Source organism: Mesorhizobium loti R88b (assembly GCF_013170845.1).
Classification (GTDB): domain Bacteria; phylum Pseudomonadota; class Alphaproteobacteria; order Rhizobiales; family Rhizobiaceae; genus Mesorhizobium; species Mesorhizobium loti_B.
The window spans coordinates 5,585,099-5,813,006 of the sequence record NZ_CP033367.1; the positions used below are offsets into that span (position 1 = coordinate 5,585,099).

218 protein-coding genes, 1 tRNA gene, 4 pseudogenes and 2 riboswitches (2 of these 225 cut by a window edge) are annotated in these 227,908 nt (G+C 62.7%); of the genes and pseudogenes, 102 read left to right on the forward strand and 121 right to left on the reverse strand.

Features of this window, described 5'->3' with window-relative positions; all coding sequences use genetic code 11:
* The 7 genes from EB235_RS27390 to EB235_RS27420 all read right to left on the reverse strand — a co-directional run.
* Window positions 1–1,374: the 5' portion of a phosphomannomutase gene (locus tag EB235_RS27390; RefSeq protein ID WP_027034272.1), read on the reverse strand. 54 nt of this gene lie to the left of the window's left edge; 1,374 of the gene's 1,428 nt are visible here — the first part of the coding sequence; it begins with the start codon at window positions 1,372–1,374; its stop codon lies off the left edge, out of view.
* A gap of 396 nt (window positions 1,375–1,770) precedes the next feature.
* Complete coding sequence (rfbD, locus tag EB235_RS27395) at window positions 1,771–2,667, reverse strand: dTDP-4-dehydrorhamnose reductase (RefSeq protein WP_027034271.1); 897 nt, start codon at window positions 2,665–2,667, stop codon at window positions 1,771–1,773.
* Complete coding sequence (gene rfbB, locus EB235_RS27400) at window positions 2,664–3,734, reverse strand: dTDP-glucose 4,6-dehydratase (RefSeq protein WP_027034270.1); 1,071 nt, start codon at window positions 3,732–3,734, stop codon at window positions 2,664–2,666. The genes rfbD and rfbB overlap by 4 nt, the downstream gene beginning before the upstream one ends.
* Before the next feature lie 13 nt (window positions 3,735–3,747).
* Window positions 3,748–4,299: a dTDP-4-dehydrorhamnose 3,5-epimerase gene (rfbC, locus tag EB235_RS27405; RefSeq protein ID WP_027034269.1), complete on the reverse strand. Its 552-nt coding sequence runs from the start codon at window positions 4,297–4,299 to the stop codon at window positions 3,748–3,750.
* Window positions 4,300–4,302: 3 nt separating this feature from the next.
* Window positions 4,303–5,184, reverse strand: a complete 882-nt coding sequence (rfbA, locus tag EB235_RS27410; RefSeq protein ID WP_027034268.1) for a glucose-1-phosphate thymidylyltransferase RfbA — start codon at window positions 5,182–5,184, stop codon at window positions 4,303–4,305.
* A gap of 81 nt (window positions 5,185–5,265) precedes the next feature.
* The gene (locus tag EB235_RS27415) at window positions 5,266–6,300 is read right to left on the reverse strand and encodes an NAD-dependent epimerase (RefSeq protein ID WP_027034267.1); all 1,035 of its coding nucleotides are present in this window, start codon (window positions 6,298–6,300) and stop codon (window positions 5,266–5,268) included.
* 64 nt (window positions 6,301–6,364) lie between these two features.
* Window positions 6,365–6,955 carry a biotin transporter BioY gene (locus tag EB235_RS27420; RefSeq protein WP_027034266.1) on the reverse strand — a complete coding sequence of 197 codons (591 nt, stop codon included), beginning with the start codon at window positions 6,953–6,955 and terminating at the stop codon, window positions 6,365–6,367.
* 171 nt (window positions 6,956–7,126) lie between these two features.
* On the opposite strand from EB235_RS27420, the gene EB235_RS27425 reads away from it, so the two are divergent.
* Window positions 7,127–8,035, forward strand: coding sequence for an MBL fold metallo-hydrolase (locus EB235_RS27425; protein WP_027034265.1), 909 nt, complete (start codon window positions 7,127–7,129; stop codon window positions 8,033–8,035).
* 50 nt (window positions 8,036–8,085) lie between these two features.
* Here EB235_RS27425 and EB235_RS27430 read toward each other — a convergent pair whose 3' ends face one another.
* Both EB235_RS27430 and EB235_RS27435 read right to left on the reverse strand, forming a co-directional pair.
* Window positions 8,086–8,871 (reverse strand): DUF1499 domain-containing protein, encoded by a 786-nt coding sequence (locus EB235_RS27430; protein WP_027034264.1) that lies wholly within the window; start codon window positions 8,869–8,871, stop codon window positions 8,086–8,088.
* Window positions 8,872–8,951: 80 nt separating this feature from the next.
* Window positions 8,952–10,580, reverse strand: a complete 1,629-nt coding sequence (locus EB235_RS27435) for a fatty-acid--CoA ligase (protein ID WP_027034263.1) — start codon at window positions 10,578–10,580, stop codon at window positions 8,952–8,954.
* A 319-nt stretch (window positions 10,581–10,899) separates the two neighbouring features.
* Here EB235_RS27435 and EB235_RS27440 point away from each other — a divergent pair, with 319 nt between their 5' ends.
* Window positions 10,900–11,256, forward strand: a complete 357-nt coding sequence (locus tag EB235_RS27440) for a hypothetical protein (protein WP_027034262.1) — start codon at window positions 10,900–10,902, stop codon at window positions 11,254–11,256.
* 130 nt (window positions 11,257–11,386) lie between these two features.
* Window positions 11,387–11,776, forward strand: coding sequence for a DUF427 domain-containing protein (locus EB235_RS27445; protein ID WP_027034261.1), 390 nt, complete (start codon window positions 11,387–11,389; stop codon window positions 11,774–11,776).
* 18 nt (window positions 11,777–11,794) lie between these two features.
* On the opposite strand, the gene EB235_RS27450 is transcribed toward EB235_RS27445, so the two are convergent.
* The 3 genes from EB235_RS27450 to ppdK form a co-directional block, all read right to left on the reverse strand.
* The gene (locus EB235_RS27450; RefSeq protein WP_027034260.1) at window positions 11,795–12,535 is read right to left on the reverse strand and encodes a polysaccharide deacetylase family protein; all 741 of its coding nucleotides are present in this window, start codon (window positions 12,533–12,535) and stop codon (window positions 11,795–11,797) included.
* A 248-nt stretch (window positions 12,536–12,783) separates the two neighbouring features.
* Window positions 12,784–13,887 (reverse strand): glycosyltransferase family 9 protein, encoded by a 1,104-nt coding sequence (locus EB235_RS27455; RefSeq protein ID WP_027034259.1) that lies wholly within the window; start codon window positions 13,885–13,887, stop codon window positions 12,784–12,786.
* 128 nt (window positions 13,888–14,015) lie between these two features.
* Entirely contained in the window at window positions 14,016–16,694 is a 2,679-nt protein-coding gene (gene ppdK / locus EB235_RS27460) for a pyruvate, phosphate dikinase (protein WP_027034258.1), read from the reverse strand.
* Between the two features lie 212 nt (window positions 16,695–16,906).
* On the opposite strand from ppdK, the gene EB235_RS27465 reads away from it, so the two are divergent.
* On the forward strand, window positions 16,907–17,251 hold the full coding sequence (locus EB235_RS27465; protein ID WP_027034257.1) for a VOC family protein: 345 nt from the start codon (window positions 16,907–16,909) through the stop codon (window positions 17,249–17,251).
* 128 nt (window positions 17,252–17,379) lie between these two features.
* Window positions 17,380–17,454: transfer RNA gene (locus EB235_RS27470), tRNA-Gln, on the forward strand.
* Window positions 17,455–17,555: 101 nt separating this feature from the next.
* Here EB235_RS27470 and smc read toward each other — a convergent pair.
* The 3 genes from smc to EB235_RS27485 all read right to left on the reverse strand — a co-directional run bounded on the left by smc (window position 17,556) and on the right by EB235_RS27485 (window position 22,479).
* On the reverse strand, window positions 17,556–21,014 hold the full coding sequence (gene smc / locus EB235_RS27475) for a chromosome segregation protein SMC (RefSeq protein ID WP_027034256.1): 3,459 nt from the start codon (window positions 21,012–21,014) through the stop codon (window positions 17,556–17,558).
* Window positions 21,015–21,071: 57 nt separating this feature from the next.
* Entirely contained in the window at window positions 21,072–21,815 is a 744-nt protein-coding gene (locus EB235_RS27480) for a DsbA family protein (RefSeq protein WP_027034255.1), read from the reverse strand.
* A gap of 154 nt (window positions 21,816–21,969) precedes the next feature.
* A complete protein-coding gene (locus tag EB235_RS27485; RefSeq protein ID WP_027034254.1) occupies window positions 21,970–22,479 on the reverse strand; it encodes a DUF721 domain-containing protein in 510 nt (169 codons plus the stop codon).
* A 54-nt stretch (window positions 22,480–22,533) separates the two neighbouring features.
* Here EB235_RS27485 and mutY point away from each other — a divergent pair, with 54 nt between their 5' ends.
* The gene (mutY, locus tag EB235_RS27490; protein WP_027034253.1) at window positions 22,534–23,688 is read left to right on the forward strand and encodes an A/G-specific adenine glycosylase; all 1,155 of its coding nucleotides are present in this window, start codon (window positions 22,534–22,536) and stop codon (window positions 23,686–23,688) included.
* The gene (locus EB235_RS27495) at window positions 23,681–24,292 is read left to right on the forward strand and encodes an HAD family hydrolase (RefSeq protein WP_027034252.1); all 612 of its coding nucleotides are present in this window, start codon (window positions 23,681–23,683) and stop codon (window positions 24,290–24,292) included. The genes mutY and EB235_RS27495 overlap by 8 nt, the downstream gene beginning before the upstream one ends.
* A 64-nt stretch (window positions 24,293–24,356) precedes the next feature.
* On the opposite strand, the gene EB235_RS27500 is transcribed toward EB235_RS27495, so the two are convergent.
* Window positions 24,357–25,490: a site-specific DNA-methyltransferase gene (locus EB235_RS27500; protein ID WP_027034251.1), complete on the reverse strand. Its 1,134-nt coding sequence runs from the start codon at window positions 25,488–25,490 to the stop codon at window positions 24,357–24,359.
* Window positions 25,491–25,668: 178 nt separating this feature from the next.
* Here EB235_RS27500 and EB235_RS27505 point away from each other — a divergent pair, with 178 nt between their 5' ends.
* Window positions 25,669–26,358: an HAD family hydrolase gene (locus tag EB235_RS27505; protein WP_027034250.1), complete on the forward strand. Its 690-nt coding sequence runs from the start codon at window positions 25,669–25,671 to the stop codon at window positions 26,356–26,358.
* Window positions 26,359–26,400: 42 nt separating this feature from the next.
* Here the strand turns inward: EB235_RS27505 and EB235_RS27510 are convergent, their stop codons facing one another.
* Window positions 26,401–27,162, reverse strand: a complete 762-nt coding sequence (locus EB235_RS27510) for a hypothetical protein (protein WP_027034249.1) — start codon at window positions 27,160–27,162, stop codon at window positions 26,401–26,403.
* A 129-nt stretch (window positions 27,163–27,291) separates the two neighbouring features.
* On the opposite strand from EB235_RS27510, the gene thrC reads away from it, so the two are divergent.
* Genes thrC through EB235_RS27530 form a run of 4 tightly spaced genes read left to right on the forward strand, consistent with a single transcriptional unit; the run spans window position 27,292 to window position 33,502 of the window.
* On the forward strand, window positions 27,292–28,689 hold the full coding sequence (gene thrC / locus EB235_RS27515; RefSeq protein WP_027034248.1) for a threonine synthase: 1,398 nt from the start codon (window positions 27,292–27,294) through the stop codon (window positions 28,687–28,689).
* A 14-nt stretch (window positions 28,690–28,703) separates the two neighbouring features.
* Window positions 28,704–29,996: a M16 family metallopeptidase gene (locus EB235_RS27520; protein WP_027034247.1), complete on the forward strand. Its 1,293-nt coding sequence runs from the start codon at window positions 28,704–28,706 to the stop codon at window positions 29,994–29,996.
* A gap of 14 nt (window positions 29,997–30,010) precedes the next feature.
* Window positions 30,011–30,610 carry a GNAT family N-acetyltransferase gene (locus EB235_RS27525; protein ID WP_027034246.1) on the forward strand — a complete coding sequence of 200 codons (600 nt, stop codon included), beginning with the start codon at window positions 30,011–30,013 and terminating at the stop codon, window positions 30,608–30,610.
* A gap of 3 nt (window positions 30,611–30,613) precedes the next feature.
* Entirely contained in the window at window positions 30,614–33,502 is a 2,889-nt protein-coding gene (locus EB235_RS27530) for an EAL domain-containing protein (protein ID WP_027034245.1), read from the forward strand.
* Window positions 33,503–33,660: 158 nt separating this feature from the next.
* On the opposite strand, the gene EB235_RS27535 is transcribed toward EB235_RS27530, so the two are convergent.
* Window positions 33,661–34,269 carry a YqgE/AlgH family protein gene (locus tag EB235_RS27535; protein WP_027034244.1) on the reverse strand — a complete coding sequence of 203 codons (609 nt, stop codon included), beginning with the start codon at window positions 34,267–34,269 and terminating at the stop codon, window positions 33,661–33,663.
* A gap of 172 nt (window positions 34,270–34,441) precedes the next feature.
* On the opposite strand from EB235_RS27535, the gene EB235_RS27540 reads away from it, so the two are divergent.
* The 3 genes from EB235_RS27540 to EB235_RS27550 all read left to right on the forward strand — a co-directional run bounded on the left by EB235_RS27540 (window position 34,442) and on the right by EB235_RS27550 (window position 36,299).
* The gene (locus EB235_RS27540) at window positions 34,442–35,248 is read left to right on the forward strand and encodes a protein-disulfide reductase DsbD domain-containing protein (RefSeq protein ID WP_027034243.1); all 807 of its coding nucleotides are present in this window, start codon (window positions 34,442–34,444) and stop codon (window positions 35,246–35,248) included.
* A gap of 83 nt (window positions 35,249–35,331) precedes the next feature.
* On the forward strand, window positions 35,332–35,817 hold the full coding sequence (locus EB235_RS27545) for a peroxiredoxin (protein ID WP_027034242.1): 486 nt from the start codon (window positions 35,332–35,334) through the stop codon (window positions 35,815–35,817).
* Window positions 35,818–35,822: 5 nt separating this feature from the next.
* Window positions 35,823–36,299 carry a DUF2938 domain-containing protein gene (locus EB235_RS27550; protein ID WP_027034241.1) on the forward strand — a complete coding sequence of 159 codons (477 nt, stop codon included), beginning with the start codon at window positions 35,823–35,825 and terminating at the stop codon, window positions 36,297–36,299.
* Window positions 36,300–36,312: 13 nt separating this feature from the next.
* Here the strand turns inward: EB235_RS27550 and EB235_RS27555 are convergent, their stop codons facing one another.
* The 13 genes and pseudogenes from EB235_RS27555 to coxB all read right to left on the reverse strand — a co-directional run bounded on the left by EB235_RS27555 (window position 36,313) and on the right by coxB (window position 46,533).
* Complete coding sequence (locus EB235_RS27555; RefSeq protein WP_027034240.1) at window positions 36,313–36,894, reverse strand: histidine phosphatase family protein; 582 nt, start codon at window positions 36,892–36,894, stop codon at window positions 36,313–36,315.
* A gap of 41 nt (window positions 36,895–36,935) precedes the next feature.
* Entirely contained in the window at window positions 36,936–37,469 is a 534-nt protein-coding gene (gene rnhA, locus EB235_RS27560) for a ribonuclease HI (protein ID WP_027034239.1), read from the reverse strand.
* The gene (locus tag EB235_RS27565; RefSeq protein ID WP_027034238.1) at window positions 37,466–38,428 is read right to left on the reverse strand and encodes a homoserine kinase; all 963 of its coding nucleotides are present in this window, start codon (window positions 38,426–38,428) and stop codon (window positions 37,466–37,468) included. The genes rnhA and EB235_RS27565 overlap by 4 nt, the downstream gene beginning before the upstream one ends.
* Before the next feature lie 5 nt (window positions 38,429–38,433).
* On the reverse strand, window positions 38,434–39,444 hold the full coding sequence (ispH, locus tag EB235_RS27570) for a 4-hydroxy-3-methylbut-2-enyl diphosphate reductase (protein ID WP_027034237.1): 1,011 nt from the start codon (window positions 39,442–39,444) through the stop codon (window positions 38,434–38,436).
* Between the two features lie 87 nt (window positions 39,445–39,531).
* Entirely contained in the window at window positions 39,532–40,287 is a 756-nt protein-coding gene (locus EB235_RS27575; protein WP_027034236.1) for an SURF1 family protein, read from the reverse strand.
* Window positions 40,284–40,670: a DUF983 domain-containing protein gene (locus tag EB235_RS27580; RefSeq protein WP_027034235.1), complete on the reverse strand. Its 387-nt coding sequence runs from the start codon at window positions 40,668–40,670 to the stop codon at window positions 40,284–40,286. Before EB235_RS27580 ends, EB235_RS27575 begins: the two co-directional genes overlap by 4 nt.
* Before the next feature lie 21 nt (window positions 40,671–40,691).
* Window positions 40,692–41,169: pseudogene (locus EB235_RS27585) on the reverse strand (L,D-transpeptidase family protein).
* A gap of 90 nt (window positions 41,170–41,259) precedes the next feature.
* Window positions 41,260–42,141: a cytochrome c oxidase subunit 3 gene (locus EB235_RS27590; protein ID WP_027034234.1), complete on the reverse strand. Its 882-nt coding sequence runs from the start codon at window positions 42,139–42,141 to the stop codon at window positions 41,260–41,262.
* Window position 42,142: 1 nt separating this feature from the next.
* On the reverse strand, window positions 42,143–42,775 hold the full coding sequence (locus EB235_RS27595; protein ID WP_027034233.1) for a cytochrome c oxidase assembly protein: 633 nt from the start codon (window positions 42,773–42,775) through the stop codon (window positions 42,143–42,145).
* Window positions 42,775–42,939, reverse strand: coding sequence for a hypothetical protein (locus EB235_RS27600; RefSeq protein WP_027034232.1), 165 nt, complete (start codon window positions 42,937–42,939; stop codon window positions 42,775–42,777). Before EB235_RS27600 ends, EB235_RS27595 begins: the two co-directional genes overlap by 1 nt.
* Complete coding sequence (locus EB235_RS27605) at window positions 42,936–43,880, reverse strand: heme o synthase (protein WP_027034231.1); 945 nt, start codon at window positions 43,878–43,880, stop codon at window positions 42,936–42,938. The genes EB235_RS27600 and EB235_RS27605 overlap by 4 nt, the downstream gene beginning before the upstream one ends.
* Window positions 43,881–43,957: 77 nt before the next feature.
* On the reverse strand, window positions 43,958–45,610 hold the full coding sequence (gene ctaD / locus EB235_RS27610) for a cytochrome c oxidase subunit I (RefSeq protein WP_027034230.1): 1,653 nt from the start codon (window positions 45,608–45,610) through the stop codon (window positions 43,958–43,960).
* Window positions 45,611–45,648: 38 nt separating this feature from the next.
* Window positions 45,649–46,533: a cytochrome c oxidase subunit II gene (gene coxB, locus EB235_RS27615; RefSeq protein ID WP_027034229.1), complete on the reverse strand. Its 885-nt coding sequence runs from the start codon at window positions 46,531–46,533 to the stop codon at window positions 45,649–45,651.
* A gap of 376 nt (window positions 46,534–46,909) precedes the next feature.
* Between coxB and EB235_RS27620 the strand changes: the two genes are divergently transcribed.
* From EB235_RS27620 to EB235_RS27645, 6 genes are all read left to right on the forward strand, one after another.
* Complete coding sequence (locus tag EB235_RS27620; protein ID WP_027034228.1) at window positions 46,910–47,470, forward strand: invasion associated locus B family protein; 561 nt, start codon at window positions 46,910–46,912, stop codon at window positions 47,468–47,470.
* 78 nt (window positions 47,471–47,548) lie between these two features.
* Entirely contained in the window at window positions 47,549–48,016 is a 468-nt protein-coding gene (locus EB235_RS27625; RefSeq protein ID WP_027034227.1) for a YbjN domain-containing protein, read from the forward strand.
* 117 nt (window positions 48,017–48,133) lie between these two features.
* A complete protein-coding gene (gene tldD / locus EB235_RS27630; protein ID WP_027034226.1) occupies window positions 48,134–49,546 on the forward strand; it encodes a metalloprotease TldD in 1,413 nt (470 codons plus the stop codon).
* Window positions 49,547–49,620: 74 nt separating this feature from the next.
* Window positions 49,621–49,896, forward strand: a complete 276-nt coding sequence (locus tag EB235_RS27635; protein WP_027034225.1) for an AbrB/MazE/SpoVT family DNA-binding domain-containing protein — start codon at window positions 49,621–49,623, stop codon at window positions 49,894–49,896.
* Window positions 49,883–50,272, forward strand: a complete 390-nt coding sequence (locus EB235_RS27640) for a type II toxin-antitoxin system VapC family toxin (protein ID WP_027034224.1) — start codon at window positions 49,883–49,885, stop codon at window positions 50,270–50,272. The genes EB235_RS27635 and EB235_RS27640 overlap by 14 nt, the downstream gene beginning before the upstream one ends.
* A 199-nt stretch (window positions 50,273–50,471) precedes the next feature.
* Entirely contained in the window at window positions 50,472–51,155 is a 684-nt protein-coding gene (locus EB235_RS27645) for a transglutaminase-like cysteine peptidase (protein WP_032926091.1), read from the forward strand.
* A gap of 196 nt (window positions 51,156–51,351) precedes the next feature.
* Here the strand turns inward: EB235_RS27645 and EB235_RS27650 are convergent, their stop codons facing one another.
* The 4 genes from EB235_RS27650 to EB235_RS27665 all read right to left on the reverse strand — a co-directional run bounded on the left by EB235_RS27650 (window position 51,352) and on the right by EB235_RS27665 (window position 56,199).
* Window positions 51,352–51,726 carry a hypothetical protein gene (locus EB235_RS27650; RefSeq protein ID WP_245268927.1) on the reverse strand — a complete coding sequence of 125 codons (375 nt, stop codon included), beginning with the start codon at window positions 51,724–51,726 and terminating at the stop codon, window positions 51,352–51,354.
* A gap of 42 nt (window positions 51,727–51,768) precedes the next feature.
* On the reverse strand, window positions 51,769–54,066 hold the full coding sequence (locus EB235_RS27655; protein WP_032926084.1) for a caspase family protein: 2,298 nt from the start codon (window positions 54,064–54,066) through the stop codon (window positions 51,769–51,771).
* A 133-nt stretch (window positions 54,067–54,199) separates the two neighbouring features.
* Complete coding sequence (locus tag EB235_RS27660) at window positions 54,200–55,438, reverse strand: class I SAM-dependent RNA methyltransferase (RefSeq protein WP_027034222.1); 1,239 nt, start codon at window positions 55,436–55,438, stop codon at window positions 54,200–54,202.
* Window positions 55,435–56,199, reverse strand: coding sequence for a TlyA family RNA methyltransferase (locus EB235_RS27665; RefSeq protein WP_027034221.1), 765 nt, complete (start codon window positions 56,197–56,199; stop codon window positions 55,435–55,437). The genes EB235_RS27660 and EB235_RS27665 overlap by 4 nt, the downstream gene beginning before the upstream one ends.
* A gap of 159 nt (window positions 56,200–56,358) precedes the next feature.
* On the opposite strand from EB235_RS27665, the gene EB235_RS27670 reads away from it, so the two are divergent.
* Complete coding sequence (locus EB235_RS27670) at window positions 56,359–56,760, forward strand: GFA family protein (protein WP_027034220.1); 402 nt, start codon at window positions 56,359–56,361, stop codon at window positions 56,758–56,760.
* Here EB235_RS27670 and EB235_RS27675 read toward each other — a convergent pair.
* From EB235_RS27675 to EB235_RS27700, 6 genes are all read right to left on the reverse strand, one after another.
* Complete coding sequence (locus EB235_RS27675; RefSeq protein WP_027034219.1) at window positions 56,757–57,050, reverse strand: hypothetical protein; 294 nt, start codon at window positions 57,048–57,050, stop codon at window positions 56,757–56,759. The genes EB235_RS27670 and EB235_RS27675 overlap by 4 nt on opposite strands.
* A 148-nt stretch (window positions 57,051–57,198) precedes the next feature.
* Window positions 57,199–59,112 (reverse strand): 1-deoxy-D-xylulose-5-phosphate synthase, encoded by a 1,914-nt coding sequence (gene dxs, locus EB235_RS27680; protein WP_027034218.1) that lies wholly within the window; start codon window positions 59,110–59,112, stop codon window positions 57,199–57,201.
* Window positions 59,113–59,296: 184 nt separating this feature from the next.
* Window positions 59,297–60,217: a pirin family protein gene (locus EB235_RS27685; RefSeq protein ID WP_027034217.1), complete on the reverse strand. Its 921-nt coding sequence runs from the start codon at window positions 60,215–60,217 to the stop codon at window positions 59,297–59,299.
* A gap of 40 nt (window positions 60,218–60,257) precedes the next feature.
* Window positions 60,258–60,524: a DUF2277 domain-containing protein gene (locus tag EB235_RS27690; protein ID WP_027034216.1), complete on the reverse strand. Its 267-nt coding sequence runs from the start codon at window positions 60,522–60,524 to the stop codon at window positions 60,258–60,260.
* Between the two features lie 98 nt (window positions 60,525–60,622).
* Window positions 60,623–60,874 carry an exodeoxyribonuclease VII small subunit gene (locus EB235_RS27695; RefSeq protein WP_027034215.1) on the reverse strand — a complete coding sequence of 84 codons (252 nt, stop codon included), beginning with the start codon at window positions 60,872–60,874 and terminating at the stop codon, window positions 60,623–60,625.
* 3 nt (window positions 60,875–60,877) lie between these two features.
* Entirely contained in the window at window positions 60,878–61,804 is a 927-nt protein-coding gene (locus EB235_RS27700; RefSeq protein WP_027034214.1) for a histone deacetylase family protein, read from the reverse strand.
* A gap of 178 nt (window positions 61,805–61,982) precedes the next feature.
* Window positions 61,983–62,163: riboswitch (cobalamin riboswitch) on the forward strand.
* Window positions 62,164–62,336: 173 nt separating this feature from the next.
* Between EB235_RS27700 and bluB the strand changes: the two are divergent.
* Window positions 62,337–62,846 (forward strand): annotated as a pseudogene (bluB, locus tag EB235_RS34880) (5,6-dimethylbenzimidazole synthase); the annotation flags it as partial.
* A 164-nt stretch (window positions 62,847–63,010) separates the two neighbouring features.
* Here bluB and EB235_RS27710 read toward each other — a convergent pair.
* Together EB235_RS27710 and EB235_RS27715 are read right to left on the reverse strand one after the other, a co-directional pair.
* A complete protein-coding gene (locus tag EB235_RS27710) occupies window positions 63,011–63,994 on the reverse strand; it encodes a hypothetical protein (RefSeq protein ID WP_027034212.1) in 984 nt (327 codons plus the stop codon).
* Window positions 63,995–64,096: 102 nt separating this feature from the next.
* On the reverse strand, window positions 64,097–64,705 hold the full coding sequence (locus EB235_RS27715; protein ID WP_027034211.1) for a TetR/AcrR family transcriptional regulator: 609 nt from the start codon (window positions 64,703–64,705) through the stop codon (window positions 64,097–64,099).
* A gap of 118 nt (window positions 64,706–64,823) precedes the next feature.
* On the opposite strand from EB235_RS27715, the gene EB235_RS27720 reads away from it, so the two are divergent.
* The gene (locus tag EB235_RS27720) at window positions 64,824–66,047 is read left to right on the forward strand and encodes an MFS transporter (RefSeq protein ID WP_027034210.1); all 1,224 of its coding nucleotides are present in this window, start codon (window positions 64,824–64,826) and stop codon (window positions 66,045–66,047) included.
* A gap of 35 nt (window positions 66,048–66,082) precedes the next feature.
* Here the strand turns inward: EB235_RS27720 and EB235_RS27725 are convergent, their stop codons facing one another.
* The 3 genes from EB235_RS27725 to aroC all read right to left on the reverse strand — a co-directional run bounded on the left by EB235_RS27725 (window position 66,083) and on the right by aroC (window position 68,976).
* Entirely contained in the window at window positions 66,083–66,625 is a 543-nt protein-coding gene (locus EB235_RS27725; protein ID WP_027034209.1) for a GNAT family N-acetyltransferase, read from the reverse strand.
* A gap of 35 nt (window positions 66,626–66,660) precedes the next feature.
* On the reverse strand, window positions 66,661–67,761 hold the full coding sequence (gene ribB / locus EB235_RS27730; protein WP_027034208.1) for a 3,4-dihydroxy-2-butanone-4-phosphate synthase: 1,101 nt from the start codon (window positions 67,759–67,761) through the stop codon (window positions 66,661–66,663).
* A 108-nt stretch (window positions 67,762–67,869) separates the two neighbouring features.
* Window positions 67,870–68,976, reverse strand: a complete 1,107-nt coding sequence (aroC, locus tag EB235_RS27735; RefSeq protein WP_027034207.1) for a chorismate synthase — start codon at window positions 68,974–68,976, stop codon at window positions 67,870–67,872.
* Window positions 68,977–69,160: 184 nt separating this feature from the next.
* Between aroC and EB235_RS27740 the strand changes: the two genes are divergently transcribed.
* Window positions 69,161–69,421 (forward strand): DUF1344 domain-containing protein, encoded by a 261-nt coding sequence (locus EB235_RS27740; protein WP_027034206.1) that lies wholly within the window; start codon window positions 69,161–69,163, stop codon window positions 69,419–69,421.
* Window positions 69,422–69,512: 91 nt separating this feature from the next.
* On the opposite strand, the gene EB235_RS27745 is transcribed toward EB235_RS27740, so the two are convergent.
* The 4 genes from EB235_RS27745 to EB235_RS27760 all read right to left on the reverse strand — a co-directional run bounded on the left by EB235_RS27745 (window position 69,513) and on the right by EB235_RS27760 (window position 72,570).
* Window positions 69,513–70,100: a histidine phosphatase family protein gene (locus EB235_RS27745; RefSeq protein WP_027034205.1), complete on the reverse strand. Its 588-nt coding sequence runs from the start codon at window positions 70,098–70,100 to the stop codon at window positions 69,513–69,515.
* A 51-nt stretch (window positions 70,101–70,151) separates the two neighbouring features.
* Window positions 70,152–70,973 (reverse strand): enoyl-ACP reductase FabI, encoded by an 822-nt coding sequence (gene fabI / locus EB235_RS27750; RefSeq protein WP_027034204.1) that lies wholly within the window; start codon window positions 70,971–70,973, stop codon window positions 70,152–70,154.
* Window positions 70,974–71,075: 102 nt separating this feature from the next.
* Complete coding sequence (locus EB235_RS27755) at window positions 71,076–72,008, reverse strand: DnaJ C-terminal domain-containing protein (RefSeq protein ID WP_027034203.1); 933 nt, start codon at window positions 72,006–72,008, stop codon at window positions 71,076–71,078.
* 100 nt (window positions 72,009–72,108) lie between these two features.
* Window positions 72,109–72,570 carry an RT0821/Lpp0805 family surface protein gene (locus tag EB235_RS27760; RefSeq protein WP_027034202.1) on the reverse strand — a complete coding sequence of 154 codons (462 nt, stop codon included), beginning with the start codon at window positions 72,568–72,570 and terminating at the stop codon, window positions 72,109–72,111.
* A gap of 40 nt (window positions 72,571–72,610) precedes the next feature.
* Here EB235_RS27760 and pdxH point away from each other — a divergent pair, with 40 nt between their 5' ends.
* Window positions 72,611–73,228, forward strand: coding sequence for a pyridoxamine 5'-phosphate oxidase (gene pdxH, locus EB235_RS27765; RefSeq protein ID WP_027034201.1), 618 nt, complete (start codon window positions 72,611–72,613; stop codon window positions 73,226–73,228).
* A gap of 9 nt (window positions 73,229–73,237) precedes the next feature.
* On the opposite strand, the gene EB235_RS27770 is transcribed toward pdxH, so the two are convergent.
* Together EB235_RS27770 and EB235_RS27775 are read right to left on the reverse strand one after the other, a co-directional pair.
* Entirely contained in the window at window positions 73,238–73,990 is a 753-nt protein-coding gene (locus EB235_RS27770; RefSeq protein WP_027034200.1) for a crotonase/enoyl-CoA hydratase family protein, read from the reverse strand.
* A gap of 31 nt (window positions 73,991–74,021) precedes the next feature.
* A complete protein-coding gene (locus tag EB235_RS27775) occupies window positions 74,022–75,791 on the reverse strand; it encodes an acyl-CoA dehydrogenase (RefSeq protein WP_027034199.1) in 1,770 nt (589 codons plus the stop codon).
* Window positions 75,792–76,000: 209 nt separating this feature from the next.
* On the opposite strand from EB235_RS27775, the pseudogene EB235_RS27780 reads away from it, so the two are divergent.
* Both EB235_RS27780 and EB235_RS27785 read left to right on the forward strand, forming a co-directional pair.
* Window positions 76,001–76,236: pseudogene (locus EB235_RS27780) on the forward strand (hypothetical protein).
* A gap of 133 nt (window positions 76,237–76,369) precedes the next feature.
* On the forward strand, window positions 76,370–77,482 hold the full coding sequence (locus EB235_RS27785; protein WP_032926946.1) for a glycoside hydrolase family 25 protein: 1,113 nt from the start codon (window positions 76,370–76,372) through the stop codon (window positions 77,480–77,482).
* 17 nt (window positions 77,483–77,499) lie between these two features.
* Here the strand turns inward: EB235_RS27785 and purD are convergent, their stop codons facing one another.
* Together purD and EB235_RS27795 are read right to left on the reverse strand one after the other, a co-directional pair.
* Window positions 77,500–78,777: a phosphoribosylamine--glycine ligase gene (gene purD, locus EB235_RS27790; RefSeq protein WP_027034197.1), complete on the reverse strand. Its 1,278-nt coding sequence runs from the start codon at window positions 78,775–78,777 to the stop codon at window positions 77,500–77,502.
* Window positions 78,778–78,934: 157 nt separating this feature from the next.
* Window positions 78,935–79,756, reverse strand: coding sequence for a phytanoyl-CoA dioxygenase family protein (locus EB235_RS27795; RefSeq protein ID WP_027034196.1), 822 nt, complete (start codon window positions 79,754–79,756; stop codon window positions 78,935–78,937).
* Window positions 79,757–79,845: 89 nt separating this feature from the next.
* Between EB235_RS27795 and EB235_RS27800 the strand changes: the two genes are divergently transcribed.
* Complete coding sequence (locus tag EB235_RS27800; protein ID WP_027034195.1) at window positions 79,846–80,757, forward strand: LysR family transcriptional regulator; 912 nt, start codon at window positions 79,846–79,848, stop codon at window positions 80,755–80,757.
* 68 nt (window positions 80,758–80,825) lie between these two features.
* Entirely contained in the window at window positions 80,826–81,809 is a 984-nt protein-coding gene (gene ubiA, locus EB235_RS27805; protein WP_027034194.1) for a 4-hydroxybenzoate octaprenyltransferase, read from the forward strand.
* 99 nt (window positions 81,810–81,908) lie between these two features.
* On the opposite strand, the gene EB235_RS27810 is transcribed toward ubiA, so the two are convergent.
* The 3 genes from EB235_RS27810 to EB235_RS27820 form a co-directional block, all read right to left on the reverse strand.
* Window positions 81,909–82,475 carry a DUF6101 family protein gene (locus EB235_RS27810; RefSeq protein WP_027034193.1) on the reverse strand — a complete coding sequence of 189 codons (567 nt, stop codon included), beginning with the start codon at window positions 82,473–82,475 and terminating at the stop codon, window positions 81,909–81,911.
* 185 nt (window positions 82,476–82,660) lie between these two features.
* Window positions 82,661–84,091 carry an FAD-binding oxidoreductase gene (locus EB235_RS27815; RefSeq protein WP_027034192.1) on the reverse strand — a complete coding sequence of 477 codons (1,431 nt, stop codon included), beginning with the start codon at window positions 84,089–84,091 and terminating at the stop codon, window positions 82,661–82,663.
* A gap of 9 nt (window positions 84,092–84,100) precedes the next feature.
* A complete protein-coding gene (locus EB235_RS27820; protein WP_027034191.1) occupies window positions 84,101–85,075 on the reverse strand; it encodes an L-threonylcarbamoyladenylate synthase in 975 nt (324 codons plus the stop codon).
* Window positions 85,076–85,247: 172 nt separating this feature from the next.
* On the opposite strand from EB235_RS27820, the gene EB235_RS27825 reads away from it, so the two are divergent.
* Window positions 85,248–85,694: a hypothetical protein gene (locus EB235_RS27825; protein ID WP_246741401.1), complete on the forward strand. Its 447-nt coding sequence runs from the start codon at window positions 85,248–85,250 to the stop codon at window positions 85,692–85,694.
* Window positions 85,695–85,854: 160 nt separating this feature from the next.
* Complete coding sequence (locus tag EB235_RS27830) at window positions 85,855–86,244, forward strand: hypothetical protein (protein ID WP_027034189.1); 390 nt, start codon at window positions 85,855–85,857, stop codon at window positions 86,242–86,244.
* A gap of 92 nt (window positions 86,245–86,336) precedes the next feature.
* Here the strand turns inward: EB235_RS27830 and EB235_RS27835 are convergent, their stop codons facing one another.
* The 4 genes from EB235_RS27835 to EB235_RS27850 all read right to left on the reverse strand — a co-directional run bounded on the left by EB235_RS27835 (window position 86,337) and on the right by EB235_RS27850 (window position 90,893).
* Window positions 86,337–86,606, reverse strand: a complete 270-nt coding sequence (locus EB235_RS27835) for a hypothetical protein (protein ID WP_027034188.1) — start codon at window positions 86,604–86,606, stop codon at window positions 86,337–86,339.
* A 110-nt stretch (window positions 86,607–86,716) separates the two neighbouring features.
* Window positions 86,717–89,095, reverse strand: coding sequence for a glycine--tRNA ligase subunit beta (glyS, locus tag EB235_RS27840; RefSeq protein WP_027034187.1), 2,379 nt, complete (start codon window positions 89,093–89,095; stop codon window positions 86,717–86,719).
* A gap of 75 nt (window positions 89,096–89,170) precedes the next feature.
* Window positions 89,171–89,938 carry an endonuclease domain-containing protein gene (locus tag EB235_RS34885; protein WP_246741402.1) on the reverse strand — a complete coding sequence of 256 codons (768 nt, stop codon included), beginning with the start codon at window positions 89,936–89,938 and terminating at the stop codon, window positions 89,171–89,173.
* Between the two features lie 34 nt (window positions 89,939–89,972).
* Window positions 89,973–90,893 carry a glycine--tRNA ligase subunit alpha gene (locus EB235_RS27850; protein ID WP_171878178.1) on the reverse strand — a complete coding sequence of 307 codons (921 nt, stop codon included), beginning with the start codon at window positions 90,891–90,893 and terminating at the stop codon, window positions 89,973–89,975.
* 228 nt (window positions 90,894–91,121) lie between these two features.
* Between EB235_RS27850 and EB235_RS27855 the strand changes: the two genes are divergently transcribed.
* Window positions 91,122–91,583 carry a GNAT family N-acetyltransferase gene (locus EB235_RS27855; protein ID WP_027034185.1) on the forward strand — a complete coding sequence of 154 codons (462 nt, stop codon included), beginning with the start codon at window positions 91,122–91,124 and terminating at the stop codon, window positions 91,581–91,583.
* A gap of 78 nt (window positions 91,584–91,661) precedes the next feature.
* Here EB235_RS27855 and EB235_RS27860 read toward each other — a convergent pair whose 3' ends face one another.
* From EB235_RS27860 to EB235_RS27880, 5 genes are all read right to left on the reverse strand, one after another.
* Window positions 91,662–93,437: a tetratricopeptide repeat protein gene (locus EB235_RS27860; protein WP_027034184.1), complete on the reverse strand. Its 1,776-nt coding sequence runs from the start codon at window positions 93,435–93,437 to the stop codon at window positions 91,662–91,664.
* Between the two features lie 184 nt (window positions 93,438–93,621).
* Window positions 93,622–94,059: a DUF1284 domain-containing protein gene (locus tag EB235_RS27865; RefSeq protein WP_027034183.1), complete on the reverse strand. Its 438-nt coding sequence runs from the start codon at window positions 94,057–94,059 to the stop codon at window positions 93,622–93,624.
* Window positions 94,056–94,649: a biotin transporter BioY gene (locus EB235_RS27870; RefSeq protein WP_027034182.1), complete on the reverse strand. Its 594-nt coding sequence runs from the start codon at window positions 94,647–94,649 to the stop codon at window positions 94,056–94,058. The genes EB235_RS27865 and EB235_RS27870 overlap by 4 nt, the downstream gene beginning before the upstream one ends.
* Before the next feature lie 167 nt (window positions 94,650–94,816).
* A complete protein-coding gene (locus tag EB235_RS27875; RefSeq protein WP_027034181.1) occupies window positions 94,817–95,485 on the reverse strand; it encodes a GntR family transcriptional regulator in 669 nt (222 codons plus the stop codon).
* A gap of 111 nt (window positions 95,486–95,596) precedes the next feature.
* A complete protein-coding gene (locus tag EB235_RS27880) occupies window positions 95,597–96,613 on the reverse strand; it encodes a polyprenyl synthetase family protein (protein WP_027034180.1) in 1,017 nt (338 codons plus the stop codon).
* 207 nt (window positions 96,614–96,820) lie between these two features.
* Between EB235_RS27880 and EB235_RS27885 the strand changes: the two genes are divergently transcribed.
* From EB235_RS27885 to moaB, 6 genes are all read left to right on the forward strand, one after another.
* A complete protein-coding gene (locus tag EB235_RS27885) occupies window positions 96,821–97,045 on the forward strand; it encodes a DUF2007 domain-containing protein (RefSeq protein ID WP_027034179.1) in 225 nt (74 codons plus the stop codon).
* Window positions 97,045–97,845: a tRNA1(Val) (adenine(37)-N6)-methyltransferase gene (locus EB235_RS27890; protein ID WP_032926078.1), complete on the forward strand. Its 801-nt coding sequence runs from the start codon at window positions 97,045–97,047 to the stop codon at window positions 97,843–97,845. Before EB235_RS27885 ends, EB235_RS27890 begins: the two co-directional genes overlap by 1 nt.
* Before the next feature lie 79 nt (window positions 97,846–97,924).
* Window positions 97,925–98,779 (forward strand): S49 family peptidase, encoded by an 855-nt coding sequence (locus EB235_RS27895; RefSeq protein ID WP_027034177.1) that lies wholly within the window; start codon window positions 97,925–97,927, stop codon window positions 98,777–98,779.
* 83 nt (window positions 98,780–98,862) lie between these two features.
* Window positions 98,863–99,048: a membrane protein gene (locus EB235_RS27900; RefSeq protein WP_013896713.1), complete on the forward strand. Its 186-nt coding sequence runs from the start codon at window positions 98,863–98,865 to the stop codon at window positions 99,046–99,048.
* 26 nt (window positions 99,049–99,074) lie between these two features.
* Window positions 99,075–99,962, forward strand: coding sequence for a 4-(cytidine 5'-diphospho)-2-C-methyl-D-erythritol kinase (locus tag EB235_RS27905; protein ID WP_027034176.1), 888 nt, complete (start codon window positions 99,075–99,077; stop codon window positions 99,960–99,962).
* A gap of 1 nt (window position 99,963) precedes the next feature.
* The gene (gene moaB / locus EB235_RS27910) at window positions 99,964–100,509 is read left to right on the forward strand and encodes a molybdenum cofactor biosynthesis protein B (protein WP_027034175.1); all 546 of its coding nucleotides are present in this window, start codon (window positions 99,964–99,966) and stop codon (window positions 100,507–100,509) included.
* A 3-nt stretch (window positions 100,510–100,512) separates the two neighbouring features.
* Here the strand turns inward: moaB and EB235_RS27915 are convergent, their stop codons facing one another.
* Both EB235_RS27915 and EB235_RS27920 read right to left on the reverse strand, forming a co-directional pair.
* Window positions 100,513–101,487 (reverse strand): hypothetical protein, encoded by a 975-nt coding sequence (locus tag EB235_RS27915; RefSeq protein WP_027034174.1) that lies wholly within the window; start codon window positions 101,485–101,487, stop codon window positions 100,513–100,515.
* 144 nt (window positions 101,488–101,631) lie between these two features.
* Complete coding sequence (locus EB235_RS27920) at window positions 101,632–102,159, reverse strand: glycosyltransferase (protein ID WP_027034173.1); 528 nt, start codon at window positions 102,157–102,159, stop codon at window positions 101,632–101,634.
* Between the two features lie 150 nt (window positions 102,160–102,309).
* Between EB235_RS27920 and EB235_RS27925 the strand changes: the two genes are divergently transcribed.
* Together EB235_RS27925 and EB235_RS27930 are read left to right on the forward strand one after the other, a co-directional pair.
* Entirely contained in the window at window positions 102,310–103,464 is a 1,155-nt protein-coding gene (locus EB235_RS27925; protein WP_027034172.1) for a PA0069 family radical SAM protein, read from the forward strand.
* A 151-nt stretch (window positions 103,465–103,615) separates the two neighbouring features.
* Window positions 103,616–104,311 (forward strand): ribonuclease HII, encoded by a 696-nt coding sequence (locus EB235_RS27930; RefSeq protein WP_027034171.1) that lies wholly within the window; start codon window positions 103,616–103,618, stop codon window positions 104,309–104,311.
* Window positions 104,312–104,463: 152 nt separating this feature from the next.
* Here the strand turns inward: EB235_RS27930 and EB235_RS27935 are convergent, their stop codons facing one another.
* The 7 genes from EB235_RS27935 to EB235_RS27965 form a co-directional block, all read right to left on the reverse strand.
* Window positions 104,464–104,955 (reverse strand): F0F1 ATP synthase subunit B, encoded by a 492-nt coding sequence (locus EB235_RS27935; protein WP_027034170.1) that lies wholly within the window; start codon window positions 104,953–104,955, stop codon window positions 104,464–104,466.
* 7 nt (window positions 104,956–104,962) lie between these two features.
* Window positions 104,963–105,535 carry a F0F1 ATP synthase subunit B gene (locus EB235_RS27940; RefSeq protein WP_027034169.1) on the reverse strand — a complete coding sequence of 191 codons (573 nt, stop codon included), beginning with the start codon at window positions 105,533–105,535 and terminating at the stop codon, window positions 104,963–104,965.
* Window positions 105,536–105,618: 83 nt separating this feature from the next.
* Window positions 105,619–105,846 (reverse strand): F0F1 ATP synthase subunit C, encoded by a 228-nt coding sequence (locus EB235_RS27945; RefSeq protein WP_027034168.1) that lies wholly within the window; start codon window positions 105,844–105,846, stop codon window positions 105,619–105,621.
* A gap of 59 nt (window positions 105,847–105,905) precedes the next feature.
* Window positions 105,906–106,673, reverse strand: a complete 768-nt coding sequence (locus tag EB235_RS27950) for a F0F1 ATP synthase subunit A (RefSeq protein ID WP_027034167.1) — start codon at window positions 106,671–106,673, stop codon at window positions 105,906–105,908.
* Window positions 106,674–106,736: 63 nt separating this feature from the next.
* A complete protein-coding gene (locus tag EB235_RS27955; protein WP_051429817.1) occupies window positions 106,737–107,141 on the reverse strand; it encodes an AtpZ/AtpI family protein in 405 nt (134 codons plus the stop codon).
* A 256-nt stretch (window positions 107,142–107,397) separates the two neighbouring features.
* Entirely contained in the window at window positions 107,398–108,582 is a 1,185-nt protein-coding gene (locus EB235_RS27960; RefSeq protein WP_027034166.1) for a cell wall hydrolase, read from the reverse strand.
* Between the two features lie 146 nt (window positions 108,583–108,728).
* Window positions 108,729–110,042 carry an MFS transporter gene (locus EB235_RS27965; protein ID WP_080680975.1) on the reverse strand — a complete coding sequence of 438 codons (1,314 nt, stop codon included), beginning with the start codon at window positions 110,040–110,042 and terminating at the stop codon, window positions 108,729–108,731.
* A 117-nt stretch (window positions 110,043–110,159) separates the two neighbouring features.
* Here EB235_RS27965 and EB235_RS27970 point away from each other — a divergent pair, with 117 nt between their 5' ends.
* Complete coding sequence (locus EB235_RS27970) at window positions 110,160–111,080, forward strand: LysR substrate-binding domain-containing protein (protein ID WP_027034164.1); 921 nt, start codon at window positions 110,160–110,162, stop codon at window positions 111,078–111,080.
* 18 nt (window positions 111,081–111,098) lie between these two features.
* Here EB235_RS27970 and der read toward each other — a convergent pair whose 3' ends face one another.
* A complete protein-coding gene (der, locus tag EB235_RS27975; RefSeq protein ID WP_027034163.1) occupies window positions 111,099–112,538 on the reverse strand; it encodes a ribosome biogenesis GTPase Der in 1,440 nt (479 codons plus the stop codon).
* Window positions 112,535–113,200: a tetratricopeptide repeat protein gene (locus EB235_RS27980; RefSeq protein ID WP_027034162.1), complete on the reverse strand. Its 666-nt coding sequence runs from the start codon at window positions 113,198–113,200 to the stop codon at window positions 112,535–112,537. Before EB235_RS27980 ends, der begins: the two co-directional genes overlap by 4 nt.
* 218 nt (window positions 113,201–113,418) lie before the next feature.
* Between EB235_RS27980 and EB235_RS27985 the strand changes: the two genes are divergently transcribed.
* Window positions 113,419–114,426, forward strand: a complete 1,008-nt coding sequence (locus EB235_RS27985) for a polysaccharide deacetylase family protein (RefSeq protein ID WP_027034161.1) — start codon at window positions 113,419–113,421, stop codon at window positions 114,424–114,426.
* Between the two features lie 23 nt (window positions 114,427–114,449).
* Here EB235_RS27985 and sbmA read toward each other — a convergent pair whose 3' ends face one another.
* The 3 genes from sbmA to EB235_RS28000 all read right to left on the reverse strand — a co-directional run bounded on the left by sbmA (window position 114,450) and on the right by EB235_RS28000 (window position 117,329).
* On the reverse strand, window positions 114,450–115,712 hold the full coding sequence (gene sbmA, locus EB235_RS27990) for a peptide antibiotic transporter SbmA (protein ID WP_027034160.1): 1,263 nt from the start codon (window positions 115,710–115,712) through the stop codon (window positions 114,450–114,452).
* A gap of 114 nt (window positions 115,713–115,826) precedes the next feature.
* A complete protein-coding gene (locus EB235_RS27995; protein WP_027034159.1) occupies window positions 115,827–116,987 on the reverse strand; it encodes a YbfB/YjiJ family MFS transporter in 1,161 nt (386 codons plus the stop codon).
* A gap of 117 nt (window positions 116,988–117,104) precedes the next feature.
* A complete protein-coding gene (locus EB235_RS28000; protein ID WP_027034158.1) occupies window positions 117,105–117,329 on the reverse strand; it encodes a hypothetical protein in 225 nt (74 codons plus the stop codon).
* 95 nt (window positions 117,330–117,424) lie between these two features.
* Here EB235_RS28000 and EB235_RS28005 point away from each other — a divergent pair, with 95 nt between their 5' ends.
* The 3 genes from EB235_RS28005 to EB235_RS28015 all read left to right on the forward strand — a co-directional run bounded on the left by EB235_RS28005 (window position 117,425) and on the right by EB235_RS28015 (window position 120,059).
* Complete coding sequence (locus EB235_RS28005) at window positions 117,425–118,339, forward strand: LysR substrate-binding domain-containing protein (protein ID WP_027034157.1); 915 nt, start codon at window positions 117,425–117,427, stop codon at window positions 118,337–118,339.
* A gap of 84 nt (window positions 118,340–118,423) precedes the next feature.
* The gene (locus EB235_RS28010; RefSeq protein ID WP_027034156.1) at window positions 118,424–119,680 is read left to right on the forward strand and encodes an aminopeptidase; all 1,257 of its coding nucleotides are present in this window, start codon (window positions 118,424–118,426) and stop codon (window positions 119,678–119,680) included.
* A 22-nt stretch (window positions 119,681–119,702) separates the two neighbouring features.
* Entirely contained in the window at window positions 119,703–120,059 is a 357-nt protein-coding gene (locus EB235_RS28015; RefSeq protein WP_027034155.1) for a DUF488 domain-containing protein, read from the forward strand.
* A gap of 46 nt (window positions 120,060–120,105) precedes the next feature.
* Here the strand turns inward: EB235_RS28015 and EB235_RS28020 are convergent, their stop codons facing one another.
* Window positions 120,106–120,456 (reverse strand): ArsC family reductase, encoded by a 351-nt coding sequence (locus tag EB235_RS28020; protein ID WP_027034154.1) that lies wholly within the window; start codon window positions 120,454–120,456, stop codon window positions 120,106–120,108.
* Window positions 120,457–120,625: 169 nt separating this feature from the next.
* On the opposite strand from EB235_RS28020, the gene EB235_RS28025 reads away from it, so the two are divergent.
* Both EB235_RS28025 and EB235_RS28030 read left to right on the forward strand, forming a co-directional pair.
* Window positions 120,626–120,982 carry an ArsR/SmtB family transcription factor gene (locus EB235_RS28025; protein WP_027034153.1) on the forward strand — a complete coding sequence of 119 codons (357 nt, stop codon included), beginning with the start codon at window positions 120,626–120,628 and terminating at the stop codon, window positions 120,980–120,982.
* A complete protein-coding gene (locus EB235_RS28030; protein WP_027034152.1) occupies window positions 120,979–121,458 on the forward strand; it encodes an SRPBCC family protein in 480 nt (159 codons plus the stop codon). Before EB235_RS28025 ends, EB235_RS28030 begins: the two co-directional genes overlap by 4 nt.
* A 93-nt stretch (window positions 121,459–121,551) precedes the next feature.
* Here the strand turns inward: EB235_RS28030 and EB235_RS28035 are convergent, their stop codons facing one another.
* The 9 genes from EB235_RS28035 to EB235_RS28075 all read right to left on the reverse strand — a co-directional run bounded on the left by EB235_RS28035 (window position 121,552) and on the right by EB235_RS28075 (window position 129,352).
* A complete protein-coding gene (locus EB235_RS28035) occupies window positions 121,552–121,905 on the reverse strand; it encodes a nuclear transport factor 2 family protein (protein WP_027034151.1) in 354 nt (117 codons plus the stop codon).
* A gap of 128 nt (window positions 121,906–122,033) precedes the next feature.
* Complete coding sequence (locus tag EB235_RS28040) at window positions 122,034–122,657, reverse strand: 2'-5' RNA ligase family protein (protein ID WP_027034150.1); 624 nt, start codon at window positions 122,655–122,657, stop codon at window positions 122,034–122,036.
* A 208-nt stretch (window positions 122,658–122,865) separates the two neighbouring features.
* On the reverse strand, window positions 122,866–123,048 hold the full coding sequence (locus EB235_RS28045; RefSeq protein ID WP_155256487.1) for a hypothetical protein: 183 nt from the start codon (window positions 123,046–123,048) through the stop codon (window positions 122,866–122,868).
* A 156-nt stretch (window positions 123,049–123,204) separates the two neighbouring features.
* Complete coding sequence (locus EB235_RS28050; protein WP_027034148.1) at window positions 123,205–124,632, reverse strand: aldehyde dehydrogenase family protein; 1,428 nt, start codon at window positions 124,630–124,632, stop codon at window positions 123,205–123,207.
* Window positions 124,633–124,671: 39 nt separating this feature from the next.
* A complete protein-coding gene (locus EB235_RS28055; RefSeq protein ID WP_027034147.1) occupies window positions 124,672–125,757 on the reverse strand; it encodes an ABC transporter ATP-binding protein in 1,086 nt (361 codons plus the stop codon).
* Complete coding sequence (locus tag EB235_RS28060; RefSeq protein WP_027034146.1) at window positions 125,747–126,355, reverse strand: cupin domain-containing protein; 609 nt, start codon at window positions 126,353–126,355, stop codon at window positions 125,747–125,749. The genes EB235_RS28055 and EB235_RS28060 overlap by 11 nt, the downstream gene beginning before the upstream one ends.
* A gap of 200 nt (window positions 126,356–126,555) precedes the next feature.
* On the reverse strand, window positions 126,556–127,623 hold the full coding sequence (locus EB235_RS28065; RefSeq protein ID WP_027034145.1) for an ABC transporter substrate-binding protein: 1,068 nt from the start codon (window positions 127,621–127,623) through the stop codon (window positions 126,556–126,558).
* A 26-nt stretch (window positions 127,624–127,649) separates the two neighbouring features.
* Entirely contained in the window at window positions 127,650–128,471 is an 822-nt protein-coding gene (locus EB235_RS28070) for an ABC transporter permease (RefSeq protein ID WP_027034144.1), read from the reverse strand.
* Window positions 128,468–129,352, reverse strand: a complete 885-nt coding sequence (locus EB235_RS28075) for an ABC transporter permease (RefSeq protein ID WP_032926938.1) — start codon at window positions 129,350–129,352, stop codon at window positions 128,468–128,470. The genes EB235_RS28070 and EB235_RS28075 overlap by 4 nt, the downstream gene beginning before the upstream one ends.
* Before the next feature lie 354 nt (window positions 129,353–129,706).
* Here EB235_RS28075 and EB235_RS28080 point away from each other — a divergent pair, with 354 nt between their 5' ends.
* From EB235_RS28080 to EB235_RS28120, 10 genes and pseudogenes are all read left to right on the forward strand, one after another.
* Window positions 129,707–130,864 carry a fumarylacetoacetate hydrolase family protein gene (locus EB235_RS28080; protein ID WP_027034142.1) on the forward strand — a complete coding sequence of 386 codons (1,158 nt, stop codon included), beginning with the start codon at window positions 129,707–129,709 and terminating at the stop codon, window positions 130,862–130,864.
* 321 nt (window positions 130,865–131,185) lie between these two features.
* On the forward strand, window positions 131,186–131,512 hold the full coding sequence (locus EB235_RS28085) for a hypothetical protein (protein ID WP_155256486.1): 327 nt from the start codon (window positions 131,186–131,188) through the stop codon (window positions 131,510–131,512).
* A gap of 4 nt (window positions 131,513–131,516) precedes the next feature.
* Window positions 131,517–131,816 (forward strand): hypothetical protein, encoded by a 300-nt coding sequence (locus tag EB235_RS28090; RefSeq protein WP_155256485.1) that lies wholly within the window; start codon window positions 131,517–131,519, stop codon window positions 131,814–131,816.
* A gap of 4 nt (window positions 131,817–131,820) precedes the next feature.
* A pseudogene (locus EB235_RS34890) lies at window positions 131,821–131,937 on the forward strand (fumarylacetoacetate hydrolase); the annotation flags it as partial.
* Window positions 131,938–132,054: 117 nt separating this feature from the next.
* Window positions 132,055–133,584: a sugar ABC transporter ATP-binding protein gene (locus EB235_RS28095; RefSeq protein WP_051429816.1), complete on the forward strand. Its 1,530-nt coding sequence runs from the start codon at window positions 132,055–132,057 to the stop codon at window positions 133,582–133,584.
* Complete coding sequence (locus tag EB235_RS28100) at window positions 133,581–134,609, forward strand: ABC transporter permease (RefSeq protein WP_051429815.1); 1,029 nt, start codon at window positions 133,581–133,583, stop codon at window positions 134,607–134,609. Before EB235_RS28095 ends, EB235_RS28100 begins: the two co-directional genes overlap by 4 nt.
* Before the next feature lie 226 nt (window positions 134,610–134,835).
* Entirely contained in the window at window positions 134,836–135,771 is a 936-nt protein-coding gene (locus EB235_RS28105) for a substrate-binding domain-containing protein (RefSeq protein WP_027034141.1), read from the forward strand.
* A gap of 116 nt (window positions 135,772–135,887) precedes the next feature.
* Window positions 135,888–136,874, forward strand: a complete 987-nt coding sequence (locus tag EB235_RS28110; RefSeq protein ID WP_027034140.1) for an ABC transporter permease — start codon at window positions 135,888–135,890, stop codon at window positions 136,872–136,874.
* Between the two features lie 4 nt (window positions 136,875–136,878).
* Entirely contained in the window at window positions 136,879–137,670 is a 792-nt protein-coding gene (locus EB235_RS28115; RefSeq protein ID WP_027034139.1) for an ATP-binding cassette domain-containing protein, read from the forward strand.
* 149 nt (window positions 137,671–137,819) lie between these two features.
* Entirely contained in the window at window positions 137,820–138,842 is a 1,023-nt protein-coding gene (locus tag EB235_RS28120) for a LacI family DNA-binding transcriptional regulator (protein ID WP_027034138.1), read from the forward strand.
* 438 nt (window positions 138,843–139,280) lie between these two features.
* Here the strand turns inward: EB235_RS28120 and EB235_RS28125 are convergent, their stop codons facing one another.
* Complete coding sequence (locus tag EB235_RS28125; protein ID WP_027034137.1) at window positions 139,281–139,871, reverse strand: TetR/AcrR family transcriptional regulator; 591 nt, start codon at window positions 139,869–139,871, stop codon at window positions 139,281–139,283.
* A 76-nt stretch (window positions 139,872–139,947) separates the two neighbouring features.
* Complete coding sequence (locus tag EB235_RS28130) at window positions 139,948–140,301, reverse strand: hypothetical protein (RefSeq protein ID WP_171878155.1); 354 nt, start codon at window positions 140,299–140,301, stop codon at window positions 139,948–139,950.
* A gap of 62 nt (window positions 140,302–140,363) precedes the next feature.
* Here EB235_RS28130 and EB235_RS28135 point away from each other — a divergent pair, with 62 nt between their 5' ends.
* Both EB235_RS28135 and EB235_RS28140 read left to right on the forward strand, forming a co-directional pair.
* Complete coding sequence (locus tag EB235_RS28135) at window positions 140,364–143,540, forward strand: efflux RND transporter permease subunit (protein WP_027034135.1); 3,177 nt, start codon at window positions 140,364–140,366, stop codon at window positions 143,538–143,540.
* 15 nt (window positions 143,541–143,555) lie between these two features.
* A complete protein-coding gene (locus tag EB235_RS28140) occupies window positions 143,556–144,710 on the forward strand; it encodes an efflux RND transporter periplasmic adaptor subunit (RefSeq protein WP_027034134.1) in 1,155 nt (384 codons plus the stop codon).
* A 44-nt stretch (window positions 144,711–144,754) separates the two neighbouring features.
* Here the strand turns inward: EB235_RS28140 and EB235_RS28145 are convergent, their stop codons facing one another.
* A complete protein-coding gene (locus EB235_RS28145) occupies window positions 144,755–145,663 on the reverse strand; it encodes a LysR family transcriptional regulator (RefSeq protein WP_027034133.1) in 909 nt (302 codons plus the stop codon).
* A gap of 102 nt (window positions 145,664–145,765) precedes the next feature.
* On the opposite strand from EB235_RS28145, the gene EB235_RS28150 reads away from it, so the two are divergent.
* The 8 genes from EB235_RS28150 to EB235_RS28185 all read left to right on the forward strand — a co-directional run bounded on the left by EB235_RS28150 (window position 145,766) and on the right by EB235_RS28185 (window position 155,602).
* Window positions 145,766–146,554: a HalD/BesD family halogenase gene (locus EB235_RS28150; RefSeq protein WP_027034132.1), complete on the forward strand. Its 789-nt coding sequence runs from the start codon at window positions 145,766–145,768 to the stop codon at window positions 146,552–146,554.
* A gap of 117 nt (window positions 146,555–146,671) precedes the next feature.
* Window positions 146,672–147,397 (forward strand): GntR family transcriptional regulator, encoded by a 726-nt coding sequence (locus EB235_RS28155; protein WP_027034131.1) that lies wholly within the window; start codon window positions 146,672–146,674, stop codon window positions 147,395–147,397.
* A 56-nt stretch (window positions 147,398–147,453) separates the two neighbouring features.
* Window positions 147,454–148,560, forward strand: coding sequence for a mandelate racemase/muconate lactonizing enzyme family protein (locus EB235_RS28160; RefSeq protein ID WP_027034130.1), 1,107 nt, complete (start codon window positions 147,454–147,456; stop codon window positions 148,558–148,560).
* Between the two features lies 1 nt (window position 148,561).
* Window positions 148,562–149,746, forward strand: a complete 1,185-nt coding sequence (locus tag EB235_RS28165; RefSeq protein WP_027034129.1) for a mandelate racemase/muconate lactonizing enzyme family protein — start codon at window positions 148,562–148,564, stop codon at window positions 149,744–149,746.
* A gap of 244 nt (window positions 149,747–149,990) precedes the next feature.
* Complete coding sequence (locus EB235_RS28170) at window positions 149,991–151,652, forward strand: ABC transporter substrate-binding protein (RefSeq protein WP_027034128.1); 1,662 nt, start codon at window positions 149,991–149,993, stop codon at window positions 151,650–151,652.
* 134 nt (window positions 151,653–151,786) lie between these two features.
* Window positions 151,787–152,674 (forward strand): ABC transporter permease, encoded by an 888-nt coding sequence (locus tag EB235_RS28175; protein ID WP_032926931.1) that lies wholly within the window; start codon window positions 151,787–151,789, stop codon window positions 152,672–152,674.
* Window positions 152,674–153,552, forward strand: coding sequence for an ABC transporter permease (locus EB235_RS28180; protein WP_027034126.1), 879 nt, complete (start codon window positions 152,674–152,676; stop codon window positions 153,550–153,552). The genes EB235_RS28175 and EB235_RS28180 overlap by 1 nt, the downstream gene beginning before the upstream one ends.
* Window positions 153,545–155,602: an ABC transporter ATP-binding protein gene (locus EB235_RS28185; protein ID WP_027034125.1), complete on the forward strand. Its 2,058-nt coding sequence runs from the start codon at window positions 153,545–153,547 to the stop codon at window positions 155,600–155,602. The genes EB235_RS28180 and EB235_RS28185 overlap by 8 nt, the downstream gene beginning before the upstream one ends.
* Before the next feature lie 18 nt (window positions 155,603–155,620).
* On the opposite strand, the gene EB235_RS28190 is transcribed toward EB235_RS28185, so the two are convergent.
* Complete coding sequence (locus EB235_RS28190) at window positions 155,621–156,523, reverse strand: LysR family transcriptional regulator (protein ID WP_027034124.1); 903 nt, start codon at window positions 156,521–156,523, stop codon at window positions 155,621–155,623.
* 115 nt (window positions 156,524–156,638) lie between these two features.
* Here EB235_RS28190 and EB235_RS28195 point away from each other — a divergent pair, with 115 nt between their 5' ends.
* The 8 genes from EB235_RS28195 to EB235_RS28230 all read left to right on the forward strand — a co-directional run bounded on the left by EB235_RS28195 (window position 156,639) and on the right by EB235_RS28230 (window position 166,021).
* On the forward strand, window positions 156,639–158,294 hold the full coding sequence (locus tag EB235_RS28195) for an ABC transporter substrate-binding protein (RefSeq protein WP_027034123.1): 1,656 nt from the start codon (window positions 156,639–156,641) through the stop codon (window positions 158,292–158,294).
* A 92-nt stretch (window positions 158,295–158,386) separates the two neighbouring features.
* On the forward strand, window positions 158,387–159,184 hold the full coding sequence (locus EB235_RS28200; protein WP_245268925.1) for a DUF427 domain-containing protein: 798 nt from the start codon (window positions 158,387–158,389) through the stop codon (window positions 159,182–159,184).
* Between the two features lie 98 nt (window positions 159,185–159,282).
* Window positions 159,283–159,870 (forward strand): hypothetical protein, encoded by a 588-nt coding sequence (locus EB235_RS28205; RefSeq protein WP_027034121.1) that lies wholly within the window; start codon window positions 159,283–159,285, stop codon window positions 159,868–159,870.
* Between the two features lie 55 nt (window positions 159,871–159,925).
* Window positions 159,926–160,690 carry an SDR family oxidoreductase gene (locus EB235_RS28210; RefSeq protein WP_027034120.1) on the forward strand — a complete coding sequence of 255 codons (765 nt, stop codon included), beginning with the start codon at window positions 159,926–159,928 and terminating at the stop codon, window positions 160,688–160,690.
* Window positions 160,691–161,111: 421 nt separating this feature from the next.
* Window positions 161,112–162,086 carry an ABC transporter substrate-binding protein gene (locus EB235_RS28215; RefSeq protein WP_027034119.1) on the forward strand — a complete coding sequence of 325 codons (975 nt, stop codon included), beginning with the start codon at window positions 161,112–161,114 and terminating at the stop codon, window positions 162,084–162,086.
* 77 nt (window positions 162,087–162,163) lie between these two features.
* On the forward strand, window positions 162,164–163,237 hold the full coding sequence (locus EB235_RS28220) for a quaternary amine ABC transporter ATP-binding protein (protein WP_027034118.1): 1,074 nt from the start codon (window positions 162,164–162,166) through the stop codon (window positions 163,235–163,237).
* The gene (locus EB235_RS28225) at window positions 163,234–165,213 is read left to right on the forward strand and encodes an ABC transporter permease (protein WP_027034117.1); all 1,980 of its coding nucleotides are present in this window, start codon (window positions 163,234–163,236) and stop codon (window positions 165,211–165,213) included. Before EB235_RS28220 ends, EB235_RS28225 begins: the two co-directional genes overlap by 4 nt.
* A gap of 7 nt (window positions 165,214–165,220) precedes the next feature.
* On the forward strand, window positions 165,221–166,021 hold the full coding sequence (locus tag EB235_RS28230; protein WP_051429814.1) for a hypothetical protein: 801 nt from the start codon (window positions 165,221–165,223) through the stop codon (window positions 166,019–166,021).
* Window positions 166,022–166,187: 166 nt separating this feature from the next.
* On the opposite strand, the gene EB235_RS28235 is transcribed toward EB235_RS28230, so the two are convergent.
* A complete protein-coding gene (locus tag EB235_RS28235; protein ID WP_027034116.1) occupies window positions 166,188–167,546 on the reverse strand; it encodes an NAD(P)-binding domain-containing protein in 1,359 nt (452 codons plus the stop codon).
* A 260-nt stretch (window positions 167,547–167,806) separates the two neighbouring features.
* Here EB235_RS28235 and EB235_RS28240 point away from each other — a divergent pair, with 260 nt between their 5' ends.
* Window positions 167,807–168,514 (forward strand): helix-turn-helix domain-containing protein, encoded by a 708-nt coding sequence (locus EB235_RS28240; protein WP_027034115.1) that lies wholly within the window; start codon window positions 167,807–167,809, stop codon window positions 168,512–168,514.
* A 215-nt stretch (window positions 168,515–168,729) separates the two neighbouring features.
* Here the strand turns inward: EB235_RS28240 and EB235_RS28245 are convergent, their stop codons facing one another.
* The 4 genes from EB235_RS28245 to EB235_RS28260 are packed head-to-tail and all read right to left on the reverse strand — an operon-like array spanning window position 168,730 to window position 172,512.
* Complete coding sequence (locus tag EB235_RS28245) at window positions 168,730–169,770, reverse strand: heme-dependent oxidative N-demethylase family protein (RefSeq protein WP_027034114.1); 1,041 nt, start codon at window positions 169,768–169,770, stop codon at window positions 168,730–168,732.
* 9 nt (window positions 169,771–169,779) lie between these two features.
* Window positions 169,780–170,745, reverse strand: a complete 966-nt coding sequence (locus EB235_RS28250) for a PDR/VanB family oxidoreductase (protein WP_027034113.1) — start codon at window positions 170,743–170,745, stop codon at window positions 169,780–169,782.
* Entirely contained in the window at window positions 170,742–171,338 is a 597-nt protein-coding gene (locus EB235_RS28255) for a dimethylamine monooxygenase subunit DmmA family protein (protein WP_027034112.1), read from the reverse strand. Before EB235_RS28255 ends, EB235_RS28250 begins: the two co-directional genes overlap by 4 nt.
* Window positions 171,339–171,378: 40 nt before the next feature.
* Window positions 171,379–172,512, reverse strand: coding sequence for an aminomethyltransferase family protein (locus EB235_RS28260; protein WP_027034111.1), 1,134 nt, complete (start codon window positions 172,510–172,512; stop codon window positions 171,379–171,381).
* Window positions 172,513–172,800: 288 nt separating this feature from the next.
* Between EB235_RS28260 and EB235_RS28265 the strand changes: the two genes are divergently transcribed.
* From EB235_RS28265 to EB235_RS28340, 16 genes are all read left to right on the forward strand, one after another.
* Entirely contained in the window at window positions 172,801–173,088 is a 288-nt protein-coding gene (locus EB235_RS28265) for a hypothetical protein (RefSeq protein ID WP_027034110.1), read from the forward strand.
* Window positions 173,089–173,099: 11 nt separating this feature from the next.
* Window positions 173,100–173,477 (forward strand): hypothetical protein, encoded by a 378-nt coding sequence (locus EB235_RS28270; RefSeq protein ID WP_027034109.1) that lies wholly within the window; start codon window positions 173,100–173,102, stop codon window positions 173,475–173,477.
* Window positions 173,478–173,511: 34 nt separating this feature from the next.
* A complete protein-coding gene (locus EB235_RS28275; RefSeq protein WP_027034108.1) occupies window positions 173,512–173,673 on the forward strand; it encodes a hypothetical protein in 162 nt (53 codons plus the stop codon).
* Window positions 173,674–173,687: 14 nt separating this feature from the next.
* A complete protein-coding gene (locus EB235_RS28280; protein WP_027034107.1) occupies window positions 173,688–175,082 on the forward strand; it encodes an APC family permease in 1,395 nt (464 codons plus the stop codon).
* Between the two features lie 45 nt (window positions 175,083–175,127).
* A complete protein-coding gene (locus tag EB235_RS28285) occupies window positions 175,128–175,817 on the forward strand; it encodes a hypothetical protein (RefSeq protein WP_027034106.1) in 690 nt (229 codons plus the stop codon).
* Window positions 175,814–176,143, forward strand: a complete 330-nt coding sequence (locus tag EB235_RS28290; protein WP_027034105.1) for a hypothetical protein — start codon at window positions 175,814–175,816, stop codon at window positions 176,141–176,143. The genes EB235_RS28285 and EB235_RS28290 overlap by 4 nt, the downstream gene beginning before the upstream one ends.
* Before the next feature lie 85 nt (window positions 176,144–176,228).
* Entirely contained in the window at window positions 176,229–177,125 is an 897-nt protein-coding gene (locus EB235_RS28295) for a class II glutamine amidotransferase (RefSeq protein ID WP_027034104.1), read from the forward strand.
* A gap of 4 nt (window positions 177,126–177,129) precedes the next feature.
* Window positions 177,130–177,861, forward strand: coding sequence for a GXGXG domain-containing protein (locus EB235_RS28300; RefSeq protein ID WP_027034103.1), 732 nt, complete (start codon window positions 177,130–177,132; stop codon window positions 177,859–177,861).
* Window positions 177,862–177,867: 6 nt separating this feature from the next.
* Window positions 177,868–179,196, forward strand: coding sequence for an FMN-binding glutamate synthase family protein (locus EB235_RS28305; RefSeq protein ID WP_027034102.1), 1,329 nt, complete (start codon window positions 177,868–177,870; stop codon window positions 179,194–179,196).
* A gap of 33 nt (window positions 179,197–179,229) precedes the next feature.
* Complete coding sequence (gene glnT / locus EB235_RS28310; RefSeq protein WP_027034101.1) at window positions 179,230–180,537, forward strand: type III glutamate--ammonia ligase; 1,308 nt, start codon at window positions 179,230–179,232, stop codon at window positions 180,535–180,537.
* 35 nt (window positions 180,538–180,572) lie between these two features.
* Window positions 180,573–181,826, forward strand: a complete 1,254-nt coding sequence (locus EB235_RS28315) for a sarcosine oxidase subunit beta family protein (protein ID WP_027034100.1) — start codon at window positions 180,573–180,575, stop codon at window positions 181,824–181,826.
* A gap of 16 nt (window positions 181,827–181,842) precedes the next feature.
* Window positions 181,843–182,118 (forward strand): sarcosine oxidase subunit delta, encoded by a 276-nt coding sequence (locus tag EB235_RS28320; protein ID WP_027034099.1) that lies wholly within the window; start codon window positions 181,843–181,845, stop codon window positions 182,116–182,118.
* Window positions 182,118–185,099: a sarcosine oxidase subunit alpha gene (locus EB235_RS28325; RefSeq protein ID WP_027034098.1), complete on the forward strand. Its 2,982-nt coding sequence runs from the start codon at window positions 182,118–182,120 to the stop codon at window positions 185,097–185,099. Before EB235_RS28320 ends, EB235_RS28325 begins: the two co-directional genes overlap by 1 nt.
* Complete coding sequence (locus tag EB235_RS28330; protein ID WP_027034097.1) at window positions 185,092–185,715, forward strand: sarcosine oxidase subunit gamma; 624 nt, start codon at window positions 185,092–185,094, stop codon at window positions 185,713–185,715. The genes EB235_RS28325 and EB235_RS28330 overlap by 8 nt, the downstream gene beginning before the upstream one ends.
* 260 nt (window positions 185,716–185,975) lie before the next feature.
* The gene (locus EB235_RS28335) at window positions 185,976–188,345 is read left to right on the forward strand and encodes a DUF1989 domain-containing protein (protein WP_027034096.1); all 2,370 of its coding nucleotides are present in this window, start codon (window positions 185,976–185,978) and stop codon (window positions 188,343–188,345) included.
* Between the two features lie 251 nt (window positions 188,346–188,596).
* Window positions 188,597–190,306, forward strand: a complete 1,710-nt coding sequence (locus EB235_RS28340) for an APC family permease (RefSeq protein ID WP_027034095.1) — start codon at window positions 188,597–188,599, stop codon at window positions 190,304–190,306.
* Window positions 190,307–190,366: 60 nt separating this feature from the next.
* On the opposite strand, the gene EB235_RS28345 is transcribed toward EB235_RS28340, so the two are convergent.
* The 5 genes from EB235_RS28345 to EB235_RS28365 all read right to left on the reverse strand — a co-directional run bounded on the left by EB235_RS28345 (window position 190,367) and on the right by EB235_RS28365 (window position 199,172).
* Window positions 190,367–191,722: an LLM class flavin-dependent oxidoreductase gene (locus EB235_RS28345; RefSeq protein WP_027034094.1), complete on the reverse strand. Its 1,356-nt coding sequence runs from the start codon at window positions 191,720–191,722 to the stop codon at window positions 190,367–190,369.
* A gap of 187 nt (window positions 191,723–191,909) precedes the next feature.
* Window positions 191,910–195,050 carry an efflux RND transporter permease subunit gene (locus EB235_RS28350; RefSeq protein WP_027034093.1) on the reverse strand — a complete coding sequence of 1,047 codons (3,141 nt, stop codon included), beginning with the start codon at window positions 195,048–195,050 and terminating at the stop codon, window positions 191,910–191,912.
* A gap of 243 nt (window positions 195,051–195,293) precedes the next feature.
* On the reverse strand, window positions 195,294–196,436 hold the full coding sequence (locus EB235_RS28355; RefSeq protein ID WP_027034092.1) for an efflux RND transporter periplasmic adaptor subunit: 1,143 nt from the start codon (window positions 196,434–196,436) through the stop codon (window positions 195,294–195,296).
* A 54-nt stretch (window positions 196,437–196,490) separates the two neighbouring features.
* Window positions 196,491–197,099: a TetR family transcriptional regulator gene (locus EB235_RS28360; RefSeq protein ID WP_027034091.1), complete on the reverse strand. Its 609-nt coding sequence runs from the start codon at window positions 197,097–197,099 to the stop codon at window positions 196,491–196,493.
* A 432-nt stretch (window positions 197,100–197,531) separates the two neighbouring features.
* The gene (locus tag EB235_RS28365) at window positions 197,532–199,172 is read right to left on the reverse strand and encodes an acyl-CoA synthetase (RefSeq protein ID WP_027034090.1); all 1,641 of its coding nucleotides are present in this window, start codon (window positions 199,170–199,172) and stop codon (window positions 197,532–197,534) included.
* Window positions 199,173–199,368: 196 nt separating this feature from the next.
* Between EB235_RS28365 and EB235_RS28370 the strand changes: the two genes are divergently transcribed.
* Both EB235_RS28370 and EB235_RS28375 read left to right on the forward strand, forming a co-directional pair.
* On the forward strand, window positions 199,369–200,334 hold the full coding sequence (locus EB235_RS28370; protein ID WP_027034089.1) for a sugar-binding transcriptional regulator: 966 nt from the start codon (window positions 199,369–199,371) through the stop codon (window positions 200,332–200,334).
* Between the two features lie 86 nt (window positions 200,335–200,420).
* Entirely contained in the window at window positions 200,421–202,475 is a 2,055-nt protein-coding gene (locus EB235_RS28375) for a bifunctional aldolase/short-chain dehydrogenase (protein ID WP_027034088.1), read from the forward strand.
* Window positions 202,476–202,541: 66 nt separating this feature from the next.
* Here the strand turns inward: EB235_RS28375 and EB235_RS28380 are convergent, their stop codons facing one another.
* The 3 genes from EB235_RS28380 to EB235_RS28390 form a co-directional block, all read right to left on the reverse strand.
* Window positions 202,542–203,594: a substrate-binding domain-containing protein gene (locus EB235_RS28380; protein WP_027034087.1), complete on the reverse strand. Its 1,053-nt coding sequence runs from the start codon at window positions 203,592–203,594 to the stop codon at window positions 202,542–202,544.
* A gap of 48 nt (window positions 203,595–203,642) precedes the next feature.
* On the reverse strand, window positions 203,643–204,638 hold the full coding sequence (locus tag EB235_RS28385; protein WP_027034086.1) for an ABC transporter permease: 996 nt from the start codon (window positions 204,636–204,638) through the stop codon (window positions 203,643–203,645).
* An 81-nt stretch (window positions 204,639–204,719) separates the two neighbouring features.
* Complete coding sequence (locus EB235_RS28390) at window positions 204,720–206,231, reverse strand: sugar ABC transporter ATP-binding protein (protein WP_027034085.1); 1,512 nt, start codon at window positions 206,229–206,231, stop codon at window positions 204,720–204,722.
* 136 nt (window positions 206,232–206,367) lie between these two features.
* Here EB235_RS28390 and mtnK point away from each other — a divergent pair, with 136 nt between their 5' ends.
* Window positions 206,368–207,642 (forward strand): S-methyl-5-thioribose kinase, encoded by a 1,275-nt coding sequence (gene mtnK / locus EB235_RS28395; RefSeq protein ID WP_027034084.1) that lies wholly within the window; start codon window positions 206,368–206,370, stop codon window positions 207,640–207,642.
* Window positions 207,639–208,733: an S-methyl-5-thioribose-1-phosphate isomerase gene (gene mtnA / locus EB235_RS28400; RefSeq protein ID WP_027034083.1), complete on the forward strand. Its 1,095-nt coding sequence runs from the start codon at window positions 207,639–207,641 to the stop codon at window positions 208,731–208,733. Before mtnK ends, mtnA begins: the two co-directional genes overlap by 4 nt.
* 32 nt (window positions 208,734–208,765) lie before the next feature.
* Here the strand turns inward: mtnA and EB235_RS28405 are convergent, their stop codons facing one another.
* Window positions 208,766–209,305, reverse strand: coding sequence for an Lrp/AsnC family transcriptional regulator (locus EB235_RS28405; protein ID WP_027034082.1), 540 nt, complete (start codon window positions 209,303–209,305; stop codon window positions 208,766–208,768).
* 48 nt (window positions 209,306–209,353) lie between these two features.
* Between EB235_RS28405 and EB235_RS28410 the strand changes: the two genes are divergently transcribed.
* From EB235_RS28410 to dhaL, 4 genes are all read left to right on the forward strand, one after another.
* The gene (locus EB235_RS28410) at window positions 209,354–210,529 is read left to right on the forward strand and encodes an MFS transporter (RefSeq protein ID WP_027034081.1); all 1,176 of its coding nucleotides are present in this window, start codon (window positions 209,354–209,356) and stop codon (window positions 210,527–210,529) included.
* Between the two features lie 101 nt (window positions 210,530–210,630).
* Window positions 210,631–210,778, forward strand: a riboswitch (FMN riboswitch).
* A 77-nt stretch (window positions 210,779–210,855) separates the two neighbouring features.
* Window positions 210,856–211,329: a 6,7-dimethyl-8-ribityllumazine synthase gene (locus tag EB235_RS28415; RefSeq protein WP_027034080.1), complete on the forward strand. Its 474-nt coding sequence runs from the start codon at window positions 210,856–210,858 to the stop codon at window positions 211,327–211,329.
* 68 nt (window positions 211,330–211,397) lie between these two features.
* The gene (locus EB235_RS28420) at window positions 211,398–212,405 is read left to right on the forward strand and encodes a dihydroxyacetone kinase subunit DhaK (RefSeq protein ID WP_027034079.1); all 1,008 of its coding nucleotides are present in this window, start codon (window positions 211,398–211,400) and stop codon (window positions 212,403–212,405) included.
* Between the two features lie 15 nt (window positions 212,406–212,420).
* Window positions 212,421–213,056, forward strand: a complete 636-nt coding sequence (gene dhaL, locus EB235_RS28425) for a dihydroxyacetone kinase subunit DhaL (RefSeq protein WP_027034078.1) — start codon at window positions 212,421–212,423, stop codon at window positions 213,054–213,056.
* Here dhaL and EB235_RS28430 read toward each other — a convergent pair.
* From EB235_RS28430 to EB235_RS28440, 3 genes are read right to left on the reverse strand one after another with little or no spacing between them, the layout of a single operon-like run.
* Window positions 213,053–213,493, reverse strand: a complete 441-nt coding sequence (locus tag EB235_RS28430) for an RpiB/LacA/LacB family sugar-phosphate isomerase (protein ID WP_027034077.1) — start codon at window positions 213,491–213,493, stop codon at window positions 213,053–213,055. The genes dhaL and EB235_RS28430 overlap by 4 nt on opposite strands.
* A gap of 27 nt (window positions 213,494–213,520) precedes the next feature.
* Entirely contained in the window at window positions 213,521–214,249 is a 729-nt protein-coding gene (locus tag EB235_RS28435; RefSeq protein WP_245268984.1) for a triose-phosphate isomerase, read from the reverse strand.
* Window positions 214,250–214,304: 55 nt separating this feature from the next.
* Window positions 214,305–215,069, reverse strand: coding sequence for a DeoR/GlpR family DNA-binding transcription regulator (locus tag EB235_RS28440; protein WP_027034075.1), 765 nt, complete (start codon window positions 215,067–215,069; stop codon window positions 214,305–214,307).
* Window positions 215,070–215,340: 271 nt separating this feature from the next.
* On the opposite strand from EB235_RS28440, the gene fba reads away from it, so the two are divergent.
* Window positions 215,341–216,405 carry a class II fructose-bisphosphate aldolase gene (gene fba, locus EB235_RS28445; protein WP_027034074.1) on the forward strand — a complete coding sequence of 355 codons (1,065 nt, stop codon included), beginning with the start codon at window positions 215,341–215,343 and terminating at the stop codon, window positions 216,403–216,405.
* A 60-nt stretch (window positions 216,406–216,465) separates the two neighbouring features.
* Here fba and EB235_RS28450 read toward each other — a convergent pair whose 3' ends face one another.
* From EB235_RS28450 to EB235_RS28495, 10 genes are all read right to left on the reverse strand, one after another.
* Complete coding sequence (locus EB235_RS28450) at window positions 216,466–217,407, reverse strand: sugar phosphate isomerase/epimerase family protein (RefSeq protein WP_027034073.1); 942 nt, start codon at window positions 217,405–217,407, stop codon at window positions 216,466–216,468.
* Window positions 217,408–217,456: 49 nt separating this feature from the next.
* The gene (locus EB235_RS28455) at window positions 217,457–218,515 is read right to left on the reverse strand and encodes a class II aldolase/adducin family protein (RefSeq protein WP_032926924.1); all 1,059 of its coding nucleotides are present in this window, start codon (window positions 218,513–218,515) and stop codon (window positions 217,457–217,459) included.
* Window positions 218,515–220,032 (reverse strand): glycerol-3-phosphate dehydrogenase, encoded by a 1,518-nt coding sequence (locus EB235_RS28460; RefSeq protein WP_027034071.1) that lies wholly within the window; start codon window positions 220,030–220,032, stop codon window positions 218,515–218,517. Before EB235_RS28460 ends, EB235_RS28455 begins: the two co-directional genes overlap by 1 nt.
* Window positions 220,033–220,077: 45 nt before the next feature.
* A complete protein-coding gene (locus EB235_RS28465) occupies window positions 220,078–221,118 on the reverse strand; it encodes a 2-hydroxyacid dehydrogenase (RefSeq protein WP_027034070.1) in 1,041 nt (346 codons plus the stop codon).
* A gap of 10 nt (window positions 221,119–221,128) precedes the next feature.
* A complete protein-coding gene (locus tag EB235_RS28470) occupies window positions 221,129–222,682 on the reverse strand; it encodes an FGGY-family carbohydrate kinase (protein WP_027034069.1) in 1,554 nt (517 codons plus the stop codon).
* Window positions 222,682–223,806, reverse strand: a complete 1,125-nt coding sequence (locus EB235_RS28475) for an ABC transporter ATP-binding protein (protein ID WP_027034068.1) — start codon at window positions 223,804–223,806, stop codon at window positions 222,682–222,684. The genes EB235_RS28470 and EB235_RS28475 overlap by 1 nt, the downstream gene beginning before the upstream one ends.
* Window positions 223,803–224,921, reverse strand: a complete 1,119-nt coding sequence (locus EB235_RS28480; RefSeq protein ID WP_027034067.1) for an ABC transporter ATP-binding protein — start codon at window positions 224,919–224,921, stop codon at window positions 223,803–223,805. The genes EB235_RS28475 and EB235_RS28480 overlap by 4 nt, the downstream gene beginning before the upstream one ends.
* Window positions 224,922–224,923: 2 nt before the next feature.
* Window positions 224,924–225,781, reverse strand: coding sequence for a carbohydrate ABC transporter permease (locus EB235_RS28485; protein ID WP_027034066.1), 858 nt, complete (start codon window positions 225,779–225,781; stop codon window positions 224,924–224,926).
* Window positions 225,782–225,790: 9 nt separating this feature from the next.
* Complete coding sequence (locus EB235_RS28490) at window positions 225,791–226,714, reverse strand: carbohydrate ABC transporter permease (protein WP_023777019.1); 924 nt, start codon at window positions 226,712–226,714, stop codon at window positions 225,791–225,793.
* 159 nt (window positions 226,715–226,873) lie between these two features.
* Window positions 226,874–227,908 carry the 3' portion of an ABC transporter substrate-binding protein gene (locus tag EB235_RS28495; RefSeq protein ID WP_027034065.1) on the reverse strand. It continues 411 nt past the right edge of the window, so 1,035 of the gene's 1,446 nt are visible here — the last part of the coding sequence; its start codon lies off the right edge, out of view — the gene reads right to left on this strand; its stop codon occupies window positions 226,874–226,876.

The following is a 227,908-nucleotide window of genomic DNA, read 5'->3' on the forward strand; positions in this document are numbered from 1 at the left end:
GTCCGCGCGGGGTTCTGTCTTTGCCTCGATATAGCACCGCAATTCGGGCGCGTTGCCTGACGCACGGAAGTGAACAACCTCCCCGTTGCCGGCGGTGATACGCACGCCGTCGCGATTGTCAATGTCGGCTACGCCGCCCAGAGCCTCGAAGAGATTGCCTGCATAGGCGGCATCCGCAGCAAACCGCTGGAGAAAAGAGGCGCTGTTTTCGGCTGAAACGCCTTCAAGCCGACCACTCGCAGCGGCCAGGAATCCGAAACTAGCCGCGATCTCGGCGAGCGGGCGACCTGTCGTCGCCACCATTGAAAGAGCACAGAGAATTGGCAACAGCGCATCCCGGGTCAGCAAGGCTGCGAGCGTGCGCCCATCCTTTTCGACGGATGAACCCAGAAGAACACCGCCATTTGCTTCGAACCCCACAACACGTTTTCCCCCTCGAGCGAGGGCCGTGCCGATCCCTTCGATGACATAGGGCGAGCCAATGCGTGTGCGCTGCACCGTTGTGAAATGCCCGCAACGCTCCAGTGCCGAGTTGGAACTGACAGGAGTTACAACGCAGTCCGCACCAAGGAAACGCGCAGTGATCGCCCCGACCAGATCGCCGCGAACGAACGCGCCATGCGCATCTGCCACAAGCGGCCGGTCGCCATCGCCATCGGCGGACACGATGGCATCGAACGGCTCAGCCGCCGCCCAGTCCTTTAGAAGCAACAGATCCTCTTGCCTGACCGCTTCGGTATCCACCGGAATGAAATGCGTGGCCCTGCCCAAGGGTACCGCCTCCGCCCCCAACGCACGAAGGATATCGACGATGATGTCCCTGGCTACGGACGAATGCTGGTAGACGCCGACCCGGACACCAGACAGGCTGCCCGGCTGAAAAAAGGCAAGAAAATGATCCCTGTAGATTACGGACGGTTCGGTGCCCGGCTGTACGGGTTCAACGGAAGGCTGTGATCGATTGGCTGTCTGCAAGCCTGCGTGTATGGCCACAATCTCGAGCTCATCGCGCTTGTCGATCTCGCCATCCGCCCGGTAGAATTTAAGCCCATTCCTGTCATCGGGAATGTGGCTGCCGGTCACCATGATCGCAGGCGCATTCTCGGCCGTGGCATAAAGTGCAAGTGCTGGAGTGGGCAAGGCTCCGCAATCGACCGGCACCAAACCGGCTTCGGCGATCGCAACCTGAACAATCCCTGCTATGTCGGGACTGGAAGAGCGGAGGTCACGCCCAACGAAGATCTGCTCGCCCTCGCCCAATACGCCGCGCTCGATAAGCATGCGTGTGAAGGCAATCGTATAGGTGCGCGCCGGTGGTCCCCGAAGCTCGCTGACGAGCCCGCGTAGCCCGCTGGTACCGAACTTCAAAGTCACAGATCGTCACCTTTTCGCAGGGATTTCGTCCTGGCACCGATTGTGGCGACGCGACGCCTCGCTTTCGACAGCCTGCAGGAAGGCAGACGCGCACGGACATCGGACAATGCGTCACAACGGATCAAGACCGTGCAACCTGATCTTGGTATATCGACAGTATTTGCTTAGAAGTCGCTAATATTCCTGAGCAAGACCGGCTCTTACCGCCGCCAGCAAGGATGATTCCTTTCAAGAACCTCTCCGTGGGTTGCCAAGCCCCCACCTGACACCAAGTCGCCCGTGCTTAGGTTTCGCGCCATGGCTTGTCAATCTCGCGTGCGGGACTGAGTTCGATTTCAATGCCGCAAACCTACGGACCAAACCCACCAGGTTTCAGGTAAATCGAACGCTCAAGGCTCAAGCGGACCGGCGACCATCAAGGATGCGGCCCACGACCCGCTCAGTGGATTTTCGCCATTGCGGCGCGCTCCATCCGAATGCGGCGGCGAATTTCGCGCTCGACAGCCGCGAATTGGCGGGACGCCGCGCCTTGGTCGGATAGTCCTTGGTGGCAATATCCCGCACATCAGCCCAAGGACCGCCGGACGCCCGGCTTGTGTCCAGGATATGACGGGCAAAACCGCTCCAGTTGGTGTCACCCGTACCGGTCAGGTGATAGACGCCGAATGCACCGAAGCTTTTGTCGCTATGCAAGAGCGCGGCCGCACGCAGGACAGCGTCGGCGATATCAAGCGCCGAGGTGGGATTGCCCCATTGGTCGGCCACCACCGAAATCTCGTCCCGATCGCCGGCAAGGCGCAGCATGGTCTTGACGAAATTCTTGCCGAACGGGCTGTAGACCCATGCGGTTCGCAGGATCAGGTGGCGCGGGCCGGCAGCGGCCACCGCCTGCTCGCCTGCGAGCTTGGAGGCGCCGTAGACGCCAAGGGGCGCCGTCGCATCGGTCTCGACATAAGCGCCGGGGGCGCTGCCGTCGAAGACATAGTCGGTCGAGAGATGAATGATCGGAACGCCAAGGCGTGCGGCGGCCTGCGCCACCTTGCCGGCGCCGGTCGCGTTGACCGCAAAGGCCAGATCGGGCTCGTCCTCGGCCTGATCCACGGCCGTGTAAGCAGCGGCCGACACGACGATATCCGGCTTCGCAGCCGCGATGGCGTCGACGACGGTCTCGGGTCTTGCCAGGTCGAGCTCCGGACGGCCGATGGCGACGACCTCCACACCGGCCTTTCCCTGGCCGGCCTCCAGCAGGCTTGCCGCGACCTGGCCGTCGCGTCCTGTGACAACGAGCCTCACGCGCCGCCCTTGCGCGCTTCGCCCAGTCTTTCACCGGCGTAGCGCTGCTCGCGGATCGGCCCCCACCACCATTTGTTGTCCAGGAACCAGTCCACGGTTCTGGCAAGGCCGCTGTCAAAATTCTCCCTGGGCGTCCAGCCGAGCTCACGGCCGATCTTGGAGGCATCGATGGCGTAGCGGCGATCGTGGCCGGGGCGGTCGGTGACGAAGGAGATCAGCTCGCGGTAGCGCTTGCCGCCGGCCCGCGGACGCCTGATGTCGAGAAGATCGCAGATCGTCTCGACGACGGCGAGGTTCGTGCGTTCCGAATTGCCACCGACATTGTAGCTCTCGCCGGGTGCGCCCTTGGTGGCGACGAGCTCCAGGGCCCGCGCGTGATCCTCGACGAACAGCCAGTCACGCACATTGGCGCCGGCGCCATAGACCGGCAGCGGCTTTTCGTCGAGCGCGTTGAGGATGACGAGCGGGATCAGTTTTTCGGGAAAATGATAGGGGCCGTAATTGTTCGAACAGTTGGAGAGCACAACCGGCAGGCCGTAAGTCTCGTGCCAGGCCCGCACCAGATGGTCCGAGGCCGCCTTCGAGGCGGAATAGGGCGAGGAAGGCGCGTAAGGCGTCTCCTCGACGAACATGCCGCCGTCGAAAGGCAGATCGCCGAACACCTCATCGGTGGAGACGTGATGGAAGCGGAAGCTGCCCTTCCTGTCGTCGGCAAGGCCGCGCCAGTATTCCAGCGCGGCATTGAGGATCTTGTAAGTGCCGACGATATTGGTCTCGATAAAGGCACCCGGCCCGTCGATCGAGCGATCGACGTGGCTCTCGGCCGCGAGGTTCATGACGATGTCGATGTCGTCCCGGCGCAGAAGATCCAGCACCGCCTTCTCGTCACAGATATCAGCTTGGGCGAAGCTGTAATTGTGTGCATTCTCGATTGGCCGCAGCGAGGCCAGATTGCCCGCATAGGTCAGCTTGTCGAGATTGGTCACCCGGTAGGCCGGATTGGCGCACAGATGCCGGCACACCGCCGAGCCGATGAAGCCGGCACCGCCTGTCACCAGAAAATTCATACCCCTGCCCCCATCAGGCAAACACCTCTGCCGCAGCAAGCATCGGCGCCTTGAGGTCCTTGTCCGAAAGCTGGAATCCGCCAGCGATGGACGGCCACTTGATGCCGATAGCGGGATCGTCGAAACGGATCGAGCGTTCATGGTCGGGCGAATAGGTGTCGGTGACCTTGTAGAGGACCTCGGTGTCGGGCACGAGCGTCACAAAGCCATGGGCGAAGCCCCTTGGCACCAGAATCTGGTTGCCCTTTTCGGCCGAAATCTCGTGAGCGATCCATTTTCCAAAGGTCTTCGAGCTGCGGCGGATGTCTACACAAACATCCAGAATCCGGCCACGGATCACACGCAGCAACTTGTCCTGGGTGCGGGGCGCAAGCTGATAATGCAGCCCGCGCAAGACGCCAGGCGCCGCGGAATAGGAATGGTTGTCCTGCACGAAATGCAATTCTATCCCAGCCTGCACAAAGCGCTCGGCGTTGTATGTCTCCATGAAGAAGCCGCGTGCATCGCCATGCCGCTTGGGAACGACTTCCAGCACGCCTTCAAGGCCGAGGGACCTGATCTCCAACGCTTAGCCCTCCGACAGATCGGCGACGCGCCGGCGCAGATAGGCGGCATATTCATTCTTGCCCAAGCGGGTTGCACGTTGCAGCACTTGCTCTGCCGTCAGCCAGCCCTGCTCAAAGGCGATTTCCTCTGGGCAAGCAACCTTGATGCCTTGCCGATGCTCGATCGTGCGCACGAAGGAAGAAGCGTCGTTCAGACTGTCATGGGTCCCTGTGTCGAGCCAGGCATAGCCGCGCCCCAGCCGGTGCACATGTAGCAGGCCGCGATCGAGATAGGCGTTGTTGACCGCCGTGATCTCAAGCTCGCCGCGGGCCGAAGGCTTAATGGACGAAGCGATGTCGACGACAGTGTTGTCGTAGAAATACAGCCCGGTGACGGCCCAGTTGGACTTCGGCTTTTGCGGCTTTTCTTCGATCGTGAGCGCGGTTCCGGTGACCTTGTCGAAGGACACGACGCCATACCGCTGGGGATCATCGACGCGGTAGGCGAACACCGAAGCGCCGGTGTCGCGCGCAGCGGCGGTGCGGCAAAGCTGCGACAGCCCGTCGCCAAAATAGATGTTGTCGCCCAGGATCATCGACACGCTGTCGTTGCCGATGAAGTCACGGCCGATGATGAAAGCTTCAGCGAGCCCATTGGGCTGCGGCTGCTCCGCATAGGAGATCTCCAGCCCGAACTCCGATCCGTCACCGAGTAAATCACGGAAAACGGGTAGATCCCGCGGCGTCGAAATGACCAGGATTTCCCTGATATCCGCCAGCATCAGCACGCTCAGCGGATAGTAGATCATCGGCTTGTCGTATACCGGAAGAATTTGTTTGGAGACTGCCAATGTCAGCGGATAAAGGCGCGTTCCACTACCTCCCGCAAGGATAATTCCTTTCAAGAAGCTCTCCCTGACATGCCCAAATCCCCTCGGCAGCAGTGGTAGCCAAACTACACCCTCAAAGCTGCTGCCAGCGCCCGTTTATATCCTAGAGTCGTTACCAAAATACGCCTGGTACCACTCGACGAACCGCCCTACCCCGTCGGACACCGACGTACCGGGCCGATAGCCGACGGCGGCTTGCAGAGCCGAGGTGTCGGCGAAGGTGTCGGGCACGTCGCCGGCCTGCAGCGGCAAGAACTCGATGATGGCCTTGCGGCCAAGCGCGTTTTCCAGCGCTTCAACATAGGCGGTCAGCTTCACCGGATTGTTGTTGCCGATGTTGAAGATGCGCCAGGGCGCACTGCTCGTTGCCGGATCCGGATGGCTGGAATCCCAGGCAGGGTTGCCGGCGGCAGGGCTGTCGCTGGTTCGGATCACACCTTCTGCGATGTCATCGACATAGGTGAAGTCGCGCGTGTGGTTGCCATTGTTGAACAACTTGATCGGCTCGCCGGCCAGAATACTCCTGGTGAACAGGAACAGCGCCATGTCGGGACGCCCCCAGGGGCCGTACACGGTGAAGAAACGCAGCCCGGTGGTCGGCAGCCCGAACAGATGGCTGTAGCTGTGCGCCATCAACTCGTTGGCGCGCTTGGTCGCGGCGTAGAACTGCAGCGGATGATCTGCCGGGCGGTGCTCGGAAAACGGCATGTCGGTGTTGGCGCCGTAGACACTCGAGGTGCTGGCATAGGTCAGATGCGCCATGCCGCCGCTGCGACAGGCCTCCAGCATGTTGGTGAAAGCGACAATGTTGCTTTCGACATAGGCGCGCGGGTTTTCCAGGCTGTAGCGGACCCCGGCCTGGGCGGCGAGATGGATCACCCGATCGAAGGCGTGGTCGGCGAAGCAACCGTCCACGATCCGTCTGTCGGCAAGATTGCCGTGGATGAAATGATAGCCTGCATTGGTGCTGCGGCTTGCATCGGCCAGCAGCCGCAGGCGCGCCTGCTTGATCGCGGGATCGTAGTAATCGTTGACGCTGTCGATGCCGACAACCTCGTCGCCGCGCTCCAGGAGCCGCCTGGCGACGTGATAGCCTATAAAGCCGGCGGCGCCGGTGACCAGAACCTTCATCAGAAGCGCCCGTCCTCGGGAATGGAGCCCTGACGTCTATGGCACGCCAAGCTTCCGACAGACCTCAGGAGCGCTTGAGCAGCGACCACACAGCCGGCACGAGGCTGGCCGCGAGCGCAACCTTGATCAGGTCGCCGACGATGAACGGCACGACGCCGAACTGCCAGGACTTTTCCGGGCCGATGAGCAGCGCGAGCCAGGCGAAACCCATCGCCATCATCACCACTTCGGCGACCAGCATCGCGTTGAAAAGCTTGATCGGGTGGCGATCCCAGCCGCGGTCGGCAGCCCAGCCGACAATCGCCGCCATGACCACAAAGCCAGCGAGATAGCCCCCGGTCGAGCCGAGCATGTAGGCGATGCCGACGCCCTTTTCCGGTGTGCCCTGGAAGACCGGGAAGCCCATCGCGCCTTCCGCCATGTAGAGCAGCAAGGTTGCGACGCCCAGACGCATGCCGAAGGCGGCGGCGATCAGCAAGACGGCGAGCGTCTGCATCGAGATGTCGACGGGGCCTAGCACAACCTTGGTCTTGGCCGACAGGGTCAAAAGCAGCGTTCCGGCGATCGCCAGGAAAAGCTGCGTTGCCAGTCGCGCCGCGCCTTCTTGCGGCAAAGCCAGAGAAACAAGCGGGCGCATCGTCGTTGCAGTTGCCATGGTCTTCCCCAATCCGATCTGTCGCGATCCAATAGTCGTGGTCTCAGCATTTTCCTATATTGGCTTGCGTGCTATGCGGCAATCGGTTTTGCCGTTCCGGTCACAATGCGCCGGCATTGTTCCCGGGAACAATGTGCCGACATGGTTTGAAAAGACATGGATCGAAAAGACATGGATCTCAAATTCGATACCAGCTTCGATCCAAGCTACGGCCAGGGCGTGACCGTGGCCCCGGACGTGCAGCGCGTCACGGTCCGGAATCCGAGCCCCTTCACCTTTCATGGCACCAACAGCTATGTCGTCGGGCGCGACACGCTGGCGGTGATCGATCCCGGACCGGAGGACGAGGCCCATCTTCAGACCTTGCTCGACGTGATCGCCGGGAGGCCGGTCAGCCATATTTTCGTCAGCCACACGCATCGCGACCATTCGCCACTGGCGGCCCGGCTAAAGGAGCGCACCGGCGCCTCGGTGCTGGCGGAGGGGCCGCACAGGCCGGCAAGACCGTTGCATATAGGCGAGAGCAATGCGCTCGACGCCAGCGCCGACATCGCTTTCGTTCCCGACATCGTGTTGCCGGATGGCGAACTGATCGCCGGCGACGGCTGGGCGATACGCGCGGTTCTCACCCCCGGCCACACAGCCAATCATGCGGTGTTCGCGCTGGAGGGAACCGGCACCCTGTTTTCGGCCGATCATGTCATGGCCTGGGCGACATCCATCGTCGCGCCTCCCGATGGGGCAATGGCCGACTACATGGCATCGCTGGACCGGCTGATCGAGCGCGACGACCGACTGCTGCTGCCGGGCCATGGCGGACCGGTGACGAAGCCGCGGGCTTTCATGCGCGGATTGAAGACGCATCGAAAAATGCGCGAACGGGCTATACTGGAACGTGTCAGGGCCGGCGACCGGACTATCCCCGACATGGTCAAGGCGATCTACAGGGATACCGATCCCCGGCTGCATGGTGCCGCCGGACTGTCCGTGCTTGCCCATCTCGAGGACCTGGTGGCGCGCGGCATGGTGTCGACAGACGCCGCCCCCGCCATCGACGGCATTTTCACGCCGGCTCGATAGGCCTGCCTGGTCCGGGGCCTACCTTCGTGGCGGGCGCGAGACTGTAATGACTATTCGGCCGGAACCGCCCCGACCTGGCCGGCGACTTCCTGGTCCAGTTCGGCCAGGAACTCGGTGATGCGCGCGGCGTTGTCGCCGAGATCGTAGCGGCCATAACGCGAAGCCGATCGCATATCAACGATGACGCTATCGCCATTGTCCGTCACGCGGATCGCCACATCGGCGGGAAGGCCGAGCACAAAGCCCTTGGCGACAGCGGTCATGGTCACGTCGCTTTGCCCGGCGAGATCGGGATAAGGCTCGGAAAGATCCCAGCCGCGCCGGTCGAGCACGGTTTCGACGGCATTGACGATGGTCTCGAATGGCAGATCATAGCTGCGTGCGGTGACCAGCGGAAAGCTGTCTGCCTGCAGCCGCTGTTCGCCCGGCGTCGACGGCGACAGCACATTCATATCCTTCGTCCGGTCACTCACGTCGAGCGCGGGCGGATTGTCGAAATCGGTCGAGATGTCCCTCAGCGGCGGATAGATTGTCGCCCAGTAGGCGGCAACGCCGTAGGGGACCAGCACCAGCAGTGCCAGCAAGGCGCCGACGCTCAGGTCCCGGCCTCCGCGGTCGCCAAATTTCCACAGCCTCGAAAAGGCAAAGGCGGCGAACAGCAGCGCCAGTGCCGCGAGCAGCGCAACAATGCCCAGCACCCACAGGAAAACCGGTGTTTCGACGAGATCGAAATGATGACCGACAAAGACGGTCAGCAACAGCACCGCTGAAAATGCCGCCGTGCGCCGCGACCAGCCGGCGGCCTTCGACGTTTGCCGTTCGGGAATGCTAACCATTGTTCTCTGCGCTGCCCCAACCCGGACGGAGGTTTAGTGCCTTTTCGCGGCGGCTTGAAGCCGAAACACGCAACATCCCGTCAATCCGTCGGCAAGCGATAATCCTTGAACTGCTGGCGCAAGGTGATCTTCTGGATCTTGCCGGTGGCGGTATGCGGTATTTCGCCAACGAAAGTGACATCGTCGGGCATCCACCACTTGGCCACCTTGCCATCCATGAAATCGAGAATTTCGGCCTTGGTCGGTTCCTTGCCCGGCTTGGCGACGATGACCAGCAGCGGCCGCTCGCCCCATTTCGAGTGGTGAATGCCGATCGCTGCCGCCTCCGCGACATCGGGGTGGCCGACGGCCAGATTCTCGAGGTCGATGGTCGAAATCCATTCGCCGCCCGACTTGATGACGTCCTTGGCCCGATCGGTGATCTGCATGTAACCACCGGCGTCGATGTGAGCGACGTCTCCGGTATCGAACCAGCCGTCCTCATCGAATTGCTCCGCGCCGGCACCACCGTAGTAGGCACGAGCGACGGCTGGGCCGCGCACCTTCAGGCGGCCAAAGGTCTTGCCATCCCAAGGTTGCGCATTGTTGCCGTCATCGGTCACCTTCATTTCAACGCCGAAGGGTGGGTAGCCCTGCTTCTGCTTGACATCGAGACGGGCCTCACCCTCAAGACCGACATATTCTGGCTTCAAGGTGCACAGTGTGCCGAGCGGCGACATTTCGGTCATGCCCCAGGCATGGATGACCTGGACATCGTAATTGTCCTGGAATTTCGTCATGATCGCGCGCGGGCAGGACGACCCACCGATGACGACCTTGTTCAGATAGGGCAGCTTCTTGCCGGTCTCCTCCAGATATTGCAGCAGCATCATCCAGACGGTCGGCACGGCTGCGCTGAAGGTCACCTTCTCGGTGTCGAGCAATTCATAGATCGAGGCGCCGTCCATCTTGCAGCCAGGCATGACCAGCTTGGCGCCGATCATCGGGCCGCTCTGGCCAAGGCCCCAGGCATTGGCGTGGAACATCGGCACCACCGGAAGGATCGTGTCGCGTGACGACAGGCCCATCGCGTCGGGCATGGCGGCGATCATGGCATGCAGCACGTTGGAGCGGTGGCTGTAGACGACGCCCTTGGGATCGCCTGTCGTGCCCGATGTGTAGCACATGCCGGCAGCGGTGCCTTCGTCGAAGGTCTTCCAGGCGAAATCGCCATCGACCTCATCAAGCCAGTCCTCATAGGCGACGGCATTGGGCAAGGCCGTTTGCGGCATGTGCGCCTTGTCAGTCAGCACAATCACCTTTTTCAGCGATTTGACGGCACCGGCGATCTTTTCGAGCAACGGTATGAAGGTCAGGTCTACGAAGACGGCCTTGTCCTCGGCATGGTTCATGATCCAGACGATCTGTTCGGGAAACAGGCGTGGATTGAGCGTGTGATAGATCGCGCCGACGCCCATGATGCCGTACCAGGCCTCGATATGGCGCGCGGTGTTCCAGGCCAGCGTGGCGATACGGTCGCCCAATCCATAGCCGTCTCGCTCCAGCCGCTGGGCGACCTTGAGAGAACGACGGTGAATGTCGGCATAGGTGGTGCGCACGATCGGCCCCTCGATCGAGCGCGATACGATCTCGCGCACGCCATGCTGCCGTTCAGCGTTGTCGATGAGCTTGTGGCACAGCAGCGGCCATTCCTGCATCAGCCCCAGCATCTCGTTCCTCCTCCCTCGCGCATTTTGCGTCGTAGCTTTGGTTCATTGTGAAGCGAACCGGCGGATTGTCCAGTCACTCGGCTGCGCGGCGGACGAATTTCAGAGGCCATGCCGCAACGGCAAGCGGTTGAATTCCGCCATGTTTTGGATTTTGAGCTGCTGGGCACTCGTGCCACCGAGATGGCAGGATGCTCATGAACGATGGCAGCGGTGTCGTATGGAGCGAAATGACCGGGAAATCCGCCACAATCCGGCCATCCTCGGCGTTAAGGTTCGTTAACGGGCAAAGGGGTGCGATTGGCGACTGAAAGAGGTTCGCATGGACGTGCAGCTCGACGACAAGGCCCTTGAAAGCACACTTGCCGAAAGCCTGGCCGATCTGGTGCCGGACGAAAAGACTGTTTCCGAAGACGAATTCGTCGAAGTCGTCGGCGGCGCGCTGGAAGCGGTCGGTGGCACGCTGCTGTTCAAGATGTGCGTCCACAACGAAGGCGAAGGCCAGCATGTCGCGGCCGCATCCGTCGGCGCTGGCGGCAATCGCCAGTTCCTGCTGCTCACCTTGCCGACCGGCGGCGGCTCGCTGAAAGTCGAGACCGTTTCAAGAAGCAGCAATCCGGTGGCGGGCATTGCAGCCGCCTATGCCGGACTGATGGACGCATTCAAAACCGCCGCCTGAGCCTCGGCTGACATTCGAAAGCGCTGTAGCGCCACGCCCGGCGATTGGCGCCTGTTTTCGTGATGCGAACAGACCTTGCGCAACAGCTGTGCCCGCCACACCTTAAGGGGCCAGGCAAGGAGGAACCAGCATGGACAAGATCGCCAACCCGGCACCCGGCTTTCAGCGCAACCCCGACAAGATCATCACCATCGAGCCCTATATCGGCACCGTCACCGTGCGCGCCGGCGATACGGTCATCGCGTCGTCGACGAACGCCAAGGTGCTGACCGAAACCCCTTATCCCGCCGCCTTCTACATTCCATTCGCCGACATCGATTTCGACAGGCTGAGCAGCACCGAACACTCGAGCCATTGCCCCTACAAGGGCGACGCCAGCTATTGGACCGTGCTGCCGGCCGGCGAAGCCGGCAAGGATGCGATGTGGGCCTATCGGCATCCTTTCGACGAAATGACTGACATTCGCGACCACGGCGCGTTCTACGCCAGCAAGGTCACCATCGAAGCCAAGCCAGGCTGAGAAGCGGCAGACTGCCGCTCAGTCGGTCGTGCCGTGATTGCCCGTGCCTTCGACATCATCGAGCCGCACAAAGGTCATGCCCTTGGCTTTCAACGCCAGCAGGCCCTGCACCACGCCCTCACCGGCGGCGTGGGTCGGCTGGTTGATGTGTGAGATGATGACGTCACCATCCTTGGCCGCGGCGATACGCTTGGCTGTTTCCTTGGCACCCAGCAAGGAGCCGCCATCGCCATTGATCGAGAAGCCGGCGATCTTGAAACCGAGCTTGCGGATCATCGCGATCGCCGAGGGGCTGTATTCGGCGGTTGCGCCGCGAAACCATTTCGGCGCCGGCTCACCGGTCCTGGCCAGGGCCGCGGCACCCGACTCGACCTCGGCCAGAACGGCCTCGGGGCTGCCGGCGCTGCTTATGCCGTAGATCTTCTGCGGCGTGTCGACCGCCGGAACATGGCGCCCGCCGTGATTTTCGAGCTCGAAAAGATCGGGATGCGCCTGCATGATGGCGACGGCGTCGGCGTTCCGTTTCAGCCAGATGCCGGTGACAAAAATGGTGGCCGGTATCTTGTTGTCCACCAATGCCGAGAGAATGCGTGTGTCAGTCTTTCCGCCGCAGGCGTCGAGGGTCAGCGCGACGCGGCCGGCTCCACTCGCCTCGGGCTTGATGTGCAGCGTGGGCTCGACCAGCGGCGCGGCGTCGGCGCTGGATATCACCGCCAACGACATGGCGATCATGCAGAGATGTCTTTGCAGCAGACGCATCAAACCGAATTCCTGATTGGAGCAGTTCCCGGTTTCACGGAAACGACCCGCTCTGACTCTTTATTTTGGAGCAATTCCTATGGGAAAGCCGTTTCACACTTTTCCTGGAATTGCTCTTCAAGCCGGTATCCCAAGACCCGCATGAAGGCGGAAATCGGGACGATGGATAGCAGAAAAGTGCCTGGCGCGGCAATTTGACCGCCCGCTTCGCGAGCCATCCATTCGACAGCCTGACGATCGATCGCCGCTCAGACAGCGCGTTCCTGTTTCATCTCGGTGCGCGCGAGCAGCTCGCGCACCGCTTCGACGACAGGCTTCACCTCAAGCCGCCAGACACAGCACGCCTTGCTGGGGTCCTTCGGGCGGCACAGGCCGCTGGCCACGCAGTCACATGGCATCGACGGCCGCAGCGCGATGCTGGGCACGCCGACAGGTCCCCAGCGCGACGGATGCGTCAGGCCGAAAAGGCCGACAACCGGCGTGCCCGCGGCGGCGGCCATATGCATCGGCCCACTCTCATTGCCGAGAAACAGCCGGGCCTGTTTCAAGACAGCCAGCAAGGTCTCGAGCGACAGCGTCCCGACAAGGTCGACGACCGGCGTCGCCGTCCTGGCGAGGATCTGCGCCGCGGTCTCGCGTTCGTCCGGCCCTCCGACCAGCACGACTCCCAATCCGGTCTCGCCGACAATTTCGTCGATCGCCTCGGCAAACCGTTCCGGCTGCCATTGCCGGCCCTTGAAGCTCGCGCCCGCATGAACGGCGATGAAGGCGTCTGGGTGAAGACGGTGCTTGCCCAGGAGTGCCAGGGCTTTCACAGTCTCGGACGGCAGCGGCTGAATGCTTGGCACCGTCACGCGCAGATCGATGCCAAGCGCTTCAAGCGGCGAAAGATAGCGATAGACAAAATGCTGACCGCCAAACCCCTGCGGTTTTGCAAACAGATTGGCGGGCTGCCGCTCCAGCAGCTTCAGAGGTCTTTCGGGAGGATTGTAGCCGATGCGGGTCTTTGCGTTGACGAGCCCGCTGATGAGGCGCGAGGTCTTTGAATCGGTCAGGTCGATCGTCAGATCGAAGCGGAAGCCACGCAGTTCCCGCACGATGGCATAGAGTTCTTTTCCGCGCTCCAGCGGGGTGCCCCGCATGCGGGCGCGCCTGAACGTGACCACCTCGGAAGCAATGCCATGCGCCACCACGAAGCTCTTGAAATTCGCTTCGCAGAGGAATGCGATCCTGGCGCCGGGGAACTCGAGCTGCAGGTTCCTGGCGAGCGTCGAGGCGAGGACGATATCGCCGATGAACTTCGTTTGAATGATCAGGATCGAGCGGAACGGCGCGGGTGATATCTGCAACATGTGATTCCGAAGACAATTGGCGGGCCGTCCGCAAATTGGGCACGAACAATGTCGGGATTACGCAACGGCTTTAGCACGTTCGCGTGAGCTTTCATACAAAATCGTAAATTTTAGCTCTGTCTGATGCTCTATCCTTTGCCTGCTTTCGCCACCAGCACCGCCGCCTGCGCCGCCGCCAGCCTGGCGATCGGCACTCGGTAGGGCGAGCAGGACACGTAGTCGAGGCCGACCTCCTCGCAGAATCGGATCGAAGCGGGATCGCCGCCATGTTCGCCGCAGATGCCGAGCTTGATGTCGGGCCGCGTCGCCTTGCCCTTTTGCGCGGCCATGCGCACCAGTTCGCCGACGCCGTCAATGTCGAGCGAGACGAACGGATCCTGCTCGATGATGCCTTTTTGGCGGTAGGTCTCCAGGAACGAGGCAGCATCGTCGCGCGAGATGCCGAAGGTGGTCTGCGTGAGGTCGTTGGTGCCGAAGGAGAAGAACTCGGCCGATTCGGCGATAACATGGGCACGGATCGCCGCGCGAGGCAGCTCAATCATGGTTCCGGTCAGATAGTCGATCTTGACGCCGGTCTCGTCCATGACACTTTTGGCGACCGCATCGATACGCGCTTTCACATAATCGAGTTCCTTCACCAGACCGACCAGCGGCACCATGATCTCGGGCACCACCAGCGCGCCGGCCTTCTTGCCGGCCTCGACGGCGGCCTCGAAAATGGCGCGCGCCTGCATCTCGGCGATCTCGGGATAGGAGACGGCCAGCCGGCAGCCGCGATGGCCGAGCATCGGGTTGAATTCGTGCAGGGCCTCGGTGCGCTGCCTGAGTTTGTCGGGCGACACATTCATGACGGCCGCGACCTCGGCGATTTCGGCTTCGGTCTTGGGCAGGAATTCATGCAACGGCGGATCGAGCAGGCGGATCGTCACCGGCAGGCCGGCCATGATCTCGAACAGTTCGAGAAAGTCTGAGCGCTGCATGGGCAGAAGCTTGGCAAGGGCGGCGCGCCGTTCCTTCTCGGTGTCGGCCAGGATCATCTCGCGCATGGCGACGATGCGCTCGCCGTCGAAGAACATGTGCTCGGTGCGGCAGAGACCGATGCCTTCGGCGCCGAAAGAACGGGCCATGCGGGCGTCGAGCGGCGTTTCGGCGTTGGTGCGTACCTTCATGCGGCGCACCGCGTCGGCCCACTCCATGATGGCGGCGAAGTCGCCGGACAGTTCCGGCTGCAGCATCGATACGGCGCCCTTCAACACCTGGCCATTGCTGCCATCGATGGTGATGATGTCGCCCTTGCGGAACGTCTGTCCCATCGAGAGGAGCGTGCCGGCCTTGTAGTCGACGCGCAGCGAGCCGGCGCCAGACACGCAAGGCTTGCCCATGCCGCGCGCCACGACGGCGGCATGGCTGGTCATGCCGCCGCGCGTGGTCAGGATGCCTTCGGCGGCATGCATGCCATGGATGTCCTCGGGGCTGGTCTCGATGCGCACCAGGATCGCCTTGCGGCCTTGCGTCTTCAGATCCTCGGCATCGCCTGAGGAAAAGACGACCTCGCCGGTGGCAGCCCCCGGCGACGCCGGCAGGCCGACGCCGATGATGTCACGCGCGGCCTTCGGATCGATGGTCGGGTGCAGCAATTGATCGAGCGAGGCGGGGTCGATGCGGGCAACAGCTTCCTCTTTCGTGATCAAGCCGTCCCTGGCCATCTCGACGGCGATCTTCAGCGCCGCCTTGGCGGTGCGCTTGCCGGACCGGGTCTGCAACATCCACAATTTGCCGCGCTCGATGGTGAATTCGAGGTCCTGCATGTCGCGGTAGTGCTTCTCCAGGCTGTCGGAAATGGTGACGAAGGACTGGAAAGCGTCCGGCATCAGCTTCTGCAACGATGGCTTGTCGGAGCCGGCCGCGATGCGGGCCGCCTCGGTGATGTTCTGCGGCGTGCGGATGCCGGCCACGACATCCTCGCCCTGCGCGTTGACCAGGAACTCGCCATAGAGCTGCTTTTCGCCGGTTGACGGGTTGCGGGTGAAGGCCACGCCGGTGGCCGAGGTCTCGCCCATATTGCCGAACACCATGGCCTGGACGTTGACCGCCGTACCCCAGCTCTCGGGGATGTCGTGCAGACGCCGGTAGGTGATGGCGCGGTTGTTCATCCAGCTCGAGAAGACGGCGCCGATGGCGCCCCAGAGCTGCTCGTTCGGATCCTGCGGGAACGGCTTGCCGAGCTCTTCCTCGACCTTGGCCTTGTAGAGCGCGATCACGCCTTGCCATTCAATGGCGGTCAGCTCGGTGTCGAGTTCGTGGCCGAGCCCACCCTTCTGATCTTCGAGGATTTCCTCGAACACCTCGTGGTCGAGGCCCATGACGACATCGGAATACATCTGGATGAAGCGGCGGTAGCTGTCATAGGCAAAGCGGGCATCGCCGGAATCAGTGGCCAGCGCCTCGACGGTCTCATCGTTCAGGCCAAGATTGAGAACCGTGTCCATCATGCCCGGCATCGAGGCCCGGGCGCCGGAGCGGACCGAGACCAGCAGCAGCTTCGACGGATCGCCGAACCGGCGCCCAGTCAGCTTGCCGATATGATCCAGCGCTTTCACCACATCGGCTTTCAATGCAGCTGGATAGGTGTTGCCGTCGGCGTAGTAGGCGTTGCAGACCTCGGTGGTGATGGTGAATCCTGGCGGCACCGGCAGGCCCAGGCTGCACATTTCGGCCAGATTGGCGCCCTTGCCGCCCAGCAGATTCCTGTCGCTGGCACGGCCTTCCGCCGCACCATCGCCAAAGGTGAAAACCCATTTGGTCATGCTTTTCTCCGGTTGCAGGAGATTGGAAAGATTGGCGAAACGAAAAGTTCCGACCGTGTCCGACTTTGGAGCGATATGATGCTGCAGTGCGAAAGGCAAGCGCCGCCCAAAGCCGTATGGTCGCTACAATCGATTAAGCAAAAGCCGCGTCAAAAAGACTTGCCACCTCACAGGCGGAAGACTAGAACATAACGAGAACAAAGAGGTGCCCCATGCGACTGTCCGGAAGACTCGACTATCTGGAAATGCCGGCCACTGGCGGAACGCTGGACCGGCTGAAGGCTTTCTACAGTACCGCCTTTGCCTGGTCGTTCACAGACTATGGGCCGACCTATTCGGCCTTCGCAGAAGGGCTGGACGGCGGCTTCCAGGCCGATGCCGCTGAGGCGCCGGGCAAGCCGCTGCCCGTGCTCTATAGCGAAAATCTGGAGGAGACGGTTGGCGCCGTCGAAAGTGCCGGCGGCACGATCGTCAAGCCGATCTTCCCGTTCCCCGGCGGCCGGCGCTTCCACTTTCTCGATCCGGCCGGCAATGAGCTGGCCGTCTGGGGCAAATAGGCCGCCTGGACATGATCTCGCGGCGTTTTGTGGATTGCTCGTTTTGAGCGTTCTCGCTGTCGCTCATAGGATTGTGCTTTTCGGCTGCTCTGCTAATAACGCGCCGCACAAGCGACTCTGACGGCAATTGGGGCGTCGCCAAGTGGTAAGGCATCGGTTTTTGGTACCGACATTCCCAGGTTCGAATCCTGGCGCCCCAGCCAGAGATTAAGTTAACAAAATCAAATAATTGGTTTTCTACTCTACGGAGACTGAAAGTGGCCAAGCGTCTCGGATCGTCCATGCGATCCAAGTAGCCCAGGCCTCAGCTCGCCTCGCGCATCGCCTCTGCCGCCTGCAAATCGACCGACACGAGCTGGCTGACCCCCTGCTCGGCCATGGTCACGCCGAACAGCCTGTCCATGCGCGCCATGGTGATCGGGTTGTGCGTGATGATGACGAAACGCGTCTCGGTGGTCTTGGCCATCTCGTCCATGAGATTGCAGAAGCGTTCGACATTGTGATCGTCGAGCGGCGCGTCGACTTCGTCGAGCACGCAGATCGGCGCAGGGTTGGTGAGAAACACGGCGAAGATCAGCGACATCGCCGTCAACGCCTGCTCGCCGCCGGACAAAAGCGTCATGGTCTGCGGCTTCTTGCCCGGCGGGCGGGCCAGGATTTCAAGCCCGGCCTCGAGCGGATCCTCGGATTCGATCAGCTGCAATTCCGCCGTGCCGCCGCCGAACAGATGCGAGAACAACCGCTGGAAATGGCCGTTGACGACATCGAAGGCGGCCAGCAGCCGCTCGCGGCCTTCGCGGTTGAGGCTCTGGATCGCTTGCCTGAGCTTGCGGATCGCCTCGATGATGTCCTCACGCTCGGAAACGATCGTCTCCAGCCGGTCGGACAGCTCCTTCTGCTCTTCCTCGGCGCGCAGATTGACGGCGCCGAGCCGTTCGCGCTCGATCTTCAGCCGGTCGAGCTGGCGTTCGATCTCCGGCATTTCGGGCATCGGATCGTCGGCTTCCAAGCCGGTATGGCGGATGACCAGATGCGGCGGCGTGTTCAGCGTTTCCTGGATACGCGCTTCGACTTCCAGCCGGCGCTCGTCGGCCGCCGTCAGCCGTTCCTCGGCGCGCACGCGGGTCTCGCGCGCCTCGGCCAACGACTGGATGGAGCCGGTGGCCAGCTTGTCCAGCTCGGCTTGCTTGGTCTCCGCTTCCTGCAGGCGATCGGCCGCTGCCTTGCGCAAGGTCTCCGCCTCGGTGAGCTGCGACAGCAAGGCGCGCCGTTTGGCGTCGATTTCGTCAGGCGCGTCGGCAAGCCGTTCGCGCTCGGCCTCGGCCTCGGCCTTGCGTTCGCCAAGCGATGCGATCTGCGTCGAGGCGTTTTCGGCACGTACCAGCCAGTTGCTGCGTTCGGCGTCAATGGCGTCGAGCCGGCGCGCGCGCGCCTCGGCCTCGCGCCGCAAACCCTCATGAACGGCACGTGCATCTGCGAGCGTGGCGCGGTCGCGCGAAACATTTGCCGAGGACTGTTCGAGCTGCAATTGCAGGTCACCCAGATCAGGTGCGTCCTGCAGCAGCATTTCGGCCTCGACGAAAGCCGCCGAGGTTTCTTCATGGCTGTCGACGATGCGGGTGCGGGCCTCGTCCAAAGCGGCACGCCGGCTCGATAGTTCACCGCCGGCTTTTTCGGCCTCGGCCAGCGCATTGCGGGCAGCGTCCAGCCGATGCTGGGCTTCACGTCCGGCCTGGCGTGTGTTGCGTTCGGCTTCGCTTGCCTGGCGAAGCGCCTGTTCAGCCTGCGCCAATGCCGCCTCGGCCTGGCGCAGGATGAGGGTCGCCTGCACCGCCTCGGCATCGAGTTCGGCCAGCCTGTTCTTCTGCGCCAGCCGCTGCGCCGCGGCCGTCGGTGCATCGGCACTTGCGGTGAGGCCGTCCCAGCGCCAGAGCGCACCCTCGCGACTGACCAGCCGCTGGCCTGGCGCGAGCAGCGCCTGCAACCGGCGGCCGTCGGAGGCCTCGATGATGCCGATCTGCGCCAGGCGGCGGGCAAGCTGCGCCGGGGCGCGAACCACGCTGGCCAGGCTCCTGATCCCTTCCGGCAGAGCCGCGTCACCAAGCTGGATTTCGCTTTCGCCCCAATGCACCGGCGCGCTGCGGTCGAGCGGCACGTCGAGATCTTCGCCAAGGGCAGCACCCAGCGCCGTCTCGAAGCCGCGCTCGACGCTGATCTGCTCCAGCACGGACGGGAAGAGATCGCTGCTGGCTGCATTCAGGATCTTGGCCAGCGTCCGTGCTTCCGTCTCGATCCCCGCAAGTTCCGCCCTGGCATCCTGAAGCGGCGGGCGAGCGGCGCTTTCGCCGGCGCGGGCATCGATCACCGACTGTTCGGCCTCCAATACGGCAGCTTCGGATTCCTCCAACAGTGCCATCGCCTGTTCGACCAGCACCCGCTTTTCGGCCGGATCCGGCAGGCCGGCGACCTTGGACAGGATATCCGACAGTTCGCGGTCGACCTCGGCGAGCTGGCGGCCAAAGCGGTCGCGGCGCTCGGCGGTGTCGCGCAACGTGCGCTCGATCTGGTTGCGCGAGGCGGCCGCCTCGGCTCGCTCGGCGGTCAGCGCGGCGAGCTTGGCTTCGCTCTGCGAGAGCGTTGCCGCAGCCTGTTCGAAGGCAGCCCGGGTGGTTGCCTCGCGCGCGGCGGCGCCGGCATTTTCCGAATTTAGAGTCGCTTCTTCGGTGCGCAGGCGCTCAAGAATGTCGGCATTGTCGCGCACCATGCGCTCTTCGCGGGCAATGTCGCCATCGAGTTGCTGCAGCCGACGCTCGATCTCGGCCTGACGCGCGCGGATGCGGCCGGCTTCCTCCTCGATCTGCGACTTGGCGATCGACAGGCGCTGGAAGGCGGCGGCAGCGGCGGCTTCGGCGTCGCGCAGGTCAGGCATGCGGTGTGCGCCGATGCCTTGCTCCCTGGCGGCAGCCATCTGCGCGGCAGCGCGGTCGCCGACCAGGGCCGTGGCAACCGCCAGCGCAGAACGCGCCTCGCCTTCCTGCGTCTTGGCCAGCGTCCAGCGCAAATGCAGCAGCGTGGCCTCCGCCTTGCGAATATCGGCCGACAGGTTCTTGAAGCGGGACGCCTGGCGCGCCTGGCGCTTCAGGCTTTCGATCTGGCTTTCCAGCTCGCCGACGACATCATCCAGGCGTTCAAGATTCTGCTCGGCGGCCTTCAGCCTCAGCTCCGCCTCGTGGCGGCGGGTGTGCAGGCCGGAAATGCCGGCAGCCTCTTCCAGCAGGGCGCGGCGCGCCTGCGGCTTGGCCTGGATCAGTTCGCCGATACGACCTTGGCCTACCATCGATGGCGAACGCGCGCCGGTCGACTGATCGGCGAACAGAAGCTGCACGTCCTTGGCGCGCGCTTCCTTGCCGTTGATGCGGTAGAGCGAGCCGGCCTCGCGTTCGATGCGGCGCGACACCTGCAATTCATCGGCATCGTTGAAGGCAGCGGGCGCCGAGCGATCGGTGTTATCGAGGAAAAGCGTGACTTCGGCGGTGTTGCGGGCGGGCCGCGTTCCCGAACCGGAAAAGATCACGTCGTCCATGCCGGACGCGCGCATGTTCTTGTAGGAGCTTTCGCCCATCACCCAGCGCAGCGCCTCGACAAGGTTCGACTTGCCGCAGCCGTTCGGCCCGACAATACCCGTCAGGCCGCGTTCGATGACGAACTCGCCGGGCTCGACGAAGGACTTGAAACCAAGGAGGCGGAGGCGCGAAAACTTCATTCACGCGCCCCATACGGGCGAGCGCCGAAACGCTGCCGCTTCAGCGCTGACCTGATGTCAGAGCAGAGGGTCGAGGATGGCCGACATTTCCTCAATCGACATCGCCCCTTTGTAGGTCTTACCGTTGATGAAGAAGGTCGGTGTCGAGTCGACCTTGAATTCATTGGCGCCGCGCTTCTGGACCGATCTCACATCGTCCAGAAGTTTCTGGTCCGTCAAGCAGGCCTCGAAGGACTCCTGTGTAAAACCGGCGAGCTTCGAGATTTGCAGCAGCGCATCCTTGGTGTTCGACACGCCAACCCAGTTCGCCTGCTGCGCAAACAGCACGTCCACCATCGGGAAATAGTTGTCCTTGGCGCAGCGCGCCAGCATGAAACCGGCTTCCGCGCTCGGATCGAATGGGAATTCGCGCAGGATATAGCGCGCCTTGCCGGTGTCGATATACTTCTTCTTCAGGTCCGGGAAGGTGGTTTCGGCGAAATGCGCGCAGTGCGGGCAGGTCATCGAGGCGTATTCGACGATGGTGACCTTGGCGTCATCCTTGCCGAGCTGCTTGTCGGGTAGCGCGCCCGGCTTCAGCAATTCGGCCATGTCGACGTTGCCCTGAGACTCGGGAACCTGAACGGCCGCCGGCGTCGCCGGCTTGGCGGGAGTGGCCGGTTCCGCCGGCTTCACATCCGCCGCCTTGGCCTGTTCGCCGGAGTCGCTGCAGGCTGCGAGCAGGGCCACCGCCGGAATAGCAGCCAGCGAAGACAGGACGTTTCTGCGAGACAGACTTTTGCCGAACGAAGGACGGTTCATACGAATCACCTGACAAGGGTTGGATTTTGCAATGCAAAGGCACGAAAAGGCGAGAGTTGGCGCGAATTAAGGCATCTCGATCCCCAATCCAATCGCGAAACCTGACAAAGGCCATCACGAATGCGAGATGTTGACGACAAATCGATGACTGTCTTCAAGGGATTTTTGACTTCCTTTCACCGAGGATCGTTGCGCCAAGCCTTTCCAGCGAGGCGCGCAACCCGTCATCCTCGATCAGTTCGACCGTGCTGGACAATTTCGTCTTCTCCGCCATCGTCAACGGCCTGAAGGTCGGTTTAGGCCGTCCTTTGTCCGCCGTCACCGGTTTTTGCACGATCCTGATGCGGCCTATTGCCGTAAAGCCGAGGAAAGCGTTGACCCGGTTTATGATCTCGCCGGTCTCATGCTGCAGGTGAAGTGCGGCCATGCCTTCGCAGGCGACAACCAGCACCGCCGGTTCGAACGGATCGTCTTCATGCATGCGGCGCGGCCACTGGATCTTTTCAGGCCGCGAGCGGCTGGCCAGCCGCGGTCCGGCGATTTCTTCCCAGGACTGGACGAGACCAATCGAAATGCCAGCCCGCTTGCGCAGCACCGGATCGAGGATTTTGGTGGCAAGATCGCTCACCGGGACGGGATTGCCGTAGGGCGTTCTCCCTGCCATGTACGTTCTCCAGCCACGACCCCAGCAGATACCGGCCAGGCCAATACACGATCAATGGCACCAGCAGACCAGACCCGCAAGGCCCAGACTGACAAGGTCCAGACTGACAGGGTAATGTCAGGCGATACCGCGTCGCGCCTGCTCGCCTGGTACGATGCGCACCACCGCGAACTGCCGTGGCGGGTGAGCCCGCGCGACCATGCACGCGGCGTGCGGCCCGATCCCTACCGCATTTGGCTGTCCGAAGTCATGCTGCAGCAGACCACGGTCGAGGCGGTGAAATCCTATTTTCGCGCCTTTGTAGAGAAATGGCCTGATGTCCAGGCACTGGCCGCGGCGCCGACCGAGGACGTGATGAAAGCCTGGGCGGGGCTCGGTTACTACTCTCGCGCACGCAACCTCAAGGCCTGTGCCGATCTGGTGGCAGCGCGCGGCGGCCGGTTTCCCGATACCGAGGCCGGTTTGAGAGACCTGCCCGGCATCGGCGCCTATACGTCGGCGGCCATCACGGCGATTGCCTTCGACCGCCCGGCCGCCGTTGTCGACGGCAATGTCGAACGCGTCATATCGAGGCTGTTTTCGATCGCAACGCCGCTGAGCGAAGCCAAGCCTGAGATACGCGCCCGTGTCGAGCGCATGGTGCCGCCAACCAGGCCGGGCGACTTCGCCCAGGCGATGATGGATCTCGGCGCCACGATCTGCACCCCGCGCCGGCCGCGCTGCATGCTGTGCCCGCTGCGCGAAGACTGCAGTGCTGTCCTTGCAGGTGACCCCGAGCATTTCCCCGTACGCCTGCCAAAGGCCGACAAGCCGCAACGACGCGGCGCTGCTTTCGTTGCCGTGCGTGACGACGGCGCCATTCTTCTGCGCAAACGGCCAGAGAAAGGTTTGCTCGGCGGCATGACGGAGGTGCCGACAACGGGCTGGACGGCGCGGGTGGACGGGGCCACGACGTCGGCCGCGGCACCCTTTCCCGGTGACTGGCGACGCGCCGGCACAATCACGCATGTCTTCACCCATTTCGCGCTCGAACTCGACGTCTTTCACGCCCATGTCAAAGGTGATGCGCCGGAGGGACATTTCTGGTCGCCTGCCAGTGAGATTTCCGGGGAGGCGCTGCCAACTGTCATGAAAAAGGCAATCGAGGCTGCGATACCCGGCGCGACGAAAAAACCGTCGCCACACAGTGCAAAGAGGCCCCATGACTGAAATCCGCCACATCGTTTTCGACATCGGCCGGGTGCTGATCCACTACGATCCGAACATTCCGTTCAGCCGCCTCATTCCCGATGCCGAAGAGAGAAAGTGGTTCTTCGACAATGTCTGTACGCATGACTGGAACATAGAGCAGGATCGCGGCCGGACCTGGGAAGAAGCAGAGGCACTCCTGATCGCCGACCATCCCGAGCACGCGGAAAACATCCGCAATTTTCGCCGCCACTGGCACGACATGGTGCCGCATGCCTATGGCGACAGCGTCGCGATCATGCTTGGGCTGATCGAGAGCGGGCACGATGTGACGATGCTGACCAACTTCGCCGCCGACACGCTTGCCGAAGCGAGGCTGCGCTTCGATTTTCTCAGCCGCCCGCGCGGCGTAACCGTGTCGGCCGATATCCGTGAGATCAAGCCCGACCGCCCCATCTACGACCATCACGTCGCCGCGTTCGGCCTCGAACCATCGGCCACATTGTTCATCGACGACAGCCAGAAGAATGTCGATGGCGCCAAGGCCGCCGGCTGGCAGGCGGTGCTGTTCACGGATGCAAAAACGCTCAAGGCAGACCTTGAGCGCTTCGGAATCAAGGCGTGATCTGAATCGCTTCCGGCGAAGCGCTCATATTTTGAATCAACGCGAAAGCAGCAATTGGCGGGGTTCAGGCCCCTGCCCGCTCCATGCCCAACCGGGCAATGCGGCGCAGTTCGTCGATTGGGGTGAGCCCGCCACTGCGCTCATAGTGCCAGAAGGTCCAGCCATTGCAGGCATCCAGCCCCTGCACTTCTGCACCGATCTTGTGGATCGAGCCGGCGCTGTCGCCGATCGCCACCGTGCCGTCGGCACGCACCTTGGCCGCCCAGCGCTTCTTGGCGTCATAGAGCGTGGCACCCGGTGTCATCAACCCGGTGTCGATCAGGCTGACGAAAGCGACGCGCGGCTCGGCGCGCTTGCCGGTCAGCACGGTGAGATCGGCGCTTTCCAGCGGCCGCACCGCGTCGATGCGCTCGTTGGCGGCGTCGATATAGGCCTGCTCGCGCTCGATGCCGACGAAATGGCGGCCAAGGCGCTTGGCGACGGCGCCTGTCGTGCCGGAGCCGAAGAACGGATCAAGCACGATGTCGCCAGGCTTGGTCGAGGCCATCATGATGCGGGCGAGCAGCGCTTCCGGCTTCTGCGTCGGATGCAATTTGTCGCCATTGTCGTTCTTCAGCCGCTCGCCGCCGGTGCAGATCGGAAACAGCCAGTCGGAGCGCATCTGGATGTCGTCGTTCGAGGCTTTCATGGCTTCGTAGTTGAAGGTGTAGCCCTTGCCCTTCTGGTCGCGCGAAGCCCAGATCATGGTCTCATGCGCGTTCTGGAAGCGGCGGCCGCGGAAGTTCGGCATCGGGTTGGTCTTGCGCCAGACCACATCGTTGAGGATCCAGAAGCCCAGGTCCTGCATCTTGGCGCCGACCCGGAAGATGTTGTGGTAGGAGCCGATGACCCAGATGGTGCCATTGGGCTTCAACACCCGGCGCGCGGCCAGCAGCCAGGCGCGGGTGAAGGCATCATAGGCCTCAAAACTCTCGAACTGATCCCAGTCGTCGTCGACGGCGTCGACCTTGGACTGGTCGGGACGGTGCAGGTCGCCGTCGAGCTGCAGATTGTAGGGCGGATCGGCGAAGATGACGTCGATGGATTTCTCTGGCAGCCGGTCGAGGGCCGCGACGCAGTCGCCTTTCAGGATGGTGTCCAGCCATTCGGATTGCTGGGGGGCATGGGAAAGCTCGTCGAGAAGACGCACGGCAGACATTTTTACACCCAAGGCACGCGTTACTGTTTACTCCCCGTTATGGTTACCGATCAGCGTAAATATTCAGTGAAGGCCGCGGGAATGGCTTGCCTGGTTTGCGAAGGCCGGGCCGTTGGTGTATGCCGCGCCGCTTGAGCCCTCAGAGGCCATTCCTTCATCCTCCTTGTTCCGGATCACCATGCCCCAGCCAGACCTTGTCATCTTCGATTGCGACGGCGTGCTCGTCGATTCCGAAATCATCGCCGCGCGGGTCGAGGCTGAGCTGATCACGCTCGCCGGATACGAAATCTCGGCCGAGGAGATTGCCGAGACCTATGCGGGACTGACGTTCAAGGACATCCTGATGCGGATCGAGGAGAAGTCCAAGATCCCGTTCCAGGCGTCGCTGATCGACCGTGCCGAAGAGCTGGTCGACCGCAAGCTGCGCAGCGACGTTCGTGCCATCGAGGGCGTGCGCGAAGCCGTGGCCTCGGTCACGACACAGCGCTGCATCTGCTCCAACTCACGCTCGGAGCGGATAGAATTCATGCTGGAGAAGGTGCATCTGCTGCCGTTTTTCGCCGGCCGTATCTTCTCGGCCCTGGAGATACCGAGCAAAAAGACCAAGCCTGCCCCGGACGTGTTCCTGCTCGCGGCGGAAAAACTCAATGCCAAGCCGGCGAACACTTTTGTCATCGAGGATTCGGTGCACGGCGTCGCGGGCGCAAGGGCAGCCGGCATGCGCGTCATCGGCTTCACCGGCGCCAGCCACAGCTATCCCGGCCATGCCGATGCGCTGACCGAGGCAGGCGCCGAAACGGTCATTCGCCGCTGGGCAGAGCTGAAAAGCGTGATCGCGGCGCTGTCGGAGTGGTCGGCCGACGCCTGAGCAACGTGCGTTTGGACGCACGCTGCTCCTGAAACACCGAGGTTAGTTTGTCGCCGCGGCCTTCTTGCGGTGCGTCTTCTTCGGCTTGTCCGTCGTCGCCTTTGGCGCGGTCTCGTCATATCCGGCATAGGCCTGATAGTCCGCCGCCGTCGGTGCCGGCACGACGATGTTGGAGTCGGTGAAGACGAACTGGGTGGCGACCGAGGGATCGGTGACCTGAACCTGATACTGGTGGATCTGCGAATAAAGCACGTCGGTGCCGTGCATCACCGCTGTGCGGATCGGCATGGTGATGGTGCCGGGCGAGAACTTCGGTCCGGGCACGATCTTGCCGGCGACCGCGATCTTCATCGTCAACTGCCCGTCGGCGCGGCTGCAGTCGCGGGTCACATCGCTGATCGATGCCTGGTAGATGATGTTCACCGACTCATCGGGCGCCGCCGCGGCGGCGGCGGCATCCGCCGCGGCCTGCGCCTGTGCCTCCTGCGCCTGTTGCTCGGCTTCAGCCTTGTTCCTCGGCTTGTGCATCGGCTTCGACTTCGCCTTGGGCTTCTGGACTTCCTTGGCCATGGTGTTGAAGAATGCCGTGCCGTCCCGGACCGTCACCCTGGGGCAATAGGCATTCAACTGGCTGGCCAGTACCTTGGGATCCTGCGGAGGTGGCGGCGCGGTCGGATCCTTCTTGCCGCCCAAGCCGAGGTTCAGGATGCCATTGTCGCCCGATTGGCAGCCGGCGGCGGCGAGCATAAAGCCCGTGAGCGCAAGACCCGCCAAAAAGCGACCACTTGATGTACGAAACGCCATGAAACTCCCACTTCCCTCTCGCAAAGCTGGTGACGTATATCAACGGCGCGGCAAAAATGCGACTGAGCCAGCGCAGAAATTAACCACCTTGTGGTGAACGGAAAGCCAAGCTTCGAACGGATCTGTGACATGCAATATGTGAGTACCCGCGGGGAAGCACCCGCGCTTGGATTTTCCGATGCCGTGCTGGCGGGCCTGGCGCGCGACGGCGGGCTTTACGTGCCGCGCGAATGGCCGCAGTTTTCAACTTCCGAGATTCGCGCCATGCGCGGCCTTGCCTATCCCGATCTCGCCATCCGCGTGCTGTCGCCGTTCCTTGGCGGCGAAATCGCAGCGCCGGTCTTCGAACGCCTGGTGCGCGAAGCCTATGCCACGTTCCGCCACGAGGCCGTCTGCCCACTGGTCCAGACCGGTCCCAACATTTTTGTCCTCGAACTGTTCCATGGGCCGACGCTGGCCTTCAAGGACGTGGCGATGCAGTTGCTCGCCCGGCTGATGGACCATGTGCTTGCCGAACGCGACCAGCACGCCACTATCGTCGGCGCGACGTCGGGCGATACTGGTGGCGCGGCTATCGACGCCTTTGCTGGACGCAGCCGCACCGACATCTTCATCCTGTTCCCGCATGGCCGCGTTTCGCCGGTGCAGCAGCGGCAGATGACGACGTCGAAGGCTGAAAACGTCCATGCGCTGGCGATCGAGGGCAATTTCGACGACTGCCAGGGCCTGCTCAAGGACATGTTCAACGACCATGCCTTCCGTGACCGGGTGGCGTTGTCGGGGGTCAATTCCATCAACTGGGCCCGCATCATGGCCCAGATCGTCTATTATTTCTCCTCGGCATTGTCGCTCGGCGCGCCGGACAGGCCTGTATCCTTCACCGTTCCGACCGGCAATTTCGGCGATATCTTCGCCGGCTACGCCGCCAAGAAGATGGGCCTGCCGATCGAACGGCTGGTCATCGCCACCAACGACAACGACATATTGGCGCGCACCTTCGCCACAGGCGAATACCGCACCAAGGGCGTCTTCGCGACAACCTCGCCATCGATGGACATCCAGGTGTCGTCGAACTTCGAACGCCTGCTGTTCGAGGCCTCAAACCGCGACGCGGCGACCGTGCGGCGCTACATGGATGGCCTGAAGCAGTCCGGGGCCTTCACCATTGAAGCCCGTGAAATCAATGGGATGCGGTCCGAATTCGACGCCGGCCGCGCCGATATGGACGAGGTCGCCGCCACCATCCGCTCGACACTCGCGGGCAGCAACTACCTGCTTGATCCGCATACCGCGGCGGCCATGCATGTGGCGGCCGGCAAAGCATCGGGCGCTGTTCCCATGGTGGTGCTGGGCACGGCGCACCCGGCAAAATTCCCGGCCGCCGTGGAGGCCGCCTGCGGGGTGTCGCCAGCCCTGCCCGCATGGCTAGGTGGATTGATGACATTTGAGGAAAAATACACGGTACTTCCATCTGACCTGAAAATGGTGGAAGATTACGTCAGCCGCCGCGCGCGGGCGGCGCGTTAGGGAGTACGAGCCATATGGGTGTTGAGGTAAGCCGTCTGTCGAACGGCCTGACAGTCGCCACCGAAACCCTTCCAAGTATCGAATCGGTTGCCTTGGGTGCCTGGGTCAAGTCCGGCGCCCGCAATGAACGCGACGACGAGCATGGCATGGCCCATCTGCTCGAGCACATGGCGTTCAAGGGTACGAAGCGGCGAACGGCGTTCGAGATCGCCTCGGAAATCGAGGATGTCGGTGGCGAGATCAATGCCGCCACCAGCGTCGAGACCACCTCCTACTATGCCCGGGTGTTGTCCGACGACGTCCCGTTGGCGGTGGATATTCTCGCCGACATTCTGCAGGAATCCGAATTCGACCCGCAGGAACTCGAACGCGAGCAGCACGTGATCCTGCAGGAGATCGGCGCCGCGCACGATACGCCAGACGATATCGTGTTCGACCGTTTCACCGAGACGGCCTTTCGCCACCAGACCATCGGCCGCTCGATCCTGGGCACGCCCGAGACGGTCAAATCCTTCACTTCGAAACAGTTGCACGATTTCATCGAACGCCAATATGGCGCCGAACGGATGGTCATCGTGGCTGCCGGCGACATCAAGCACGACAATTTCGTGCGCGAAGTGGAGAAGCAACTTGGCGGCTTCCGCAGCAAGGCCGACAGCACCATCCCGCAATACGCGCAATATGTAGGCGGCGATTTCCGCGAGGACCGCGACCTGATGGACGCACAGATCGTGCTGGGCTTCGAAGGCCGCGCCTACCATGTGCGCGACTTCTACGCCTCGCAGGTGCTGTCGATGATCCTCGGCGGCGGCATGTCATCGCGCCTGTTCCAGGAAGTCCGCGAAAAGCGCGGCCTGTGTTACTCGGTCTATGCCTTCCACTGGGGCTTTTCCGACACCGGCATCTTCGGCGTCCATGCCGCGACGGGCCAGAGCGACATCGCCGAGCTGGTTCCCGTCATCATCGATGAATTGCAGAAGGCCGGCGAAAATATCCTGCAGGAAGAACTCGACCGGGCGCGCGCCCAGTATCGTGCGGGGCTGATCATGTCCGCCGAAAGCCCGGCCAGCCGCGCCTCGCAGATTGCGCGGCAGCTGCTTTTGTTCGGCCGGCCGATCGCCAAGGAGGAATTGATGGAGCGCCTGTCGGCGCTGACGATCGAGCGGCTGACCGACCTGTCGTCGCGGATGTTCTCGACCAAGCCGACGCTTACCGCTGTCGGGCCTGTGGGTACGCTGGCACCATATGAAGCGATCCTCGATTCGCTTCCGGGCACGCAGACCACGGCCCGCAGGCTCGCCGTCTAAGTCCCCAAAGCGTCGTGTTCGCGCTCCCTTTCTTTCGCCGTGACCTGCCGGCGCTGAAGGGCAACCTCGTCACGTTGCGTGTGCCATTCACCAATGACTACCGTGAATGGTCGACGGTGCGCGGCGAAAGCCGCGCCTTCCTGGAGCCGTGGGAGCCACGCTGGACCCCCGACGAGCTCGACCGCACGGCATGGCGGCTGCGCATCAGCCGCTACCGCGAAGACTATGCGCAGGGAACGGCGATCGCCTTCTTCATCTTCGAGAAGTCGAGCGGCAAATTGGCGGGCGGCATCACGCTCGGCAACATACGCCACGGCGTCTCGCAAAGCGGCCATGTCGGCTACTGGATCGGCGAGCGTTTCGGCGGCCGCGGCCTGATGACCGACGCGGTCAAGGTCGTAGCCCGCTTCGCTTTCGATACGCTGAGGTTGCACCGGATCGAAGCGGCCTGTATTCCCGACAATATCAGGTCGATCCGCGTGCTTGAAAAAGCCGGATTCCGGCGCGAAGGACTCTTACGATCCTATCTCAGGATCAACGGCATCTGGCAGGACCACTACCTCTACGCCCGGATCGCGGACGATCCGCTGGGCGGCGCGGGAACGAAGGACTGATTTTTGACGAATTTCCTGCGAAACGGGCCGCTTTTCGCCTTTGTCCTCGCGGCAATCGTGACGCTATGCGCGGCTTCGTCGGCCTTTGCCGTTGAGCCGATCAAGATTGCCCGCGACGACATCGCGCTCGACCTGTCGGGTGCCGTCGAGATCTATCGAAACCAGGGCGACAATTTCCAGGTATCGACCGCACCTGGGCCGGACGGCATCGTGCGGCGCATCGAGGTCGAGGCGAAGGATGCGCGATCGACCGGCGACTGGGCGGTGTTCGCACTCGCCAACACCACTGACCAGCAGCTCGACCGGCTGATCGTGGCGCCGCATTTCCGGCTGGTGAATTCCGGCATCTTCTGGCCCGATCTCGGCTCGACCCGCCTGGCAGCGATCACGCCCAGCGAAGGCTTCGCGCTCGACCGCCAGACCAGCCCCGATGCCGACGTGTTCCGGGTGACGCTGAACCCCGGCACGGTGATCACCTTCATCGCCGAGCTTGCCTCGCCTAAGCTGCCCCAGGTTTATCTGTGGGACCCGGAATCCTACAAGGATTCGGTCAATTCCTACACTCTGTTTCGCGGCATCGTCATCGGCATTGCCGGCCTTTTGGCGCTGTTCCTGACCATCCTTTTCGTGGTCAAGGGGACCTCCATGTTCCCGGCGACCGCCGCACTTGCCTGGGCGGTGCTTGCCTATATCTGCGTCGATTTCGGCTTCCTCAACAAGGTTATCGAGATCTCGCCCGGCAATGAGCAGATGTGGCGAGCAGGAACGGAGGTGGCGCTTGCGGCGACCTTTGTGGTGTTCCTGTTTGCCTATCTCAACCTCAACCGATGGCACGGCCATTTCAGCTATGGCGCGCTGGTCTGGATTCTTGGGCTGGTGCTGATTGCCGGCGTCGCCATTGTCGATCCGGCGGTGGCCGCCGGCATCGCCCGCATCTCGTTTGCCGCCACCGCCTTCACCGGGCTCGGCCTGATCATCTTCCTCGGCCTGCGTGGCTATGACCGCGCCATCATGCTGGTGCCCAGTTGGGTCATGGTGCTGTTGTGGCTATGCGGGTCGTGGATGGCGATCACCGGCATGCTCGACAATGACATCGCCCAGCCGGCGCTCGGCGGCGGGCTGATCCTGATCATCCTGTTGATCGGCTTCACCGTCATGCAGCACGCCTTTGCCGGCGGTGCGCTGCATCAAGGCCTGTTCTCCGACCTTGAACGGCAGGCGCTGGCGGTAGCCGGATCGGGCGACACGGTGTGGGACTGGGACGTGCTGCGCGACCGCGTGGTGACCAAGCCCGATGTCAGCATCCAGCTGGGCCTGGCGCCCAACAGCCTTGGGGGCGCTGCGCGCAACTGGCTGCCGGTGCTGCACGCCGACGACCGCGACACCTTCCGCACGACGCTCGACGTGGTGCTTGAACACCGGCGCGGCAGGGTGTCGCAGAACTTCCGCCTGCGCGGCGCCGACGGGCATTATCACTGGTTTTCGCTGCGCGCACGCCCGGTAATCGGATCCGACGGTGAGGTCATCCGCTGCGTCGGCACCATGGTCGATGTCACCGAGCAGAAGAAGTCCGAGGAGCGGCTGCTGCACGACGCCGTGCACGACAATCTGACCGGGCTGCCGAACCGCGAACTTTTGATGAACCGGCTGGAGGCGATCATCTCGATCGCCCGCACCGAAGAGAAGGTGCGCCCGACCGTCTTCGTCATCGACATCGACCGCTTCAAGCAGGTCAACGATGGGCTCGGCATCTCGGCCGGCGACACCATTCTGCTCACCATTGCGCGCCGCTTGCACCGCTTGCTCAAGCCGAAGGATTCGCTGTCTCGCTTTGCCGGCGACCAATTCGCGCTGATGCTGCTCTCCGAACAGGACCCGGCTCGCATCGCCGGCGTGGCCGATGCCATCAAGCACGCCATCAACAATCCGATCACCTTTGCCAAGCGCGAGATCGTGCTGACCGCGTCGATCGGCCTGATCACCTGGAATTCGCCGCAAATGTCGGCCGAGGACATGGTCAAGGACGCCGAGCTCGCCATGCACCAGGCCAAGCGTTTTGGTGGCGACAGGATCGAGCCGTTCCGCCCGGCTTTCCGCACCGTTGGTACCGACCGGCTGCAGTTTGAATCCGACCTGCGGCGCGCCATCGAGCGGCGCGAATTCACGCTGGCCTACCAGCCGATCGTTCGGCTGGAGGACGGCAGCGTTGCGGGCTTCGAAGCCTTGCTGCGCTGGGACCATCCGCGCCGCGGCATGATCCCGCCGGCCGATTTCATCCCGGTCGCCGAAAGCTGCGGGCTGATCGTGCAGCTTGGACTGTTTGCCATGCAACAGGCGGCCGAGGATCTCGCCGGATGGCAAAAGCAGATTGGCGATGCGCCGCTGTCGGTCTCGGTAAATTTGTCCAGCCGCCAGCTCATCCGCCGCGATCTGGTCAGCGACGTCCGCTCGGTCATCGCACGCGCCAATCTGAAGCCGCGCTGCTTCCGGCTCGAACTCACAGAATCCCTGGTCATGGACAATCCGGAACAGACCGCTCATGTGCTGACCAAGCTGAAGCAGCTCGGCATCGGACTGTCGCTGGACGATTTCGGCACCGGCTATTCATCGCTCGCCTATCTGACGAGGTTTCCGTTCGACACGATCAAGATCGATAAGAGTTTTGTCGACGACAGCACACCCAAGCGCGCCGTGCTGCTCAAATCCATGGTCAACATGGCGCATGAACTCGGCCTGTCGGTGGTCGCCGAGGGCATATCGGACGAACGCGATGCCCTGGAACTGCGCCAGATGGGTTGCGAATATGTGCAAAGCTTCATGTTCGGCGCGCCGATGCCCGCCGATCAGGTGCTGAAGACGTTGAAGGAGCAGTACCCGCTGACGCAGGCTTAGAGGCCGTTTGGAAACTCTACTCCTGCGGCCATCTGATGGCGCTTTCTGCGCTTCCGGTGCTCACGTACCAAAAGTACCCTCCGCTCCGGTTCTCGAAATCACCATCATATGACTCGCATGAGCGAGTTTCGAAACGGCCTCTGCGTCGGCCTGATGGGTCAAGCGTGTCCGGCCGCCAGGCTCAAATGAGCGAGATCGATGCCGATCGAGGCCAGAATCCGATCGTATTTGCGCTCGATGTCGGCGTCGAACAGAAGCTCGGGGCTGGCCGGGCAGGTCAGCCAGCCATTCTCGGCGATCTCGGTTTCAAGCTGGCCGGCGCCCCAACCGGAATAACCGAGCGCCATCAGCGCGCGGCGGGGGCCGCGGCCCGACGAGATGGCGCGCAATATGTCGACGGTCGCGGTCAGGCAGATGTCCTCGGAGACAGTCAGCGACGATTCCACGCGATAGTCGCCAGAATGCAGGACGAAGCCTCGGCTGCGATCGACAGGCCCGCCATTGCGCACGACGAAATCACGCGCCTGCGCCGGCAGGCGGATCGCCTCCTGCTCGTTCATGATGCCGAGCTGCACCAATAGGTCCGGAAACAGCATCTGCTGTGTCTGGTTGATGATCAGGCCCATCGCGCCTTCATCGCTGTGGGCGCAGATGTAGATGACCGAGCGCGTGAAACGGTCGTCCTTCATGCCGGGCATGGCAATCAGGAACTGATCGTCGAGAAAGCCGCGTCCGGCGGCTGTCTTCTTATGGCGCAACAAATCCATGGTTGGGAGGGTAACGCGTTTCCCGGGCGTCGAAAAGATGCACTGCAGCGGATTCGACCAAAGCCCATGGCGCCAGCCCCGCACTTGTTTGTCCGCAAGGGTCACGCAAATATGATATCGGCATCGCCATGAAATCATTGCGAAGCCACGAACGGACGATCAAATCACCGCCATGCAAAGCTTGAAAATCCTGTTGCTCGGCGCCGCGCTCGGACCGGCAACCATCCTTCCCGCCCATGCCTCATCGTCCGCCTGGTACAACAGCGAAGGCGGCAAGGTCCGGCTGGTGACAACAGGCAAACCCGATGCTGCCGGCCGCATCCTGGGCGTTCTCGACATCGCCCTGAAGCCCGGCTGGAAGACCTATTGGCGCGATCCGGGCGACGCCGGTGTGCCGCCGCAGCTCGACATTTCACCCAGCACCAACATCGCCGGTGCAGCGCTCTCTTTTCCAGCGCCCCAGCGCCATGATGACGGTTATGGCAAATGGGCAGGTTACAATTATCCGGTTTCGCTGCCCGTGACATTCACGCTGGCGACGCCGAACCAACCGGCTGTCATCGATGCCGACATCTTTCTCGGTATTTGCGAAACGATCTGCATTCCCGTGCAGACACGGCTGACCGTCGACCCCACTTCCGACCCGGACAATGCCGACGACGCGGCATTGGTGAAGGCTGCTTTCACGGCGCTGCCGGCGCCGGCAAAGCCCGATTTCGGCATCAATGTGCTACCGGGTGATCACGAGACGCTGGTTGTCGAGGCGAGCTTTCCTGGCGCGTCCGAAGCGGCGGATTTCTTTGTCGCCGGCGAGCGGGACTACATGTTCGGTGCTCCGGTTCGCAGCGAAAAGGACGGCAAGCTGATCTTCACCGTGCCGATCCTCGATCGACCGTCGACAACGCCCACGGATGGCGGACTTCACTATACGCTGACCAGTTCGTCAGGCGCAGTCGAAGGGCTTTTGCCTTTCCCTTGATCCAGCTTGTCCGGACGGTTGCAGGACGACGCCGAGTTCGCTACGCAAGCACACATCCTTCCCATTCTCCAAGCGAGGAACTCATGACCATTTCCGTTGGCGACAAGCTGCCCGAGGCAACCTTCAAGACGATGACCGCCGATGGCGCCAAGGCGATCACCTCGGCCGAGATTTTCCCGGGCAAGAAGGTGGTTCTGTTCGGCGTTCCCGGCGCCTTCACGCCGACTTGCAGCAACAACCATTTGCCCGGCTATCTCGAAAACCACGACGCCATCCTGGCGCGCGGCATCGACACCATTGCCGTCGTTTCGGTCAACGACGTCCATGTCATGGGCGCCTGGGCGCGCTTCACCGGCGGTGAAGGCAAGATCCTGTTCCTCGCCGATGGCAATGGCGATTTCGCCAAGGCGGTCGGCCTCGATGTCGATCTCTCGGCCGGTGGCCTGGGGCAGCGCTCAAAGCGTTTTTCGATGATCGTCGACAATGGCAATGTGACCACGCTCAACATCGAAGGCAGCCCGGGCCAGGCCGTCGAGTCGAGCGCCGCCAAGATTCTCGAACAGATCTGACCTCGATGTTCGATATCGCCTGGCGCGCCATCGCGATCGGCATCGGCGCCACGGTGCTGGTGGACCTCTGGGCAGTCTTCCTGCACAAGGCGTTCGGCCAGCCACGGCCGAACTGGGGACCGGTCGGACGCTGGGTCTGGCACCTCCGCGACAAGGTTTTTCACGACGATATCGGCGATGCGGTGCCCTATGCCCATGAAGTGTCGCTCGGCTGGGCGTTTCACTATTTCGTCGGCATCGTCTACGGCATCATCCTGGTCCTGGTGGCCGGAGCTGGCTGGCTGGCTGCGCCGACCTTCCTGCCGGCCTTCATCCTCGGCATCGTCACCGTCGGTGCCGGCTGGTTCCTGCTGGCGCCGGGCCTGGGCGCCGGATGGGCAGCCTCGAAGCGACCCAATCCCATGCAGATCCGGGCGCTCAACCTGGTCTCGCACACAGTGTTCGCGCTCGGGCTTTGGGGCACGGCGCTGCTGATCCGCTGAGGTTCTAAGCCGCTCAGGTCGGCCGCATGTCGACCGGCCGCCATCCATGGATAAGGCGGCGCGTGGCGATATCGTAAGCAAAATAGTTGCCGCCGCCCGCGGGCTGATCCGCTGCGCGGCTTATCTCCCGTCCGCTGAGAGACAGCAGCAGGAGCGTTCCTACGCCTCCATGGCCGACAAAGGCTATGTCTCCGGCCTCATCAGCGCCGAGCACGGCCTCGACCTCGCTCACAATGCGCTGCTGCGCATCGATCGCCCGCTCCCAGCCGCGAATGCTTTTGTGCGGATTGGCGAAGAACTGGTCGGCGACCGCCTCGAACTCCGGCGGCGGCAGGAAGCCCGTCGCGGAGCGGTCATTCTCATGCATTTTGTCCCTCACTTCGACTGCAAGGCGGAGATGCCTTGCGAGAATCTCGGCGGTGTCTATCGCCTTGCGTTCAGCCGATGAAAAGATGCGCCGGATCGGCCCGACCCATGGTTGATCGAGCATGGCAAAGGCTCTCGCTCGGCCGACGTCGGACAGCCCCCATTCCGGCACGGGAATCGCGGCATCCATCTGAACCTGGGGATGGGTGATGTAGTAGGCGATCGGCATGACAGATGTCTCCCGCCAGTCGAGGGCCGCGAAGCAGGACTTCAATAGCTCTGGGTCGAACGACGCGCCTTGGTGGCAAGCGGCTGCTTTGCCTGGAGATCCGGCTTTGGCGCTGCAACCGCAGGCTTGAAAGAGCCTTTCTTGAATGGCGCCATGCCTTCGCGCGCGAGCTCGTCGGCGCGTTCGTTCTCGGCATGGCCGGCATGGCCCTTGACCCAGTTCCAGGTGACCTTGTGGCGCTTGTTGGCTTCATCAAGTGCCTGCCACAGCTCGCCGTTCTTGACCGGCTTCTTGTCGGCGGTCTTCCAGCCGTTCTTCTTCCAGCCATGAATCCACTTGGAAATGCCGTCCATGACATATTTGCTGTCGGTATGAAGCTCGACGGTGCAAGGCTCCTTCAGCGCATTCAGCGCCGAAATGGCCGCCAGCAGTTCCATGCGGTTGTTGGTCGTCTCGGCTTCACCGCCGGAAAGCTCCTTGGTGGTGCCGTTGAAGCGCAGGATGGCACCCCAGCCGCCAGGGCCGGGATTGCCCGAGCAGGCGCCGTCGGTGAAGATTTCAACCTGTTTGCTCATGCTAACCCATATTCCGAAGCAGATTTGATCGCCCGGTGAAAACGGATCCGTCTGATGTACTCGGTCGGATCGCGCTTCATGACCAGGCCGCCCTCGGGCACGGTGAGCCAGTCATAGAGCCGGGTCAACATGAAGCGCAGCGCCGAGCCGCGCGCCAGCATCGGCAATGCCGCCTTTTCCTGATCGCTCAGCGGACGCACGCTCTGATAGCTCTCAAGCAACGCCTTGCCCTTGGTGAGGTTGAAGGAAAAGTCCTTCTCGAAGCACCAGGCGTTGAGGCAGGTAGCGACATCATAGGCGTAGAGGTCGTCGCAGGCGAAATAGAAATCGATCAGGCCGGACAGCTTTTCGCCGAGGAAGAAGACATTGTCCGGGAAAAGATCGGCATGGATGATGCCCGCCGGAAGGTCCTTCGGCCAGTTCCGCTCAAGGTCCAAAAAATCGGCGTCGACCTCGGCCGCCAGCCCAGGCTCGACCTCGTCGGCTCGGTCGCGGGATGCGTCCCAAAGCTTGCGCCAGCCGTCGATGGCGAGTGCGTTGGGACGGGTCATGGAAAAATCGGCACCGGCCAGGTGCAGGGCGGCCAAAGCTTTACCGACCTCGGCACAATGCGTTGCCGTCGGGCGCCGCAGCGAGAGCCCTTCAAGGAAGGTGATGATGACCGCCGGGCGGCCAGCGAGTGTGCCGATGACGCTGCCGTCATGCGCGGTCACCGGCAGCGGGCAGGACACACCCTTGTTGGCGAGATGGCCCATCAGCCCGAGGAAAAACGGCAGATCCGCCTTCTCGACGCGCTTTTCATAGAGGGTCAGGATGTAGGAACCGGTCGAAGTGTGCAGCAAAAAATTCGAATTCTCGGTGCCTTCAGCGATGCCCTTGTAGGACAGGAGATCGCCGACCGGATAGTGCTTCAGGAATGCGCCGAGTTCGCCTTCGGCAACGTCGGTATAGACGGCCATGTGCCTTACGCGGCTCCGTTGACGAAGGCCATGTCGGCCGGCGTCAGTTCGACATCGCGCAGTACCCGCATGACCGGAAAATCCTCCGTTTCGGTGGCCGTGATGGCCAGGTCGATGGTGACATCGAAGCGTTGGCGGAACGCGTCGATGATCTCGTCGACGATGATCTCCGGCGCCGATGCCCCTGCCGACAGGCCGAGGGTCGAAATGTTGCCGATGTCATTCCACGGAATCTCGGCGGCGCGCTGTACGAGAAGCGACATCTTGGCACCTGCACGCTCCGCCACTTCGACAAGACGCCGCGAGTTAGAGGAATTGGGGGCACCGACGATCAGATAGAGATCAGCGCCCGGGGCGGTATCCTTGACCGCTTCCTGGCGGTTGGTGGTGGCGTAGCAGATCGATTCCGCCGCCGGAGCCTGCAGGGCTGGAAAGCGGTCCTTCAGCGCGCGGATGATGCCGGCGGTGTCCTCGACCGACAGCGTGGTCTGGGTGACGAAGCCGAGGGCCTGCGGGTCGGCGGGCTCGAGCGTGGCGGCATCGGCTTCGGTCTCGACCAGCGTGACAGCGCCTTCCGGCAATTGGCCCATTGTGCCGATCACCTCGGGATGTCCGGCATGGCCGATCAACAGCACATGGCGGCCAAGCCGCTGATGGCGCATCGCCTGCTTATGGACCTTGGACACCAGCGGACAGGTGGCGTCGAGATAGAACAGGTTGCGCGCCTGCGCATCCGCCGGCACCGATTTCGGCACGCCATGCGCCGAGAAGACGACCGGCGACTGCCGGTGCTCGGCCGGGATCTCGGAAAGCTCCTCGATGAAGACCGCGCCCAGGCTCTGCAGCCCTTCGACGACATAGCGGTTGTGCACGATCTCGTGGCGGACATAGACCGGCGCGCCATATTTCTTCAGCGCCAGCACGACGATCTGAATGGCGCGGTCGACGCCTGCGCAAAAACCGCGCGGCTGGCAGAGCCGGATCGTCAGCGGAGGCTTGGTGATTGTCTGAAGCATTAAATCCTGGCCGGTTCGTCAGCGCCGAAATGAGATGCCTACCCCTGTCCTGTCAAGGGCCGGCCCTGTGAAGGATGCTGCTAGCGGTCATTCCTTTTTCGCGGGACCGCGAAGCCGCAGGATGAGCACGGCGGCGAGCGCCGCGGCGAGCCCATACCAGGTGACGGCATATTGCAGATGGCTGTTCGGCAGGTCGATGATGGTGACGCCTCCGACCGGCAGACCGCCGGGATTGGGCGTCTTGTCGGCATCGATGAAGATCGGCACCAGCGTGAACCCGGCCAGCAGCCCGGCGCTCGCCGCCATCACGTCGCGGTCCTTCCAGTAGAAGATGTTCTTGGCCACGTCATTGTCGGGCAGCATCATCGACGGCTTTGCCGGCAGCGGATTGCGCGCGAGCCCGGTGATTGTCACCCTCCCCGTCACCTGCCCTTTCGAGCGCCTGGCGGCATCCTTGAGGTCATAGGGTATGAAGCCGCGATTGATCAGCACGTAACGGCCATCGTCCAGCGCCAGCGGCGTATAGACGTTGAAGCCGGCCTCGCCTTCCCAGGTCGAATAGAAATGCCGTTCGCCGGAATGCAGGAAGATGCCGGAGACCGTGACCGGCGTGTAGTCGACGTCTCCCGAGGCAGCGAATTCTTTCTCAACCTCTGCCAGCGGCAGCGGTGGCGAATGGGTGCGCTGGTCGATGGTCTGCAGAAGACCTTCCTTCCAGTGCAGGCGCTGGACCTGCCAGGTGCCGAGCGCCAACAGGATGACCAGCAGCACAAGACCAAGGCCGAGCAGCAATGCTGTCCTTGGCCGCGAACCGCCGCCAGTTTTGATGGATGCCTCGCTCATTCGCCGTGATCCAGCCGGCCTTCGGCCGCCTTGTTGGCATATTGCAGGGTGAGCAACACGCCCTTGATCAGCCTCAGTGCCGTCAGGCATAGCACCACGGCCAGCGGGACCCAGACCAGCAGATGCAGCCAGAGCGGCGGGCTCAGCGTCACGTCAACCCAGAGCGCCAGGCCGACGATGATGAAGCCGATGATCAGGATGACGAAGACCGCCGGTCCATCGCCGGCATCGGCGAAGGAATAGTCGAGGCCGCAATTGGTGCAGCGCTTGCCAACGGTGAGGAAGCCGGAAAACAACCGCCCCTCGCCGCAACGCGGGCAACGGCCATGCAGCCCAGCCGAAATCGGATCGATCGGAGGCCAGATCGCCTTGTCTTCACGCATGGAAGCGTCGTCGCCCATGGCCTACCGCTCGATCTCTATTGGCGTGCCATCGGCCACCATTGCCCAGATTTCGTCCATGTCGGAGTCCGTAACGGCAATGCAGCCATCGGTCCAGTCGACCAATTGAAGCAGCCCGCTCCACCAGCCGAAACGATTGGGCTGGCCGTGGATCATGATCATGCCACCTGCGTCGACATTGCGAGCCTTGGCAGCGGCGAGATCGTCGGCATTGGGATAGGAGATGTGGATCGATCTGTGCGCGATGCTATTGGGGTTGCGCCAGTCGAGCATATAGCGCCCCTCGGGCGTGCGCTGGTCGCCCTCCTGATGCTTGTGGCCGACAGGATCCCCGCCGAGCGCAATGCTGTAAGTCCGCAGGACCTTGCCGTCGCCGATCAACTCCAGCCGGCGTTCCGCCCAGATCCACTTTCTCAGCCGCAAGGGCCGGGTGTGCCAGGAGGATGAATGCGCAAATCGCCCAGGAGATCGTCAGCCGCATCAGCAATCGATCGGCAATCATTGCGCCGAAAAGAAGAAGGCGGCCACGTCGCCGCGGCCGCCCTCCCGAAATCGAAATCCTACGGCCGGATCAGTGGCCTTCGATCACCGCGCCGACCGATCCCCAGACATAGATCGAGGCAAACAGGAACAGCCAGACCACGTCGACGAAGTGCCAGTACCAGGCGGCCGCCTCGAAGCCGAAATGCTGCTTGGGCGTGAAATCGCCCTTCATCGCCCGGACTAGGCAGACCAGCAGGAAGATGGTGCCGATGATGACATGGAAACCGTGGAAGCCGGTGGCCATGAAGAAGGTGGCGCCGTAGATGGAATCCTTGAAGCCGAACGGAGCGTGCATGTACTCGTAGGCCTGCACCATGGTGAACAGCATGCCCAGGCCGACGGTCAGCACCAGGCCGTTGATCAGGCCCTTGCGATCGCCATGAATGAGCGAATGGTGCGCCCAGGTGACCGTGGTGCCCGACAAAAGCAGGATGATGGTGTTGTAGAGCGGCAAATGGAAGGGATCGAGAACCTCCATGCCCTTCGGCGGCCAGACGCCACCGGTGAATGTGGCGCGCGCGTAGTTCTGTGCCTCGCCGGCGAAAAGGCTGGCATCGAAATAGGCCCAGAACCAGGCAACGAAGAACATCACCTCCGAGGCGATGAACATGATCATACCATAGCGCAGGTGCAGCGACACGACCCGCGTATGGTGACCCTCATGCGCTTCCTTGATCGTGTCCGACCACCAGGCAAACATGGTGTAGAGCACGATCACCAGGCCGATGAAGAACAGCCACGGGTTGGCGATATTGAAGCCGAAGATCGGAAAAGTGCCACCCTTCAGGTACTCCATCAGCGCGACACCGCCGAAGGCCATGACGAGCGCTCCTACCGAGCCCAGGAAAGGCCATGGGCTGGGGTCGACGAGATGATAGTCATGCTGTGGTTTTGCGTGCGCGTCTGCCATATCAACCCCCGAGATTTGCTTCGGTATTGGAAATTGTCTTGCTGTTGCCTGGGACCGGCTCCGAGGAGGCGACCGGCTTGGTCTTCTCGACCGGGAACATCGTATAGGACAGGGTAATCGTCTTCACGTCCTTCAGTTCCGGCACATTCACGATATCGGGGTCCACGTAGAAGAGGACCGGCATGTCCAGCGTCTCGCCGGGCTTCAGCGAGGTGTCGGTGAAGCAGAAGCACTCGACCTTGTTGAAGTACGGCCCCGCCAATTCCGGCTGCACGTTGAAGGTGGCGCGGCCGGTAACGGGGCGATCGAATTTGTTGGTCGCCTGGTAATGCGCCTGCACCGTCTCGCCGATCTTCATCGTCATCGAGCGCTGGACCGGCTGGAACTCCCACGGTACGCCGGCAATATTGGCGTCGAAGCGCACCGTGATCTCACGGTCGAGCACGCGGCCGGCATATTGCTTCTCGGCGCGTTGCGTCGTGCCGCCATAACCGGTCGCCTGGCAGAACATCTTGTAGAGCGGCACGGCCGCATAGGCCATGCCGATCATGCCGGTGAAGAAGGCAAGACAGACCGCCGCGACGATGACGTTGCTGTTCTTGCCGGCCGGCTTTTTGGACATCTCGACGCTCATCACATCGTGCCCAGATTGTGGCCGAACTTTATGATCGTGGCGATGTAGAAAATGACGACCAGCACGGCCAGCGCCAAGCCTATTGCGACGGACCGGCTGCGCTGGGCTTTCTTCTGACGATCGGTCAGCGTGACCGTCTCAAGCTTTTCCTCGACCATGGTCATGCCCCACCCATGGCAAGTGCACGTTCGACGACGCTGTCGGCCAGGTAGGCAGCGAAGATGGCGAAGAGATAGAGCAGCGAATAAGCAAATAGCGCCTTGGCCGGCTTCATGACGCGATCATCATCGGCCATGCCGAGCACTTTCCATGCATACCAGACAAAGCCAACACCAAGCAGCACAGCGGCCAAGCCGTAGACCGGCGTGGTATAGCCGAGCACCCAAGGCAGCACTCCGACCGGGGCCAAGACCAGCGCATAGGCGAAAATCTGGCGGCGAGTCGACGCATGGCCAGCAACATTCGGCATCATCGGGATACCGGCTCGGGCATAATCCTCGGACTTGAACAGTGCCAGTGCCCAGAAATGTGGTGGCGTCCAAAGGAAGATGATCAGGAACAGGACGATGCTCTCAAGGCTGACCGACCCGGTCACCGCGGCCCAGCCGATGACCGGCGGGATGGCGCCGGCCGCGCCACCAATCACGATGTTCTGCGGCGTCCAGCGCTTCAGCCACATCGTGTAGACGACGGCATAGAAGAAGATGGTGAAGGCCAGCAGCGTCGCGGAGAGCCAGTTGACCAGCACGCCGAGCGTCATCACAGACAGGACGGAAAGCACCAGGCCGAAGGTCAGCGCCTCGTGCGGCTGGATACGGCCGGACGGAACTGGACGGCTGGCCGTCCTGGTCATCACCGCGTCGATATCGGCGTCGTACCACATGTTAAGCGCGCCCGAGGCGCCGGCGCCAATGGCAATAGCCAGGATGGCGATGACCGCCAGCAGCGGATTGATCGTCACGGGTGCCGCGACCAGCCCGACGAAGGCGGTGAACACCACCAGCGACATGACGCGCGGCTTCAGCAGGGCGAAGAAATCGCCCGCCGTCGCTTCCGACATGCGGAAGCCCGCTTCGTCAATACTGGTTTCGTCGACTAGGGCCATGCGTACTCAAGTCCATAATTCCGTTTGGCCAAAACCGCCGGCGAACCGGCGGTTTTGATTTCGTACAGGCTGCCGCCTTACTTGATCTTCGGCAGCTGCTCCCACTGGTGGAAAGGCGGCGGCGAAGGCAGCTGCCATTCCAGCGTCGTTGCGCCCTCGCCCCACGGATTGGCGCCGGCGATCCGCTTCTTCCGGAAGGCTTCGAACACGCAGTAAAGGAAGATCAACACGCCGACGGCCGAGATGTAGGAGCCGATGGACGACACGTAGTTCCAGCCGGCAAACGCGTCCGGATAGTCGATCGTGCGGCGCGGCATGCCGGCGAGGCCGAGGAAATGCTGCGGGAAGAAGATCAGATTGACGCCGACGAAGGTGACCCAGAAGTGGGTGTTGGCGATAACAGGCGAGTACATATAGCCGGTCATCTTGGGGAACCAGTAGTACCAGCCGGCGAAGATGGCGAACACCGCGCCCAGCGACAGCACGTAGTGGAAGTGGGCGATGACGAAATAGGTGTCATGCAGCGAGCGGTCGAGGCCGGCATTGGCGAGCTGAACGCCGGTGACACCGCCGATGGTGAACAGGAAGATGAAGCCCAGCGCCCACAGCATCGGCGTCTTGAACGAGATCGATCCGCCCCACATCGTCGCGATCCACGAGAAGATCTTCACGCCCGTCGGCACCGCGATGACCATGGTGGCGAAGACGAAATAGCGCTGCGTGTCGAGCGACAGGCCGGTCGTATACATGTGGTGCGCCCAGACGATGAAGCCCACGGCGCCGATCGCGACCATGGCGTAGGCCATGCCGAGATAGCCGAAAACCGGCTTCTTCGAGAAGGTCGAGATGACATGGCTGATGATGCCGAAGCCCGGCAGGATCAGAATGTAGACTTCCGGGTGACCGAAGAACCAGAACAGGTGCTGGAACAGGATCGGGTCGCCGCCGCCGTCCGGAGCAAAGAAGGTGGTGCCGAAATTGCGGTCGGTGAGCAGCATGGTGATGCCGCCGGCCAGAACCGGCAACGACAGGAGCAGCAGGAAGGCGGTGACCAGGACCGACCAGGCAAACAGCGGCATCTTGTGCAGCGTCATGCCGGGGGCGCGCATGTTGAAGATGGTGGTGATGAAGTTGATGGCGCCGAGGATCGACGAGGCGCCGGCAATGTGGATCGACAGGATCGCCAGATCCATCGCCGGTCCTGGCTGGCCCGAGGTCGACAGCGGCGGGTAAAGCGTCCAGCCGCCACCGACGCCATAGGCGCCCGGTGCGCTCGGCATGAACATCGAGGTGAGCAGCAGGATGAAAGCCGGCGGCAGCAGCCAGAACGAGATGTTGTTCATGCGCGGGAACGCCATGTCAGGGGCGCCGATCATGATCGGCACCATCCAGTTGGCGAAACCGCCGATCAGCGCCGGCATGACCATGAAGAAGATCATGATCAGCGCATGCGCGGTGGCAAAGGCATTGTACATGCTCTTGCCGCCGTCGATCGCGGCATCACCGTTCATGCCGTAGACCATCTGCGCCAGGCCGCTGAAGATCTGGATGCCGGGCTCCTGCAGTTCCATGCGGATGGCAACGGACAGCGCACCGCCGATGATACCGGCCATGATCGCAAAGATCAGGTAGAGCGTGCCGATATCCTTATGGTTGGTCGAATAGACCCAGCGCACCCAGCCGTGATACGGCTTGTGGTCGTGCCCGTCGTGAGCTGCAGCGTCTGCCATGTTCCGCTCCGTTCCCTAAATCTTGCTAACCCGCGACATCAATTGCCGGCGGCCGCTACCTTGTTCTGGCCGTCGACTTCGGCCATGAGCGTCTTGTTGGCGCCTGGCAGATCGGTCTTGGCCGCAGCCAGCCAGGTCTTGAACTGCGTGTCGGATACGACACGAATGGCGATCGGCATGAAGGCGTGGTCCTTGCCGCAGAGCTGCGAGCACTGACCGTAATAGAGGCCTTCCTTCTCCGCCTTGAACCAGGTTTCGTTGGTGCGCCCCGGAACGGCGTCCATCTTGATGCCAAAGGACGGCATGGCAAAGGAATGGATCACGTCGGTCGCGGTGACGAGCACGCGCGTCATCGTGTTGACCGGCACCACCAGCTCGTTGTCAACCGCGAGCAGGCGTGGATAAACCTTGCGGTCTTCCTTGCCGGCCTTGGCGCGATCGCCATCCTGGAGAATGGCCGAATTGAAGGTGAGCGTGTTGTCCGTCTGGTACTCGTAATCCCAGTTCCACTGGTTGCCGGTCGCCTTGACGGTGAGCTTCGGCTCTTCCCCGGGCGTATACTGCGCGGTCAGGAGCTTGAACGAAGGAATTGCGATGAAAAGCAGGATGACGACAGGTCCCACCGTCCAGATCACTTCGATCGCCGTGTTGTGGCTGGTTTTGGCGGGCACCGGATTGGCGCTCGCCCGAAACCGGAAGATGCAATAGGCGAGAAGAAACAGCACCAACAGGGTGATCGGAACGACAAACCACATCGTGTAGTTCCCGAAGGCCTCGATCTGCCGCATCATGTCGGTCGCCGGCGCCTGGAAGGTCGTCTCCCACGGCACGGGCTGATCGGCATGGGCGGATGTGCCGGCGAAAAACGCGGTGGCAGCCCCAGCACTGGCTAGAAACTTGGCGTTTGCTAGGAATTTTCTCATCGCCCTCTTCGTCTCCCAGTTTCTCGCGACCGTGCCCGCGAGAATACGAACAATGCCGGGACGGGAATCCCGACAGTCTCAAGGTGGTTCAAACCATACTCTTTTTCCCTCCGCAAGAAAGGAGCGGAGGAAACTGTGCGGCATTTTTGCGCGCAAGCTGGCACGGCTCTTCCGAGGCGGTGGCGACGGCGGCGAATCGCGTATGTCCGGCAAGCTACCCGCCTCACGCCGGCGGGGTGGACGAAGCGTCGTAATTCAGGCGAATTTGGCAGGGAAAAAGCGCCGTATTGCCTGTTTCGGGACAGTTCGGCCGCGGTCTCGTCCTTTACTTGGCATTGGCGCGGCTTAAAGTGCCGTGATTCGCAATGGAGCCGTCATGAACTCTTGGCTTTCTAGACTGGGGCGTACGAGACTGGGGCTTTCGAGCACCTTGGCGAAAGCCATTTTTGTCGTTGCCCTGTCGGCGGCCGGTCTGTTGGTCGCCAGTCAGGCCAATGCCGCGCAGCCGAGCGGCACGGTGCGCTCGACGCACGGCGCCTGGTCGATCATCTGCGACACGCCGGCCGGTGCAACTTCTGAACAATGCGTGATGATGCAGAATGTCGTCGCCGAGGATCGCCCGGAGATGGGGCTGTCGGTCGTCGTGCTGCGGACCGCCGACAACAAGGCCGAGATCCTGCGGGTGCTGGCGCCGCTCGGCGTGCTCCTGCCTAACGGGCTTGGCCTCAATGTCGACGGCAAGGACATCGGCCGCGCCTATTTCGTGCGCTGCTTCCAGGACGGCTGCTATGCCGAAGTGATCCTCGAAAAGCCGCTGCTCGACACGCTTAAGACCGGCACGTCGGCCACCTTCATCGTCTTCCAGACGCCGGAAGAAGGCATCGGCATTCCCGTTGATCTCAAGGGCTTCGCCGACGGTTTCGCCGCCCTGCCCTGACGTCAGGACGCTTGCGGAAAACTCGATCCTGGCGCACAATTCCCAGGGGATGCGGGTTTTTTGGCGGTGGGGATCATCATGCGCTCGTTTTCTTTGCTTCTATCCGCGGGTCTGATTTCGACTGGCGCGGTTTCTGTTGCTTGGGCTGACAATCCCGAAATCATCACGGCACCTGATCCCAACGCAATTCTCGACATTGCAAAGGGTTATGGCTCGGCCAAGCTGGACAAGGACGACGGTGGCGATCCGATGGTCTCCGGCCGGCTCGAAGGCATGAAGTATGTCATCTACTTCTATGGCTGCGAAAACCACGAGAAGTGCAAATCGATCCAGTTTTCCTCGGGCTACACCGATGCCTTCACGGTCGAGCAGGCCAATGAGTGGAACAAGAAATTTCGCTGGGTCAAGGCATTTTCCGGCGACGGATCCAACTTCAAGATGGATGTCAGCTTCATCGGCGGCATCACCAAGGCCAATCTCGAGGAAGATTTCTCGAACTGGGATTCGATGACCACCAACATCAAGGACTTCATCAACCAGAAGTGACGCCGGCGGCCTGCCGGCGATCGCATTTGTTCCCGCATCGCGGCGGGACGATTGTCTCGGCGCGGCTTCGCGCCTACATCGTGGGAAACAAGATCTCTTCCCACGAATGGATGCGCCATGAACAGCCTGATCGGCCAATTCGACATTTCAGACGATCGCATCAAGCAGATCGTCACTGAGACCATCAACGGCGCCGACGACGGCGAACTGTTTCTCGAATACAGCGAGAGCGAGGCGCTGATGTTCGACAATGGCCGGCTGAAGACCGCCAATTTCAACACCGACCAGGGTTTTGGCCTGCGCGCGGTTGCGGGTGAAGCCAGCGGCTACGCTCATTCGAGCGACCTGTCCGAGGCTTCGCTGCTGCGCGCGGCCGCCGCTGTCTCGACCGTCAAGGGTGGCTATTCCGGCACGCTTGCCGCCGCACCGGCCCGCACCAATACCCATCTCTACGGCGATGAGAACCCGATCCCCTCGCCCTCCTTCGAGGCCAAGGCAAAGCTGCTGCAAGAAATCGACGCCTGGCTGCGTGCGCAGGATCCGCGCGTGCGCCAGGTGACCGCCTCGCTCGCCGCTTCCTGGCAGCATGTCGAGATCGTGCGCGCCGATGGCCAGGTGGTGCGCGATATCAGGCCGCTGGTCCGCATCAACGTCTCGGTAGTGGTTGGCGATGGCGACCGCCAGGAAAGCGGCTCCTACGGCATGGGCGGCCGCAAGGCGTTCGGCGAATTCCTGATCGAGGACGCCTGGCAGCACGCCGCCAAGGAGGCGCTCCGGCAGGCGCTGGTCAACCTCGAGGCCATTCCGGCGCCGGCGGGCACGTTCGACATCGTGCTGTCCAGCGGCTGGCCGGGCGTGATGCTGCACGAAGCCGTCGGCCATGGGCTGGAAGGCGATTTCAACCGCAAGAAGACCTCCGCCTTCGCCGGCCTGCTCGGCCAGCAGGTTGCCGCAAAGGGCGTCACCGTCGTCGATGACGGCACGATCCCCGAGCGGCGCGGTTCACTCACCGTCGACGACGAGGGCACGCCTTCGGCCCGCAACGTGCTGATCGAGGACGGCAAACTGGTCGGCTACATGCAGGACCGGCAGAACGCCCGGCTGATGGGCATGAAGGCGACCGGCAACGGCCGGCGCGAAGGCTACGCGCACCAGCCTATGCCGCGCATGACCAACACCTACATGACATCAGGCGACATGGAGCCGGACGAGATCATCGCCTCGGTCAAGAACGGCATCTATGCCGTTTCCTTCGGTGGCGGCCAGGTCGACATCACTTCGGGCAAATTCGTGTTCGGCTGCACCGAGGCCTACATGATCGAGAACGGCAAGGTGACGCAGCCGATCAAGGGCGCGATGCTGATCGGCAACGGGCCGGATGCCATGCACCGCGTCTCGATGGTCGGCAACGACATGAAGCTCGACAACGGCATCGGCATGTGTGGCAAGGCCGGACAAGGTGTGCCGGTCGGCGTCGGCCAGCCGCATCTCAGGATGAACCAGATGACGGTCGGCGGCACCCGGGTTTGAGGCCAATCCGGCAGGCTTGAATGTCTTCCGCGACAAGACTATCTTACCATTGTCTTACACGAAAGCGTGACGCGATGGCTGCAACAGAAAAACTTGTAACGACCGTCTCCACCAAGGGACAGGTAATCCTGCCCAGCGCGATCCGGAAACAGAGGGACTGGGGCGCGGGCACGCGCTTGGAGGTCGAAGACACTCCTGATGGAGTCCTTTTGAAATTGGCGCCGGCCTTTGCCCCGACGCGACCAGAAGATGTCTTTGGCGTCCTGCCACGCAACGGCACCCCGAAGACGCTGGAGGAAATGGACGCCGCCGTCCTTGCTGAAGCACGGCGACGCGATGCTCGCAATTGATACCAATGTTGTCGTCAGGTATTTGACGAACGACCATCCCGATCAATCCCCGCGAGCACGGCGGCTTATCGATGGTCAGCCTGTCTTTGTCTCTGTCACGGTAATCCTGGAGGCAGAGTGGGTGCTGCGCAGCGCCTATGGTCATAGCCAGGCCGTGATAGCCAGCACACTGCGGATGTTCGGCGGGTTACCCACGGTGGAGCTGGAAGATGCCGCGATTGTCTCCTCTGCGCTGGATCTGTCGGAGGCAGGAATGGATTTCGCAGATGCGCTGCATCTGAGGAAATCAGCGCATTGTGCCGGCTTGGCAACCTTTGACCGTAATTTCCTCAAGGCTGCGAGGGCGGCCGGATATAGCAGCGTGCAGGAAGCCTGACGAGGACGCGCGGTCTGGACGCTCTGACGCTCGAACTTGGCCTGATGCGCCGGCTGATCCTTGTTTTCCAGCCTGAATCCCGGCTCCTACCTTGAAGTGAACACAATCGACGTTAGGAAATCATTAAGTCTTTAACTGCCTGGGCTGCTTTTGCGCACGGACGTAGCACCAGTTCCTCGTTGTGGTGGTGGTTTTGGCAATGCGGCATTCCCTAGCTTCGTCTTTCCTGCTTGGCTTTGTTTCGTTGATTGGTGCGACATCGCTGCCAGCAAGTCCGGCGGCAGCGCAGTCGACATGGTTCAAGTCACAATCGGCGCAATCTTCCACGGATGGAGCGCGCTCCGCCGCCGTGGGTGGAAGCACCAGCGTGCCCTACGGCTGGCTCGATTTCTGCCATCGCCGGCCAAAAGAGTGCAAGGTGCCCGTTCTGCCAGCCGCGAGTGTAAAACTGACCGCGCAGAACCTACGCATCCTCAAGCGCATAAATCAGACGGCCAACAATTCCATCAAGCCGGTCAGCAACTTTGAGCATTGGGGCACGATGGAGGACCACTGGGATTACCCGGTTGACGGCAAGGGCGACTGCAAGATCTACGCGCTCTACAAGCGCAAGCTTCTTCGGGAGGCTGGGTTCCCCCGGCAGGCGCTTTTGATGACAGTCGTGCGCGACCTCGACAATGAGGGCCACACCATCCTGACGGTGAAAACCGACAAGGGCGATCTCGTCCTCGACAATCTGGTCAACGAAATCAGGCCCTGGAACGCGACCGGCTACTACTTCCTGAAACGCCAGTCGCAGCAGAATCCGAATGTCTGGGTGTCGATCAACCAGCGTGGTGGCACGCCTAAGACACCCGCGAATGTTGCCAAACTCGTAGACTGAGGGCTTGTCGGAACCGTACCGCTCCAGGCATCGCAAGCGTTCGGTGGCTGCCGATATGGCGGATGCCGTGACTGTCTCTTCCGTACTCGATCCGGCCCAAGTCGAAGCTGATAGAAACCCGGTTCACGCTTCCCCGGAATTGCCGCCAGCCCCGAGGTTTAGGCTGGCAGCAGTATCTTGGCCGTGGAGCCGATGATCAGGTGGCTTTGCCGCCGTTCTTCTTGCAGTCGGCCCGGAATTTTTCGCGCGCCTTGCCGTGCAGCTTCTGGGCATCGGCAAGTGCTGAACATTGCTTCGAAATCGCGGTTTTCTCCGGCGTCATGGCAGTCGTCTTTGGCTTCTTCGCGGGGGCGGCAGTGGTGGTCGTGGCCGGCGCGGTCGTGGTGGTTGCCGTCGTCGCTGCCGCGGCAGCTCCCGTCATAATAAACCCGGCTACGGCGATAGACGTCAGAACGCTTGCAATCTTCATTGTGGTGTCTCCCTTGAGCACCCCACCCAACGTTGACTGGTAACAGCGTGCCAAGGCAGCACGCAATCTTGGCGGTGCCCAACCACGCAGTTGTGATGTCATCGTGTATCGCCGTGCTAGGCCACGTTCGCAGCCTGACACGCGCTATTTTCTGCAGGCAGGCTCATTGGGGTGTCCGCAAGGCGGCTTCTTGCCGGCCTCCCGCTGCGGCTTTTGCTGTGGCTGAGGCTGCCGCTGTACGTGCGTCTGCGCCTGGAACTGCGGCTTCTGCGGTTTTGAAAGCACCTGCACCTTCGGCTTGTCTTGCAGCTTCAGCTGACGATGCGGATTGCTGTTCGAGACCTTGTCGCCCGCCGGCCCGCCATTGGCCGGCGGCTTGTGGAACTTGGGGCTCTTGCCTTGTCCGTTGGCTGCCCCATTCGTCGTATCCGAGCCACCGACGCCCTGACCGTGGAACTTTTTCAATTTGCCATTGGCGGCGACCGGGCCATTGAGCACTGAGGGATTGTTGGTCTTCAGCTTTAGCTGGGTATTCTGCCCGTTGCCGGCAGATGCTGTGGCGCCGGCCGGGAGCTTGCGCAACTTTCCGCTCTTGCCCTGTCCATTGGTCATCGGAGCCGCGCCATTGGCGGTCGTCGCGGCATCCGCAACACCCCGCTTGTGCAACAGCTTGCCTGATTTGTCGTTGGCCACATTCTGGCCATTGAGGACCGGCTTGCCGTTGACGAGCGGCAGCGTCTTGCCGTCGGCGCCGGGCAAAGCATGGCCGGCCAATTTGTCCGCCGGCAGTGTTTTCGACAATGGCGCCACGCCGTTCTGCTGTCCCGTTTTGACCAGTTTCGATGGTAGGCCGCCCGGATTGACCTTGGCGAGCGTGGCTTCCTTCTTCTGCAGGAAAGCCGGCAGCGCCACCTTGGTCGCCAATGCGGCTGCACCGATGCCCACCGCACCCGCGGTCAGCTTCTGGCCGGTGGTGAGGCCGCCCTGGTTCTCGTTGATCGTCGTGTTGTTGACGATGGTGGTGTTGTGGATGTTGTTGAAGATGACGTTGTTCGGCGGCGGGAAGATGTCATGCGGCGGGTTCACCCAAACCGGCACGGGCACGAACACCGGCGTCGGCAGCAGGAAGACGCCGATCGGCGGCGGCGGTGGCGGCAGTTCTATGAAGTCGCGCGGCCGCGGTTGCAGGAAGATCACCGCCACCGGTGGCGGCGGATCGAAGCCGAATTCGGGGTCGTCGAAATAGAGCACAGGCCGGTCGACATAGACGATTTCTTCCGGCGGCGGCGGCGGCACGTCGTAGGCATAGACGGCAAAACCCTGCGGCGGCTCGAGGGCGGCGTCGAAATGCTCGAGCCTGCGACGGGCATCCCAGGCATGGGGGCCATGCGGATAGCGATCGAGATAGGACCAATAGGCTTCGGGCGTGTCCCTGAGCCAGGTCTGGCGCCAGGTGATCGCCTCGCGCCGCGCCGCCAGGATGGCGCGCACGCGCCTGGCCATCGGGTCGTGGGGATAGGCGACGATGAAGTCTTCGTAGCCGCGCATCGTATCGCGATCGAGGGCCGCGATGTAGGCGTCATGCGCATCGAAGTCACGGATTTCCTTGGTCCGGTTTGTCCGCACCTCGGCGGCTGAAACCTGCGGCGCCGGGGCATCCGGGCCGCGGTCGAAGAAGACGAAGGGATCGGTGATCTTGGAGGCGTTCCAAGGAACCTCCGCGCCATCAGTCACTTCGTTGACCCGTAGCCGCGTGCGGTCGAACACATCGCCAAGCTGCAGGCCACCATCCCTGATCATCTCGGCAAGCGCCTGCGCATAGGCGCCATACGAGCCCTTGCCTTCAGGCGCGACTGTGCCCGGGGCGGCATTGAAGGCGACCAGCATGTTCGGGTCGGGGTCGACGAGTGCGAGGCCGCCGGCAAGCGGCTGGTTCGACTTCGCGAAGGAATTTGGTCGTGCCGCGTCTAGCACGACGATGTTGACCTTGTTCGGCAAGGCCGCAAGCGGCTTGGTGAGATCGGAAACCCGCACGGCGGCCATCGGCACGTCGGCGGCATTGGCGATCTGGGCATCGACCGGCACGAAATAGTTCTCGCCTTCGAACTGCAGGCCCTGGCCTGCCAAATAGACAAACACCACCGCGTCGGGACCGGCTGCCGTCACCTTGGCGAGGAAATCGCGGTAGGCGCCCCGCAGCGATTCCTGGTCGACATCGCGCGCGCCGACCACGTCGAAACCCGCCGCCTGCAATGTCTGCGCAATCAGGCCGGCGTCGTTAGCCGGCGTCGCCAGTGTGCCCGCAGGGTAGGCAGCGTTGCCGATGACGAAGGCAAGGCGTTTTTCGCCTTGCGCCAGCGCCCCGGCCGTCGAGCCGAACGCAAAAATCGAGAGAGCGAGGAACAAAGCGAGGAATTTCGAGACCGTCCGCATTACGATCATCCGTCAGGTGAGAGTGCCGATGCTTCCGCCCAAGAGCCCGGACTAGGCCGGTGCAAAAAGGCGGCTTTGCGGCGCCTTTCGGTCGAGAGCGGCCAGAGTGCCCGGTCTCAACGAAACGTGATCGTTGGCCGGCTCAGCCGCGCCTTCTCCTGGGTTTTTCCAGCAGAGCGACCGCCTCGACATGGGGCGACCACAGGAACTGGTCGACTGGCGTCACGCTTTTCACGGTGTAACCACCGTCGATGAGGATGCGCAGGTCACGAGCCAGCGTCACCGGGTTGCAGGATACGGCGGCAACGAAGGGAACATCCGAGCGGGCAATCTGCTTCGACTGGTCCTCGGCGCCTGCTCGCGGCGGGTCGAAGACGACGCCGTCAAAGGCGTTCAGTTCCTTGAAGGTCAACGGACGGCGGAACAGATCGCGGCGTTCGCCGGTCACCCGCTTCAAACCGGTCGCGAAGCGTGAGCCCCGGTCGAGCGCCGAAAGTGCCGCCGCATCGCCTTCCACGGCGTGGACTTCCGACTTCGCGGCCAATCGCAGGGCAAAGCTGCCGCAACCGGCGAAAAGATCGGCGACCTTCTTGGCGCGCTTGAGATGTCCGCCAACGATCTCGGCCATTGTCTGTTCGGCTGCCTCGGTCGCCTGCATGAAGGCGCCCGGCGGCAAGGCGACCGCGACGCTGCCGAACATGACCACGGGCTTCCTCGGCTCGATGACGATCTCGTCATCGATGGACAGCCTGGCAAAGCCTTGCGCTAGGACAAAATTGGAGGCGATGCGCCGCTGGTGTTCGCCGAGCTTGCCGGAGTCGTGCACCGCGACATCCAGGCCCGATCCGGTAACCGTGACCGCCATCCGGAACGATTTCGTGGTTGCGCATATCAAATCGGCGAGCGCCCTCAACCGGTCGAGTGCGGCGACGATCTCGGGCAGCGAAATCGGGCATTCGGATATGGAAATGATTTCCGGTGACAGATGACGATTGAAGCCGAGCAGCATTCCGGTATCGGCGCGCCGGGCAGCGAGCACGACACGGCGGCGCGTGTGCGGCGCGCAGGCGACCAGTTCGCCGATCTCGCAATCGATGCCCTTCAGGGCATGCACCACCTTGTCGCGCTTCCACTGGCGATAGGCTTCGGCCTCGAAATGCTGGAGAGCGCAACCGCCGCATTCGGTGAAATGGCGGCAGGCGGGCTCGATGCGCAGCGGCGAGGCCTCCAGCACCGCCATCAGCGTGGCACGGTCGCGTTCACGAGCGGCCGTGACAGTCTCCCCCGGCAGCGTGAACGGGATAAAAAGATCGCCGCTTTCGGTCTCGGCAATGCCGTCGCCCTGAGCGCCAAGCTTTTTGATGGTGAAGCGCGTGCTCATCGGTCCTTGATCCCACCGAGAAGAAACTCGCGATTGCCGTCGCCGCCTTCGATCGGCGACAGATGCAGGCCGAGCGAGCGCCAGCCGGGAACGGTATCCAGCCAATCCTGCAGCAGGCCGGCGACACCGGCAGCGGCGAAGGGGTCTTTCAACAGACCACCCTTGCCGATCGCCTCGCGGCCGGCCTCGAATTGCGGCTTGACCAGAAAGATCGCGCCGGCACCGGGTTTCGCAATGGCGAGAGCCGGCGGCAGCGCCAGTTTCAGCGAGATAAAGCTGACATCGGAAACGATGAAATCCGGAACACGGCCGGCCAGATCGGCGAGCGTGAGATCGCGGGCGTTCAGACCCTCGACGACCGTAACGCGCGGGTCCTTGCCAACATCGGGATGTATCTGGCCATGACCGACATCGATTGCCGTGACATGGGACGCGCCGCGTTCGAGCAGCACCTGGGTGAACCCGCCAGTCGAAGCGCCGATGTCGAGCGCCTCGCGGCCGGCGGGATCGAGGCCGAAATGGTCGAGGCCGCCGATCAGCTTCAACGCCGCGCGCGAGACATAGCCTTGCGCGGGATCGTCGATGGCAACAAGGCACTGCGGCGAAACGTTCTGGCCGGGCTTGCGGGCAAGGACGCCATCAACCGTTACCGTGCCGCGCTCGACCGCATCGCGGGCACGCGAGCGGCTGGCAAACAGGCCGCGCTGGACGAGCAGGTCGTCGAGCCGCTGGCGTGTGCTGGCTGGCAGAGGCGAATTCATCGGCCTTCATGGCGAAAGCCGGCCGCGAAGGCAAGGATAATGGGCGGGGCTGCGGAACATCCACGCCGAGCTGACACCTCCGTGGCTTGTGATCACCGTTGTGGGCCGGCACAATGGTGAGGACGAGCGCCATCCACGCCAGGGCCCGAAGGAGGCCGGATCCTGACGGGAACCTGCCACTGCGGTGCGACGCACTGGACCCTGGAGGGCGATCCCGGGCCGATCACAGCCTGCAACTGCACGCTGTGCCGTCGCTATGGGACGCTCTGGGCTTACGACTTTGTCGATGAGCGTATCCGCGTCGTTGGACCGGTGAGCAGCTACACCCGTGCCGGAAAAGACGAGCCTTCGCTCGAGATCCTTTTCTGCCCGACCTGCGCCTGCGTGCTGGCCTGGCGCGGCTTGCGCGCCGGTGCCTCCGGCCGGACACGAATCGCCGTCAATGTGCGCCTGGCCCCGCCGCAAGCTGTCGCCGACTTGCCGATCGACCATTTCGATGGCCTCGACACCTTCGACGACCTGCCGCGCGATGGCCGCTGCGTGCGCGATATGTGGTTCTAGAAAATCGTTCGCGAAACCTGACGTTCGACGGCTGGAGACAAACCGTCGTCCCGATCCCCCGAGGCTTGCACAGCCGGATGCTCGGTCGCAACGGCAGACACCGGAGCAACATCCGGCAAGACCACAAGCTGCGGCACCTGCTTGTAGGAAAAGCCCCCACGGATATCGCCCATCTTGCTGGCGACGATGCCCTGCGCCGCCTTTTCAAGATTGCGATCATAGCGCGTCTCGGCGGCGGCGGGTGCTGCAAGGGCGGCTGAAAGCGCCACGCCACACAGAAGCGTTCTCATTGTTGTTGTCTCCCTGCCTGATCACGATCTAGCAGGATGCCGTTGAAAAACGGCCAAGAGACACGGTAAGCAAAGCGCCAAACGGCAGCGTTAACAATGCGTTACGAAATAAAGCCGGCAAACTGATTCAAGCGCTTGAGGTTTTGATTCAAGCGCGTTGAGCGCGTGTGCTGTGCCCGAGCGCGACGAAGACAGTGCGCACGATGCCGGCGGCATCGAGACCGGCGTCGGCATACATCTTTTCCGGCTTGGCGTGGTCGCTGAAGACATCAGGCAGCACCAGCGGACGCACCTTCAGGCCACTTTCCAGCAATCCTTCATGGGCAAGGAACTGCAGCACGTGGCTTGCGAAGCCGCCAATGGCGCCCTCCTCCACCGTCACCAGAACCTCGTGCGAGCGGGCCAGCCGCCGGATCAGGTCCTCGTCGAGCGGCTTGGCGAAGCGGGCATCGGCGACGGTGGTGGAAAGCCCGGCCGCGCCGAGTTCCTCGGCGGCAGTAAGGCAATCCTGCAAGCGCGTGCCGAAGGACAGCAGCGCCACCTTTGTACCTTCCCTGACGATGCGGCCTTTGCCGATGTCGAGAACCGACCCGCGCTCCGGCATGTCGACGCCGACGCCATTGCCGCGCGGATAGCGAAAGGCGATCGGGCCGTCATCATAGCTCGCGGCAGTGCGCACCATGTGGCGCAGTTCAGCCTCGTCGGCTGCCGCCATCACGACAAAGCCGGGCAGGCTTGCGAGGAAAGTGGTGTCAAAGGCACCGCAATGGGTGGCGCCATCGGCGCCGACGAAGCCGGCGCGGTCGATCGGGAAACGCACCGGCAGTTTCTGGATCGCGACGTCGTGCACGACCTGGTCGTAGGCGCGCTGCAGGAAGGTCGAGTAGATCGCCGCGAACGGCTTGTAGCCTTCCGTCGCCAGGCCAGCGGCAAAGGTAACCGCATGCTGTTCGGCGATGCCGACATCGAAGGTCCTGGCCGGAAACACTTCGCCGAACAGATCGAGGCCGGTGCCGCCCGGCATGGCGGCGGTGACGGCGACGATGCGGTCGTCCTCGCGGGCTTCCTGGATCAGGCTTTCGGCGAACACCTTGGTGTAGGCCGGCGCATTGGCCGGCGCCTTGGCCTGCGCGCCGGTGATGACGTCGAACTTGTTGACGCCGTGATACTTGTCGGCGGCGGCTTCCGCCGGCGCATAACCCTTGCCCTTCTGGGTGACGACATGGATCAGCACCGGGCCTTCGCCATTGTCGCGGACATTTTTCAGGACCGGGATCAGATGTTCCAGATTGTGACCGTCGATCGGACCGATGTGATAGAAACCGAGCTCCTCGAACAAAGTGCCGCCGGTCACGTAGCCGCGCGCATGCTCGACCGCCCTGGTGATCGCGCGATCGGCCCGCTTGCCGAGATAGGATGTCAGTTTCTTGCCGAAATCGCGCAGGCCGGCATAGGCCTTGCCCGAGGCGAGGCGAGCCAGATAAGCGCTCATGGCGCCGGTCGGCGGGGCGATCGACATGTCGTTGTCATTGAGGATGACGATGAGGCGCGCATCGAGCGCACCGGCATTGTTCATCGCCTCGTAAGCCATGCCGGCCGACATGGCGCCGTCGCCGATGACGGCGATGACATTGTTGCGGCCGCCTGCGAGGTCACGGGCAGCAGCCATGCCGAGGCCGGCCGAGATCGAGGTCGAGGAGTGGGCGGCGCCGAAGGGATCGTATTCGCTTTCGGCGCGGCGGGTGAAGCCGGACAGGCCGCCTTCCTGGCGCAGTGTGCGGATGCGGTCGCGGCGGCCGGTCAGGATCTTGTGCGGATAGGCCTGGTGGCCGACATCCCAGATCAGCCGGTCGTCCGGGGTGTTGAAAACATAGTGCAGCGCCACCGTAAGTTCGACCACACCGAGGCCGGCACCCAGATGGCCACCGGTGCGGGACACGGCATCGACCAGTTCGGCGCGCAGCTCGAACGCCAGTTGCGGCAGCTCACTCTCGGCAAGCGCGCGCAAATCCGCCGGGATGCGGACCTTGTCGAGAAGCGGCGTATGCGGCGTTGCGTTCACGGGTGCTCTGGCTTTCTTTTCATCGGCGGGATAGGCCGCCGACCGGCGAAAGTAAATGCGTGCCGGTGACGCGGGCCTGCTCCCAAAATGACAGCGCGTCGAAACAGCTTATGCCCGCGCTTTCAAGTCCTTGTTTTCGTGCATAACGTGGTCCCGAAACCGGGCCGCTTTTGGGCGATATTCATTAGTTTTCCGGCAGAGGAATAAACTCTTCCTCATCTCCAGGAACGATATCGAAGCGGCCTGTCTTCCATTCCTGCTTGGCCTGTTCGATGCGCTCCTTGGATGAGGAGACAAAATTCCACCAGATGTAACGCTTCGAGCCAAGCGAGGCGCCGCCGAACAGCATGAAATGCGCACCGGTTTGCGACGACACGATGATCTCGTCGCCGGGCCGGAACACGAGCAGCCGTTCGGCCGGAAAGACGTCGCCCGAAATCGCGACCTCGCCTTCCAGCGTGTAGATGGCGCGCTCTTCGGCATCGGCCGGAATTTTCACGCTGGCGCCCGGCGTCAGCCTGAGGTCGGCGTAGAGCGTTTCGGAATCCGCTCTTACTGGAGAACGCAGCCCCTGGAAGTCACCGATGACGACGCGGCCGCTGACGCCTTCGGCATCGATCTCGGGCAGCCGCAAGGCAGCCGTGTTCTCGAACACCGGGGCGACTTCCTCCTTGCCGTCCGGCAAGGCCAGCCATGTCTGCAGGCCGGAGATCGACATTGGGGCGCCGCGCAGTTCCTCGGGCGTGCGCTCGGAGTGGACGATGCCGCGGCCGGCGGTCATCAAATTCACGTCGCCGGGCTGGATCACCATTTCGGTGCCCAGCGAATCGCGATGCCGGATCTTGCCGTCGAACAGATAGGTGACCGTCGACAGGCCGATATGCGGATGCGGGCGGACATCCATCGCCTGGCCGCCGCGCAGGATCGCCGGGCCCATGCGGTCGAAGAAAATAAACGGCCCGACCAGCCGCCTCTTGGCGGTCGGCAGCGCGCGGCGCACCTCGAAGCCGCCAATGTCCTTGGCGTTCGGGATGACCATCAGCTCGATCTGGTCGCTGGCAAAGGCGTCGCCGGCATCAGGGTCTTTCCCGGGGAAGAAGCTCATGAACTCTCCTTGTCAGCGTTCAATGATCGCCTCGGCCGCATCAGGCAAAGCGGATCGCCGCCTTTGCCCGCAGCTTGGCCGCCACCTCTTCGCGATTGCGCGGGTGCTGATGGGTTTCGAGCGAATCGAGAAGTTCGCGCGCCGATGCCGCGATGGCCTCGACGGCATGGTCGAACGCATGCTGGTTCTGTTTCGAGGGCCGTGTCGTTCCGCTCAGCTTGCGAACGAACTGGAGTGCCGCGTCGCGCACTTCATCACTGGTTGCAGGGGGATCAAAATTGAACAGGGTCTTGATGTTTCTGCACATCGCTTCCGTATCTCCTCTTGTCCTGGAGCCGTTTCAATCGGGATGAACTCTATCCTCAATCATGATCATGTCCAAAAGCCGGTGAGACGCCACCGTGCTCAGTCTGCGTCGAGCGGCTCCGTGCCAACCGGCTTGCCGTCGCGCGACAGCCTGATCTTTTCGACCTTGTCCTCGGCGGCCTTCAGCAGCCGGTCGCAATGCGCCTTCAGCGCCTCGCCGCGCTCATAGATCTTGATCGACTGGTCGAGCGGCACGTCGCCACGCTCCAGATCATCGACGATCTTCTCCAGCGCGTCGAGTGCCTGCTCGAAGCTCATCGCCTTGACGTCTTCGTTGGTCTCAGCAGCCATCATTCATCCTTTCATCAGTCGCCCGACATGAGCGGCGACTGAAAATGCCAGTCCCTGCAGATCGTAGCCGCCCTCGAGCAGGCTGACGAGCCGGTTGCCGCTGTGGCGGGCCGCGCGCTGCATCAGCTGCCCGGTTGCCCAGTCGAAATCGTCCTCGGTCAGATTGATCTCGGCCAGCGGATCGCGATGGTGCGCGTCAAACCCGGCCGAAATGATGATCAGATCGGGCGCGAAATTGTCGAGCGCCGGCAGCACGCGCGACAGGAACGCATCGCGAAACACCTCGCTGCCGGTCTGTGGCGCCAAGGGCGCGTTGACGATGTTGCCGGCTCCGGTCTCGCTCTTCGCGCCGGTGCCGGGATAAAGCGGCATCTGATGCGTCGAGCAATAGAGCACCGACGGATCATCCCAGAAGATATCCTGCGTGCCGTTGCCGTGATGCACATCCCAGTCGACGACGGCAACACGCTCGACGCCATGCTTCTTCTGCGCATAGCGGGCAGCGATCGCCGCCGTGTTGAAGAAGCAGAAGCCCATCGCCGTGTTTTTTTCGGCGTGGTGGCCAGGCGGGCGGGCGGCGACGAAGACATTGTCGGCGCGGCCCGAAAAGACATCGTCGACGGCCGCATTGGCGGCGCCGATCGCGGTGATCACCGCTTGCCAGCTCTTCGGGCTGGCCGTGGTGTCGGCGTCGATGCGGGCGATGCCCTCGTCAGGAATGGCGGCGCGCACGCGGGCGACGAAATCGGCTGGATGCGCATAGAGGATGGTGGCCTCATCGCCCTCCGGCGCCTTGACGCGGTCGAGTGCGGCAAAGGCCTCGTCGTCGAGGACGCGCTCGATGGCGCGCAAGCGGTCCGGCCGCTCGGGATGGCCGGGCGGCGTGAGGTGTTCGAGGAAGATCGGGTGCGTGTAGAGACGGGTTGTCATGCTCCCTATCTAGTGCCCCGGCGCCGCGATGGCCATGCGTTGCGGCTTGATGGCTGGGGAAAATCACGCCCGCGTCCATTGGCGTCGCCGCGGGGGTTGGCGCCGCGGGCGCTTCGGCGTAAGGTCGCCGCCACTGCCTGGTGCCCGCCGGTCTATTTATTTAGCCGCATTCTGCGACGCCAAGTGATTCCACTTGGCTGCAAATGCTCTGGCGGGAGAATCGGGAACACGGTTGAACTCCGTGGCGTGCCCAACGCTGTGAGGGGGACCGCGCCGGTAAATGCCACTGTCGATGACGGGAAGGCACCGGACGCGGGTTGATCCCGAGCCAGAAGACCGGCCTGGCAGGCATCGTCATCCGCATGGTCAGGCGGGTGGCATCAGAGCAACGTGCGTCCACTTGGACGCACAAAGTGCGCTCTGACGATGTCAAACTATTGCAATCGCAAGGGGACACGCGATGCCGGAACACATGACCGCTCCTATGGGCGACGGATTCGACCAGACAGCGCGTGACGCGGTCTACCGCGCCATGTTCACACGGCGCGACGTGCGCAGCCATTTCCTGCCAACCGCGATCGACGATGAGGTGCTGGCGCGGCTGCTGCTTGCGGCCCATCACGCGCCATCGGTCGGCTTCATGCAGCCATGGAACTTCATCGTCATTCGCGATGCCGCACGGCGAGAGAAGGTGCGTGACTTGTTCCTGGCCGCGCGCGAACAGGAACTGTCTGAAATCGAGGCAGAGCGGCAGGCGCTCTACCGCAAGCTCAAGCTGGAAGGCATCTGCGAAAGCGCGCTCAACATCTGCATCACTTGTGATCGCGAACGCTCGAAGGGTTCGCCGCTCGGACGCTCGCACAATCCGGAGATGGATCTCTACAGCACGGTCTGCGCGGTGCAGAATTTCTGGCTGGCCGCGCGGGCCGAAGGCGTCGGTGTCGGCTGGGTCAGCATCATCGAGCCGCAGGCATTGAAAAGCCTGCTGTCGATTCCCGAGCACGTGACGCCGATTGCCTATCTCTGCGTCGGCCGTGTCTCCGAGTTCGCGCCGAGACCGGACCTTGAAACGCATGGCTGGGGCCGGCGCTTGCCGCTGCCCGAACTGATCATGAGCGAGATTTTTTGCGGGCAAGGTGAGACACCACTCAAGTCAGCGGTGGCACATCTCAACACCGTTGCTGTTGCGCCGGCGCCTTGCGCTGATCAGCGCGTCGCGCCCGCAGTGCCCCAGCGCGAGCCGCCGAAGGAGGCGAGCGCCTTGTCCTTGAGTTCCCTGAACTTCGACGACGCCTCGGCCAGCCGGGCGTCCCAGGCCGGATCTGGCACCTGGCCCTCGATGGTCTTGAAATAGACCTGCATCAGGCAGGCGATGGCGAAGGGTTCAATGAAGGCAGCCTTGAAGGCCCAGGCAAAGACGATGGCGAGGACGAAGGCCCAGCCGGCAAGCTGCCCGGGCATCATGAAAAGAATGGCTGCGGCCGGGGCCAGCATCAGCAGGAAGATGACGAACGACACGCCCCACATGATGACCGCCAGCCAGACGGCGTTCTTGACCATGACCTTGCCGTTCTGGGCATAGAGCACGACGCCTTGGCGCGCCGTCTCAAACGGCGAGGATGAGTTGATGCGGATGTTGTAGCCGAGGATGATCTCGTCAACATAGGTCAGCGACAGGCGGATCACGGTGTTGATGAAAGAGACCAGGCCGCTCAGGCCCGGAATCGGCAGGAAAGCGGCGATGCCGCCGAGCAGGCCGGTGATGGCACGGATGGCGCCCTTAACCAGCTGGTCGACGACAAAAAGGATGTTGGCCTCGGCGAAACGCTCTGTGACAACTTGCTTGGCATAGGCGATCTGGTTCTGGCCGTCGGGAACATCCCGGCCATCAATCAGATGCACCATGACGGCGATATGGCCAGCCTTGACGACGTAGAGGATGTATTCGCGGATCCAGTAGACGGCGATCGAGACGATGCCGAAACCGACCACGCCGCCCCACAGGGCAAAGGACAATGGGCCATCTGGATCTGTGGAGATATGGCCGACGCCATAGCCGACCGAGGCGCCGGTGCCGGTCGCCATGATGTAGGCCAGCGTGATGCCGAAATAGACGATCATGCGAAAGACAATGAACGGCCAGGTCCGCATCATGATGGACACCGACCGGCCGATCTCGAAATCCCACATACGCCGAATCTCCCCTCAGAGATGGAGGCAGAGGATGAACCCAGACCGGCGATTGTCAACATCGGCAAATGCCGGGGATCGACCTCGAATCTGTGTTTGCTGTCAGTCGGTGCGGCCACTGTTTTTTTTCAACAGCCCTTCAAGCAGCTGCTTGAACGCCGCCACCACCATCTTCGACGTCGCTTCGGGGTCGTTCGAATTGGCGATCCGTTGCGATGCCTGGCTGCTCGCGCCGTTGATCAGCCGTGCGGCGGTCTCGGGATCGAGGCCGGGGACAACCACCCCTTCCCCCTGCAGCACGGCCAGATGATCGGCCATTGAACCGACACAGGCATTGGCATTCGACCATTGTGCCGGATCGCCCAGTACGGCCGGGCCGTCGCGGAACATGATGCGCTGGATTTCCGGCTCCAACGCCATCTCGATATAGGTCGTGCATTCGTCGACGAAACGCTGCCAGCGGGTCGGCGCTCTCGACGCAACCTCATTCACGCGGGCCGCCATCTCGGCGTCGATCTCGGCGATAACCGCTTCAAGCAGCCCTTTCTTGTCCCCGAAGTGATGATAGAGGGCGCCACGCGTCAGCCCGGCCGCTGCGGTGAAATCATCCATCGACGCTTCGGCGTAACCGGTGGTGCCGAAGGCCTGGCGGGCCGCGGCGATCAGCTTGGCGCGCGTCTCGGCGATCATTTCCTTGCGGGGTCTGTGCATGCTTCTGGCCCTATCCACATACGTTCCGTATGCCAATTGACATACGTGGCGTATGGTCTATCTAATCCTCATACGCTTCGTATGTAATTGTCGGATCGCCTTTTGTCGAGGAATTACAATGCAAAACCCCTATGCTGAAATCTTTCGTGCCCCGGGAGCCACGGGCTTCGCGGCCGCCGGCTTCATCGCCCGCCTGCCGATCGCCATGGCACCGATCGGCATAGTGGCCATGCTGTCGCAGACGCGCGGCGAATACTGGCTGGCAGGTGCAGTTGCGGCGACATTCGCACTGGGCAACGCATTCGTTTCGCCGCAAACGTCGAGGCTGGTGGACCGCCTTGGCCAGACACGAGTTGCGGTCCCCACCACCCTCCTCACATTCATCGCCTTTGCGGTGCTGATTGTTGCGGCCAATCAGGACTGGCCGGTATGGACGCTGTTCGTGTCGGCGCTGGCGGCAGCCGCCATGCCCAGCATGCCGGCGATGGTTCGAGCGCGCTGGACCGAGCTTTTTCGCGGACGCCCGCAAATGAACACTGCCTTCGCCTTCGAGTCGGTCGCGGACGAACTGGTCTATATCGTCGGCGCATCGCTTTCGGTGGGACTGAGCGCCGCGCTGTTTCCGGAAGCCGGCGTCCTGGCAAGCACGCTGTTTCTTGCCATTGGCTGGGCCGCGTTCCTCCTGCAGCGTTCGACCGAACCACAAGTTCGACCGGCTGGTCATGGCTCCAGCGGCTCGGCAATCCGTCTGCGGCCCGTGCAGATCATCACCTTCGCCATAATTTTCGTTGGCGCGACCTTCGCAACGACGGAGGTCAGCACGGTAGCGCTGACCAAGGAGCTCGGCCAACCCGGTGCCGCCAGCTTCGTCATCGGCGTCTATGCGCTGGGATCGTTCATGCTCGGCATCGTCATCGGCGCGCTCAACCTGAAGGCGCCGCTGCAACGGCAACTGGCCATTGCAGTCGCCGTCCTTGCGCTCAGCACATTGCCGCCGCTCACCGCCGGCTCGGTGCCGCTGCCGGCGCTGACCGTGTTCCTGAGCGGCGTGGCGATCTCGCCGACCTTCATCACCGCTTTCGGCCTGATCGAACGGCATGTGCCGGAAGCCATGCTGACCGAGGGCATCACCTGGGTGACCACAGGCATCGGCATCGGCATGGCGCTGGGCGCGTTCGTCGCCGGCGCGGTGGTGGATGCGTTCGGCGCCCAGAATGGGTTCTGGGTTTCGGTCGCATCAGGCACAATTGCCCTGATCACCGTGCTGCTTGGCCAGCGCAGCCTTGCCACTCATAAATGCGAGCTGGAGGGATGCGAAGCCGCTGCTGTCCCCGCTGAATAGTGCGCTCGGTCCCTGTCGGGGCCGTGCACTCCGCTCTATGCGGCGGGACCTGAAATACGGATCCAGCGCGGTCGTGCCAGCGCAAAAAGCATCGTTGGCGCGCCGTGCAACATCACCTCTTGCTCGAAGGCGAAGCCGCATTTCTCCAGCACCCGCCGCGATGCAGGATTGGCGGCACGGACGAGGCCGATGACCCGGTCGGCATGCAGAGGACCGAACGCGGCATGCAGCGCCGCCGTGACCAGTTCCGTGGCATAGCCATGGCCCCAGCTCTCCGGATGAAGATGGTAGGACAGGTTCAGGCCGTCGAAATCCGCCGATAGCGTGACGCCACCGAAGCCGACCAGCTTTCCATCGGCCTCGACCGCCCAGCGGCCAAAGCCATGCTTGTCCCAATGACCGATGTCGCGGGTGAGCCTGGCAGCGCTCTGCTGAGGCGTGTCGGCAACAGGATCTGGGCGATGGGCGACAACTTCCCAGCGCGAAAAGAGATCGACCAGGAAATCCAGATCAGCCTCCGCTGGCCGGCGCAGCAAAAGCCGTCCACTGCGCTGGCTCAAAGGCAATGGCGCGTTCATGCCGTCATCTCCCGGCAAAGGGATGGATAGACCCTTCAGAGAATCTCGGTCTTGGCGATATGGATGCCAAAGCCTTCGAGGCCGACATAATGGCGCTCGCGCGAGGCGATAAGGTTGATCGAGGAAATGCCGAGATCTTTCAGGATCTGCGCGCCGAGCCCGATTTCGCGCCATTCATTCTCGCGGCGGCGGGCCTCGTCATGATCCTCGCGGTCGCCGCTCAGCGGGCGCTTGCGCTCCTGATGCGCGACGCCGACCGATCCTTCCCTGAGATAGACGATGACGCCGCGCTTGCGCTCGCCCATCGCCTTCATGATGCCGTCGAGCCGATGGCTGGTGCCGAAGACGTCGGTGACCACATCCTCGGAATGCAGCCGCACCGGCACGTCTTCGCCATCGCGGATATCGCCGAAGACGACGGCGACGTGATGCATCGTGTCCCAGGGAAGCGTGTAGGTGAAGACCTGCGCCTTGCCGCCGAGCGTGTCGATTTCGGAGCAGGCGACGCGCTCGACCAGCGTTTCCTTGCGTTGCCGATACGCGATGAGGTCGGCGACCGAGACCTGCTTGAGGCCGTGCTCCTCGGCAAAGCTTGCTACCTGCGGGCCGCGCTTGACAGTGCCGTCATCATTGACCAGTTCGGAAATGACGCCGATCGGCGGCAGGCCGGCGAGCTTGCAGAGATCGACCGCCGCTTCGGTATGGCCCGAACGCATGAGCACGCCGCCTTCACGCGCAATGAGCGGGAAGATGTGACCCGGGCGGACAAAATCGGAAGCGCCGACATTGCCGTTGGCGAGGTTGCGCACAGTCAACGTGCGGTCGTCGGCCGAGATGCCTGTTGTCGTGCCGTGCTTGAAATCGACGCTGACGGTGAAGGCGGTGGTGTGCGCGGAATCATTGTCGGCGACCATAGGCTGCAGGTTGAGCCGCTTGGCTTCCTCGCGCGGCATCGGCGTGCAGACGATGCCGGAGGTGTTGCGGATGATGAAGGCCATTTTCTCGGGCGTGCAGTGGACAGCGGCGACGATCAGGTCGCCTTCGTTCTCGCGCCCATCATCATCCATGACGACGACGATCTCGCCGCGTTCGAAAGCGCGGATGGCTTCGACAATCTTCTTCTGGTCGTAAGGCATGGGAACTCGCTTCGCTCGCAGGGCAGTAGGGGAATAGGGCAGTAAGGCAGTAGGGAAAAGGAAAAAATTGGCAGTCTCAGGGGCTGTTGTAGCTACTGCCCTACTAGCCTATTCCCCTCCCTTCCCCGTCTGTCCACGATGCCGCAGATAATGATCGGCGATGGCGCAGGCAACCATCGCCTCGCCGATCGGCACGGCGCGGATGCCGACGCAGGGGTCGTGCCGGCCCTTGGTCATCACCTCGACGTCGTGGCCATCCTTGTCGATCGACTTTCGCGGCGTCAGGATCGACGAGGTCGGCTTGACGGCGAAGCGGGCGATAATCGCCTGGCCGGTCGAGATGCCACCAAGGATGCCGCCGGCATTGTTGGACAGGAACACCGGCTTGCCGTCATTGCCGATGCGCATCTCGTCGGCGTTCTGCTCGCCGGTGATGTGGGCGGCCTCGAAACCATTGCCGATCTCGACGCCCTTGACCGCGTTGATCGACATCAGGCCCGACGCAATGTCCTGGTCGAGCTTGGCATAGATCGGCGCGCCGAGGCCTGGCGGAACGCCATCGGCGACGATCTCGATGACGGCACCGACAGATGAGCCTGCCTTGCGGATACCGTCGAGATATTTGGTGAAGACGGGAACGGACGCCGGATCGGGCGTGAAGAACGGATTTTCCGCATCGCCGATGAAATTCCAGTTCCAGTTGGCGCGATCTATTCGTTTTTCGCCCATCGACACCAGCGCGCCACGCACCACCATGCCCGGCACCACCTTGCGCGCCAAGGCACCAGCTGCCACACGCGCGGCGGTCTCGCGAGCCGAGGAGCGGCCGCCGCCGCGATAGTCGCGTATGCCGTATTTGACGTCATAGGTGTAGTCAGCATGGCCCGGCCGGTACTGGCGGGCGATCTCGCCATAATCCTTCGAACGCTGGTCGATATTTTCGATCAGCATCGAGACCGGCGTGCCGGTGGTGATCATCGTCTCGCCGTCCTCATCAAACACGAAGCCCGACAGCACCTTTACCTCGTCGGGCTCTCGGCGCTGGGTGACGAAGCGCGACTGGCCCGGCCGGCGCTTGTCGAGTTCGGCCTGGATTTCGTCACGCGTGAAGCGGATGCCGGGCGGGCAGCCATCGACCACGCAGCCAAGTGCTGCGCCGTGGCTTTCGCCCCAGGTGGTGACGCGGAAAAGATGGCCGAACGTGTTGTGAGACATGGAAAAGCGCCCTGCCCGGCAGCGGAGCCAGGTGAAGCCTGCCTTCTATTGGCGTTTTTTGCAGTGGTCAAACTGTCATCCCTGCCGTTTAAGTTTTGACACATTCGGCTGGTTTCTGCTTTCTTCCATCCGCCGTTGAGGATCCGCCGCCACAGTGCCGGCGCAATGACCAAAGAGGACGAATATGCGTACCCTGATTGGCGCTGTTGCCGCCACGCTGCTGCTTACCACCGCCGTTTTCGCCGGCCAGACCGAAGGCCTGATCAAGAAGGTCGACAAGGACGCACTGACGCTGACGCTGGACGACGGCAAATCCTACAAGCTGAACGCCGAGACCGATCTCGACGCACTGAAGCCGGGCATGGACATCGTCATCGCCTATGACGTGACCAATGGCGAAAACGTCATCACCGACATGCAGCTGCCGGACGGCGACACGAACTGAAGCTTCCGACCCAAATCAGATACGTGCCGTCGACTCGACGTTCCGCCGAGCCGATCCAGCCGTATCCTGCGCGATTGCGGCCGTAGGCGGCCTAAAGCCACTCCAGGCTCTTGCCTTCGAGCTTGAGCACGCGATCCTGGGGTACATCGAGGTTCGCGGCTTCCTCTTCGGCCATGTCCAGCACAAAGCGAAACAAGGTGCGGATGACCCCGCCATGGGTCACGCAGACTGTTCTGCGTTGCATCCCATCGAAGCAGGGTTTTACCCGTTCAAGCAGCATCTGGTAGCTTTCCGCGCCGTCGCCGGGCGGCTGAAAGTTCCATTTGTCGAGCGCGCGCGACCGGCTTGCCCCGGGTGACTGAGTTTCGAGTTCGGCAAAGGTAAAACTCTGCCAGTCACCGAAATTGACTTCGATGAGCCTGATATCGGTTCGATAGCGAAGCGGACTGAGTTTCATGGCGGCGCGGATGCGCTCCATCGTCTCGCGCGTTCGCCGCATCGGGCTGGCGACAAAGTCGAAATCCCCCGGATTGTGGACCAGCTCGGCGAGACGCTGTCCGTTTCCCGTCGCCTGTTCGCGGCCAAGGAGATTGAGATCGGTGTCGGCCTGGCCCTGAAGCCGGAACTCGGCGTTCCACGCGGTCTGGCCGTGGCGCACGATATAAACCAGCGGGTACATCAGGTCTTCCGGGGTCGGGCCTGGGTCTGGGCGAAGGATGGCTAAGGGAAACTATTCCTTGATAGTCGAAATATCGGGCGCGTCGACCGCCTTCATGCCGACAACGTGATAGCCCGAATCGACATGATGCACTTCGCCGGTGACGCCACGCGACAGGTCGGACAGGAAATAGACGCCGGAATCACCGACCTCTTCCTGGGTGACCGTCTGCTTCAGCGGCGAATTGTACTCGTTCCACTTCAGGATGTAGCGGAAGTCGCCGATGCCGGAGGCGGCCAGCGTCTTGATCGGGCCGGCGGAGATGGCGTTGACGCGGATCTTCTTGCCGCCGAGATCGACAGCGAGGTAGCGTACGCTGGCCTCGAGCGCCGCCTTGGCGACACCCATGACGTTGTAGTGCGGCATCACCTTCTCGGCGCCGTAGTAGGTCAGCGTCAAAAGCGAACCGCCATCGGTCATCAGCGCCTCGGCGCGCTTGGCGATGGTGGTGAAGGAATAGACCGAAATGTCCATGGTGCGCAGGAAGTTGTCGCGCGTCGTCTCGACATAGCGGCCGGTCAGCTCGTCCTTGTCGGAAAAAGCGATAGCATGGACGAGGAAGTCGAGCTTGCCCCCCCAATGCTTGGCGACATTGGCGAAAACCTCGTCGAGGCTAGCCGGGTCGGTGACGTCGCAATGACCGGCGACGAAGGCGCCCAGTTCCGCCGCCAGCGGCTCGACGCGCTTCTTGAACGCCTCGCCCTGATAGGTGAGCGCGATTTCGGCGCCATGGTCGACGCACGACTTGGCAATGCCGTAGGCAATCGATCTGTTGTTCGCGACGCCAAGAATAAGGCCGCGCTTGCCGGCCATTAGGCCCTGTCCACCCGCCATGTCAGCGCTCTCCGCAAGGTTTCTGCTTTTGTGAAGTGCCTATCGCACAGGCACAAAGCCCCTTCAAGCGTTCAAACCGGACAGTTCGGGGGACAAAAGCCGTCAATCAACCTTTTTGGCACGCAGCAGGGCCTCGAGTGCTGAATCCCCGCCTTCCGGCAGCATGATGCGGACGTGGGCATAGACATCGCCATGGCCGCCAGCTTTCTCCGGCAGACCCCTGCCTTTCAGCCGCAGCACCTTGTCGGAACTCGACCAGGCCGGAACGTTGACGGCAAGCTTGCCGGTCGGAGTCTCGACCGGCACCTTGGCGCCCAGGACCGCATCCGCCAACGCCACCGGCAGGTCGGCATGCAGGTCGCGGCCCTCGATGCGGTAGCGCGGATGCCGGCGGATATGGATCTTGACCAGCGCATCGCCAGGCTGGCCCGGCCCCTGTTCGCCCTGGCCCTTCAGCCTGATGGTCTGGCCGTCCTCGACAAAGGCCGGCAGTTTGACCGCCACCTTGCGGCCATCCGGGAACATCGCCGTCACCTTTTCGGCGGTCGCCGCTTCCTCGATGGTGACGTCGAGCGTGACGTTCAGATCGGCAGCCGTCGCGGGCTGACGGCGATCACCAGCGCCTGCACCGCGCGCGCCCGGAAAGGCGTCGCCGAAAATCTGGCTGAAAATATCGCTGTTGCCGTCGAACGGATCGCCACTGGGGCGGCCGGAGCGGAATTCGAATCGCGAACCGCCGGCCCCTTGCTGGCGGCGAAACCCGCCGAAGGGATCACCGCCACCGGCGGCGCCCTCAAAACCCTGGAAACGCGGCTTGCCGTCAGCGTCGATCTCGCCGCGATCGAAGGCGGCACGATTCTTCTCGTCGCCGACCACCTCATAGGCCTGGTTGGCCGCCGCAAAACGGTCCTTCGCCTTGGGATCGTCCGGATTCTGGTCGGGATGATGCTTCTTGGCAAGTTTCCGGTATGCCGATTTTATGTCCTTGGCCGATGCGTTCTTTGCAACGCCCAGCACCTCATACGGGTCGCGCATGCGTCCTGCCCTGGAAATGAGTTGAGTCCATACTTGCCTCCTATATGCGCTCGCATAGGAAGAAATTCCAGTAGCGGACGGTCATTTGAGAAGGGGAAAATCAGAGCGCCTTGAAGCCCTGCATACGCCAGCCGCCGGCATTGGCAAGGCAGAGTTCGCCCTCGAACATGGCGACGCCGTCAAAGCTCTCTCGCGAGGCCTTGAAGCGACGGCAGGTCTGGCCCCTGTCCTTCAACTCCGCCAGTTCGGTGATGGAGCCGCGTGAGCCGGTGCCGGCATTCGCCCACGGCACGGCCTGGCCACTGAGCTGTTCGATGTCGGCGGAGGATACTGCGTTGCCGATCGTCGTCTGGTCGGAGTCGCGATCCGAATCTGAAGGTGCTGCCGAAGCCTGCGTGCTGCTGGTCAGGATCGAGCGGTCGACTTCGGCCTTTTCCAGGCTGAAGCCACCCGCGCCGCAACCTACAAGCGGCAGGGCAATGGACACGATCGCGGCTTTCGCGCTGGCCGAAGCGATAAGGCCCCATTGCCTGCTGTCAAAAGCTTGCGCGATACGCGACAATCGGCAACCTCCCTGATTTCGTGACAATTTGAGAAAAACTATGAGTGACACCGAGTTAACAACCAGTGACTTTACCGAAGCGGCCGAGCCGTTTCGTCTCTTTGCCGCATGGCTGGAGGACGCCACGAAGAGCGAAACGAACGATCCCAACGGCGTGGCGTTGGCAACCGTCGATGCCGAAGGCATGCCGGATGTGCGGATGGTGCTGCTCAAGGGGTTCGATGAAGGCGGCTTTGTGTTCTACACGAATTTCGAGAGCGCCAAGGGTCGGGAAATTCTGGGCAGCATGAAGGCGGCGATGTGTTTCCACTGGAAATCACTGCGCCGGCAAGTGCGCATTCGCGGTCCGGTGGAGATTGTAAGCGACGCGGAAGCGGATGCCTATTATGCGACGCGCCCGCGCGGCAGCCGCATCGGCGCCTGGGCCTCGAAACAGTCGCGGCCGCTGGAAAGCCGCTTCGCGCTGGAGAAGGCGGTGGCCGAATACACGGCACGCCATGCGATCGGCGAGATTCCGCGACCGAAGCACTGGTCGGGCTTCCGCATCGTGCCGCAGACGATCGAGTTCTGGCACGATCGTCCGTTCCGGCTGCATGATCGGGTGGTCTTTTCCCGTGATGCGAAAGGCGGTTGGGACAAGACGCGGCTTTATCCCTGAGCGCCAGGTCTAACTTTTCTTCCGGGTCATGAACGCGGTGAGCGCCGCACGAGCCTCATCCGACTTCAGCCGTTCACGAAAATGCTCGCTTTCCTCGCCAATGCGAGCGACGAGATCGTCGCGCGAGCCACGCATCAGGTCACGCGCGATCTTCAGCGCTTGCGGCGGCTTGGCCGCGATCTGGCCAGCGGCCGCCAGCACCGAAGCCTCCAGAGCGCCCTCCTCGACCACCTCATAGATCAGGCCAGCGGCCTTCGCGCGCTCGGCGGAGAAGCCTTCGCCAAGGCCGAGCAGGGCGAAAGCACCTTGCTGCCCCAAGATGCGCGGCGCCAGAAGGCTGGATCCCGCTTCGGGCACAAGGCCGAGATCGACGAAAGGCGTCCTGAACACGGTGCGCGGCGTGGCGAAGGTCAGGTCGCAATGCAGGTTGATCGTGGTGCCGATGCCGACAGCGATGCCGTCGACGCCGGAGACGATGGGCTTTTCGACCCGGGCCAGCGCCATCAGAAAATCCCAAACTTCCGTGCCGCCATCGCCGCCCGTGGCGACAACCATGAAGTCGGCAAGGTCGTTGCCGGAGGAGAAGGCGCCGGGGACGCCCAGGACTACATGGACGCGGATCGCCGGATCGGCGTCGCCTTCGGCAAGAGAAGTCGACATCTTGGCATACATGGCGCGGGTCAAGGCGTTCTTCTTGTCCGGACGGTTCAGGCGGATGATCTGGATGGCGCCCAGGCGCTCGACGAGGATATGGTCTGTCACGGTCTTTTTTCCCTGGTGAGCGCTGTAGAAATCAGGCTGATATCAGCGTCTTGCCGGCGGCAGCGAGGCTTTCGGCACCGTCGACAATGCGCCCCTTCAAGGCACTCGCCTCGCCGAGCAGGTTTTCGGCGAAGAAGCGGCAAAGAGCGATGCGGCCCTGGTCGGCAAGAGCGCCGCGCGCCAGATAGGCGCCACCGGCGGCAAGCGAGATCAGCCTGAGATAAGGCGTCGCACCCGCCAGCGCCTCCTCCGTTCGGCCGTCAACCGACAGTTTCTGCAGGAAGCGTGTCGCCTGTGTCAGATCGTCAAGTGCGGCATCGAGAACATCGGCGGTACGGCCGAAACCTTGAAGGTTGGAGGTGCGCACGGCGTTGGCGACGGCAGCCAATTCGTCGATGAAGCGATGCACATGCTCGCCGCCGCCGAGCGGCAGCTTGCGGGTCACCAGATCGATCGCCTGGATGCCGTTGGTGCCCTCATAGATCGGCGCGATGCGGGCATCGCGATAGAAGGCTGCCGCGCCCGTCTCCTCGATAAAGCCCATGCCGCCATGCACCTGGACGCCAAGCGAAGCCACTTCGACGCCGACATCGGTCGAAAACGCCTTGGCCAGCGGCGTCAACAGATTGGCACGGTCGCGCCAATGCGCAGCCTCGTCACCGTCCGAGACGCGCCCCATGTCGATGGCGTGGGCGCAGGAATAGCTGATCGCCCGCGCGGTCTGCGTCAACGCCTTCATGGTCAGGAGATTGCGCTGCACATCAGGGTGATGGACGATCGGCGCCATGCCGGCGCCAACGTAGTCCGCCGCCTTGCCTTGGCGGCGGTCATTGGCATAGGCGATAGCCTTCTGCGTCGCGGCCTCAGCGACCGCGACACCCTGCATGCCGACGCAAAGCCGCGCATTGTTCATCATCGTGAACATGCAGGCGAGGCCCTTGTTCTCCTCGCCGATCAGCCAGCCGATGGCGCCGGGCCTGGCGCCCTGAAAACCGTCGCCATAGATCATGGTGCAGGTCGGCGAGGCATGGATGCCGAGCTTGTGCTCCAGCCCGGAACAGAAGACGTCGTTGCGGACGCCGATGGAGCCGTCGTCACCAACCAGGAATTTCGGCACCAGGAACAGCGAGATGCCGCGCGTGCCGGCCGGTGCATCGGGAAGCCGTGCCAGCACCAGATGGATGATGTTGTCGGTGAAATCGTGCTCGCCATAGGTGATGAAGATCTTCTGGCCGAAGATGCGGTAGGTGCCGTCGCCGGCCGGCTCGGCGCGGGCGCGCAAGGCAGCGAGGTCCGAGCCAGCTTGTGGCTCGGTCAGGTTCATCGTGCCCATCCATTCGCCGGAGACGAGCTTTTCGAGATATTTCGTCTTGAGCGCTTCGGAGGCGTGCTTGTCGAGCGCTTCGACCGCGCCCATGGTCAGCGTCGGGCCGATACCGAAGGCCATGGCCGCTGAATTCCACATTTCGAGGGCGGCGACGCCCAGCATCGTCGGCAGCGCCTGGCCGCCATACTCCTCAGGCCCGGAGAGCGCGTTCCAGCCGCCATCGATCCAGCGGCGATAGAGTTCCTTCCAGCCGGGCGGCGTGGTGACGGCAGCGCCCTTTAGCACGGCACCGTGTTCGTCGCCGATCTTGTAGAGTGGCGCCACCTCCTCGGTGGCGAAACGGCCGGCCTCGCCAAGGACGGCGTCGACCAGATCCTCGCCGAGATCGCCAAACGTGCCGGCATCGAGGGCGGATTTCATGCCGGCCACGTGCTTGAGCGTGAATGCAATATCCTCGACCGGTGCCCGATACATGCCGCGTTCCTCCTCAGCTTCCGCCTGCCGACCCTATGGCTGGCGGAGCCACAAAACCATCCGCCTTTCGGCGATCTCCCATCTTCTTTTTACGTAAACGTCAAATTTTGTCACGCGGATTTTGCAATCGCGCCGGCCTGTATTAAATTCGCTCGACGCCGCATCAGCCGACCGGCGACAGACCAGAAGAAGCTGACCGGAACCAACCCATGCTCGCCAGACCTGACGCCTATCGCTGCATCGAATGCGGCTTGCCCTACCGGGCAACGGGGTTCTGGCATCATGGCGGCCAGCTGGAACACGGTGCGGCCTACTGGTCGGATCGCGGCATATTGTGCTCGCCGCAATGTTCTCTCGCCCACCACCGCAAGCGCGCCGCCGAGGGCACGCTGCAGCAGAGCCTGCGTCCGACCCGTTCGAATTCCAGCCGTTCAGCCGGCGCTAACTTCCCCACGGCCTCAGCATCAGGAAATATTTCTTAACCATACCGGCTCACCATCGGTGTTTGATCAACGGGGATCCCCTGTTTGAAAACGCCGGCACATTTTCTTGGCCGCTCAGCGCTCGCTCTCGCGGCGATGGTGGCGCTGACACCGGCCGCACAGGCCTCGGATTTCTCCGAACCGTGGAAGAATGCCGACCGCGCGCTGGTCGTCGACGCCTACGAATACAATTCCATCGACTGGGCTCAAATCGCCACTGACAAGCGCGTCGTCGCCTTCATCAACAAGGCGTCCGACGGCATGCCGCCGCCCTACTTCTGTTTCGGCAGCGACACCGAGGTTAAGCTCTGCAAGGCGTTGTGGAAGCGCCATGCGGTGACGCGCGAGCTGTTTCAGACGCGCCGGGTCGTCGCAAAGGCGCTCGGCATGAAATGGGGCGCCTATCATCTCGCCCGGCCCGGCAATCCGGTCGAGCAAGCCAATAATTTCCTCGATTTCGCCGATCCCGCGCCGGACGATCTCATGGCGCTCGACATCGAGGGCAATGATCCCTCGCAATGGATGTCGCTCGACGATGCCGAGGAGTTCGTGCGCCAGGTGCATCGGCGCATCGGCCGCTTCCCGGTGCTCTACACCAACGGCAAGACCGCCCAATACATCGCCGACAACCGATACAAATACCGGCTCCTGTCGCGGCTGCCACTTTGGTACGCGCGCTACAAGTCCGACATCGACGTGCATTTTCCAATGGGCAACTGGCAGGGCTACGCGCTCTGGCAGTTTTCGGCGCAGGCCAATTGTGGTCGCTTCCGCTGCCCCTACAGGGTGGCTGGCACGCCCGATGATATCGACGTCAATGTCGCGCCGAGCGATGCCGCCACACTACGCCAGCAATGGCCCTTTGGCGGGCTGATCGACGTGCCGTCAGACTATCTCGCCAGCGTGCCGGTGCCGATCTCGCGGGAAGCAGCCTTGGCCGGCAGGGCCACCATCATCTATGCCGATGTGGCAACGCCGCCGACCGTCGAGGAAATGGTCGCGGTGCTCGGTTCGCGCTGGTCAAAATTCAGCGGCGGCTTCCGCATGCCGGTCGTAAAGACGGTACCGCAGCGACCAAGCTTCGGCATTGTCCAATATGTCGCCTGGAAGCGGACCGAACAGCGTTCCCCCGAGCAACTCGACGCCGCCTTTGCGGCTGCCGACCCGGTCAGCACCGCTTCGACCGAAAGCGATCACGGCCAGCAGTAGGTTGCCGCTCCGGAATTTCAGCTCGCCTGCTCGCGCGCCACGGCCTGCCAACCGATGTCGCGGCGGCAGAATCCGTCAGGCCAGTCGATGCGGTCGACCGCTGCATAGGCGCGGCTTTGCGCCTCGCCGACCGTGGCGCCGGTCGCGGTGACATTGAGGACGCGGCCGCCATTGGCGACCAGCGCGCCGCCATTGATGGCGGTGCCGGCATGGAAAATCTGGACGCCGTCGCCCACCGCGCCTTCGACGCCGCGGATGACCGATCCCTTTTCCGGCGTGCCGGGATAGCCCCTCGCCGCCATCACCACGGTCAGCGCCGCCTCGTCGCGCCACCGTATGGACGTGTGCGCCAGCTGACCGTCCACGGCGGCGTTGAGCAGCACCAGCAGATCATCCTTGAGCCGCATCATCAGCACCTGGCATTCCGGATCGCCAAAACGGGTGTTGTATTCGATCAGCCTCGGCCCCTTGTCCGTGATCATCAGCCCGGCGAAGAGAATGCCGGCGAAGGGCGCGCCAAGCTCGGCCATGCCGCGCATGGTCGGCTCGATGATCTCGCGCATGGTGCGCTCGATGATGTCAGGCGTCATCACCGGCGCGGGCGAATAGGCACCCATGCCGCCGGTGTTGGGGCCGACATCGCCATCACCGACGCGCTTGTGATCCTGTGCCGTGCCGAAGGGAAGCGCTGTGGTGCCATCGCAGAGGCAGAAGAAGCTTGCCTCCTCGCCGGTCATGAATTCCTCGATCACCACTTCCGCGCCGGCAGCGCCAAAGGAACCCTCGAAACAGGCATCGAGTGCCGCCCGCGCCTCGTCCAGCGTCATGGCGACGGTGACGCCCTTGCCGGCGGCGAGCCCATCGGCCTTGATGACGATCGGCGCGCCGGTCTTTTCGACATAGGCCTTGGCGGAGGCCAGGTCGCCGAAACGGCCATAGGCGGCGGTCGGAATGTTGTATCGGGCGCAAAGGTCCTTGGTGAACCCCTTCGACCCTTCCAGCCGCGCTGCAGCCTTGGAGGGTCCGAAGACTCGGATGTTCTCGGCACGCAAATCATCCGCGATGCCGGCAACCAGCGGCCCTTCCGGGCCGACCACGACAAGGTCGATTTTCTTCTCGCGGCAGAAGGAGGCGACGACGGCGTGATCGGTGATATCAAGCTTCGCCAGCTCGGCCTCGCTGCCGATGCCAGGATTGCCGGGAGCCGCGTAGAGCTTGGTCAGCAGCGGTGAGGCGGCAATCTTCCAAGCCAGCGCATGTTCGCGGCCGCCGGAGCCGAGAAGAAGAACGTTCATGGCCACCTCTTGATGCTGTCCCTTGCAGAGAACCCGCTATTGCTCTCTCTGGACGGTGGGTCAAGGCATCAAGGTGTTTTGATAGGAATTGCGCACGGGAACGTTATCCCAGCCGAATATGGGCGCCGAATACCGGCGCTCATATTCTGGCTCGCATTCAGGCAGGGAAAACGACCGGGAACCAGTCCTCGCGCAGTCTCTGGCCCGGCTGCATGCCATGGCCATGATAGGGCGGCGAGGTGCGGCCGGGCCGCTCGACATAATGGGCATCGTCGCCGACCCAGCGCAGCGACAGCGCCCGGCGCCGGGCCGCGGTTGGGTTGCCGCGCGCGCCATGCGCGGTGCGGAAGTCGAACAGGATGGCGTCGCCCGGCTCCATCTCCCATTCAAGCACCTTCATCGACGGATCCTTGTCGGGGTCCGGCACCGGCAGATAATCGCCCTCGCCGGCGTAGAAATTGCTGTCGTCGAGCCAGCGCACCGGCAGGATCATCTTGTCCCATTTGTGCGAGCCGGCAATGAGCCGCAGCGTCGCCTCCTTCACCGGGTCGATGGGGATCCAGAAGCTCACCGTCTGCTGGCCATCGACGAAATAATAGGGGATGTCCTGATGCCAGGGCGTCGGCTTCTGCGTGCCGGGTTCCTTGACCAGCACGTGATCATGGAAGAACTGCGCGGTGCGTGACTGCATCACCGCCGCCGCAATTTGCGCGGCCGGCGATTCGCGCACCACCTCGACGAATTCGGGGATGCGCTCCCAGTTGCAGTAATCGTCGAAGAAACTGCCCTTGCCATTGGCGATGTCCGATGCCGTGGCGCTGCGGTCCTGCATGTTACGCTCGATGCCGGCGGCAATCGTATCGACCCAGCCCTTGAAGGCGCCACGGATGCAGACCGCGCCATCACGCTGGTAGTCGGCGATCGTATCAGCGTCGATGATGTCGGTTCTGATTGCACGGGTAGCGGTTTGGGAAGCCATGGCGTTCTCCTCTTGGAATGAACCGACTATCGCAACATCAATTCATTCAGTAAAATAATAACTTCTCATCTGACACATAGGCTTAAACTATGAGTCTCACTCTCACCCAATTACGTTATCTGGTCGCAGTGGCCCGCCACGGCAGCGTCACCGGTGCCGCCAGAGCTTTAAATATCTCGCAGCCGTCGATCTCGGTGGCGATCGACGCGATCGAAAAGGATTTCGGCCAAAAACTCTTCGTGCGCCAGCGCGGAAGCGGTGTTTCGCTGACCTCCTTCGGCCGTGTCGTCGTGGCGAAGGCAAAACAGGTTCTTGCCGAGACCGATGAGCTGATGAGTCTCGGCTCGGGCAATTCGGCTATCGGCGGCGAGCTGGTGCTTGGATGTTTCGAGGATCTGGCGCCCTACTTCGCGCCGGGTCTCATCCGCGCTTTCTCCGAGCGCCATCCAAGCGTCGATGTCATCGTTCGTGACGAGACATTCGAGACGCTCGGACGACGCCTGGTGGACGCAGCCATCGATCTCGGCCTCAGCTACGATCTCGGCCTGCCCACGCATTTCGCCCGCATCCTGCTGCACGAGCTGCGGCCGCATGCGCTGTTGCCGGCAGGCCACGCACTGGCGGACCGCCCCGAGGTGAGCCTCGCGGATCTGGCCGCCTACCCTCTGATTACCACGGATCAGCCGCAGAGCTGGCAGCATATGCTCGACCTGTTCCGCAGCCGCGGCCTCTCGCCCGTGGCCGACAGGGCGACAAGCTCGTTCGAACTCCAGCGCAGCATGGTGGCGAATGGTTTTGGCGTCGCGATCAGCTACACCCGGCCGCACGGCGACCGCAGCTATGACGGCCTGCCCCTGATCTGCAAGCCGCTGTCGGATCCATTGCCGATGCAGCGGATCATCCTCACCTATGACACGCATCAGCGCGTGTCGAACGCGGCACTCGCATTTGTCGAGACGGCGAAAGACTGGTTTTCCAAGCGCGAAATCTTCACCTCCTGACGAAGTGGCGGTCGTCCCTCAGCCGCTTGCCGCTTGACGGTTTCCATCGCTGCTGCCACTCCATGGGCATGGAACCCATCCAGTCGAAAACCGCCCAAGGCCGTGTTGCTGATGCGCCGAATGGCCATTGGGTCTACCGCGTGCTGCCGCACTGGGTTTGGCCCTATGCGCAGCTTGCGCGATGGGACAGGCCGATCGGCTGGCAATTGCTGTTGTGGCCATGCTGGTGGTCGGCCGCGCTCGCCGCGAGCGCCTATCCGCGCCCTGGCGACCCACTGCTCTCGCTGCTGCCGGCGCCATGGTATCTCATGCTGTTCCTGGTCGGCGCCATCGCCATGCGCGGTGCCGGCTGCACCTATAATGACATCGTCGACGAGGGCATCGACAACCAGGTCGAACGCACCCGCTCGCGCCCACTGCCGTCAGGCCAAACCACGCGCCGGCGGGCCTGGCTGTTCCTTGTCCTGCAGGCCCTGATCGGCCTTGCCGTGCTCATACAGTTCAACAGCTTCGCCATTCTGCTCGGCATCTGTTCGCTGGTGATCGTCGCCGTCTATCCATTCATGAAGCGGATAACCAACTGGCCGCAATTGTTTCTCGGCCTTGCCTTTTCCTGGGGCGCGCTGATGGGCTGGGCGGTCGAGTTCGGCGATCTCGATGGCCCCGCCATCATGCTCTATATCGGCTCGATCCTGTGGGTGATCGGCTACGACACGATCTATGCGCATCAGGACAAGGAAGACGACGCCATTGTCGGCGTGCGCTCGACGGCGCGGCTGTTCGGCGACAACACCAAGGCGTGGCTGGCAGGACTCTATGGCGGCACGCTGATCTGCTTCGCCATCGCCTTCGCGTCGGCGCAGGCACCAGTGGTGGCGCTCGCTGGATTGATCGCTGCCGGCGCCCACATGGCACGGCAGATCACGGTTCTGGATATCAACGATCCGGACCAGTGCCTGCGGCTGTTCCGATCGAACAACCAGGTCGGCTGGCTGATCTTCCTTGGCCTGATCGGCGGCGCTGTCTGGGTGGCGCTGAAGCCACTGGTGTAGCGGCCCTTTTTCCATGCCCTGGGCCCTTCGCAGGCTCAGGGCTTTCGAAGCTCGAAAAGCCAAGCATTTGGCTTTTCGCCCGCTATCGCGGACCGCTTCTCAATCCCTAGAAATGATCTCCTGGCCGTCGATGACCAGCCTGAGACCAAGGTTGCCGGCCCTGCGACGGGCGAGGAAGCGCGGGCGGCGCGTGGTTGAAACGCGGCCCTTGCGGCGATCCTGCGGCGGCAGCGTCTTGATGGCGGCGCCAAGTGATTCCTCAAGCGTGCGGGCGACGCCGTCCGATTCGATCAGCAGCATCGGCAGGCGGTAGGCATCAGCCCAGGCGCGCCAGTCGGCCGCGACATCCTCGAGGTCGTCGGCCACCAGCAGCGGCACCGACAACATCGGATCGTTGTGCAGGAGTTCCAGGGTGACGGTGACGTTGCCCTCCGGATCCTCCATGGCGCGGGCGGCAACGCCGCGGAACGCATTGGCGGGCAGAGCGATGATCGCCGGCACGCCGCTCATCTCGAGCAGTCGGCGGATGACAGCGCCACGCTGGTCGATGGTGAAGGTCACGTCGCCATAGTCGTCGCGCGTGGCGTAGCTCACCACTTGCGGCAGGCGGAATGGGTCGAGGCGCATGTTGCGTCCCGCCCAGACTGGCTTCAGTCCGGTGTTCATAGAGTGCCTTCCTGTCTGTCTCCTGAGAGCCGGTGTCCGGTTCTCTCCGGGCCGGTTTTTCCAGCCTCGCTTGTGAGGAGACAGTAGCGCCGGCTCCTTACCGCCGCGCTTAAGAAAGTCGGTTAAATTTTGCTGATCTCAGGGATGGTTATCGGAATGCCACCAACCACAAGATGTTGAAAGGATCAGATAACCTTACCGGGATTCATGATGCCGGCGGGGTCGAAGGCAGCCTTCACCCTTCGCATCAGATCGATGGCCATCGGCGGCGCGGTGGCGATCAATTCGTCGCGCTTCAACTGGCCGATACCATGCTCTGCCGAAATCGAACCGTGCAGGCTGCGCACCACGTCGTGCACCGCCTTGTTCATGGGATGGTAGAGGGCGAGAAACGCTTCGTCGTCACCATCGACGGGCCGTGAGATGTTATAGTGGAGGTTGCCGTCACCCATATGGCCGAAGCAGACCACGCGGGCACCGGCACTCACCGACGCCACCGCGCCGGCGGCCTCTTCGATGAAGCGTGGTATCGATGCGATCGGCACCGAGATGTCGTGCTTGATCGAGGCGCCTTCAGGTTTCTGCGCTTCAGGCAGCAGCTCGCGGAAATTCCAGAAGGCATCGCCTTGCCCGATGCTCGCTGCGATGACGGCATCGCCGACGAATTCCTGTTCAAGGCCCGCCGAGAGCACATCCTCGATCAGCGCCCGCGAATCTTCCGGCGAACGTCCCGATGAAATCTGCATCAGCACATACCAGGGCCAATCCTCCAGCAGCGGCCGCGTTACGCCCTGGGCATGCGCAAGCGTGAAATCGTAGGGACGCTTGCCGATCAGTTCGAAAGCGGTGAGCGCAGCTCCGGCACGATCCATGGCCAGCGAGAACAGGGAAAGGGCAGCCTCCGGCGACGACAGGCCGACAAACGCGACCTCGCGCCCCTTCGGCTTCGGGAACAGTTTGAGCACGGCGGCGGTGATGATGCCGAGCGTGCCTTCGGCGCCGACGAACAGGTTTTTCAGATCGTAGCCGGTGTTGTCCTTCTTCAGCTTGCGCAGATCGTCAAAGATCTCGCCTGTCGGCAGCACCACTTCGACGCCGAGGCAGAGTTCGCGCGCATTGCCATAGGCCAACACGCCGGTGCCGCCGGCATTGGAGGAGAGGTTGCCGCCGATCTGGCAGGAGCCTTGTGCGGCGAGCGACAGCGGAAACAGCCGGTCGGCGGCGTCAGCTGCCTCCTGCAGCGTCTGCAGGATGACGCCGGCTTCAGCCGTCACCGTGTTCGACAGGACATCGATCTCGCGGATGCGGTTCAGCCGCGACAGCGACAGGATGATCTCGCGGCCGGATCGGTCAGGCACCTGGGCACCGACAAGCCCGGTGTTGCCGCTTTGCGGCACGATCGGCGTTCCCGTCTCGGTCGCCAGCCGCATGATCCGGCTGACCTCGTCGACACTGCCCGGCCGCAGCACCAGCGACGTCGCGCCGTGCCAGAGCCCACGTCGCTCGATGAGGTAGGGCGCGATGTCCTGCTCGTCGCGCAGCGCGTATTTGTCACCGACGATCGCCGCGAAGCGGGCGATGAGAGCGTGGTCGAGTTTCGCTGAAATTTCGGTCATGGGGGAAAACTATTGTGTGGGCCGTGTGTTGTCACGAGGGGCGGCGGCACGCGAGAGCCGGTCGTTGATGGCTTCACCAAGCCCGTCAAAGGGAATCGTCTCGACCGCGATGGTGCGCGCGCCGCTGCGATCGAGCTCCTGCATATAGGCGAAAAGATTGCTCGCCGCTTCGCGCAGATCACCAGACAAGGACAGGTTGAGGAAGGCGGCGGCATGGCGCCAGCCTTCGGCCCGTTGGTCACCGAAGGCAAGCAGTGCTTCGTCTTTGCCGACCGCGCCAGCATTGAGCCGAACGGCGGCCCCCGGTGCATAGTGCGAGGCAAGCATGCCCGGCGCCTCGATACCGGCTGTATGGCCGCGCAACAGTTTTACGCCGATGACCGCTTCGATCTCTTCGGCGGCAACACCGCCCGGCCGCAGCAGTCGCAACCGCTCCCCTTCGGCCTTGACGATGGTCGATTCCACCCCGACCGGCGTGGCGCCGCCATCGACGACCAGCTTGATACGCGCGCCAAGATCGTCCGCCACCGCTTGCGCCGTGGTCGCGCTGATCCTGCCGGATGAATTGGCGCTGGGTGCCGCCAATGGCCGGCCGAGTTTCGCGATGAGGTCGCCGCCAAAGCCCCTCGGCATGCGCAAGGCAATCGTATCAAGCCCGGCCGTGACCAGCGGATGAATGCCGTTGCCGGGCCGTTGCGGCAGCACCAGCGTCAGCGGGCCTGGCCAGAACGCCTGTGCCAGTTTCCTCGACAGTGGGTCGAATGCGGCGATGCGCTCGGCCATCGCCATGTCGGCGACATGGGCGATCAGCGGATTGAAGCGCGGCCGCCCCTTGGCCTCGAAGATGCCCGCCACGCCGATGCCGTTGGTGGCGTCGCCGGCAAGCCCGTAGACGGTCTCCGTCGGGATGGCGACAACATCGCCGCCCCGGAGCAGAGCCAGCGCCCGCTCCATCGCCTCGCCGACGGCAAGTATCTCAGCCACTCTCGTCACCTCGCAGATGCCGGCTGCGTAATACGATAGCGGCTGTTGGGCAAGCCGGCTGTCGGCAACAGAGGGTCTTGCCGATTTATCAATCCCCTAAAATGCTATGTTTCAGCGAAAGCCGGCATCAATTCCGGTCCGATACCATGGGGTTGGGTAAAGGGGAGTGGTCATGGTGTCTGTGCGTATTTTGCTGGGGATCACCCTGGTGGCGTTGAGCGGCGGAGCTCGGGCCTCGTCGTTAGTGTTTCCTGGCGCGCCGACCTCGACGCCCTCCGTTCTTGCCCTGAAGGCCGCGGACCCCGCCAAAGCGAGCGATGTGGTGTCCGTCGTTGCGCTCGGCGAGCCCGACGTCACCTATGAGAAGGTGGCATCAATCCCGAACGCGCCCGAAGCGCAGCACGGTTTCTCGCAGGAGCTGATGATCATTCGTGGCGGCGTCGTCGGCGGCGCCTTCTCGACACCGGCGCAACGCAAGGCGCCGGCAGCAGCCACCACCCCCGCTCCTACGCCCGCCAAGGCAAGCGCCTCGGCCGCTCCGGCACCGAACGCGCAGAAGAAGCCCACCGCACCGGCAGCAGCGCCGCTCCCTGCCTCCGGGGTCGGCAAGGTCAAGTAGCCAGATCGTTGACAGCCTGACGGCGCCCTGTGCACCATTGCCGCGCGAGGTCGTGCTGAAATATCCTGGTCGCTCGAAGCCGCCGCCTGAATTTGGTCAAGCGATTCAAGCAAAGGAGCGGCTCTGGCAGATGAGATTCGTCGTTCAAAGGGGGTTGATCATGAGAATATCCAAGACCGTTACCGTGGCCGGGCTTCTGCTGGTGTCGCTGCTGGGCGCCAGTGCAGCGCAAGCCGATGACATGCTGGGGTCCTACGTCGCGCGTATGTCCGAGCGCGATCATCAGGCGAGCGACGGTTACGCGCTGGACAGCGCCGCGCAGATTGTGCGGCAAGACCGCGCCAACTGGCACAAATTCCATCGTCGCGACAGAGACGACCAGGGCGATGAGTGGTTTGAGAGCAACGACCAGCGCGCCGATCTGCAGCGCATGCTGGGGCGTCCGGGTGCGATGAGTGCCTCGACCAAGCGTGCCATCGTCAATGGCGAACCGCTGATCCAGGTCGACGTCTACGAGAACAGCGTGCGCGTCAGCATCCTGGAAGACTGACAAGTCAACGTTTGGGAAGACCAACAAAAAGGCGGCGCTGATGCGCCGCCCTTTTTCTCGACAGAACCGGATCGAAAATCTCAGGCCGCTTCTTACTTGTCGTCGTCTTCTTCGGACTCGTCGTCTTCGGCTTCTTCTTCGCCCTCGTCGCCTTCGGCCTTCACGGCATGGTCGGCGTCATCTTCGTCAGACTCTTCGCCGTCTTCGTCGTCGCCTTCTTCTTCGTCGCCGTCCTCATCGTCAGAGTGATCGGCGGCTTCGACCGCGGCAGCGGCGTCGTGATCGGTTTCGGAAGCGGTTTCAAGCGCCTCGGGCTGGCCCGAGGTTTCTTCAGTCACTTCGATTTCGTGATCGGAATTCATGGAAGCCTCCGTTGGGTTGGGGAACATGTCCCTTTTGCCACGGAGAGATCATCGTCATATGACTGTAAGCCGGCTCGAACGGCCGGCTCGAAGATATTTTTCTTGGGTTCTCAGCCGGCGATTTTCGCGAAATCCGCGACCTGACCGGTGGCCGCACGGATGCGCGCCAGCAGCGCCAGACGGTTGGCACGTACGGACAAGTCCTCATCATTCACGAGAACATGCTCGAAGAATGAATCAACGGGTTCGCGCAACGCGCTAAGCGCCAGCAGGGCGCCGGAAAAGTCTTCGTTCTGAATCGCTTCGCCGGCTTGCTTCTCAGCCTGATTCACCGCCGCAAACAGCGACTTCTCGCTAACCTCGCGAAGCAGCGCCGGCTCAACGGTTTTGGCGACCGCCGTTTTCTTCTTCTCCTCGGCAGCTAGGATGTTGGCCGCACGCTTGGTGCCGGCGAGCAGATTCTTGCCGTCCTCCGTGTCGAGGAAGGAGCCGAGTGCCTCGACGCGGCGGACGATCTGCAGGAGGTCATCGGACTGCGGCGTGATGACGGCATCGATGAGATCGTGGCGCGCGCCCTGGTCACGGAGATAGACTTTGAGGCGGTCGTGGAAGAAGGCGAGGAGATCGGCGGTGAACGGCGCCAAAGAGGCCTGTAGCTCCATTATACGCTGCCCATCGAAGAACTCTCGTTCCAAGTCAGGTGCACCAAAGGTTTCGGATATCGCTCTCTGAAGACCGCCCTTGATCAACTCGGCTACAAGACCAGCTTCCGGCAAAAGACGACTCTCGCCTCGGTATTCTTGAATTCGGGCGTCCAGCATTGCCACAACGCCACGGCTCTCGGCTCCTTCGCCCAAACGATCATAGGCGAAAAGTGCTGCCGCGACGGCCGCAGCGATGGCAGTGCTGAAGGAGAGCTTTATCTTGTTTTCGAGGACAGTTCTCACCACGCCCAGCGCCGCGCGACGCAACGCATACGGGTCCTTCGACCCTGTCGGCTTTTCATCGATCGCCCAGAAGCCGACCAGCATATCGAGCTTGTCGGCAAGCGCGACAGTGACTGATACCAAATCGCTCGGCACATAATCGGACGGGCCTTGCGGCTTGTAGTGTTCCTCGATGGCAGCGGCGACGGACGGATGCTCGCCCTGCAGCAGCGCATACTTGCGGCCCATGGCGCCCTGCAATTCGGGGAACTCACCGACAACTTCAGTGGTGAGATCGGCCTTAGCAAGAACCGCGGCGCGGCGCGCCAGCGCGGGATCGGCGCCGACGATCGATGCCAGTTCCTCGGCAAGCCGGGCGATCCGCTCCACCCGCTCGCCCTGCGTGCCGAGCTTGGCGTGGAAGGTGACGCCGAGATGGTCGAGGCGGGCCATGCGCTGGTCGAGCGGCTTCTTGAGGTCGAGCCCGAACTTTTCCGCCGACGCCTCGAGCTGGCCGAGGTCAGGCAGATCGCCCTGGTCGGTGGTCCAAAAATACAGCGCGTCAGAGAGACGGGCGCGCACCACCTTGCCGTTGCCGTGGGCGATCTCCTTGCCGCCATCCGTGGCCTCGATGTTGGCGGTGAGGATGAAGCGGTTGGAGAGTGCATCACCTTCGCCCTGCGGGCGCGTGACAAAGCACTTCTGGTTCGCGCGGATGGTCAGACGGATCACTTCGGCCGGAATGGCGAGGAATGCCTGTTCGAACTCACCCATCAGCACGACAGGCCATTCGACCAGCCCAGACACCTCCTCCAGCAAGCCTTCGTCCTCGACCAGGTCCAGCCCGTTGGCGAAGGCGAGGTTGCGGGCATCGGCAAGGATAATCTCCTTACGCCGGTCGGCGTCGAGCACGACCTTCGCCGCATCCAGTTTGCTCACATAATCGTCGAAGCGACGCACGGTGATTTCGCCAGGCGCCATGAAACGGTGGCCGTAGGTGATGTTGCCGGAGCGGATGCCGTCGATCTCGAAATCGACCACCACCGGCTCTTCGGTCTCCGGGCCGAAGGTGCACAGGATCGATTGCAGCGGCCTCACCCAGCGCAGCGAACCCGGCTTGGCCGAGGCAGGCCCCCAGCGCATCGACTTCGGCCAGGGGAAGTTGCGGATGATATCAGGCACCAGTTCTGCGATGATCTCCTCGGCCGCCCTGCCCGGCTTCGAAATGTGAGCGACATAGAAGTTGCCCTTCTTCGGGTCGGAATGGACATGCGCCTCAGCGATCGAAGACAGGCCGGCCTTGCGCAGAAAACCCTGAACAGCCTGTTCGGGCGCCGTCGTCGACGGCCCCTTGATCTCTTCTCGGATATCCTTCGAGCGTGCGGTGAGGCCTCTGATGTCGAGCGTGAGACGCCGCGGCGTCCAGTACTCGCGCGCCGCCTCATAGGTCAGACCGGCTTCGACCAGACCGTCGGTCAGCATCTTCCTCAGATCACCCGCCGCCTTGCGCTGCATGCGGGCGGGAATTTCCTCGGAGCGAAGTTCTAGAAGCAGGTCAGGCATGGTTAGCTCCTCACCCTCCCCTTGATGGGGAGGGTCGGCGCGTCAGCGCCGGGGTGGGGTGGCGGCGTCTCGGTCTCAAGCGCCTTCGGCGTCTCGCGGGCCAAGGTGAGATTTTCGTTCTTCCACCGCCGCATAAATCGTATCGAGCACGGAATCCAGTTCGTTTTTGATTTCATGGTTCCAGAAGCGGATGACGCGATAACCCTGGCTCTCGAACCATTTTGTCCGACGCTCGTCATGTCGTTGCTGGTCATCGAAGCTGTGATGGGCGCCGTCCACCTCGATAATCAGTTTCAGCCGGTGTGAGATGAAATCAGGGAAGTAGATACCGACTGACGCTTGTCTGCGGAAATGAGTGCCTTCGACTGGAATGCGCCACAAATGCCGCCACAAGACGCGTTCCTCGTCGGTCATTGCCGCACGAAGCCGTTGCGCGGACCGCAGCTTGAACCGATCGAGTTTCGGCATGGAAAGTCGCGCCAGCCCCCCCCCCCGCCGCTTCGCGGCGACCTCCCCCATCCAGGGGGAGGTAAAGAGGGCATAGCAACTCGGCTGCCCGCTGTCACCCTTTCCAGAAATCTTGGCCGCCCTGTCGGGACGAGGCGATCCCGCTCGTCCTTGGATCAAAGATTTCCATGAACCGAACGCAGCGCTGAAGCGACCCACGCTCAGGCAGGGAACACTTGGCTCAACGACCATGAAAACGGCATCCAGACTTCTGCAGATCCTCGCACTCAGCGCCTGCTTTACCGCGCAGGTCCACGGCGCCTTCTCGATGCCGGGTGTGCGGCAGGCACTGCGGACAATGGCCGGGCAGAGCGGCCAGATCCTCTCGCCGATCAACGCTTCTCTCGAGACGATGAGGTCTGCCTGAAACTCAGGCCGCCAGTCCGCCAGCCTGCGTCTTCAAAAACGCCTCGCCGCAGGCTTTCGCCAGATTGCGCACCCTCAGGATGTAGCTTTGCCGCTCGGTGACCGAGATCACGCCGCGCGCGTCGAGCAGGTTGAAGACATGGCTGGCCTTGATGCACTGGTCGTAGGCCGGGAAGACCATCTTGTGCATCGGCAGATTGTCGTTCGATGCCGGCGCGCCGGCATCGAGCAGCGCCTTGCATTCGGCCTCGGCGTCCTCGAAATGCCTGAGCAGCATCGCCGTGTTGGCGTATTCGAAATTGTGGCGCGAATATTCCTGCTCGGCCTGCAGAAAAACGTCGCCATAGGTGACCTTTTCGGCACCTTCACGGCCGTTGAAGTTGAGGTCGTAGATGTTGTCGACGCCTTGCACATACATGGCCAGCCGCTCCAGCCCATAGGTCAGTTCGCCTGCCACCGGCGCGCATTCGATGCCGCAGACCTGCTGGAAATAGGTGAACTGCGAGACTTCCATGCCGTCGCACCAGCATTCCCAGCCAAGCCCCCAGGCGCCCAGCGTCGGGCTTTCCCAGTCATCTTCGACAAAGCGGATGTCGTGCAGCAACGGATCGACACCGATCGCCTGGAGCGAACCGAGATAGAGTTCCTGCAGGTTCGGCGGGTTCGGCTTCAGGATCACCTGATACTGGTAATAATGCTGCAGCCTGTTTGGGTTTTCGCCATAGCGGCCGTCCTTGGGACGGCGCGAGGGCTGGACATAGGCAGCGTTCCAGCGACGCGGCCCGAGCGCACGCAGCGTCGTTGCCGGATGAAACGTACCTGCGCCGACCTCCATGTCGTAGGGCTGGAGGATGACGCAACCATAGGCCGCCCAGTAATTGTGCAAGGTCAGGATCAGCCCCTGGAACGAGCGGCTGGGATGCATATGGGCAGGCAGTTCAATCGTCACGGTGGCCTCGACAGCAAAGGCTAGCTTGCCGGCACGTCCTAGAGACACGACGGCGAAGCGTCAAGCAAGCCGCGCCGGATGCGGACGCCGTGAGGGTACCGCGCAGCGTTGAAGGTTTTGCCGGGAACTGGCCCATTGCCGGCCTCGGGAGGCTGCGGTCTGCTTCGTCCCCTGCAGCCCACAGCAACGACAACAGGTCCAGCCATGTCCAACTCCGTCATCGTCCGCCCGGTCACACGACAGGATTTCGACCGATGGCTGCCGCTGTGGGACGGCTACAACGCGTTTTATGGCCGCTCGGGCGAGACGGCGCTGGCAAGCGAGATCACGGCGATGACGTGGTCGCGCTTCTTCGATGCCTATGAGCCGGTTCATGCGCTGGTGGCCGAAAGCGACGGACAGCTTCTCGGCCTCGCGCACTATCTCTTTCACCGCAGCACGACGGCGATCGCACCGAACTGCTATCTGCAGGACCTTTTCACATCGGAAGCCTCGCGTGGAAAAGGCATCGGCCGGGCGCTGATCGAAGGCGTCTATGACCGCGCCCAGGCCGCCGGCTCAGGCCGGGTGTACTGGCTGACGCACGAGACCAACCAGACCGCGATGAAGCTCTATGACAAGATCGGCGAACGCTCCGGCTTCGTCGTCTACCGGAAACTGTTCTGAGCGAGCGGCGCATCGACACCTGTCCAAACGAAAACGGGGCCCTGAAAAGAGCCCCGTTCGCATTCCAAAAACCTGATTTCACCCCTTCGGGGCAGGCACCGGCTCTGGCTTGACCTTCGGGGTTTCCTGCGCCGTGTTGGACTCGATCGGCGGCAGGCCCTTCATCAGCTTCTGCTGCAAGGTGGCCAGCACATCGGGATCAGGCTTCAGGTCGCGGGCCTGGTTCCACTGGAAGGTGGCTTCCAGCTTGCGGCCGACGCGCCAGTAGGCGTCGCCGAGATGGTCGTTGAGAACCGGATCTTCCGGCTTCAGCGAGACGGCGCGCTCCATCTCGCGCACCGAGTCATCGAACCTGCCGAGGCGGAAATAGGCCCAGCCCAGGGAATCGACGATGTAACCGTCGCTCGGCCTGAGATCGACGGCCTTCTGGATCATCGCCAGGCCTTCCTTGAGGTTCGTGTTCATGTCGACCCAGGAATAGCCAAGATAGTTCAACACCTGCGGCTGGTCTGGCTGCAGTTCCAGTGCCCGGCGGAAATTCGGCTCGGCCTTCGGCCATTCCTTCAGGCGTTCATAGGCGATGCCGCGCTGATAGAAGATGTTCCAGTTGGCGGCGGTCGGCGTCTTCAGCACCTCGACAGCCTTGTCGTAGAGGTTGGCGGCCGAGCGGAAATCATCCTTCGAGGAATAGACCCCGCCGAGCGCCAGATAGGCGCGCATGTCGTCGGGATGGGCGTCGACGAAGGCCTTGAGATGGGCGATCGCCTCGTCATGGCGATCGAGATCGGCAAGGTTGAGGCCGAGCTGCAGGTCCGAAAGCTCCTTCAGCGGCGAAGAATCGGGAATACGCCGGTAGAGCGCGATAGCGCCCTCGCCGTCCTTCAACTGTTCGGCAACGGCAGCGAGCTGCACGAGAGCCGCATCGCTGTCAGGCCGCAAAGCCAGGGCGTATTGCAGGTAAAGGCGGACGAACGGCTCGCCGCCACCACGGTTGAGCGCGGTAGCGAGATCTAGCAGGATTTCGGAAGCACCATCCGACGGACCGGAAACGAAGGGCTCGATCTTGTCGCCCTTGGCGATCCTGTCGCGCAAGGCGACGATTTCCAGCTTGCCCGGCGAAAACGCCTCGGCCTGGTCAAGCACCGATATTGCCTTGGCCTTGTCGCCCTTGCGGGCCAGGAAAGAGGCATAGGCCTGCGCGTTGCGCATCCAGGTTTCAGGCGCCGCGCCGCCGGCGGTCGTGTCCTGCATCGTAGCGGCGTAGATCGCCTCGGCCTTCTCGGGCATGTTCGACGCATCGGCGATCAGCGCGCGGTGGAAGGACTTGAACAGGCCGAACCAGTCCGGTCCCTGCAACTTGTCGATGGAGGCCATCGCATCGGTGGCCTCTCCCGCGCCTTGCTGCGCCCAGCCCGACATGACGCCGGAGATCAGCCGGTCGAGGTCTGATTCGAGCGACAGCTTGAGCCAGTACTGCGCCTTGGTGAAATCCTTCTTGTGGAAGGAATCGACCGCGAGCGCCAGGCGCGAGAAACGCTCGACGTCGGGCACTTCCTTGAGCTTGTCGGCATAGACCAGGGATTCGTCAAAGCGGCCTTGGGCGATCAGCGACAGCATCAGGCTCTGCTGCAGGCCGGTGTCGCTCGGATTAAAGGCCAAAGCCTGCTTGTAGTAGGCGATGGCGCTGTCGAGGTCGTTGTCGGCTTCGGCGATATGGGCGGCCAGATAGGCGCCCGAGAACGACGATATCTTGACCGGTTCGGTGGATTGGTTGGCATAGGCCGGCAAAGCCGAGAGCGCCATGCCTGTCACAATTGCCAGCCTCGTCAGCCAGCGCGCACGTCCTTGCTGCATCGTATCCCTTTCAGCCAGGCGCCATCTCCGCATCAGCGGGATCGACGTAAGACTCGATCTTTCCGGGCAAAGCATGGCCTTTTTGGGGTCGCGCTTCAATCCGCCTGAAATTCACAATCGGGTCACCCGATTAACAAACCATGGCTGGAAGGGACATTCGGTCACTGAAAAGCCGGCGTCAAGGTCAACACGGCACGATGGATCGCTGTACCTTCGTATCGGCAAAGCCGCCGGCCGCAATAGTGCTGCACAGCTCGTTCCATTCGCAGCCGTCGCAGGCCTTGCGTACGCTACCAGCAGAAAACGCCTGTCGCATCCGCTCCAGGATTGCCGCATCGAGATCGAAGCGGATACCGGCCTGGATTGATCGAGCCAGCAAATCCCCGACATCGAGCGCAGCAAGCCGGTCCCGTTCGATGACGCTCTCGCCCAGACAATGCGGCTCCGGCTCATCGAGCAACGACGCGCAGATGTCGTCCGGGCCCGAAACGAGGAGGATGTCCTCGCCCCGGCTCATGCGCTCCGCGATCGCGTCATAATTGGCGGTGAAGGCGGGGCTGTATCCCTTGCCCACATAGGTGAGCAGGCAAAGGAGGTGATGGGCGCGCAGCCTGATCGTCACGGATTGGCCGACTTCGCCTTGCCGCCGCGGAGCGCCATCAGTGTCGCGGCGCCGAGCGCCGACTTGAGCAAGCCGCCGACGATGAACGGCAGGAAGCCGAAGGTGATGGCCTGATCGGCTCCAATCATGACCGCAAGCCAGGCCGTGCCGAGAACAAGGCAGGCAAGGTTGCCGAGCAGCATGGCAACGAAGGCAAGCACCACCCTGTTGCCGTTCCAGCCGCGTTCGGCCAGCCAGCCGACCTGCGCGCCGACAACCGGGAAAGAAAAGAGATAACCACCGGTCGGTCCGACGAAATAGGATGCACCCGCTGCTCCTCCAGACAGAACCGGAAAGCCGACCGCGCCCTCGACCAGCCAGGCAGCGATGGTGACCGCGCCAAGTCGCCAGCCATAGAGCGCACCGATGAGCGTTACGGCGAAGGTCTGCATGGTGACAGGGACCGGCACCATCGGCACTTCGATGTAGGACGCCAGCGCCAGGAACAGCGTGCCGAGCACGACGGCGCCGGCCTGCCAGGCGAGCGAACGATCCTGGAGCCGGAGCGGGCTGAAGGAGGGCTTGCGGGACGTAAATGCTATGTCTGTCATGGGGATCCTTCGATCGATCTAAAATTATAGATAATTTCTGCTTTCGATCTATTATCGAATCCACATTTCCCGGGAGATAGCAAGCCTCGCTGTGCAAAGACTGCTCAGTGCTTTTTGTTTTGCGTAGTTTCCGGACGGAAAACCGTTTCACGGTTTTCCTGGACTGCCTAGCCGACGATGGCAAAGGCTTCGCGCGTCGTACCGGAGGCCGTCTTGACCGGCTTGCGGCCAATCCACTGGACGTGCTGCCCCAGTGTTACAGCGGCCGAATCTGTGTTTCCCTGCCGCAAGGCCGCTAATATCGCGCGGTGGTCCTGGTCCGTGCGCGTCTCCCAGTCCGAGCGCCATGCCGCGAACAGGAAGCGGGCGCTGGCGGCGTGCAGGTCATCGATGGTGGCAAGCAGGCGCGGCATCGCGCATGGCGCCAGGATCAAGCGGTGAAAGGCGCGATTGGCTTCTTCCCACGACCGGACATCGCGGGATTTGTCACCGGCCTTTGTCGCCTCTTCGGCCTGGTGGAGAATGGCTGAAGTCAGGTGCGGCGCAGCATGACGCAGCGCCAGCACTTCGAGTGCGGCCCGCATTTCGGCGACTTCCTTGACTTCGCCGAGATCAAAAGCCGCGACACGCACGCCGCGGCGCGGCTCGCTGACAGCCAGCCCTTGCGCCTCAAGGCGGCGGAACGCCTCGCGCACCGGAACATGGCTGGTGTGGAATTCCTCGGCGATATGGTCCTGCCGAAGCCGGGCCCCAGGTTCGATCGCGCCCGAAATGATGCGATCCGCCAGCGCCTTGCTGATGCGCACCGCGATGGTGTCGTCCGTGCCCTTTGCCATGTTTTATAGATAATTTGCGGCAGGGCAGCTTGTCGAGACGGCGAGACCGGTATTCGCAAGTTTGCTGCCTCCGGCGCAATCCAGAGGAAGCCCGCGAAAAGGCCGGCCTTCTCAGTTCACCCGGCTGATGCAGAAATCGATGACGTCGATCAGCGCCGATTTCTGCGGCGTCGCTTCCAACGGCGCCAGCGCGTCGCGGGCGATCTCGCCGAAATGGCGGGCGCGCCCGATCGTGTCGGCAATGGCGCCGTGGCGGGTCATCAGGCCGATCGCCTTTTCCAGGCCCGCGTCGTCGACGACATTGTCCTCGATGGCGCGCTTCCAGAAGGTGCGCTCGGCCTTGGTGCCGCGCCGGTAGGCGAGGATGACCGGCAAGGTCACCTTGCCCTCGCGGAAATCGTCGCCGACATTCTTGCCCAGATCCTTGCTGGTGCCGCCATAGTCCAGCGCATCGTCGATGAGCTGGAAGGCAAGGCCGAGATTCATGCCGTAGGAGCGAAGTGCGGCACGATCATTGCGGGTTGCCTGGGCGATGACAGGGCCAACTTCGGCGGCAGCTGAAAACAGCGCCGCCGTCTTGGCCTTGATGACGGCGAAATGCTCGTCCTCGGTGGTTTCGAGGTTCTTCGCGGCGGCAAGCTGCATGACCTCGCCTTCGGCGATGATCGAGGCGGCGCTCGACAGGATGTCGAGCGCTTCGAGCGAGCCGACATCGACCATCATGCGGAAGGCCTGGCCGAGCAGGAAGTCGCCGACCAGGACGCTGGCCTGGTTGCCCCAGATCATGCGGGCGGTTTTCTTGCCGCGGCGCATGCCGCTCTCGTCGACCACGTCATCGTGAAGAAGCGTCGCCGTGTGCATGAACTCGACCGAGGTGGCGAGCTTGACGTGGCCTTCGCCGGCATAGCCGAACATCTGCGCGGCGGCGAGCGTCAGCATCGGCCGCAGCCGCTTGCCGCCGGACGAGATAAGGTGGTTGGCGACTTCCGGGATCATCTGGACGTCGGAACCGGCCTTGGACAGGATGAGTTCGTTGACGCGCCCCATGTCGGCTGACGTCAGATCGATCAGATCCTTGATGGAGGCGGGTTCCCGCTTCCCGTTTTCGATGTTGAGAACGACACCCACGACAATCACTCCCGTCTTGGTATAACGCGTGCGACGGCACCCTTAGTCCCTTGCCTGGACTCTAGGGCGGCGGATATGGCCACGGCAAGTGGCGAATTGGCGCGGCGGCGGTGACAGCGTGTCAACGGGCGCCCAAACAGAGCCTGTTCTGCCATGGAAATCGGCGTGCCCGTTTACATCGGCGCCGCAAACTGAAAGTTTCGTCCGATGATAGAACTTGTCCGCACCAACGATGCCGTGATCATCTCCTTTGTCGAATCGCTGATGCGCGACGCTGGCATCGCCTGCTTTGTCGCCGATCAGAATATGAGCATTCTGGAAGGGTCGATCGGTCTTCTGCAGAAGCGCGTCATGGTCGACGCCGACCACGCCGATGCGGCGCGGCGCATTCTGAAAGACGCCGGCATCGAGAACGAAATCCGCCAGAAGTAATGGCTGAAACGAGCGCCGCCCTTATTCCCGATACGCCGGCCCACACGGTCGATGCCTTCCATCGTGGCCGGTTCTGGCTCGTGCAGCCCAAGCATGGCGGTCATCGCGCCGGCATGGATGCGATGATGCTGGCGGCGTCCGTGCCATCCTCGTTTGGTAGGCGCCTCGCCGATTTTGGCGCTGGCGCCGGTGCTGCCGGCCTCGCTGTGCTGTCGCGCTGCTCGGCTGCCCAGGCAGTGCTTGTCGAACGCGCACCGGAAATGGCGGCCTTCGCGGCGGCTACCCTTGCCCATCCCGGCAATGCCCATCTCAGTAATCGCGCGTGCGTGCTTGTCGCCGATGTCACACTATCCGGCCAGGCGCGCGCTACGGCCGGCCTCGCCGACAATGATTTCGACTTCGTCATCATGAATCCGCCTTTCAATGCCGCCCGCGACCGCGCCACGCCAGACCGCCTGCGAAAGGAAGCGCATGTCATGGAGGACGGGCTGTTCGAGAGCTGGATCCGCAGCGCGGCGGCCGTGACCAGGCCGCGCGGCGGACTGGCCGTCATCGCACGGCCCGAACAGCTAAGCGCCATTCTCGACGCGATGTCAGGCCGGTTCGGCGATGCCGAGATGCTCGCCGTCCACCCTCGCCCCGACGCGGCGGCGATCCGCATTATTGTGCGGGCAGCACTCGGCGCGCGCGGAAAACTTGCCATCCGACCGCCGCTGATGCTTCACGCGCAATCGGGCAACAGACCCGATGAGCGCAGCGAAATGATCACCAACGGTCTCGCCTCACTGTTTGGAGATTGAGCTATTCTGGCCGGCCGCATTGCTGTTGGCCGGGAAATCCCTACATGCCTGCAACCCACCGACCGGAGACCGCGCCCTCGTGAAACGTCTTTTCAACCGCTTGCTGCCGAAATCCTGGCGCTCCACCGTCGTCACCATTCCGGTCATCCGGCTGCATGGCACCATCATGTCGGGCGGCCAGTTCCGGCAGAACCTGTCGCTGGCTTCCACCGCCGGCCTCATCGAAAAGGCCTTTTCCTTCGACGCGCCGGCGGTCGCCGTCTCGATCAATTCGCCCGGCGGCTCGCCGGTGCAGTCGCGGCTGATCTTCAAGCGCATCCGCGACCTGGCGGTTGAAAAAAACAAGAGGGTGCTGGTCTTCGTCGAGGATGTCGCGGCCTCCGGCGGTTACATGATCGCGGTCGCCGGCGACGAGATTTTTGCTGATCCCTCCTCCATCGTCGGCTCGATCGGCGTGGTCTCGGCCTCGTTCGGTTTCCCGGAAATGATGAAGAAGATCGGCGTCGAGCGTCGCGTACATACCGCCGGTCAGAACAAGGCGGTGCTCGATCCGTTCAAGCCCGAGAAGAAGGAAGACGTCGAGCGGCTGAAGGCGTTGCAGCTCGAGGTCCACGAAACCTTCATCGATCTGGTCAAGGAGCGGCGCGGCACGAAGCTGAAGGACGATCCGGACCTGTTCACCGGCCTGTTCTGGACTGGCAAGAGAGGCCTGGAGCTCGGCCTCGTCGATGCGCTCGGTGACATGCGCACCGTGCTGAAGACCCGGTTCGGGGCAAAGACCCAGCTCAGGCTGGTCTCGGCGCCGCGCGGTTTCCTCAGCCGCTTCGGCCTGTTCGGCTCGCATTTTTCGGCGCCCGATATCGCCGCGGCTGCCGTAGGCGGTGTCATCGATGCGGCGGAAGAGCGCGCATTGTGGTCGCGCTTCGGGCTTTGAAAAGCCGACGAAACCGTCTACCATGAGTGCTTAATCGTCCCGACCGGCCGCCTTTGCCGGCCCAGCGTGGGAGGAGTTTTGGCATGCCGCAGATCATTTTCTTCACCGTCGTTGGCGTCGCCGCCTATTTCGGCTACCGCACGTTCGTGCGCGAAGCCGAACGCGTGACGGCCAAGGTGCGGCGCACCGAAAAGCAGGCGGCCAACGGCGCGATGGGAACGCTGGTCAAGGATCCGAAGACCGGCGAATACCGGCTGGCCAAGGACTAACTATCATCCCCGATACGACTGACGCCGTGGACACCGAGATCGGTTCGCGTACTTGGCCTGCGCCTGCCAAGATCAATCTGGCGCTGCACGTCACCGGCAGACGTCCTGACGGCTATCACCTGATCGAAAGCCTGGCGGTGTTCACGCGCTTTGGCGACCGGGTCGAGATCGCGCTAGCCGGCAGCGACGATTTCACCGTGTCGGGGCGCTACGCGCCGGCGGTTCCCCTGGACGCCAACAATCTGGTGCTAAAGGCGCGCGATGCGCTGCGACGAGCGGCCGGGGCCGAAAGAACCCCTCCGGTCTCTATAAAGCTCGAAAAGAACCTGCCGGTTGCCTCCGGAGTCGGCGGCGGGTCGAGCGACGCGGCGGCCGTGCTGCGCGGGCTGGTAGAAACATGGGATCTGGAAATCGATGGAGCCGAGCTGGCGCGGGTCGGCCTCTCGCTTGGCGCCGATGTGCCGATGTGCCTGGCGGCGAAGCCGCTGGTGGCGCGCGGCATTGGTGACGAACTGTCGATGGTCCCTGACTTTTCGGCACTGGGACTGGTGCTGGTCAACCCGGGCACACCGGTCCCGACGGCCGATGTCTTCGCGGCACTTTCCCGTCGCGACAATGAACCCTTGCCGCCGCTGCCGCGCAGCATCGATTTTCACAGCCTGCGCAACTGGCTGGAGATCACCCGCAACGATCTCGAGCCGGCGGCCCTTGCGATGCAGCCCGCCATAGGCAGGGCGCTTTCGTGGCTTGATAAGGCTGGATCGGGGTTCTCACGCATGTCGGGATCGGGCGCGACATGCTTCGGCCTGTTCGAGACCGGCAATGTCGCCAAGCGCGCGGCCGCCGAGATTCGCAACCGCCAGCCCGACTGGTTCGTCGCGGCGACGCGCAGCATGACATCAGAGGCCGAGTGAGATGGCCAAGATAGACGAAAGCCGGTCCTTCGTCCCCGTGCGCATCGCGGTGCTGACGGTATCGGACACACGCAGCCTCGCCGACGACAAATCCGGCCAGACGCTGGCCGACCGCATCACCGAAGCCGGCCACATCCTGGCCGCCCGCGATATCGTCACCGACGACCGCGACAAAATCCGCGACACGGTGCTAGCGTGGTCGCGGGACAAAAACATCGACGTCGTCATCACCACCGGCGGCACCGGCTTTACCGGCCGCGACGTGACGCCGGAGGCGCTGGAGCCGATCTTCGAAAAGCGCATGGACGGCTTTTCGGAAGTGTTCCACCGCATCTCCTACGACAAGATCGGCACCTCGACGATCCAGAGCCGGGCGACCGGTGGCGTCGTCAACGCCACCTTCGTCTTCGTGCTGCCGGGTTCGCCCGGCGCCTGCAAGGACGCCTGGGACGGCATCCTCAAGGCGCAGCTCGATTACCGCCACATGCCGTGCAACTTCGTCGAGATCATGCCGCGCCTGGACGAGCATCTGCGGCGGGGCAAATAGCCCTCAACGGAGGACCGGTTCGCCGTGAAAGCGGCGGCGCGAGGGGCGCGAAACGCCGAAGCCGACTTCCATCATCAGCCGCGGCGTGCGCGCCGGCACGGTGCCCATGTGGAAGCCGAACGGGTCCTCGACGAAGCCGAGGCCGGCTTCGCCGGTCAGCGTCACCGGGCTCTGCTCGCCATAGACGTCCAGCACCTCCTGGGCGGAATGGCCGACCAACAGGGTCAGCTGATGCTTTATGACGCGCCTGTTATGGCTACCCCTGACATAGACATGCGGACCGGTGCCGGTGTCGACGGGCTTGAGGTAGAAGAAGAATTTCAGCATGCGCCAGTCGTCGAGGTCGAAATGATATTTGCCCAGCGAGGCAAGGTTCTTGTCGGCGTCCGAGGCCTCGCCGGTCGGAAAGCTCCACCAGACGCGCGTGGTGATCAGTTTCGCCTGGGCGCCGAGATAGTGCGCGGCAATGTCGAGAAGCAGCGGATCGCGCTGTATGGCGAGTGCCGCCGGGCAGTCGAGGATGCGCTCGAAATAGTGGCCGCTGAGCAGCGAGCGGCCCAAGCGTTTCTCGGCTTGCGCATGTTCACCCGGCATGAATTCCAAACGGCGGTCGAAATTGCCGAAGCAAGGCGTACGCCCCGCGAAATCCGCGATCTCGCGATGAATTTCCGTCGGCAGGACCAGGCCTGAAAACAGGCCGTCGGCGCGCAGCGCATCGACCACCGTTGCCCTCTCGACACCGGCGAACATCGTATCGCCCGCATTGTCGGCAGGTCTGGCGCGCTTTGCACCCAGCCAGTGCATCCGGCGCCCCGGCATGGTGCGCGCCAGCATAAACATCGGCAGCCAGGCCGGGTTTTCGCGCAGGTCCGTCAGATAGGTCGGAATGCGCACGGCGATGCGCCGCAGCAGGCTGCCATTGCGCGCAATGGCCTCGAGGCTGGCCGTGCCGGATTTGTCGGGGAATGAAAGGTTCATTTGGTCCTCGTCCATGAGCGTGACACCCGATGCCGCATCGGTGCTCGCACTCGCATGACCCAACCCAATTCACCCGCTTCGAGTGAAGGCTAACCTCACGTCAGATTTTGTGCAATGCACAATGGATAGAGCAGCTGCAAAAAATCATTTCGGAGCGCGGCGCTGCTGCTTCGGTGGCGCCACCCAGATCTCGGCATCGAGCTTCTTCGTCGCCAGGCCGCGCGCCAAAGCCTCGGCGCTGCCGGCACTTTTCGACAGGGACGCAGCCTGGCGCTTGCTGATCACCAGGCCATCGGCGAGCGCGCGGTTTCCCGAAAAGACCCTCGCCAGGAATGACGTGCGGCTGCCGCGTGCGCGAGAGAATCGCGCCGCCATGGTTTGCCTGGCCGTGTGAGAGGCCACCGCTTCGATCCAGCCTTCCACAAGCCGCGCGCCCGGCTCCAGCAGCAACAGCCAGTCACCCTTGGCCTGCCTGATGCCGGCGGCGATGCCGCCGCTCGCCACATAGTGGCAGCCGGCATGCTCGGCGACACGGTGCGTCTGGTCGGTGGAGCCGGTGTCACAGATGACGACCTCGCGCACCACGCCCTCGACCGCGCCACCAATCAGCGAGCCGAGCGTGCGGGCGAGACCCTCTTCGTCGTTGCGTGTTTCGATGAGAACACTGAGCATGTTTAGCCGAATAGCGGAAAGCCGCGCGCAGCGCCAGTTTTTGCAGCGCAACATAAAAAGTTCTTGCTTTGTTCTCATCGGTAAAATAGGAATAATTTCATGAACAGAGCGATTCGACAGAACATGGAAAGTCCCTGGGAGCGGGCAAAGATGGAACAGATCGTGCGCGCAGACATTGCAGCTTTCGGAGCAGGACGCGCCGATATGGCCAATGCGATGATTGAGCAGAGTGGCGTGCGTGTCCGTCCGGATCGCAATCGCGGCCGGTCGGCGGGCATCAATCCGTCGGGGCGGTTCGAGCCGGTCAGCCGACATGTCTTCGATGACGGCTGGAATTCTCTGGAGGAACTGCCGCCGTTCAAGACCGAGGTGCAGGTGGAAAAGCCGCGCACCATCATCACCCGCAATGAATCGCCAGACATCTCCTTCGACCGGTCGATCAACCCCTATCGCGGTTGCGAGCATGGCTGCGTCTATTGCTTTGCCCGGCCGACGCATTCGTTCATGGGCCTGTCGCCGGGCCTGGATTTTGAATCCAAGCTGTTCGCCAAACCGGATGCGGCGCGGCTGCTTGACAAGGAACTGTCGAAGGACGGCTACCAGCCGCGCACCATCGCCATCGGCACCAACACCGATCCCTACCAGCCGATCGAGAAGCAGTACCGGATCATGCGCGAGATCCTCGAAGTGCTGGAAGCGCGTGGCCATCCGGTCGGCATCGTCACCAAATCCGCGCTGGTGACGCGCGACATCGACATCCTGTCGCGCATGGCCGAACGGGGGCTGGCCAAGGTGGCGCTGTCGGTGACGACAATGGACCGCATGCTGGCGCGCACCATGGAACCACGCGCGTCGACGCCAACCAAGCGGCTGGAGGCGATCCGGCAGCTTTCGGATGCCGGCATTCCGGCTTCGGTCATGGTGGCGCCGATCATCCCAGGCCTCACCGACCAGGAGATGGAACGAATCCTCGATTCGGCACGCGCCGCCGGCGCGCGCGAAGCGGGCTATGTCGTTCTGCGCCTGCCGCTGGAGGTCAGCCCGATCTTCAAGGACTGGCTGCTGCGCCACTATCCCGATCGCTACCGTCACGTGATGTCGCTGATCCGTTCGATGCGCGACGGCAAGGACTACGATTCGGAATGGGGCAAGCGCATGAAGGGCGCCGGTCCTTACGCCTGGCAGATCGGCCGGCGCTTCGAGATCACCGCCAAGCGGCTCGGCCTCAATGCCGAGCGGCGCACGCTGCGTACCGACCAGTTCGTCGCCGCTGGAAAAGACCAGGAACAGCTGATGCTGCTCTGAAAATGCAATTCGCCGTGGCGGTTTGACCTGCCATGGCAAGAAATCCCGTCCGGCCTGCCCCGGCCTGCAGACGGTGCCCTCCCGGTCCGGCGCCCCACCCGACCCGGAGGGACTTGCGGAGAATCGGAGCCGATGCGAACCTCGCCGCAACATGGCTCGTGCGCGTTCCGATTCTCCGCTTCTCTTCGAAATCGTCGAGAAACCCGATTTCTCCTTCGAGACGAAGGCGATGGCCGAGGGTTTGTGGCCTGTGGCCGGCATGGACGAGGCCGGCCGCGGTCCTCTGGCCGGGCCGGTGGTCGCAGCCGCCGTGGTGCTCGATCCCGCCAACATTCCCGAAGGCCTCGACGATTCCAAACGGCTCAGCCATTTGCAGCGCGAAGCGCTGTTCCTGCGCATTCTTGGCTCGGCGCAGGCGGTTTCCATGGCTTCGATCAGCGCCGAGGGTATCGACGGCAGCAACATCCTCAAGGCGAGCCTTGAGGCGATGCGCCGTGCGGTGGTCGGACTGTCGGTTCGGCCCAAGCTCGCGCTCGCCGACGGACGCGATGTACCACCAGGGCTGCCATGCGACGGCCGCGCGCTGATCAAGGGCGACCAGCGCTCACAGTCGATCGCCGCCGCTTCGATCGTTGCCAAGGTGATGCGCGACCGCATGATGTGCGGCTGCGGCAACCATCACGGCCGCTACGGCTTCGAGGTCCATATGGGCTATGCGACGGTCCGGCATCGCACGGCGATCGAGGCGCATGGCCCAGTCGCGCGGCTGCACCGGGTTTCATTCGCGCCGTTCCGGCTGGGCGGGGCGGAGGTGATTGAGGAAGAGGGCTTGGCCGGGCTGGATTGAAGCGACGGCGTTATCCTCGGAGATTGGCTAAAGCAGCGGCGACAGCCGATCTCCCCCCACGAGGGGGGAGATCGGCAGCGTTGAAGTCAACGCCCAACAAAAAAAGCCGCCAGGTTGCCCGGGCGGCTTTTTCAATTTCCAGAGGGCTTAGCCTAGTTCAGCTTGGCCTTCACGTCCGCGAGCGAAGCCTTGAACAGGTCGGCTCCGGCCTTGGCATCGATCTTGGCGGCCAGCAATGCGCGGGCGGCCTCGACGGCGATGTCAGCGGCGCTGGCACGCACTTCGGCAATCGCATCACGCTCGGCCTGACCGATCTTCTGTTCGGCCAACGCGGTGCGCCGGGCGACATAGTCTTCGGTTTTCTGGTGCGCGTCGGCGGCAAAAAGCTCGGCCTCGCGCTTGGCCGCAGCGACGATGCCGGCAGCCTCTTGCTCGGCTTCGTTCCGCTTCTTCTGATAGAGGCCGAGCAGTTGCTGGGCCTCTTCACGCAACCGGCGTGCTTCATCAAGCTCCTTGCGTATCCGGTCGGCGCGACCATCCAGGGTTCCCGCCAGCTTTTTCGGTACGCCGGCCCAGATGAGGATGCCGACGAACAAGAGAAGCGCAATGAAGACCCACAGCGTTGCTAAACTGGTAGCGTTCATCGTCCACTCACTTTGCCAGCGCGGCCTTTACGGCCTGCTCGATCTCGGATTTCGTAGCGGTTGCGACGGCGAAAGACTTGACGATCGCGTCGGCCGTATCGGCAGCAATCGCTCCAACCCCGGACATCGCCTTTGCCTTGGCCGCAACGATGGCTGCCTCGGCATCCGCCAGCTTGGCCGCGCCGGAAGCTTCCGCCTCCGCCCGCTTCGCATCCGCCTCGGCCTTTGCAGCGTCGCGTGCCTTCTGGGCAATCCCGGAGGCATTGTTGCGCGCCTCGGCCAAGGCCTGCTCGTAAGCGGCCGCGACTGCATCGCTCTCGCCCTTGAGACGATTGGCTTCGCCGATATCGGATGTCAGCCGGTCGCTGCGCGCGTCGAGAACAGACGCCACGCGCGGCAACGCGATACGCGACATCAACAGGTAAAGCAGCCCGAAAGCAATTGCGAGCCACAGGATCTGCGATGGAAAGGTCGAACTGTCGAACGGCGGAAAAGCGCCATGGCCTTCGCCATGCGCAACTTCCGTTGTTGCAGTCGCCTCGCCGCCGGCGGGTTGAGTTGCTTCAGTCGTGCTCGCCATTGCGCTCTTTCCCCCTGATAGCGATCATCAAGGACCAGTCGCCGCCCGAAAAGCGGCGACGAACAGGCGTGATTATGACGCCGTCACTTAACGAACAGCAGGAGCAGGGCGACGACGAGCGAGAAGATGCCCAGACCTTCGGCAAGCGCCGCGCCGATCAGCGCGTTGGTGAACTGGCCCTGTGCGGCAGACGGGTTGCGGAGAGCGCCCGAAAGGAAGTTACCGAAAATCGTGCCGACACCGATACCAGCGCCGCCCATACCAATGCAGGCAATGCCCGCGCCAATCATCTTTGCAGCTTCAGCGTCCATCTTGTTTCTCCTTGCGATGGGTAACGTTGTCTAGTTCACCGGGGCGTTGTGCCGCCAGCTTAGTGATGTGGATGAAGTGCGTCCTTGAGGTAGACACAGGCCAGCACCGCGAACACGAAGGCCTGCAGGGCAGCCACGAGGAATTCGAGAGCGGTGATTGCCACCGTCATGAAAAGTGGTCCGATGGCGCCGATCCAACCACCAAATCCCAGGCCCGCTAGGCTGACAATGAAGCCGGCGAAAACCTTGAGCACGATGTGTCCGGCAAGCATGTTGCCGAACAGTCGAAGCGAGAGGCTGACCGGGCGGGCGAGGAAAGAGATGATTTCGATGAGCGAGATGAACGGCAGAAGGAAAATCGGCACGCCGTGCGGCACAAAAAGCCCAAAGAACTTCAGACCGTGCTTTGCCAGGCCAACCACAAGCACCATCAGAATGATGAAAAGGGCAAGCGTGCCAGTGATGACCAGCTGGCTAGTGACGGTAAAGAAATAGGGGATTAGGCCGAGAAAATTGGTGAAGAGCACGAAGGCGAACAGGCAGAAGATGAAGGGAAAGAAGGCCTTGCCTTCTTCACCCAGAACCTGTCGCACGAGATTATGCACAAAGGAGTAGAACTCCTCGGCGACCGACTGGAACCTGCCCGGAACCAGTGCGCGGGGGGCTGAGCCTGCGTAGAGGAGCAGGAAAGACAGAGCCACCGCAATCAACATGAACAGCGCCGAATTGGTAAAGGCGAACTTCATCCCGCCGATCTGGCCGATCTGGAACAGATCGACGATATGAAACTGGTGGATTGGATCGACCCGATCTGCGGTGCCAGCCACGTTTCTCTACCCCAAAATTGGCCCCGTATGGACGGAGCAGAATTAAATCCGTTCGAGGACCCCTCAAGAGTCCTCATCATCAATGCCACCGGTAGGCAAATCCTTGCCCAATGGCACTTTGGTCTGTGCTGCCTTGGCGACACGAACCATATTTGTCAAGGCCGCGCCAAAACCACCGAGCAAGAACACGATCAAAAAGATCGGTGACGACCCCAATAACCAGTCTATTCCCCAGCCGATCAACCCGCCAACCAGAACTCCAGCGACGAATTCACTGGCAAACCGGAAGGCCATGGCAACGTTGCCCGTGTTGGCCGACTCTTCCATTTTGTCGTCCGGACGCCTTGTCGCAAGCGATGCTTCAAGTTGACGCCGGCGGCGCTCAAGGTCGTCGTCGCGGATGCCGGTTTCATGCTGCTTGCCGCGGCCGGTTTCTCCGGTTCCGTCTGGCCCATTCTTGTCGGCCATCGCAACCCCCCTGCCCGGTCAGACCGTCACCGTCCGTCCGCTTCTAAAGTCGCCGGCAACATAGTTAGAGGGTCTGCGCCCGTCAAGCCACGGGCGGAAGTTCATCGCCATGTATTTTATATAATAAAATCAATTAATTAGAGAGGTGCGACATCGTGCCCGCGATGAGGACATGGGCACGGCGACCGAATCCTCCGCGCAATGGCTTGGTGATCAAGCTTGCGCTGGGCCAAAAAGGCCGGCGACTGACGAGCCCTCAACTCCAGCCACCGCCATAGGTGCGATAGAAGATATGCAGGCCGATCTTGGTCATCTTCTGCATGGTGCGCGCCCAGCCGGGGTGGACATATTGGGCGTAGTAGTGGGTCGACGAGCCGACCTCCGGGATGAAGATCTTGCCGGCGGTAACCGCCATGGCAATGTCCTGCGCGGTCTTGTAGGCGACCGGGCTGTCGATGCGCTTCTTCCTGCCGTCGCAAGCGAAGGAGAACTGGCAGCGGTTGAACCAGCTGTCATTCTGGTAGACGACGCCGCAGATCGAATTCGGATAGGCCGGATTGCGGACGCGGTTGAGGATGACCTGGGCAACGGCAGCTTGGCCACGCACGGATTCGCTTCTCGCCTCGAAGTAGATGCCGTTGGCCAGGCATGCCTGCTCCTTCTTGGAGAAGACACTTTCGGGCAGCGGATTCTGGATCCACCAATGGTCACCCTTGGCCATCGGCGGAATGAAGCGGCCGCTGTTGGGCTCTTCGTCCTGAAGCAGAACTTCGAAAGGCGAGGCCTTGGCATAGTCCGGCTCGGATTGCGCATAGGCCGTCGCCAGAATATCGGGATGGTCATTGTTGACCAGGGCGGCAAGCATGGCCGGCACGCCGGGATCCGGCTTCTTGTCCTCGCGCGCATGGAACGCGGCGGCGATCTGGATTTCCTTGCCTTTGATCTGCGGCTTGGCGAAAGCCATCTTCAGGTCGCCGTCCATACTCGGCCGCATCAAGGAGGAAGTCCGCTGGAAGATCGAACCGGCGTTGAAGTTCTTCGGCGGGGCGACGGGAGACATCTGGACGATGCGGCCCTTCTTGTCGGCGCGCATGACGCGGTCCTCGTCGGGCGAGCCGCTGACCTTGCCGCCCTTGCCGCGAAACGACACGTTGCCGACGCCGGCCAGGTGAATGCCTGATCCGGAGATCGAACCGGTAACGTCGGAATCGACGAACGGCATCTCGGCGGCGTGCACTGAACCGGCGACGGATCTCTCGACATAGGAATTCCAGCGCGCGGTCGGCGATTCAAGGCCGGAAACGAGGCTGGTCATATCCTGGTAGGCGGCGACGGTCGGGAAGCCGATCCAGATGCCGAGGCCGATGATGAACGGAGACACAAGGCTGCGTTTCTTCTCACCGGCGGCGGCAACAAGCCGCTTCAAAACACGTCGATGCACGGAACACTCTCCAGGAACGCTACTGACCCCACTGGAGAGCAAAATGATGCATTAACCTTGATGGGACGTTAACGGGATCGATCGGGTTTTCTCAGCCGGCTCAAGGGTCGTGGTTTCGAAGTCGGGCGGTTTTGCGGCGGGCGCATTCAAGCCGGCCTCAGGAAGACCGGCCAGGCGATCAGCGCGCAGACGGAAGCCGCCAGCCAGACGCCGGTCCATGACCCGACAGCCAGCAGTCCCGGAATGGCGATCGGCACCAGGAAGAAGGCGATAAAGACAAAACTGTTGCCGAGGCCCAGCGCCACCCCGGCATTGCTTGCGCCGGCAAGTGTGGCAAGCTCGGTGTAGGCGACGCCGTGCCATGCCGAACCACAGATACCGGCAATGATCAGGACCGCAACGATGGTTATGGCGAGCACCGGCTGCCAGCCGGGGGCGGCGGCCATGACAAACACAAGCAGCGTGAGGGTGGCGAAAGCGGCCGCACTCAACTTGCTGAAAAGGCGCAGGAAGGCGCGGCGGTTGCCATGACGGTCGGTGAAGCGGCCGCTCCAGACGCGCATGACCATGGCGCCGACCTGCACGGCGGCCAGGCTGGCGCTGATCACTGCCGTTCCCATGCCACCGAAATCATGCAGAAAGACAGAGGCGAAGGTGAGTACCGCCACCTGCGGAACGCAGAGCAGGCCAATGCCCATGGCTATGCGCCAGACGTTTGGGTTGCGCAGGGGTGTGGGACCGGCTGACAACACGGTATCGCCAGTGGCAGTCTCGTTGTCGCCGATTGGCGGCTGATGCAGCCAGCGCCACGCGAAAAGCGCCGTGATGGCGGAGAATGCGGCCAGCAAGCCGTAAACCGCTGCAAAACCATGGGCCGACGCGAGTGACGGCAAGACGAGGGCGCCGAGCCCGCCGCCGAGCGGCACCGCCGTCTGCCTGATGCTCATGGCAAAGCCGCGCTCACCTTCATGGAACCAGGCCATGATGGCACGGCCGCTGGAGCCGTTGACGCTGCCGCCAAGCAGGCCCGTGACAAGCAACGCGGCGGCCAGAGGCGCAACACCTGGACTGTGTGCCGGCGACGGCACCACGAGCAAGGCCATGAGAAGCAGCCATGCCGCGGTCGCGCCGAGCCCGGTGAGCAGCACATGGCGGTCGCCCCAGCGATCCGTCAGCAGGCCCCATGGCAGTTCGCTCAGCGCCACGCCGAGGCCCAGGAGACCAAGCACCAGACCGAGCTGGCCATTGCCGAGCTGATAGCCGGAGCGCATGAAAACAGCCGTCGCCGGGATGCCGGAAAAAGTCGCCGAAAAACTGGCATTGGCGGCAACCCCGATGCCCAGCACCTTCCAGCGATGATTGGAGCGGACCTTGGGGGCGCCGGGCGCGATGGTGAACACCTCAGGCGAGCGCCTGATCTGTTCCTGGCTGCATTGCAAATCCGTAGCGACAAGCGACATGGTTCTTTACCCTTGCTGGCCCGGCCCCGGGCCTTGACGCTCTGCCTTTACCGCCGTAGCTTCATCCTGAATATTGGGAAGTTTTTGACATACAATCCCGAAAATCAGGATTATCTCATGCGACGCGTGACATTCGACCTCGACGTTCTCCGCAGTTTCATCACCGGCATGGAGCTGGGCAGCTTTGCCAAGGCCGCCGACCGGCTTGGCCGCTCCACCTCGGCGGTCAGCGCGCAGTTGAAGAAACTGGAAGAGCAGGCGGCGACACCGATCTTTCGCAAGTCGGGGCGCGGCCTTGCCTTGACGGAGGCAGGCGAGACCATGCTTGGTTATGCGCGCCGGCTGCTCGACCTGAATGACGAGGCGGCAGCAGCCATCCATGACGTCGAGCTGGAAGGCTGGGTGCGGCTAGGCTTGCAGGAGGATTTCGGCGAAGCGGTGCTACCGGACGTGCTCGGCCGCTTTGCCCGCGCCCACCCCAAGGTCAAGATCGAGGCCAGGATTGGACGCAGCCACGACCTCGCCGAAAGGGTGATGTCAGGCAGCCTCGACATCGCACTCGCCTGGCACTGCGGCCAGACGCTGCCCTACAGCGAGCACATCGCCGATGTTCCGATGCGCTGGATCGGCCCGGCCAAGCGCATCGAGACCAGCCTGCGCAACGGCGAGCCACTGCCGCTGGTGGCGCTTGAAGCGCCCTGCCTGTTGCGTACGGTGGCGACGGAAACGCTCGACCGCGCCGGCCTGCCCTGGCGCATGGCTTTCTCCAGCCCGAGCCTTGGCGGCATCTGGGCGGCCGTTGCGGCCGGGCTTGGGCTGACCATCCGCACCGACATCGGCCTTCCGGCCAGCGTCAACGCGATGACACCTGAGATCGCCGGCCTGCCGGCGCTGCCCAAAATGGCGCTGTACCTGCATCGGAGGGATGCCTCGCCCGAGCCGGTGGCGGCCCGCTTGGCCGACATACTGCTGGAAGCGGCGCGGCAGGCATTGCCGGACGATACGCGGACGGATGCCGGCTTGCGTGCGGTGGCCTGATCTAAACAGCGCCGACGCTCAACCGCGCTTCTTGGCCCGGCCGGCGAACGGGTTGTCGGAGGTGCGCAGCGCGATACGGATCGGCACGCCCGGAATGTCGAAGGCTTCCCGCAAGCTGTTCGAGAGATAGCGGACATAGGATTGCGGCATCGCATCCGGCCGCGAGCACTGGACAACAAAACCCGGCGGCCGCGTCTTGGCCTGGGTGACATATTTGACCTTCAGCCGACGGCCGGCGACGGCGGGCGGCGGATGATGCGCCAATATGGCTTCAAGCCAGCGGTTGAGCTTGCCGGTCGAGACACGGCTGTTCCACACCTTGTGCGTCTTCAGCACCGCATCCATCAGTTTGTCGAGGCCGCGCCCGGTTTCGGCCGAGACCGGCACGGCCTGGATGCCGCGCACCTGCGGCAGCAGCCGCTCGGTCTTCTCACGCAGTTCAGCGAGCAACTCCTGCGGGTGATCGATCAGATCCCATTTGTTGAAGGCGATTACCGGCGCCCTGCCCTCGCGGATGATCAGGTCGGCGATCTGCAGATCCTGCTTCTCGAACGGGATGGTGGCGTCGAGCACGATGACGACGATCTCGGCGAAACGGATGGCGCGCAAGCCATCCTGCACCGACATCACTTCCAGCTTCTCGTGAATCCTGGCCTTGCGACGCATGCCGGCCGTGTCGAATAGCTTCAGCCGGCGGCCATGCCAGTCCCAGTCGACCGAGATCGAATCGCGGGTGATGCCGGCTTCCGGGCCGGTCAGCAGCCGCTCCTCGCCAATCAGCGCGTTGATCAGCGTCGACTTGCCGGCGTTCGGGCGGCCGACAACGGCGATGCGCATCGGCTTGGTGTCGTCGTAGCTATGCACGTCCTCGGCGTCGGGGTCGGTAATGTCCTCGCCGATCAACACCTCGGTGGCGGCGATCTCGTCGTCTTCGCCTTCTTCTTCCTCACCGAAGGCGCGCGCCTCGCCGAGCGCGCCGATCACCGCATCGCGCAGATCGGGCATGCCCTGGCCATGCTCGGCCGAAACCGGGATCGGCTCGCCCAACCCGAGTTCCCACGCTTCCAGCATGCCACCCTGCGCGCCCTTGGCTTCGGCCTTGTTGGCGACCAGCACGACGGGCTTGCCGGATTTGCGCACGATCTCGGCGAAGGTCCTGTCGTCGGGCAGCAGGCCGGACTTGGCGTCGATGGTGAAGAAGATCAGGTCGGCTTCGTGGATGGCGATCTCGGTCTGCGCGCGCATGCGGCCGGGCAAGGTCGAGGCGCCGGCATCCTCGAAGCCGGCTGTGTCGATGACATCGAAATGCAGGTCGTAGAGCTTGGCGGCATGAACGCGACGGTCGCGCGTGACGCCCGGCGTGTCGTCGACAAGCGCCAGCTTCCTTCCCACCAGCCGATTGAAAAGGGTCGATTTGCCGACGTTGGGTCTGCCTATGATGGCGACTTTGAACGTCACGATGCACTGCCTGACCCGCGGATCAGTTCGGACATCAGGGTTGCCCGCTCCCGGGTGTTGCGTGGGGCGCCGTCATCGGCGGCGATCTGGTCGAACAGTTTCAGCGCGTCCTGGGTCTTGCCTTCCTTCCAGGCGGCAAGGCCGAGCGCCTCGCGCGCCGTGTGGCGCAGCGTGTTGGTGTCCGATGTCAGTGCCTCGACGCGGCTGGACACGTCGGCGAAGGAGCCGTGGTCGACGAGCAGAAGGGCAGCGCGCAGCCGTGCCATGTCGCGAATGCCCTGGGGAATGGCGGTGTCTGCGGCGACATCGTCGAAATCCTTGACGGCGGCGGCGGTGTCACCCTTGCTCGCCTTGACTGTGGCGGCACGCATGCGGGCGAGCAGGGGATAGGCGCCGTAGCCATCCTTCTCCAGCTGATCGAGCGCGGCCAGCGCGTCATCGTTCTTGCCGTCATTGGCAAGCTTCAGGGCCTGCGAGAAGGCATCGCCGGAGCGGTTGGCGCGCGTCTCGTCCCAATAGCGGTAGCCGACGAAAGCGGCGGTGCCGAGCACCACCAGCACCGCAATGACGATCAAGGCGGGGCCAAAACGATCCCACAGCTTCTGTGCCTGCTCGCGACGGATCTCGTCATTGACTTCACGGATAAAACTGTCGTCGGACATCAATCAAAACCACTTTTGCCCCGGGCCGGGGCTGTTCATGAGCCCGCGTTTTAGCGAAATTTTGTCGGCATGGAAGGGGTTCGACCGGAAAATCGCCTATTCCCGAGGGGCAAACGGACGTTTGCCCAGGGCAGACCGCTAAAAAGGCCAATCGCACCCACGCCACATTTCGGGGATAGCCGGCTTCGTGACCGTTTGAAGCCCGGATCAGCTTACCGATGTATCGTTCGTCCCGCGTTGTCGTGTTTTCGCTTGCCGCGCTGGCCACCGCCGGCTCGGCTTTCGCCGATCCGCCCAAGGCGCCAATGCCGGAAAAGCCGAAGCAGGTCGTCATCATCTCGTTCGACAGCGCGCGCGACATTTCGCAGTGGAAGCGCAGCCGGGCGCTGGCCCGGCGCACCGGCGCGCATTTCACCTATTTTTTGTCCTGCGTCTTCCTGCTGTCGCCGGAGACACGCAAGGAATATACCGCGCCGGGCAAAACAGCTGGCAAATCCAACATCGGCTTTGCCGCCTCGAAGCAGGAAGTGACTGAGCGGCTCGAACAGATCGGCCTTGCAGCGCATGAAGGTCACGACATCGCCAGCCACGCCTGCGGCCATTTCGACGGCAAGGACTGGAGCAAGGCGGACTGGCTGACCGAGTTCGGTTCGTTCGAACACATTCTCGAGAATGCCTACGCGATCAACAACATCACGCCCGAGCCTCAGGGCTGGCGGGAATTCGCGCGGCATGCGGTTGTCGGTTTCCGCGCGCCCTATCTGTCGACCAGCAAGGCGCTTTACGAAGCATTGCCTGCCGCCGGCTACCAGTTCGACGCCAGCGGCGTCTCGCAAGGCCCTGCCCATCCGACGACCAGCAACGGCATCATGCATTTTTCGCTGCCGCAGATTCCGGAGGGACCGAAATCGAGGCCGGTGATCGCCATGGATTACAATCTCTATGTCAGGCATTCCGGCGGCTTCGAGCGGCCAAGCAACGCGAGCGAGTTCACCGACCGGACCTATGACGCCTTCCGCGCCGCCTTCGACAAACAATATCAGGGCAAGCGCATTCCACTGGAACTCGGCTTCCACTTCACGCTGATGAATGACGGCGCCTACTGGAACGCGCTGGAGCGCTTTGCCGGCGAGGTCTGCGTCAAATCAGATGTCGAGTGCATCAGTTTTCGCGATTATGTTTCACGGCAGGATGGCAGCGAAGGACAGGCGGCCGTGGGCGGCTAAGCCGCCCACTTTTCACACCCTCGTCAAGCTGGATCGGGCGTTTGTGCCTGGCGGTCGAGATAGCGTTGATCGATATCCGGCAGCGGCTCGCCATCCAGAGTGGCTTCGAAAGCGCGTAGACGCTTGTAGATCGAGATCAGCTCAACCACAGTTGGCCACGAGTTTACAAGATACTGGAACGACGACGTCACTTGGGAGAACGCATTGCTGATTTGATTCAGCAGACCCAAAGTGATCGCACCAGCCGCAATGGACGGCGCCATCAATATCAAGGAGAATATGTTGTTCGTTTGCAAATAAAGATAGCGAAATACGTTGAAATATACGTAATGAAAATACAGCCTGAAATAGTTTTTTCTTACATTTTCAAACAATTCTCTTACCACAGGTGGCTGCGCTCGATTCGGATCATCTTCACCAAGGACCAATTCTTTTCGATAGGCTGCTTCAACGCGCTGGTTCCGGAACTGAAGCCCGGGCAATTTAACGCCGACCACAGCCAAAAGAACGGTGCCAAACAAGGCCCAAAAAATAGCCGACAATAGCAGCGGATGCGGTATCACACCTACGATCGGCAATTCCGTGATGTGAACCGACAGGGCTATGAGGAGCGGAGTGAAGGCGATGAGGGTCATCACCGAGTCAATCAAATTGCCGCCGAGTTGCTCCATGATCGTGGAGAAACGCATCGTGTCTTCCTGAACACGCTGTGACGCGCCCTCGATATGCCTCAGCTTCTGCCAGTTTTCCATGTAAAACTGATTCATCGCCGTGCGCCAACGGAAGACATAGTGACTCACCAGAAATACAGTGAGCGCACTGACCACCACGGCTACACCGGCAATGCCCATGAATGTAGCGATCTGCCAGTAGATGTCGGCAGCGGTGATCTTTATCTTGCCTGAAATAGTATTCTGGATCAGATCCCAAAATGGCCCATACCAGTCGTTAATGGCAACGCTCACCTGAACCTGGAAGTAGGTGATGAAGAGGATCAGCGCTGAGCCGAGAATGGCCCAGACCTGCCATGGGTGGGGCGAATACCAGGCCCAAAAGAGGTAGAAGAGCGTCACTACGACCGTGAAATATATGTAGAACCATAGAAACGGTAGTGACCAGAATGATGAGACCCCGATGATCGGCGGCGCATCGGGGGCAGCTGGAGGCATGCCGAAAACACCACCAAAATGTTCTCCTGCGTAGAACCAGAGCAAGACAGCGAGCAGGCTCCAGACGACCGCCGAGCTAAAAAACAGCTTCGGCTTTGGAAAAAACGATACGAACACTGTGGCGAATTCCTTGCTCGGTGGGCAAATCAGCTGACGTCGGCGGGCATAAAGTCACACATTAGGGGGAAAGAAAATGCCTGCCCAATGCCCGGTGCAGAGCAAGACCACAAATCATGGCGATTTTGGCGCGGCCGACCATGTGACGATGCCGGAGACCACCAGCATGGCCGCAGCAGTGATCGAGGCGAGGAAGAAGTTGCCTGATGCCTGCGCCAGAAGGCCGGCGACGATGGGGCCGATGATCTGGCCGAGGCCGAATGACGCCGTCATCAGCGCAAAGATGCGCCGCGGCGCCTTTGGCGCCTGCTGCCGCGCTGCTTGCAGGCCAAGTGCCGTGATGGCCATGAAGGTGCCGCCGAGCAGCAGGCCGCCAAGCAGAGGCCCCATATATCCGCCGAGAGCCACGCTGGCGGTGACGCCGACGACTTCGACCAGGCACGCCAACGCATAGGTGGCATGGAGCCCGACCCGTGCAGCGATTTTCTGCCACGCCCATGTCGAGGGGAAGGCGGCAAGGCCGGCGATTAGCCACACCATGGCCTCGAAGACGCGGCTGCCACCGCCTTGTCGCACGATGGCGACCAGGAACGTCGCCGTCACCACATAGCCAAAGCCGAACAGGCCATAGGCGACGATGATCTTCATCAGCGACCGGTCTTTCGGCAGCGCCGGCTCACGGACGGCTTCGCCAGTGGCGAGCGGGCCTTCATTGGCCAACAGCGCCACGACCACGAAGCCGCAGGCCGAAATTGCCGCCGACCACAACCAGCCCGCCGCCCAGCCGGCATGCTCGGTGACCAGCACCGCCATCATCGCCGCGGAGATCGCGATGCCGAGGCCAACGCCGCCAAAATGCCAGGCCTGCAGGTCGCCGCGACCGGCGGCATTGATATGGCTGAAAACGATGCTGGCCATGAACACCATGACGAAGGCGCTGGCCAGGCCGGCCAGAAAACGAATGACGAGAAAGGCGACCATGGTGTCGGTCAGTCCCATCAAGGCGGCAAGTACCGTGCTGGCGCCAAGAGCTGCCAGCATCAGCAGACGCTCGCGACCATGTGCCCAACCGCCCGCAGCCACAAACGCGCCGACGAGGTAGCCGAGATAATTGGCCGACGCGATCCACCCGGCATTGGCCGGCGACAGATGCAGTTCTTCCATCATGCCGGGCAGGATCGGCGTGTAGACGAAGCGGCCGATGCCCATCGCGACGGCCATCGCAATCATGCCGGCGACGGTGAAACGCAGCGCTGTTGAAGCGGTGGATGTCATTGCAGCGCACAATAAATGCGGGGATTGCTGAAACAATCCATCTTTCGTTGGGCCAGTCGGCCCACCGCATTTCTCGCTATGCCTGAGTTTTCCCTGGGCGGAGGGTGCGGTGACCGCTCAGCAGCGCCCACCGAAACCGGCGTGCAAGGGGTTGGTCTCATGCACGGTTCGCCGCGCCGTCAGCCTGAACGGCACGTCACCCAATTCGCGCTCCGACATGGTGTTCAGCACAGGATGCGACAGCGGATCGGTGAGCCATCTCAGCGTATCGTTCTCGGAGCGCGGCTGATGCGGCGTGTTCACGGCGAAGAGGACCTTCAGCGACGACAGCATGTTCAGCATTTCCGGCTCCCGGGGGCTTCTCCCGTTGATAAAGTCTGCTGTTTCAGTGCGCCTTTCAATTGAGATTTCGGCCGGAACGGTTTAGAAAATCTCAAATGGCCATGCTCAACCGCGTCCATCTCAACGGCCTTCGTGCCGTCGAAACCGTCGCCCGCCTCGGCTCGCTCGCGGCGGCGGCCGGCGAGCTCAACGTTTCCGTCAGTGCCGTCAGCCAGCAGATCAGCCGCACCGAAAAGCAGCTTGGCCAGGCGCTGTTCGAGCGCACGGCGACCGGTCTGGTGCTGACCGAATTCGGCGCCGTCTTCGCGGCCCGTCTCGGGACGGGGTTTCGCGAGCTTGCCCTGGCCGTAGCCTTGGCCGACGAGGCAACGCAATGCACGTTGGTGGTTTCGGTGGCGCCGGCCTTCGCCTCGAAATGGCTGCTGCCCAGACTGTCGCGCCACTTCGACCGTCATCCCAACGTGCTGCTGCGCATCGACGCGACGGTGCGGCTTACCAATCTCGATCGCTCCGACATCGACATTGCCATCCGGCTTGGTGACGGCAAATGGCCGGAGGGGCGAGCGGAATTGCTTTTGGCGCAGGAAGTTTTTCCCGTCTGCGCGCCGGTGATTGCCAAGAAATTGACGTCGGTCGAGGATCTTGCCCAGACCTGCGCCATCACCGACGAGCGGGCGATGATCAATTGGGAGAGCTGGTTCACTGCCGCCGGTGTTCCACCGGTCACCTTCCAGAAAGGCGCGCGCTTCACCGATCCGATGCTGTGCCTGGAATCGGCCATTGCCGGCCATGGCGTGATGCTGGGCTGGCAATTGCTGACGGCGGACGCGCTGGCCGATGGGCGGCTGGTGGCGCCATTCGGAATCCGCGCCCAGAGCGGCCTCGGCTACTGGCTGGTGACCTCGTCGGCCAAGGCGGAAAGCCGCAAGGTCCGGGATTTCAAGGCCTGGATCAAGGAAGAAATCGCAGCGACGATGACGCAGTTCGGATCGCTCGAAAGCGCGGCCTGAACTGGCCCAGCGCAATCGCGGTGGAAAGGACGGTGGCGCCGGTCTATGTAAAGTATCGGACCCCACATCATGGCAGGCAGGATCATGACCACACATTCGCGCGGCGTTTCCGCAACGATCGACCCGGTGAAGCTCGACAGGCTGGCGGAAGTCGCCATCAAGGTCGGGCTGCAATTGCAACCTGGACAGGATCTGGTGCTGACCTCGTCGATCGCGGCACTGCCGCTGACCAGGCGGATCGTCGAGCACGCCTACAAGGCCGGCGCCGGGCTAGTGACGCCGATCTTCAACGATGACGAGATGACGCTGGCGCGCTACCGCTTCGGCGCGGACGCCGGTTTCGACCACGCCGCCGGCTGGCTGTACGAAGGCATGGCGAAGGCTTTTTCCAACAATGCGGCCAGGCTTGCCGTGCGCGGCGAGGATCCCTCGCTGTTGTCGGCGCAGGACCCAGCCAAAGTGGCGCGCGCCAACAAGGCAAACTCGATGGCCTATCAGCCGGCGCTGGAAAAGATCACCGGCTTCGACATCAACTGGAACATCGTCGCCTATCCGGACCTGGCCTGGGCCAAGCAGGTTTTCCCTGGCGATGCCGACGATGTCGCCGTGGTCAAGCTCGCCGACGCCATCTTCGCGGCCTCACGGGTGGATGTCGAAGACCCCATTGCAAACTGGACGGCGCACAATGCAGCGCTGCGCAGCCGCACGGAATGGCTCAACGGCCATAATTTTCATGCGCTGCATTTCACCGGACCGGGCACCGATCTGACCGTCGGCCTGGCGGATGGCCATGAGTGGATGGGCGGCGCCTCGACCGCCAAGAACGGCATCACCTGCAACCCCAACATCCCGACCGAGGAAGTCTTCACCACGCCGCATGCAAGGCAGGTCGAAGGCCATGTCTCCTCGACCAAGCCGCTGTCCTACCAGGGCACGCTGATCGACGAGATCTCGGTACGTTTCGAAGGTGGGCGCATCATCGAGGCCAAGGCTTCGAAGGGCGAGGACGTCTTGAAGAAGGTGCTCGACACCCATGAGGGATCGCGCCGTCTGGGCGAAGTGGCGCTGGTGCCGCATTCCTCGCCGATCTCGGCCAGCGGGCTTTTGTTCTTCAACACGCTGTTCGACGAGAACGCCGCCTGTCACATCGCGCTCGGCCAGTGCTATTCGAAGTGCTTCGTCAACGGCGCCTCGCTCAGCCAGGACGAGATCGCCGCGCGCGGCGGCAACAAGAGTTTTATCCACATCGACTGGATGATCGGCTCGGACAAGATCGACATTGACGGCGTCCACAAGGACGGCCGCAAGGTGCCGGTGATGCGCAAGGGCGAGTGGGCCTGAGATCACGCTTACGGAGGGTCGGATGGCCTTCGACTTTGCGGTCAAACGGATTTACCAACCACCCGCGCCCGATGACGGGCAGCGGGTTCTCGTCGACCGCATCTGGCCGCGCGGCGTCAGCAAGGAGCATGCCGCACTGGCGCTATGGCTGAAGGACATCGCGCCGAGCGACGCGTTGCGCAACTGGTTCGGGCATGAGCCGGCGCGCTGGGCGGAGTTTCAGGAGCGGTACCGCGTTGAGTTGGATGGGAATGGCGAGGCGGTGGCGCAACTGCGTGGCCTGCTTCGCCAAGGCAAGGTGACGCTGCTCTACGGCGCGCATGATGAGGCGCATAATAATGCCGTGGCGTTGGCGGGGTACTTGCGCGGGACGGACTGAAGCGGCTGACATTTCTGAGGCCGGCGGGCCAAGGTGAAGGTCCGCCCTACTTCCCCACCGCCTGCTCGTAAGCCTCCGGCTTGAACCCAACCAGAACCCGATCCCCCACCTCAAGCACCGGCCGCTTGATCATCGTCGGCTTGGCCAGCATCAGGGCCTTGGCCTTCTTCTCATCTAGCGCTTCCTTTTCCTTGTCCGGCAACTCGCGAAACGTCGTGCTGCCCTTGTTGAGCAGCTTTTCCCAACCGACCTTGCCGACCCAGCCATCCAGCCGCTTCGCGTCCAGCCCCTCCGCACGAAAATCGTGGAAACGATAGGGTACGTCATGGCTCTCCAGCCAGACGCGCGCCTTCCTGATCGTGTCGCAGGTGGTGATGCCGTACATGGTGATCGTCAAAGCGTGCTTTCCTTGGGCTGACCGTCGAATCCGTCCCGCAGCCTAAAACTGCCCTCCGCGCTTTTCCAGCACCCGGGTCCGTGTCTCCGCATTTTTGGGGCTTGCCAATACTAAGGAATTTTCCTAAGTATTTTTCGAACCATTTTTGACGGCGATGCAGGACCGACCCATGGCAAGCCTCCAGACCACGACTTCAGGCCTCCCGCCCATCGACGGCATCTTTCGCGCACTCGCCGACCCGACGCGGCGGCGCGTCGTCGAGCGGCTGAACCGCAGCCCGGCCTCGGTCAGCGAACTGGCGCAGCCTTTCGAGATGGCGCTGCCCTCCTTCATCGAACACCTCAAAGTGCTGGAAGGCTGCGGGCTGGTGCGCTCGGAAAAGATCGGCCGCACCCGGACCTATCAACTGGCGCCCGAGCCGCTGCAACTCGCCGAAAACTGGCTGGCCGAACAACGCACGCTGTGGGAGCGCCGCCTCGACCAGTTCGACGCCTATGTGATGATCCTCAAGGAGCAGGAAAAATGAGCTACCCCTTCAAGCCGGATCCCAGGCTGGACCTGGTGCTGGAACGCGTCATCGATGCGCCGCGCGAATTGCTGTGGCGTGCCTTGACGACGCCGGAGCATGTCAGGCAATGGTTCACGCCAAAGCCGTGGCTGATCACCGATTGCGAGATCGATCTGCGGCCGAGTGGACTGTTTCGCACACGCATGCAGTCGCCTGACGGCCAGGAGGTCAGCGATCGCCATTGCTGCTATCTCGACATCGTGCCGAACGAGAGGCTGGTGTGGACGGATGCGCTGCTGCCGGGCTACCGGCCGTCAGGCGAGCCCTTCATCACCGCGGTCATCTCCCTCCAGCCGGATGGCCGGGGCACACGCTACACCGCCACCGCCATCCACCGCGACGAGGCGACCCGCAACAACCATGAAGAGATGGGCTTCTTCGACGGCTGGGGCACGGTGGCCGATCAGCTTGCGGACTACGTGAAGACGATTTGAGCCGCCGCATGATGGCCGGGGCATTGCCCCCGGCCGCCATGCTTGTTTTTCGATCTACAGTGGAGAACTCCGCAGTCGGCGGAATTTCCAGCCTCAGTAGTAAAAGCGCTCTTCGGTGATCTTGCCGTTCTTGACCGTGTACAGGCCAACCTCATCCATGGTGACACGCTCGCCGGTGGCCTTGGGCGTTACGTCGAACTTGAAGCGCACGGCGAACTGGTCGCCATTGACATAAGGGCCTTCGACCGAGCCGCCGTGGACTTCGTGGTTCTCTTGCCACCATTGGCCCTTTTGCTTGAGAGCCTCCTTGCCACGGGCCACGGCCATCGGCCCTTCCATGGCTTCGTAGCTGACGATATCGTCGGCGTTGTATTTCTCGCCAGCACCGGCGTGATCTCCCTGCTGGAGCAGTTCGGTGAAATCCTTGGCAATTTCCGCGATGGTCATGTGTGTTCCTCCTGTTGAGACGCACTCGAACTAGGGAAGCGCGTGCCGGCGCGCCAGCCTTGCCCGCACGACAGCTGACAATGTGTGTCAGGACGATAGATATAGCGCGGCTATGTGATGGCCAGTTCTCACATGCCGGCCAGGGAATCGTCCTGGCCGGACAATTGCCAGATCGCTGGACATTCGTATTCACCCTGATAGCTGCGGATCAGCGCAAAGCTGCGCACCGTCCAGGACATCGGCTCAACAATCTGTTCCCGCACTTTTGGCACGCCTCGTCTGTCACGAAGCAGCGTGACATGTGGCTCCAACGAGCTCGTGACAAAGGGTTTGAGTGGGCTGTCGTCAATTACGGCAGAGAGCTTGCGCCAGAAGGCTTGCAGGGCCGGCGAATGGTCGCCGCTGCGAAGCACCAGCGCTCCGCCGCCGAAGGCTGACAGGCGGTCGAAGCAAACTTCGAACGGTTTGGCATGTATAAGCAGACCAACATGACGGGCCATATCCACCACAGCTTCGGGTTTGCCATCACCAAGGCCTATCAGGCTTATGTGCATTTGATTTGTTGGCGTCAGCCGACCCCGCAATCCCAGTTCTTGATTGTAGTGCTCCGCCTTGCACCTCAGCATTGCATTGACCGGGTCTTCGACCAGGAATTCGTAGAACAGATGCGGCTCTCGGGCGGCGTTCGGCGAATCCCAGTGGAAATGGGCCTGACCGTTCTTGCCAATTCCGTAGGTAGGCAGCTCGTTCATGGCTGATCCCTTTCGGACATTTTATAAAGGATCACTTAGGAACAAAGCAGGAACAAATGTTTGAGTCAAGTGTGGATTGATGCGAAGCTTGGCAGCAGCCAGACGCCGAACTCGATCAACGAGATCACCGGAAAAAAGGCGCGGTTCGTCCGTTGGAACGGGGCGGGATCGGATGCAGGCGCCTGCAGCTGGGTAGCGCCTAGCGCGTTCAATCCTTGTGTAAGCAATAGTCACACAGACCGTGGTCGCCTGCCGACGCTATAGCAGCATTGAACGACTGGCCGCAGTGGATGCACTGAATCTTTTCGACGGCTTCGTGGAAGGTCGGACGCTGGCGCTTCTTGAGATATTCCGCAACTTCTTTGTCTGTGAACCCTGATTTGTTGGCCACGCGGATCATCCTCTTGGAGCCGCCCCTCATAGCACATTTCGTTAGATAGCTCCATTTCGTGTGGATGCCGGCCTATCACTAGCCTTAACAAAACGGGCACTGATGCTTTCCGCACCAGCGCCCGCTCACGAGAACTTACCAAATAGCTGCCCGAGCCTACGCCCCGTAGCCGATGATGCCCTTGACCTCCACAAAATCATGGATCGCCCAGTCAGCATATTCGCGGCCGTTGCCTGACTGCTTGTAGCCGCCGAATGGTGCGAACGTGTCCCATTCCGGATAGTTGATCGAGACCTGCCCGGCGCGCAGCTGGGCAGCGACCTTGCGGGCATGCTGGATGTCCTGCGACTGGACATAGGCAGCAAGGCCGTAGACGGTGTCGTTGGCGATCTTCACCGCGTCGTCGTCGTCCTCGTATGAAATGACCGACAGCACCGGGCCGAAGATCTCTTCCTTCTCGATGGTCATGCCCGGTGTGACATGGCCGAACACGGTCGGGCGCACATAGTAGCCGCGGTTGAGGTGCTCCGGCCGGCCTGGGCCGCCGGTGACCAGCGTGGCGCCTTCCTTGATGCCGGCCTCGATCAGCCGCTGGATCTTGTTGAACTGGAGCTCGCTGACCACCGGGCCAAGCTTGGTCTGTTCATTGCGCGGATCGCCGACATTGTGTGCTTCGGCCGCCTTCTTGGCGATGGCCAGCGCCTCGTCGTGGCGGGCAGCCGGCACCAGCATGCGGGTCGGCGCGTCGCAGGACTGGCCGCTGTTGCCGAAGCAACCCTCGACGCCCTTGCGCACCGCCGTTTCGAAATCGGCGTCGGGCAAAACGATGTTGGCCGACTTGCCTCCAAGTTCCTGCGCCACGCGCTTGACCGTTTCGGCCGCCGTCTTGGCGACGATGATGCCCGCCCGGGTCGAGCCGGTGAAAGACACCATGTCCACATCGGGATGGCCGGCCATGATCTGGCCGACATCCGGGCCGGTGCCGTTGATCATGTTGTAGACGCCCTTTGGCACGCCGGCGGCTTCCATCACTTCGGAGAAGACGATGCCGCTGATCGGGGCGATTTCGGACGGCTTCAGCACCACGGTGCAGCCGGCGGCAATGGCTGGCGCCACCTTGCAGACGATCTGATTGAGGGGCCAGTTCCATGGCGTGATCAGCGCGCAGACGCCGATCGGTTCCTTGACCACCATGGTGCCGCCGCGCTTCTCCTGGAATTCATAATCCTCCAGCGCCTTGATGGTGGCTTCCATATGCGCCCTGCCCGCCCAGGCCTGCGCCTCGCGCGCCCAGGTGATGGGCGAACCATTTTCCTGACTTACGGCCTGGGCGATATCCTCGAAGCGTTCGTTGTAGACTTCGAGGATGCGCTTCAACAGCGCCAGGCGCTCGGCCTTGCTGGTCTGCGAGAAGGACGGAAAGGCCGCCTTGGCGGCCGCGACAGCCTTGTCGACATCGGCCTTCGAGCCGACGGAAATTTTCGTATAGGCCTCTTCCGTTGACGGGTCGATGACGTCGAGCGTCGCCGGCACCATGGGCGCCACCCATTTGCCGTCGATGAAGAAGTTGAGATGATTGCTCAAAGGGGAACACTCCGGTTTTCGGGGAAATGGACGGGCAGTTTATGCGGGGAGCATAGGGCAGTTGGCGCCACGGCGCAGACTGATATGCGCCACGTCGCCGACGCTGAATCGAAAACCCTCGGCCTGGCGCGGTGCATCGATCACCACCGGCATGCCTTGCCCCAGTTCCGCGTGCAGGCGCAGCGTGCGGCCGTGAAAGACGATGCTGTTGACGCGCGCCGGCGCCGTGCCCGGCGCGGCTTCGGTGACCGCCAGCAAATCCTCGGGGCGCACGCCGATGGTGCGCACCTCGCCTTCGCCGGGTGACTGGCCGGGTTCGGAAATCGCCTTCAACGGCAGCATGCCGGCGGTGAAACGCAAGCGATCGCCATCACGACCGACAAAGCGCGATTGCAGGAGATTCATGGTGCCGATGAAGCTCGCCACAAACTTCGTGGCGGGCCGATCATAGAGCGTCGCCGGCGGCGCGATCTGCTCGATGCGGCCCTTGTTCATGACGACGATCCGGTCGGAGATCGACAGCGCTTCGGTCTGGTCGTGGGTGACCATGACGAAGGTGGTGCCAAGCCGGGACTGCAGCCGCTTCAGTTCCACCTGCATCTGTTCGCGCAGATGCGCGTCGAGCGCCGACAGCGGCTCGTCGAGCAGGAGCACGCGCGGCTCGCAGACGATGGCGCGGGCGAGCGCGACGCGCTGACGCTGGCCGCCCGACAGTTCCGAGACGCGGGCACGAAGCTTGTCGGCGAGGCCGACCATGTCAAGGGCTTCGCCCGCACGCTTTGCCTGCTCGGCGCCAGACAGTTTTCGCAGGGACAGGCCGAAGCCGACATTTTCGGCGACGTTCATATGCGGAAACAGCGCGTAATCCTGGAACACGGTGTTGACCGGCCGGTCGAAGGGCCTGAGCGCCGTGATGTCGCGGCCATCGAGCAAGACCTTGCCGTTGGACGGGCTTTCGAAACCGGCGATGACGCGCAGGCTGGTGGTCTTGCCGCAGCCGGACGGCCCGAGCAGCGTAATGAACTCGCCGCTGATAATGTCGAGATCGACGGCATCGAGGCCGACGATACCGCCGGGAAAAATCTTCGAGACGGCCTGCAGCCGTACAAGGGGATCAGGCGCCATCGCGAACCTCGGACGGTCTCGTGGTGTTGACCCACAGAATCTGGCACTGCTTGTCGCCCGGATTGCGGAAAGCATGCAGAAGCGTGCTCTTGAAGGCAAAGGAGTCGCCGGCCTTCAGCCCGTATTTTGTCGAATCCACCACCAGTTCGACCTCGCCCGCCAGCACGTAGCCGAATTCATGGCCGGCATGGGCATAGGCTTCCGCCGTGCCGCCACCCGCCTCCACCGTCACCAGCATCCCGGTCAATGTCGCGCCCGGCGGCGACAACAGCGCCTTGGCGATGCCTTCCGACTTTACCGGGATCTGCCGCCTTTTGTCGGCGCGCACGCAATAGAGATCGTTGACGGCATCGTTGCCGTCGGTGATCAGCGCCGACGGCTCGATGTCCAGCGCCGCGGCGAGCGGCCAGATCACCTTGACGCGCAACGAAGACATGCCGCGCTCGATCTGGCTCAGCGCACCGATCGAGACGCCGGCTTTCGCCGCAAGCTCAGCCAGCGAAAGGCGGCGTTCGAGCCGCAGCGCCCGCACGCGACGGCCGACGCGAACGTCGGCATCGTCCTTTGGCTTTTCGGTGGCTTCGTCAAGGATGTCCATGCGTAAGTCCTCGTTGCAGTCACTTCACTGGCGCAGCGCTTCGCGGTTCTACCTTCTCCCCTTGTGGGAGAAGGTAGATCGGCGCGCAGCGCCGAGACGGATGAGGGGTGAGCGACGGATCGCCATCGGCGCCAAGCTGTAGCACCCCTCATCCGTCGCCTTCGGCGACACCTTCTCCCACAAGGGGAGAAGGGGGAGCGTCACCCGCCCGCCTTCACCTTCTCGAACATCTTCGCCACATCGTCATTCTGTTTCATCGGCCCGGTGAAGATCGTGCTCTTCAGCATCACTTCCGGATCCGACGGCAGTTGCAGCTTCTCCAGCTCCTCCTTCGAAACGCCGGCGAAAGCGGTCGAAAGCGAACTGCCATATCCGTAGGACTGGATCAGGAATTTGCCCGAATCGGCATCGAGCCGGCTGTTCATGAAATCATAGGCGAGGTCGACATTCTTGGCGTCCTTCAGCATGACGAAGCCGCAGGCCCAGGTCAGCATGCCTTCCTTCGGCTTCATGAACTCGACCGGCACGCCCTGCTTCTTCAGCGAGGTGGCGGACGCATTCCAGGTCATGGCGGCGACCAGTTGCCCGCTGGCCAGCGCCTGTTCGACCGAGGTCATGTCGGTGGTGTAGTTTGAGAGCAGCGGGCGCTGCTCGCGCAGCTTTGCCGCCACCTTGTCCATCTGCTCGGGCGTCATGTCGAACGGGTTCACGCCAGCCAGAAGTGCGGCAACGATCGGCGTGTCATGCACGGCGTCGATGGTCGCCATGCGGCCGGCATATTGCTTGTCCCAAAGCAGGTTCCAGCTCGCTTCGGGGTTCTTCACCAGATCGGTGCGGTAGAGGATCGAGGTGTTGCCCCAGTCCCACGGCACCATCCACACCTTGCCGTCACCGGCCTGCAGGTCGGGGAGATTCTTGAACACAGGGAAGATCGAATCCCAGTTCTTGATGCGCTTGGTGTCGATCGGCTGCAGCAGACCTTCCTTGTTCCAACGCGCCACCTTATCGTAGCAGGGATGGGCGATATCGGGCCGGAAGCCGGCCTTGACCTTGGTGAAGGCGTCATCGTCGTCGCCGAAGATCGAGGCCTCGACACCATCGGGGTGTGCAGCAAGGAAGCTCTTGTTGAAGTCGGGCAGTTCGTAGCCCGACCAAGTGAAATATTGCAGCTTTTCGGCGGCCAGCGCCACGGTCGAAGACAGTGCGAGCGCCAATGCGGCGAGCCCGGCACGGGCCTTGTGTCCGGTAATCGATTTCAGAAATGCCATTTTCGTTCTCCTCTTCATTGTTGTGGTCAGGCTGGATTGCGGCGCGCGGCGCCGAGCCCGCGATGGCGCAGGAACTCGGCTGTACCGGCAATGATGAAGGACACGGCCAGGATCACCGTCCCCAGCGCCATGACGGTCGGCAGCGACCGGGGGAAGCGCAGCTGGCTCCAGATGTAGAGCGGCAGTGTCGGCTCGGTGCCTGCAAGGAAGAAGACGACGATGAACTCGTCGAAGGAGATCAGGAAGGCGAGCATGAAGGCCGACAGCACGGCAGGCAGGCTGAGCGGCAGCATGACGCGCCGAAACGTCGTCCAGTCGGAGGCGCCAAGGTCCAGCGCCGCCTCGCGAACGCTCCTGGGTATGGCGGCGAAACGGCTGCGCATGATCACCACGGTGGTTGGCAGCGCCACCAGTATGTGTCCAAGAACGATGGCGATGCGCGATGGTCCAAGCGCTACGAGGTTGACCAGGATCAGCAGCGATATGCCGACGATGACACCGGGAATGAGGATCGGCAGCCGCGCGATGGCGCTGATCGTGGCGGCCAATGGCGAGCGGCCATAGAGGTCCATATAGGACACGGTGATACCGCACAGCGTGGCGCCGGAAGCCGCGATGGCGCCGATGACGAGGCTGTTCAAAAGCGCGCCCGACAGCGCCGGATTGCCATAGAGCGTCGCATACCATTCAAGCGTGAAGCCCTGCAGCGGAAACGCCGCCTGGATGGAATCGTTGAAGGAAAACAGCGGGATCAGCAGGACCGGCAAATAGAGGAAGACCAGATAAGCAAGCACATAGAGGCCGAGCCAGCGGCCATCCCGTTTCGTGCTGGTACGTTCCGCTTTCATGTGCGGCTACCAAATCTGCGGTCGGCGCCGCGCGCGACCAGCACCACGACGAGGATGACCAGCATGACGCAGACCGAGAGTGCGGCGCCGAACGGCCAGTCATTGGCCTTGCCGAACTGCGACTGGATCAACGTGCCGATCATGGTGCTGACCGGGCCGCCAACCATGGCCGGCGTAACATAGTCACCGACCGTCGGCACGAAAACGACGAGAGCTGCGGCCAGTACGCCCGGCATGGAGTTCGGCAGCACCACGCGACGAAACACGGTGAACGGCCGCGCACCAAGATCGGAAGCAGCCTCGAGCAGGGATTTCGGGATCGTGTCCAGTGCCACATAGATCGGCAGGATGGCGAAAGGCGCGTAGGCGTGGGCGAGCGTGACGACCACCGCCGCCGGCGTGTTGAGGAAAGCCAATGTCGGCTCCGACCAGATGCCGCTTTCGATCAATGCCGAGTTCAAGACACCATTGTAGGCGAGCACGATCTTCCAGGCGAAGACGCGCAGGAGATAGCTGGTCCAGAACGGCAGCGTCACCAGGAAGAGCAGCAGGCCGCGCCGCGATCCAGCGTGGAAGGCGAGATAGTACGCGACGGGGTAAGCGGTAACGACGGTTGCCAGCGTCACCAGGCCGGCAATGATCAGGGAGCGCAGCGTCACCGTCCAGTAAAGCGGATCGCTGGCCACGGTGACGAAGTTTTCGGCAGTCAGTCCAACGCCAAGCAGCGAGCCATCATTGCCGCGGAATGCAAGGAACAGCACGAGGGCCAGCGAAAACAGGATCAGAAGGAAGGTGACCAGCGCGCCCGGCAGCAACATGGCGAGCCGGAAGCCCGATGAAGAGCGGGACTCAGGCGCCTGTGCTGCAACTAGGGTCGACATCGACCTGCCCATCGAGAATTTGAAATTGGCTAAGACTTTTTCATATCCATGAAACTGTCAAGCGGAATCCCGCCAGTGGGAATTGTTGTGAACGGCTCGATGCATCAAGACCAGCACAATACCTAGCCGTATGCGCGGCATGAAAATCCAGCTGAAGTTTCACACTTCTGAAAGAGGCCCTTCGGTTTGGTGACGCCCAATGCCGACCGACCCATCGGAAAGCTGGAACTTCACTGCCAAAAAACATGGCACCATGGATTGCCAACGACGGGATAGACCTTTGAGCGGAATCCGGTGAAAGTGCCGCGCCGATCCGGCAAGCCCGCATTTTTCGATGATCAGAGGACCGCACGTATGACGAACCCGACGCATCTGCCCACCGAGGGCCTTTTTGTCGGCCGCGCCAGGAACGGCGATGCCTCGCATCCCCTGATAGTCACGGTGCGCGACGGCACGGTCTTCGACATCACGTCAAGCGCGGCGCCGACCGTGCGTGACATCTGCGAGATGGCCGATCCGGCAGGGCATGTGCGCTCGGCCAAGGGCAAGCCTATCGGCTCGCTCGATGACATCGCGGCGAACAGCTTTGAGGCCAGGCGCGATCCGGCAAAACCTTATCTGCTCTCGCCGGTCGACCTGCAGGCGGTCAAGGCGTCAGGCGTCACCTTCGTCGTCAGCCTGCTGGAGCGGGTGATCGAGGAACAGGCGCGCGGCTCGGCTGATAAGGCCGACGCCATCCGCGCCGACATTGCCGGGCTGATCGGCCATGATCTGTCAAAGCTCAAGCCCGGTTCGCCGGAAGCGATGGAGATCAAGGCCAAGCTCATCGCGCGCGGTGCCTGGTCGCAATATCTGGAAGTGGGCATCGGCCCCGATGCCGAGATCTTCACCAAGTGCCAGCCGATGGCCTCGGTCGGCTTCGGCGCCGATGTCGGCCTGCATCCAGTCTCGACCTGGAACAATCCGGAGCCGGAGATCGCCATGATCGCCGCCTCAAGCGGCAGGATCGTCGGCGCCACCATCGGCAACGACGTCAATTTGCGCGACGTCGAAGGGCGTTCGGCGCTGCTGCTGGGCAAGGCCAAGGACAACAATGCCTCCGCGTCGCTTGGCCCCTTCATCCGCTTGTTCGACGACACGTTCTCGATCGACCACGTGAAGCAAGCCGTGGTGCGCCTGAGGGTCGAGGGCGATGACGGCTTCTCGCTGGAGGGCGCAAGCTCGATGGCCGAGATCAGCCGCTCGCCCGAAGAGCTGGTTGCCGCCGCCATGGGGCCGCACCACCAATATCCGGATGGGCTGGCGCTCTATCTCGGCACCATGTTCGTACCCTCAAAGGATCGTGGCGAAAAGGGCAAGGGGTTCACGCACAAGGTTGGCGACATCGTCACCATCTCGTCGGAAAAATTCGGTGCGCTGGTCAACCGCGTGCGGCTGTCGCCCGATTGCCCGCACTGGACCTACGGTGCCAGCCATCTCATGCGCGACCTGGCGAAGGCTGATCTTATCTAGCTTTCGCGTCAGCCCTTCGGGATTTGCGCCAAGTGGCCTGCAGCGACAGTCATTAAGTTCCGCATGGAATTGACCGACAATAAGCTCGCCTCACTCCAAATCGACGATCGTTTTCGCCGATGAGTTTCGTGCGCAGTCCCCGCAGTTGGGGGAACGTGCCGACAAGGCGAGGACTCCTGTGGATAATCCCCGCAATGACTTGCCGCCATGAAGTGAGGACTAACCTTCCAAAATCCGGTGATTTACGTGAGGCTATGTGTTACTAATAAGGAGTCAGCGGCTAGCATTGTAAAATTTGCTTCAGGCCTTAGAGGCATTTCAATGGGAAAAATCGGTGCATTTCTACTGCTGTATGGCCCAGCAATTCAAATATATCTAACAACAGTTTTCGGCGCATGTGGCATGTACGTATTTTCTTCGTATAAGGGATTCGACAACTCAATAAATTTCTTGAAAAGAATGTTTCCTGAACGAAGTGATGTATTTTATGCCAGAGCGGATTTTTTTCTGGTTAGCCTGAGCGGAAGCGTAATAGGCATTATAACATTCTCTCCTCAAGGAATTTACCAGGCCCTAGCCGCTGGTTTTGGATGGACAGGAGCTATGAACGTTCTCCTGAAATCCGAACCGCCGAAACGCCAGGAGTAGGCAGATGGCCTCGTTTTCAAACATAAATCTTGTTCAGACACTACTCGTTGCTTTTGGAATTATTGGTACTTTAGTTTTGGTATTTTCCCTTGGAACACTGAGGCCAGCAGTTATATCAAACTTTAGAAAAAAACTATATTACACCTTAATTGGCACAACAATTTTTATCATTGTAACCTACACTTCAATTCTAACTGCATACAAATTTGGATTTATGGGACATGGCAATATTATTGTAGAATCACCTGAAGATTGCAATAAACTCGACACTGCGCCTTTGTGGGCTCGGTGCCCCCCTCTATAGTTTGCATTCGGAAAAGTTCGGCGCTCTGGTCAACCGGGTGCGGCTGTCACCCGACTGCCCGCACTGGACCTACGGCGCCAGCCATTTGATGCGCGACCTCGCCAAGGCCGGTCTCCTCTAGCGATACTCCAGGCGGCCTTCGTCAGGAAGGCCGTCATCAACACAATTTTACGCGGAATCCCAGTGACGGCGGACGCAATCCGCTCCAAGATCGCGGTGCGGTCGGGGGGCCGTTTCGATGTCCGATTCGCCGATCCTGTTGGTGCGCAACGTCGCCAAGCGCTTTGGCGGCACGGTTGTGCTCGAAGACATGAACCTTATGGTCGAGCGCGGCTCGATCCACGCGCTGGTTGGCGAAAGCGGCGCCGGCAAATCGACACTGACAAAGGTGTTGGCGGGCATTGTCCGGCCAGACAGTGGCGTCATCGAATTTGACGGCAAGACGGTGACGATCGACAGCCCCAATGCCGCGCGGAAGCTCGGCATCGGCGTGGTTCTACAACAGCCGGGACTGTTTGCGGAGCGCCCAGTGCTGGCCAATCTGTTCGTCAACCGGGAGCCGGTCCACAACGGGTTGATCTCGCGGCGCGAAATGGAGGCACGCAGCCGAGACCTGCTTCGCCAGCTTGGTCTTGATGTCGATGTCCACACCCCGCTCCGCGACCTCGGGTCAGGTGAACGGCAGTTGGTCGCGATCGCCCGCGCGCTTCTGGAGAACCCGAGGCTGCTTATCCTCGACGATCCGAATTCGGCGCTTGATGGGCGCCAGGGCGAGCGGCTGTTCGCGGCGCTGCGGGGCCTGAAAGCCAGGGGCATGAGCATGCTCTACGCATCGAACCGTCTCGATGAAGCACTGGCGATTGCCGACCAAATGACAGTGATGCGCAACGGTCGCGACGTGCTGTCGAAGGCTCGGCAAGACCTGACGACCTCCGAGGAAGCGATGATCGGCCAGTTGCGCCAGTCCCTCTTCCCGCTGCCGCTCAGGGCCTTGCCGACGCTTGCCGGCACGCTGCGGCCGCAGATCGCTGTTGAGGGGCTCAGCGGCGGCATCCTGTCCGGTGTCAGCTTCACGGCCCGCGCCGGCGAAATCCTCGGGCTTGCCGGCTCTGGAGCACCGGACCTGCTTGCCCTGTTGTTCGGGTTGCGCAAACCCCGCCAGGGCAAGGTGCGGTTTCCCGATGGGGACGGCTTGCCTGGAACGCAGACGGAAGCGGCGCGGCGCAACATCTGCATGATTTCGGGCGATCGCGGCAACGGGCTGATGGCCGACAAGTCGATCGCCTTCAACATAGCGAATGTCGTTGTCGGCGCACGCAACTGGGGCTCGCGCTGGTATTCACCCAAGGCGGCGCTCGGCCGCGCCGCGCGCCAGATCGAGGCGCTGCGCATCAGGAGCACGCCGGAGATGCCGGCCGGCTCGCTTCCGGCCGGCGGCCAGCAGAAAGTGGTCATCGCCAAATGGCTGGAAATCGGCCCGCAAGTGATGTTGCTCGACGAGCCTGCCCGCGGCATCGATATCGGCAGCAAGCAGGAGATCTATGCCTTGATCCGCCAGATGGCGGCCAGCGGCTGCATCGTGCTGCTGCATTCCCGCGAACTGTCTGAACTGACGGGCCTCTGCGATCGCATCCTTGCTTTCGATCAGGGCAGGCTGGCCGGCGAAATCGCCGGCGACGATATGGATGTGGGCAAGGTTCTGAAGCTGATCATTTCGGACAAACCCGCGGACGAACGCCATCAGAGCAACCGGGAGAGCGCTGCATGACGAGGACCGATACCGCGCCACCGCTCGCCGGGTCGGCGAACCATCAACCCAGACGCCGCATTCGTCTGCCGGTCGAGACCGGTGTTTTCGTTACGCTCGCCGTGTTGGTCGCGCTGCTTGGCTGGTGGAGCCCTTCCTGCCTCGAACCGGCCAATCTGCTTTCGATACTGAGCCAGGCCGCCCTCCCCGGCCTGCTGGCGATCGGCATGGTGTTCGTTCTCGCCACGCGCGAGATCGACGTTTCGGCTGGTGCCGTGTTTCATCTCGCGGCAACCTTCGCGGCCCTGCTCATTGTTGCAGGAATGGACCCCTGGCTCGCCGCCCTGGCAGGTGTCGCGGCCGGTGCCGGGCTAGGCCTGATCAACGGCCTTATGGTGATCGCGCTGCGTCTGCCGGCTCTGCTGGTGACGCTCGGCACATGGTGGATGATCCAGGGCCTGTCGCTGGTGGCCGGCAAGGGGCAGACGATCGTCCCGGCAGGCGCGGGCAGCGGCTTCTTCACCACGCTTTCCGGCAAGGCCTTCACTGTGGTGCCGGTGACGGGCATCATCTTTGTCGTGTTGGCGCTGGCGATGCATGTCGTGCTTCACCGCACCCGCTTCGGCTACCGGGTCCAGGCCGTGGGCAGCAATCCGCAAGCTGCCGCCTATGCCGGCATTCCAACGTCCAAGGTACGGCTGCTGACGCTGGTGCTGATGGGTGCGATGGCCGGGCTTGCCGGCGTGGTCCACCTCGGCTCCCAAGGCACCATTGCTCCCGGTGACGGCGGCACGTTCGCACTGCTGGCGATCGCGGCAGCCATCATTGGCGGCACAGCGCCTTCGGGCGGCAACGGCAGCGTCATCGGCGCCGCGATCGGCATGCTGGTCCTGCAGGCAATACTGAGCGCCATGACGTTGCTTGGCGTGGGTGCCATCTGGGCGACTTTCACAACCGGTGCGCTGGTCGTGCTGGCCCTGGCGATCGACCGGCTGATCCGGTTATGGCGCGACTGGCGTGCCGGTCGCGGCGATCCGCTCGGCTGAGCCTCGACGCCGATCATCCGGCCGCCTGGAAAAAATCACCCCAACTGATGCAATCTGATGGGTCCGCTGATGGCGCCGCGTCAGGCGCCATCTACATCTGCAGATGGAGGCTTGCCATCCGTCGAAAAAGGGGATGCTCTGAGGCATCCGAGCGGCGCTGGCAAAAGACGCAATCCGGCTGAAGCCGGAACAAGGGACGGATCATCTTCAACCGGGAGGAAATCAAATGCTGACAAGACTGAGACTTGTGCTCTACGGCCTGCTGATCGCGCTGACGCTCGTTCCGGCAGCCGCGCAGGCCAAGACGTTCTACTGGATTTCGCATGGCGGCCCGGCCGATCCGGTCTGGACCTACTTCTTGGCCGGCGCCAAGCAATGGGCCAAGGACACCGGCAACACCGTCAACACCTCGTTCCACAATGGCGATGTCGCCTCCCAGCAGGAAGCGGTTCGCGCCGCGCTCTCGGCCAAAGCCGACGGCATCGTCACCACAAGCCCCGATCCGGGCAGCCTTGTCGAGATCGTCAAGGAAGCCCGCGCGGCCAACATCCCGATCATCAACTTCAACACGCCCGATCCAAAAGCCAATTTCAATGCCTATGTCGGCGGCGACAACGTTACCTTCGGTAAGCATTGGGCGCAGTATCTGGTCGACAAGGGCCTGGTGAAGAAGGGCGACTTCGTCTGGATGCCGGTCGAGATCCCCGGCGCCACCTATGGCGTCCAGGAAGAGGAAGGCATCAAGAGCGTCTTCGGACCGCTCGGCATCACCTATGAAGTGACCGAAGCGACGCTCGACCAGGCCGAGGTGATCAACCGCATGGTCGACTACCTCACCGCCCACAAGGGCAAGGTCAACGCCATCATCGGCCTTGGCGACCTCGTCACCGGGTCGATCAAGCGGGTGTTCGACCAGGTCGGCGTCAAGCCGGGTGAAATTCCGGTTGTCGGCTGGGGCAACTCGCTCGACACCACGCAGGAAGTGCTGAACGGCTATGTCAATGCCGGCCAGTGGCAGGACCCGCAGGCGACCAGCTATGTCGCGCTGTCGCTCGCCAACATGGCCGCGTCAGGCATTCCTCCGGGCTTCAACGTCATCACCGGCGCGCTCTATGAAAAGGACACCGCCGCAATCTACGACAAGATCCTGTCTGGCAAGTAACATCCGGACCCAAACAGTCGCGACCCTATCCACGGTCGCGACTGTCTTGTCCATTCGCCGAGCCTCGCCGGATCCAGCGCAGGTTTTAGCCATTCCCATCATGTCGCGGGTTATCAGTGGAAAATCATTCGCTTGTCCAACGCCTGATCGCGCGACCTGAATTCGGTCCCTTCGTCCTGCTGGTCGTCGAGATCGGCGTTTTCTGGGGCTTCAACCACGACTTCCTGTCGCCGCAGAACATCTCCAACACGCTGGCCTTCACGGTCGAACTCGGCCTGATCGCACTGGCGATGACCTTGCTGATGACATCAGGCGAATTCGACCTGTCCGTCGGGTCCCTGTTCGGCTTCTCGCCAGTGCTGATGTGGACGCTGTTCAATGCCGGCGTCACCTCGCTGGAGATGGGCTTTGTCGTCGCGCTGCTGGTTGCCGCCCTCATTGGCCTGGTCAATGGCTGGTTCGTCACGCAGCTCAAGATTCCGTCCTTCCTGGTCACGCTCGGCATGCTGCTGGTGGTGCGCGGCAGCGCGCTTTTCATCACCGACGGTTTTCCGCAGCGTACGTGGAGCGCCGAGGGCAGCTGGCTGGCGGAAGCGCTGGTCGGCGATTTCTTCATCGGGCCGTTCCGCATCTACATGTCGCTGTTCTGGTTCATCGCCGCGGCGATCGCGCTCGGCTATGTGCTGACGCAGAGCCGGACCGGCAACTGGATCCAGGCGGCTGGCGGCAATCCCAACGCGGCGCGCGCCCGCGGCGTCAATGTCAACCGCGTCAAGATCGGCCTGTTCGTCCTGTCATCGGTGATGGCCTCGCTTGCCGGCGTCATCTCCTCGCTGCGCACCTCCGCCGCCAACCCCAACAGCGGCACCGGTTACGAGCTCGAAGTCATTGCCATGGTGGTGATCGGCGGCACGGCACTGACCGGCGGACGCGGCACCATCATCGGCACCGTGCTCGGCATCCTGATCCTGCGCGTGATGCGCAACGGCATCGTGCTGATCGGCGTGCCCGGCCTTGCCTACAACATCTTCATCGGGGCGATCATCCTTGGCATGATGGCGCTCCACTCATGGCTGGAACGCCGGCACCAGGCAGGGACGTAAGACCATGGCCGAGCCACTGATCCGCATGCAGAACATCCGAAAATCCTATGGCCGCGTGCAAGCGCTCGAGGACGCCAATTTCCATGTCAACGAGCGGGAGATCGTCGGCCTGCTCGGCGACAATGGCGCCGGCAAGTCGACGCTGATCAAGGTTTTGTCGGGCGCCGTGCCGCTGACCAGCGGCGACATCTTCATCCGCGGCAAGAAGGTGACGTTGCGCAACACCAGCGACGCCATCGCCCATGGCATCGAGACCATCTATCAGGACTCCGCACTGGTCACGCAATTGTCGATCGCCCGCAATCTGTTTTTGGGGCGCGAGCCGATCAAGCCGCCGCGCTTCCTCAACCGCATGGACCAGGAGGCGATGAACACCGTCGCCCGCGACCTGCTCAAACAGGTCGGCATTTCGAAGAACATTCCGCCGACGACGCCGATCGGTTCGCTCTCCGGCGGCGAGCGCCAGGCGGTGGCGATCGCGCGCGCCATGCATTTCGACAGCGACCTGATCATCCTCGACGAACCGACCAACAATCTTGGCGTTGCCGAAACACAAGGCGTGCTGAGCTTCGTGCGCAGCGCGCGCGATTCCGGCCATTCCTGCATCTTCATCGCGCACAACATCCATCACGTCTTCCAGGTGGTCGACCGCATTGTCGTCATGCGCCGGGGCAAGGTGGTCGCCGACGACATCGACCCGAAGAAGACAAATGTGACGGAAGTCGAACGGATCATCACCGGCATGTCGGACAAGGAAATCCGCGATGCCGTCGCCGACGGCAAGCCGGCGCATTGAGGACGGGCGGAAGCCGTCTTGTCGAAGCAGCCGAATGCGCATCGCGGCGACGGGTATCGATCACCCGCCCTTCAGATTATATCATCTGACACATCGCCCATCACATCGCTTGTCTGGCGCGCCATAGCATCGGCGCATAGGGTTGCGGCATGAAGGCCACTGTCTCCGACATCGCCAGGAACTGCGGGCTCTCGACCGCGACGGTCGACCGGGTGCTCAACCACAGGCCGGGTGCCAGCGCCGCCAACCGGCAGCGCGTGATGGAGGCCGCCAAGCAGCTCGGCTATCTGCCGGTCGCCGATCAGGTGACGCTTCCATCGAAGCCCGCAAACCTCGAATTCTTCCTGCCGATCGGCAGCAACGCCTTCATGCAGGATCTGGCAAGACACATTGAGGATTATGCATCGCGCCTGCCGCTGGTCGCTTCCTGCCGGATCCACAACCTCGCCGGCATCGCGCCGAACGCGTTGCAGAGCGCCGTCGAAAACCTCTCGATCAAGGCCAATGGCGTCGGTGTCATCGCCGTGGATCATCCCCGAACCCGCAACATCCTGCGCGACATTGTCGACACCGGCATTCGCCTGGTGACGCTGGTGTCCGATATTCCGGCCGCTCCCCGCTCGGCCTATGTCGGCATCGACAACCGGGTGGCGGGGCGAACGGCGGCACTTTTGATGGGACGTTTCCTCAGCGGCCGCACGGGCCATCTGGCGATGGTGGTCGGCTCACGCTCCTATCGCGGCCACGAGGAACGCGAAATGGGCTTTCGCTCGGTGCTCGGCGAGGAGTTTCCCAACCTCACCGTGACCAGCGCCGTCGAGATCAACGACGAGCCGGATGCCAGCTATGCCGAGACCATGAAGGCGCTGCGCAACGAGCCGGAACTGCTCGGCATCTATTGCGTCGGGGCTGGGCGCTCCGGCGTGGCAAAAGCCATCCGGGAAGCGAGACCCAACCGCAAGCCGGTGTTCATCTGCCACGACCTGACGAGGGAAACGCGCGGTTATCTCGTCGATGATCTCGTCGACGTCGTCATCGACCAGAACGCCAGGCTGATCGCCGAACAGTCGGTCATCCGCCTGCTCGGCTCCATTGCCTCATCGGCGCCTTACCTGACACGTAAATTCATCGAGCCGCGACTGATCTTCAGAGAAAACGTGCCGGTCCAGTGAGGACGGGGGCAGAGTTGTTCACCCTTTCACGGAAACGGCGAACACCTCCATTTTTTGTTTTGCCGCAATTCCGGACGGAAAACCGTTTCACACTTTTCCTGGAATTGCTCTGGGCAAACCCGGTTTCCCGGATTTGTATGATAATTGACACGGCAAATCTGCACAGCAGCTATGCACAATTCATTGTTGCCGAATCATTGGGCAAATCGTAGTTTCTGGTTGTCGGCCATCTACTCCTCCCAGATGCGATGCCGACGCTGAATGGGGTGCACCTCCTCCCGCGCCACATTCGAAATCGAGCCCGCTGCCACCTCCTCCCGGCAGCGGGCTTTTTTCGTTCAGCGGTCAGGAAAAGCGGTATTGCCGACGCCAAAGGGCTCCAGGCATCGCACTCGATCACACGATCAAATGGCGCGTTATCAATGACGGCGAGTCATTTCAACCGGCGGCAGTGCCCCGGAAGGAAACGATCAACCCTTCGGCCATGCGCACGAATTGCGTGCTCGGACCTTCGGCGCCTACGGTCTGCACGCTGACGCGCGCGCCTTCAAGCAGCAGCGACAGCGTATCGGCGAGAAGCTCAGCCTGGCCGATGCCGGCATCGCGACACATCGTTACAAGGCGATCGCGCTGGGCTTCCTTGATTTCCTTGATGACGCGCCTGGCCGGATGGTCCGGCTCGGTCAGTTCAGCAGCGGCATTGGCCATGTCGCAGCCGCGGCCATCAGCCGTCAGGCAATCAGCGGCCATGCGGATCCAGGCATGCAGTTGGGCGAGCTTGTCACCGGGAAACTCGACCTCGAATGCTTCCCACATCGCGCCGGCCTTGGATGCCGTGGCACGCAGACATTCGACGATCAGGTCGTCCTTGGATTCGAAGTGACGATAGAGCGTCATCTTGTTCGTGCCGGCAGCCTCGGTGATGGCATCGACGCCGACACCCTTGATGCCATGCTTGTGGAACATGTCACGCGCCGTCTCGAGGATTCGATCCCGGGGACGTGAGCGCTCCACGACGCCGTCTGTCATCATGATCTCCTTTCGTTTCCTAAAAACCACGGCCACCTCTTGACTAGGGTGTTACCGGTCTGTAACTATGCAGATGTTACTTACTGGTAACACCTATGTCGCCTTCCGTCAATAACAAGGCCGTGAACTGGTCCTGCCAGATCGGAATGAGCGAAAAACTGCAGTTCATGCGGCTCCGGCCGGTGAAAGAGATGAAAACGGTTCGCGAGCATGGGCTGCGAATCGACAGACAAGGAGCCGGCCAATGCCACAGCGCCGCGATCTTACCATAGATGAAGCCGTCCGGGATCCGATGATCCGGCTGGTCATGAAGGCAGACGGGGTCGACCCCCGCGCCTTCGAGAAAATGCTCCGCTCGCTTGCCGATGAGCAGCGTCGCGAGGTGCCGTTGCTGCGTTCGCTGGAAGAGTCCAGTGACGGGCGCGGCCAAAGGCTGTCCAGGGTCGCCAGCGCCTTTGGGCGGGCGAGAGCAGCCGGAGAGGCGTGCGTGTCGTGGTAAATTTTTTCATCCACCGTCCGATCTTCGCCTCGGCGATCGCCATCATCATGGTGCTCGCCGGGACGATTTGTTATTTCCTGCTGCCGGTCTCGCAGTTCCCAGACATCACACCGCCGCAGGTGGTCGTCAGCGCCCATTATCCGGGCGCCAGCGCGCAAGTCGTGGCCGATACGGTGACGACGCCGCTGGAGCAACAGATCAACGGCGTCGAAGGCATGACCTACATGTCGTCGACGAGTTCGAATGACGGCTCCTCGACCATCACCATCACTTTCGATGTCGGCTATTCCTTGAGCACCGCCGCCGTCGACGTCCAGAACCGCGTCTCGCAGGCCGCCTCGTCGCTGCCCGCGATCGTCAACCAGGGCGGCGTGACGATCAAGAAGCAGAACCCGAACTTCGTCCTCATCGTCAACCTGACATCGCCCGACAAATCGGTCGATCCGGTGGCGCTGTCGAACCTTGCCTATCTGCAGGTCGTCGATCCGCTGAAGCGCCTGCCCGGCGTCGGCGACGTCCAGATCTTTGGCGAGCGGCGCTATTCGATGCGCGTCTGGCTCGATCCGGACAAGCTCGCCAATCTCGGCATCACCGCGGTCGACGTGCAGAACGCCATCTCGGAACAGAACGTCCAGGTGGCGGCCGGCAAGATCGGCCAGTCGCCGGCGCCTGCCGGCACCGCCTTCGAGATGCAGGTCAACGCCGTCGGCCGCCTGAGCGACCCGAAGGAGTTCGGCGACATCGTCGTGCGCGCCAACACCGACACCGGTTCGCTGGTGCGGCTGCGCGACGTCGCCCGCATCGAGCTCGGCGCGCTGCAATATTCATCCTCCGCCTTCTTCGGCAAAGATCCGACCGTCGTGCTCGCCGTCTACCAGATGCCCGGTTCCAACGCGCTCGACCTTCAGCAGCGCGTCAAGGACAAGATGCAGGAGCTGTCCGGCCGTTTTCCGAAGGGCGTCTCCTACGCGATGCACTACGACACCACCCGCTTCGTCTCGGCGTCGATGCATGACGTGCTGATCACGCTCGGCGAGGCCCTGGTGCTCGTCGTTGCCGTGGTGTTCGTCTTCCTGCAGAGCTGGCGCACGACGATCATTCCCACCATCGCCATTCCGGTGTCGCTGGTGGCGACGATGGTTGTCATGGAGATGCTCGGCTTCTCGCTCAACATGCTCTCTTTGCTTGGCATGGTGCTGGCCATCGGCCTCGTCGTCGACGACGCCATCGTGGTGGTCGAAAATGTCGAACGACAGCTCGAGGCCGGTCTGAAACCGCTGGCGGCGACCAGGGCCGCGATGGCTGAGGTCACCGGACCGATCATCGCCACCACCGCGGTGCTGATGGCCGTCTTCGTCCCCGTCGCCTTCATTCCCGGCGTCTCCGGCAAGCTCTACAATCAGTTCGCGCTGACAGTAGCGATCTCCGTCGGCATCTCTGCTTTCAACTCGCTGACCCTGAGCCCGGCGCTGAGCGCCGCCTTCCTGCGCCATCGCGGCGAGACGCAGTTTGCCCCGTTCCGCTGGTTCAACACCGGCTTCGACAAGCTGTCGCATCTCTACGCTCATGGCGTGCGCATCCTCATCCGGCTGCGCTGGATCATGCTTGGCCTGTTCGCGGCCGGACTGGTCGCCACCTACTTCGTCTGGCAGAAGCTGCCCTCGACCTTCCTTCCGGTCGAGGACCAGGGCTACTTCTTCGTCGTCATCCAGCTGCCTGACGGCGCATCGCTGGAACGCACGGATGCGGTGGCGCAGAAGGCGCGCGACATATTGCAGGCGACACCCGGCGTCGACATTGTTGGTTCGATCAGCGGCCTGAACTTCCTGACCAGTGCCGCACAGTCGAACTCGGCGGTCGAGTTCGCCATCCTGAAGCCCTGGGAAGAACGTGGCCCCGACCAGAACGCATCCAAGCTCGTGGCCGATGTGCGCGGCAAGCTGCTGCAGATGCCGGAAGCCTTCGCGCTGAGCTTCGATCCGCCCTCGATCCCTGGCATCGGCACCACGGGCGGCTTCGAATTCGTCGTCGAGGATCTCACCGGCCGTGGTAGCACGGCCCTCAACGACGCGACGCAAGCCGTGATCGCCGAGGCGCGCAAACAGCCGGAAATCAACCCGCAGCAGCTGTTTTCGCCGTTCTCGACCTCGACACCGCAGTTCAACTACGACCTCGACCGCAGCAAGGCCAAACTGCTCGGCCTCAACCTGCCCGACGTCTTCAACACGCTGCAGATCTATCTCGGCTCGCTCTACGTGAACGACTTCAACCTGTTTGGCCGCACCTTCCGGGTGACCATCCAGGCCGACAAGGATGCACGTGCGGGTGCAGCCGACATATCACGGCTCTATGTGCGCAATGCGTCCGGCGGCATGGTGCCGCTTTCGACGCTGGGCAAACTCGTGCCGTTCGTCGGCCCGGAAACCGTGCCGCACTACAACAACAATGCCTCGGCCACGATCAATGGCGGCGCTGCTCCCGGCTTCTCGTCGGGCCAGGCAGTGGCCGCGATGGAACGGGCCGCGGCCACCGCGCTGCCCAGGGATTTCGGCTTCGAATGGACCGGCATCACCTTCCAGGAGCTCAAGGCGGGATCGATCGCGTCGGTCGTCTTCGGCCTCGCGATCGTCTTCGTCTTCCTGATCCTGGCGATGCAGTATGAGAGCTGGGCGATGCCGTTCATGGTGCTGCTGGCGGTGCCACTGGCCTTGTTCGGTGCCTTCGTGGCCCTCTGGGCGCGCGGCATGCAGATCGACGTCTATTCGCAGATCGGCTTCGTCATGCTGATCGGCCTGGCGGCGAAGAACGCGATCCTGATCGTCGAGTTCGCAAGGCGGCGACGCGAGGAAGGCTTGAGCATCGTCGAGGCGGCGATGGAAGCCGCGCGGCTGAGACTCCGGCCGATCCTGATGACGGCCTTCGCCTTCATCCTCGGCGTGCTGCCGCTGATGTTTGCGACAGGCGCCGGTGCGGCAAGCCGGCAGTCGATCGGCACCACCGTGTTCGGTGGCATGGTCGCCGCGACAATCCTGTCGCTGGTGTTCGTGCCGGTCTTCTACGCGGTCATCGAACAGTTGCGGGAGCGCCGCGAAAGCGGCGAACCCGCCTCCCAACACACTGAACCAACTGCCGAACCCGCCTTCCCTCCCCTGGCGGAAGCGGCTGAATAAGATTGGAGAATAATCATGCGTAAATGGAAAATCGCTTTGGGAACCGCTGTCGCGCTGGGCGCGATCTCGGTGGCCAGCGTCCACCTTCTCGACATGGGCAACCTGAGGCTGAGCAGCGGCACGGCCGGAGCAGCGACGCCGGCTCCAGCGGCATTCGTCATGCCGGTGCCGGTGGCGAACGTGGTCAAGAAGACGATCCCGATCTATCTCGACTATGCCGCCCGCATCGAGCCGATCCGCAGCGTCACGCTGCAAGCGCGTGTGCCTGGCTACCTGCAGGAACAGACGGCGCAAGACGGCGCCGATATCCGCCAGGGCGACCTCCTCTACAAGATCTCGCCTGACGACTTCCAGGCTGCGCTCGACCAGGCGAGAGCCCAGGTACAGCGCGATACGGCAACACTCGATTATGCGCGTTCCAATCTCGGCCGCGGCACCGAACTCGCCAAGAGCGGTTACCTTGACAAGGACAGCTTCGACCAGCGCACCAGCACCTTGCGCGAAGCGCAGGCGTCGCTGGCACTCAACCAGGCGGCGGTGCGCACGGCGGAGCTCAATCTGAGCTACGCTGAAATCCATGCACCCTTCACCGGGCGCCTGGGCCGCAACCAGGCCTCGGTCGGAACGCTGGTCAGCGTTGCCGGCACGGTGCTCAACACGCTGGTGCAGCTCGACCCGATCTATGTCACCTTCAATCCCAGCGAGACGGATCTGGTCGAGATCGAGCAGGCCCGCGCGGCCGGCCCGATCGAGGTCGAGGTCCTGCTTCCGGGCGAGACCGAGACCAGCCAGAAGGGCGAACTCACCTTCATCGACAACACGGTCGACCATTCGACCGGAACCATCACCGCACGCGCCACCATCGGCAACGCCAAGTTCACGCTGATGCCCGGCCAGTATGTCCGCGTGCGGCTGCATATCAGGCAGCAGCCCGATGCGCTGATGGTGCCGCAGACGGCGCTGGGTTCGAGCCAGCTTGGCAAATATGTCTATGTCGTAGGCAAGGGCAACACGGTCGACCAGCGGCTGGTCTCGCTCGGCCCGACCAGCGGCGACATGGTGGCCATCCTGACCGGCGTCGCCGAAGGCGACCAGGTGATCACAGGCAATCTGCAGAAGATCGGACCCGGAATGCCGATCTCGCCACTGCCACAGAAACCGGCTACCTGAATCCCCCGCAGGCCCGGTTTCCGCGCGGCGCCCCCGACCTTTTCTCAGGTCGCGGGCGCCGTTTTCATGAGCAGGCCGGCAAGAGCGGCGACATCGGCGCGGTCGGCCTTGGCCGGCGGCATGAAGGCGCAATAGGGATGGCCAAGGCGCACTGAAACAGGGGAAAGCGCAATCAGCCGCCCCGCCTCCAGGTCGGCTTGCGCCATTACCCGCTGGCCAAGAGCGATGCCCAGGCCAAGCCTCGCCGAGGCGATCGCCAGGCTGGACAGGCCGACACGGCGTCCATGCGACGGATCTGGCGAGCGGCTGCCGCCGCAGGCCGCGAACCAGTCCGCCCAGGTCGGGTGCGAAGCGTAGTTCGGCCCCCAATTGGTGTGGATGAATTGGCTTTCGTGTAGATTCGCGAGCCCCGGATCACCATTGCCGTAACGGTGCCAGAATTCCGGCGCGCAGACCGGCAGCACATCGTCATGCACGAGGCGGATCATCCGCAGGGCCGGATAGTGATAGTCGCCATAGGAGATGCGCAGATCGATATTCCAGCGCATCAGATCGACCGGATCGTCTTCGACCCGCACGTCGACCGCCATGTGTGGAAAGGTGTCGAGCAGCACAACCAGTTTCGGCGCCAGCCACAGCTCGGCCAGCGAGAACGGCACGCTGACGACAAGGCGCGTCCGCAAGCCGCCCTCCAGCATGCGCTGGCCAATGGCGGCGATGTCGCCCAAGGCGCGTGCGGTCTGCGGATAGATGGCGTGGCCGGCGTCGGTCAGCGTGATGCGGTTGCCGGTGCGGACAAACAGCTGCTTGCCGAACCAGGTCTCGAGATTGCGGATCTGCTGGCTGACCGCCGCCGAGGACACGCCAAGCTCGGTGGCGGCCAGGGTGAAGCTGCCGGCCCGGGCCGCGACCTCGAAGGCCTTGATCGCATTCAGCGGCGGCAGCCGTTCCATGGCAGGCTCCGTAAGTTTTTCTTGGCCAATCCTAATAATTTTCCACGTTGAGGGAAAGAATTTTTTGCCGTCTTCTGTGCCCAACCCCATGGAGCACGCGACATGAACGACATTCTCGATCTCGACCGCTATCCGCTGGACCGCGAAGGCAGTGCCGAATGGAAGCGTCTCGTCGAACAATCGATCGCGGCGCTCGAAACCGACGGCATGTTCAATCTCGAAGGCTTTCTGCGGCCCGGCATCGCCGAAAAAGCGGTGCGGGAAATCAGGCCGGTCATGGACACGCGGTCCCATGTCCACAAGCGGATGCACAACATCTACTTCAAGCCCAGCATTCCCGAACTGGCGCCCGACCACCCCGCCCTGCGCAAGGTCGAGACCATCAGCCACACGGTCTGTGCCGACCAGATTCCGGAAAGCACCGTGCTCGCCATCTACGAATACGAGCCGCTGGTGCGATTCCTCGCGGCAACGATGGGCAAGGCAAAACTACATGTCATGCAGGATCCGCTGGCCCGCACCAATGTCATGGCCTATCGCGCCGGCGAGGCGTTGAACTGGCATTTCGACCGCTCGGAATTCACCACGACGCTGCTGCTGCAGCAGGCGGAGCGCGGCGGCGACCTCGAATACCGCACTGATCTCAGATCGGATGACAACCCGAATTATGAGGGTGTCGCGCGGCTGCTCGAAGGGCGTGATCCCGACGCAAAAATCCTGCGCATGAAGCCGGGTACACTCAATGTTTTTCGCGGCAAGAACACAGCGCACCGTGTCACCACGGTCGAAGGCGAGCGCGAACGCATCATCGCGGTGTTCTCCTACTATGAAAAGCCAGGTGTGACGTTCAGTGTCGAGGAACGGGTCGGCTTCTACGGCCGGGCGGCCTGAGCACCCAAACCGCATCCGGATCAAATTGTCGGGCGACGGTAAAAAACGAAAATGACATCTTGTTAGATTGTCGACAATCTGATTGTCTTGCCTTCTGTTCTCGTTGGAGTGGGCCGGATGGTGAAGACGGATTTCAGCCCGATTGCCGACACGACGCGCCGCGCCGAAATCGTGGCGTTGCTGCGGCGCGCGATCCTGACCGGCCAGCTCGAACCCGGCCAGAAGCTCAACGAGCTCAGGATCTCGGAACAGATGCGGGTCAGCCGCGCGCCATTGCGCGAGGCGATGCGCGAGCTGGTGCAGGAAGGCATCCTGACCAGCATTCCCTATGCCGGCACCTTCGTCATCGATGTCACCGCCAAGGACATCGACGATGCCTATTCGCTCAACAAGGTGCTGGACGAGTTCGCCATCGAACGCACTTGGCCACAGCGCGATCAGCGCTTCTTCGATGAACTCGACCGGCGCCATGAAGCCGTGAAACAGGCGACGCGCGACCTCGACACCACAAGGCAGATCGAAACAGCGCTGCAACTGCATGGCCTGATCTACGAATGGGCCGACAATTCGGTGCTGCTGGAAACCTGGCAGCGGCTGACCAGCCGGTTGCAGATGTATTTCGCGCTCCATCTGCATGCCCGCAACGAGCCGGTGCCGGTCGAGGACATGCACGAGACCTATGTGCGGCTCATGAAGGGCAACGATATGAGTGCCGCCCAGCGCTATGCCCGCGAACATATCGACATCGATTTCGAGGAGTTGCTTGCCTATGCGCGCGGGCTTGAGCAGCGGGAATCGAAGGGCGCCAGGGTCGATCGTGCCGGCCGGAACAACAACGGCTGAGCGCATCGCCGCACAGGCGATCCATTCCAGACATCACCGACAACGGACAGACAGCAGTGCAGATCAAATCCATCAAGGCATACCATGTCGTGCAACCCTTCGTGGACGGTCCCTACCGCATGTCCAAGGGCCGCGAGGCCGACTGCTTCGACGCGGTCATCGTCTCCATCACCTCCGATAGCGGCGTGACCGGCTGGGGCGAGATGGCGCCGCTCGGCAATTTCTATTCGGCGGCGTTTCCGGCGGGAGTGCGCGCGGGCGTGCCGGAAATCGCACCGCACCTTATCGGCCAGGATCCACGCGGGCTGGCCAGTATCGGCCGGCTGATGGATACGGTGTTCAAGGGCCATCCCTACATCAAGTCGGCGCTCGACATGGCCTGCTGGGATCTCGCGGCGCGCGCCGCCGACGTGCCGCTGGTGACCATGCTCGGCGGCCGCGAGAGCGATATGGCGGAGACCTACCGGGTCGTCACCCACGGCACGCTCGACCAGATGGCGGCACTGGCAACAAGGATCATCGCCGAGGGCTGCCGCCGTGTGCAGGTCAAGGTGGGCGGCAATGTGCACGACGACATCGAGCGGGTGACGGCAGTCGCCTCGGCCGTGCCGAAAGGCACGGTGATTTTCTGCGACGCCAATGCCGGCTGGACATCCTATCAGGCACGGCAGTTCGCCGATGCCACGCGCGCGATCGACTACACGTTCGAGCAACCCTGCACGACGATCGATGAGAACATGTCGGTGCGCCGCATGCTCGACAAGCCGATGGTGCTCGACGAATCCGTGACGTCGCTGGAAGAGATGCTGGAGATTCACCGCCTGGGCGCGGCCGACGGCTTGACGCTGAAAATCTCGCGGCTGGGCGGCGTGACCAGGACCCGGCAGATCCGCGACGTGGCCGTCGATCTTGGCTTCATGATCACTGTCGAGGATACAGGCGGCGCCGAGATCGACACCGCTGCCATGGCGCATCTGTCGCTGTCGACGCCGGAAGAGCGGCGGTTGCATGCGATTGCGTTCCATGAATGGGTGACGGTGCGCACGGCCTTCAACGCTCCACCGGTCACCGGCAGTCATATGGGCATTCCAGACGGACCCGGCCTCGGCATCGACGTGGACCCGAGCCTGCTCGGCACCCCGTTCTTTGAAATCGGTGGCTGAGATGAAAATCCGCAGCATCAAGGCCACGCCGATCAATCTTCGCCTCGAAGCGCCCTATGGCTGGGTGTTCGGCGAGTTGGACGGGTTTTCGCAGACCATTGTCGAGGTCGAGACCGAGGATGGACTGATCGGCCTCGGCGAGGCGCCGACGCCGGCGGCGGCCGCGATCATCAATGGTGTCTTGGCCGAGCGGCTGGTCGGCCGCGATGCCTTCGACATCGCCGGCGCCGAACATGTCTGCCTGCCCTACTGGACCGGCGTGCAGTCGATCAACGACCGCACCCGCATCATGGCCTTCGGCGCTATCGAGATGGCGTTATGGGATCTGCGTGGCAAGGCGTGGAACCAGCCGCTCTACCAACTGCTCGGCGGCGCGGTGCGCAAGGACATCCCGTTTACCGACTATTTCTCGCTGCGCGGCGACGGACCCAAAGTGAAGGGCGAGACGACGCCGGAAGAAGTCGCCGACTATTGCGTCGAACTGCATGAGACGCATGGAACGACCTTCTTCGAAGGCAAATTCTCGACCGAGGACCCGAAGGTCTCGCTGAAAATGGTCGAGTTGATCCGCGAAAAGCTCGGCGACGGGGCGATGATCCGCATCGATTCCAACCAGGCTTATTCGCTGGCGACCGCCAGGCAATTGGCGCGGCCACTGGAGGATCTCGGCGTGCGCAACTGGGAGGATCCGGTGGCGACGATCGAGGAGATGCGCCAGTTGCGGCAGCATTGCTCGATCCCGTTCTCGACCCACAACATCGACATTGCGCGCGCCATGGACCTCAAGGTTCCCGACGCCTTCGTCGGCAATCCGACGGCGCATGGCGGCATCGGCCGCATGCTGCGTTTCGTCGGCGCCTGCGAGCATGCCGGCGTCGACTTCTGGTGCTACAGCGGCGACAGCGGCATCGGCAGTGCCGCCTATCTGCATCTGTGCGCCGCGCTCGGCTGGATCCGGGAGCCAAACCAGTCGCTGTTTCGCATGCAGCCTATGGACATTACCGAGGAAGGGCCGTTTTCGCCCAGGAACAATGTCGTGCGCGTGCCGGTAGGCCCCGGTCTCGGCGTTACGTTGTCGCGGAAAAACCTCGACGCCTGCCATCGCGATTTCGTCGAGAACGGACCATGCAACAAGTATCACGACCCGGCGAAGCCCGGGACATATCGCCGTTTGCCGCTGAATTAGGAGGATGTCGAAAAGCAAGCAGGATTTATCGAGAAAAGGGCGCCCTTGGGTCGCCTGGTCGACAGACAATTCATCAAGAAAATCTGACTTTTCCATCCCAACGAGCGGATGGACCAGTCGAAACCGCATGCTACAGTCCATCGACCGACACTGATGATGAGCGCCTGGAACCGGAGAACTCCGCGGAACTCGTCAACTGGAATGAACTCGCCAACCACAACAACTGGGGAAAGGGCTTAGACCCATGAAGAACTACCGCATTCTCGATCTGATCCGGCGCAATCGCTCGCCGCTCGAAAATCACCTCATCGACGGTCTCGTCGACGGCCGTGTCAGCCGCCGCGACTTCATTCGCCACGGCAGCCTGCTTGGCCTGTCGCTGCCGCTTCTGGGCGGCATCACCACGGCCGCCGGCTTCGGTGGCATGCCGTCGCTCGCCCGCGCCGCAGGCGCCGCCGGCGCCACCATCCGCGTCGCCAGCAGCGTGCCGGCAGCCGCCATCGACCCGGTCACCATCGCGGACGCCGGCGGCCTTCTGGTCATGCAGCAGGTTGCCGAGTTCCTCTGCGTCGACGGCCCCGACCTCGTGCTGCAGCCGGCGCTGGCCGAGAGCTGGAAGCCGAACGACACCGGAACGGTCTGGACCTTCAAGCTGCGCAAGGGGGTGAAATTCCACTCGGGCGGCGAGATGAAGGCCGACGACGTCGTCGCCAGCATCGATCGCCTTGCCGACCCGGCAAACTCGTCCAACGCGCTGTCGGTGTTCACCGGCATCCTGCAGAAGGGCGCCTCGAAGAAGGTCGACGATTACACGGTCGAGTTCCACCTCGACGCGCCGAACGGCAACTTTCCCTACATGCTGTCGTCCGACAACTACAACGCCGTCATCATCCCGGCGAGCTACAAGGGCGACTATGAGAAGAGCTTCGACGGCACGGGGCCGTTCAAGATCGAGAAGTACACGGCAAAGGTCGGCGCCTCCTTCGTCCGCAACGACGATTACTGGGGGCCAAAGGCACTGCCGGATCGCACCGAGTTCACCTTCTTCACCGACGTGCAACCGATGATCCTGGCGCTGCAGGGCGGCCAGGTCGACATCATCAACCAGATGCCGGTGCTCTCGGGCGTCGCATTGCTCAACGATCCGAGCGTCGACATCATCAGCCTGAAGTCGTCAGCCCATCAGCAGCTTCACATGCGCTGCGACGACGGCCCGTTGAAGGATGCGCGCGTGCGCCGCGCTATCGCGCTCTGCCTCGATCGCGACAAGCTCGCCGCCGGCCTGATGAAGGGACGCTCGGCCCTCGGCAACGACAGCCCGTTCGCCGCAGTCTACCCCTCGACCGACACGAGCATACCGCAGCGCAAGCAGGACATCGCACAGGCCAAGCAGTTGATGGAAGCAGCCGGCGTTGCCCAGGGCTTCAAGGTGACGCTGACCACCGAGCGCTACCTCGAAATCCCCGAATACGCGCAGCTGATCCAGAACTGGGTCAAGGAGATCGGTGTCGAGCTCGAACTCAACATCCTCGACCAGGGCGGCTATTACGGCGATGCGGTGTTCGGCAAGTCGAACTGGCTGGATTCGGTAATGGGCATCACCGACTACGGTCACCGCGGCGTGCCGAATGTCTATCTCGCCGCACCTCTGAAGAGCGACGGCACCTGGAACGCGGCACACTTCAAGAACAAGGACTACGACACGCTGGCGGCCAGCTATATCGGCGCGCTCGACCTCGAGGCGCAAAAGGCGGATGCCGGCAAGATCCAGAAGCTGCTGCTCGAAGAAACGCCGGTCATTTTCGGCTATTTCTACGACTACCTGACGGCAACGGCGAAGGGCGTGGCCGGCGTGCAGCCGACCGCCATGTCGCAGCTGTTCCTCGAAAAGGCATCGAAGGCCTAAACGAAAAGGGAAAGCCAATCCTCTAACAGCCAGCTCCCGCATGGGGGCTGGCTCCACAAGGAGTCATAGCCATTCTCTCCTTCTTTGCACGGCGTGTGTCGCTGTCGCTGGTTACATTGTTCCTGCTCAGCATCATGGTGTTCCTGGGCGGCCAGGTGCTGCCTGGCAATGTTGGGCGCGCGATTCTGGGGCCGTTCGCCGACCAGCGCGCCGTCGATGCGCTCAATCACACGCTCGGCGTCGACCGTCCGCTGCTCACCCAGTACGCGACCTGGATCTGGAATTTTGTCCAGGGTGACATGGGCACGTCCTACATCTTCCGTTCGCCGGTGGCGCCCTTTGTCATCGGCGCTTTGGGCAATTCGATGAAGCTGGCGGCGGTCGCCTTCGTGCTGGTGGTGCCGATCGGCATCCTCGGCGGCGTCATCGCCGCACTCAATCTCAACCGGCCGCTCGACCGCATCATCAGCCTCGGCGGCCTGTCGGTCACGGTGCTGCCGGAGTTCGTCACCGGCATCATCCTGATCCTGATCTTCGGCGTCTGGCTGCGCTGGCTGCCGATCTCGGCCGCGTGGCCGAAGGATGCCGGCTTCTTCACCCAGCTCTATTACCTGATCCTGCCCTCGCTGCCCCTGTTCCTGGTGCTGTTCGGCTATATCGCGCGCATGGCGCGCTCCGGCATGATCGAGGCGCTCGATTCCGACTATACGCGGACCGCGGTGCTCAAGGGCCTGCCCTGGCGCACGGTGATCTGGCGCCATGTGCTGCGCAATGCGCTGCTGCCGACCATCACCGTCATTGCCACCCAGACCGGCTACCTCATCGGCGGCCTGGTGGTGATCGAGACGCTGTTTCGCTACCAGGGCATCGGCTCGCTGATCTTCACCGCCGCGCGCGGCAAGGATTTTCCGATGCTGGAATCGGGCATTCTCACCATCGGCATCGTCTATGCCGTGGCGACATTGATCGCCGATTTCCTCTATTCCGTGCTCAATCCACGCATCCGGCTGGGGTCAGATTAATGAGCGCCGTCCAGACCACCTCTCCGCCACAAGACGACACGCGCCGGCGTAGCCCCATGGCGGAAGTCTTTTTCTCGCTGCTGCGCTCCAAAACGTTTCTTGTCGGTTTTGCCATCGTGCTGTTCTGGGTTGCCTGCGCACTTTTCGGCGAACATTTCGCGCCGTACGATCCGCTTGCCGACGACATCATCAACGCGCTGGCACCACCCTCGCGCGAACATTGGTTCGGCACCGACCAGATCGGCCGCGACGTCTTCTCGCGTGTCATCGTCGGCTCGCGCGACATCCTCACCGTCGCACCGTTGGCGACCTTGCTGGCGACGGTCGCCGGCACCGCACTTGGCCTGCTCACCGGCTATTTCCGCGGCATCGTCGACGATGTCGTCAGCCGTATCCTCGAAGCCTTCATGGCTATCCCCGTGGTCATCGTCGCGCTGCTCGCGATCGTCGCTCTTGGCACCTCCAAGACCACCGTCATCGTCGTCATCGGCCTGAGCTTCGCGCCGATCATCGCCCGCACCGTGCGCTCAGCGGTGCTGGCCGAACGCGAACTCGACTATGTCGCGGCGGCACAGCTCAGGCATGAAAGCGCCGTGCATACGATGTTCGTCGAGATCCTGCCCAACGTCATCCCGCCGATCCTGGTCGAGACCACCGTGCGGCTGGGTTATGCCATCTTCGCGGTCGCCACGCTGTCCTTCATGGGTTTTGGCATTCAGCCGCCCTCGCCCGACTGGGGGCTGTCGATCTCCAGTAATTACGGCATGATCGGCGGCGGCTTCTGGTGGACGGTGCTGTTCGACGCGCTCGCCATCGCCTCGCTGGTGATCGGCGTCAACCTGGCGGCCGACGGCGTTCATGGAGCGCTCAATGACTGACCTCGCCCCGACTAAGTCCGCGAAGGCCGAAAACGCCCTCGAACTCAGCGATCTGTCGGTCGCCTATCGCGTCGCTGGCCGCAACCGCGCTGTGCTGCGCAACCTCAGCCTCAACATCCGGCAAGGCGAGGCCTACGGGCTGGTCGGCGAATCCGGCTGCGGCAAATCCACCGTGGCGCTCACCGTCGTGCGCTATCTGCCAAGGAACGGTTCGATATCGGGCGGCGCCATCTCGCTCGACGGCCAGGATGTGATGAAACTCGACGCCGAGGCGCTTCGGCGCGCTCGGGCCGAAAGCGTCTCGATGGTCTATCAGGATCCCGGCAAGGCGCTGAACCCGTCGATCCGTATCGGCCGCCAGTTGACAGAGATCTTCGAGCTTGGCGGCATTACAGGCCAGGCGGCCACCGATCGCGCCATTGCCATGCTCAATCGCGTGCGTATCTCCGATCCGCCAAGCGTCATGCAGCGTTATCCGCACCAGCTCTCGGGCGGCATGCAGCAGCGCGTGGCGATCGCCATGGCGCTGGCCAACGATCCCTCGATGCTGATTCTCGACGAGCCGACCACCGGCCTCGATGCGACGGTCGAGGCAGAGGTGCTCGACCTGATCGCGCAGCTGCGGCAGGAACTGTCGGCCTCGATCCTGTTCATCAGCCACAACCTCGCCGTCGTCTCCAACATGTGCGACCGGGTCGGTGTGCTCTACGCCGGCATGCTGGTGGAGGAAGGACCAACGGATGTCGTGTTCAACGATCCGCGACATCCGTACACGGTTGCCCTGCTGCGCTGCCTGCCGCGCGGTGGCCAGCGCAAGGACCAGGGCCGGCTCGACACCATCCCCGGCTTCCTGCCGGGCATTGGCGCTGACATCAAGGGCTGTGCCTTCGCCGACCGCTGTGCGCTCGCCGACGATCGCTGCCGCACCGAATTGCCGCCGCTCTATGATCTGAGCGACGAGCGCGGAAAACGTCTGTCGCGCTGCTTCCATCACGATAAGGCGCAAGCTCTGCCGCGCGCCACACCGAGCGATGTTGCGATAGCGCCCAAGCCGACAACCGCACCGGTGCTGCGCGTCGCCGGGCTGAACAAGACCTATGCCAGCCACGGCCATCCCTTGCGCGCCGTCAAGGACGTCTCGCTCGATCTCAGCCCCGGCGAGACGCTGGGGCTGGTCGGCGAATCCGGCAGCGGCAAGACCACTTTCGCCAGGCTGCTGCTCGGCCTTGTGCCGCCCGACGACGGCGGCACCATCGAGCTCGAGGGCAAGCCGCTGGCGCCAAAGCTGGAGAACCGTGGCGACGACCAGGTCAAGGCCCTGCAGATCGTCTTCCAGAACCCGGATTCAGCGCTCAACCGCTCGCATTCGATCCGCCACATTCTCGGCCGCGCGTTGAAGCGGCTGGCCGGTCTCTCCGGCAAGGCGCAGGAGGCGCGCCTCGACGACCTCGTCCGCTCGGTGCGCCTTACCGACCGGCACCTGGCCGTCAAGCCGCGCCAGCTCTCAGGCGGGCTGAAGCAGCGCGTTGCCATTGCACGTGCCTTCGCCGGGGATCCGCGCATCGTCGTCTGCGACGAGCCGACCTCGGCACTCGACGTCTCCGTGCAGGCGGCGATCCTCAACCTGCTCGCCGACCTGCAGTCCAAGGAAGACGTCAGCTACATCTTCATCTCGCACGACCTCGGCGTGGTGCGTTACCTCTCCGACAAGATCGCCGTGCTCTATCTCGGCCGCATCATGGAGATCGGGCCATCGGAGGAAGTCTTCTCCGGGCCGCATCACCCCTACACCGAGGCTCTGCTGTCGGCCGTTCCAAAACTCGACCAGACCGAGACGGCGCGCATTCGCCTCGACGGCGAAATCCCCAGCGCTACCAACCCGCCATCAGGCTGCGTGTTCCACACACGCTGTCCGCGCAAGATCGGCCCGATCTGCGAGCAGCAGGAGCCGCCGCTGGCCGAGGCGCAGCCCGGCCATTCCATCCGATGCCATATTCCCTATGCGGAGCTGGCGAGGCTGCAGAAGGCGACCGTGATCGAGGCGGCATAGCAAGGCAGCGCTGGCCGGTTACCTCCGGCCGGCCATGCTGAGGGAACGGTCACCTTCCGAAAATCCCCGACCTTTCGCCCAGTCCCTTGCCAAGGTGCGCAGGCCGGTCAGCGCGACGTCCAGCACATCAGACGAAACCGGGTTGGACGGATAGGCAAGATAGATCGGCCGCTGGAACACTGGCGCATTGTCGATGCGTCGCATCTCACCGCGCTCGATATGGCCGCTGACGGCGCTGAGCGGCAGGTAGGCCGAAGCTTGCTGCGACAGCACATGCTGCAGGCCGATGAAGACCAACCCTGCTGAAATGGCCGGCTTGACCATGCCGGCAAAGGCGCGGTCATGCTCGATGCGGAATTCCAGCCCCCAGTCCATCAGAATGTAGTTGTCAGTCCACGGCTTCGTCTGCGCCGCGTGCTGGACAAGCACGACCTGATCGACCGCCAGCGTCTCATAGACGATGCCGGGATGCGGACGCGGCAGATAGAGGATGCAGATGTCGAGCAGGCCTTCCGCCAGCTGGTCGATCGCCAGATCCGGAAAACTGCCTTCGAGCCTTAGCGCCACATTCGGCCGCTCAGTGCGCATCCACTCGACCCAAGGCGAGGTGATCAGGTCCCAGAGATAGGCGGGAGCGGTCAGCCGCAGCAGTGTCTCGTAACCATCGGGAACCGCGATATCCTGTCTTGATTGCTCCCAGGTGCGGGTGATGGAAGAGGCGTGCGGCAGGAACTGCCGGCCGGCCGGGGTGAGCGTGACGCCGTCGCGGTCGCGCACGAAAAGCCGGCGCCCCAATTGCTCCTCCAGCCCCCTGATCCGTGCACTGACGGTGGATTGGGCGAGATTGAGGCGGCTGGCAGCGACGGTGAAGCTGCCATGTTCGGCAACCTCCAGGAAACTGCGCAGGTTTTCTGTATCCATGCTCACACCTTGCATCGAAAATTTCGATGACCCCTATCAAAAAATATCGCTTTCCGGTCGCTGTCAACAATGACCTAAATGGCCAATCTCCCCAGGGCAAGCGAGGAATGCAGCCATGCCAAGGCATTTCATGACGATTGACACTGCTCGCAAAAACCTCACTGCAATCGAAAATTCCGCTGTCGACGAATTGCTGGCCGGTCGGCTCGACCGCCGCGATTTCCTGCGCCATGGCAGCGTTCTTGGCCTCTCCCTGCCGTTCCTGGGCGGCCTTGTCGCGGCTGCCGGCCTTGGCACGCAAAAGTCCCGCGCCGAGGGCAAGCCGGGCGGCACGGTGCGCGCTGGCGTGGCGACGCCGGGCGGCGCCATCGATCCCGTCACCTACTATGACAGCGGCAGCTACCAGCTGGTTTTCCAGACCGCCGAGTTCCTCTGCATCACCCAGCCTGACCTCACCTTGAAGCCGGTGCTGGCGGAAAGCTGGGCGCCCAACGCGGACGGCAGCGTATGGACCTTCAAGCTGCGCAAGGGTGTGAAATTCCACAATGGCGAGGACTTCAAGGCCGACGACGTGGTCGCAACCTTCGACCGGCTGGCCGACCCCAATGGCGCCTCGAACGCGCTTTCCGTGTTCAAGGGCCTGCTGTCGAAAGGCGGCACGCAGAAGGTGGACGACCACACGGTCGCCTTCCATCTCGATGCGCCGAACGGCAGCTTCCCCTATTCGGTGTCGATCGACAATTACAACGCCGTCATCTTGCCGGCGAGCTACAGGGGCGACTACGAAAAGACCTTTGAGGGCACCGGGCCGTTCCGGCTGGAGAGCTACACGCCGAAGGTCGGCGCGACCTTCGTGCGCAACCCCGACTATTGGGGCGAGAAGGCGCTGCCCGACCGGCTCGAGTTCAAATTCTATGGCGACGTGCAGCCGCGCATCCTGGCGCTGCAAGCCGGCGAGGTCGACATCCTCGACGCCGTTCCGCTCGATGTCAGCCAGGTGGTGCTGAACAGCCCAGACATCACAGTGCTGCGTGTCGCCTCGACCGCGCACCGCCAGCTCCACATGCGTTGCGACACCGGTCCGTTCACCGACAAGCGTGTGCGCCAGGCGCTGGCGCTTAGTATCGATCGCTCCAAGCTGGTCGATGGCCTCTGCCGCGGCATGGCGGCGACCGGCAATGACAGCCCTTTCGCGCCGGCCTTCCCTTCCACCGACAAGACGGTGCCGCAGCGCGTGCAGGATATCGCCAAGGCCAAGCAACTGCTTGAGGCGGCGGGCCTCGGCAGCGGCTTCGACATCACGCTGACGACGCTGCGCTATTCCGACATTCCCGGTTACGCGCAGCTGTTCCAGAATTTCGCCAAGGAAATCGGTGCCCGCATCTCGCTCAACATCGAGGACCAGGACAAATATTACGGCAAGGCGGTGTTCGGACAGTCGGACTGGCTGGACAGCCCGTTGGGGATCACCGACTACGCGCATCGCAGCGTGCCCAACGTCTTTCTGAAAAGCCCGCTGGTCAGCGACGGCCCGTGGAACGCGGCGCATTTCAAGAGCCCGGCCTATGACGGCATGGTGACGAGCTACCTCAGGGCACTCGACATCGGCGCGCAGCGCGCGGCCGCTTCCGATATCCAGAAACTGTTGCTCGACGAGACACCTGTCATTTTCAGCTACTTCCCGGATTTGCTGGTGCCGGTGCGCAAGAACGTCAGCGGCTTGCCGCCGATTGCCGCCGGGCTGCTGCTCGATCGCGTATCCATAGGGTGAGCCCCGTGTCCAACCGCACGGCCACTAAAACAAGCAGACGGGAGACTACCATTCGCAAGCCTCATTTGCGCGGTCGCGGACCGCACTTCCCCTTGCTCGACAGTATCGTGCAGTATGAATCCGAACCCGGCTATGTCGCCTTCACCATGCCGATGCAGAAGCGGCTGCGCGTGCAGGTGGGATCGATGATCGTCGCCGATACGACCAAGGCGCTGGTGCTCTACGAGAGCGACCATCTGCCGGTCTATTATTTCCCGATGAGCGACGTGCGCGAGGAGTTCCTGTTGCCCAGCACGACAACGACCGAGAGCCCGTTCAAGGGCGTCGCCACGCATTATTCGCTGAACACCGGCATCACGCTGGTCGAGGATGCCGCCTGGCGCTATGCCGATCCGGTCAACGGATCACCCCTGCTCTCGGACTACATGTCTTTCTACTGGCCCAAGATGACGCACTGGTATGAGGAGGACGAGGAGATTTTCGTCCACGCCCGCGACCCGTTCCGCCGCGTCGACTGCCTGCCCTCTTCGCGGCGGGTGCAGGTCATCCTCGACGGCGAGCAGGTCGCCGATTCACGCCGTGGCGTGTTCCTGTTCGAGACCGGCCACCCGGTGCGCCACTATCTGCCGATCGCGGACACCAGGCTCGATATGTTTGCGCCCAGTCGCTACATCTCGCGTTGCCCCTACAAGGGCATCTCCAACTACTATCACGTGACGACCAAGGCCAAGCGGCACGAAAACCTTGTCTGGTATTATCCCGAGCCGGTGCACGAGGCCGAGCGCATCAAGGGGCTGGTCTGCTTCCACCACGAACTGGTCGACAAGATCCTGGTCGACGGCGTCGAAATTCCGAAAGAGGCCACGGCCGCGTCCAGCGGCTATTTCTGAGCGGTCACTGGCTAACCCCGTTCGAAGTCATCCAGAGTTTCGCGTTTTCGTTCGCCCGGGCCAGTGCTACGCTGGGCTTCCGTGGCGGACGATTGCTCATGAAGACAGCATTGCATCATGCGGCCCTTCCCTGGCTCGTCGCTCTCGTCGCGGTGCCTGCACCGGCGTTTGCCGAAAGCGCGCCGGCTTTCGAGCTCAAGCTCGACATCGACCAGGACGGCAAGATGGATCGGGCTGTCGTGATGCAGGCGCCTGGTGGATCGGCCGATCTCACTATTTACCTGGCAGCCGGCGAGGAGAAGCTCGATCCCTCGCGCCGGCCGGATTTCGTCAGGAAAGGCCTGACCGAAGACCGGGTTACCGACCTTGAAAGCAAGGGCAAGGGATCGCTGGTGATCACGTCCTGCTTCGGCTGCGGCGCCAGCGAGTCGACGGAGGACACGCTGACCATCGTCTATCGCCAGGGCCAATTGCTGGTCGGCGGCTACAGCCGCAGCTGGGATTGGAACCAGCAGATGTCGGATGGCGTCAAGACGACGGTCGGTGGCTGCGACATCAATTATCTCACCGGCAAGGGCACCGTCTCCAAGGACCTTGGGAATACCAAGCCGATCAGGGGTAGGTTCAAGCCGGTGCCGCTCAAGGACTGGTCCATCGGCAAGCGTCCCAAAGCGTGCAACTTCTAAAGAGGTTGATCGAAAGACGGCATAGGCAATAACCTCCTCGAAACGGGAGGGCTTGATGGATCTTTTCAAACTGGACGGCGACGTCGCACTGGTCACCGGTGCCGGCAGCGGCATCGGCCAGGCAATCGCGATCGGACTGGCCGAGGCGGGTGCCGATGTTGCCTGTTTCGGCCATGCGTCGAAGGGCGGGTTGGAGGAAACCGCTCACCAGATCACGGCACTCGGGCGCAAGGCTTTGGTGCTGACCGGCACAGTCACTTCGGAGAGCGACCTCGCGGCGGCAATCGATCGCGTCGAAGCCGAACTCGGCGCGCTGACGGTCGCCGTAAACAATGCCGGTATCGCCGGCTCAGTGCCGGCCGAGACGATGTCGCTTGAGACATGGCAGAAGGTGCACGAGGTCAATGTTGCCGGCGTATTCCTGTCGTGCCAGGCCGAGGCACGCAAGATGCTTTCGCGGCGCAAGGGCTCGATCATCAACATCGCCTCAATGTCGGGCACCATCGTCAACCGTGGACTGACGCAGGCGCACTACAATTCCTCGAAAGCCGCCGTCATCCATATGTCGAAGAGCCTTGCCATGGAGTGGGCGGACCGGGGCATGCGCGTCAATGTCGTCAGCCCGGGCTACACGTTGACGCCGATGAACAAACGGCCCGAGGTGGCGGAGGAGATAAAGATCTTCAAGCGCGACACACCGATGGGACGCATGGCGGCGCCGGAGGAGATGGTCGGGCCGACCGTGTTCCTGGCCAGCCGCGCATCGAGCTTCGTCACCGGCCTCGACCTCATCGTCGATGGTGGCTACGTCTGCTGGTAGGATCGCATGAGGCAGAACTTTGCCTGCAGTCTGAATTTGTGCATCCGCGAAGCGTTAGTCGTTGCACGACATGAACCTTGGTATATATAATTTCATCCTATGAAACGGCCCGGGCGAGATGGGACTTGCCAGGCCAGCAGCCGAGATCATGGGACCTTGATGGCTTGCACCTTGCAGGGCGCCGCAAGACTGGCAATTGATCCGCAGGCGATCGCTCCCGCAGCGATCCATCGGCAGCCATGACGCTGGCCCTCCCGACGGCATCCATCATATCAGAAATTCAGCACAATCCTGTCTGCGCCGGCTTTAACGGCGACGCGGCGGCAACGGCCTTGCGCAACGACCAACCTTTCCACCAAAATCATAAAAAGACGCAAGAAGGGAACGAACAATAACCGCCACAGCTTGAAGGAGAACAAGCATGTTATTTCGCAGCTATATCTCGAAGTTATTGATGAGTGCCGTCGCGCTCGCGACACTTAGCGTGTTGACACCTTCCGCACGGGCCGCGGCGCCGGAATCCAACGACCCGATCAAGATCGCGCTGTTCGACTGGACCAGCGTCAACCTCAACGCCAAGATCCTCGGCGGCATCCTGGAAAAGCTCGGCTATACCGTCGAGTACCCGACCGCCGATTACCTCTCCAGCCTGACCACCGGCCTTACCAACGGCGACCTCGATGTCGGCCTGGAATTCTGGGACACGACCGCCGGCGAAGCCATGAAGGCGTCCGATGCCACCGGCCAGACGGAGCGGCTCGGCAAGCTCGGCCCGAAGGCCAAGGAAGAGTGGTGGTTTCCCGAATACATGAAGGCGAAATGCCCGACCTTGCCGGACTGGCATGCGCTGCTCGACCCGACATGCGCGGCGTCGTTCTCGACGGCCGAGACCGCGCCGAAGGGGCGCTATCTCGGCGGCCCGGTGACCTGGGAAGGTTTTGACGACGAGCGCGTCGCGGCGCTGAAACTGCCGTTCACCGTCATCCATGCCGGCACCGACGCGGCGATGTTTGCCGAGCTCGACTCTGCCTATCAGCGCAAGGCGCCGATCATGCTGTGGATCTATTCGCCGCATTGGGCGCCGGCCAAGTACAAGGGCGAGTGGGTGCAATTCCCCGAATACACGCCCGAATGCTACAACGACCCGAAATGGGGTGTGAACCCCGACGCCAAATATGATTGCGGCAAGCCGCATGGCGAGATCTGGAAATACTCCTGGAACGGCATGAAGGACAAATGGCCGATCGCCTACAAGGTGGCCAAGGCCTACACGATCGACACCGACGAGCTCAACAAGATGAGCGGCGAGATCGACCTCGACGGCAAAAAGCCGGAAGACGTAGCCGCCGCCTGGATCGCCGCGCATGAGGCCGACTGGAAAGCCTGGGCGCAGTGATCGTTCCGACTGGAAAAATGAGACCCGGCCGTTGATCGGCCAGGCCTCAAATCTTGGTATTCCAGAAGGACGATTGGATGACGACTGAACAGGGATCGACGCAACCAGGCGCGGACGACCGCCCGGTAAAACTTGCCTGCCGCAATGTCTGGAAACTGTTTGGATCGAACGCGGCCAATTTCATCCGCGAGCGTGACGGCAAGGCCAGCATGGCGGATGTCGCTGCCGCCGGACTGGTCGGCGCGGTACGGGCCGTCGATCTCGAAATCCGCCAAGGCGAGATTTTCATCATCATGGGCCTGTCCGGCTCCGGCAAATCGACGCTGGTGCGCTGCATGTCGCGGCTGGTCGAACCGACGCATGGCAAGGTCGAGTTCGAAGGCAAGGACCTGCTCAAGATTTCAGACGCGGCACTGATCGAGTTGCGGCGCCATCGAATGGGTATGGTGTTCCAGAATTTTGCGCTGCTGCCGCATCTCAACGTGCTGGATAACATCGCCTTTCCGCTCAGCATTCAGGGGCAGGACAGGCCAACGCGCGAGGTGCGGGCGCGCGAAGTCATCGAACTTGTCGGCCTGCGTGGCCGCGAGCATTTCTATCCGCGCGAGCTTTCCGGCGGCCAGCAGCAGCGTGTCGGCATCGCCCGCAGCCTCGCGACCAAACCGGAAATCTGGTTCCTCGACGAGCCGTTCTCCGCGCTCGACCCGCTGATCCGTCGCGAGATGCAGGACGAGCTGATGCGGCTGCAGACCATGCTGCACAAGACCATCGTCTTCATCACCCATGATTTCGACGAAGCGATCAGACTGGCCGACCGCATCGCCATCATGAAGGACGGCGAGGTCATCCAGACCGGCACGCCGGAGGAGTTGGTGGTCAATCCGGCGACCGACTATGTCGCCGAGTTCACCCGCGACGTCGACCGCGCCAAGGTGATCTCGGCGCGCAGCCTGATGCGCGCCTGCGACGGCGCCGAGCATGGCGGGACGGTGGCGCCGGAGGCCAAGATCGCCAGTTTCTCGGCCAGCATCGTTTCCGCCGGCAAGCCGTTCGCCGTGGTCAACGGCACGGGCAAGCCGATCGGCGAAGTGACGCCGCAAGCGGTGATCGATCTGTTGGCCGGCATCGACAGCTCCGGAGCCCGCGCATGACGGTGACGGCGAGCGCCAGCGAGGCAAGGCCGCCGCTTCAGCGCTGGCTTGTTGTCTGGGCGGCAGCACTCGCCGCTGTGCTCATGGTGTTCCTGCTGCAGGACGCTGTCCCTTGGGCCGTCAACTATCCGGCCGACGCGGTCGTTCCCGTCGCCGACTGGGTCAGCGCGCTGATGGGCTGGATCAAATCGAACCTGTCGTGGCTCACGCGCTCGATCACCGCGGTGCTCGGCGTGCCGCTCGATTTCGCGCTCAATCTCTTGGCCAAGAATTTCAAATTCGGCCATGGCGCCGATACCGTTGTCTTGCCGCGCCTGTCCTGGGTCGGCGTGTGCGCGGCCGCCTTCCTCGCCGGCCACGCTGTCGGCGGTCGCAAACTCAGCCTGCTGGTCGGCGGCTGTTTCCTCTACATCGCTCTGTTCGGGCAGTGGACCAGCGCCATGCTGACGCTGGGGCTGATCTCTATCGCCGTGCCGTTCTGTATCATCACCGGCCTGTTCGCTGGCATCTGGGCGTGGCGCAAGCCGTGGGCCGAAAGGCTTGTTGTCTCCCCTGCCCTTGACCTGATGCAGACGATCCCGACCTTCGCCTATCTGATCCCGATGCTGCTGCTGTTCGGCAACAGTCCGGTGTCGGCGATGATCGCCACCGCCATCTTTGCCACGCCGCCGATGGTGCGGGCGACGATGCTTGGCCTGTCGCGGGTGCCGTCCGAGATCGACGATTTCAGTGAAATGGCCGGCTGCACGGCGCGGCAGAAACTGTGGCGGGTGCTGTTGCCCTCGGCGCGGCCGACGCTGATGGTCGGCGTCAACCAGGTGATCATGCTGGCGCTCAACATGGTGATCATCGCGTCGATGATCGGCGCCGGCGGCCTCGGCTACGACGTGCTCCTGGCGCTGCGCGCGCTGAAGGTCGGCGAGGCGATGGAAGCCGGTCTCGCCATCGTCGCGCTGGCCATCGCGCTCGACCGGCTGAGCCAGGCCATCGCGCACAAACAGGCAAAGGGCCATGTTCATCAGGCCGTGAGCCCAAGCCTCTGGCGACGCTACCCCAATCTGACGCTGGCCATCGCCATCCTTGCCGTCACCACGCTGCTCGGCCTGTTTGTGCCGGCCTTCGCCGCAGTGCCAAAGGCGATCACCTTCACCACCGCGCCGCTGTGGAAGGCGGCGGTGAACTGGGTGACGATCAACTTCTTCGACATTATCGAGGCGTTCCGCGTGGCGCTGATCCTCAATGTGCTGAACCCGGTGCGCGCCTTCTGCGAAGGCTTTCCATGGCTGGGCGCGGTGTTCCTGCTCGGCCTTGCCGGCTATCAGCTTTCCGGCCTGCGACTGGCGGCGCTGGTGGCGGCGCTGACTGCCTTCTGCGCTGTCACCGGCCTGTGGGAAAAGACTATGGCCACCGTCTATCTCTGCGGCATCTCGGCCTTCATTGCCTGCCTGATCGGTATCCCGATCGGGCTGATGGCGGCGCGCAGCGACCGCTTCGAGAAGATCGTCACCCCGATCATCGACACGCTGCAGGTGCTGCCGTCCTTCTGCTTCATCATCCCGGTGGTGATGCTGTTCCGCGTCGGCGACGTCACCGCCATGATCGCCACCGTCGCTTTCGCCGTGGTGCCGGCCATCCGCTACACAAATCACGGTATCCGACAGGTGCCGCCGGCGCTGATCGAGGCGGCCAAGGTTTCCGGCTGCACGCCGCGCCAGACCTTCTTTCGTGTGCAATTGCCGCTGGCGCTGCCGGAGATCATGCTGGGCGTCAACCAGACCATCCTGATGGCACTGGCGATGATCATCATCTGCGCCATGGTCGGTACGCGCGATCTCGGCCAGGAAGTGTTCATTGCACTGTCCAAGGCCGATTCCGGTCGTGGCATTGTCGCCGGCCTGGCCATCGCCTTCATCGGCATCGTCGCCGACCGGCTGTTCAACGCCTGGACGGCGAAGGCGCGGGCAAGACTGGGATAGAAGCCGAATGGCCGAGCCGGGCGAACCGCCTTTTACCGTTCTCGTCTTCGACATGGCCAAGACCGGCGAACCGGACGGCGAGCATATGGTTCGCGGATTTGAGACGCTGGATGCGGCAACATCCTATGCTATTGCGCGGGTTCGCGCCTCGGTGGAGCAACTGCGTAAGCCCGGCATCGCTGCCGCCGAGCTGCGCCAGCTTTGGCACATCCATGGCGAAGACTGTTCGGTGCTGAACGCCAATGTGCGCGGCAGCGATCTTCTCGACGACTTTATCGCGACGCCGGCGACTTCAGCCGAATGCAACTGGCAGGTTCTGGCACCAAGGTTGCGCCGCTTCCGCGCCTCGCTGCTCATCTCCAACGACAAGGATGAGTCGGTCTGGGCTGGCGGCTTTTTTCGCTCGACCTACAAATTATCGCGCGATGGCCTGCTCGACCATTTTCGCGACGACGCCATTGCCGCCTTCAAAGCAGAGAATATCGAGCCGGCGGAGCCGACGAAGCTCATGGTCGCCAATCACTTCGAACTTCCCGACCCGCCCTACCCGCCGCCAGGTGTGGCGCTACGGTCCTGGAGGGTCGAGGTCGGCTTCGTCTGCCACGATGTGAAGTTCGGCGCAGATGCCGCTGGCGTCTTCGCCTGGCCGCAAGAGCCGGCCGACTGGGCGCTCAGAACCATGCAGTTCCTGCTGATTGCCGACATGATGGCGATGCGCGGTGATGGCCCGGACTGGGCCAACGACTGCGATGTTCTCTCCTCAGAGGTGACCGAGACGGATGCGGCTCCCGACTATCCCTTGGATTGAAGCGCGGCAATCTTTAGTTGGGCCATGATCTCGGGACAAACGAAACCGTTTGTCCGAGAAAACCGGTTCCCACTTTTTGCTTCGCTGACCTTCGGTTCGGGATTATGGCCCTTAGCTGGGCCATGATCTTTTCCGAAAACCGGTTCCCACTTTTCGGGATCATGGCCTACTCCGCCGCCACACCCTTCACTTCGAGATAGCTCTCCATGGAATCGTCCAGCGCCTGCAGCCAAGGCGTGTGGTGCAGTGGCGCCATGGTGCCGGTCATCAGCGAGCGGTAGGCGTGATCGCGAAAACTCATAATGTCTTCGCCCTTGTGGTGCTCCCATTCCATGAAGGTCTGGTTGACCGCCTCGACGTCGAAGCCGGGATAGTCGGTTTGGTCCATCAGCTCCTTGGTGTAGTCGCCCTGGAACCAGATCATCTGCTCGGCGTCTTCCAGCGTCTCTTCGCGTGCGCGCCACTTGGCGCCATGCGCGGCCATCGCTTCGGCCGACGGCAGCTTGATGCGGCCCAAGATGACGTCGCGCGCGAACCAGGCCTGCGCGTCGAACATGTTGAAGGTGTAGAACTGGTCCTGCATGCCGATATAGGACAGCTTCGGGTTCTTCTCCCAAACGACGCCTTCGTAGAGGCTGTCCGGCCACATGCGGTTGGCGGTCTTGAGTTTCAGATCGTCGGTCAGGAACGGGAAGGAATGCAGATAGCCGGTGCACAGGATGATGGCGTCGACGTCCTTGGTGGTGCCGTCCTTGAAGTGGGCCGTCTTGCCGACGACCTTCTGCAGCAGCGGCACCTCTTTCCAATTGTCAGGCCATTTGAAACCCATCGGCTTCGAACGGTAGCTGGAGGTGATCGATTTGGCGCCGTATTTGTAGCATTGCGAGCCGATGTCCTCGGCCGAATAGGAGCGGCCGATGATCAGGATATCCTTGCCTTTGAACTCCATCGCGTCACGGAAATCATGGCTGTGCAGGATGCGGCCGTTGAAGGTCGAAAACCCTTCGAAATAGGGAACGTTGGGCACCGAGAAGTGGCCGGAAGCGACGACGACATTGTCGAACTCTTCCGAATAGGTGACATCGTTTGAGCGGTCATGGGCGGTGACGGTGAATTTCTTGGTCTCGTCCGAGAAGGTGACCATGCGCACCGGACTGTTGAAGCGCACCCATTTGCGCAGGCCTGATTTTTCAACGCGGCCCTTGATGTAGTCCCACAGCACGGCGCGCGGTGGATAAGAGCCAATCGGCCGGCCGAAATGCTCCTCGAAGGTGTAGTCGGCGAATTCCAGGCATTCCTTCGGTCCGTTCGACCAGAGGTAGCGATACATCGAGCCGTGCACCGGATCGCCATGCTCGTCGAGGCCGGTGCGCCAGGTGTAGTTCCACAGGCCACCCCAGTCGGACTGCTTTTCGAAACAGACGATTTCGGGAATGTCGGCGCCCTTGTCGGCAGCCGACTTGAAGGCCCTAAGCTGTGCCAGGCCGGACGGTCCGGCGCCGATGACGGCAACGCGCGTTTTCATTTCCAGGGCCTCCTTTTTTGATTTCCCCAGCGAAACAAATTTCACTGACAGTGACACTAATTGGCCCTTCGGTGCTGTCAACAGACATCTGTGGGAACTGCATTTACGCGCAACGGATTCCCAGTGAAAAACCTTCGCTGACAGAATTCATGGGATCAGCAGGTGGGACTTAAGACGGCTTGCCGACACCGCCGCGCTGCTGTATCGCCACGTGACATGTTCACCTTGAGTGAAATAAATCCGCGAAGTCCGGGGGCGAGATGGCGCAAGACAGTTCTAATCCCAAGGCTGGGCTTGCCGGCGCCAAGCCAAAGGTTTCGGCCGACGGCAAGACCATCCGGGCACCGCTGACGCAGAACCCGCACGCCATCCGCGACACCCGCGAAAAAGTGCTGGAAGTGGCGATCGGCCGCGAGGTGCGGGCGTTCCGCAAGAAGCTCGGCATCACCGTAGCTGATCTCGCCGTTGCCACCGACATTTCGCTGGGCATGCTGTCGAAGATCGAGAACGGCATCACCTCGCCGTCGCTGACCACCTTGCAGGCACTGTCACGGGCGCTCGGCGTTCCCGTCACCGCCTTCTTCCGCCGCTTCGAGGAGGAGCGCAGTGCCGTTTTCGTCAAGGCCGGCCAGGGACTGGACGTCGAGCGCCGCGGCACGCGCGCCGGCCACCAGTACAATCTGCTCGGCCATATCGGCTCCAACACCAGCGGCGTCGTCGTCGAACCCTATCTGATCACGCTGACCGAGGATTCGGATGTGTTCCCGACCTTCCAGCATGAGGGCATGGAGTTCCTCTACATGCTGGAGGGCGAGGTCGTTTACCGGCACGGCAGCAACCTCTATCCGATGAAGCCCGGCGACAGCCTGTTCTTCGATGCCGATGCGCCGCATGGCCCGGAGCAGCTGACGAAACTGCCGATGCGGTATCTGTCGATTATTTGCTATCCGCAGAATAGTGCGGGGTAAGATTGGCGATCTCCCTCCTCGTGGGGGAGATGTCCGGCAGGACAGAGGGGGGCGCTGTTCCGCCGACTTATCAATCGATCGTAATCTAGTCACGACCTCAAAGGTTGGAGGTCTTTCACCGGAGGTGGGCAAGGGCTGGCGCTCTACGGCGCCCCCCTCTGCCCTGCCGGGCATCTCCCCCACGAGGGGGGAGATTGGCAGCGTCGCTGGCAGCTTTAGTCCGGCCCAAACCCCGGTGACGTCGCACTGCCATCATCGAGCTTCGACAGCCATTCCACCAATGTCGGACGAAAGCGCGTCAGGCCCTTGTAGGTGGCGAGTTCGTCCGGCAGGTCGCGGATGACGCGGTGAAGCCGGCGTGCCCATTTCGGCTGCGTCACCAGTTCGTCCATCTTGATCAGATAGCAGCGGATCGGGAAGACGATGCCGTTGGAGCGCGGCAGCCGCCAGAAGCTTTGCAACTCGACGCGCAGATGCACCTTGTCGCCGACATTCTCCGGCGTCACGGTCGTCCGATCCGGTCCCCATTTGTGGTAGTTTTCCGGGCTGGTATCGAGACGCGGATTGATGGTCATCGTCCAGTTCAGGCGCCGCGCCGGCTTGCCCTGCTGGATGTTGGTGAGGAATTTCAGCGCCCTGGTAAAAATCCCCTTCTCATGCGCCAGCGGCACCGGCGCGTGCCATTCGAAGAAATTCATGCCGATGTCGAAATCGAGCGACCAATCGGCTTGCGTGGTGACCATGCCGGCATCCATCCACAGATTGCCGTCGCGCTGGTCGAGGATGCAGAAATCGCCCTGGCTCTGGCGGGTGATGTATTCCATCGGCCCGTAAGGCAGGGTCGAGGTGTCGCCGAAGGTAAAGGTGTCGTCGATGCCGAGCGGCCGGTTGATCCAGCGCCAGCGGTCGCCGTTGCGTGTCAGCGTGAAATGCTCGGGATAGCCGAGCGCCTGCTGTTCCATCAAAAGCTCCAGCAGGTCCCAGCCGGCCAGCGTCATATGCGGCAGCGACTGGCAGCGCAGCGGATCCTCGGCCAGCACCAGCGCACGGTCCTGCATCTCGGCAACATAGTGCTCGTCGACGTCGATCAGGTTTTCCAGCACCGAGCCCTTGGTGCCGACGACATGCGGCTCGATGTTGACCGCATACATGTAGGCGTCTTCGTGGAACGGGAACGGAAACCGCCTGATGTGTTCCGGGCTGTTCTTGAAGGTGAAATCGTCGCGGAACGTTTCCTTGCGAAAGGTGATGCCCATGATTTCCTCCTACCGCTCCAGCACCAGCGACCGGCCTTCGAAGCGCGACACGCACGGCATGATCTTGCAGCCGGAGCGATGCTCTTCCTCGCTCAGCCAATGGTCGTTGTGGATGAACTTGCCGTCATGAGAGATGACGTTGGTCTCGCATTGGCCGCAGACACCGCCGCGGCAGAGATAGGGCGGATCGACGCCGGCCGCCTCGATCGCTTCGAGCAAGCTCTGCTGCTCGCCGACACGGATGGTCTTGCCGCTGACGGCAAGTGTGACATCGAAGGGCAGGCCGGGCTGGGGCGCGGCGAAATGCTCGAAATGCACGGCCTCCGACGGCCAACCCAGGCTCGCTGCGCGGTCACGCACCCAGTTGATCATGCCGGCCGGACCGCAGACATAGAGATGCGTGCCGAGCGGCTGTGTCGACAGCAGACGGTCGAGTTCGATGCGCTCCTCGCGGTCGTCGTGGTAGAGCCTGATGCGCCTGTCGTAGCGCTCTCGCAGCACATCGGCATAGGTGCCCAGCGAAGCGGTGCGGCAGGTGTAGTGCAGTTCGAAATTGCCACCCTCCCCCGCCAGTTGCGCGGTCTGCGCCATGAATGGCGTGATGCCGATGCCACCGGCCAGCATCAGGTGTTTTTTGGCGCGCAGGTCGAGCGAGAACAGGTTGACGGGATAGCTGATCACCATCTCCAGCCCGGGCTTGACGGAGCGATGCATGAACAGCGAGCCGCCGCGGCCGACATCGTCGCGGCGCACCGAGATGGTGTATTCGCGCGTGTCGAGCGGCGACCCCATCAGCGAATAGGGATTGAGCCTTGTGCGCTCGCCATCGCGCATCTCGACCACGACATGGGCGCCGCCGGAGAAGGTCGGCAGAAGCTCGCCGTCACGGCGGCGGAAATGGAAGCGGGTGACCAGATCGTTGACCGGAACGACATCGCTGACGACGACATCGAGCTTGGTGGTGCCGGTGCTCATGGGAAGGCCTCCTCGATTGGAGGAATCTCCGAGCGATCCTCGGCATTGATGCACACGCCCTGGAAAGCGGCCAGGCGCCTGGAATAGTGATCGCGCACCAGGAGCAGGAGGCCGCAATGCGCGCAGGTCGCCGGCTGCGTCGTCACGTTCTCGGTGATGCCCTTGCAGTGCACGCACTGCATGCGCCGCGCCAACGAACCGCGATGCTCTGTCTGCATGGAGGTGTGGTCGATGCCGGCTTCAAGGGCCACCTGCATGGCCTGGCCGATCAAGCCTTCGGTGCCGGCGAGGTAGAGGCGCAGGCCCATATGGGCGTTGGTCAGCGTCTGCTTCAGCCGGGGCAGCAAACTGGCAAAGGATGGCGCCTGGTGAAACTGCGCTGGTTTGAGCGCTTCGAGGGCGCCGACATGCTTGCCGTCAGGGCCGGGAATGAAGACGATCTCGGCCCCGTCGAAGAAGCCGGGCGGGGCCGTCCTTGCCATATCAACGATCGCCAGCGCGCCTTCCGCATCCGCCAGGAAAAGATGATGCTTGCCGGGCTGCGGAGACAGGGTTCCGTAAATGGGCCGGCTGATGATGGTCTTGGCTGCCATTCTCTCTGTTTGCCCTAAATCCCTCGCTGTCGATAATGCCTCAACCCTTGGCGGTGCGTTTGGTTTTCTTCGGATCGTCGAAGGGAAGCGGCTGCGCCGTCGCCTTGATCGATCCGCTCTTGTTGCGGATTTCGAGCTTGGTGTCCTTGACCGCGCAGTCGACGTCGAGGCGGGCGATGCCCATCGATTTCTTGACCAGCGGCGAATACATGGCGCAGGTCACCACGCCGACCTTTTTGCCGTCGCGATAGACCGGCGCGCCTTCGTCGGCCGGCTCCTTGCCGTCGAGCAACACGCCAAAAATCTTGAAGCGCTCCTTGCCCTTCAGCCGATAGTGCTCCTCGGCGCCGCGAAAGCCGGTCTTGCCGGGGCTGACGGTGAAGTCGAGGCCGAGTTCCCACAGCGTGTCGCCGGGGCCTTCATTCTCGAACGGATACTTTTGCGAATTGTCGTAGGGGTAGAACAGCAGGTAGCTCTCGACGCGCAACATGTCGAGCGTGGTGAAGCGGCATGGAATGATGCCGGCGCTCTTGCCCTCTTCAAGAATCCTGTCCCAGATCGTGCCGGCATCCTGGCCGCGGCAGAAGATCTCGTAGCCGCGCTCGCCGGTATAGCCGGTGCGCGAGATCATCACCGGGAAGCCGAACAACTGCGTCTGCATGTGATGGAAATAGTTGAGGTCGCGAATACCCGGCACATGCTTGGCGAGATAGTCGACCGCGGTCGGCCCCTGCAACGACAGATCGTGCAGATTGTCGTCGAAGCGCAGCGAGACATCGCGGCCGACGGAAGCGCGCTGCAATTCCTCATGGCCGGTGCCCGAACCATGCACGACCATCCAGGCGTTCGGCCCGGTGCGGTAGAGGATGCAGTCGTCGGTGAATTTGCCGGCTTCGTTCAGCATGCATGCATAGGCTGATTTGCCGGGGTAGATCTTTTCCACGTCGCGCGTGGTGGCGAGGTCTATGAGATGCGAGGCGTGCGGCCCTGTGATGTGGACCTTCTTCAGGCCCGAAACGTCCATCAGCCCCGCCTTGGTGCGGATGGCGATGTATTCCTCGTCAGCGTCCTTGTCGTAAGTCCAGGCGGTCCCCATGCCGCTCCAGTCTTCGAGCTTCGAACCCAGCGCGCGGTGGCGATCCGCTAGGGTCGAAAATCTCCAGGATGCCGTCATCCGCTCGTCCTCCGTTAAAAATCTGCTGTTCCCTGCTCCTTGTGGCACGGAGGCCGGAGCTTTGGGTTGAATATTGACCGCAAACGCGGGAGAGCCGCAATCCCCTGAAAGCAAATAATTTCATTGTCAGGCAAAATCAGCCGCGCCTTGCAAACGGTTAACTCTGCGTAAATTCGCCTTGACAATTGCGGAAAACGGCTTGAGTTTATGAAAAAAATTTCACTCTGTTGAAAGAGGACGGCGCACGGTGAGTTCGGAACCGGGCGTCGGAAAAAAGGGGAAAAACCGATGTCAGACCTGCAGCAGCGCATCGAAGCGCTGTACCGCTCCGACGTGCGCGGATCCGTGATCCTGATCGTCTGCCTTTGGGCAACTATCCTTTTCGTCCTCGTGATGACCTGGCCATACATTCCCGACAGCGGCATCAAGCTCGTGGTCGCGGTTGCCGCCGCGGCCGTGCTGATCTTCAACACGGCCGCCATCCTGGCGATGGTCAACCACTACAAGGAAGACAAGGACTTCATCTACGGCCTCGACATCAAGAACGCCGACGCGTCCCGCAACCGCAAGTCCTGAGGGGAGAAACCATGTCCCGCTACATACCGCCGGATCAGAGCAAGGCCGGGCAAGTCTTTGATATCGCCGTCGTCGTCGTCGCCATTTTCGTGGCGCTGTGGCTGCCGTTGAAGCTCGGCCTCGCCGGTGCCGCGAAATCCATCGACGCGCTCGACGCCAAGACCTGGGAAGCGCTTGGCCAGAATCCGACCATGGCCGGTATCTGGGAAAAACTCGGCTACACGCCGGAGACCGCGCATGACGTCATCCAGAACCGTTTCCACTATGTCATCGATTGGCCGACGCTGATCATCATGGCCGTCGTCTTGATCGCCTATTTCGTGTTCCTGTTTCGCGCATCCGACCGCGAGTATCGCGACGTCATCAACGAAAAGTTCGACGACAAGTAATAGTTTCGACTACGAGCAGGATGGGGACAAGATCATGTGGGTGGCACTCTCTTACGCTTGCTGGGGCATCTCGATCATCCTCGCGCTGTGGATGCTTTACGACTGGTTCAAGGTCGATACGACTTATTCCGAGGAGGTCCTGACCTCGTCGCGCGAAGGCGAACTTGAAGCCGCTTCCGAAGAACACCGGATCTGAGTGGGGATTGAAAAATGACGACCGCGCTTGAACCGGCAATACACGGCGACAGGGTTTCGCTACTCAGGGTGCTCGGCCCGGCCCATGTTTGGGCGCTCGGCGTCGGCATCGTTCTGGTCGGCGAATTCACCGGCTGGAATTTTTCCGCCGACAAAGGTGGTACGCTGGCAGCCCTGATCGTGTGCTGGGTCGTGGGCCTGCTCTACACATCCGTCGCCATGATCGATTCCGAGGTCACGTCGACCGTTGCCGCCGCGGGCGGTCAATACGCCCAGGCCAAGCACATTGTCGGCCCACTGATGGCGTTCAACGTCGCGCTGTTCCTGGTCTTTGCCTACACGATGCTGGAAGTGTCCGACGCCATCCTGCTCGGCGACACGATCGTTGCCAAGGCAGGGGTCGAGGGGCTCACCCACAATTCCTTCATCGCCGCGACCATCGTGGTTCTGGCATGGCTCAACTATCGCGGCGTGCTGATGACGCTCAACGTCAATTTCGTCATCACCGCGATTGCCTATGTCTCCATCGTCATCCTGTTCTTCTCGGTCAGCCCGTGGACGCAAGGGGCGGTGCTGAAGCTCAATGAACTGGTCACGCCGGGCAATGCCCTGCCCTATGGCTGGATCGGCGTCATCGCCGCTTTCCAGTTCGGCATCTGGTATTATCTCGGGATTGAAGGCACCACGCAGGCTGCCGAGGAAGTGCGCTCACCCGCGCGCTCGCTGCCCTACGGCACGATGGCCGGCATGATCACGCTGCTCATCGCCGCCGCCATGACCTGGTATGTCTGCGCCTCGCTGATGCCATGGGAATATCTCGGCATCACGCCCTACCCGCTTTGGGACGCAGGTAAGCTCACCGGCAGCCCGCTGCTCGAAAACCTGCTGTTCATCGCGACGCTGCTCGCCGCCATCGCCTCGGCCAATGGCTGCATCAATGACGCGGCACGCGCCTGGTTCTCGCTTGGCCGTGACCGCTATCTGCCGAGCTGGTTCTCGGCGGTGCATCCGAAGTACCGCACACCCTACCGCTCGATCCTGTTCCTGCTGCCGATCGCGCTGGCCTTCGCCTTCATCGCCGACCTCAACCAAGCGATCACCTTCTCGATCCTGTCGGGCGTGCTGCAATACACCTTCATGAGCATCAACATCATGATGTTCCGCAAGAAGTGGCCGCTCGGCACGATCCGTCGTGGCTACACGCATCCGTTCCATCCGCTACCGGCGATCGTGCTGTTCTGCCTGTGCGTGGTCACCTTCTTCGCCATCTTCCTCGGCTTCGGTTCGCAGCTGAGCGCCATGGTCGCCTTCTATTTTCTGATCTCCGTGTGGTTCCATTTCTATCGCTACAAATTCGTGCGGCGCGGCGACCAGTTCACCATGCCGTGGCCGAAACCGCAGGGCTATTGATGGGAGACGGCCCGTCCGGATGCCGGATGGGCCAGGCATGACAAAATGTCCGAAGTGACATCAGCACTGGTTGCCGGAGCAATTGTCGCGGCTCTCGCTTTTCATTTTACGTGGCTTGCCCGCCGCAGCCGCAACAGGGCTTCAGCGGCGCTCGCCGCCGACGAGGTTGGCATTCGTACCGTCATTGCCGGAGCCGCTGATGTTTCGGACGGCACTGCCGGCGTCATCACCTGGGAAGGCTCGTGGAATGGGCAGCGTGTCCAACTGCGGACCATCGTCGATACGCTGGCAACAAGAAAACTGCCTGCACGCTGGCTCAGTGTCTCGATCACCGAAAAGGTCGCGGTGCCAGCCACCTTCGATATGATGATGCGGCCGGGCTCACCGACGACCTTCTCCAATTTCGACCATCTCCAGCACACGCTCCCAAAGGCACCGGGATTCCCAGCCGAGGCGGTGCTGCGGACAGACCTCAGGGGGGCGCGCTTTCCGCAGGGCCTCATTGCCGACCATCTCGAACTCTTTTCCGAAGGACGCGCCAAGGAATTGCTGATCACGCCGAACGGCGTGCGCATTGTCTGGCTGCTGGCCGAGGCCGAGCGCGCGCGCTACGGTGTTTTCCGGCAAGCCGCGTTCGGTGACGCGCGGATCGATCCGGCGCTGATACGGCGGCTGCTCATATCCCTTTCGGCGCTGCGCGACGCCATCAACCAAAGCGAACGGCAAGCCGCATGACCAGCTCAGACACCTCTCCGGCGCCGGTGAGCCCTTATCTCGTGCTCGGTGCGGCAATCGTTTTGCCAGCAAGCGGCCATGTCATTCTGGGCGTGCCGGTGCGCGGGCTGCAGTTTCTGTTCTTCATGGTGATCCTGGCCTGGGTCACCGCCAGGATCGCGCCGCCCGACGCCAGCTTCATCGGCCGCCATGCCGGCGGCTTCCTGATCTATGCGCTATCCATTCTGGACGCCTACAAGTTCGCTCGTGTCCGCCACGCCCGATGGGTTCACAATGCCGCGCAGGGCAGCAATAATTCGCATGGCGGCATCACGCCGCATACGTAACTACAGGAAAATTTTTTTCATGTGATTGAATTCGAGCAACGCATTCGGTACATCATCTCTTGGCTACAAACGTTGGGAGGCTGACATGTGTGGAATTGTCGGACTGTTTTTGAAGGACAAGTCGCTGGAGCCGCAGCTCGGTGCGATGCTGTCGGAGATGCTGGTCTCGCTCAGCGATCGCGGCCCGGACAGCGCCGGCATCGCCATCTATGGCGCGCCCTCCAAGAATGAGGCCAAGATCACCATCCAGTCGGCGAAGCCGGGGCGCGATTTCCCTGGCCTCGATACCGAGCTTGCCAAGGCGATCGGCGTGCCGGTGAGCATCGCGGTGAAATCGACCCATGCTGTCGTCAGGACCAGCCCCGACAAGATCGATGAGGCCCGCGAGACCATTCAGGCGCTGCGCCCCGATATACGCATCATGGGTGCCGGCGACGTCGTCGAGATCTACAAGGAGGTCGGCCTGCCGGAGGCGGTCGTCGATCGCTTCGACGTTCGCAAGATGACCGGCACGCATGGCATCGGCCATACCCGCATGGCGACGGAATCGGCGGTGACGACGATGGGCGCGCATCCCTTCTCCACCGGCGCCGACCAGTGCCTGGTACACAATGGCTCGCTGTCCAACCACAACAATGTTCGCCGCGAACTGATCCGCGAGGGCATGAAATTCGAGACCGAGAACGACACCGAGGTGGCGGCCGCCTATCTCTCCTCACAGATGGCGCATGGCAAGAACCTCGGCGAAGCGCTGGAAGGCACGCTCTCCGACCTCGACGGTTTCTTCACCTTCGTCGTCGGCACCAAGAACGGCTTTGGCGTGGTACGCGACCCGATCGCCTGCAAGCCGGCCGTGATGGCCGAGACCGAGCAGTATGTCGCCTTCGGTTCGGAGTATCGCGCGCTGACCAAATTGCCCGGCATAGACAATGCGAGGGTCTGGGAACCGGAGCCCGCAACTGTCTATTTCTGGGAGCATTGAGTTCATGCCGGCAACCAAACTTTCAAAGGCGGCGGCGAGCGACCACGCCTCCCGGGTGTTCGACCTCGATGTGTCGTCGCTGCGCGAGCTCAACCAAGCGCTTCACAATCTGGCTCCTGGCTCGAATGAAACGGCATGGGAGGTCCTCCATCCGAAGGGCAGCCATTCCGTGGCCGTCGGTGTCGACCAGCCTGTCTCCATCGATGTACGCGGCAGCGTCGGCTATTACTGTGGCGGCATGAATTCCGGCAGCGCCATTACCGTTCATGGCTCGGCCGGCCCCGGCGTCGGCGAGAACATGATGTCGGGCTCGATAACCGTGAAAGGTGACGCCAGCCAATATGCCGGCGCCACCGGCAAGGGCGGACTGCTGGTCATCGAGGGCAATGCCTCGTCGCGCTGCGGCATTTCGATGAAGGGCATCGACATCGTCGTGCACGGCAATATCGGCCACATGTCCGCCTTCATGGCGCAGTCCGGCAACCTCGTGGTGCTGGGCGATGCCGGCGATGCGCTGGGCGATTCCATCTACGAAGCGCGGCTCTTCGTGCGCGGCAAGGTCGACAGCTTAGGGGCCGACTGTATCGCCAAGGAAATGCGGCCCGAGCATCTGGAGTTGCTGCAAGGCCTGCTCGACCGTGCCGGCGTGACAGGCGTCAAGCCGTCGGAGTTCAAGCGCTACGGCTCGGCACGCACGCTCTACAATTTCAATATCGACAACGCCGACGCGTATTGAGGCAGCATGACCTATCGCAACCCGCCGACGACGCCGCGCAAATCCGCGACCTTTGACGACTACACGCTTTCTGAAATCCGCCGCGCCGCGGCGACCGGCATCTATGATATCCGGGGCGCCGGCGCCAAGCGCAAGCTGCCGCATTTCGACGACCTTCTGTTCCTCGGCGCCTCGATCTCGCGCTATCCGCTCGAGGGCTATCGGGAGCGCTGCGACACATCAGTGGTGCTCGGTTCGCGCCACGCCAAGAAGCCGATCGAACTGAAGATCCCGATCACCATTGCCGGCATGAGTTTCGGCTCGCTGTCCGGCCCGGCCAAGGAAGCACTTGGGCGCGGCGCGACGCTGTCGGGCACCTCGACCACGACGGGCGATGGCGGCATGACCGAGGAAGAGCGCGGCCACTCCAAGCAGCTGGTCTATCAATACCTGCCCTCGCGCTACGGAATGAATTTGCGCGACTTGCGCCGCGCCGATGCGATCGAGGTGGTCGTCGGCCAGGGCGCCAAGCCCGGCGGTGGCGGCATGCTGCTTGGCCAGAAGATTTCCGATCGCGTCGCCGAAATGCGCACGCTGCCGAAAGGCATCGACCAGCGCTCCGCCTCACGCCATCCCGACTGGACCGGGCCTGACGATCTCGAAATCAAGATCCTCGAACTGCGCGAGATTACCGACTGGGAGAAACCGATCTACGTCAAGGTCGGCGGCGCCCGCCCCTACTATGACACAGCCCTTGCCGTGAAGGCCGGCGCCGATGTCGTCGTCGTCGACGGCATGCAAGGCGGCACGGCGGCGACGCAGGAAGTGTTCATCGAGAATGTCGGCCAGCCCACGCTCGCCTGTATCAGGCCGGCAGTGCAGGCGCTGCAGGATCTCGGCATGCATCGCAAGGTGCAGCTGATCATTTCGGGCGGCATCCGCAATGGCGCCGATGTGGCCAAAGCGCTGGCGCTCGGCGTCGACGCGGTCTCGATCGGTACGGCGGCGCTGGTCGCTCTCGGCGACAATGATCCCCGCTGGGAGGCGGAGTACAATGAGCTCGGCACGACAGCCGGCGCCTACGACGACTGGCATGAGGGCCGCGACCCCGCCGGCATCACCACGCAGGACCCGGAGTTGATGAAGCGTGTCGACCCGGTGGCCGCCGGACGCCGGCTGGCGAACTACCTCAAGGTGATGACGCTTGAGGCGCAGACGATCGCGCGTGCCTGCGGCAAGAACAGCCTGCACAATCTTGAACCCGAGGACCTTGTCGCGTTGACGATCGAGGCAGCCGCCATGGCCGGCGTTCCGCTGGCCGGCACCAACTGGATACCGGGGAAGAACGGCTTCTAAAACAGCATCCAAAATACCAAGCGAGGAACTATAATGGGGAACGATCTCGCCGCTTTCGCCAAAAAGAACGGCGTCAAGTATTTCATGATTTCCTACACTGACCTGTTCAGTGGGCAACGCGCTAAACTTGTTCCGGCGCAGGCCATTGCCGACATGCAGAAGGATGGCGCCGGCTTTGCCGGGTTCGCTACATGGCTTGATCTGACGCCGGCGCATCCCGACATGCTGGCGGTGCCGGATCCGGATTCGGTCATCCAGCTGCCGTGGAAGCCTGAGGTCGCCTGGGTCGCCGCCAACTGCATCATGGACGACAAGGAGGTCGACCAGGCACCGCGCAACACGCTGAAGCGGCTGATCGCCGAGGCCGCCAGCGACGGCATGCATGTGAAGACCGGCGTCGAGGCCGAGTTCTTCCTGATCTCGCCGGACGGCAAGACGATCTCCGACGAATACGATACCGCTTCAAAACCCTGCTACGATCAGCAAGCGGTGATGCGCCGCTACGATGTCATCGCCGAGATCTGCGACCACATGCTGGCGCTCGGCTGGGGCGCCTACCAGAACGACCATGAGGACGCCAACGGCCAGTTCGAGATGAACTGGGCCTTCGATGATGCGCTGGCGACCGCCGACAAGCACTCCTTTTTCAAATTCATGGTCAAGTCGATCGCCGAAAAGCACGGCCTGCGCGCGACCTTCATGCCCAAGCCTTTCCAGGGCCTGACCGGCAATGGCTGCCACGCCCATATCTCGGTGTGGGACAAGGCTGGGAAAACGAATGTCTTCGCCGACAATGCGATGGAGCTTGGCCTGTCGGCCAAGGGCAGGAATTTCCTAGGCGGCATCATGAAGCATGCCTCGGCTCTCGCCGCGATCACCAACCCGACCGTCAATTCCTACAAGCGCATCAACGCACCGCGCACCATCTCGGGCGCGACCTGGGCGCCGAACACGGTGACCTGGACCGGCAACAACCGCACCCATATGGTGCGCGTGCCCGGCCCCGGTCGCTTCGAGCTGCGCCTGCCCGATGGCGCCGCCAACCCCTATCTCTTGCAAGCGGTGATCATTGCCGCCGGCCTCGATGGCATCCGCTCCAAGGCTGATCCCGGCAAGCGCTACGACATCGACATGTACCAGCACGGCCACACAGTGAAGGGCGCGCCGAAACTGCCGCTCAACCTGCTCGACGCGTTGCGCGAGTTCGACAAGGACAAATCGCTCAAGGCGGCGCTGGGTGAGGAATTCTCGTCGGCCTATCTAAAGCTGAAGCATCAGGAATGGAATTCCTATGCTTCGCACTTCACGCAATGGGAGCGCGACCACACGTTGGACATCTAACTGTCCAACCATGCGAGCGACCTCGGAATGAACGTATGAAATATTCGATCTTCTCGCTCGCACGTGCCGCCCTTTCCGGCCACAAGAATTGGCAGCGCACCTGGCGTGACGCCACGCCGAAGGATCGCTACGACGTGGTGATCATCGGCGGTGGCGGCCATGGCCTGGCAACCGCCTGGTTCCTCGCCAGCGAATACGGCATCAGAAATGTCGCCGTGCTCGAAAAAGGCTGGATCGGCTCCGGCAATGCCGGCCGCAACACCACCATCATCCGCTCCAATTACGGCCTGCCCGGCAATACCGGCTTCTACGAATTGTCGATGAAGCTTTGGGAGCGGATGGAGCAGGATCTCAACTACAATTCGATGGTCAGCCAGCGCGGCGTCATCAACCTCTACCATTCCGATGCGCAGCGCGACGCCTATGCGCGGCGCGGCAACACCATGCGCATCAACGGCATCGATTCCGAACTGCTCGACTTGGCGGCGGTCAAGAAGATGATGCCGTTCCTGAACTTCGACGATGCGCGCTTTCCCGTGCAAGGCGGGCTGTTGCAGCGGCGCGGCGGCACGGCGCGGCACGACGCCGTGGTCTGGGGCTATGCCCATGCCGCAAGCGAACTCGGCGTCGACATCATCCAGAATTGCGAAGTCACCGGCTTCGTCAGGGATGCCAACGGCAAGGTGACAGGCGTCGGAACCTCGCGCGGCAAGATCGGCGCGGGAAAAGTCGGCATGGCCGTCGCCGGCAGCTCCTCGCGGGTTGCCTCGATGGCGGGCCTGCGTCTGCCGATCGAAAGCCACGTGCTACAAGCCTTCGTCTCCGAGGCGATCAAGCCTCTGATACCCAACGTCATCACCTTCGGCGCCGGCCATTTCTATGTCAGCCAGTCGGACAAGGGCGGGCTGGTCTTCGGCGGCGACATTGACGGATACAATTCCTATGCCCAACGCGGCAACATGCCTGTGATGGAGGATGTCTGCGAGGGTGGCATGGCGCTGATGCCGATGATCGGCCGCGTGCGTCTTTTGCGCCAGTGGGGTGGCATCATGGACATGTCGATGGACGGTTCCCCGATCATCGACAAGACGCCGGTCGACGGGCTCTATCTCAACGCCGGCTGGTGCTATGGCGGCTTCAAGGCGACGCCGGGATCAGGCTTCGTCTTTGCCCATCTTCTGGCCCGTGATGAATCGCATGCCGAAGCCGCGCGGTTCCGTCTCGACCGCTTCCGGTCCGGCGCCATGATCGACGAAAAGGGCCAGGGCGCCCAACCGAACCTGCACTGAGGACAGTCAGAAACCGATGCGCATTACCTGTCCCTTCTGCGGCGAACGTGAACTCGGCGAGTTCACCTATCTCGGTGACGCCAAGCCGGTGCGGCCGGTTGCCGGCGCTTCGGAAGACGAGGTCTTCGACTACGTCTATCTGCGCGACAATGTCGCCGGCGTGATGAGCGAGAACTGGTATCATGGCGGCGGCTGCCGGGCTTGGCTGAAGGTTACGCGAAATACGCTGACGCACGAGATTTCGGCTGTCGAACCGGCGGCTGGTGCCGGTGCGGCGAAGGTTGGCGCGTGATGGCCGGCAATCAGACAAACCGGCTCAGATCCGGCGGCCTCATCGACCGCTCGGCGCAGCTGAATTTCCGCTTCGACGGCAAGAGCTTTTCCGGCTTCCAGGGCGACACGCTGGCATCGGCGCTCGTCGCCAACGGCGTCAAGCTGGTCGGGCGCTCGTTCAAGTACCATCGACCGCGCGGCATTCTCACGGCCGGCTCGGAAGAGCCTAACGCGCTGGTTGAGCTGCGCACCGGCGCCCGGCGCGAGCCCAACACCAAGGCGACGACCGCGGAACTCTATGAAGGGCTCGAGGCCGCCAGCCAGAACCGCTGGCCGTCGCTGCACCACGACGTGATGTCGGTGAACCAACTGTTCGCGCCGATCTTCGTCGCCGGCTTCTACTACAAGACCTTCATGTGGCCGGCGAAATTCTGGGAAGCGATCTACGAGCCCGCTATCCGCCGCGCCGCGGGTCTCGGCCGTGCCGCGGGTGTTTCCGACCCCGACCACTACGACAAGGCCTGGGCGCATTGCGACGTGCTGATCGCCGGCTCCGGTCCGGCAGGCCTGGCAGCAGCAATCGCTGCCGGCCGCAGCGGCGCTCGCGTCATTCTCTGCGAAGAGGATTTTGCCCCAGGAGGCCGACTGCTGTCGGATGGCGGCACGATCGATGGCCTGCCGGCCGCCGAATGGCTATCGCGAACGTTGGCTGAACTCACGGCAATGCCCGATGTCCGCATCATGACCCGCACAACCCTGTTCGGCGTCTATGACGGCGGCACCTATGGCGCGATCGAGCGGGTCAACGATCATCTGCCGGTGCCGCCCGAACATCAGGTACGGCAGCGGCTGTGGCGCATCGTGGCCAAGCGCAGCATCGTCGCCGCCGGCGCGATCGAGCGGCCGATCGTCTTTGCTGGCAACGACACGCCCGGCGTGATGATGGCTTCCGCCATGCGGACCTATGTCACGCGCTATGCCGCAACGCCGGCAAAACGCATCGCGCTGTTCACCAACAATGAGGATGGCTGGCGCACGGTCGAGACGGTACTTGGCGCCGGACTGCAGATCGCGGCGGTGGTCGACGCACGGCCTGACGTCTCGCCCGCCCATCGCTCGCTCGCCTCCAAGAACGGCTTTACCGTGCTGCATGGTTCGGTCAGCGGCGTGGATGGCGGCAAGGACGGCGTGCGCAAGATTTCGGTGTCGCTGACCGGCGGCGCGCGTGCCGAGGTCGAGGCCGATGGGCTCGCTATTTCCGGTGGCTGGAATCCGACGGTCGGTCTGACCTCCTACCATCGCGGCCGACCGAAATGGAGCGACGACATCGCCGCCTTCGTGCCCGATGGCGCACCTCCAGGCATGGTGGCCGCAGGTGCGGCCAATGGGGCCTTCGGGCTAGGCGCCTGCCTGCGCGAAGGTTTTGAAGCGGGAACGATGGCCGCGCGTGACACAGGACGCACCGGCAACGCCGGATCGACGCCCGTCGCCGACGATGAGGCTCTCTCGCTTGCGCCGCTCTGGCATGTTGCCGGCAAGGGCAAGGCCTTTGTCGACCAGCAGCACGATGTCACCGCCTCCGACATCGAACTGGCGCAGCGCGAAGGCTTTGAGTCGGTCGAGCATCTGAAGCGCTATACGACACTCGGCATGGCGACCGACCAGGGCAAGACCTCCAATGTCGCCGGCCTCGCGATCATGGCGGCGGTCAGCGGCCGCTCCATTCCCGAGACCGGCACGACGATCTACCGGCCGCCCTACGTGCCCGTCGCCATCGGCGCCTTCGCCGGCCATCATCGCGACGAGACTTTCCACGCCACAAGGCTGACGCCGTCGCATCACTGGGCCGCCGAACAGGGCGCGATCTTCGTCGACACTGGTCTGTGGAAGCGCGCGCAATGGTATCCACGCGCCGGCGAGAAAGACTGGCTCGAATCCGTCACCCGCGAGGTCAAGGCGGTGCGGAGCGGCGTCGGCTTCTGCGATGTCTCAACGCTCGGCAAGATCGACGTGCACGGCCCGGATGCCGGCGCCTTTCTCGACCGCGTCTACATCAACACCTTCTCCAGCCTCGCCGTCGGCAAGGCGCGCTACGGGCTGATGCTGCGCGAGGACGGCATCGTCTATGACGACGGCACGACGTCGCGGCTGGCCGAGGACCATTATTTCCTGACCACGACGACCGCCAAGGCCGGGCTGGTGATGCAGCATCTCGAATTCTGCCGGCAGGTGCTGTTTCCCGAACTCGACGTGCAGCTGACCTCTGTCTCCGACCAGTGGGCGCAATTCTCGATCGCAGGACCTAAGACACGCGATCTGCTGAAGGAGATCGTCGACCCCGCCGAGGATTTGTCCAACGAAGGTTTCCCGTTCATGGGCGCGCGCGAAGTCGCTTTGCGCGGCGGCATCAAGGCGCGGCTGTTCCGCATCTCCTTCTCCGGCGAGATGGCGTTCGAGATTTCCGTGCCCGCGCGCTACGGCGAAGCGATGGCACGGAATCTGATGGTTGCGGGAAAACCGCTCGGCGTGACGCCTTACGGCACTGAGGCACTCGGCGTGATGCGCGTCGAGAAGGGCCATATCGCCGGACCGGAACTGAGCGGCACGACGACGGCAGCCGATCTCGGACTGGGCAAGATGATGTCGACCAGGAAGGATTTTATTGGCCGCGTCATGGCAGGGCGCGAGGCGCTCGTGGCGCCGGACCGTCAGGTCGTCGTCGGCATCAAGCCGACGGACAAGGCACGCCGCCTGCGCTCCGGTGCGCACATCATTCCGAAAGGCCAAACGCCTAGCCCGGGCAACGACCAGGGCTATGTCACCTCGGTCTGCTTCTCGCCGACACTAGACCAGTGGATTGGCCTCGCGCTCGTCGAGCGCGGCCGCGAACGCATCGGCGAGATTGTCCATGCGCATGATCCGCTGCGCGGCGAGGACTATGATGTCGAGCTCTGCAATCCCGTCTTCTACGATCCGGATGGAGGGCGCCAGCGTGGCTGAGTTTTCCTGGGACGTTCGCAGCCCGCTCGATCGCGCGCTCGTGTCGGGTGCACATGGGGCGCATGGCGATGCTGGTGTCTCGCTGACAGAGATCCGCGATTTCGACCTGATCCAAGTGATGGCGCGACGCGGCAAGGCAGCGGACATGGCCACCGCCGCGAAAGCCCGCTTCGGCATTGCGGCTCCGGAAACGCCGAAGGCGGTGCGGACCGCGGATGCCACGCTGATCTGGTCAGGACCGGATCAGTTTCTTGTGCTGTCGAAGGGCGGCGGGCACGGGACGGAAGCACTCGCTCAGCCGTTTGCATCTTCAGCGTCGCTGTCGGACCAGTCGCATACACGCGTGCTGATCAGCATCTCCGGCGCCAGGGCGCTGACGATGCTGGCGAAACTGTCATCGATCGATTTGCATCCCGATGCGTTCCCGGTTGGTGCTGCGGCGGCAACGTCGATGGATCACGCCAGCGTTACGCTCTGGCGGGGTAATGATCGGGATGGACTGGCGGTGTTCAACGTTCTGGTGTTTGCCACTTTTGCCGAGAGCCTGTGGCATACGATGTTGGACTCGGCCGCTGAGTATGGAGTCGACATCAGCCATTCCGAGGATATGGCGTAGCGTTTGTGCGCGCCCTTCCTTCTCCCCTTGTGGGAGAAGGTGGCCTCGCGAAGCGAGGTCGGATGAGGGGTGTTCCAGCGTGGCAATGACGGCACTCCGTCACCCACCCCTCAACCGTCTCGGCGCTGCGCGCCGATCCACCTTCTCCCACAAGGGGAAAAGGGAAGATGGGCGCTCAAGCTTGCCAAACTCAACCGCACTGCTATTCTTGCTGCTAAAATAATTTTACACACAGGCAAACTTCGAACCGCAAGGCTGAGATGAGCCAGTCGCCCTACCCCACTGTCACAGCCGGACCACCGCGCCCGAGCCTCATATTGAGGCCCGGCCAGATCGCGCTGCCGCCGGGCATGGAGCGCTACACGATCCAGGGTAACGGCGCGGTGCTCATCGACGTCGAAGCCGGCGATACCGTCACCGTACGCAATGTCGAGGGCGGCCAGGCTTGCGAGCTGCTGGCTTGGGACAAGGCCGGTAAGACCGACCCTGGCGTTTTCGGTGAATCGTCGAACAGCAATGCCGACGCCATCAAGGGGCTGCTGGCGGAAGGCGATGACAGCCTGGCTTCCGTGCGCCGCGGGCTCGAGCGGCGGCAGGTGCAGCTTGATCAACCCAAGGCGGTTCGCGTGTTCAGCGGCGCAACACCCGCTGGCACCGAGCAGAGTTTTACCGTCACACGCAACGGAGCAATGCTGATCGCCGCGCCCGGCGGGCCGATGCTGGTCGATGGCCATGACACGGCGACGCCGCTTACCGTCATCGTGCGGCGCAAAACGATCCGCCTGAAAACAAAATCGCAGTTGGCCGATCCGCTCGCCGACCCAGTGCTCGACCTGCGCGTCCATTCGGCGACGGCCGAATCCTACTTCGTCAAGGCTGGCGACTATCTGCAGATCATCGATGTCGATGGCCGCCAATGCACGGACTTCCAGTGCTTTTCGGCGCGCAAGCTGGACAAGGGCCTCGACCACCCGCTCGACGTGACGACAACGCGCACGCTGATGGGCGCCAGCTATCCGATGCCTGGGCTGCATTCGAAATACTACGACCAGGACATGGAGCCGCTGGTCGAGGTTATCCAGGACACATGCGGCCGGCACGATGCCTTCGCGCTCGCTTGTGCTGCCAAATATTACGACGACATCGGCTATCCCGGCCACACCAACTGCTCGGAGAATTTCAACGGCGCTCTGGTCGACAAGGGTGTCAATGCTCGCGCCGGCTGGATGGCGATCAACTTCTTCTTCAACACCGCGATCGACGCGCATGGCGTCATGATGTCCGACGAGCCATGGTCGCGCGCCGGCGATTATGTGCTGCTCAGAGCGCTGACAGATATCGTCTGCGTATCCTCTGCCTGCCCTGACGACACCACTCCGGCCAATGGCTGGAACCCAACCGACATCCATGTGCGGACCTATTCCGGCCAGCACAAATTCTCGCGAGCGATCGCCAGACGCATGACGCCCGATTCGGAACCGAAAATGACCCGCGAGACCGCTTTTCATTCGAGCTTTGCCAAGCACACCCGCAACTTCGCCGAGTACAGATGCTACTGGCTGGCCAACTCCTTCGCCAAAGACGGGCCGATCGCCGAATACTGGGCCTGCCGGCAGGACGCCGTGATCATGGACCTGTCGCCGCTGCGCAAGTTCGAGGTCACCGGCCCGGATTCCGAAGCGCTGCTGCAATACACGCTGACCCGCGACGTGAAAAAACTCGGCGTCGGCCAGGTCGTCTATTCCGCCATGTGCTACGAGCATGGCGGCATGATTGACGATGGCACGCTGCTGCGGCTCGGCAAGGACAATTTCCGCTGGGTCGGCGGCGACGAGCTATCCGGCGAGTGGCTGCGCGAGACGGCGAAAAAACTCGGCCTCAACGTGCTGGTGCGCTCGTCGACCGACCAGATGCACAATGTCGCCGTGCAAGGGCCGAAGAGCCGCGACATTCTGCGGGAGGTGATCTGGACCTCGCCGCTGCAGCCCTCGATCGACGAACTCGAATGGTTCCGCTTCGCGGTGGCGCGCATCGGCGGCGGTAACGGCATTCCGGTCGTGGTCTCGCGCACCGGCTATACCGGCGAACTCGGCTATGAGATCTGGTGTCATCCGCGCGACGCCGAAAAAGTGTTCGACGCCATCTGGGAAGCTGGCCAGCCGCACGGGCTGAAGCCGATGGGGCTGCAGGCGCTCGACATGGTGCGCATCGAGGCCGGTTTGATCTTTGCCGGTTACGAATTCTCCGACCAGACCGATCCGTTCGAGGCCGGCATCGGCTTCACCGTGGCCTTGAAGACCAAGACCGACGATTTCATCGGCCGCGAGGCGCTGATCCGGCGCAAGGAAAACCCGCAGAACAAGCTTGTCGGCCTCGACATCGACAGCAATGTCGCGGTCGGCCATGGCGATTGCGTCCATGTCGGCCGTGCGCAGATCGGCGTCGTCACCTCAGGCATGCGCTCACCGGTGCTGAACAAGAACATCGCGCTGGCGCGGCTCGACGTCACCCATTCGGCCATCGGCACGGTAGTCGAGATCGGCAAGCTCGACGGCCATGCCAAGCGGCTGCCGGCGCGTGTCGTTGCCTTCGCCCACTACGATCCGCAGAAGACCAAGCCGCGCTCGTGAGCACTGCCTTCGTGCATCTGAACCGGCCTGCCGGTCATCCCGCTGGGCGCATCGGTGGCCGCGCGCGCAAGCGTGATGTGCACGGTTTCACAAAACGCTTGACGTGAAAGCGCGCCGGATCAATCTTCACTCTTAAGAAAAAAATACGACTGAGTGGAAACACAGCGGTTGTGATCATTGGCCGGGGAGCAAGCTTCGCAAAGCCGAGGCATCGCCGGCGGGGAACACTTACAAAAGGGGAAGTCACTGACATGAGCACCATAAGCACGGCCCTGGAGCAGCCTGCCGAAAGCAAGCTGCTCAGGCATATCGACTGGCGCGGCGCCTTCTGGGTGGCAAGCGGCGTTCCGGCGCTGGTCCTGTTCTCGATCGGCGGCATCGCCGGCACGACCGGGACACTGGCCTTCCTGATCTGGACGGTGTCCATGGTCATGGGTTTCCTGCAATCCTTCACCTATGCCGAGATTGCCGGCCTGTTCCCGAACAAGTCCGGGGGGGCCTCGATCTACGGCGCCACCGCCTGGCTACGCTACTCCAAGTTCATCGCGCCGCTCTCGGTGTGGTGCAACTGGTTCGCCTGGTCGCCGGTGCTGTCGCTCGGCTGCTCGATCGCCGCCGCCTATATCCTCAACGCGCTGGCGCCGGTGCCGCTGTTCACAGCAACTTCGGCGGAGGTCGTTGCCTATATCGCGGCGCATGCCGGAACGGCGCCCGCGGACGCGATCACGGCGGTGACCGCCGCCGCAACGCCGGCGATCCGTAACTGGACGCTTTACAGCCACACGCTGGGTCCGGTTTCCTTCACGTTCAACGCGACCTTCTTCATCGGCGCGGTGCTAATGCTGATCATCTTCTCGATCCAGCATCGCGGCATCCTCGGCACAGCCAATGTGCAGAAATATATCGGCCTGCTGGTCATCATCCCGATGCTGATCGTCGGCGTCGTGCCGATCTTCACCGGGCAGATCAACTGGGCCAACTTCTCGCCGCTGGTGCCGCTGGCCACCGCCTATGCCCCGGACCCCGGCACCTGGAACATCGCCGGCTGGACGCTGGTGCTCGGCGGCATGTTCATCGCCGCCTGGTCGACCTACGGCTTCGAGACGGCGGTCTGCTACACCTCCGAGTTCAAGAACCCGGGCACCGACACCTTCAAGGCGATCTTCTATTCCGGCCTGCTCTGCATGCTGCTGTTCATCCTGGTGCCCTTCACCTTCCAGGGCGTACTCGGCCTCAACGGCATGCTGGCGACACCGATCGTCGATGGTTCCGGCGTCGCCGATGCGCTGGCCGGGATGGTCGGCGGCGGGGCACTGATCCACAGCCTGCTGGTGATGCTGATGATCCTGGCCCTGGTGCTGTGCATCATGACGGCAATGGCCGGCTCCTCGCGCACGCTCTACCAGGGCTCGGTCGACGGCTGGCTGCCGCGCTATCTCAGCCACGTCAATGAGCATGGCGCGCCGACGCGGGCCATGTGGACCGACCTCTGCTTCAACCTGGTCGTTCTGGCCATCGCCTCGGCCGACGCGACGAGCTTCTTCTTCATCCTCGCCGTGTCGAACTGCGGCTACATCATCTTCAACTTCCTCAACCTCAATGCCGGCTGGATCCACCGCATCGACAACGGCCATATCGCGCGGCCCTGGAAGGCACCGAGCTGGCTCTTGGGGATCGGGGCGATCTTCGCCTATGTCAACGCGATCTTCATGGGCGCCGGCGCCAAGGTCTGGAACCCGATGGCGCTGTGGGCCGGACTGATCACCGCGGCCTTGATCATCCCGGTGTTCTGCTATCGGCATTACGTCCAGGACAAGGGCAAATTCCCTGATCACATGCTGGCCGATCTCGGCATGACGGGTGCTGACCTCGCGGTCAAGAAAGCGGGGATGCTGCCTTACCTGACGCTCGTCGCCGGGGTGGCGGTCATGCTGCTCGCCAACTGGTTCTTCGTCATCTGACGACTAAGAGCAAAAGAAATGGGCGCGCCTCGGCGCGCCCATTTCTTTTCACGGTGAGTCTCAGCCGGTCTTGCGGACGGCCTCTTCCGCGCCTTCGAAAAACCGGTTCGGCGGCCGTTTCAGACCGAGGTTCTCACGCAACGTTGTGCCCTCATACTCGCGCCGGAAAAGTCCTCGCCGCTGCAACTCGGGCACGACCTTCTCGGCGAAGTCATCCAGCCCGGCGGGCAGATAGGGAAACATGATGTTGAAGCCGTCTGACCCTTCCGCGACCAGCCATTCCTCCATCTCGTCGGCAATGGTTTGCGGCGTGCCGACAAAGGCGAGGCCGGAATAGCCGCCCAGCCGCTGGGCAAGCTGGCGCACGGTCAGGTTTTCGTTCCGGGCCAGCTCAATGACGCGCTCGCGGCTGCTCTTCGAGGCATTGGTCTCCGGTATGTCAGGCAAAGCGGCGTCTGGATCAAAGGCCGATGCGTCATGTCCAAGAGCGATCGATAGCGAGGCAATGCCGCTCTCGTAGTAGACCAGGCTGTCGAGCTTCGCCCGCTTGGCTCGCGCTTCCTCAATACTGTCGCCAACGATGACGAAAGCGCCGGGCAGGATCTTGATGTCGTCGCGTGAGCGGCCGAGTTTTTGTGCCCTGCTTTTGACGTCGGCAAAGAAGCGCTGACCCGAGGCAAGATCGCCATGGGCGGCGAAAATAACCTCCGCCGTCTCGGCCGCCAGTTGCCGTCCTGCCTCTGATGCGCCGGCTTGGACAATGACCGGCCAGCCTTGCACCGGGCGCGCTATGTTGAGCGGCCCCCGCACCGAGAGATACTCGCCCTTGTGGTCCAGCACATGCAATTTGGCGGGATCGAAATAGAGCCCGCTTTCGGCATCGCGGATGAAGGCATCGTCGGCAAAACTGTCCCACAGGCCGGTCACGACATCGTAGAATTCCCGCGCCCGGCGATAGCGCTCGTCATGTTCGACATGCTCGTCCAACCCGAAGTTCAGTGCGGCATCCGGATTGGACGTGGTGACGATGTTCCAGCCGGCGCGGCCGCCGCTGATATGGTCGAGCGACGCGAAGCGGCGGGCGATGTGATAGGGCGCATCGAAGGTGGTCGACGCGGTGGCGACCAGCCCGATGTGGTCGGTGACGGCGGCCAGCGCCGACAGCAGCGTGAACGGCTCGAACGAGGTCACTGTGTGGCTGCGCCGCAGCGCTTCGATCGGCATGTTGAGCACGGCCAGATGGTCGGCCATGAAGAAGGCATCGAACTTCGCCGCCTCCAGTGTCTGGGCGAAGCGCTTCAGATGCGCGAAGTTGAAGTTGGCGTCGGGATAGGCGCCGGGATAGCGCCAGGCGCCGGTGTGGAGACTGACCGGGCGCATGAAGGCGCCGAGCCGCAATTGCCGTTTTTCTGCCATGGGGAGACACCCTGATGAGGACGAGCGTTGCCGCTCTAGTTGTCGTGCAGGATGGTACCGCTTTGCGGCCCTGGGAAGGAATTCTGTTTTGCAGAATCGGTGCTGGGGAGCATTTTCATCATGACGGCTGGTCCGTCATGCCGCATCATCCGCCATTGCCGACGGCGGATGATGCGATGCAGCCGTTCTATTCCGCGGCCAGGGCCAGTTGCGGCCGCTCGGCGGGCAGCTCTGTTTCGGGCGCCTGCTCGCTCTTTTCCACCTTCTTCGGCTCGCGGCCAAAGAACAGGGCGTAGCCTGCCGGCAGCACCAGAATGGTCAGCACGGTGGCGACCATGATGCCGCCCATCATGGCATAGGCGAGCGGCCCCCAGAACACGGCGCGCGAGATCGGGATCAGCGCCAGCACCGCCGTCATCGCCGTCAGCACGATCGGCCGGAAACGGCGTACAGCCGAGCCGATGATGGCCTCCGAGCGTTCCATGCCTCTGGCGATGTCCTGGTCGATCTGGTCGACCAGGATGATCGAGTTGCGCATGATGATGCCGAGCAGCGCGATGACGCCGAGGATGGCGACAAAGCCGAACGGGGCGCCGCTGATCAGCAGAGCCGCGGCGGCACCGATGATGCCGAGCGGACCGGTGGCCAGCACCAGCATCGCCTTGCCGAAGTTCTGCAGCTGGATCATCAAGAGCACGACGATGATGGCCAACATGATCGGCGCCTTGGCGGCGATCGACGCCTGGCTTTCGGCCGAATCCTCGGCACCGCCCTGGATCTCGATCTTGTAGCCGGGCGCCAGGCCATCACGCAGGCCCTGCATGTCCTTGTACATCTTGGTGACGACGTCGTTGGACTGCACGCCGTCGGGCAGCGTTGCCCGCACACTAATGGTCGGCAAGCGGTTGCGGCGCCACTCGATGCCTTGCTCCAGCACCGGGACCACCTTGGCCACCTGCGATAACGGCACGAAGCCGCCGAAATCGGTCGGGATATAGACCGAGTCGACCGAGGACAGCAGGCTGCGGCTCGCATCCGGCTCGCGGGCAACGATGGACACCGTCTCCTCGCCGTCGCGGAAGTCGTCGAGCGGCGCGCCGGACATGGTTGCCTGCAGCATCTGGCGGATGCGCTGCGAGGTGACGCCGAGCGCACGGGCGCGATCCTGGTCGATGACCAGCTTCATCGCCGGCACGGGCTCGAGCCAATCGTCATGGACGGCGCCCAGCAGCGGATCCTCACGGAACTTCGCCTTTACCTGGTCAGCGATGCGGCGCACTTCCTGGCGATCCGGACCCATGACGCGCATCTGCACCGGCCAGCCGGTCGGCGGACCAAGGAACAGGCGGTCGACCTTGCCACGGATCGAGGGGAAATCCTCGGCCAGCACCGTGCGCAGCTTGACGATCAGCCGCTCACGCGCCGGCTCGTCATTGGCCATCACCAGCATCTGAGCGAAGTTCGGGTTGGCGAGTTGCTGGTCGAGCGGCAGGAAGAAGCGCGGCGCGCCCTCGCCGATATAGGTGGCGATGAAGCGCTTGTCCTTGTCGTCCATCATCTTGGCTTCGAGCGCCTTGGCCTGCACCTCGACCTCCTTGATGCTGGTGCCTTCCGGCAGCCAGAGGTCGACGAGGATTTCCGGCCGCGACGATTGCGGGAAGAAGTTCTGCGGAATGAACTGGAATGCCCACAGGCTGGTGCCGAAAGTCACCAGCGTCATCACCAGCACGATGATGCGGTGGCGCACGGCCCAGCCGACCGTGGCGCGCAGCCGGCGGTAGAAACGGGTGTCGAAGGCATCGTGATGGGTGCCGGCATGCTTGCGCTGCTTGAGGATCATATAGCCCAGCCACGGCGTGAAATAGACCGCGACAAACCACGACACGATCAGCGCGATGCCGACGACATAGAACAGGGTGCGCACATATTCGCCCGCCGTCGAGGCGGCGAAGCCGACCGGGATGAAACCGGCGGTGGTGATCAGCGTACCGGTCAGCATCGGGAAAGCCGTAGAGGAATAGGCGAAGCTCGCGGCCTCGATCTTGACCAGCCCCTCCTCCAGCTTGCGCTCCATCATTTCGACGACGATCATGGCGTCGTCGACGAGCAGGCCAAGCGCGATGATCAGGGCGCCCAGCGAGATGCGCTGCAGGTCGATGCCGAGTTCGTACATGATGGCGAAGGTGGCGGCCAGAACCAGCGGAATGGCAATGGCGATGACCAGACCCGAACGCCATCCGATCGACAGGAACGAGACGACAAGCACGATCAGCAGCGCTTCGCCCAGAGCATGCATGAATTCGGCCACCGCATCCGTGACGACGCCTGGCTGATCGGAAATCTGGTCGACCGACACGCCATAGGGCAGCGCCTCCTCGAAGCGCTTGTAGGTCGCCTCGACGTCCTTGCCGACATCGGTGACCTTGAAGCCCTTGGCCATAACGACACCGAGCTGCACGCTTTCATGACCGTTGAAGCGGTATTTGCGCTGGAAGGGATCTTCGAGCCCCGACGTCACGGTGGCGATATCGCCGAGCCGGGTAACCTGACCGCCGGCGCGCAGGCGCAGCTCGCGGATGTCGGCAGCCTTGGTGACGTCGCCTTCAACGGAGATGCGCACCGAATTGACGCCGGTGTCGACGGAACCGGCCGGGTCGACATTGTTCTGGCCCTTGATCGCGTTCTGCAGGTCGGTCAGCGTCAGGCCGCGTTCGGCAAGCGCCTTGGACGAAACGTCGATGTAGAGCTTTTCCGGCTGATCGCCGATGATGACCGCCTTCTCGACGCCCGGTGTCGTCAACAGCATGTCGCGCGCCTGGATGGCGAACTTCTTCAGCTCGGGATAGGAAAACCCGTCGCCGCTGATCGAATGCAGCGTGATGAAGGTGTCGCCGAACTCGTCGTTGAAGTATGGGCCAAGCAGGCCCTGCGGCAGGTCGCCCTGGATATCGCCGACCTTCTTGCGCACCTGATAGAAGGCGTCGTTTACCTCGGCGGCGTTGGTGTCGCCCTTGATCTGCACGGTAATGATGGCGCTGCCGGCGCGGGTGAAGGAGCGCACGAAGTCGAGATGCGGCGTTTCCTGCAGCTTGCGCTCGATCTTGTTGACGACCTGGTCTTCCATCTCCTGGATCGAGGAGCCCGGCCAGATCGCCTGCACGACCATGACCCGGAAGGTGAAGTCGGGGTCTTCCTTCTGGCCCATGCGCATCAGGCCGAGCGCACCGGCGATGATGATCAGCCCGAACAGGAAGCGCGCGATTGAGGGATGGCCGATGGCCCAACGCGACAGGTTGAAGGGCCGCTTTTCTTCAGTGGAATTGGTCATCGCTACTCGTCCACTTTGCTTGGTTGCCGGCGCCTGTTGCTTCGAAGAAGCGCGGCGCGCGAAACGAAATCATCTGCGTTCGAACTGGCTTCCGGGCGGCGTGACTCTTCGAGCAGAGAGACACTCATCGCGGTCGGACGCGCGGATCGATGCGGGGGGACATCGGCCTTGACGTCTCGACCTTCGGGCGCACGCCGCCCGGAAACCTGCGGCCGCGGGAACGCGCGGCCGACCTGTCTGTCGTCAGCGCAACCGGCTGGCGTCTTCGCCCTCGGCGGAAGCGGACTGTTGCGCCACGCCGCCAGCGAGCTTCACCTTCAGATTCTCGGTCATGAACTGCGTGCCGGCGGCGACGACGATATCGCCTGGCTTCAACCCTTCGGCGACGCGCACGCCATCGGCGGCGAACTCGGCGACCTTGACCGGGCGGGCATGAACGGTGTCGGCGCCACGATCGACGGTCCAGACGATCGACTGGCTGTCTTGCTTCGCCAATGCACTCAGCGGGATCGATACGAGTTGCTTTTCGTTGGCGGCCGAGGCCTCGATGTTGGCGGTCATGCCGAGCAGCACGCGCGGGTCGTTGGGCAGGCTGACACGAACGGCGAAGGTACGCGACTGCGTATCGGCGCTGCCGGCGACCTCGCGGACCTTGCCGTCGAGCGCCAGCGTGTTGTCGGACCAGAAACCGGCCTTGACTGATTTGCCCGGCTTGAATTCGGCGATTTCCATTTCAGGCACCGCGATCAGCACTTCCTTTTCGCCGTCGACCGCGACAGTGACCACCGGCGAGCCGGAGCCAACCACCTGGCCGACATCGGCGTTGACAGCCGTGACGATGCCGTCCCTGTCGGCCTTGAGGTCGGTATAGCCGACCTGGTTCTTGGCCTGGTCGAGCGACGAACGGGCGGAGTCGCGGGTGGCGACCGCCTGGTCATAGGTCAGCGTCGCCTGCTCGAGCTGCGATTTCGGTGAAAAGTTCTTGGCGAAAAGCTGCTCAGCGCGCTTGCGGGCAAGCTCTGTTGTCTCGACCTGCCGTTCGGCCGCATCGAGCGTGGCCCGAGCACTCTTGACCGAGAGGTCATAGTCGGTGGGATCGATGCGGGCGAGCACATCGCCCGGCACGACATGCTGACCGATGTCGACGAGGCGTTCGGTGATCTTGCCGTTGACGCGGAAAGCGAGAGCACTTTCAGTGCGGGCGCGCACCGATCCCGAATAGGACAGCGTGCGGGTGTCATGCGCCTGGGCGATCTCGACGACCTTGACCGGGCGGATGATATCCTTGACTTCGGCTTTCTCCTGGCTGCAGCCGGCAAGAGCTAGCGCCGCTACGATCAAGCCCGCGACCGGCAACCGGCGGATGATGGAATGGGACAAAGACACCTTGGCACTCCCGAACTGGAGATGAACTGTCGACCGGCGCCCGGCGGGCGGCGGCTATTTCTTCAGGGCCTTGATCGCATAATCGATAAGGTCGTCGGGCATCGCCCGGTTGGTCTTGGCAAGGCACTGCGCCACCATTTGCGGGTGGCAAAGGATGACCGTGGCGGCGCCGAAGCAGCGCGACGCAACCACCGGATCCTGCTGCATGAACTCGCCGGCCTCGATGCCGTCGCGGATCACCTCCGCGAACAGATCGTGGATGCTGTCGACGTGCTTGTCGATGACGCCCCAGTCGCGCTCGAGCGCGACGATGACCATCTCATGGACCTTCTGCTCGTCGAGCATGGTCTCCAGCGTCATCTTGTATTGGGCGTGAATGTAGCGACGAAGCCGCTCCTCGGCACTGAGCGGCAGGTGCATGATCTCGTAGGCCATCTTGTAGCTGGCGCCGAGCATCCGGCCGCAGACGGCCTGGTGGATTTCGACCTTCGAGGCGAAGAAACGGTAGATGTTGGCCGGCGACATGCCGAGTTCGCGGGCGATGTCGGCGACATTGGTCTTGCCGTAGCCATAGTGCCGGAACAGGCGCTCGGCGCAATCGAGAATGCGCGTCACATTCTCCTGCCTGGCGGCGTCGGCGACTATGTTGGCGGCTTCGGACATGGCTCTTTCGTTTGACAAGTGACGAATTTCAATTTTCGTCAGTCGTAAATTGAAGAGAGCGGGATGTCAACACGAAATCGACGTACGCGTACAAGTTAGTGACAGATGGTGACAGTGAGCGGGTATGACAACCGGCGCTCGCGATTGGCGGCGCGCCTCTCAAGAGTTCGTCATCCCTGAGCGAAGCAAGGAGCGAAGCGAAGCGGCGCAGGCCCTAGGATCCATGCCGGGACGCCCGCTAAAGAGTATGACGGATCAATAGTTTACACCGTCAGCGAGGGAGCCATTCCCGACCGCCGGAGCACGGCCGCCGAGTCACGGCATGGATCCTAGGGTTTCCGCGACGTCGCTTCGCGACTGCTCCAACCTAGGATGACGAAGTCACGAAGGTCCGCGACAAATTGTCGAGGCCATAGCAAGAATGACGGTGCGCTAAGCTACCTTGGCCATTTCCCGCAGCCGGAACTTCTGGATCTTGCCCGTCGAGGTCTTCGGTATCTCCGCGAAAATCACCGCTTTCGGCACTTTGAAGCGGGCAAGCAGCGCGCGGCAGTGCTCGATGATCTCGGCCTCGCTCGCGGCCTTGCCGGGCTTCAGCTCGACATAGGCTACGGGCACCTCGCCCCATTTGTCATCCGCGCGGGCAACCACACCGCATGACGCCACAGCCGGGTGCTTGTAGAGCGCATCCTCGACCTCGATCGAGGAAATGTTCTCGCCACCCGAGATGATGATGTCCTTGGAGCGGTCCTTGAGCTGGATGTAGCCGTCGGGATGCATGACGCCGAGATCGCCGGAATGGAACCAGCCGCCGGCGAAGGCTTCGTCGCTCGCCTTGCGGTTCTTCAAATAGCCTTTCATTACGATGTTGCCGCGAAACATGACCTCGCCGATGGTTTCGCCGTCGGCCGGCGTTTCGATCATTGTCTCGGGGTCCATCACGGTAAGCCCTTCGAGCGCGGCGTAGCGCACGCCCTGCCTCGCCTTCTTGGCGCTACGCTCGCCTTTTTCGAGACCGTCCCATTCGCCGTGCCATTCGTTAACCACGGCCGGGCCATAAGTCTCGGTCAGGCCATAGAGATGGGTGACGGCAAAGCCAGCATCGGCCATGCCCGACAGCACGGCTTCGGGCGGCGGCGCGGCCGCGGTGTTGAAGGTCACGGTCTGCGCGAACGTGCGCTTGTCTTCGTCCTTCGCGTTGATCAGCACCGACATGACGACCGGCGCGCCACAGAGATGGGTGACGCCGTGATCGGCGATTGCATCGTAGATCGGCTTTGGCCGCACCCAGCGCAGGCAGACATGGGTGCCGGCTTGGACGGCGAGCGTCCAAGGGAAGCACCAGCCGTTGCAGTGGAACATCGGCAGCGTCCAGAGATAGACAGCGTGCTTAGCCATCCCGGCGTGAATGGTGTTGGTGTAGGCCATCAGGGCGGCACCGCGGTGGTGGTAGACAACACCCTTCGGATTGCCTGTCGTGCCGGAGGTGTAGTTGAGCGAGATGGCGTCCCATTCGTCGTCTGGCATCGACCAGGCGAAATCCGCATCACCACTGGCGACAAAATCCTCGTAGTCGACTGCGCCGATGCGCTCGCCCTTCGGATAGGGCGCGTCGGCCGCATAGTCGGGATCGTCATAATCGATGACTAGCGGCTTGACCTTGGCCAGTTCCAGAGCTTGCTGGACGACGCCGGAGAATTCGCGGTCGGCGATCAGCACCTTGGTCTCGGCATGATCGAGCTGGAAGGCAATGACCGCGGCGTCGAGGCGGGTGTTGAGCGAGTGCAGCACGGCCTTGGTCATCGGCACGCCGAAATGCGCTTCCAGCATTGGCGGGGTGTTGGACAGCATGACGGTGACCGTGTCGCCCTTGGCGATGCCGCGCTTGTGGAGTGCCGAGGCGAGCTTCAACGAGCGGCGCCAGAAATCGCGATAGGAGATACGCTGGTTGCCGTGGATGATGGCGATATGGCTGGGATAGGTTCTTGCCGCACGCTCCAGATAGGTGAGCGGCGTCAGTGGCTGATAATTGGCCGCGTTCCTGTCGAGATCCTGTTCGTATGGATTGCCCATCCCGCCTCCCCTTGCTTCCTGGTCGGAGACTTCTAATCACAGGCTCCTAGCCACGTCACCATTCTTCTATGGGAAGCCTGTCGACACCACAGCCGGCTTCGCCTTGATCCCGATCAACAAGCGAAAGATGTTTGCACTGCCCCACTCAATTTGACTTTTGTCGAGAGCCGTGACTAATGTCAGCCGAGGAGACGGCATGGCGATCCGACCGGCAGAACAAATCATCCACAAGGCCGCCTGGCTCTATTATGCGCACGGTCTGCGGCAGGACCAGGTGGCGAGCCAGCTTAACATTTCCCGCGCCTCGGTGGCCATGTATCTGCGCAAGGCGCGCGAGACCGGCATCGTCAATATCTCGACCTCGACCCAGCTGTTCACCGACGACGTGATGGCGCGCAAGCTCGAGGATGCACTGGGCCTCGACGCGGTCTGGATCGCGCCGGAAAACAGCCATATCCCGGACCCGTCGACGGACATCGCGGTGCTGGCGGCAAGCGTCTTCCTCGAACTGGTCAAGAAGGGCGATCGCATCGGTGTCGCCTGGGGCCGCACCGTCTACACCATCGCCGACATCATGTCCTATGCCGACCTGCAGGATGTCACGGTGGTGCAGCTTTGCGGCAATCTCGGCGCGCCTTATTCCTACCGGCCCGACCAGTGCACGATGGAAATCGCGCGCCGGCTCAACGCCAAGGGCCTCAATTTCTACGCACCGCTGGTGCTGTCGACGGAAGAGCTGGCACGCGCGCTGCGGGCCGAGCCAGTGATCCGCGAGCAGCTGTCGGGTATCAGGGACTGCGATCTGGCGCTCTATTCGGTCGGCGCGGTTGACGCCGACAGCCATCTGGTCAAATGCGGCGCGCTGACATCAGGCGAAATGGCGGAGCTGCGCAGCCGAGGTGCCGCAGGCGTCATTGCCGGTCAGATCATCGATGCTGAAGGCAAGGTGCTCGACTGCGGCTACAACAGGCGGGTGATCTCCGCCGAACTTGCCTCGCTGCGCGCCATCGCCAGGCGCCTGATGGTGGTGCAGGAGGACAGCAAGTTCGAACCGCTGCTCGCCGCACTCACTGGGGGACTTTGCACGCATCTGGTGGTCGGCGCGCATATGGCGCAGCGGCTGCTCAATCATGCCGGAGCGGCGCCCCAAAAAGCACCCTGAAAAGCAACCCTTCGCCGGCGCATTGTCATCAAGGCGTCGCGGCATTCCTGTTTCACCACCCAAGACAGCAACTGGACGAAGCGAACATGAAGAATTTGTGGGATGACGACGCGGCCGAGAAACTCGTTGCCGACTATGCGAAGAAGGGCGTCGGCCGCGACCTCGCGCTGCGCGTCTACACGACGCGGCTGCTGGGTGGTGTGCCGCAGCTGGTCCTGCATGGCGGCGGCAACACCTCCTGCAAGATCAAGGCGACCGACCTTGTCGGTGACGAATGGGACGTACTGTGCGTCAAGGGCAGCGGCTGGGACATGGCCGTCATCGAGCCGCAGGGCCTGCCGGCGGTCAAGATGGGCGCCCTGCTCAAGGCACGTGCGCTGGACAAGCTCGCCGACGAGGACATGGTGGCACTGCAGCGGGCAAACCTCATCGACCCGTCCTCGCCCAATCCTTCGGTGGAAACGCTGCTGCACGCCTTCTTGCCGCACAAATTCGTCGACCACACCCATTCGACCGCCATCCTGGCTATCGTCGACCAGGAAGACTCGAAGCCGCTGGTGAAGACGGTGTTCGGCAGCAAGATGGGCTACGTGCCTTACATCATGCCTGGTTTCGACCTCGCCAAGGCGGCGGCCGACGTGTTTGATGCCGACCCGACGGTCGAAGGCTTGATCCTCGACAAGCACGGCATCTTCACCTTCGGCGACGACGCCAAACAGGCCTACGACCGGATGATCCACTATGTGAATGTCGCCGAGGATTATGTGGCCAAGCACGCCAAGCCTCAGGCGGCAAGGGCGGCGCTGCCGGTAAGGCTCGCGACACCGGCGTCCATCGCGCCGATGCTGCGCGGCGCTGTCGCGGTGGCACGCGGCGAAGGCCGCTTCGACCGCATGATCTCCGACTTCCGCACCTCGGATGCGATCGTCGATTTCATCAACTCGTCCAAGATCGCCGACTATGCCGGACGCGGCGTCTCGACACCCGATCTGTCGATCCGCATCAAGACCGGGCCGATGGCGGTGCCGGCGCCCGACGCCGACAAGGCCGGCGACTACAAGGCCGTGATCAAGAGCCATGTCGATGCCTTCGTCGACGATTATCGCGCCTATTTCGAGACCAATGACGCGCTCGATGACGTCAAGCGCACCATGCTCGACCCGATGCCGAGACTGACGCTGGTGCCGGGCCTCGGCATGTTTGGCCACGGCCGCACGCTGAAGGATGCCAAGATTGCGTCGGATGTCGGCGAGATGTGGATCGAGGCGGTGCGCGGCGCGGAAGCCGTCGGCCATTTCCACCCGCTGTCCAAGGCCGATTTGTTCCCGCTCGAATACTGGTCGCTGGAACAGGCCAAGCTTGCCTCCAACAAGCCCAAGCCACTGACCGGCCAGGTGGTGCTGATCACCGGTGGCGCCGGCGCGATCGGGGCGGCGACGGCAAAACTGTTCGCCGACAATGGCGCCCATGCCGTCGTCGTCGATCTCGATGCCGAGAAAGCCGCTGATACCGCCAAGAAGGCGGGCAACAATTCGATCGGCGTCGGCGCCGACATCACCGATCCCGCGCAAGTACGGGCCGCCTTCGACAAAGCGGTTGCCGTGTTTGGCGGCGTCGACATCCTCGTCTCCAATGCCGGTGCCGCCTGGGAAGGCCGCATCGGCGAACTCGACGACGCGCTGCTGCGCAAGAGTTTCGAACTCAACTTCTTCGCCCACCAGTCGGTGGCGCAGAACGCCGTGCGCATCATGCTGGAACAGGGCACTGGTGGCGTCTTGTTGTTCAACACCTCCAAGCAAGCCGTCAATCCGGGCCCGAAATTCGGCGCCTACGGCGTGCCGAAGGCAGCGACTTTGTTCCTGTCCAGGCAATACGCGCTCGACTACGGCGCCCATGGCATCCGTTCCAACGCCGTCAACGCCGACCGTATCCGCTCGGGCCTCTTGACCGATGCCATGATCGCCAGCCGCTCGGGCGCGCGCGGCGTGTCGGAGAAGGAATACATGTCCGGCAACCTGCTCGGCCAGGAAGTGACGGCTCAGGACGTGGCGCAGGCCTTCCTGCATCACGCGCTTGCCGAACGGACGACGGCCGATGTGACGACGGTCGACGGCGGCAACATCGCGGCGGCGCTGCGGTAGGCATCCAGGCCGACAACAAAAAGGGCGGCTCGCAGGCCGCCCTTTTCGTTTGTGTCGCGACGAACCTTACTTCGCGTTCGGGTTCGGCATCCAGGCCGGCATGGCGACATCGGCATGGGCGAACTGCGGCAGCTTGGCCGACAGGTCTTCCATGTTCTTGATGTCCTTGTCGATCAGCTCCTTCTGGGTGATCAGCGTCGGCGGCACAATGACGTTGTGGCCGGGGTCTTCACCGGCGAGCAGTTGCGCCAGCGCGCGCACCGAGACTTGGCCGACGACGGCCGGGTTGGTTGCAGCGGTCGCCGCCCAGGCGCTGTCGGGCTCACGCATCGCGGCGATGTCGGATGTCGAGATGTCGGCCGAATAGATCTTGATCTTCTTGTTCAGGCTGGCCTCGTCGACGGCGATCTTCACGCCCTTGGCGAATTCGTCATAGGGGGCGAACATCACGTTGATGTCGGGATGGGCAGTCAACACCGAACGCGCCTGGTTGGCTACGGAGTTGGCGATCGGGTTGTCGAGCGTGCCGAACATCGCGACTTCCTTGATGCCCGCATACTTCTTCTTGACGTCGACCCAGGTTTCATTGCGGCGGTCGAGCGGCGCGATGCCGGCGACATAGACATAGCCGGCATTCCAGGTCTCGCCATTGTCCTTGACCGCCTGCTCGAGCGCCAGATGGGCAAGGTCTTTGTCCGACTGTTCGATCTGCGGGATCTTGGGGTTTTCGACATTGACGTCAAAGGCCACCACCTTGATGCCGGCATCGACCGCGCGTTGGGCGGCGTCCTTCATCGATTCCGTCAGGCCGTGCTGGATGATGATGCCTTGCACGCCAAGCGCGATGGCCTGGTCGACCATGTCGGACTGAAGGGCCGCGTCCTGGCGGCTATCGAGCACGCGCAGGTCGATGCCAAGCGCCTTCGACTGCGCCTCGACGCCTGAGAGATAGGCCTGGAAGAAGTCACCGGTCGAGAGATAGCGCACCAGCGCGATCTTGACGCCGGGCTTGTCGAACGGGGCCGGCTTGTCCGCGGCCAGCGCCGGGAATTGCATCAGCATGGTTGCGCCGGCCAGTCCGAGCGCGACTTTCCCCAGAAGTCTTCTTGTAATCGTCACTTTGTTTCCTCCACTCTTGTTGAATTCGAAAACCCTGCCCGGCCGAAATTATCTCTTGCCCCTGCCCGAAAGGGCAAAGGTGAAGACAAGGGCGACGACCAGAACCACGCCCTTGACGAAATCCTGCGTGTAGTAAGGCGCGTTCATCATCGTCAGGCCTTGCAGCAAGATGCCGACGAACAGCGCGCCTATGGCGGTGCCAAAGGCGTTCGGCTTGGCGGCGCCAAGCACCGCGTAGCCGATGAGAGCTGCGGCAACAGCATCGAGCAGCAGATTGTTGCCCGAAGCGATGTCGCCACGCCCAAGCCGCGCAGCAAGCAGAATGCCGCCGATCGAGGCAAAGACGCCTGAAATGACGTAGGCCCAGATCTTGTATGCCTTGACAGGTGCACCGGCGAGTTCGGCGGCGCGCTCGTTGGAGCCGACGGCGTACATCATGCGGCCGAAGCGAGTGTATTCCAGGAAGAACCAGATCAGCACGGCCAGAACGAGCAGCACGACCACCGACACCGGAATGAGGTTCGGGATGAAGAAGTCGAAGCGGTGGCGACCGAGCGCCAGGAAGGCGTCTGAGAATTTGCCGTTGGCGACCGAGCCGTCGGGCATGGTCATGCCGGTGGCGATCGATCGGCCTTCGGTCGGGATGCGCTGCAGGCCGACGAGCAGGAACATCATGCCGAGCGTCGCCAGCAGATCTGGCACGCGCATATAGACGATCAGCCAGCCATTGATCAGGCCGACAATGGCGCCGATGAGCAGACAGGCGACGACCGCGACGACCGCGTTCTGTTCCAGCACCACCATGACATAAGAAGCCGCCATCATGGCCGATGTGGCGACCGAGCCGATCGACAAGTCAAAGCCGCCGACGACCAGCGTGGCTGTGACGCCGAGCGCCAGCACGCCGGTGATGGCGACCGACTGGAAGATGAAGACGGCACTTTGCGGCGAGACGAAGCCGTCCGCGGCAATCGCGAAATAGGCGACCAGCCCGAACAACAGGACGATGAAGCCATAGCGGATGGCGTGGTCGCGCAGCGTCATTCAGCGCACCCCGGCGCCGCTGCCCACTTTACCCAACTCGAACCCATGCTCACTCCATTCCAATTCTACCCGCCGCCACGCTCAGGCCGCGCTGTGCAACGGGCCACCGGCAACCTCGGCCAGCAGGCGGTCGAGATCGACATCGGCATTGCGGTGTTCACCGACGATTGTGTGCTCCGACATGACCAGGATGCGGTCGGCCGTCTCCAGCGCCTCGTCGAGTTCGGTGACGAACAGGAGCGTCGCGCGGCCATGGGCGCTTGCCCTGAGCTTGGTGGCGATGTCGCGCCGGGCCGAAATGTCGACGCCCTGAAACGGCTCGTCGAGAATGAACAATTTTGCGTCCTGCGCCATCCAGCGGGCAACCATCACCTTCTGCTGGTTGCCGCCCGACAGTGCCGACATCTCGTCCTTCTCGGAGCGGCAGACGATGCTGAGTTCCTCGATCTGCCGGCGCGCGGTGGCGCGTTCGAGGCGGCGCTTGAGCACGCTCAGATTCGACATCCGCTTGAGGAACGGCAAGCTGACATTACGCTCGATGTTGAAGTCGCCGACGATGCCGCTGGTGGCGCGATCCTTGGCGACGAGGAATACACCGGCCGCGATCGCATCGCCGGCCGAGCGCGGCACATAGGGCTTGCCGTTCATCGTCATTGTACCGGCGAACGGCTTGCGGACGCCAAACAGCGTCTCGGCAAGTGCTGTCTTGCCGACGCCGACGAGACCGGTGATGGCAACAACCTCGCCATCGCCGAGTGTCAGCGAGATCGGCCTGGCACCGTGTGCGATGCGCAGGCCTTCCACGGTCAGGACCGCCTTGACTGAGTCCCTGGCAACGATCTGGTCAAGATGGATCTTGCGGCCGAGCATGGCGTTGACCGCACCTTCATAGTCGAGCGGCTTGGTGTCGAAGACGCCCGAAATGACGCCGTCGCGCATCGAGACGATGCGGTCGGCAAGCCGCCTGATATCCGACATGCGATGCGAGATATAGAGGATCGCCACGCCCTGCTCGCGCAGCCTGTCAACCAGCGCAAACAGCCGGTCGGCCTCGGCGCTGGAGAGCGAGGAGGTCGGCTCGTCTAGGATCAGCACTTTCGGCTGGTGCGCCAGCGCCCGCGCGATCGCCACCATCTGGCGATCGGCCAGCGACAGATCGCTGACGCGCGCCCTGAGATCGATGGTCAGCCCCATGCGGTCGGCAACCGCCTTGGCCTCACGGCGCACGCGGACTGGATTGAACAGGGTCGGTGCGCCCTTGCCGCTCAACCTGTCCAAGGTCAGATTGGTGGCGACGTCGAGGTCGGCGACGACCCCGTCATTGATGTTCTGGTGCACGGTGACGACGCCCGCGCGGATCGCTTCCGCCGGTGTGTTCGGCGCGAAATCCTGGCCGGCCAGCGTCATGGTGCCGCCGCCGCGTTCGTAGACGCCGCTGATGATCTTGACGAGGGTGGATTTGCCGGCACCGTTGGCGCCCATCAGCACGGTCACTTCGCCGGCATGGAGGTCCAGCGAGACGCCCCCAAGCACCTCGTTGCGGCCAAAGGATTTCCTCAGTCCCTCTACGCGGAACACGGCATTGCCGACCATGCATTCCTCCCTGACCGAGACGCTATGGTCAATATCGGCAATTGTCAACACGATTGACAATTGCCAGATCGCTTCCTAGCTTGGCCACGCCGCCATGCCTCCGTTATGTTCGGAGCGCATATGCGAGAGGATGATGATGACTCAGAAATTGCCGTTCGAAGCACTGTCGGTGGAGACGCTTGCAACACGCCTCTCCACGAATGAGCCGCTGTGCGCCAAGATCGGCCAGGACACGAGCACCTGGAAGGTCCGTGAGGTCGGCGATGGCAATCTCAATCTGGTGTTCATCGTCGAGGGCGCCAGCGGTGCGGCCGTGGTCAAGCAGGCCCTGCCCTATGTCCGACTGGTCGGCGACAGCTGGCCATTGCCGCTGAAGCGCTCCTTCTTCGAATATCACGCGCTGACCAGGCAAGAGGCGCGCGCACCCGGCTCCGTGCCGGCGATCTATTATTTCGATGAAGGCCAGGCGCTGATCATCATGGAGTATCTGGCGCCGCCACACATCATTTTGAGGCGCGCCCTGATCGATGGGCGCCAGTTGCCCAACATTGCCCGGGATATCGGCCTGTTCATGGCCCGCACGCTGTTTCGCGGCTCCGATTTGCATATGCCGACCAAGGACCGCAAGGCCGATCTGGCGCTGTTCGCCGACAATGTCGACCTCTGCGGAATCACCGAGGATCTGGTGTTTTCCGACCCCTATTTCGACGCCAAGCTGAACCGGCATACGTCGCCGCAGCTTGACGGCCTGGTTGCCGAATTGCGTGCTGATCGCGACCTCAAGGTCGAGGCGCAACGGCTGAAGCACATCTTCGCCGCCAATGCCGAAACGCTGCTGCATGGCGACCTGCATTCCGGCTCGATCATGGTCACAGACACGGCGACCCGGATGATCGATCCGGAGTTCGCCTTCTACGGTCCGATGGCCTTCGATGTCGGCATGCTGCTCGCCAATTTCTGGATGTCCTTCTTCTCGCAGCGTGGCCACGAGGAGAACGGCAAGCGCGACGCCATGCGCGCCTATCTGCTCGAGGTGACGAACGAGACGTGGTCGGTGTTTCGCGCCGAGTTCTCGCTGATGTGGCGCACTGAGCGGACAGGGATGCTCTACCAAAAAAGCCTGTTCGAGGATCAGGGCGACAGACTGGGTGCCGAGCAGGCGCTCGATCATGTGCTGCATCAGATCTGGACCGATCTGCTCGGTTTTGCCGGCATCGAGGTGCACCGGCGCATCCTCGGCCTCGCTCACAATGCCGATTTCGAGACCATTGCCGACGAGGATCTGCGTGCCTCTTGCGAGGCCAAGGCGCTCAAATTCGGCCGTCACATCGCCGTCAACCGGCGCCAGATACACAGCATCGACGAGGTCAACAATCTGGCCGCGCTGATAGAACGGGAGAGCAGCCTTTGAACGTCGGCGACCGCCACTATCGCACCATCTGGCTGAGCGATGACGGACGTTCGGTTGATATTATCGACCAGCGCTGGCTGCCGCATGATTTCCGCATCGAGACAATCGGCACCGTCGCCGGCATTGCCACCGCAATCCGCGACATGTGGGTGCGCGGCGCGCCGCTGATCGGCGTAACCGCCGCCTATGGCGTCGCCATGCAGATGGCGGATGATCCGTCCGATGCAGCGCTCGATGCCGTCTGGGAGACGCTGCACGAGACGCGCCCGACCGCGATCAATTTGCGCTGGGCGCTGGATGAGATGCGCCGTTTCCTCCGCCCACTGCCAACGGAACAACGCGCCGCGGCCGCCTATAGGCGCGCCGGTGAGATCGCCAACGAGGATGTCGAGCTCAACCGCGCCATCGGCGAGAACGGCCTTGCCATCATCAAGGCGATCGCCGCGCGCAAACAGCCGGGCGAAACCGTCAATATTCTGACCCACTGCAACGCCGGCTGGCTGGCGACCGTCGATTACGGCACGGCCACGTCGCCAATCTACCTGGCAGCGGAAGCGGGCATCCCGGTCCACGTCTATGTCGATGAAACACGCCCGCGCAACCAGGGCGCCCAGTTGACCGCCTGGGAGATGGCCGGCCATGGCGTGCCGCACACGCTGATCGTCGACAATGCCGGCGGCCATCTGATGCAGCGCGGCGAAATCGACATGGTGATCGTCGGCACCGACCGCACCACAGCCGATGGCGATGTCTGCAACAAGATCGGCACCTATCTCAAGGCGCTCGCCGCCGCCGACAATGACGTGCCGTTCTATGTCGCGCTGCCGTCGCCCACCATCGACTGGACGGTGCATGACGGGCTGAAAGAGATCCCGATCGAGCAACGCTCGGCTGACGAGGTGTCGCTGGTGTGGGGCAAGACCGCCAGCGGCGAGATCGCGCAGGTGCGCATCTCGCCCGAAGCGACGCCTGCGGCGAACCCGGCCTTCGACGTGACGCCGGCGCGGCTGGTGACCGGCTTGATCACCGAACGCGGCATCGCCAAGGCCTCGCGCGAGGGCCTGAAGGCGATGTTCCCCGAACGGGCATAGCGCCAGCATGTCACCTGCTCGCTCCCGCCGATTTAATACAGCGGCTCGGCCATGTGCTTGGGCGTCGGCCATTTCTCGGTGATGCCGGGCTGCACAGGCCGTTCAAGATAGGTTGAGAGAACCACGTAGCTGCGCGTCGAGGTGACACCCGGCGTCTCGTAGAGACGTGCCAAAAGTCCTTCGAGTGCCCGCGTATCTTCCGTGCGGACCTTCAGCAGCATGCAGGTATCGCCGGCAACGGTGTGGATTTCCTCGACTTCCGGATACTGCGAAACCGCCATCAACTCCGGGGTCTTGCCCCAGCCCCTGGTGTCGATATGCACGAAGGCAAGCAGGGGCTTCTTCACCGCCTTGGGGTCGATGATAACAGCGGTGCCACGAATGGCGCCGCTGCGCCGAAGCCGCTTGACCCGTTCATGCGCGGCAGGCGGTGAAAGGCCAACCCGATCGCCCAGTTCGGCGTAGCTGACCGTGGCGTCATCGACGAGAACGCCTAATATCTTTCGGTCAATTGCATCGACCTCTCGGGGCGCTGGCCTGTTCAGCGGAATACCATCTGTTTCTTCATCCATAGCGATAATCCCGATTGCAGCAGAATTTAATACGGCCATTATGGCCATATGTCGAATAGCGATCAAGCTACAGCCCTGACAGCGGACGCCAGACCGCCGATCCCGGCTCTCGCCTATCTGCTGACCGGCTGCATCGCCGTGATCGGCTCGAATTCGCTGGTCCTAGGCCCGATCGCACCGGCCGTGGCCTCGTCGTTTGGAACCAGCGTGCCGGTCGTGATGATCGCGGCGGCGGCGTTCGGCCTTGGCACCTCGGCAAGCGCCCTGTTCCTGGCACGCTACATCGACCGGCTCGGCGCACGCCGGATGCTGCAGGGAGCATTGCTGTTGCTGGCGCTGGCGCTTGTTGCGAGTACGGTGGCGCCCTCGGTCATCACGCTGGTCGCCGCCCAACTTCTGGCCGGCATCGCCGCCGGCGTCGCCATGCCTGCGATCTATGCCAGCGCGGCGGCGATCGCGCCGCCCGGCCGCGAAAGCGGGACGATCGGCGTCGTGCTGACCGGCTGGACGCTCAGCATGGTGGCTGGTGTTTCGTTGTCAGCCGTGCTTGCCGATCTCGTGCATTGGCGCGCCGTCTTCGCGGCGGTTGCGGTTCTTGCGGCCCTGGCTTGGGTTGGGCTGACAATGACGTCGCTCAGCGACGCCAGGAGGGCCGGCCCGGCGCCCGCCCCGCTCGAGGCGCTCAACATTCCTGGCATTCTGCCACTTCTGGTCGCCTGCGCCGCCTTCATGACCGCCTTCTACGGCGTCTATGGCTATCTCGGCGACCATCTTCATGTCGGGCTGGGTGAGCCGGTCAGCGCCAATGGTCTTGCCGCACTCGCCTATGGCATCGGCTTCGGCACGGCAGCATTTCTCGACGGCGCCATCGATCGCCTTGGTGCGCGACGCGTCATGCCATTCGCCTATCTGCTTGTGGCTGCCGTCTACATCGCCATTGCCGCGACCAGCAACAATTTCGGCCTGACCCTGGCCATGGTGGCGATCTGGGGACTTACCAACCATTTCGGACTGAACGTCCTGGTCACCTGCCTGTCCGCACTCGATCCCTCGCGTCGTGGCACGATCATGGGCCTGAACAGTGCGGTGACCTATCTGGCGGTCTTCATCGGCACCACCGGCTTCGGCCCGCTCTATTCGACCTTCGGTTTTGCCATCTGCGCGATGGTTGCGGCGCTGCTCATGCTGGTGGCCGCGTCGGCAGCGGCATGGCGCACGCGATAAAGCGGTTCTTTCAGCGATTGTTCCAGTCGACGGAACGTGATTGGCCATCGGCCTGCCGCCCGGTTGACAGCGGGACCCCTGCCCTTCCATACAAAGCCCGTTAATGTTCTCAGGGCGGGGTGAAAGTCCCCACCGGCGGTAAGGGTCTCGACCCGAGCCCGCGAGCGCTTTCCGACACAATCGGAAAGGTCAGCAGATCCGGTGTGATTCCGGAGCCGACGGTTAGAGTCCGGATGAAAGAGAACGACACGGAAAACGGACCGCCTTGGCGGGCCGGTTTCCGTATCGTGCGTCCTGATTCTGGTTCGAAACGGAAGGATGGACCCATGAATCAGCATTCCCACAAAGACTATGAAACTGTTCGCATCGCCGTTATCAGGGCGCGGTGGCACGCGGATATCGTCGACCGATGCGTGCACGCTTTCGAGGCGGAACTGGCTGTCATCGGCGGCGAACGCTTCGCCGTCGATGTCTTCGATGTTCCCGGCGCCTACGAAATTCCCTTGCATGCCAAGACCCTGGCCCAGACCGGCCGCTATGCGGCGATCCTCGGCACAGCCTTCGTCGTCAATGGCGGCATCTACCGGCATGAGTTCGTCGCCAGTGCCGTCATCGACGGCATGATGAATGTGCAGCTGTCGACCGGCGTGCCGGTGCTTTCGGCGGTGCTGACGCCATTGAATTATCACGACAGCGCCGAGCACCACCGCTTCTTCTTCGAGCACTTCACCGTCAAGGGCAAGGAAGCGGCCAAGGCCTGCGTGGAAATTCTCGCAGCACGGGAAAAGATCGCGGCATGAAATGTTCCCGGCCGGGTGGAAATCGCGATAACACCCGGTAGTATTTGCGAAAGGTTGGGAGGATGCCGGTGCAGACCAAGAAGATCATTAATGATGGCAACCGCGCCGTCGACGAGATGCTCAAAGGGATCCTCGCCGCGCATCCTCGCCATCTCAGGAGCGCGGACGGCAGCCCGCGCTCGATCATCGCCCGTGACGGGCCGCGGCCCGGCAAGGTCGGGCTGGTCATCGGCGGTGGTTCGGGCCATGAGCCGACCTTTCTCGGCTTTGTCGGCAAGGGGCTGGCGGACGCAGCCGCCATCGGCAATGTCTTTGCCTCGCCACCGCCCGATCCGATCCTCGAATGCGCCAAAGCGGTGAGCGGCGGCGCCGGCGTCCTGTTCATGTACGGCAACTATGCCGGCGACGTGATGAATTTCGACATGGCGGCCGAGATGGCCGCGATGGACGACATAGAGGTGCGCACGGTGCTGACCACCGACGACGTCGCCTCGGCGCCGCGCGACCAGCGGCACAAGCGCCGCGGCGTCGCCGGCAATTTCTTTATCTTCAAGGCGGCCGGTGCCGCCTGCGACCGGATGCTGTCCCTGAACGAGGTCGAGCGCATCGCGCGCAAGGCCAATGACCACACCTTCACCATGGGCGTGGCGCTGTCGCCCTGCTCGCTGCCGCAGACAAGGCGGCTGAATTTCGAGATCGGCGCGGACGAGATGGAGATCGGCATGGGCATCCATGGCGAACCCGGCATCGCGCGTGGCAAGCTCGGGACCGCCGACGCGATCACGGATGAGATGCTGGACAAGATTTTCGCCGAGATGGCGCCGAAGCGTGGCGACAAGGTCGCCGTGCTGGTCAACTCGCTCGGCTCGACGCCGCTGATGGAACTCTACATCATGAACCGCCGCGTCAAGCAGAGGCTCGACGACATCGGCGTTTCCATCCACGCGACCTGGGTCGGCAATTACTGCACGTCGCTGGAGATGGCCGGCGCCTCGGTGACATTGATGCATCTCGACGAGGAACTGCAGACCATGCTCGACCACCCCTGCGACTGTGCCATGTTCCGTGCCGGCTGACGAAAGAGCGTTCCCGTGACCATCGATGCCGCTGACCTGAAACGAATGTTCGATGCGATCGCGGTGGCGGTCGGGGCCGACAAGGACCGGCTCTGCCAGCTCGACGGCGTCATCGGCGACGCCGACCACGGCATTGCGATGGAGCTCGGCTTCAATGCCGTGCGCGATGCGATGGCGCCGCTCGACCTTGCGGCGACAGAACCGACGGCGCTGCTCAACACCGCAGCAAAATCCTTCCTCAATGCCGTCGGCGCCTCGTCAGGCCCGCTCTATGCGACGGCCTTCATGCGCGCCGCCGCAGCCGTCAAAGGCAAGGCGACGCTGGCGGACGCGGACTTCATCGCCCTGTTCCAGGCCATGGCACAAGGCATCAAGGATCGCGGCAAAGCGGAAGCTGGCGAAAAGACGATGGTCGATGCCTGGCAGCCGGCAGCCGAAGCGGCCGCCGCAGCCAATCTCGCCGGCAAGACCCTGGCTGAGAGTCTTGAGGCGGCCTTTGCCGCCGCCCAGCGCGGTGCGGAAGCGACCAAGGACATGATTGCCGCCAAGGGCCGCTCCTCGCGGCTCGGCGAGCGGTCGCTTGGCCATATGGACCCGGGCGCGGCGTCTGCCGTCACCGTCGTCGGCGCGATACGCAAGAGCCTGGGTTAAACCTTCGCCGCGTCGAGTCTGTCGATCGCCTGGACATTGCCGGCAGACGGCCCCTTCTCGTCGAACTCGGAAGCGAGCCAGGTATCGACGATCGCCTTGGCCAGTTCCGGGCCGATGACACGGGCGCCCATGGTGATGATCTGGGCGTTGTTGGATTTCGCCGCCCGCTCGGCCGAGTAAGTGTCGTGGGTAAGCGCGGCACGAATGCCTGGCACCTTGTTGGCCGAGATCGAGACACCGATGCCGGTGCCGCAGAACAGGATGCCGCGCTCGTTCTCGCCGTCGATGATGGTCTGGGCGAGTTTTTGCGACAGGTCGGCATAGTAACCGGCCTGGCTGAGATCGCTGACGGTGAGGCCCGGCTTGGTGGCAAGGTGAGCGGCGATGACATCGAGTAGCGGCTTGCCGGCGCTGTCGGCTCCAATGGCTATTTTCATGTCTTTCCCTTTCGTGTTTGGATGATTTCAGATCGCCGCCGAAGCGCGGCCGAGAATGTCGATATAGCCATCCGCCTGCCAGGCGGAGCGCCCGATGAAGAGGCCGTCAATATTGGGCTGGCCGATCAGCTCGGCAGCGTTACCGGGATTGACGCTGCCGCCATAGAGCACCGGCGGCACGGACGGCAGCAGGCCGCCGGCCACCCGCTTGATCAGCGCCTGCTGTTTGTCTGCATAGTCGGAGCTGGCCGGAATGCCCTTATCGCCGATCGCCCAGACAGGCTCGTAGGCGAACAGGATTTTTGCGCTCTTTGCTTCGCCTTCGAGAAATTGCAGCGCGCCCTCGACTTGGGCGCTTAGCACGGCATCGGCCTGCCCGCTTTCGCGCTCGGCAAGCGTCTCGCCAACGCAGATGAGCGGTATCAATCCGTGCTTCACCGCAGCCGCCGTCTTCAGGCCGACGGTGTCGTCGGTCTCGCCGAAATGTTCGCGCCGTTCGCTGTGGCCGAGTTCGACCATGTCGAGCCCGCAATCGCTCAGCATCAGTGGTGAGATCTCGCCGGTCCAGGCGCCGGCATCGGCCCAATGCATGTTCTGGGCACCGACCTTGATGCGCGTCGATGACAGCGTCCGCTTGACCTCGCGCACCGCTGTGAAAGGCGGGATGACGAAAGGCTGGATGCGGTCATCGAAGCCGGGATTGAAGCCGGCTAGGCGCTCCGCGAAAGCCAGCGCCTCGGCGAGCGTCTTGTTCATCTTCCAGCTTGTACCAACCCAATACACCACGCGTACTCCTTGCTCAGTGCCGAACTCAGTTGCCGACCAGGGCCACCGGGACACCGGCGGCATCCAGCGCCTCGTACAACCCCGGCTCGAGCTCACGGCCGGTGAAGACCGTGTCGAACGCCTTGAGATTGGTGAGAAAATGCAACGCCGTACGGCCGAACTTGCCGTGATCGACCAGAAGATATTTGCGGGTTGCCGCCGCCATCATCAGCCGCTTGGCCTGCACCACCTCCTGGTCCTGATGGAAGGCGGAGGCGCCATGGATGGCGGATGAGGACAGGAAAGCGACGTCGGCGCGCAGCGATTTGAGCATGTCCTCGGCGAGCAGGCCGAAGAAGCCGTGGAACTTCTTGCTGTATTGCCCGCCAAGCGCGATCAGGTTGATGCCTCCGGCGCCGGCCAGCTCCTGGATGACGGCCAGATTGTTGGAGATCACCGTCAGCGGCCGCAAATCGGCGAGATGGCGCGCGATGCCGCCTGCCGTCGAGCCGTCGTCGATGATCACCGTCTGGCCGGGCTCGATCATGGCCACGGCAGCTGCCGCGAGGCGCTGCTTCTCCTCGGTCGCCTGCTTCTGCCGGTAGCGGAAATCGCTTTCGAACAGACTGCTCGGCTGGATCGAGGCGCCGCCGCGCACCTTGCGCAGGAAGCCACTTTCCTCGAGTTCGTCGAGGTCGCGGTGCACGGTCATTTTCGAGATACCAAAGCGCAAAGCGAGATCGTCGACGCTGGCCTGACCGGCGTCCATCAGAAAGTCCATGATGCCTTGCCGTCTGATGTCGCTCTTCATTGCCGCCGACCGCCAACGCCGCAGCGTGGTTCCTTGATCAAGCGCAGACATAACAGCTATCGTCGCAAAAGTATCAGAAATTTTGTGATAATGGGATAATTTCTTGGGATATTAAGCTTACTCTCGTCGCTGCGCTGTAACAAGAATTGCTGCCGGGACGGGCTGTGACGGTTGCGGTTGCGCCGAAATCCGGCCAGAAGCATCGGTGGGCTGGACGATGCGCGGACAGTCCGCAACCACAGGTTTGAAACCAGATACGGGAGACTATTCGTTGGCTCGCATCACACTGAGACAATTGCTCGATCACGCCGCCGAATACGGCTATGGCGTGCCGGCCTTCAACATGAACAACATGGAACAGGGCCTCGCCATCATGGAGGCGGCGGAAGAGACCAAGTCGCCTGTCATCCTGCAGGCAAGCCGCGGTGCGCGTGCCTATGCCAATGACGTGGTGCTGGCCAAGCTGATCGATGCGCTGGTCGAAATCCACCCCGACATCCCGGTCTGCATGCATCTCGACCATGGCAACAACGAAGCCACATGCGTCACCGCGATCCAGTACGGTTTCACCTCGGTGATGATGGACGGCTCGCTCAAGGAAGACGGCAAGTCGCCGGCCGACTACACCTACAATTCGGGCATCACCAAGCGCGTCGTCGACATGGCGCATTGGGGTGGCGTCTCGGTCGAAGGCGAAATCGGCGTTCTGGGATCGCTGGAGAGCGGCGGTGGCGAGCAGGAAGACGGCCATGGCGTCGAAGGCGCGATCAGTCACGACCAGTTGCTGACTGATCCGGAACAAGCGGTGCAGTTCGTCAAGGACACGCATGTCGATGCGCTGGCGGTTGCCATGGGTACCAGCCACGGTGCCTACAAATTCTCGCGCAAGCCGGACGGCGCGGTGCTGGCGATGAACGTCATCGAGGAGATCCATCGGCGGCTGCCCAACATGCATCTGGTGATGCATGGCTCGTCTTCTGTGCCGGAGGATCTGCAGGAGATCATCAACAAATATGGTGGCCAGATGAAGCCGACCTGGGGCGTACCGGTGGAAGAGATCCAGCGCGGCATCAAGCACGGCGTGCGCAAGATCAACATTGACACCGACAACCGCATGGCCCTGACCGGTGCTATTCGCAAGGTGCTGACGGAAAACCCGAGCGAGTTCGATCCGCGCAAATATCTCACGCCGGCAATGGCGGCCATGCGCAAGCTCTGCAAGGAGCGCTTCGAGCAGTTCGGCACCGCCGGCAACGCGCCGAAGATCAAGCCGCTGCCGGTCTCGGAGATGGCCAAGCGCTACAAGTCGGGCAGCCTCGATCCGAAATTCGGCTGAGTTCAGGCGACTTCAATCTCCTTTCATCGGGCAGGAGCCGCATCCGCTCCTGCCCGATTTCTATCCGGCCTTTGGCAGAAGGCCGGACCTGCCGGCATCGATGAACGGTGCCCAATAGTCGACAGACTCGCGGATCATGGCGACGACCTGATGGTCGACCGGCTCGCGCTCGCGGAACGATAGTTCGAGGCAGATCTCGTTGTCGGTGCCGCCGCCGCGCCGTACCGTCTCCAGCAGTTTTTCGGGCGTGATGCGGCCATCTCTGTTGTAGGCTGATGTGAACGGCCAATGGCCGCCCTTGTTCATCGACGATTGCTTGATGTGGATGATCGGCGATTTCCTGGGAAAGGCTTCCGCCCACGCATAGGGATCGATGTCGGCCGGGTTGCTGGAGGTGACGTCCCCATGGTCGATGTCGACCATCATCTCCAGCGGAATGGCCATCCCGGCCGCGTCGATCGCACCTTGCAGCCCCCGGCAGCTCTCGATGGTATGACCGAACTCGCGGCCGACCGACATCGGTTCCCAGAACAGATAGGTCAGGCCAGCCGCACGGGCGTGTTCGGCGACCTCGCGCCAGCAGTCCAGTGTTATGTCGAACAGCCGTGCGCGGCGCTCGGGGTCGTCATAGTCGCGATGGGTGAAGATGGCGAATTGCGTGCCCATGCCGCTGGCGCCAAGCTCGGCTGAAATGTCGGCGAAGGTCTTGAACCAGTCGACATAGTAGCGGCGCACATCGGCGTCGGGATGGCCGAAATGATTGAGCCGGCCGTAAGGGCCGGTCATGCCCGAGGTGACGCGCACACCGGTACGGTCGAGCGCGCTGCGGAACAGGCGGATGAATTTGACGATCGTCGCCGCCGGCCAGCCCGGATTGACGAATTCATGCGTCAGCTGCACGTCCCGGATGCCGATTTCGTAAGCGATCGTGTCGATCAAGTCATCCGGATCGGCGAAGCGATTGACCAGCGGATTGGTGTTGAGAGAGAGCGTGAAGGCCAAGGCGGCGATCCCTCTCAATACTGGCGCAGGCTAGTGGCAAAGAATGCCGTCATTGCAGCGTCGCCCCCTCGCGGTTGAGTTGCTGGCGGTATTTTTCAGCGTCCCAGTTCAACAGTTCGGCATTCTCTTTCGGGCTGAGATAGTTGACGCGCGCGGCACCTTCGACGCGCGCGGCGACATCGGCCAGGCAGCGCGCCATCGCTTCGGTGCCGGCATTGGCATCCCGGCGCATCAGCACGCCCTTGCCGGGAAAGAGAATGGAGGTTGGCGCGGCCGCAGTGCGGGCGACAACCGCCGCCGCGTTCTCGCCGGGACCGGCGATCACCGAGCCGACACCAAGGAAGATGACATGATCCGGGTAGAGGCTGCCGGAAGCCGCGATGCGGCAACTGGCGAGATCGGTCGCAACGGCATGCGCGGCGGCCGAGGCCGGCAGCCGGTAGTCGCTGCCAGTGGCGAGCCTTAGCAGTGCGTCGAGATCGGGCGGCGGGGCCGGTCGCGGCGACCGCGCAAGCAGTCCGGTCACCCGTTGCAGCAGCAAGGCTGCTTCGGCAACCGTGTCGGCGGCGACCACCAGCCCGTGATTGCCGAGCACCAGCACGTTGGTCGCAGGTCTCAGCCGCTCGGCGATTGCCTGCGCCAGCGGCAGGCCAGGCCGGCGATAAGGCACGAAAGCCCAGTCGAGGCCGCGCAGGCGTTCCTCCAGCACGGCCTCGGCGTTGGCCTGCACGGCAATCGAGATCGTCTCGACACAATGGACGTGGACGACGATCTTCTGGGGCAGCAACGCATGCACCGTCGTTTCGATGGAGGGCCGTAACTGGCGAGGGTTGAGGTCCGCCAGCGTGAACTGTCCGGCCGTCTCGGCCGCCGGGCTGCGATGCGCTACGGCATCGAGTAACGGCGCAAGTGCTACCGGCACCATGATCTCATCGTCGCGCGCGTTCTTCAGCCAGGTGCCGGAGGCTTTGATCCACAGCACGCCGGCCTGCTTGATGGAAGTGTTGCCGCCTGCCCCCTGCACCAGCAGCGGGTCGGCGCCGACGCTGGCCGACAAGGAACGCAGCATGCAGAATTCGCTGGAGTGGTTGTCGCCTTTATGGACCATCAGCCCGCCCTCGCCAGCCGGTTCGCGCACCAATGCTCGAAGGCCGCCCTCTCCTCCGCGGACAGATGCAGGCCGTGCTTTGTGCGCCGTTCGAGAATATCGGCAGATGTCACAGCCCATTCCCGGTCGAACAGATAATTGGCCTCGCGCTCGAAGAAATCCTTGCCGAAGCAGCGCCCCAACCCGGCGAGTGATCCGGCGGCACCGACCAGAAGACGTGTCCTGGTGCCGTAGAGCCGGCCATAATGCTTGAGCAGCGACGCCGGCATCCACGGATATTCGCGTCCGAGGTCGCCGAGAAACTGTTCGAAATCGGCATTGACGATGTCGCCGCCCGGCAGATGCGCCTTGGCTGTCCAGGGCTTGCCCATGCGGGGGAAAAACGGAGCGATCCTGTCCAGCGCATGCTCGGCCAATTTACGGAAGGTGGTGATCTTGCCGCCGAAGACGGAGAGCAGCGGCGCCTGCGCGTCCGGTGCGTCGAGCTCGAAAATATAGTCGCGGGTCACCGCACTGGGGTTGTCGGCATTGTCGTCATAGAGCGGCCGAACGCCGGAGAACGAATAGACGACATCGTCACGCGCAAGACCGCGCTTGAAATAGCGGTTGACCACCTTGATCAGGTAATCGATCTCGCTCTCCTCCGCCGCCACGTCCTCAGGCCGGCCCTCATAGGGAATGTCGGTGGTGCCGATCAGCGCGAGATCGTTCTGATAGGGGTTGATGAAGATCACGCGCTTGTCGCTGTTCTGGATGAGGTAGGCCTGCCTTCCCTCCCAGAATTTCGGCACGACGATATGGCTGCCCTTGACCAGGCGCACATTGCGCCTGGAGTTCTGGCCGGCAACGCGGTTGACGATATCGTTGACCCAGGGGCCGGCGGCATTGATCAGTGCACGTGCCCGAACCACCGTCCTGATGCCCGTCCTGCCATCCTGCATCTCGACAACCCACAGGCCGTTCTCGCGGCGGGCGGCGGTGCAAGCGGTGCGGGTGAAAACCTTCGCACCGCGCTCGGCGGCATCGAGCGCGTTGATGACGACGAGGCGGGCATCGTCGACCCAGCAGTCGGAATATTCGAAACCGCGCCTGAACGCGTCCTTGATCGGCGCGCCCTCTGGCGCGGTGCGCAGGTTGAGCGTGCGGGTCGCCGGCAGCCGCTTGCGGCCACCGAGATGGTCGTAGAGGAACAGGCCGAGCCGCACCAGCCATGCCGGACGGTCGTCCGGGCTGTGCGGCAGCACGAAGCGCATCGGCCAGATGATGTGGGGCGCCGATTCCAGCAGCACCTCGCGCTCGATCAGCGCCTCGCGCACCAGACGGAATTCGTAGTATTCGAGATAGCGCAGACCGCCATGGACGAGCTTGCCCGAGCGCGAGCTGGTGCCTTCGGCGAGATCGTCCTTCTCGCACAGGATGACGGACAGGCCGCGGCCGGCGGCATCGCGCGCAATGCCGGCACCATTGACGCCGCCACCAATGACGAAGAGGTCGACGATTTCAGGACCGCCGTTCATGTCGCCGTGGCCCCGATGCCGGTTTGATGCGTCATGGCGGCTGCCTCAGCATGGATTGACCGGAGGCAGTCCGGCGAGGTAGCGGCGCACCTCTTCAGCCGCCTGTTCGGCGGCGTAGGTCACGGTGCGCACTGAAGCGCCGGCGATATGCGGCGTCAGCGTCACGTTGGGAAGCTGCAGCAAGGGCCAGTCGGCAGGCACCGGTTCGACAGCGAAGGTCTCCAGCATGGCGCTGGCGATCTGGCCTGAAATAAGCGCCTCGTAGAGCGCGTCATAGTCGACCAGCGGCCCGCGTGCGGTGTTGACGAAGATCACGCCAGGTTTCATCCGCGCGATGGTGTCCTTGCCGATCAGGCCGCGCGTCTCCTCGGTCACACGCGAATGCAGAGTGACGACATCGGAGCGGGACAGGAGATCGTCCAGCGCGACCAGTTCGACACCGGCGTTGCGATCCTCCGCGCTCAACTGCACATAGGGATCGCTGACCAGGACGTGGCAACCGAAGGCGCGCAGCAGGCGCACCACCTTGGTGCCGATATTGCCATAGCCGACGACGCCGACCGTCATTTCGCTGAGCTCACGACCGGTGCGGTCGGCGCGGTAGAGATCGCCGCGCCACTCGCCCTTGCGCAAGGCCTCGTGGCCGACCCGGATCAGCCGCGTCTCGGCCAGGATGGCGCCGATGGTGAACTCGGCCACGGCGGTCGCGTTGCGGCCAGGCACATTGACCACGGTGATGCCGTGCGCCCTGGCAGCAGCCATGTCGATGTTGATCGGGCCGCCGCGCGAAACCGCGACCAGCTTGAGATCAGGCAGGCGCCGCATCATGTCCGCCGACAGGGGAGCCAGCTGGGTGACGAGGATCTCGGCATCGCCAATGAAGTCGACCACCTCGTCGGGGTGGCCGAAATACTCCTTGACCTTGTCGAGGCCGAGCGCCGGATTGCCGAACTCCATCGGTTCGTCGGGCCAGGCCGTCTGCAACGTCCTGATGTCGAGGTCGCCGCTCGCGACCTTCTCGATTTTGGCGCGAAACACCTCCGGGAGCATGAAGTTGTCGCCAATGATCGCTATTCTTCTACGCATACTCGACTTCTCAATTTGCCTGCACTGAAGCCATCGCGCGCCAGACCGGCCGCAACGCCTGGTGCGCCAACATGTAGGACGGGGTCATCTTGTCGTAGATCGCAGCGAGGCTGCGGTCGCGCGGCTCGGCTTCGCCAAGCAGCGGCGTCACCCATTCGCCGACGCATGTATCCATGGACGGGTATAGGCCGACGCAGACCGCGGCGATCATCGCCGCACCCGCCGCGCCCGCCTCCTCGCGCGCGCTGGTGCGAATGTCTGCACCCACCGCCGCGCCCAGGATTTTGCGCAGCGCCGGGCTCCTTGCGGCGCCGCCTGTCAGCCGGACCTCGCGCGGCAGCGGCCCCATAGCCGCATAGCAATCGCGCGCCGCGAAGGCCAAGCCCTCGAAGACGGCGCGGACGAGGTCGGCATAGCCGTGCCGCGAGGAAATGCCGACGAACCCTGCCCGCGCATTGGCATCGACGAATGGCCCGCGCTCACCTGCCTCCGACACGTAGGGCTGATAAAGCAGCGAGGCCGGCTGCGCGGCCGCGATCCAGGCGTCGACCAGCGCGATCATCTCACCATTGCTGCGCGAAATGCCTTGCGAGGCGAGAATGCCGGAGGCGAGCCCAAGCACCCAGTCGATGTTGAGCGTCGCCGCCATGTTCGACTGCATCTGCGCGAACACGCCGGGCGCCGGCATCGCCATAGTGTAACCGGTCGCCGCGTCGTTCAGCTGCACATCGTCGGGGGTTTCGGCCAGCCGCATATGCATGCCGGTGGAGCCGATGATCGAGCAGCCTGGCTTGCGCTCGCGGTCGAGCAGGCCGGCGCCGAGCGCGGTGCAGACGACGTCGACATAACCGAGCACGACCGGCGTGCCGGCCAGCATGCCGGTGGCATCGGCGGCCGCCTGCGACAGCCCGGTGCTGTGCCTGGTGCCGTCGACGATCGGCGGCAGCAGATGCCTGAGATCGGCGACGCCGAGCACGTCGAGCACGTCGTCGCTATAGTCGCGGGTGTGGAAATCGCCGAAGGTGAAGGTGCCCTCGGACGGATCGGTGGCGCGTTCGCCGGTCAGCCTGAAATAGAGCCAGTCCTTGCAGTGGAACGCGGTCGCCGCCTTGCCAAGCATTTCCGGCATGGTGCGTTTCATGAAGACGAATTGCGAACCTTGTTGGCAGGCGGCGAGACCGCTGCCGGTCTTCTCGAAGCGAAGCCGATCCTCGGGCCGCGCGCGGATTTCTTCGACGACGGCGGCGGCGCGCGCGTCGAGCCAGAGCCAGCCCTTGGCCACCGGCTCGCCCTTGCCGTCGATCAGCCAGGTGCCGTCGCCTTGCCCGGTCACTGCGATCGCCACCGTCCGGTTGGCGAGATTGGGCACCTTGTCGGCCAGTTGGCGCAGGGTTGTGGCGGCATCGCTCCATGTCCGCGCCAAATCCTGTTCGGCGCCGCCGCCCGGCAGCGTTTCATAGTGGTTCGGCAGCGCGGCGGCAGCGATCTGCCTGCCCGCCGTGTCGAAGGCGATGGACTTGATGACGGAGGTGCCGGCATCGATGCCGATCAGGACGTCACGCATCACGCAAGCTCCATGCCGTGCGAGATCGCCTCGCCGCTCGCCTGGTCGAAGACGTGCAGGTTCTTCGGATCGATGCTGACATTGATCGGTGCACCCAGATCGAGACGCGTGCGGTCGTGCTCGACCAGGACCAGAGAACCGCCGGCGAAGTCGGCAGCGATATGGGTCTGGTCGCCGAGCCACTGATTGGCCGAAACCCTGGCGGGAACCCCCTCCTTCGAGCGTCGGACCGCGTAAGGCCGGATGCCGATGACGACCCGTTCGCGGCTGAGCAGCTGGTCGCGGACCGGAGCGCTGAAGGCATCCTTGTCGTAGTCGAGCGACAGGCCGTCGGGCAGCCTGAGATTGATGCGGCCGCCGGCGGTTGCGACATAGGCCTCGAAGACGTTCATCGGCGGTTCGCCGACAAAGGTCCCGGTGAACAGGTTCGCCGGGCGCTCCTTGATCCGATCTGGCGTATCGAACTGCTGTAGCACGCCGCCCTCCATCACCGCGATGCGGTCGGCAAGCGCATTGGCCTCGGTCTGGTCGTGGGTGACCAGGATCGCGGTCAGCCCGCGCTCCTTGATGAAGTGCTTGATGCGGCCGCGCAGCACAGCGCGCAGCTGTGGTTCGAGCTGCCCCATCGGCTCGTCCAGGAGATGCAGGTCAGCCTCGCGGATCAGCGCGCGGCCGAGGCTGGCGCGCTGCTGCTGGCCGCCGGAGATGGAGCTGGGATAGCGCTCCAATATGTCCTCGATCTCAAGCAGCTTGGCGATGCTGGCGACCTTGGTGTCGACCTCGCTCTTCGGCAGCCTCGCCGCCTTGAGCGCGAAAGCCATGTTCTCGCGCACGGTCAGCGGCGGATAGAGCGAGTAGCCTTCGAAGGCCATCGCCACATTGCGCTTGACCGGCGGCAGAGTGTGCACCTGGCGGCCAGCAACCGAAATCGTGCCGCGCGAGACCTCTTCAAAACCGGCGATCATGCGCAGCGTCGAGGTCTTGCCGCAGCCCGACGAACCGAGCAGCGCCACGATCTCGCCCTTGGCGATTTCCATGGTCAGGTTCTTGACGGCGTGCACGCCCCTGTCGATCGGACCGTAGAACTTATCGACGCCGGAAATGGTCAGTGCGCTCTGGCTCATGCCGCTTCTCCATTGCGCAAAGCAACGACGTTCTTTGAACCGATGCGCTCGCCGCTGGCGTGATCGAACAGCAAGGCGCTCTTGCCGTCGACGGCGATATGGGCCTTGCCCTCGCTGCGCCCCGGCGTTCCGGCCGGGCGCGAAACCAGGATCTCGCGGCCGCGCACGGTGCGCACCAGCGTGACGATCTTTTCGTTGAGCGGCGTCTCCGCCTCGACCGTCACCGGAATGGCGCCGGGCGTGGTTTCCTCGACGAAGCTCAACGCTTCCGGCCGCAGGCCGATCACACAGTCGCGGCCGACCGCCGTGTCGTAGGCGCCGGCCAGATGGACCTGGACGTTGGAGAGGCCGACATAGATGCCCCTGGCATCGCGCGCAGGCTTGACGTCGAGTAGGTTGATGGTCGGGTCGCCGAACAACCGCGCGATCTCGATGTTGGCCGGCTCGCGGTAGATCTGCTCGGGCGTGCCGAGCTGCCGGATGACGCCTTGCGACATCACAGCGATGCGGTCGCCGAGCGCCATGGCTTCCTTGTAGTCCTGGGTGACGTAGACGACGGTGGCACCGCGATCGGCGAGCAGGCGCGGCAGTTCGAGCCGCATCTCGAAGCGCAGCTTGGCGTCAACATTGCGCAAGGGATCGTCGAGCAAGAGAAGCGGCGGCGAACCGACCAGCGCGCGGGCAAGCGCAGTGCGCTGCTTCTGGCCGTTGGAGAGCGCGCGCGGCTTGTGGGAGAGCACATGGGCGATCTTCAACAGCTTGGCGACGCTCTCGACGCCGGCCTTGATCGCACCCTGCGAGGAACGCTTGGCCTCCAGCGGCGTGGCGATGTTGTCGAACGCGGTCATATGCGGAAACAGCGCGAAGTTCTGGAACGCCATGCCGATGCCGCGGAACTCCGCATCGACATCGGTCATGTCGTCGCCGCCAATGAATATCTTGCCCTCGTCCGGATCGATGACGCCGGCAACCAGCCGCAGCAGCACCGTCTTGCCAGCGCCCGACGGACCGAACAGCACGAGGGTTTCGCCATCGGCGACGGTCAGCGACAGATTGTCGAGGACAGTCTGGCTCTTGTAGCGCTTGACGATGTTTCTGAGTTCGAGGCTGGCCATATCTAACCTTTCACCGCGCCGAGCGACAGGCCTTCGACGAGATAGCGCTGCGCATAAAGCGCTAGCGCAAGCGTTGGCGTGATCGAGAGCACGATGGCCGCCGAAATCTGACCGTATTGGATGCCCGAGGAAGTGATGAAAGCGAGCGCGCCGACCGTCACCGGCTGCTTGTCGGCCGACGCCAGCACCAGCGCGAAGACGAAATTGTTCCAGGCGAAGATGAAGGCGAGCAGGCCGGCGGCGGCGATGCCCGGGCCAGCGAGCGGCAGCGCGATCTTGCGGAAGGTGGCGAACCAGGAATGGCCGCCGATGCGGTAGGCATATTCGATGTCGGCCGGAATATCCTCGAAATAGCCGCGCACGATCCACAGGATCAGCGGCAGGCAGATCAGCTGGTAGACCCAGATCAGCCCGATATAGGTGTTGGCCAGCCCGAGCTTCTGGAAATAGAGGGTGAGCGGCAACAACACCAAGAGCGCCGGCGCGAACTTGAACGACAGCAGCGTGAAGGCGATGTCCTCCGAGCCGCGGAACTTGTGCCGTGCGAAGGCATAGGCGGCTGGAACCCCGAGCAGCAGCGAGACCGCGACCGAGGTGGTCGACAGGAACACCGAATTCCAGAGGTTGCGCATGAAGGCAATGTCGAGCGTGCCGGCGGCGGTGATCAGCTTGCCGGTGATCAACGCCGTGTAGTTGGCGAGCGTCGGCTCGAAGATGAGCTGCGGGGGAATGCGCAGGATGGTCTCGTTGGTCTGGAACGACATCATGAATATCCAGACGATCGGGAACATGAAGAAGATCACAACCAGCGTCAGTGCCACGCCACGCAGGATGCGTTCGAGCAAGGAGGTGTGTTCCATGTCGGCCTCCTATGCCTGGCCACGGGCGCGTTCGCGCAGCCGCAGCCAGTTCTTGATGAAGATGTTGGAGAGGAAATAGGTGATCGCCCACAGGATGATCATCAGCGCCGCCGAGCGGCCTACATTGGTCGACTGGAAGAAGTTGAGATAGGCCTCGACCTGGAAGACGGTGAGCGTATCGCCCGGCCCGCCCTGGGTCATGGCGTAGATGATGTCGAACTGCTGGATGGAATCGAGCAGGCGAAACAGCGTTGCCGTCAGGATGTAGGGCGTCAGCATCGGCAGCGTAATGCGGAAGAAGACGAAGCTCCTCGGCACGCCATCGAGGGCCGCCGCTTCAAAGGGCTGCGTCGGCAGGCTGCGCAGGCCGGCGAGCAGCAGGATCATGATGAAAGGCGTGTAGACCCAGATATCAACGAGCACGACGGTGAACAGCGCCGTCGACGGCGACGAGGCCCAGCGGAAATCCTGCAGCCCAATCAGGCTGGCGAGATAGCTCAGCACGCCGAAGCCCGGATTGGTCATCAGCTTCCACATCAGTGCGGCAAGCGCCGGCGCGGTCATCAGCGGCATCAACAGCATGATCGAGATGAAATTGTTCAGTGTCGAGCGCTTCTGCAGCAGCAAGGCGATGGCGAGGCCGAGAAGCAGTTCCAGCACGACCGTGGTGCCGGCATAGAGCAGCGACACCTTGAGCGTGTTCCAGAATTTCGGATCGGTGAAGAAGGAGATGTAGTTGTCGCCCCAGTTGAACTGCCGCGCCCAGGGCTGGCTCAGCCGGTAGCGCTGGAAGGAATAGACGACCGAGGTCAGGAACGGGATCAGAATGCCGATGCAGACGAGCAAGGCCGGCAGGCTGAGCACATAGGGCAGCACCCGCTTGCTGATCCTGAAGCCCGATGGCTTGGGCCTTTGCGATACCACCGCAGTCATCGAGCTGCTCCGTTGTTGCTGTCGCTTCGCCCTGCCGGCCGCCCAAGGGAGCAAGGCGACCGGTCGGGCGAAATAGCGGCCACCTTCCGGCACCGCATCGCAAACGTCAAAAGATGTGATGAGGGCCGGTCCGCCAAGCAGGCCGGCCCTCGTTGCGACTTAACCGAGGCCGGCTTCCTTGAGCTGGCCGTTGATGCTTTCGGCCAGCTTGTCGAGACCCTCGTCGACCGGCACTTCCTTGGCCACCATCTTCTGCAGCGTCGCCGCCCATTCTGTGGTAAGGTCGAAGAACAGCGGCTGCGCGGTGAACTTGATCGAGGCACCGGCCGCCGAGGCGTCGAACATCTCGACATAGCCCGGATAGCTCTTGTTCAGCTTTTCGCGAAACATCTCGTCCTTCCAGACCGACTTGCGGACCGGATCGACGAAATCCATCTTCGTGGCGCCGAACAAACCATGCTCCGGTCCCGAGGCCCATTGCAGGAAATACCAGGTCGCATCCTTGTCCTTCGAGAAGTTGGACATCGCCAGCGACCAGATCCAGATGTTGGGTGTCGAGGCCTTGGCTTGCGGGTTGGCGGTGAAAGCGGCATAGGCGAGCTTGCCGGCCATCTTGTTGTCGCCGCCATTCATGAAGTAGCCGAGGCAATCGGCGTCGAAGATCATCGCCGAGGCGCCGGCGCCGAGATCGGTGCCGACCTGGTACCAGGTGTAGGTCGACCAGTCCTTCGGGCCGCTCTCCTGGATCATCTGCACCCATTTGGCATGGAACGCCTTTGAGCCCGCAGTGTTCATCGCCGCCGCCAGCTTGCCGTCGGCGGAAACCGTCAAGTCCTTCTCGTTGAAGTTCGAGTAGGCCGACAGGAAGCCCGGATGGATCGTCGCCCAGGAACGCGAGCCGCGAACGCCGATGCCGTAGACGCCACCGCCAATGTCCTTCTGCAGCTTGGCAGCGGTGGCGATCATCTCGTCCATATTGCCGGGAACGCCGACGCCGGCCTTGTCGAACATGCCCTTGTTGTAGGTGATGTTGTTCTGCTCGAAAGCCCACGGAATGCACCACTGCTTGGCATCTTCGGAGCCCAGCGCGCCGCCCGGCTTGCCGTTCCAGGCGCAGGACGACTTCACACCCGGCAGGATGTCGTCCCAGGCATAGTTCGGGTTGGTCTTGGCCGGATCCTTGATCCATTCGTT

Coding starts and splice junctions, on each gene's coding strand:
- EB235_RS28390 (WP_027034085.1), bottom strand. CDS start 206,231: ATGGTCGGCAATGCCGTGTTCCGCGTAGAGGGACTGAGGAAATCCTTT.
- EB235_RS28185 (WP_027034125.1), top strand. CDS start 153,545: ATGACTGACCTCGCCCCGACTAAGTCCGCGAAGGCCGAAAACGCCCTC.
- EB235_RS27625 (WP_027034227.1), top strand. CDS start 47,549: ATGCGCTCGTTTTCTTTGCTTCTATCCGCGGGTCTGATTTCGACTGGC.
- EB235_RS28470 (WP_027034069.1), bottom strand. CDS start 222,682: ATGCGTGACGTCCTGATCGGCATCGATGCCGGCACCTCCGTCATCAAG.
- EB235_RS28155 (WP_027034131.1), top strand. CDS start 146,672: ATGGTGAAGACGGATTTCAGCCCGATTGCCGACACGACGCGCCGCGCC.
- mutY (WP_027034253.1), top strand. CDS start 22,534: ATGGCACCAGCAGACCAGACCCGCAAGGCCCAGACTGACAAGGTCCAG.
- EB235_RS27590 (WP_027034234.1), bottom strand. CDS start 42,141: ATGGCAGACGCGCACGCAAAACCACAGCATGACTATCATCTCGTCGAC.
- EB235_RS28225 (WP_027034117.1), top strand. CDS start 163,234: ATGACGGTGACGGCGAGCGCCAGCGAGGCAAGGCCGCCGCTTCAGCGC.
- EB235_RS27815 (WP_027034192.1), bottom strand. CDS start 84,091: ATGACCGAAATTTCAGCGAAACTCGACCACGCTCTCATCGCCCGCTTC.
- EB235_RS28460 (WP_027034071.1), bottom strand. CDS start 220,032: ATGAACGGCGGTCCTGAAATCGTCGACCTCTTCGTCATTGGTGGCGGC.
- aroC (WP_027034207.1), bottom strand. CDS start 68,976: ATGTCTCACAACACGTTCGGCCATCTTTTCCGCGTCACCACCTGGGGC.
- EB235_RS27540 (WP_027034243.1), top strand. CDS start 34,442: ATGCAAAGCTTGAAAATCCTGTTGCTCGGCGCCGCGCTCGGACCGGCA.
- EB235_RS27900 (WP_013896713.1), top strand. CDS start 98,863: ATGCCGCAGATCATTTTCTTCACCGTCGTTGGCGTCGCCGCCTATTTC.
- EB235_RS27465 (WP_027034257.1), top strand. CDS start 16,907: ATGCGACTGTCCGGAAGACTCGACTATCTGGAAATGCCGGCCACTGGC.
- EB235_RS27505 (WP_027034250.1), top strand. CDS start 25,669: ATGCCCCAGCCAGACCTTGTCATCTTCGATTGCGACGGCGTGCTCGTC.
- EB235_RS28140 (WP_027034134.1), top strand. CDS start 143,556: ATGCGTAAATGGAAAATCGCTTTGGGAACCGCTGTCGCGCTGGGCGCG.
- EB235_RS28115 (WP_027034139.1), top strand. CDS start 136,879: ATGGCCGAGCCACTGATCCGCATGCAGAACATCCGAAAATCCTATGGC.
- EB235_RS27675 (WP_027034219.1), bottom strand. CDS start 57,050: ATGAGAACGCTTCTGTGTGGCGTGGCGCTTTCAGCCGCCCTTGCAGCA.
- EB235_RS28260 (WP_027034111.1), bottom strand. CDS start 172,512: ATGACGGCATCCTGGAGATTTTCGACCCTAGCGGATCGCCACCGCGCG.
- EB235_RS27725 (WP_027034209.1), bottom strand. CDS start 66,625: ATGAACGCGCCATTGCCTTTGAGCCAGCGCAGTGGACGGCTTTTGCTG.
- EB235_RS28320 (WP_027034099.1), top strand. CDS start 181,843: ATGCGCATTACCTGTCCCTTCTGCGGCGAACGTGAACTCGGCGAGTTC.
- EB235_RS27945 (WP_027034168.1), bottom strand. CDS start 105,846: ATGGACGCTGAAGCTGCAAAGATGATTGGCGCGGGCATTGCCTGCATT.
- EB235_RS27955 (WP_051429817.1), bottom strand. CDS start 107,141: ATGGCCGACAAGAATGGGCCAGACGGAACCGGAGAAACCGGCCGCGGC.
- EB235_RS27660 (WP_027034222.1), bottom strand. CDS start 55,438: ATGAGCACGCGCTTCACCATCAAAAAGCTTGGCGCTCAGGGCGACGGC.
- EB235_RS28100 (WP_051429815.1), top strand. CDS start 133,581: ATGACGAGGACCGATACCGCGCCACCGCTCGCCGGGTCGGCGAACCAT.
- EB235_RS27870 (WP_027034182.1), bottom strand. CDS start 94,649: ATGACAGACATAGCATTTACGTCCCGCAAGCCCTCCTTCAGCCCGCTC.
- EB235_RS27700 (WP_027034214.1), bottom strand. CDS start 61,804: ATGACAACCCGTCTCTACACGCACCCGATCTTCCTCGAACACCTCACG.
- EB235_RS28055 (WP_027034147.1), bottom strand. CDS start 125,757: ATGGCGCCTGATCCCCTTGTACGGCTGCAGGCCGTCTCGAAGATTTTT.
- EB235_RS28215 (WP_027034119.1), top strand. CDS start 161,112: ATGTTATTTCGCAGCTATATCTCGAAGTTATTGATGAGTGCCGTCGCG.
- moaB (WP_027034175.1), top strand. CDS start 99,964: ATGGCCAAGATAGACGAAAGCCGGTCCTTCGTCCCCGTGCGCATCGCG.
- EB235_RS27970 (WP_027034164.1), top strand. CDS start 110,160: ATGCGACGCGTGACATTCGACCTCGACGTTCTCCGCAGTTTCATCACC.
- EB235_RS27995 (WP_027034159.1), bottom strand. CDS start 116,987: ATGACATCCACCGCTTCAACAGCGCTGCGTTTCACCGTCGCCGGCATG.
- EB235_RS28125 (WP_027034137.1), bottom strand. CDS start 139,871: ATGACAGACGGCGTCGTGGAGCGCTCACGTCCCCGGGATCGAATCCTC.
- EB235_RS27935 (WP_027034170.1), bottom strand. CDS start 104,955: ATGAACGCTACCAGTTTAGCAACGCTGTGGGTCTTCATTGCGCTTCTC.
- EB235_RS27445 (WP_027034261.1), top strand. CDS start 11,387: ATGGACAAGATCGCCAACCCGGCACCCGGCTTTCAGCGCAACCCCGAC.
- EB235_RS27565 (WP_027034238.1), bottom strand. CDS start 38,428: ATGGCCGTCTATACCGACGTTGCCGAAGGCGAACTCGGCGCATTCCTG.
- EB235_RS28300 (WP_027034103.1), top strand. CDS start 177,130: ATGCCGGCAACCAAACTTTCAAAGGCGGCGGCGAGCGACCACGCCTCC.
- EB235_RS27855 (WP_027034185.1), top strand. CDS start 91,122: ATGTCCAACTCCGTCATCGTCCGCCCGGTCACACGACAGGATTTCGAC.
- EB235_RS28145 (WP_027034133.1), bottom strand. CDS start 145,663: ATGGAACGGCTGCCGCCGCTGAATGCGATCAAGGCCTTCGAGGTCGCG.
- EB235_RS28335 (WP_027034096.1), top strand. CDS start 185,976: ATGAGCCAGTCGCCCTACCCCACTGTCACAGCCGGACCACCGCGCCCG.
- EB235_RS28405 (WP_027034082.1), bottom strand. CDS start 209,305: ATGGATGAAGAAACAGATGGTATTCCGCTGAACAGGCCAGCGCCCCGA.
- EB235_RS27575 (WP_027034236.1), bottom strand. CDS start 40,287: ATGAGCGAGGCATCCATCAAAACTGGCGGCGGTTCGCGGCCAAGGACA.
- rnhA (WP_027034239.1), bottom strand. CDS start 37,469: ATGAGCAAACAGGTTGAAATCTTCACCGACGGCGCCTGCTCGGGCAAT.
- EB235_RS28040 (WP_027034150.1), bottom strand. CDS start 122,657: ATGAACGAGCTGCCTACCTACGGAATTGGCAAGAACGGTCAGGCCCAT.
- EB235_RS28025 (WP_027034153.1), top strand. CDS start 120,626: ATGGCAAGCCTCCAGACCACGACTTCAGGCCTCCCGCCCATCGACGGC.
- EB235_RS28455 (WP_032926924.1), bottom strand. CDS start 218,515: ATGGTCCATAAAGGCGACAACCACTCCAGCGAATTCTGCATGCTGCGT.
- EB235_RS28065 (WP_027034145.1), bottom strand. CDS start 127,623: ATGGCATTTCTGAAATCGATTACCGGACACAAGGCCCGTGCCGGGCTC.
- EB235_RS28210 (WP_027034120.1), top strand. CDS start 159,926: ATGGATCTTTTCAAACTGGACGGCGACGTCGCACTGGTCACCGGTGCC.
- EB235_RS28060 (WP_027034146.1), bottom strand. CDS start 126,355: ATGGACATCCTTGACGAAGCCACCGAAAAGCCAAAGGACGATGCCGAC.
- EB235_RS27830 (WP_027034189.1), top strand. CDS start 85,855: ATGAGAATATCCAAGACCGTTACCGTGGCCGGGCTTCTGCTGGTGTCG.
- glnT (WP_027034101.1), top strand. CDS start 179,230: ATGGGGAACGATCTCGCCGCTTTCGCCAAAAAGAACGGCGTCAAGTAT.
- EB235_RS28325 (WP_027034098.1), top strand. CDS start 182,118: ATGGCCGGCAATCAGACAAACCGGCTCAGATCCGGCGGCCTCATCGAC.
- EB235_RS27860 (WP_027034184.1), bottom strand. CDS start 93,437: ATGCAGCAAGGACGTGCGCGCTGGCTGACGAGGCTGGCAATTGTGACA.
- EB235_RS28000 (WP_027034158.1), bottom strand. CDS start 117,329: ATGCTGAACATGCTGTCGTCGCTGAAGGTCCTCTTCGCCGTGAACACG.
- EB235_RS27640 (WP_027034224.1), top strand. CDS start 49,883: ATGCTCGCAATTGATACCAATGTTGTCGTCAGGTATTTGACGAACGAC.
- EB235_RS28415 (WP_027034080.1), top strand. CDS start 210,856: ATGAATCAGCATTCCCACAAAGACTATGAAACTGTTCGCATCGCCGTT.
- EB235_RS28385 (WP_027034086.1), bottom strand. CDS start 204,638: ATGACGCTGCGCGACCACGCCATCCGCTATGGCTTCATCGTCCTGTTG.
- EB235_RS28070 (WP_027034144.1), bottom strand. CDS start 128,471: ATGAAAGCGGAACGTACCAGCACGAAACGGGATGGCCGCTGGCTCGGC.
- EB235_RS28270 (WP_027034109.1), top strand. CDS start 173,100: ATGTCCCGCTACATACCGCCGGATCAGAGCAAGGCCGGGCAAGTCTTT.
- EB235_RS28090 (WP_155256485.1), top strand. CDS start 131,517: ATGGCCTCGTTTTCAAACATAAATCTTGTTCAGACACTACTCGTTGCT.
- EB235_RS27915 (WP_027034174.1), bottom strand. CDS start 101,487: ATGAACCTTTCATTCCCCGACAAATCCGGCACGGCCAGCCTCGAGGCC.
- EB235_RS28230 (WP_051429814.1), top strand. CDS start 165,221: ATGGCCGAGCCGGGCGAACCGCCTTTTACCGTTCTCGTCTTCGACATG.
- EB235_RS27495 (WP_027034252.1), top strand. CDS start 23,681: ATGACTGAAATCCGCCACATCGTTTTCGACATCGGCCGGGTGCTGATC.
- EB235_RS28015 (WP_027034155.1), top strand. CDS start 119,703: ATGGCCTTCGACTTTGCGGTCAAACGGATTTACCAACCACCCGCGCCC.
- EB235_RS28175 (WP_032926931.1), top strand. CDS start 151,787: ATGGTGTTCCTGGGCGGCCAGGTGCTGCCTGGCAATGTTGGGCGCGCG.
- EB235_RS28235 (WP_027034116.1), bottom strand. CDS start 167,546: ATGAAAACGCGCGTTGCCGTCATCGGCGCCGGACCGTCCGGCCTGGCA.
- ispH (WP_027034237.1), bottom strand. CDS start 39,444: ATGCTTCAGACAATCACCAAGCCTCCGCTGACGATCCGGCTCTGCCAG.
- EB235_RS27985 (WP_027034161.1), top strand. CDS start 113,419: ATGTATCGTTCGTCCCGCGTTGTCGTGTTTTCGCTTGCCGCGCTGGCC.
- EB235_RS28170 (WP_027034128.1), top strand. CDS start 149,991: ATGAAGAACTACCGCATTCTCGATCTGATCCGGCGCAATCGCTCGCCG.
- EB235_RS28120 (WP_027034138.1), top strand. CDS start 137,820: ATGAAGGCCACTGTCTCCGACATCGCCAGGAACTGCGGGCTCTCGACC.
- smc (WP_027034256.1), bottom strand. CDS start 21,014: ATGAAGTTTTCGCGCCTCCGCCTCCTTGGTTTCAAGTCCTTCGTCGAG.
- EB235_RS27450 (WP_027034260.1), bottom strand. CDS start 12,535: ATGCGTCTGCTGCAAAGACATCTCTGCATGATCGCCATGTCGTTGGCG.
- EB235_RS27440 (WP_027034262.1), top strand. CDS start 10,900: ATGGACGTGCAGCTCGACGACAAGGCCCTTGAAAGCACACTTGCCGAA.
- EB235_RS27695 (WP_027034215.1), bottom strand. CDS start 60,874: ATGGCTGCTGAGACCAACGAAGACGTCAAGGCGATGAGCTTCGAGCAG.
- EB235_RS27420 (WP_027034266.1), bottom strand. CDS start 6,955: ATGGCAACTGCAACGACGATGCGCCCGCTTGTTTCTCTGGCTTTGCCG.
- EB235_RS27980 (WP_027034162.1), bottom strand. CDS start 113,200: ATGTCCGACGACAGTTTTATCCGTGAAGTCAATGACGAGATCCGTCGC.
- EB235_RS27800 (WP_027034195.1), top strand. CDS start 79,846: ATGAGTCTCACTCTCACCCAATTACGTTATCTGGTCGCAGTGGCCCGC.
- EB235_RS27810 (WP_027034193.1), bottom strand. CDS start 82,475: ATGAACACCGGACTGAAGCCAGTCTGGGCGGGACGCAACATGCGCCTC.
- EB235_RS27920 (WP_027034173.1), bottom strand. CDS start 102,159: ATGCTCAGTGTTCTCATCGAAACACGCAACGACGAAGAGGGTCTCGCC.
- EB235_RS28285 (WP_027034106.1), top strand. CDS start 175,128: ATGTCCGAAGTGACATCAGCACTGGTTGCCGGAGCAATTGTCGCGGCT.
- EB235_RS28435 (WP_245268984.1), bottom strand. CDS start 214,249: ATGAACAAGACGCTCGCCGAGGCGCTGGCTTTCGCGGAGCGCCTAGCC.
- thrC (WP_027034248.1), top strand. CDS start 27,292: ATGCAATATGTGAGTACCCGCGGGGAAGCACCCGCGCTTGGATTTTCC.
- EB235_RS27755 (WP_027034203.1), bottom strand. CDS start 72,008: ATGCGCGACCCGTATGAGGTGCTGGGCGTTGCAAAGAACGCATCGGCC.
- EB235_RS27825 (WP_246741401.1), top strand. CDS start 85,248: ATGGTGTCTGTGCGTATTTTGCTGGGGATCACCCTGGTGGCGTTGAGC.
- EB235_RS27965 (WP_080680975.1), bottom strand. CDS start 110,042: ATGTCGCTTGTCGCTACGGATTTGCAATGCAGCCAGGAACAGATCAGG.
- EB235_RS28010 (WP_027034156.1), top strand. CDS start 118,424: ATGACCACACATTCGCGCGGCGTTTCCGCAACGATCGACCCGGTGAAG.
- EB235_RS27550 (WP_027034241.1), top strand. CDS start 35,823: ATGTTCGATATCGCCTGGCGCGCCATCGCGATCGGCATCGGCGCCACG.
- EB235_RS27930 (WP_027034171.1), top strand. CDS start 103,616: ATGGCTCGTGCGCGTTCCGATTCTCCGCTTCTCTTCGAAATCGTCGAG.
- EB235_RS27690 (WP_027034216.1), bottom strand. CDS start 60,524: ATGTGCAGAAACATCAAGACCCTGTTCAATTTTGATCCCCCTGCAACC.
- EB235_RS27535 (WP_027034244.1), bottom strand. CDS start 34,269: ATGGATTTGTTGCGCCATAAGAAGACAGCCGCCGGACGCGGCTTTCTC.
- ctaD (WP_027034230.1), bottom strand. CDS start 45,610: ATGGCAGACGCTGCAGCTCACGACGGGCACGACCACAAGCCGTATCAC.
- EB235_RS27745 (WP_027034205.1), bottom strand. CDS start 70,100: ATGTACCCGCTGGTTTATATCGTGCGCCACGGCCAGACCGCGTGGAAC.
- EB235_RS28165 (WP_027034129.1), top strand. CDS start 148,562: ATGAAAATCCGCAGCATCAAGGCCACGCCGATCAATCTTCGCCTCGAA.
- EB235_RS28180 (WP_027034126.1), top strand. CDS start 152,674: ATGAGCGCCGTCCAGACCACCTCTCCGCCACAAGACGACACGCGCCGG.
- EB235_RS28275 (WP_027034108.1), top strand. CDS start 173,512: ATGTGGGTGGCACTCTCTTACGCTTGCTGGGGCATCTCGATCATCCTC.
- ribB (WP_027034208.1), bottom strand. CDS start 67,761: ATGCCTTACGACCAGAAGAAGATTGTCGAAGCCATCCGCGCTTTCGAA.
- EB235_RS28150 (WP_027034132.1), top strand. CDS start 145,766: ATGAACGACATTCTCGATCTCGACCGCTATCCGCTGGACCGCGAAGGC.
- EB235_RS27580 (WP_027034235.1), bottom strand. CDS start 40,670: ATGCGTGAAGACAAGGCGATCTGGCCTCCGATCGATCCGATTTCGGCT.
- EB235_RS28280 (WP_027034107.1), top strand. CDS start 173,688: ATGACGACCGCGCTTGAACCGGCAATACACGGCGACAGGGTTTCGCTA.
- EB235_RS28240 (WP_027034115.1), top strand. CDS start 167,807: ATGGCGCAAGACAGTTCTAATCCCAAGGCTGGGCTTGCCGGCGCCAAG.
- EB235_RS28080 (WP_027034142.1), top strand. CDS start 129,707: ATGACGAACCCGACGCATCTGCCCACCGAGGGCCTTTTTGTCGGCCGC.
- EB235_RS27795 (WP_027034196.1), bottom strand. CDS start 79,756: ATGGCTTCCCAAACCGCTACCCGTGCAATCAGAACCGACATCATCGAC.
- EB235_RS27645 (WP_032926091.1), top strand. CDS start 50,472: ATGCGGCATTCCCTAGCTTCGTCTTTCCTGCTTGGCTTTGTTTCGTTG.
- EB235_RS27775 (WP_027034199.1), bottom strand. CDS start 75,791: ATGTATCGGGCACCGGTCGAGGATATTGCATTCACGCTCAAGCACGTG.
- EB235_RS27715 (WP_027034211.1), bottom strand. CDS start 64,705: ATGCACAGACCCCGCAAGGAAATGATCGCCGAGACGCGCGCCAAGCTG.
- EB235_RS27430 (WP_027034264.1), bottom strand. CDS start 8,871: ATGGTTAGCATTCCCGAACGGCAAACGTCGAAGGCCGCCGGCTGGTCG.
- EB235_RS27415 (WP_027034267.1), bottom strand. CDS start 6,300: ATGAAGGTTCTGGTCACCGGCGCCGCCGGCTTTATAGGCTATCACGTC.
- EB235_RS28250 (WP_027034113.1), bottom strand. CDS start 170,745: ATGAGCACCGGCACCACCAAGCTCGATGTCGTCGTCAGCGATGTCGTT.
- EB235_RS27620 (WP_027034228.1), top strand. CDS start 46,910: ATGAACTCTTGGCTTTCTAGACTGGGGCGTACGAGACTGGGGCTTTCG.
- EB235_RS28340 (WP_027034095.1), top strand. CDS start 188,597: ATGAGCACCATAAGCACGGCCCTGGAGCAGCCTGCCGAAAGCAAGCTG.
- EB235_RS27940 (WP_027034169.1), bottom strand. CDS start 105,535: ATGGCGAGCACGACTGAAGCAACTCAACCCGCCGGCGGCGAGGCGACT.
- EB235_RS27785 (WP_032926946.1), top strand. CDS start 76,370: ATGGTGGCGCTGACACCGGCCGCACAGGCCTCGGATTTCTCCGAACCG.
- EB235_RS28315 (WP_027034100.1), top strand. CDS start 180,573: ATGAAATATTCGATCTTCTCGCTCGCACGTGCCGCCCTTTCCGGCCAC.
- fabI (WP_027034204.1), bottom strand. CDS start 70,973: ATGGCGGGTGGACAGGGCCTAATGGCCGGCAAGCGCGGCCTTATTCTT.
- EB235_RS28030 (WP_027034152.1), top strand. CDS start 120,979: ATGAGCTACCCCTTCAAGCCGGATCCCAGGCTGGACCTGGTGCTGGAA.
- EB235_RS28375 (WP_027034088.1), top strand. CDS start 200,421: ATGAAGAATTTGTGGGATGACGACGCGGCCGAGAAACTCGTTGCCGAC.
- EB235_RS27885 (WP_027034179.1), top strand. CDS start 96,821: ATGATAGAACTTGTCCGCACCAACGATGCCGTGATCATCTCCTTTGTC.
- EB235_RS27635 (WP_027034225.1), top strand. CDS start 49,621: ATGGCTGCAACAGAAAAACTTGTAACGACCGTCTCCACCAAGGGACAG.
- EB235_RS27720 (WP_027034210.1), top strand. CDS start 64,824: ATGCAAAACCCCTATGCTGAAATCTTTCGTGCCCCGGGAGCCACGGGC.
- EB235_RS28205 (WP_027034121.1), top strand. CDS start 159,283: ATGAAGACAGCATTGCATCATGCGGCCCTTCCCTGGCTCGTCGCTCTC.
- EB235_RS28365 (WP_027034090.1), bottom strand. CDS start 199,172: ATGGGCAATCCATACGAACAGGATCTCGACAGGAACGCGGCCAATTAT.
- EB235_RS27710 (WP_027034212.1), bottom strand. CDS start 63,994: ATGTGGGATTTCGAGATCGGCCGGTCGGTGTCCATCATGATGCGGACC.
- EB235_RS27520 (WP_027034247.1), top strand. CDS start 28,704: ATGGGTGTTGAGGTAAGCCGTCTGTCGAACGGCCTGACAGTCGCCACC.
- EB235_RS28360 (WP_027034091.1), bottom strand. CDS start 197,099: ATGTCCGAAGCCGCCAACATAGTCGCCGACGCCGCCAGGCAGGAGAAT.
- EB235_RS28105 (WP_027034141.1), top strand. CDS start 134,836: ATGCTGACAAGACTGAGACTTGTGCTCTACGGCCTGCTGATCGCGCTG.
- EB235_RS27485 (WP_027034254.1), bottom strand. CDS start 22,479: ATGGCAGGGAGAACGCCCTACGGCAATCCCGTCCCGGTGAGCGATCTT.
- EB235_RS28475 (WP_027034068.1), bottom strand. CDS start 223,806: ATGAGCCAGAGCGCACTGACCATTTCCGGCGTCGATAAGTTCTACGGT.
- EB235_RS27545 (WP_027034242.1), top strand. CDS start 35,332: ATGACCATTTCCGTTGGCGACAAGCTGCCCGAGGCAACCTTCAAGACG.
- EB235_RS28035 (WP_027034151.1), bottom strand. CDS start 121,905: ATGACCATCGCGGAAATTGCCAAGGATTTCACCGAACTGCTCCAGCAG.
- EB235_RS28305 (WP_027034102.1), top strand. CDS start 177,868: ATGACCTATCGCAACCCGCCGACGACGCCGCGCAAATCCGCGACCTTT.
- coxB (WP_027034229.1), bottom strand. CDS start 46,533: ATGAGAAAATTCCTAGCAAACGCCAAGTTTCTAGCCAGTGCTGGGGCT.
- EB235_RS28490 (WP_023777019.1), bottom strand. CDS start 226,714: ATGACTGCGGTGGTATCGCAAAGGCCCAAGCCATCGGGCTTCAGGATC.
- EB235_RS28295 (WP_027034104.1), top strand. CDS start 176,229: ATGTGTGGAATTGTCGGACTGTTTTTGAAGGACAAGTCGCTGGAGCCG.
- EB235_RS28370 (WP_027034089.1), top strand. CDS start 199,369: ATGGCGATCCGACCGGCAGAACAAATCATCCACAAGGCCGCCTGGCTC.
- EB235_RS28485 (WP_027034066.1), bottom strand. CDS start 225,781: ATGGAACACACCTCCTTGCTCGAACGCATCCTGCGTGGCGTGGCACTG.
- EB235_RS28410 (WP_027034081.1), top strand. CDS start 209,354: ATGTCGAATAGCGATCAAGCTACAGCCCTGACAGCGGACGCCAGACCG.
- glyS (WP_027034187.1), bottom strand. CDS start 89,095: ATGCCTGACCTGCTTCTAGAACTTCGCTCCGAGGAAATTCCCGCCCGC.
- EB235_RS28190 (WP_027034124.1), bottom strand. CDS start 156,523: ATGGATACAGAAAACCTGCGCAGTTTCCTGGAGGTTGCCGAACATGGC.
- EB235_RS27480 (WP_027034255.1), bottom strand. CDS start 21,815: ATGAACCGTCCTTCGTTCGGCAAAAGTCTGTCTCGCAGAAACGTCCTG.
- EB235_RS27655 (WP_032926084.1), bottom strand. CDS start 54,066: ATGATCGTAATGCGGACGGTCTCGAAATTCCTCGCTTTGTTCCTCGCT.
- EB235_RS28465 (WP_027034070.1), bottom strand. CDS start 221,118: ATGCGTAGAAGAATAGCGATCATTGGCGACAACTTCATGCTCCCGGAG.
- EB235_RS27455 (WP_027034259.1), bottom strand. CDS start 13,887: ATGTTGCAGATATCACCCGCGCCGTTCCGCTCGATCCTGATCATTCAA.
- EB235_RS27600 (WP_027034232.1), bottom strand. CDS start 42,939: ATGACCATGGTCGAGGAAAAGCTTGAGACGGTCACGCTGACCGATCGT.
- tldD (WP_027034226.1), top strand. CDS start 48,134: ATGAACAGCCTGATCGGCCAATTCGACATTTCAGACGATCGCATCAAG.
- EB235_RS28255 (WP_027034112.1), bottom strand. CDS start 171,338: ATGGCAGCCAAGACCATCATCAGCCGGCCCATTTACGGAACCCTGTCT.
- EB235_RS28220 (WP_027034118.1), top strand. CDS start 162,164: ATGACGACTGAACAGGGATCGACGCAACCAGGCGCGGACGACCGCCCG.
- EB235_RS27500 (WP_027034251.1), bottom strand. CDS start 25,490: ATGTCTGCCGTGCGTCTTCTCGACGAGCTTTCCCATGCCCCCCAGCAA.
- EB235_RS28430 (WP_027034077.1), bottom strand. CDS start 213,493: ATGAAAATAGCCATTGGAGCCGACAGCGCCGGCAAGCCGCTACTCGAT.
- EB235_RS27425 (WP_027034265.1), top strand. CDS start 7,127: ATGGATCTCAAATTCGATACCAGCTTCGATCCAAGCTACGGCCAGGGC.
- EB235_RS27605 (WP_027034231.1), bottom strand. CDS start 43,880: ATGGCCCTAGTCGACGAAACCAGTATTGACGAAGCGGGCTTCCGCATG.
- pdxH (WP_027034201.1), top strand. CDS start 72,611: ATGAGTGACACCGAGTTAACAACCAGTGACTTTACCGAAGCGGCCGAG.
- EB235_RS28350 (WP_027034093.1), bottom strand. CDS start 195,050: ATGACCAATTCCACTGAAGAAAAGCGGCCCTTCAACCTGTCGCGTTGG.
- EB235_RS27510 (WP_027034249.1), bottom strand. CDS start 27,162: ATGGCGTTTCGTACATCAAGTGGTCGCTTTTTGGCGGGTCTTGCGCTC.
- EB235_RS28095 (WP_051429816.1), top strand. CDS start 132,055: ATGTCCGATTCGCCGATCCTGTTGGTGCGCAACGTCGCCAAGCGCTTT.
- EB235_RS28085 (WP_155256486.1), top strand. CDS start 131,186: ATGGGAAAAATCGGTGCATTTCTACTGCTGTATGGCCCAGCAATTCAA.
- EB235_RS27665 (WP_027034221.1), bottom strand. CDS start 56,199: ATGAATTCGCCTCTGCCAGCCAGCACACGCCAGCGGCTCGACGACCTG.
- ubiA (WP_027034194.1), top strand. CDS start 80,826: ATGGAACCCATCCAGTCGAAAACCGCCCAAGGCCGTGTTGCTGATGCG.
- rfbB (WP_027034270.1), bottom strand. CDS start 3,734: ATGAATTTTCTGGTGACAGGCGGTGCCGGCTTCATCGGCTCGGCGGTG.
- EB235_RS28265 (WP_027034110.1), top strand. CDS start 172,801: ATGTCAGACCTGCAGCAGCGCATCGAAGCGCTGTACCGCTCCGACGTG.
- mtnK (WP_027034084.1), top strand. CDS start 206,368: ATGACTCAGAAATTGCCGTTCGAAGCACTGTCGGTGGAGACGCTTGCA.
- EB235_RS27925 (WP_027034172.1), top strand. CDS start 102,310: ATGGAACAGATCGTGCGCGCAGACATTGCAGCTTTCGGAGCAGGACGC.
- EB235_RS27890 (WP_032926078.1), top strand. CDS start 97,045: ATGGCTGAAACGAGCGCCGCCCTTATTCCCGATACGCCGGCCCACACG.
- EB235_RS28005 (WP_027034157.1), top strand. CDS start 117,425: ATGGCCATGCTCAACCGCGTCCATCTCAACGGCCTTCGTGCCGTCGAA.
- EB235_RS28075 (WP_032926938.1), bottom strand. CDS start 129,352: ATGTCGACCCTAGTTGCAGCACAGGCGCCTGAGTCCCGCTCTTCATCG.
- EB235_RS27850 (WP_171878178.1), bottom strand. CDS start 90,893: ATGCATCCCAGCCGCTCGTTCCAGGGGCTGATCCTGACCTTGCACAAT.
- EB235_RS27740 (WP_027034206.1), top strand. CDS start 69,161: ATGCGTACCCTGATTGGCGCTGTTGCCGCCACGCTGCTGCTTACCACC.
- purD (WP_027034197.1), bottom strand. CDS start 78,777: ATGAACGTTCTTCTTCTCGGCTCCGGCGGCCGCGAACATGCGCTGGCT.
- EB235_RS28290 (WP_027034105.1), top strand. CDS start 175,814: ATGACCAGCTCAGACACCTCTCCGGCGCCGGTGAGCCCTTATCTCGTG.
- ppdK (WP_027034258.1), bottom strand. CDS start 16,694: ATGACCAAATGGGTTTTCACCTTTGGCGATGGTGCGGCGGAAGGCCGT.
- EB235_RS27435 (WP_027034263.1), bottom strand. CDS start 10,580: ATGCTGGGGCTGATGCAGGAATGGCCGCTGCTGTGCCACAAGCTCATC.
- EB235_RS28245 (WP_027034114.1), bottom strand. CDS start 169,770: ATGGGCATCACCTTTCGCAAGGAAACGTTCCGCGACGATTTCACCTTC.
- EB235_RS28480 (WP_027034067.1), bottom strand. CDS start 224,921: ATGGCCAGCCTCGAACTCAGAAACATCGTCAAGCGCTACAAGAGCCAG.
- EB235_RS27875 (WP_027034181.1), bottom strand. CDS start 95,485: ATGGCAAAGGGCACGGACGACACCATCGCGGTGCGCATCAGCAAGGCG.
- EB235_RS28195 (WP_027034123.1), top strand. CDS start 156,639: ATGCCAAGGCATTTCATGACGATTGACACTGCTCGCAAAAACCTCACT.
- EB235_RS27685 (WP_027034217.1), bottom strand. CDS start 60,217: ATGAGCTTCTTCCCCGGGAAAGACCCTGATGCCGGCGACGCCTTTGCC.
- EB235_RS27650 (WP_245268927.1), bottom strand. CDS start 51,726: ATGACATCACAACTGCGTGGTTGGGCACCGCCAAGATTGCGTGCTGCC.
- EB235_RS27555 (WP_027034240.1), bottom strand. CDS start 36,894: ATGCCGATCGCCTACTACATCACCCATCCCCAGGTTCAGATGGATGCC.
- EB235_RS27835 (WP_027034188.1), bottom strand. CDS start 86,606: ATGAATTCCGATCACGAAATCGAAGTGACTGAAGAAACCTCGGGCCAG.
- EB235_RS28345 (WP_027034094.1), bottom strand. CDS start 191,722: ATGGCAGAAAAACGGCAATTGCGGCTCGGCGCCTTCATGCGCCCGGTC.
- EB235_RS28440 (WP_027034075.1), bottom strand. CDS start 215,069: ATGAAGAGCGACATCAGACGGCAAGGCATCATGGACTTTCTGATGGAC.
- EB235_RS27595 (WP_027034233.1), bottom strand. CDS start 42,775: ATGAGCGTCGAGATGTCCAAAAAGCCGGCCGGCAAGAACAGCAACGTC.